The organism is Aliidongia dinghuensis (genome assembly GCF_014643535.1).
GTDB lineage: Bacteria > Pseudomonadota > Alphaproteobacteria > ATCC43930 > CGMCC-115725 > Aliidongia > Aliidongia dinghuensis.
Genome location: NZ_BMJQ01000001.1, coordinates 168,292 through 387,947 on the forward strand (window position 1 = coordinate 168,292; position 219,656 = coordinate 387,947).

General features: G+C 65.5%; 238 protein-coding genes, 1 tRNA gene and 2 pseudogenes (2 of these 241 only partly in view). 104 read left to right on the plus strand and 137 right to left on the minus strand.

Going from position 1 to position 219,656, the window contains the following annotated elements; genetic code table 11:
- The 8 genes from pnp to rimP form a co-directional block, all read right to left on the minus strand.
- Positions 1-340, minus strand: partial view of a polyribonucleotide nucleotidyltransferase gene (pnp, locus tag IEY58_RS00735; protein ID WP_189041399.1) — the start only. It extends 1,787 nt beyond the left edge of the window; 340 of the gene's 2,127 nt are visible here — the first part of the coding sequence; it begins with the start codon at positions 338-340; the stop codon falls past the left edge of the window.
- A gap of 322 nt (positions 341-662) precedes the next feature.
- Positions 663-932, minus strand: a complete 270-nt coding sequence (gene rpsO, locus IEY58_RS00740; RefSeq protein WP_189041407.1) for a 30S ribosomal protein S15 — start codon at positions 930-932, stop codon at positions 663-665.
- A gap of 17 nt (positions 933-949) precedes the next feature.
- Entirely contained in the window at positions 950-1,870 is a 921-nt protein-coding gene (gene truB, locus IEY58_RS00745; protein ID WP_189041409.1) for a tRNA pseudouridine(55) synthase TruB, read from the minus strand.
- Positions 1,867-2,280, minus strand: coding sequence for a 30S ribosome-binding factor RbfA (rbfA, locus tag IEY58_RS00750; protein ID WP_189041410.1), 414 nt, complete (start codon positions 2,278-2,280; stop codon positions 1,867-1,869). The genes truB and rbfA overlap by 4 nt, the downstream gene beginning before the upstream one ends.
- Before the next feature lie 132 nt (positions 2,281-2,412).
- Positions 2,413-5,445, minus strand: coding sequence for a translation initiation factor IF-2 (infB, locus tag IEY58_RS00755; RefSeq protein ID WP_189041412.1), 3,033 nt, complete (start codon positions 5,443-5,445; stop codon positions 2,413-2,415).
- A 237-nt stretch (positions 5,446-5,682) separates the two neighbouring features.
- Complete coding sequence (locus IEY58_RS00760; RefSeq protein WP_189041414.1) at positions 5,683-6,348, minus strand: RNA-binding protein; 666 nt, start codon at positions 6,346-6,348, stop codon at positions 5,683-5,685.
- 21 nt (positions 6,349-6,369) lie between these two features.
- Positions 6,370-7,899 carry a transcription termination factor NusA gene (nusA, locus tag IEY58_RS00765; RefSeq protein ID WP_189041416.1) on the minus strand — a complete coding sequence of 510 codons (1,530 nt, stop codon included), beginning with the start codon at positions 7,897-7,899 and terminating at the stop codon, positions 6,370-6,372.
- An 83-nt stretch (positions 7,900-7,982) separates the two neighbouring features.
- Entirely contained in the window at positions 7,983-8,510 is a 528-nt protein-coding gene (gene rimP, locus IEY58_RS00770; RefSeq protein ID WP_229743395.1) for a ribosome maturation factor RimP, read from the minus strand.
- Positions 8,511-8,782: 272 nt separating this feature from the next.
- Between rimP and IEY58_RS00775 the strand changes: the two genes are divergently transcribed.
- Positions 8,783-9,190 carry an NUDIX domain-containing protein gene (locus IEY58_RS00775; RefSeq protein WP_189041418.1) on the plus strand — a complete coding sequence of 136 codons (408 nt, stop codon included), beginning with the start codon at positions 8,783-8,785 and terminating at the stop codon, positions 9,188-9,190.
- Between the two features lie 3 nt (positions 9,191-9,193).
- On the opposite strand, the gene IEY58_RS00780 is transcribed toward IEY58_RS00775, so the two are convergent.
- A complete protein-coding gene (locus IEY58_RS00780) occupies positions 9,194-9,493 on the minus strand; it encodes a YciI family protein (RefSeq protein ID WP_189041420.1) in 300 nt (99 codons plus the stop codon).
- An 86-nt stretch (positions 9,494-9,579) separates the two neighbouring features.
- Between IEY58_RS00780 and IEY58_RS00785 the strand changes: the two genes are divergently transcribed.
- Positions 9,580-10,476, plus strand: coding sequence for a LysR family transcriptional regulator (locus IEY58_RS00785; RefSeq protein WP_189041422.1), 897 nt, complete (start codon positions 9,580-9,582; stop codon positions 10,474-10,476).
- Here IEY58_RS00785 and trmB read toward each other — a convergent pair.
- The 13 genes from trmB to tsaB all read right to left on the minus strand — a co-directional run bounded on the left by trmB (position 10,473) and on the right by tsaB (position 22,057).
- A complete protein-coding gene (gene trmB, locus IEY58_RS00790) occupies positions 10,473-11,186 on the minus strand; it encodes a tRNA (guanosine(46)-N7)-methyltransferase TrmB (protein WP_189041424.1) in 714 nt (237 codons plus the stop codon). The two genes, IEY58_RS00785 and trmB, sit on opposite strands and share 4 nt — an antisense overlap.
- Position 11,187: 1 nt before the next feature.
- Positions 11,188-12,357, minus strand: a complete 1,170-nt coding sequence (metK, locus tag IEY58_RS00795; protein WP_189041426.1) for a methionine adenosyltransferase — start codon at positions 12,355-12,357, stop codon at positions 11,188-11,190.
- 158 nt (positions 12,358-12,515) lie between these two features.
- Complete coding sequence (locus IEY58_RS00800; protein ID WP_189041428.1) at positions 12,516-13,013, minus strand: helix-turn-helix domain-containing protein; 498 nt, start codon at positions 13,011-13,013, stop codon at positions 12,516-12,518.
- 94 nt (positions 13,014-13,107) lie between these two features.
- A complete protein-coding gene (gene lnt, locus IEY58_RS00805; protein ID WP_189041430.1) occupies positions 13,108-14,703 on the minus strand; it encodes an apolipoprotein N-acyltransferase in 1,596 nt (531 codons plus the stop codon).
- Entirely contained in the window at positions 14,693-15,568 is an 876-nt protein-coding gene (locus IEY58_RS00810) for a hemolysin family protein (protein WP_189041432.1), read from the minus strand. The genes lnt and IEY58_RS00810 overlap by 11 nt, the downstream gene beginning before the upstream one ends.
- Positions 15,561-16,085 (minus strand): rRNA maturation RNase YbeY, encoded by a 525-nt coding sequence (ybeY, locus tag IEY58_RS00815; RefSeq protein WP_189041441.1) that lies wholly within the window; start codon positions 16,083-16,085, stop codon positions 15,561-15,563. The genes IEY58_RS00810 and ybeY overlap by 8 nt, the downstream gene beginning before the upstream one ends.
- The gene (locus IEY58_RS00820) at positions 16,082-17,170 is read right to left on the minus strand and encodes a PhoH family protein (RefSeq protein WP_189041443.1); all 1,089 of its coding nucleotides are present in this window, start codon (positions 17,168-17,170) and stop codon (positions 16,082-16,084) included. The genes ybeY and IEY58_RS00820 overlap by 4 nt, the downstream gene beginning before the upstream one ends.
- Positions 17,167-18,549: a tRNA (N6-isopentenyl adenosine(37)-C2)-methylthiotransferase MiaB gene (gene miaB, locus IEY58_RS00825; RefSeq protein ID WP_189041445.1), complete on the minus strand. Its 1,383-nt coding sequence runs from the start codon at positions 18,547-18,549 to the stop codon at positions 17,167-17,169. Before miaB ends, IEY58_RS00820 begins: the two co-directional genes overlap by 4 nt.
- A gap of 49 nt (positions 18,550-18,598) precedes the next feature.
- Positions 18,599-19,429: a lysophospholipid acyltransferase family protein gene (locus tag IEY58_RS00830; protein WP_229743397.1), complete on the minus strand. Its 831-nt coding sequence runs from the start codon at positions 19,427-19,429 to the stop codon at positions 18,599-18,601.
- Positions 19,430-19,467: 38 nt separating this feature from the next.
- Positions 19,468-19,896 carry a Fur family transcriptional regulator gene (locus tag IEY58_RS00835; protein WP_189041447.1) on the minus strand — a complete coding sequence of 143 codons (429 nt, stop codon included), beginning with the start codon at positions 19,894-19,896 and terminating at the stop codon, positions 19,468-19,470.
- A gap of 223 nt (positions 19,897-20,119) precedes the next feature.
- The gene (locus IEY58_RS00840; RefSeq protein ID WP_189041449.1) at positions 20,120-20,533 is read right to left on the minus strand and encodes a MucR family transcriptional regulator; all 414 of its coding nucleotides are present in this window, start codon (positions 20,531-20,533) and stop codon (positions 20,120-20,122) included.
- 307 nt (positions 20,534-20,840) lie between these two features.
- Complete coding sequence (locus IEY58_RS00845; protein WP_189041451.1) at positions 20,841-21,344, minus strand: GNAT family N-acetyltransferase; 504 nt, start codon at positions 21,342-21,344, stop codon at positions 20,841-20,843.
- Positions 21,341-22,057: a tRNA (adenosine(37)-N6)-threonylcarbamoyltransferase complex dimerization subunit type 1 TsaB gene (gene tsaB / locus IEY58_RS00850; RefSeq protein ID WP_229743398.1), complete on the minus strand. Its 717-nt coding sequence runs from the start codon at positions 22,055-22,057 to the stop codon at positions 21,341-21,343. Before tsaB ends, IEY58_RS00845 begins: the two co-directional genes overlap by 4 nt.
- Before the next feature lie 68 nt (positions 22,058-22,125).
- On the opposite strand from tsaB, the gene ddpX reads away from it, so the two are divergent.
- Entirely contained in the window at positions 22,126-22,677 is a 552-nt protein-coding gene (gene ddpX / locus IEY58_RS00855; protein ID WP_189041453.1) for a D-alanyl-D-alanine dipeptidase, read from the plus strand.
- Positions 22,678-22,802: 125 nt separating this feature from the next.
- Here ddpX and IEY58_RS00860 read toward each other — a convergent pair whose 3' ends face one another.
- The 5 genes from IEY58_RS00860 to IEY58_RS00880 all read right to left on the minus strand — a co-directional run bounded on the left by IEY58_RS00860 (position 22,803) and on the right by IEY58_RS00880 (position 26,138).
- Positions 22,803-23,975 carry an aminotransferase class V-fold PLP-dependent enzyme gene (locus tag IEY58_RS00860; protein WP_189041455.1) on the minus strand — a complete coding sequence of 391 codons (1,173 nt, stop codon included), beginning with the start codon at positions 23,973-23,975 and terminating at the stop codon, positions 22,803-22,805.
- A gap of 49 nt (positions 23,976-24,024) precedes the next feature.
- Positions 24,025-24,615: a malonic semialdehyde reductase gene (locus tag IEY58_RS00865; RefSeq protein ID WP_189041457.1), complete on the minus strand. Its 591-nt coding sequence runs from the start codon at positions 24,613-24,615 to the stop codon at positions 24,025-24,027.
- A 77-nt stretch (positions 24,616-24,692) separates the two neighbouring features.
- Positions 24,693-25,322, minus strand: coding sequence for a glutathione S-transferase family protein (locus IEY58_RS00870; protein ID WP_189041459.1), 630 nt, complete (start codon positions 25,320-25,322; stop codon positions 24,693-24,695).
- A gap of 28 nt (positions 25,323-25,350) precedes the next feature.
- Complete coding sequence (locus IEY58_RS00875; protein ID WP_189042448.1) at positions 25,351-25,911, minus strand: NifU family protein; 561 nt, start codon at positions 25,909-25,911, stop codon at positions 25,351-25,353.
- Between the two features lie 59 nt (positions 25,912-25,970).
- Entirely contained in the window at positions 25,971-26,138 is a 168-nt protein-coding gene (locus IEY58_RS00880) for a hypothetical protein (protein ID WP_189041461.1), read from the minus strand.
- A gap of 160 nt (positions 26,139-26,298) precedes the next feature.
- On the opposite strand from IEY58_RS00880, the gene IEY58_RS00885 reads away from it, so the two are divergent.
- Complete coding sequence (locus tag IEY58_RS00885) at positions 26,299-26,583, plus strand: cupin domain-containing protein (protein ID WP_189041463.1); 285 nt, start codon at positions 26,299-26,301, stop codon at positions 26,581-26,583.
- An 18-nt stretch (positions 26,584-26,601) separates the two neighbouring features.
- Here the strand turns inward: IEY58_RS00885 and IEY58_RS00890 are convergent, their stop codons facing one another.
- Together IEY58_RS00890 and IEY58_RS00895 are read right to left on the minus strand one after the other, a co-directional pair.
- Complete coding sequence (locus tag IEY58_RS00890) at positions 26,602-27,171, minus strand: GNAT family N-acetyltransferase (RefSeq protein ID WP_308422371.1); 570 nt, start codon at positions 27,169-27,171, stop codon at positions 26,602-26,604.
- Positions 27,171-28,064, minus strand: coding sequence for a DMT family transporter (locus IEY58_RS00895; protein WP_229743399.1), 894 nt, complete (start codon positions 28,062-28,064; stop codon positions 27,171-27,173). The genes IEY58_RS00890 and IEY58_RS00895 overlap by 1 nt, the downstream gene beginning before the upstream one ends.
- Positions 28,065-28,179: 115 nt before the next feature.
- Between IEY58_RS00895 and IEY58_RS00900 the strand changes: the two genes are divergently transcribed.
- Positions 28,180-29,049 carry a LysR substrate-binding domain-containing protein gene (locus IEY58_RS00900; protein WP_189041466.1) on the plus strand — a complete coding sequence of 290 codons (870 nt, stop codon included), beginning with the start codon at positions 28,180-28,182 and terminating at the stop codon, positions 29,047-29,049.
- A gap of 9 nt (positions 29,050-29,058) precedes the next feature.
- Here the strand turns inward: IEY58_RS00900 and IEY58_RS00905 are convergent, their stop codons facing one another.
- Complete coding sequence (locus tag IEY58_RS00905; protein ID WP_189041468.1) at positions 29,059-29,889, minus strand: oxidoreductase; 831 nt, start codon at positions 29,887-29,889, stop codon at positions 29,059-29,061.
- A 76-nt stretch (positions 29,890-29,965) separates the two neighbouring features.
- Here IEY58_RS00905 and IEY58_RS00910 point away from each other — a divergent pair, with 76 nt between their 5' ends.
- Positions 29,966-30,379, plus strand: coding sequence for a MerR family transcriptional regulator (locus tag IEY58_RS00910; RefSeq protein ID WP_189041470.1), 414 nt, complete (start codon positions 29,966-29,968; stop codon positions 30,377-30,379).
- Positions 30,380-30,399: 20 nt separating this feature from the next.
- On the opposite strand, the gene IEY58_RS00915 is transcribed toward IEY58_RS00910, so the two are convergent.
- From IEY58_RS00915 to IEY58_RS00945, 7 genes are all read right to left on the minus strand, one after another.
- Positions 30,400-30,840 carry a hypothetical protein gene (locus tag IEY58_RS00915; protein WP_189041472.1) on the minus strand — a complete coding sequence of 147 codons (441 nt, stop codon included), beginning with the start codon at positions 30,838-30,840 and terminating at the stop codon, positions 30,400-30,402.
- 4 nt (positions 30,841-30,844) lie between these two features.
- The gene (locus tag IEY58_RS00920) at positions 30,845-31,333 is read right to left on the minus strand and encodes a universal stress protein (RefSeq protein WP_189041474.1); all 489 of its coding nucleotides are present in this window, start codon (positions 31,331-31,333) and stop codon (positions 30,845-30,847) included.
- A 5-nt stretch (positions 31,334-31,338) separates the two neighbouring features.
- The gene (locus IEY58_RS00925) at positions 31,339-32,079 is read right to left on the minus strand and encodes a TIGR02186 family protein (protein ID WP_189041476.1); all 741 of its coding nucleotides are present in this window, start codon (positions 32,077-32,079) and stop codon (positions 31,339-31,341) included.
- Positions 32,076-32,990, minus strand: a complete 915-nt coding sequence (locus IEY58_RS00930; protein WP_189041478.1) for a sulfite exporter TauE/SafE family protein — start codon at positions 32,988-32,990, stop codon at positions 32,076-32,078. Before IEY58_RS00930 ends, IEY58_RS00925 begins: the two co-directional genes overlap by 4 nt.
- A 185-nt stretch (positions 32,991-33,175) precedes the next feature.
- Entirely contained in the window at positions 33,176-34,309 is a 1,134-nt protein-coding gene (locus IEY58_RS00935) for a DSD1 family PLP-dependent enzyme (protein WP_189041480.1), read from the minus strand.
- On the minus strand, positions 34,306-35,745 hold the full coding sequence (locus IEY58_RS00940; protein ID WP_189041482.1) for an amidase: 1,440 nt from the start codon (positions 35,743-35,745) through the stop codon (positions 34,306-34,308). The genes IEY58_RS00935 and IEY58_RS00940 overlap by 4 nt, the downstream gene beginning before the upstream one ends.
- A 76-nt stretch (positions 35,746-35,821) precedes the next feature.
- Positions 35,822-36,247, minus strand: coding sequence for a hypothetical protein (locus IEY58_RS00945; RefSeq protein ID WP_189041484.1), 426 nt, complete (start codon positions 36,245-36,247; stop codon positions 35,822-35,824).
- Positions 36,248-36,405: 158 nt separating this feature from the next.
- On the opposite strand from IEY58_RS00945, the gene IEY58_RS00950 reads away from it, so the two are divergent.
- The gene (locus IEY58_RS00950; RefSeq protein ID WP_189041486.1) at positions 36,406-36,735 is read left to right on the plus strand and encodes a DUF1330 domain-containing protein; all 330 of its coding nucleotides are present in this window, start codon (positions 36,406-36,408) and stop codon (positions 36,733-36,735) included.
- A gap of 60 nt (positions 36,736-36,795) precedes the next feature.
- Here the strand turns inward: IEY58_RS00950 and IEY58_RS00955 are convergent, their stop codons facing one another.
- Positions 36,796-37,815, minus strand: coding sequence for an RICIN domain-containing protein (locus tag IEY58_RS00955; RefSeq protein ID WP_189041488.1), 1,020 nt, complete (start codon positions 37,813-37,815; stop codon positions 36,796-36,798).
- A 366-nt stretch (positions 37,816-38,181) separates the two neighbouring features.
- On the opposite strand from IEY58_RS00955, the gene IEY58_RS00960 reads away from it, so the two are divergent.
- From IEY58_RS00960 to IEY58_RS00985, 6 genes are all read left to right on the plus strand, one after another.
- Positions 38,182-39,348 (plus strand): M20 family metallopeptidase, encoded by a 1,167-nt coding sequence (locus IEY58_RS00960; protein ID WP_189041490.1) that lies wholly within the window; start codon positions 38,182-38,184, stop codon positions 39,346-39,348.
- The gene (locus IEY58_RS00965; protein WP_189041492.1) at positions 39,348-40,190 is read left to right on the plus strand and encodes an AAA family ATPase; all 843 of its coding nucleotides are present in this window, start codon (positions 39,348-39,350) and stop codon (positions 40,188-40,190) included. Before IEY58_RS00960 ends, IEY58_RS00965 begins: the two co-directional genes overlap by 1 nt.
- A 125-nt stretch (positions 40,191-40,315) precedes the next feature.
- Positions 40,316-41,506, plus strand: coding sequence for a vWA domain-containing protein (locus IEY58_RS00970; protein ID WP_189041494.1), 1,191 nt, complete (start codon positions 40,316-40,318; stop codon positions 41,504-41,506).
- Positions 41,507-41,588: 82 nt separating this feature from the next.
- Entirely contained in the window at positions 41,589-41,792 is a 204-nt protein-coding gene (locus tag IEY58_RS00975) for a hypothetical protein (protein ID WP_189041496.1), read from the plus strand.
- A 109-nt stretch (positions 41,793-41,901) separates the two neighbouring features.
- The gene (locus IEY58_RS00980) at positions 41,902-42,159 is read left to right on the plus strand and encodes a type II toxin-antitoxin system Phd/YefM family antitoxin (protein ID WP_189041497.1); all 258 of its coding nucleotides are present in this window, start codon (positions 41,902-41,904) and stop codon (positions 42,157-42,159) included.
- Positions 42,159-42,578, plus strand: coding sequence for a type II toxin-antitoxin system VapC family toxin (locus tag IEY58_RS00985; protein WP_189041499.1), 420 nt, complete (start codon positions 42,159-42,161; stop codon positions 42,576-42,578). Before IEY58_RS00980 ends, IEY58_RS00985 begins: the two co-directional genes overlap by 1 nt.
- 39 nt (positions 42,579-42,617) lie before the next feature.
- Here IEY58_RS00985 and IEY58_RS00990 read toward each other — a convergent pair whose 3' ends face one another.
- The 3 genes from IEY58_RS00990 to IEY58_RS01000 form a co-directional block, all read right to left on the minus strand.
- Positions 42,618-43,214 (minus strand): GNAT family N-acetyltransferase, encoded by a 597-nt coding sequence (locus tag IEY58_RS00990; protein WP_189041502.1) that lies wholly within the window; start codon positions 43,212-43,214, stop codon positions 42,618-42,620.
- Between the two features lie 171 nt (positions 43,215-43,385).
- Complete coding sequence (locus IEY58_RS00995) at positions 43,386-43,748, minus strand: GcrA family cell cycle regulator (RefSeq protein WP_189041504.1); 363 nt, start codon at positions 43,746-43,748, stop codon at positions 43,386-43,388.
- 128 nt (positions 43,749-43,876) lie between these two features.
- Positions 43,877-44,554, minus strand: coding sequence for an extensin-like domain-containing protein (locus tag IEY58_RS01000; RefSeq protein ID WP_189041506.1), 678 nt, complete (start codon positions 44,552-44,554; stop codon positions 43,877-43,879).
- Positions 44,555-44,653: 99 nt separating this feature from the next.
- Here IEY58_RS01000 and IEY58_RS01005 point away from each other — a divergent pair, with 99 nt between their 5' ends.
- Positions 44,654-45,670, plus strand: a complete 1,017-nt coding sequence (locus tag IEY58_RS01005; RefSeq protein WP_189041507.1) for an NAD-dependent epimerase/dehydratase family protein — start codon at positions 44,654-44,656, stop codon at positions 45,668-45,670.
- Positions 45,671-45,705: 35 nt separating this feature from the next.
- Positions 45,706-46,806: a DegT/DnrJ/EryC1/StrS family aminotransferase gene (locus IEY58_RS01010; protein ID WP_189042452.1), complete on the plus strand. Its 1,101-nt coding sequence runs from the start codon at positions 45,706-45,708 to the stop codon at positions 46,804-46,806.
- A gap of 49 nt (positions 46,807-46,855) precedes the next feature.
- On the opposite strand, the gene IEY58_RS01015 is transcribed toward IEY58_RS01010, so the two are convergent.
- A complete protein-coding gene (locus IEY58_RS01015; RefSeq protein WP_189041509.1) occupies positions 46,856-47,755 on the minus strand; it encodes a LysR family transcriptional regulator in 900 nt (299 codons plus the stop codon).
- 147 nt (positions 47,756-47,902) lie between these two features.
- Here IEY58_RS01015 and IEY58_RS01020 point away from each other — a divergent pair, with 147 nt between their 5' ends.
- Complete coding sequence (locus tag IEY58_RS01020) at positions 47,903-48,907, plus strand: DUF1254 domain-containing protein (protein WP_229743400.1); 1,005 nt, start codon at positions 47,903-47,905, stop codon at positions 48,905-48,907.
- Positions 48,908-48,929: 22 nt separating this feature from the next.
- On the opposite strand, the gene IEY58_RS01025 is transcribed toward IEY58_RS01020, so the two are convergent.
- The 7 genes from IEY58_RS01025 to IEY58_RS01055 form a co-directional block, all read right to left on the minus strand.
- Positions 48,930-49,511 (minus strand): TetR/AcrR family transcriptional regulator, encoded by a 582-nt coding sequence (locus tag IEY58_RS01025; RefSeq protein ID WP_189041513.1) that lies wholly within the window; start codon positions 49,509-49,511, stop codon positions 48,930-48,932.
- Between the two features lie 51 nt (positions 49,512-49,562).
- Positions 49,563-49,970, minus strand: a complete 408-nt coding sequence (locus tag IEY58_RS01030) for a hypothetical protein (protein WP_189041515.1) — start codon at positions 49,968-49,970, stop codon at positions 49,563-49,565.
- 100 nt (positions 49,971-50,070) lie between these two features.
- Positions 50,071-51,303: an MFS transporter gene (locus IEY58_RS01035; protein ID WP_189041517.1), complete on the minus strand. Its 1,233-nt coding sequence runs from the start codon at positions 51,301-51,303 to the stop codon at positions 50,071-50,073.
- Positions 51,304-51,405: 102 nt separating this feature from the next.
- Positions 51,406-51,738 (minus strand): DMT family transporter, encoded by a 333-nt coding sequence (locus IEY58_RS01040; RefSeq protein WP_189041519.1) that lies wholly within the window; start codon positions 51,736-51,738, stop codon positions 51,406-51,408.
- Complete coding sequence (locus tag IEY58_RS01045; protein ID WP_189041521.1) at positions 51,738-52,751, minus strand: glycosyltransferase family 2 protein; 1,014 nt, start codon at positions 52,749-52,751, stop codon at positions 51,738-51,740. The genes IEY58_RS01040 and IEY58_RS01045 overlap by 1 nt, the downstream gene beginning before the upstream one ends.
- Before the next feature lie 8 nt (positions 52,752-52,759).
- The gene (locus IEY58_RS01050; protein ID WP_229743401.1) at positions 52,760-53,500 is read right to left on the minus strand and encodes a class I SAM-dependent methyltransferase; all 741 of its coding nucleotides are present in this window, start codon (positions 53,498-53,500) and stop codon (positions 52,760-52,762) included.
- A 182-nt stretch (positions 53,501-53,682) separates the two neighbouring features.
- Positions 53,683-55,365 (minus strand): glycosyltransferase family 39 protein, encoded by a 1,683-nt coding sequence (locus tag IEY58_RS01055; protein ID WP_189041523.1) that lies wholly within the window; start codon positions 55,363-55,365, stop codon positions 53,683-53,685.
- A 312-nt stretch (positions 55,366-55,677) separates the two neighbouring features.
- On the opposite strand from IEY58_RS01055, the gene IEY58_RS01060 reads away from it, so the two are divergent.
- A complete protein-coding gene (locus IEY58_RS01060) occupies positions 55,678-56,466 on the plus strand; it encodes a GNAT family N-acetyltransferase (protein ID WP_189041525.1) in 789 nt (262 codons plus the stop codon).
- A gap of 29 nt (positions 56,467-56,495) precedes the next feature.
- Here IEY58_RS01060 and IEY58_RS01065 read toward each other — a convergent pair whose 3' ends face one another.
- From IEY58_RS01065 to IEY58_RS01105, 10 genes and pseudogenes are all read right to left on the minus strand, one after another.
- Positions 56,496-56,948, minus strand: coding sequence for a DUF4167 domain-containing protein (locus tag IEY58_RS01065; protein ID WP_189041527.1), 453 nt, complete (start codon positions 56,946-56,948; stop codon positions 56,496-56,498).
- Positions 56,949-57,137: 189 nt separating this feature from the next.
- The gene (gene prmC / locus IEY58_RS01070; RefSeq protein ID WP_229743402.1) at positions 57,138-58,028 is read right to left on the minus strand and encodes a peptide chain release factor N(5)-glutamine methyltransferase; all 891 of its coding nucleotides are present in this window, start codon (positions 58,026-58,028) and stop codon (positions 57,138-57,140) included.
- Complete coding sequence (gene prfA, locus IEY58_RS01075) at positions 58,025-59,101, minus strand: peptide chain release factor 1 (protein ID WP_189041529.1); 1,077 nt, start codon at positions 59,099-59,101, stop codon at positions 58,025-58,027. Before prfA ends, prmC begins: the two co-directional genes overlap by 4 nt.
- 22 nt (positions 59,102-59,123) lie before the next feature.
- Positions 59,124-60,368 carry a histidine--tRNA ligase gene (gene hisS / locus IEY58_RS01080; RefSeq protein WP_189041531.1) on the minus strand — a complete coding sequence of 415 codons (1,245 nt, stop codon included), beginning with the start codon at positions 60,366-60,368 and terminating at the stop codon, positions 59,124-59,126.
- A gap of 151 nt (positions 60,369-60,519) precedes the next feature.
- Positions 60,520-61,641 (minus strand): flavodoxin-dependent (E)-4-hydroxy-3-methylbut-2-enyl-diphosphate synthase, encoded by a 1,122-nt coding sequence (gene ispG, locus IEY58_RS01085; protein ID WP_189041532.1) that lies wholly within the window; start codon positions 61,639-61,641, stop codon positions 60,520-60,522.
- Positions 61,642-61,766: 125 nt separating this feature from the next.
- Positions 61,767-62,771 (minus strand): RodZ domain-containing protein, encoded by a 1,005-nt coding sequence (locus IEY58_RS01090; RefSeq protein ID WP_407648376.1) that lies wholly within the window; start codon positions 62,769-62,771, stop codon positions 61,767-61,769.
- A 75-nt stretch (positions 62,772-62,846) separates the two neighbouring features.
- Positions 62,847-63,110 (minus strand): annotated as a pseudogene (locus IEY58_RS34755) (helix-turn-helix domain-containing protein); the annotation flags it as partial.
- A 114-nt stretch (positions 63,111-63,224) separates the two neighbouring features.
- The gene (gene ptsP, locus IEY58_RS01095) at positions 63,225-65,495 is read right to left on the minus strand and encodes a phosphoenolpyruvate--protein phosphotransferase (RefSeq protein WP_189041536.1); all 2,271 of its coding nucleotides are present in this window, start codon (positions 65,493-65,495) and stop codon (positions 63,225-63,227) included.
- Complete coding sequence (locus IEY58_RS01100) at positions 65,495-66,616, minus strand: NAD(P)H-dependent flavin oxidoreductase (RefSeq protein WP_189041543.1); 1,122 nt, start codon at positions 66,614-66,616, stop codon at positions 65,495-65,497. Before IEY58_RS01100 ends, ptsP begins: the two co-directional genes overlap by 1 nt.
- Before the next feature lie 11 nt (positions 66,617-66,627).
- Entirely contained in the window at positions 66,628-67,860 is a 1,233-nt protein-coding gene (locus IEY58_RS01105; RefSeq protein ID WP_189041545.1) for an aspartate kinase, read from the minus strand.
- A gap of 171 nt (positions 67,861-68,031) precedes the next feature.
- Here IEY58_RS01105 and ubiG point away from each other — a divergent pair, with 171 nt between their 5' ends.
- Positions 68,032-68,778 carry a bifunctional 2-polyprenyl-6-hydroxyphenol methylase/3-demethylubiquinol 3-O-methyltransferase UbiG gene (gene ubiG / locus IEY58_RS01110; RefSeq protein ID WP_189041547.1) on the plus strand — a complete coding sequence of 249 codons (747 nt, stop codon included), beginning with the start codon at positions 68,032-68,034 and terminating at the stop codon, positions 68,776-68,778.
- A gap of 24 nt (positions 68,779-68,802) precedes the next feature.
- On the opposite strand, the gene IEY58_RS01115 is transcribed toward ubiG, so the two are convergent.
- Positions 68,803-69,294 carry a DUF1178 family protein gene (locus IEY58_RS01115; protein ID WP_308422374.1) on the minus strand — a complete coding sequence of 164 codons (492 nt, stop codon included), beginning with the start codon at positions 69,292-69,294 and terminating at the stop codon, positions 68,803-68,805.
- Here IEY58_RS01115 and IEY58_RS01120 point away from each other — a divergent pair.
- A complete protein-coding gene (locus IEY58_RS01120; RefSeq protein ID WP_189041549.1) occupies positions 69,264-69,803 on the plus strand; it encodes a class I SAM-dependent methyltransferase in 540 nt (179 codons plus the stop codon). The genes IEY58_RS01115 and IEY58_RS01120 overlap by 31 nt on opposite strands.
- Positions 69,804-69,824: 21 nt before the next feature.
- Here IEY58_RS01120 and IEY58_RS01125 read toward each other — a convergent pair whose 3' ends face one another.
- From IEY58_RS01125 to IEY58_RS01135, 3 genes are all read right to left on the minus strand, one after another.
- Positions 69,825-70,688 (minus strand): carbon-nitrogen hydrolase family protein, encoded by an 864-nt coding sequence (locus tag IEY58_RS01125; protein WP_189041551.1) that lies wholly within the window; start codon positions 70,686-70,688, stop codon positions 69,825-69,827.
- An 18-nt stretch (positions 70,689-70,706) separates the two neighbouring features.
- Complete coding sequence (grxC, locus tag IEY58_RS01130; RefSeq protein ID WP_189041553.1) at positions 70,707-70,964, minus strand: glutaredoxin 3; 258 nt, start codon at positions 70,962-70,964, stop codon at positions 70,707-70,709.
- Positions 70,965-71,052: 88 nt separating this feature from the next.
- Entirely contained in the window at positions 71,053-71,742 is a 690-nt protein-coding gene (locus IEY58_RS01135; RefSeq protein WP_229743403.1) for a ComF family protein, read from the minus strand.
- 1,004 nt (positions 71,743-72,746) lie between these two features.
- Between IEY58_RS01135 and IEY58_RS01140 the strand changes: the two genes are divergently transcribed.
- Entirely contained in the window at positions 72,747-73,433 is a 687-nt protein-coding gene (locus IEY58_RS01140) for a hypothetical protein (protein ID WP_189041557.1), read from the plus strand.
- 16 nt (positions 73,434-73,449) lie between these two features.
- Here the strand turns inward: IEY58_RS01140 and IEY58_RS34760 are convergent, their stop codons facing one another.
- Both IEY58_RS34760 and IEY58_RS01145 read right to left on the minus strand, forming a co-directional pair.
- Positions 73,450-73,611 (minus strand): DUF6881 domain-containing protein, encoded by a 162-nt coding sequence (locus tag IEY58_RS34760; RefSeq protein ID WP_407648370.1) that lies wholly within the window; start codon positions 73,609-73,611, stop codon positions 73,450-73,452.
- Between the two features lie 54 nt (positions 73,612-73,665).
- The gene (locus IEY58_RS01145; protein ID WP_229743405.1) at positions 73,666-73,950 is read right to left on the minus strand and encodes a helix-turn-helix transcriptional regulator; all 285 of its coding nucleotides are present in this window, start codon (positions 73,948-73,950) and stop codon (positions 73,666-73,668) included.
- Positions 73,951-74,310: 360 nt separating this feature from the next.
- Between IEY58_RS01145 and IEY58_RS01150 the strand changes: the two genes are divergently transcribed.
- The 9 genes from IEY58_RS01150 to IEY58_RS01190 all read left to right on the plus strand — a co-directional run bounded on the left by IEY58_RS01150 (position 74,311) and on the right by IEY58_RS01190 (position 81,791).
- Complete coding sequence (locus tag IEY58_RS01150; protein ID WP_189041559.1) at positions 74,311-74,694, plus strand: hypothetical protein; 384 nt, start codon at positions 74,311-74,313, stop codon at positions 74,692-74,694.
- The gene (locus IEY58_RS01155; protein ID WP_189041561.1) at positions 74,687-75,388 is read left to right on the plus strand and encodes a hypothetical protein; all 702 of its coding nucleotides are present in this window, start codon (positions 74,687-74,689) and stop codon (positions 75,386-75,388) included. The genes IEY58_RS01150 and IEY58_RS01155 overlap by 8 nt, the downstream gene beginning before the upstream one ends.
- A 204-nt stretch (positions 75,389-75,592) precedes the next feature.
- Positions 75,593-76,042 carry a hypothetical protein gene (locus IEY58_RS01160; RefSeq protein ID WP_189041563.1) on the plus strand — a complete coding sequence of 150 codons (450 nt, stop codon included), beginning with the start codon at positions 75,593-75,595 and terminating at the stop codon, positions 76,040-76,042.
- Positions 76,023-76,835, plus strand: a complete 813-nt coding sequence (locus tag IEY58_RS01165; protein WP_189041564.1) for a metallophosphoesterase — start codon at positions 76,023-76,025, stop codon at positions 76,833-76,835. The genes IEY58_RS01160 and IEY58_RS01165 overlap by 20 nt, the downstream gene beginning before the upstream one ends.
- Positions 76,832-77,566: a hypothetical protein gene (locus tag IEY58_RS01170; RefSeq protein ID WP_189041566.1), complete on the plus strand. Its 735-nt coding sequence runs from the start codon at positions 76,832-76,834 to the stop codon at positions 77,564-77,566. Before IEY58_RS01165 ends, IEY58_RS01170 begins: the two co-directional genes overlap by 4 nt.
- 2 nt (positions 77,567-77,568) lie before the next feature.
- Positions 77,569-79,026, plus strand: a complete 1,458-nt coding sequence (locus IEY58_RS01175) for an AAA family ATPase (RefSeq protein ID WP_189041568.1) — start codon at positions 77,569-77,571, stop codon at positions 79,024-79,026.
- A 13-nt stretch (positions 79,027-79,039) separates the two neighbouring features.
- Positions 79,040-79,231 (plus strand): hypothetical protein, encoded by a 192-nt coding sequence (locus tag IEY58_RS01180; protein ID WP_189041570.1) that lies wholly within the window; start codon positions 79,040-79,042, stop codon positions 79,229-79,231.
- 64 nt (positions 79,232-79,295) lie between these two features.
- Positions 79,296-81,020 (plus strand): hypothetical protein, encoded by a 1,725-nt coding sequence (locus IEY58_RS01185; protein WP_189041572.1) that lies wholly within the window; start codon positions 79,296-79,298, stop codon positions 81,018-81,020.
- 132 nt (positions 81,021-81,152) lie between these two features.
- Positions 81,153-81,791 carry a DNA-binding protein gene (locus tag IEY58_RS01190; protein WP_189041574.1) on the plus strand — a complete coding sequence of 213 codons (639 nt, stop codon included), beginning with the start codon at positions 81,153-81,155 and terminating at the stop codon, positions 81,789-81,791.
- 119 nt (positions 81,792-81,910) lie between these two features.
- On the opposite strand, the gene IEY58_RS01195 is transcribed toward IEY58_RS01190, so the two are convergent.
- Positions 81,911-84,169 (minus strand): ATP-dependent helicase, encoded by a 2,259-nt coding sequence (locus IEY58_RS01195; protein WP_229743407.1) that lies wholly within the window; start codon positions 84,167-84,169, stop codon positions 81,911-81,913.
- Between IEY58_RS01195 and IEY58_RS01200 the strand changes: the two genes are divergently transcribed.
- The 3 genes from IEY58_RS01200 to IEY58_RS01210 all read left to right on the plus strand — a co-directional run bounded on the left by IEY58_RS01200 (position 84,149) and on the right by IEY58_RS01210 (position 87,268).
- Positions 84,149-85,369 (plus strand): STAS-like domain-containing protein, encoded by a 1,221-nt coding sequence (locus tag IEY58_RS01200; protein ID WP_189041576.1) that lies wholly within the window; start codon positions 84,149-84,151, stop codon positions 85,367-85,369. The two genes, IEY58_RS01195 and IEY58_RS01200, sit on opposite strands and share 21 nt — an antisense overlap.
- Positions 85,370-85,443: 74 nt before the next feature.
- On the plus strand, positions 85,444-86,193 hold the full coding sequence (locus tag IEY58_RS01205) for a hypothetical protein (protein ID WP_189041578.1): 750 nt from the start codon (positions 85,444-85,446) through the stop codon (positions 86,191-86,193).
- Between the two features lie 166 nt (positions 86,194-86,359).
- Complete coding sequence (locus tag IEY58_RS01210) at positions 86,360-87,268, plus strand: hypothetical protein (protein ID WP_189041580.1); 909 nt, start codon at positions 86,360-86,362, stop codon at positions 87,266-87,268.
- A gap of 239 nt (positions 87,269-87,507) precedes the next feature.
- Here IEY58_RS01210 and IEY58_RS01220 read toward each other — a convergent pair whose 3' ends face one another.
- On the minus strand, positions 87,508-87,867 hold the full coding sequence (locus IEY58_RS01220; protein ID WP_189041582.1) for a ComEA family DNA-binding protein: 360 nt from the start codon (positions 87,865-87,867) through the stop codon (positions 87,508-87,510).
- 698 nt (positions 87,868-88,565) lie between these two features.
- The gene (locus IEY58_RS01225) at positions 88,566-89,738 is read right to left on the minus strand and encodes a hypothetical protein (RefSeq protein WP_189041584.1); all 1,173 of its coding nucleotides are present in this window, start codon (positions 89,736-89,738) and stop codon (positions 88,566-88,568) included.
- Positions 89,739-90,073: 335 nt separating this feature from the next.
- Here IEY58_RS01225 and IEY58_RS01230 point away from each other — a divergent pair, with 335 nt between their 5' ends.
- The 3 genes from IEY58_RS01230 to IEY58_RS01240 all read left to right on the plus strand — a co-directional run bounded on the left by IEY58_RS01230 (position 90,074) and on the right by IEY58_RS01240 (position 92,013).
- Positions 90,074-90,673: an MFS transporter gene (locus IEY58_RS01230; RefSeq protein WP_189041586.1), complete on the plus strand. Its 600-nt coding sequence runs from the start codon at positions 90,074-90,076 to the stop codon at positions 90,671-90,673.
- 129 nt (positions 90,674-90,802) lie between these two features.
- Positions 90,803-91,261 carry a helix-turn-helix domain-containing protein gene (locus IEY58_RS01235; protein ID WP_189041588.1) on the plus strand — a complete coding sequence of 153 codons (459 nt, stop codon included), beginning with the start codon at positions 90,803-90,805 and terminating at the stop codon, positions 91,259-91,261.
- An 8-nt stretch (positions 91,262-91,269) separates the two neighbouring features.
- The gene (locus IEY58_RS01240; RefSeq protein WP_189041590.1) at positions 91,270-92,013 is read left to right on the plus strand and encodes a hypothetical protein; all 744 of its coding nucleotides are present in this window, start codon (positions 91,270-91,272) and stop codon (positions 92,011-92,013) included.
- Positions 92,014-92,453: 440 nt separating this feature from the next.
- Here the strand turns inward: IEY58_RS01240 and IEY58_RS01245 are convergent, their stop codons facing one another.
- The 5 genes from IEY58_RS01245 to IEY58_RS01265 all read right to left on the minus strand — a co-directional run bounded on the left by IEY58_RS01245 (position 92,454) and on the right by IEY58_RS01265 (position 95,737).
- Positions 92,454-93,497, minus strand: a complete 1,044-nt coding sequence (locus IEY58_RS01245; protein WP_189041592.1) for a serine/threonine-protein kinase — start codon at positions 93,495-93,497, stop codon at positions 92,454-92,456.
- The gene (locus tag IEY58_RS01250; protein ID WP_189041594.1) at positions 93,490-93,945 is read right to left on the minus strand and encodes a hypothetical protein; all 456 of its coding nucleotides are present in this window, start codon (positions 93,943-93,945) and stop codon (positions 93,490-93,492) included. Before IEY58_RS01250 ends, IEY58_RS01245 begins: the two co-directional genes overlap by 8 nt.
- 299 nt (positions 93,946-94,244) lie before the next feature.
- On the minus strand, positions 94,245-94,436 hold the full coding sequence (locus IEY58_RS01255; RefSeq protein ID WP_189041596.1) for a hypothetical protein: 192 nt from the start codon (positions 94,434-94,436) through the stop codon (positions 94,245-94,247).
- Positions 94,433-95,527 (minus strand): DNA polymerase IV, encoded by a 1,095-nt coding sequence (gene dinB / locus IEY58_RS01260; protein ID WP_189041605.1) that lies wholly within the window; start codon positions 95,525-95,527, stop codon positions 94,433-94,435. Before dinB ends, IEY58_RS01255 begins: the two co-directional genes overlap by 4 nt.
- 9 nt (positions 95,528-95,536) lie before the next feature.
- Entirely contained in the window at positions 95,537-95,737 is a 201-nt protein-coding gene (locus tag IEY58_RS01265; RefSeq protein WP_189041607.1) for a hypothetical protein, read from the minus strand.
- A 76-nt stretch (positions 95,738-95,813) separates the two neighbouring features.
- On the opposite strand from IEY58_RS01265, the gene IEY58_RS01270 reads away from it, so the two are divergent.
- Both IEY58_RS01270 and IEY58_RS01275 read left to right on the plus strand, forming a co-directional pair.
- Positions 95,814-96,599: an ImuA family protein gene (locus IEY58_RS01270; protein ID WP_189041609.1), complete on the plus strand. Its 786-nt coding sequence runs from the start codon at positions 95,814-95,816 to the stop codon at positions 96,597-96,599.
- Positions 96,511-98,019 carry a Y-family DNA polymerase gene (locus IEY58_RS01275; protein ID WP_189041611.1) on the plus strand — a complete coding sequence of 503 codons (1,509 nt, stop codon included), beginning with the start codon at positions 96,511-96,513 and terminating at the stop codon, positions 98,017-98,019. Before IEY58_RS01270 ends, IEY58_RS01275 begins: the two co-directional genes overlap by 89 nt.
- 292 nt (positions 98,020-98,311) lie before the next feature.
- On the opposite strand, the gene IEY58_RS01280 is transcribed toward IEY58_RS01275, so the two are convergent.
- Positions 98,312-98,791: a hypothetical protein gene (locus IEY58_RS01280; RefSeq protein WP_189041613.1), complete on the minus strand. Its 480-nt coding sequence runs from the start codon at positions 98,789-98,791 to the stop codon at positions 98,312-98,314.
- Positions 98,792-98,804: 13 nt separating this feature from the next.
- The gene (locus tag IEY58_RS01285; protein ID WP_189041615.1) at positions 98,805-100,166 is read right to left on the minus strand and encodes a hypothetical protein; all 1,362 of its coding nucleotides are present in this window, start codon (positions 100,164-100,166) and stop codon (positions 98,805-98,807) included.
- Between the two features lie 160 nt (positions 100,167-100,326).
- Here IEY58_RS01285 and IEY58_RS01290 point away from each other — a divergent pair, with 160 nt between their 5' ends.
- From IEY58_RS01290 to IEY58_RS01320, 7 genes are all read left to right on the plus strand, one after another.
- A complete protein-coding gene (locus tag IEY58_RS01290; protein WP_189041617.1) occupies positions 100,327-101,220 on the plus strand; it encodes a LysR family transcriptional regulator in 894 nt (297 codons plus the stop codon).
- A gap of 147 nt (positions 101,221-101,367) precedes the next feature.
- Entirely contained in the window at positions 101,368-102,657 is a 1,290-nt protein-coding gene (locus tag IEY58_RS01295) for an MFS transporter (protein WP_189041619.1), read from the plus strand.
- Between the two features lie 30 nt (positions 102,658-102,687).
- Positions 102,688-103,605 carry an NAD(P)-dependent oxidoreductase gene (locus IEY58_RS01300; RefSeq protein ID WP_189041620.1) on the plus strand — a complete coding sequence of 306 codons (918 nt, stop codon included), beginning with the start codon at positions 102,688-102,690 and terminating at the stop codon, positions 103,603-103,605.
- The gene (locus IEY58_RS01305; RefSeq protein WP_189041622.1) at positions 103,602-105,299 is read left to right on the plus strand and encodes an IlvD/Edd family dehydratase; all 1,698 of its coding nucleotides are present in this window, start codon (positions 103,602-103,604) and stop codon (positions 105,297-105,299) included. The genes IEY58_RS01300 and IEY58_RS01305 overlap by 4 nt, the downstream gene beginning before the upstream one ends.
- Positions 105,296-106,072, plus strand: coding sequence for a fumarylacetoacetate hydrolase family protein (locus IEY58_RS01310; protein WP_189041630.1), 777 nt, complete (start codon positions 105,296-105,298; stop codon positions 106,070-106,072). Before IEY58_RS01305 ends, IEY58_RS01310 begins: the two co-directional genes overlap by 4 nt.
- Positions 106,073-106,112: 40 nt before the next feature.
- Positions 106,113-107,168: an Ldh family oxidoreductase gene (locus IEY58_RS01315; RefSeq protein ID WP_189041632.1), complete on the plus strand. Its 1,056-nt coding sequence runs from the start codon at positions 106,113-106,115 to the stop codon at positions 107,166-107,168.
- 13 nt (positions 107,169-107,181) lie between these two features.
- Positions 107,182-108,417, plus strand: coding sequence for a lactonase family protein (locus tag IEY58_RS01320; RefSeq protein ID WP_189041634.1), 1,236 nt, complete (start codon positions 107,182-107,184; stop codon positions 108,415-108,417).
- A 93-nt stretch (positions 108,418-108,510) separates the two neighbouring features.
- Here IEY58_RS01320 and IEY58_RS01325 read toward each other — a convergent pair whose 3' ends face one another.
- From IEY58_RS01325 to IEY58_RS01340, 4 genes are all read right to left on the minus strand, one after another.
- Positions 108,511-109,725, minus strand: coding sequence for an MFS transporter (locus IEY58_RS01325; protein ID WP_229743409.1), 1,215 nt, complete (start codon positions 109,723-109,725; stop codon positions 108,511-108,513).
- Between the two features lie 129 nt (positions 109,726-109,854).
- Positions 109,855-110,772 carry a hypothetical protein gene (locus IEY58_RS01330; protein WP_229743411.1) on the minus strand — a complete coding sequence of 306 codons (918 nt, stop codon included), beginning with the start codon at positions 110,770-110,772 and terminating at the stop codon, positions 109,855-109,857.
- A gap of 694 nt (positions 110,773-111,466) precedes the next feature.
- A complete protein-coding gene (locus IEY58_RS01335) occupies positions 111,467-112,111 on the minus strand; it encodes an NYN domain-containing protein (RefSeq protein WP_189041638.1) in 645 nt (214 codons plus the stop codon).
- 102 nt (positions 112,112-112,213) lie between these two features.
- Complete coding sequence (locus tag IEY58_RS01340; protein WP_189041640.1) at positions 112,214-112,357, minus strand: hypothetical protein; 144 nt, start codon at positions 112,355-112,357, stop codon at positions 112,214-112,216.
- A gap of 215 nt (positions 112,358-112,572) precedes the next feature.
- Between IEY58_RS01340 and IEY58_RS01345 the strand changes: the two genes are divergently transcribed.
- From IEY58_RS01345 to IEY58_RS01355, 3 genes are all read left to right on the plus strand, one after another.
- Positions 112,573-112,806 (plus strand): hypothetical protein, encoded by a 234-nt coding sequence (locus IEY58_RS01345; RefSeq protein WP_189042549.1) that lies wholly within the window; start codon positions 112,573-112,575, stop codon positions 112,804-112,806.
- A gap of 100 nt (positions 112,807-112,906) precedes the next feature.
- The gene (locus IEY58_RS01350) at positions 112,907-113,065 is read left to right on the plus strand and encodes a hypothetical protein (RefSeq protein ID WP_189041642.1); all 159 of its coding nucleotides are present in this window, start codon (positions 112,907-112,909) and stop codon (positions 113,063-113,065) included.
- A gap of 419 nt (positions 113,066-113,484) precedes the next feature.
- Complete coding sequence (locus IEY58_RS01355; protein ID WP_189041644.1) at positions 113,485-113,796, plus strand: hypothetical protein; 312 nt, start codon at positions 113,485-113,487, stop codon at positions 113,794-113,796.
- 269 nt (positions 113,797-114,065) lie between these two features.
- Here IEY58_RS01355 and IEY58_RS01360 read toward each other — a convergent pair whose 3' ends face one another.
- From IEY58_RS01360 to IEY58_RS01370, 3 genes are all read right to left on the minus strand, one after another.
- Complete coding sequence (locus tag IEY58_RS01360; RefSeq protein ID WP_189041645.1) at positions 114,066-114,338, minus strand: hypothetical protein; 273 nt, start codon at positions 114,336-114,338, stop codon at positions 114,066-114,068.
- Between the two features lie 74 nt (positions 114,339-114,412).
- Positions 114,413-116,239 (minus strand): ATP-binding protein, encoded by a 1,827-nt coding sequence (locus tag IEY58_RS01365; RefSeq protein WP_189041647.1) that lies wholly within the window; start codon positions 116,237-116,239, stop codon positions 114,413-114,415.
- A gap of 164 nt (positions 116,240-116,403) precedes the next feature.
- Positions 116,404-117,321, minus strand: a complete 918-nt coding sequence (locus IEY58_RS01370) for a hypothetical protein (RefSeq protein ID WP_189041649.1) — start codon at positions 117,319-117,321, stop codon at positions 116,404-116,406.
- A 280-nt stretch (positions 117,322-117,601) separates the two neighbouring features.
- Between IEY58_RS01370 and IEY58_RS01375 the strand changes: the two genes are divergently transcribed.
- From IEY58_RS01375 to IEY58_RS01395, 5 genes are all read left to right on the plus strand, one after another.
- Entirely contained in the window at positions 117,602-118,147 is a 546-nt protein-coding gene (locus tag IEY58_RS01375) for a GNAT family N-acetyltransferase (protein WP_189041651.1), read from the plus strand.
- Positions 118,148-118,305: 158 nt separating this feature from the next.
- Positions 118,306-118,689, plus strand: coding sequence for a VOC family protein (locus IEY58_RS01380; protein WP_189041653.1), 384 nt, complete (start codon positions 118,306-118,308; stop codon positions 118,687-118,689).
- Positions 118,690-119,487: 798 nt separating this feature from the next.
- A complete protein-coding gene (locus IEY58_RS01385; RefSeq protein WP_189041655.1) occupies positions 119,488-119,712 on the plus strand; it encodes a hypothetical protein in 225 nt (74 codons plus the stop codon).
- A gap of 565 nt (positions 119,713-120,277) precedes the next feature.
- Entirely contained in the window at positions 120,278-120,589 is a 312-nt protein-coding gene (locus IEY58_RS01390; protein WP_189041657.1) for a hypothetical protein, read from the plus strand.
- 288 nt (positions 120,590-120,877) lie between these two features.
- On the plus strand, positions 120,878-121,342 hold the full coding sequence (locus IEY58_RS01395) for a MaoC family dehydratase (protein WP_189042467.1): 465 nt from the start codon (positions 120,878-120,880) through the stop codon (positions 121,340-121,342).
- A gap of 130 nt (positions 121,343-121,472) precedes the next feature.
- Here the strand turns inward: IEY58_RS01395 and IEY58_RS01400 are convergent, their stop codons facing one another.
- Together IEY58_RS01400 and IEY58_RS01405 are read right to left on the minus strand one after the other, a co-directional pair.
- Positions 121,473-122,333, minus strand: a complete 861-nt coding sequence (locus IEY58_RS01400) for an alpha/beta fold hydrolase (protein WP_229743413.1) — start codon at positions 122,331-122,333, stop codon at positions 121,473-121,475.
- Positions 122,334-122,712: 379 nt separating this feature from the next.
- Positions 122,713-123,348 (minus strand): hypothetical protein, encoded by a 636-nt coding sequence (locus IEY58_RS01405; RefSeq protein ID WP_189041659.1) that lies wholly within the window; start codon positions 123,346-123,348, stop codon positions 122,713-122,715.
- A gap of 239 nt (positions 123,349-123,587) precedes the next feature.
- On the opposite strand from IEY58_RS01405, the gene IEY58_RS01410 reads away from it, so the two are divergent.
- Positions 123,588-124,112 carry a hypothetical protein gene (locus IEY58_RS01410; protein WP_189041661.1) on the plus strand — a complete coding sequence of 175 codons (525 nt, stop codon included), beginning with the start codon at positions 123,588-123,590 and terminating at the stop codon, positions 124,110-124,112.
- A gap of 523 nt (positions 124,113-124,635) precedes the next feature.
- Here IEY58_RS01410 and IEY58_RS01415 read toward each other — a convergent pair.
- Positions 124,636-125,457 (minus strand): annotated as a pseudogene (locus tag IEY58_RS01415) (LLM class flavin-dependent oxidoreductase); the annotation flags it as partial.
- 470 nt (positions 125,458-125,927) lie between these two features.
- Here IEY58_RS01415 and IEY58_RS01420 point away from each other — a divergent pair.
- The gene (locus tag IEY58_RS01420; RefSeq protein ID WP_189041663.1) at positions 125,928-126,668 is read left to right on the plus strand and encodes a class I SAM-dependent methyltransferase; all 741 of its coding nucleotides are present in this window, start codon (positions 125,928-125,930) and stop codon (positions 126,666-126,668) included.
- A gap of 88 nt (positions 126,669-126,756) precedes the next feature.
- A complete protein-coding gene (locus IEY58_RS01425; protein WP_229743417.1) occupies positions 126,757-127,227 on the plus strand; it encodes an ankyrin repeat domain-containing protein in 471 nt (156 codons plus the stop codon).
- A 194-nt stretch (positions 127,228-127,421) separates the two neighbouring features.
- Here the strand turns inward: IEY58_RS01425 and IEY58_RS01430 are convergent, their stop codons facing one another.
- From IEY58_RS01430 to IEY58_RS01445, 4 genes are all read right to left on the minus strand, one after another.
- On the minus strand, positions 127,422-128,066 hold the full coding sequence (locus IEY58_RS01430) for a glutathione S-transferase family protein (RefSeq protein ID WP_189041665.1): 645 nt from the start codon (positions 128,064-128,066) through the stop codon (positions 127,422-127,424).
- Positions 128,063-128,437 carry a hypothetical protein gene (locus tag IEY58_RS01435; protein ID WP_189041667.1) on the minus strand — a complete coding sequence of 125 codons (375 nt, stop codon included), beginning with the start codon at positions 128,435-128,437 and terminating at the stop codon, positions 128,063-128,065. The genes IEY58_RS01430 and IEY58_RS01435 overlap by 4 nt, the downstream gene beginning before the upstream one ends.
- Positions 128,434-129,579, minus strand: coding sequence for a CocE/NonD family hydrolase (locus IEY58_RS01440; protein ID WP_229743418.1), 1,146 nt, complete (start codon positions 129,577-129,579; stop codon positions 128,434-128,436). Before IEY58_RS01440 ends, IEY58_RS01435 begins: the two co-directional genes overlap by 4 nt.
- 75 nt (positions 129,580-129,654) lie before the next feature.
- On the minus strand, positions 129,655-130,353 hold the full coding sequence (locus IEY58_RS01445) for a hypothetical protein (RefSeq protein ID WP_189041669.1): 699 nt from the start codon (positions 130,351-130,353) through the stop codon (positions 129,655-129,657).
- A gap of 337 nt (positions 130,354-130,690) precedes the next feature.
- Between IEY58_RS01445 and IEY58_RS01450 the strand changes: the two genes are divergently transcribed.
- A complete protein-coding gene (locus tag IEY58_RS01450) occupies positions 130,691-132,259 on the plus strand; it encodes a peptide ABC transporter substrate-binding protein (RefSeq protein ID WP_189041671.1) in 1,569 nt (522 codons plus the stop codon).
- A gap of 259 nt (positions 132,260-132,518) precedes the next feature.
- On the opposite strand, the gene IEY58_RS01455 is transcribed toward IEY58_RS01450, so the two are convergent.
- A complete protein-coding gene (locus IEY58_RS01455) occupies positions 132,519-133,310 on the minus strand; it encodes a hypothetical protein (RefSeq protein WP_189041673.1) in 792 nt (263 codons plus the stop codon).
- A gap of 52 nt (positions 133,311-133,362) precedes the next feature.
- On the minus strand, positions 133,363-133,725 hold the full coding sequence (locus IEY58_RS01460) for a hypothetical protein (RefSeq protein ID WP_189041675.1): 363 nt from the start codon (positions 133,723-133,725) through the stop codon (positions 133,363-133,365).
- A 635-nt stretch (positions 133,726-134,360) separates the two neighbouring features.
- On the opposite strand from IEY58_RS01460, the gene IEY58_RS01465 reads away from it, so the two are divergent.
- The 7 genes from IEY58_RS01465 to IEY58_RS01495 all read left to right on the plus strand — a co-directional run bounded on the left by IEY58_RS01465 (position 134,361) and on the right by IEY58_RS01495 (position 143,546).
- Positions 134,361-135,200, plus strand: a complete 840-nt coding sequence (locus IEY58_RS01465) for a helix-turn-helix transcriptional regulator (RefSeq protein WP_189041677.1) — start codon at positions 134,361-134,363, stop codon at positions 135,198-135,200.
- A gap of 206 nt (positions 135,201-135,406) precedes the next feature.
- The gene (locus IEY58_RS01470) at positions 135,407-138,358 is read left to right on the plus strand and encodes a xanthine dehydrogenase family protein molybdopterin-binding subunit (protein ID WP_229743419.1); all 2,952 of its coding nucleotides are present in this window, start codon (positions 135,407-135,409) and stop codon (positions 138,356-138,358) included.
- Entirely contained in the window at positions 138,355-139,227 is an 873-nt protein-coding gene (locus IEY58_RS01475; RefSeq protein ID WP_189041680.1) for an FAD binding domain-containing protein, read from the plus strand. Before IEY58_RS01470 ends, IEY58_RS01475 begins: the two co-directional genes overlap by 4 nt.
- A complete protein-coding gene (locus IEY58_RS01480) occupies positions 139,227-139,739 on the plus strand; it encodes a (2Fe-2S)-binding protein (RefSeq protein ID WP_189041682.1) in 513 nt (170 codons plus the stop codon). The genes IEY58_RS01475 and IEY58_RS01480 overlap by 1 nt, the downstream gene beginning before the upstream one ends.
- Complete coding sequence (locus tag IEY58_RS01485; protein WP_189041684.1) at positions 139,732-141,285, plus strand: AMP-binding protein; 1,554 nt, start codon at positions 139,732-139,734, stop codon at positions 141,283-141,285. Before IEY58_RS01480 ends, IEY58_RS01485 begins: the two co-directional genes overlap by 8 nt.
- An 8-nt stretch (positions 141,286-141,293) precedes the next feature.
- Positions 141,294-142,082, plus strand: coding sequence for an enoyl-CoA hydratase/isomerase family protein (locus IEY58_RS01490; RefSeq protein ID WP_189041686.1), 789 nt, complete (start codon positions 141,294-141,296; stop codon positions 142,080-142,082).
- A gap of 138 nt (positions 142,083-142,220) precedes the next feature.
- Positions 142,221-143,546, plus strand: coding sequence for an MFS transporter (locus tag IEY58_RS01495; protein WP_189041688.1), 1,326 nt, complete (start codon positions 142,221-142,223; stop codon positions 143,544-143,546).
- Positions 143,547-143,852: 306 nt separating this feature from the next.
- Here IEY58_RS01495 and IEY58_RS01500 read toward each other — a convergent pair whose 3' ends face one another.
- From IEY58_RS01500 to IEY58_RS01510, 3 genes are all read right to left on the minus strand, one after another.
- Entirely contained in the window at positions 143,853-144,296 is a 444-nt protein-coding gene (locus tag IEY58_RS01500; protein ID WP_189041690.1) for a hypothetical protein, read from the minus strand.
- Positions 144,297-144,391: 95 nt separating this feature from the next.
- Positions 144,392-145,033, minus strand: coding sequence for a hypothetical protein (locus tag IEY58_RS01505; protein ID WP_189041692.1), 642 nt, complete (start codon positions 145,031-145,033; stop codon positions 144,392-144,394).
- Between the two features lie 220 nt (positions 145,034-145,253).
- On the minus strand, positions 145,254-146,246 hold the full coding sequence (locus IEY58_RS01510) for a TraB/GumN family protein (RefSeq protein ID WP_189041694.1): 993 nt from the start codon (positions 146,244-146,246) through the stop codon (positions 145,254-145,256).
- A gap of 259 nt (positions 146,247-146,505) precedes the next feature.
- Here IEY58_RS01510 and IEY58_RS01515 point away from each other — a divergent pair, with 259 nt between their 5' ends.
- A complete protein-coding gene (locus tag IEY58_RS01515; RefSeq protein WP_189041696.1) occupies positions 146,506-146,997 on the plus strand; it encodes a hypothetical protein in 492 nt (163 codons plus the stop codon).
- A 48-nt stretch (positions 146,998-147,045) separates the two neighbouring features.
- On the opposite strand, the gene IEY58_RS01520 is transcribed toward IEY58_RS01515, so the two are convergent.
- The 3 genes from IEY58_RS01520 to IEY58_RS01530 form a co-directional block, all read right to left on the minus strand.
- Entirely contained in the window at positions 147,046-147,510 is a 465-nt protein-coding gene (locus tag IEY58_RS01520; RefSeq protein ID WP_189041698.1) for a hypothetical protein, read from the minus strand.
- A gap of 293 nt (positions 147,511-147,803) precedes the next feature.
- Complete coding sequence (locus IEY58_RS01525; RefSeq protein WP_189041700.1) at positions 147,804-148,013, minus strand: GDCCVxC domain-containing (seleno)protein; 210 nt, start codon at positions 148,011-148,013, stop codon at positions 147,804-147,806.
- Positions 148,014-148,021: 8 nt separating this feature from the next.
- Complete coding sequence (locus IEY58_RS01530; protein WP_189041702.1) at positions 148,022-148,396, minus strand: mercuric reductase; 375 nt, start codon at positions 148,394-148,396, stop codon at positions 148,022-148,024.
- 86 nt (positions 148,397-148,482) lie between these two features.
- Here IEY58_RS01530 and IEY58_RS01535 point away from each other — a divergent pair, with 86 nt between their 5' ends.
- Positions 148,483-148,896 carry a MerR family transcriptional regulator gene (locus tag IEY58_RS01535; RefSeq protein WP_189041704.1) on the plus strand — a complete coding sequence of 138 codons (414 nt, stop codon included), beginning with the start codon at positions 148,483-148,485 and terminating at the stop codon, positions 148,894-148,896.
- Positions 148,897-149,049: 153 nt separating this feature from the next.
- On the opposite strand, the gene IEY58_RS01540 is transcribed toward IEY58_RS01535, so the two are convergent.
- The 4 genes from IEY58_RS01540 to IEY58_RS34560 form a co-directional block, all read right to left on the minus strand.
- A complete protein-coding gene (locus tag IEY58_RS01540; protein WP_189041706.1) occupies positions 149,050-149,259 on the minus strand; it encodes a cold-shock protein in 210 nt (69 codons plus the stop codon).
- 242 nt (positions 149,260-149,501) lie between these two features.
- Positions 149,502-150,557: a threonine aldolase family protein gene (locus IEY58_RS01545; protein ID WP_229743420.1), complete on the minus strand. Its 1,056-nt coding sequence runs from the start codon at positions 150,555-150,557 to the stop codon at positions 149,502-149,504.
- A 503-nt stretch (positions 150,558-151,060) separates the two neighbouring features.
- Positions 151,061-151,612, minus strand: coding sequence for a UrcA family protein (locus IEY58_RS01550; protein WP_189041708.1), 552 nt, complete (start codon positions 151,610-151,612; stop codon positions 151,061-151,063).
- 423 nt (positions 151,613-152,035) lie between these two features.
- On the minus strand, positions 152,036-152,170 hold the full coding sequence (locus IEY58_RS34560; RefSeq protein WP_268237541.1) for a hypothetical protein: 135 nt from the start codon (positions 152,168-152,170) through the stop codon (positions 152,036-152,038).
- 137 nt (positions 152,171-152,307) lie between these two features.
- Here IEY58_RS34560 and IEY58_RS01555 point away from each other — a divergent pair, with 137 nt between their 5' ends.
- The 3 genes from IEY58_RS01555 to IEY58_RS01565 all read left to right on the plus strand — a co-directional run bounded on the left by IEY58_RS01555 (position 152,308) and on the right by IEY58_RS01565 (position 153,646).
- Positions 152,308-152,832 carry a hypothetical protein gene (locus IEY58_RS01555; protein WP_189041710.1) on the plus strand — a complete coding sequence of 175 codons (525 nt, stop codon included), beginning with the start codon at positions 152,308-152,310 and terminating at the stop codon, positions 152,830-152,832.
- 44 nt (positions 152,833-152,876) lie between these two features.
- A complete protein-coding gene (locus tag IEY58_RS01560) occupies positions 152,877-153,299 on the plus strand; it encodes an Imm63 family immunity protein (protein ID WP_189041713.1) in 423 nt (140 codons plus the stop codon).
- A gap of 95 nt (positions 153,300-153,394) precedes the next feature.
- The gene (locus IEY58_RS01565) at positions 153,395-153,646 is read left to right on the plus strand and encodes a hypothetical protein (protein ID WP_189041715.1); all 252 of its coding nucleotides are present in this window, start codon (positions 153,395-153,397) and stop codon (positions 153,644-153,646) included.
- Between the two features lie 145 nt (positions 153,647-153,791).
- Here the strand turns inward: IEY58_RS01565 and IEY58_RS01570 are convergent, their stop codons facing one another.
- The 3 genes from IEY58_RS01570 to IEY58_RS01580 form a co-directional block, all read right to left on the minus strand.
- Positions 153,792-154,286, minus strand: coding sequence for a hypothetical protein (locus IEY58_RS01570; RefSeq protein WP_189041717.1), 495 nt, complete (start codon positions 154,284-154,286; stop codon positions 153,792-153,794).
- A gap of 67 nt (positions 154,287-154,353) precedes the next feature.
- Entirely contained in the window at positions 154,354-154,992 is a 639-nt protein-coding gene (locus IEY58_RS01575) for a hypothetical protein (protein ID WP_189041719.1), read from the minus strand.
- A gap of 246 nt (positions 154,993-155,238) precedes the next feature.
- Positions 155,239-155,568, minus strand: coding sequence for a helix-turn-helix domain-containing protein (locus IEY58_RS01580; RefSeq protein ID WP_189041721.1), 330 nt, complete (start codon positions 155,566-155,568; stop codon positions 155,239-155,241).
- An 85-nt stretch (positions 155,569-155,653) separates the two neighbouring features.
- Here IEY58_RS01580 and IEY58_RS01585 point away from each other — a divergent pair, with 85 nt between their 5' ends.
- The 4 genes from IEY58_RS01585 (at position 155,654) to IEY58_RS01600 (ending at position 157,506) form a co-directional block, all read left to right on the plus strand.
- Positions 155,654-155,908 carry a response regulator transcription factor gene (locus tag IEY58_RS01585; protein ID WP_189041723.1) on the plus strand — a complete coding sequence of 85 codons (255 nt, stop codon included), beginning with the start codon at positions 155,654-155,656 and terminating at the stop codon, positions 155,906-155,908.
- Positions 155,909-156,192: 284 nt separating this feature from the next.
- The gene (locus tag IEY58_RS01590; RefSeq protein ID WP_189041725.1) at positions 156,193-156,852 is read left to right on the plus strand and encodes a YkgJ family cysteine cluster protein; all 660 of its coding nucleotides are present in this window, start codon (positions 156,193-156,195) and stop codon (positions 156,850-156,852) included.
- Positions 156,853-157,010: 158 nt separating this feature from the next.
- Entirely contained in the window at positions 157,011-157,280 is a 270-nt protein-coding gene (locus IEY58_RS01595) for a hypothetical protein (protein WP_189041727.1), read from the plus strand.
- Between the two features lie 67 nt (positions 157,281-157,347).
- A complete protein-coding gene (locus tag IEY58_RS01600; RefSeq protein WP_189041729.1) occupies positions 157,348-157,506 on the plus strand; it encodes a hypothetical protein in 159 nt (52 codons plus the stop codon).
- Here IEY58_RS01600 and IEY58_RS01605 read toward each other — a convergent pair whose 3' ends face one another.
- Complete coding sequence (locus tag IEY58_RS01605) at positions 157,507-157,920, minus strand: hypothetical protein (RefSeq protein WP_189041731.1); 414 nt, start codon at positions 157,918-157,920, stop codon at positions 157,507-157,509.
- A gap of 254 nt (positions 157,921-158,174) precedes the next feature.
- On the opposite strand from IEY58_RS01605, the gene IEY58_RS01610 reads away from it, so the two are divergent.
- The 4 genes from IEY58_RS01610 (at position 158,175) to IEY58_RS01625 (ending at position 161,285) form a co-directional block, all read left to right on the plus strand.
- Complete coding sequence (locus tag IEY58_RS01610; RefSeq protein WP_189041733.1) at positions 158,175-158,801, plus strand: hypothetical protein; 627 nt, start codon at positions 158,175-158,177, stop codon at positions 158,799-158,801.
- Positions 158,802-158,919: 118 nt separating this feature from the next.
- Positions 158,920-159,177 (plus strand): hypothetical protein, encoded by a 258-nt coding sequence (locus IEY58_RS01615; RefSeq protein WP_189041735.1) that lies wholly within the window; start codon positions 158,920-158,922, stop codon positions 159,175-159,177.
- 165 nt (positions 159,178-159,342) lie between these two features.
- Positions 159,343-159,945, plus strand: coding sequence for a hypothetical protein (locus tag IEY58_RS01620; protein WP_189041737.1), 603 nt, complete (start codon positions 159,343-159,345; stop codon positions 159,943-159,945).
- 662 nt (positions 159,946-160,607) lie between these two features.
- A complete protein-coding gene (locus IEY58_RS01625) occupies positions 160,608-161,285 on the plus strand; it encodes a DNA-binding protein (protein WP_189041739.1) in 678 nt (225 codons plus the stop codon).
- 18 nt (positions 161,286-161,303) lie between these two features.
- Here IEY58_RS01625 and IEY58_RS01630 read toward each other — a convergent pair whose 3' ends face one another.
- The 5 genes from IEY58_RS01630 to IEY58_RS01650 all read right to left on the minus strand — a co-directional run bounded on the left by IEY58_RS01630 (position 161,304) and on the right by IEY58_RS01650 (position 168,453).
- On the minus strand, positions 161,304-162,905 hold the full coding sequence (locus tag IEY58_RS01630; protein WP_189041741.1) for a site-specific integrase: 1,602 nt from the start codon (positions 162,903-162,905) through the stop codon (positions 161,304-161,306).
- Entirely contained in the window at positions 162,902-163,366 is a 465-nt protein-coding gene (locus tag IEY58_RS01635) for a hypothetical protein (protein ID WP_189041743.1), read from the minus strand. The genes IEY58_RS01630 and IEY58_RS01635 overlap by 4 nt, the downstream gene beginning before the upstream one ends.
- Entirely contained in the window at positions 163,363-165,783 is a 2,421-nt protein-coding gene (locus IEY58_RS01640) for a site-specific integrase (protein WP_189041745.1), read from the minus strand. Before IEY58_RS01640 ends, IEY58_RS01635 begins: the two co-directional genes overlap by 4 nt.
- 3 nt (positions 165,784-165,786) lie before the next feature.
- On the minus strand, positions 165,787-167,631 hold the full coding sequence (locus tag IEY58_RS01645) for a hypothetical protein (protein ID WP_189041747.1): 1,845 nt from the start codon (positions 167,629-167,631) through the stop codon (positions 165,787-165,789).
- A gap of 609 nt (positions 167,632-168,240) precedes the next feature.
- Entirely contained in the window at positions 168,241-168,453 is a 213-nt protein-coding gene (locus IEY58_RS01650; RefSeq protein WP_189041749.1) for a double zinc ribbon domain-containing protein, read from the minus strand.
- A gap of 146 nt (positions 168,454-168,599) precedes the next feature.
- Here IEY58_RS01650 and IEY58_RS01655 point away from each other — a divergent pair, with 146 nt between their 5' ends.
- The 4 genes from IEY58_RS01655 to IEY58_RS01670 all read left to right on the plus strand — a co-directional run bounded on the left by IEY58_RS01655 (position 168,600) and on the right by IEY58_RS01670 (position 172,731).
- The gene (locus IEY58_RS01655) at positions 168,600-169,283 is read left to right on the plus strand and encodes a GntR family transcriptional regulator (protein WP_189041750.1); all 684 of its coding nucleotides are present in this window, start codon (positions 168,600-168,602) and stop codon (positions 169,281-169,283) included.
- 73 nt (positions 169,284-169,356) lie between these two features.
- Positions 169,357-171,027, plus strand: coding sequence for a dihydroxy-acid dehydratase (gene ilvD, locus IEY58_RS01660; RefSeq protein WP_189041752.1), 1,671 nt, complete (start codon positions 169,357-169,359; stop codon positions 171,025-171,027).
- A 24-nt stretch (positions 171,028-171,051) separates the two neighbouring features.
- On the plus strand, positions 171,052-171,756 hold the full coding sequence (locus tag IEY58_RS01665) for a haloacid dehalogenase type II (RefSeq protein WP_189041754.1): 705 nt from the start codon (positions 171,052-171,054) through the stop codon (positions 171,754-171,756).
- Between the two features lie 66 nt (positions 171,757-171,822).
- The gene (locus IEY58_RS01670) at positions 171,823-172,731 is read left to right on the plus strand and encodes a methyltransferase domain-containing protein (RefSeq protein ID WP_189041756.1); all 909 of its coding nucleotides are present in this window, start codon (positions 171,823-171,825) and stop codon (positions 172,729-172,731) included.
- Positions 172,732-172,797: 66 nt separating this feature from the next.
- On the opposite strand, the gene IEY58_RS01675 is transcribed toward IEY58_RS01670, so the two are convergent.
- Positions 172,798-173,706, minus strand: coding sequence for an SRPBCC domain-containing protein (locus IEY58_RS01675; protein WP_189041758.1), 909 nt, complete (start codon positions 173,704-173,706; stop codon positions 172,798-172,800).
- A 90-nt stretch (positions 173,707-173,796) separates the two neighbouring features.
- Positions 173,797-174,003 (minus strand): hypothetical protein, encoded by a 207-nt coding sequence (locus tag IEY58_RS01680; protein ID WP_189041760.1) that lies wholly within the window; start codon positions 174,001-174,003, stop codon positions 173,797-173,799.
- A gap of 135 nt (positions 174,004-174,138) precedes the next feature.
- Between IEY58_RS01680 and IEY58_RS01685 the strand changes: the two genes are divergently transcribed.
- Together IEY58_RS01685 and IEY58_RS01690 are read left to right on the plus strand one after the other, a co-directional pair.
- The gene (locus IEY58_RS01685) at positions 174,139-175,050 is read left to right on the plus strand and encodes a transcriptional regulator GcvA (protein ID WP_189041762.1); all 912 of its coding nucleotides are present in this window, start codon (positions 174,139-174,141) and stop codon (positions 175,048-175,050) included.
- Positions 175,005-176,630, plus strand: coding sequence for a hypothetical protein (locus tag IEY58_RS01690; protein WP_189041763.1), 1,626 nt, complete (start codon positions 175,005-175,007; stop codon positions 176,628-176,630). Before IEY58_RS01685 ends, IEY58_RS01690 begins: the two co-directional genes overlap by 46 nt.
- Positions 176,631-176,648: 18 nt before the next feature.
- On the opposite strand, the gene mutT is transcribed toward IEY58_RS01690, so the two are convergent.
- From mutT to IEY58_RS01705, 3 genes are all read right to left on the minus strand, one after another.
- Positions 176,649-177,056 carry an 8-oxo-dGTP diphosphatase MutT gene (gene mutT, locus IEY58_RS01695; RefSeq protein ID WP_189041765.1) on the minus strand — a complete coding sequence of 136 codons (408 nt, stop codon included), beginning with the start codon at positions 177,054-177,056 and terminating at the stop codon, positions 176,649-176,651.
- The gene (gene argJ, locus IEY58_RS01700) at positions 177,053-178,285 is read right to left on the minus strand and encodes a bifunctional glutamate N-acetyltransferase/amino-acid acetyltransferase ArgJ (protein ID WP_189041767.1); all 1,233 of its coding nucleotides are present in this window, start codon (positions 178,283-178,285) and stop codon (positions 177,053-177,055) included. The genes mutT and argJ overlap by 4 nt, the downstream gene beginning before the upstream one ends.
- A 139-nt stretch (positions 178,286-178,424) precedes the next feature.
- Positions 178,425-179,327, minus strand: a complete 903-nt coding sequence (locus tag IEY58_RS01705) for a peptidylprolyl isomerase (RefSeq protein WP_189041769.1) — start codon at positions 179,325-179,327, stop codon at positions 178,425-178,427.
- 394 nt (positions 179,328-179,721) lie between these two features.
- On the opposite strand from IEY58_RS01705, the gene secA reads away from it, so the two are divergent.
- Positions 179,722-182,430 (plus strand): preprotein translocase subunit SecA, encoded by a 2,709-nt coding sequence (gene secA / locus IEY58_RS01710; RefSeq protein ID WP_189041778.1) that lies wholly within the window; start codon positions 179,722-179,724, stop codon positions 182,428-182,430.
- 63 nt (positions 182,431-182,493) lie between these two features.
- Here secA and IEY58_RS01715 read toward each other — a convergent pair whose 3' ends face one another.
- From IEY58_RS01715 to serB, 7 genes are all read right to left on the minus strand, one after another.
- Complete coding sequence (locus IEY58_RS01715) at positions 182,494-182,817, minus strand: type II toxin-antitoxin system HicB family antitoxin (RefSeq protein WP_189041780.1); 324 nt, start codon at positions 182,815-182,817, stop codon at positions 182,494-182,496.
- On the minus strand, positions 182,807-183,067 hold the full coding sequence (locus tag IEY58_RS01720; protein WP_189041782.1) for a toxin HicA: 261 nt from the start codon (positions 183,065-183,067) through the stop codon (positions 182,807-182,809). The genes IEY58_RS01715 and IEY58_RS01720 overlap by 11 nt, the downstream gene beginning before the upstream one ends.
- Positions 183,068-183,134: 67 nt before the next feature.
- On the minus strand, positions 183,135-184,709 hold the full coding sequence (locus IEY58_RS01725; RefSeq protein ID WP_189041791.1) for a Rieske (2Fe-2S) protein: 1,575 nt from the start codon (positions 184,707-184,709) through the stop codon (positions 183,135-183,137).
- A 26-nt stretch (positions 184,710-184,735) separates the two neighbouring features.
- On the minus strand, positions 184,736-185,380 hold the full coding sequence (locus tag IEY58_RS01730) for a helix-turn-helix transcriptional regulator (protein ID WP_229743421.1): 645 nt from the start codon (positions 185,378-185,380) through the stop codon (positions 184,736-184,738).
- A gap of 62 nt (positions 185,381-185,442) precedes the next feature.
- Positions 185,443-186,210, minus strand: coding sequence for an SDR family oxidoreductase (locus IEY58_RS01735; protein ID WP_189041793.1), 768 nt, complete (start codon positions 186,208-186,210; stop codon positions 185,443-185,445).
- A gap of 142 nt (positions 186,211-186,352) precedes the next feature.
- Positions 186,353-187,096, minus strand: a complete 744-nt coding sequence (locus tag IEY58_RS01740; RefSeq protein ID WP_189041795.1) for a DUF2076 domain-containing protein — start codon at positions 187,094-187,096, stop codon at positions 186,353-186,355.
- 108 nt (positions 187,097-187,204) lie between these two features.
- On the minus strand, positions 187,205-188,104 hold the full coding sequence (gene serB, locus IEY58_RS01745) for a phosphoserine phosphatase SerB (protein WP_189041797.1): 900 nt from the start codon (positions 188,102-188,104) through the stop codon (positions 187,205-187,207).
- Between the two features lie 98 nt (positions 188,105-188,202).
- On the opposite strand from serB, the gene miaA reads away from it, so the two are divergent.
- From miaA to ilvC, 4 genes are all read left to right on the plus strand, one after another.
- Positions 188,203-189,144 (plus strand): tRNA (adenosine(37)-N6)-dimethylallyltransferase MiaA, encoded by a 942-nt coding sequence (miaA, locus tag IEY58_RS01750; RefSeq protein ID WP_189041799.1) that lies wholly within the window; start codon positions 188,203-188,205, stop codon positions 189,142-189,144.
- 66 nt (positions 189,145-189,210) lie between these two features.
- A complete protein-coding gene (locus IEY58_RS01755; protein ID WP_189041801.1) occupies positions 189,211-191,001 on the plus strand; it encodes an acetolactate synthase 3 large subunit in 1,791 nt (596 codons plus the stop codon).
- 48 nt (positions 191,002-191,049) lie between these two features.
- Complete coding sequence (ilvN, locus tag IEY58_RS01760) at positions 191,050-191,565, plus strand: acetolactate synthase small subunit (protein WP_189041806.1); 516 nt, start codon at positions 191,050-191,052, stop codon at positions 191,563-191,565.
- A gap of 182 nt (positions 191,566-191,747) precedes the next feature.
- Positions 191,748-192,767: a ketol-acid reductoisomerase gene (ilvC, locus tag IEY58_RS01765; RefSeq protein ID WP_189041808.1), complete on the plus strand. Its 1,020-nt coding sequence runs from the start codon at positions 191,748-191,750 to the stop codon at positions 192,765-192,767.
- Positions 192,768-192,899: 132 nt separating this feature from the next.
- Here the strand turns inward: ilvC and IEY58_RS01770 are convergent, their stop codons facing one another.
- Positions 192,900-194,459, minus strand: a complete 1,560-nt coding sequence (locus IEY58_RS01770; protein WP_189041810.1) for a S53 family peptidase — start codon at positions 194,457-194,459, stop codon at positions 192,900-192,902.
- 473 nt (positions 194,460-194,932) lie between these two features.
- Here IEY58_RS01770 and IEY58_RS01775 point away from each other — a divergent pair, with 473 nt between their 5' ends.
- The 6 genes from IEY58_RS01775 to IEY58_RS01800 all read left to right on the plus strand — a co-directional run bounded on the left by IEY58_RS01775 (position 194,933) and on the right by IEY58_RS01800 (position 200,859).
- The gene (locus tag IEY58_RS01775; RefSeq protein WP_189041812.1) at positions 194,933-195,970 is read left to right on the plus strand and encodes a rod shape-determining protein; all 1,038 of its coding nucleotides are present in this window, start codon (positions 194,933-194,935) and stop codon (positions 195,968-195,970) included.
- Positions 195,971-196,195: 225 nt separating this feature from the next.
- On the plus strand, positions 196,196-197,119 hold the full coding sequence (gene mreC / locus IEY58_RS01780; RefSeq protein WP_189041814.1) for a rod shape-determining protein MreC: 924 nt from the start codon (positions 196,196-196,198) through the stop codon (positions 197,117-197,119).
- Entirely contained in the window at positions 197,116-197,625 is a 510-nt protein-coding gene (gene mreD / locus IEY58_RS01785; protein ID WP_189041816.1) for a rod shape-determining protein MreD, read from the plus strand. Before mreC ends, mreD begins: the two co-directional genes overlap by 4 nt.
- Positions 197,622-199,547: a penicillin-binding protein 2 gene (mrdA, locus tag IEY58_RS01790; RefSeq protein ID WP_308422376.1), complete on the plus strand. Its 1,926-nt coding sequence runs from the start codon at positions 197,622-197,624 to the stop codon at positions 199,545-199,547. Before mreD ends, mrdA begins: the two co-directional genes overlap by 4 nt.
- Positions 199,544-200,689, plus strand: a complete 1,146-nt coding sequence (rodA, locus tag IEY58_RS01795; protein WP_189041817.1) for a rod shape-determining protein RodA — start codon at positions 199,544-199,546, stop codon at positions 200,687-200,689. The genes mrdA and rodA overlap by 4 nt, the downstream gene beginning before the upstream one ends.
- Positions 200,690-200,783: 94 nt before the next feature.
- A tRNA-Phe gene (locus IEY58_RS01800) sits at positions 200,784-200,859 on the plus strand.
- A gap of 158 nt (positions 200,860-201,017) precedes the next feature.
- Here IEY58_RS01800 and IEY58_RS01805 read toward each other — a convergent pair.
- Positions 201,018-201,380: a DUF2019 domain-containing protein gene (locus IEY58_RS01805; protein WP_189041819.1), complete on the minus strand. Its 363-nt coding sequence runs from the start codon at positions 201,378-201,380 to the stop codon at positions 201,018-201,020.
- Positions 201,377-202,201 (minus strand): hypothetical protein, encoded by an 825-nt coding sequence (locus IEY58_RS01810; protein ID WP_189041821.1) that lies wholly within the window; start codon positions 202,199-202,201, stop codon positions 201,377-201,379. Before IEY58_RS01810 ends, IEY58_RS01805 begins: the two co-directional genes overlap by 4 nt.
- Positions 202,202-202,279: 78 nt before the next feature.
- On the opposite strand from IEY58_RS01810, the gene IEY58_RS01815 reads away from it, so the two are divergent.
- Positions 202,280-202,480, plus strand: a complete 201-nt coding sequence (locus IEY58_RS01815) for a hypothetical protein (protein WP_189041823.1) — start codon at positions 202,280-202,282, stop codon at positions 202,478-202,480.
- A gap of 190 nt (positions 202,481-202,670) precedes the next feature.
- Here the strand turns inward: IEY58_RS01815 and IEY58_RS01820 are convergent, their stop codons facing one another.
- Entirely contained in the window at positions 202,671-203,285 is a 615-nt protein-coding gene (locus IEY58_RS01820) for an NMCC_0638 family (lipo)protein (RefSeq protein WP_189041825.1), read from the minus strand.
- A gap of 298 nt (positions 203,286-203,583) precedes the next feature.
- Here IEY58_RS01820 and IEY58_RS01825 point away from each other — a divergent pair, with 298 nt between their 5' ends.
- Positions 203,584-204,591, plus strand: coding sequence for an IS1595 family transposase (locus IEY58_RS01825; RefSeq protein WP_189041827.1), 1,008 nt, complete (start codon positions 203,584-203,586; stop codon positions 204,589-204,591).
- A gap of 3 nt (positions 204,592-204,594) precedes the next feature.
- Here the strand turns inward: IEY58_RS01825 and IEY58_RS01830 are convergent, their stop codons facing one another.
- Positions 204,595-205,056, minus strand: coding sequence for a hypothetical protein (locus tag IEY58_RS01830; protein WP_189041829.1), 462 nt, complete (start codon positions 205,054-205,056; stop codon positions 204,595-204,597).
- 302 nt (positions 205,057-205,358) lie between these two features.
- Between IEY58_RS01830 and IEY58_RS01835 the strand changes: the two genes are divergently transcribed.
- Both IEY58_RS01835 and IEY58_RS01840 read left to right on the plus strand, forming a co-directional pair.
- Positions 205,359-205,613, plus strand: a complete 255-nt coding sequence (locus IEY58_RS01835) for a type II toxin-antitoxin system Phd/YefM family antitoxin (protein ID WP_229743422.1) — start codon at positions 205,359-205,361, stop codon at positions 205,611-205,613.
- Positions 205,610-206,035 (plus strand): type II toxin-antitoxin system VapC family toxin, encoded by a 426-nt coding sequence (locus tag IEY58_RS01840; protein WP_189041833.1) that lies wholly within the window; start codon positions 205,610-205,612, stop codon positions 206,033-206,035. Before IEY58_RS01835 ends, IEY58_RS01840 begins: the two co-directional genes overlap by 4 nt.
- Before the next feature lie 7 nt (positions 206,036-206,042).
- Here the strand turns inward: IEY58_RS01840 and IEY58_RS01845 are convergent, their stop codons facing one another.
- The 4 genes from IEY58_RS01845 to IEY58_RS01860 all read right to left on the minus strand — a co-directional run bounded on the left by IEY58_RS01845 (position 206,043) and on the right by IEY58_RS01860 (position 209,252).
- Positions 206,043-206,876, minus strand: coding sequence for an NHL repeat-containing protein (locus IEY58_RS01845; protein WP_189041835.1), 834 nt, complete (start codon positions 206,874-206,876; stop codon positions 206,043-206,045).
- Between the two features lie 78 nt (positions 206,877-206,954).
- Positions 206,955-208,064 carry an alkene reductase gene (locus tag IEY58_RS01850; protein WP_189041837.1) on the minus strand — a complete coding sequence of 370 codons (1,110 nt, stop codon included), beginning with the start codon at positions 208,062-208,064 and terminating at the stop codon, positions 206,955-206,957.
- 30 nt (positions 208,065-208,094) lie between these two features.
- Entirely contained in the window at positions 208,095-208,652 is a 558-nt protein-coding gene (locus IEY58_RS01855) for a carboxymuconolactone decarboxylase family protein (protein WP_189041839.1), read from the minus strand.
- Between the two features lie 87 nt (positions 208,653-208,739).
- Positions 208,740-209,252 carry a redoxin domain-containing protein gene (locus IEY58_RS01860; protein WP_189041841.1) on the minus strand — a complete coding sequence of 171 codons (513 nt, stop codon included), beginning with the start codon at positions 209,250-209,252 and terminating at the stop codon, positions 208,740-208,742.
- A 104-nt stretch (positions 209,253-209,356) separates the two neighbouring features.
- Here IEY58_RS01860 and IEY58_RS01865 point away from each other — a divergent pair, with 104 nt between their 5' ends.
- Positions 209,357-210,253 carry a LysR family transcriptional regulator gene (locus IEY58_RS01865; RefSeq protein ID WP_189041843.1) on the plus strand — a complete coding sequence of 299 codons (897 nt, stop codon included), beginning with the start codon at positions 209,357-209,359 and terminating at the stop codon, positions 210,251-210,253.
- Positions 210,254-210,290: 37 nt separating this feature from the next.
- Here IEY58_RS01865 and IEY58_RS01870 read toward each other — a convergent pair whose 3' ends face one another.
- Both IEY58_RS01870 and fghA read right to left on the minus strand, forming a co-directional pair.
- Positions 210,291-210,965, minus strand: a complete 675-nt coding sequence (locus IEY58_RS01870; RefSeq protein ID WP_189041845.1) for a peroxiredoxin-like family protein — start codon at positions 210,963-210,965, stop codon at positions 210,291-210,293.
- Between the two features lie 157 nt (positions 210,966-211,122).
- Positions 211,123-211,962: an S-formylglutathione hydrolase gene (fghA, locus tag IEY58_RS01875; protein ID WP_189041847.1), complete on the minus strand. Its 840-nt coding sequence runs from the start codon at positions 211,960-211,962 to the stop codon at positions 211,123-211,125.
- Between the two features lie 143 nt (positions 211,963-212,105).
- On the opposite strand from fghA, the gene IEY58_RS01880 reads away from it, so the two are divergent.
- Positions 212,106-212,330: a hypothetical protein gene (locus IEY58_RS01880; RefSeq protein ID WP_189041849.1), complete on the plus strand. Its 225-nt coding sequence runs from the start codon at positions 212,106-212,108 to the stop codon at positions 212,328-212,330.
- Here the strand turns inward: IEY58_RS01880 and IEY58_RS01885 are convergent.
- The 4 genes from IEY58_RS01885 to IEY58_RS01900 all read right to left on the minus strand — a co-directional run bounded on the left by IEY58_RS01885 (position 212,309) and on the right by IEY58_RS01900 (position 215,389).
- Positions 212,309-213,037, minus strand: coding sequence for an ABC transporter ATP-binding protein (locus tag IEY58_RS01885; RefSeq protein WP_229743456.1), 729 nt, complete (start codon positions 213,035-213,037; stop codon positions 212,309-212,311). The genes IEY58_RS01880 and IEY58_RS01885 overlap by 22 nt on opposite strands.
- Positions 213,034-213,759, minus strand: a complete 726-nt coding sequence (locus IEY58_RS01890) for an ABC transporter permease (RefSeq protein ID WP_229743423.1) — start codon at positions 213,757-213,759, stop codon at positions 213,034-213,036. The genes IEY58_RS01885 and IEY58_RS01890 overlap by 4 nt, the downstream gene beginning before the upstream one ends.
- Positions 213,760-213,791: 32 nt before the next feature.
- Complete coding sequence (locus tag IEY58_RS01895; protein WP_189041853.1) at positions 213,792-214,790, minus strand: ABC transporter substrate-binding protein; 999 nt, start codon at positions 214,788-214,790, stop codon at positions 213,792-213,794.
- A 92-nt stretch (positions 214,791-214,882) separates the two neighbouring features.
- A complete protein-coding gene (locus IEY58_RS01900) occupies positions 214,883-215,389 on the minus strand; it encodes a DUF3280 domain-containing protein (RefSeq protein ID WP_189041855.1) in 507 nt (168 codons plus the stop codon).
- A gap of 232 nt (positions 215,390-215,621) precedes the next feature.
- On the opposite strand from IEY58_RS01900, the gene IEY58_RS01905 reads away from it, so the two are divergent.
- The 5 genes from IEY58_RS01905 to IEY58_RS01925 all read left to right on the plus strand — a co-directional run.
- A complete protein-coding gene (locus IEY58_RS01905) occupies positions 215,622-216,881 on the plus strand; it encodes an ABC transporter substrate-binding protein (protein WP_189041857.1) in 1,260 nt (419 codons plus the stop codon).
- An 89-nt stretch (positions 216,882-216,970) separates the two neighbouring features.
- Positions 216,971-217,927 carry a YVTN family beta-propeller repeat protein gene (locus tag IEY58_RS01910; protein WP_268237542.1) on the plus strand — a complete coding sequence of 319 codons (957 nt, stop codon included), beginning with the start codon at positions 216,971-216,973 and terminating at the stop codon, positions 217,925-217,927.
- Complete coding sequence (locus IEY58_RS01915) at positions 217,927-218,724, plus strand: ABC transporter ATP-binding protein (RefSeq protein ID WP_189041861.1); 798 nt, start codon at positions 217,927-217,929, stop codon at positions 218,722-218,724. Before IEY58_RS01910 ends, IEY58_RS01915 begins: the two co-directional genes overlap by 1 nt.
- Positions 218,721-219,587, plus strand: coding sequence for an ABC transporter permease (locus IEY58_RS01920; protein ID WP_229743424.1), 867 nt, complete (start codon positions 218,721-218,723; stop codon positions 219,585-219,587). Before IEY58_RS01915 ends, IEY58_RS01920 begins: the two co-directional genes overlap by 4 nt.
- Positions 219,588-219,610: 23 nt before the next feature.
- Positions 219,611-219,656 carry the 5' portion of a hypothetical protein gene (locus IEY58_RS01925; RefSeq protein WP_189041864.1) on the plus strand. The gene runs 572 nt beyond the window's last position, so only the first 46 of its 618 coding nucleotides appear in the window; the start codon lies at positions 219,611-219,613; its stop codon lies off the right edge, out of view.

Genomic DNA, 219,656 nt, shown 5'->3' on the forward strand with positions numbered 1-219,656 from the left:
TCACCTGGGTCTCATTCAAGAAACCCGGGGCGAACAGCGGGCGGATCGGCCGGTCGATGAGGCGCGAGACCAGCGTTTCCTTCTCGCTCGGACGGCCTTCGCGCTTGAAGAAGCCGCCCGGGATCTTGCCGGCGGCGAACGCCTTTTCCTGGTAATTGACGGTGAGCGGGAAGAAATCCTGGCCGGGCTTCACCTTGCGTGCGCCGACGGCGGTGCACAGCACGGTCGTGTCGCCATAGGTTGCCAAGACGGCACCGTCAGCCTGGCGGGCGATCTTGCCCGTCTCGAGGACGAGCTTGCGCCCGCCCCACATGATTTCCTTGCGGAAGACTTCGAACATTATGGGTTTTTCCCTTTTTCTAGATCCCGCGCGCGGCAAGGGCGCAAGTCCGACCTCTTGTGGCCGGCTCCAAAAATCCGCTGGGCAACGGTGCCCCGGATGGCCTGGCGGCGGGCGGGATCGGGTGTGTGGTAAAGCACCGGAAGTACCGCGGTGCGGCGGCGGGCTGGAAATCGCCCCAGCCCTCGGGACACGGCCGGCCTGGGCGATGCGAGGATGTAAGAAACCCCGGGCGCGGCAGGGGGCTCAGCCGGTCCGTTCGACTGGCTGCCCTGCCGCGATGCCCGGGGTCGCATCGCGTCGGATTGGGCGTGTGGCCTGCTCAGCGGCGCAGACCCAGCCGGCTGATCAGCTGCTCGTAGCGGGCAGCGTCCTTACGCTTCAAATAATCCAGCAGCGACCGGCGCTGGCCAACCATGACCAGGAGGCCGCGACGGCTGTGGAAATCCTTCTTGTGGTCGCCCAGATGGCCGGTCAGGTTCTTGATCCGCTCGGACAGGATCGCGACCTGGACCTCCGGCGAACCGGTGTCGCCTTCCTTGGTGGCGTATTCTTTGACGAGCTCGTTCTTGCGCTCGGCGGTAATCGACATCGGGATGCTCCTTGGGATCACAGGTTCAAAACACGCACCGGCCGAAGCATGCCTTCATCGAGCGCCGCCAAGGCGACGAGCTTCCCGCTCGCCGAGACGGAGACAATCGACCCGTTGCCGAGTTGATCGATGTTTGCCCGATCCGGCGGGCAAGGCGGCGGGACGCATTGTCCGTGCCGCAGGCGGAGCGCTTCAGCCTCCGTCAAGGCCAGGGCCGGGATGTCGTCCAGCGCGGTCTCGATCGGCAGCAGGTGCTCGGATAGCGCGCGAATATGCCCGAGTTGGTCGAGCATATCCACAGAAATCGCGTGGTCGACGGTGAAGCGGCCGACGCTCAATCGACGCAAGGCGACCAGGTGCCCGAATGTCCCCAGAACCTTGGCTAAGTCCCTGCCAAGACTACGCATATAGGCGCCTTTGCCGCAGGTGACCTCGAAGGTTGCGTGGTCTTCGTCGGGCCTTTCGACGAGCTCGAAGGCATCGATGCGTATGGCGCGGGGCTGCAATTCGACCGTCTCGCCGGCACGCGCCAAATCGTAGGCCCTGACCCCGTCGATGAGGATGGCCGAATAGGTCGACGGCACCTGCTGGATGTCGCCGGTGAATTGCCGGAGCGCCGCACGGATCTGGGATTCGGTCGGGCGGACCGCGCTGGTCTCGATGACGGCGCCCTCCGCATCGTCGGTCGCCGTCGCTTCGCCCCAGCGCACGGTCAGGCGATAGCGTTTGGTGCCAGCCATGGCATAGGCGACCGTCTTGGTCGCCTCGCCCAACGCGATCGGCAGCATGCCGCTTGCGAGCGGATCGAGCGTGCCGCCGTGGCCGGCCTTCTCCGCGTTGAAGGCGCGCCGGACACGGCCGACCGCCTGGGTCGAGGTCATGCCGACCGGCTTGTCGAACGCAACCCAGCCATGGACCGGAAGGCCGCGGCGCTTCACGCGTCCGGGTCTCCCTCACCGTCATGGGGCCGCAAGTCCTGTTGCACTTCCGGCCGGTGCAGGATCTCGTCGATGCGCTGCGCCTGGTCGAAGGAGCTGTCGAGCTCGAACGAGAGGCGCGGCACCGCGCGGAGCCGGACTTCGTGGCCGACGGCGCTGCGCAGATAGGCGGCACAGCGCTTCAGGCCCTTCAGCACCTCGGTCGAATGCTCGCCGTTCAGCGGGACCACGAAGGCGGTCGCGTTCTTGAGGTCGGGGCTGATGCGGACTTCGGTCACGGTGATGGTCCGGCCGGCCAGGTCCGGATCGCGCAGCTCGTTGCGCGCCAGCACCTGGGCCAGCACGTGGCGAATCTCCTCGCCCACGCGCAATTGCCGTTGGCTCACCGGCTGGCCGTCGCGTCTGGTCATGATGTTCTTCCTCCGGCGGACGCCCTCACCCGCCTCGCTCGCGCTCGGCCCCCTCTCCCGCCAGCGGGAGAGGGAAGGGGCCCGGCCCCCTGGGTCTCTCGCTGGGGCCGGGAAGGGTGAGGGTTGCAGCGGTTAGAGCGTCCGCTTGACCTCTTCGAGCTCGAAGCACTCGATGATGTCGCCGACCTGGATGTCCGAGTAATTCTCGAACGCCATGCCGCATTCGTAGCCCTCGCGGACTTCCCGCACCTCGTCCTTGAAGCGCTTCAGCGTCTTGAGGCTGCCTTCGTGGATCACGACGTCGTCGCGCAGCAGGCGGACCTTGGCGCCACGCTTGACCATGCCTTCGGTGATCATGCAGCCCGCGACCTTGCCGACCTTGGTAATGTCGAACACTTCGCGGATCTGGGCGTTGCCGAGGAAGTTCTCGCGCAGCGTCGGGGCGAGCATGCCTTCGAGCATCTGCTTCATGTCGTCGATCACGTCATAGATGATCGAGTAGTAGCGGATGTCGACGCCGTCGCGGCGGGCGAGGTCGCGCGCCTGCGGATTGGCGCGCACGTTGAAGCCGATGACGATCGCCTTCGATGCGCCGGCGAGGTTGATGTCGCTCTCGCTGATGGCGCCGACGCCGCTGTTCAGCACGCGGACCGTGACCTCGTCGGTCCCCAGTCCCTTGAGCGACGCCAGGATCGCCTCGAGCGAGCCCTGCACGTCCGACTTGACGACGATCGGCAGTTCCTTGGCCGTGCCGGCCGCGATCGCGGAGAACATCTCCTCGAGCGTGCCGCGCGCGCCCGCCACCTGGCTCGCCTCGCGCTTCTTGCGCTGGCGGAACTCCGTGACCTCGCGGGCCCGGGCGTCGTTCTCGACGACCGAGAAATCGTCGCCCGCGAGCGGGGCGGCGTTGAGGCCCAGTACTTCGACCGGCATGCCCGGGCCGGCCGACTTCAGGTTCTCGCCCTTGTCGTCGATCAAGGCGCGCACCTTGCCCCACTCGCCGCCGGCCACGAAGATGTCGCCGACCTTGAGCGTGCCGCGCTGGATCAGCACGGTCGCGACCGCGCCGCGGCCGCGCTCGAGCTTGGCCTCGATGATGACGCCCTCGGCCGAGCGGTCCGGGTTGGCGCGCAGGTCAAGGATTTCGGCCTGCAGCAGGATCGCTTCCTGCAGCTTGTCGAGGCCGGTCTTCTTCAGCGCCGACACCTCGATGTCGAGCACGTCGCCGCCCATGGCCTCGACGACCAGGTCATGCTGCAGCAGCTCCTGGCGGACCCGGTTGGGATCGGCGCCCGGCTTGTCGATCTTGTTGATCGCCACGATGATCGGCGCGTTCGCCGCCTTGGCATGGCGGATCGCCTCGACCGTCTGCTCCTTGATGCCGTCGTCGGCCGCGACCACGAGCACGACGATGTCGGTCACGTTGGCGCCGCGGGCGCGCATGGCGGTGAAGGCCTGGTGGCCCGGCGTGTCGATGAAAGTGATCTTCTCGCCGCCCGCCAGCGTCACCTGATAGGCGCCGATGTGCTGGGTGATGCCGCCGGCCTCGCCCGCCGCCACGTCGGTCTTGCGGAGCGCGTCCAGCAGCGAGGTCTTGCCGTGGTCGACATGGCCCATGATGGTGACGACCGGGGGACGCGCCACGCGCGCCTCGTCCTGATCCGCTTCACCCTTGAGGCCGATCTCGACGTCCGACTCGGCGACGCGCTTCACCACATGGCCGAACTCGGCCACGATCAGCTCGGCGGTGTCGGCGTCGATCGACTGGGTGATCGTCGCCATCACGCCGTTGCGCATCAGCGCCTTGATGACGTCGGTGCCGCGCTCGGCCATGCGGTTGGCCAGCTCCTGCACCGTGATCGTCTCGGGAACGATAACTTCGCGCACGACCTTCGGCTGCTCAGTCTGCTGCAACATGCGCAGGCGCTCGCGCTCGCGGGCCCGGCGGACCGAGGCGAGCGAGCGCGTGCGGTCGTCGTCGTCCGATAGCGCGCGGGTGACGGTGAGCTTGCCCGTCCGGCGCCGCTGATCGGCACCCCGGGTGCGTGCCGGCACCGGTGCGGCGACGGCGCGCTTGTCGGCGGGTCGGCCGACCGCACCGCGCTTCGGCGCGTCGTCGGCCTCGGGCTCGATCACGCCGGGCTTGACCTTGCCGGCCGCGGTCAGGGCCGCGACCTTGGCGGCGGCGGCCTTGCCGGCGCGCTCGGCCATCTCGCGGCGCGAGTCGTCCTCGACCTTCTGCTTCTTCGCGGCCTCTTCGGCGGCGCGGCGCGACTCTTCCTCGGCACGGCGCCGGACTTCGGCGGCGGCCGTCTCCTCGGCGTGACGGCGACGCTCTTCCTCGTCGCGCTGCCGCTCCGTCTCGAGCTCGCGGGCGCGCGCGGCACGCTCGGCCTCGGCCTGCTTCCGCGCCGTCTCGCCCTGCACCATGCTCTGGAGCGCCTTCATGCGGGCAGCGCGCTCCTCCTCCGTCAGCGTGCGCGGCGCGCCGCCGCTGCCGCGACGCAGCGTGGACTGCGAAGAGGGCGTCAGGACACGGGCGGCTGGGCGCGGGCCGGGCACGCGCGTCGGCTCCGCCGGGCGCGGTGCCGGCGTCACCACGGGTGCCGCTTCAACCTTCGGCGTGGCCGTCGGGGCTGCGGGCGCCTGGGCGGCGGGGGCCGGCTCCTGGACGGCCGGCGCGGCGGCGATGGGTGCAGGTTCGACGACCGGCTCGGGCCTTGGCGTCGGAGCGGGCTGGACGGCGGCCGGTTGCACCGGGGCCGGCTGCGGCGGAATGGGCTGCGCGGGAACCGGCTGAACAGGAGCAGCCTGCGCAGGAGCCGCGTGCGTCGGGGCGACGGCGGGCCGCACGGTCGGCGCCGGAGCCGTGCCGGCCGCGGGAGCGGTCGGCGGCGTCACCCGATGGACGACTGGCGCGGGCTGTGGCGCGGGTGCCGCGGCCGGTGCCGCGGCGGCTTCGGTCGGCGGATGGCCGGGACGCGGCGGTTCGATCGCGCGCTTCTTCTTGACCTCGACGGTCACGGTCTTGCTACGTCCGTGCGGGAAGCTCTGCCGGACCTGACCCGAGCCCGCATCGATCGGCTTCTTCAGCTCGAGGCGGCCACCAGGGCGGGCGCCGAGGCTGAGGGGGCGCTTGGTCTCTTGTTCGTTGCTGTCCGTCATGTCTTCCCGAAACCGTCCATCCACTCGGGTGCCCGCGGCACCGTTGCCTGACCGCGAGACGCCCCTTGAAGAGCATCCGCCAGAACTTCGCCCCTTGATCCGCCGCCCATCCTGGGCGCCCGATCGCGGGGATACAGCCGACCGGCCCGGAAGTTCCGATACCAGGCGACACCAGCCCCTTGCCCGACCGCCCCCAAGCGATCGTGCGCGGAGCTATACTCCATCGGCCGCACCGAGTCAGGTGCGGCGTGATCCTTCACGCGGCGATGCCGCGTCGGCCGGCATGCGGAACCCGGCGAGCCGGGCCGCATCGACCTGCAACCGCGCCGCGAGCGCGCCGGCGCCAATCGCCCCGTGCACCACGTGATCGCGGCCGAATGCGGCGCCCAACTCGGCGGCATCCAGCTGGTCCATCACCGGCAACCCGGGAGCCATGGCGGTGATCTTCTGCCGCCCGCCGTCAGCGCCGTCGGATGCTGCGACCAGCAGACCGACGCCGCCCTTGCGAATGGCCTGACCGACCTTCTCGAACCCTGCCACCGCCTTGCCGGACCGCCGGGCAAGCCCGACCGCATCACGACACCGTTGGACCAGCAGCAACTCGATCCGGTCGGCAAGATCCGCGGGTATCGTAACCGAACGGCGCGCCGCCCGATCGAATGCCCGCTTCTTCACCGCCGTCGCCACTATATCGCGGCGACTGGTCAACCACAAACCCCGCCCCGGCAGGGCAGCCCCGACATCCGGCACGATCATGCCATCGGGGCCGACCACGCAACGGACCATCGTCTCCTTCGCGAGCCGCTCGCCGGTGACGATGCACCGCCGGAGCGGACCCGTTTCCGCTTCGTCCGGCGCTGCCCCGTCGGGCGTGCCGTCAGGGGTCGTGTCGGCTTCGTCCATCGTCCGATCAGGCTTCCCCAATCAGGCTTCCGGCGCCGTGCCGTCTTCCTCGGCGAACCAGTGGGCGCGGGCGGCCATGATGATCTCGTTCGCCTGCTCTTCGGACAGCCGCGTCACGTCCTTCAACAGCTCGGTCAGCTCGTCGCTCGCAAGGTCGCCCAGGTCGTCGAGCGTCTTGACGCCGTTCTCGCCAAGCTTCGCCGCCATGCCGAGCGTCATGCCGTCGAGCTCGATGAGCTCGTCCTCGACGCCCAGCTCCTTGCGCCGCTCCTCGAAGATCGCGTTCTGCTGATCGAGGAAGCTCAGCGCGCGAGCTTGCAGCTCGCTTGCCACGTCTTCGTCGAACCCTTCGATATTGGCGAGTTCGTCGAGCGCCACGTAGGCCACTTCCTCGACCGACGTGAAGCCTTCGTTCACCAGCAGATGGGCAATGACGTCGTCCACGTCCAGGGCCTCGATGAAGAGCGCGCTCCGCGACTGCACTTCTGCGGTGCGCCGCTCGCTCTCCTCGGCCTCGGTCAGGATGTCGATGTCCCAGCCGGTCAGCTGCGAGGCGAGCCGCACGTTCTGGCCGCGGCGGCCGATCGCGAGCGACAGCTGGTCGTCCGGCACCACCACCTCGATGCGGCGCTGCTCCTCGTCCATGACGACCTTGGCGACTTCGGCCGGGGCGAGCGCATTGACGACGAAGGTCGCCGGGTCCTGCGACCAGGGGATGATGTCGATCTTCTCGCCCTGCAGCTCGGCCACGACCGCCTGGACGCGGCTGCCGCGCATGCCGACGCAGGCGCCGACCGGGTCGATCGAGCTGTCGTTCGAGATGACGCCGATCTTGGCACGGCTGCCCGGGTCGCGCGCGACCGCACGGATTTCGATGATGCCGTCGTAGATCTCCGGCACTTCCTGGGCGAACAGCTTCGCCATGAACTGCGGATGGGTGCGCGACAGGAAGATCTGCGGGCCGCGGATCTCGGGGCGCACGTCATAGATATAGGCGCGCACGCGCTCGCCCTGGCGGAACGTCTCGCGCGGCAAGAGCTCGTCGCGGCGCAGCATGGCCTCGGCACGGCCCAGGTCGACCACGACATTGCCGAACTCGACGCGCTTCACCAGGCCGTTCACGATCTCGCCGATGCGGTCCTTGAACTCGCGGTACTGGCGCTGCCGCTCGGCATCGCGCACGCGCTGCACGATCACCTGCTTCGCGGTCTGGGCCGCGATGCGGCCGAAATCGATCGGCGGCAGCGGGTCGGTGATGAAGTCGCCGACCTGGGCCGAGGGGTCGTGCAGCTGCGCCTCCTCGAGGCTCATCTGCGTCGCCTCGTTCTCGATCGGATCCGCCACCTCGCGGAAGCGCATCAGCCGGATCTCGCCGGTCTTGCGGTCGATCTCGGCGCGGATGTCGTATTCCTGGCCATACTTGGAGCGGCCGGCCTTCTGGATGGCCTGTTCCATCGCTTCCAGCACCTCGTCGCGCTCGATGCCTTTGTCGCGCGCGACAGTGTCGGCGACCAGCAGGAGCTCGGGGCGGGCGGCGAGTGACTGTTCCATGATCGGTCTCACATAACTTCTGTCGGCGAGCGGCGGGAATGCGGACCCGGCTCGGTTAATGTTGTGGCTGCGGCCGCCCCAAGTCAGGCGGCGGTATTCTCTTCGGGCTCGTCGCCGGACGGATGCTGCGGCGCGAACGCCTTCAGCAGGGCGTCGGTCAGGATCAGCTTCGCCTTGCGGATTTCGCTGAAGGGCACCGCGGCGGTGGCACCCTTCTCATCCGTTACCGGCACGCGATCCTCGGCGTCGACCGCGGCGATCACGCCCTTGAAACGCTTGCGGCCGTCGATCGGGCGCTCGGTCTCGAACTTCGCGTCGAAGCCTGCGAAGCGGGCGAAATCCTCGCGCGTGATCAGCGGCCGGTCGATGCCGGGCGAGGTCACCTCCAGCATATAAGGCAGCTTGATCGGATCTTCGACATCGAGGAGTGCTGAGACCGTGCGGCTGATGTCGGCGCAATGATCGACCGTCATGGCCGATCCGTCCGCCGGCTCCGCCATGATCTGCAGGGTCGGCCGGTTGCCGCCGCCGAAGCTCAAGCGCACGAGCCGGAAGCCCATGCTTTCCAGCGACGGGGTGATCATGCGCTCGATGATCTCGACTTCCCTCAAACAGCGACCCTTTCCGGTATGACGATGGGCGGCGGACGGGCCGCGCCGGACGAAAACTGAAAGCAGAAACGAAAAGTGGGCCCGCAGGCCCACCGATCGAGCTAACCAACCATCGATGGGATTAGCAGCGCCGCATAATAGTCGGATGTCATCGGACTGCAAGCAAACTTGTGGCGCCCGGTGCGCGCAGCAGACGCGCGCCGGTCGGAGGATTCTTGGGCTCCCGCGATTTCGCTGAAGCCGCATCATACCGCGATGGAAAGAGGGGGCTCATGAATCCTGAACCTCGCGTCGGTTGTGGCGCTGCGATCGTCGTCGACCGCCGGATCCTGCTGATCAGGCGCCGCCATCCGCCGGAGCCCGGGCATTGGGGTCTGCCGGGCGGCAAGGTCGACTGGCTGGAGCCGGCCGCGACAGCGGTCGCGCGCGAGGTCAGGGAGGAGCTGGGCCTCGGCATCCGGCCGGAGCGGCTCCTGTGCCTGACCGACCAGATCGACGCCGCGGCCGGAACCCACTGGCTGGCGCCGGTCTATCTGGTCGATCGCTTCGAGGGCGAGCCCCGGCTCATGGAGCCGGAGAAGCACGACGCGTTCGACTGGTTCCCGCTCGATGCCCTGCCCGAGCCGCTGACGCTGGCCACGCGCGTGGCACTGCCGGCGCTCATGGCAGCGCTGGACTGACGCTCAGATCCGGCGACGGCCGCCGGCGAACACCTGGGTCCAAGCGCAAATCCGGACCGATTTGCGGAGGCCCGTCGGCCAGAACGGGTCCTCGTGCACCAGGCGCTCGACGGCCTCGGCCGTCTCGGCCGTGACCAGCCACAGGCCGCCGGCCGGACTGCCGTCGGCGGCCTTGAGCGGCCCGGCCGCCTCGATGGTCCCGGCGTGGCGCTCGAGGAAGGCCAGATGCTCCGGCATGAGCCGGCGGCGAATCGCGTCGGCGTCGGCGGTATGGTCTTCGAACAACACGGCAAACAGCGGCATGGCACATCTCCCTCAAATGAGGCCGTCATTCTCGCGCGTCGTTTTTGCCGTGCCGAGCCGTAGTTCCGCTGCGCTATGCTGCAAATATGCAGGCTATCCAATGGGACGATCTCCGCTTCATCCTGGCGCTCGGCCGGGCGCGTTCGCTCGGCGGGGCGGGGCGGCTCCTGGGCGTCGATCCGACCACGGTCGGTCGGCGCCTGCGTGCGGCAGAGCAGGTCCTGGCCGCCCGGCTGTTCGAGCGGGCGGCCGACGGCACGCTGCAGCCGACGGAGGCGGGCGAGCGAGCGCTCGCCCATGCCGAGTCGGTCGAAGCCTCGGTCGGCGGCTTCATTGCGGCCGTAGCGGGTACGGCCATGGCTGCCGCCGGCACGGTGCGGCTCACCGCCGTGCCGCTGCTCGTGAGCCATGTGCTGGCGCCGGCGAGTCCCGGACTTGCTGCGCGCCACCCGGGGCTGCGGTTGGAGCTTGTGGCCGAGCCCCGGGACCTGAGCCTGACCCGGCGCGAGGCTGACGTGGCGCTGCGCTTGGCGCGGCCGGATGCGGGCACCGGCGACCGCATCCTTGCCCGCCGGGTCGGCCATCTCGCCTACGGCGTCTACGCCGCAGCATCGATCGCGGATGCGGCGGCGCTGCCCTGGGTTACCTATGAGGAGGGCATGGCGCGCCTGCCGCAGGCGCGCTGGGTGGCGGATGCCGCGCGTGCCAGAGATGCGGTGGCACCAGTGGCGTTCAACGACGCGGCGGCGCTGATGCAGGCAGTCGAGGCCGGGCTCGGACGGGCCCTTCTGCCGTGCCTCGTCGCCGACCGGCAACCAGGCCTGCGCCGGCTCGACGAGAAACGCACGCTGCCGGCACGCGAGCTTTGGCTGCTCGTCCATCCCGAGCTGCGCCATCTACCCCGCGTCGCCGCCGTTTGCGACTGGATCGACGACACTCTGCGTGTATCCGGCGCGGGCTCTAACTATTCGATCCGGCCCTAGATACGCGGCCGGCGTTTCAAGCGCAGGAACGCCGGCCGCCGACCCTGGGCGATGGCCTTTGCCTCGTAGCGGGTCTGCGGCCAGTCCTCGGGACGCTCGCGCCAGTCGGCGGGTCCACGGGCGAGCCACTCGAATGCCGGGTGGTCGGTCGCGCGCGCCAGCATCCAGCGCAGGTAGTCGACATGGTCTGTGGCGAGCCGGAGCTCCGCCCCGTCCGCCATCAGCTCGGCCAGGCGGTCGAGCGTTTCGGCCTGGACCAGGCGGCGCTTGTGGTGCCGGGTCTTGCGCCACGGATCGGGGAACAGGATGAACACCCGGTCGAGCGAGGCCGGCGGCAGGATGTCGAGCACGCGCCGCGCGTCCTCGGTCGCGACGCGGATGTTCGTGCTGCTGTCGCGCGTGACATGGCCCAGCATCTGGACGATGCCGTTCTCGAACACTTCGCAGCCGATGAGGCCGATATCAGGGTTGTTGGCCGCCTGCGCCGCCAGATGCTCGCCGCCGCCGAAGCCGATCTCGAGCCAGACGGCCCGTGGCGGCTTCGGGAAGATACCCGCCGGCCCTTTGGCCGCGAGTTCGTCCATGGAGAGTTTCAACTGGGGCAGCGCCTCGTCCAGAAGGCGCTGCTGGGCGGCGCGCAGCTTGTGGCCGCGCCGCCGCCCGTGCAGACGGTCGCGGCGCGGTGGCGCCGCGTCCGTCGTTTCGGTCATCTTAGCCGAAGATGCGCTTCAGCTCGTCGACCAGGTCGAGCCGTTCCCACGAGAAGCCGCCGTCGGCCTCGGCTGCGCGGCCGAAGTGGCCGTAGCTCGAGGTGCGCGTATAGATCGGCCGGTTGAGGCCGAGATGCGTGCGGATGCCGCGCGGCGTGAGGTTGACCAGCTCCTGCAGCACGGCCGACAGCTTCTCCTCGTCGACCCGGCCGGTGCCGGCCGTGTCGATGTAGACCGACAGCGGATGCGACACGCCGATCGCGTAGCTGAGCTGGATCGTGCAGCGGTCGGCCAGGCCGGCACCGACGACATTCTTCGCCAGATAGCGCGCGGCATAGGCGGCCGAGCGGTCGACCTTCGTCGGGTCCTTGCCCGAGAAGGCGCCGCCGCCGTGCGGGGCAGCACCGCCATAGGTGTCGACGATGATCTTGCGGCCGGTGAGGCCCGCGTCGCCGTCCGGGCCGCCGATGACGAAGCGGCCGGTCGGGTTGACGTAGAACTTGTCCTCCGGGCACATCCAGCCTTCCGGCAGGACCTTCAAGACGTGCGGGCGGACGATCTCGCGCACCTCGGCGACGTCGACGCTCTCGTCGTGCTGGGTCGAGACGACGATCGAGGTGGCGCCGACCGGCTTGCCGTTCTTGTACTGCAGCGAGACCTGGCTCTTGGCGTCGGGGCCCAAGAGCGAGTTCGCGTCGGCATGGCGGGCGGCCGAGAGCGAGCGCAGGATGTTGTGGGCGTAGTAGATCGGCGCCGGCATCAGCTCTTCGGTCTCGCGCACGGCGTAGCCGAACATGATGCCCTGGTCGCCGGCACCCTCGTCTTTGTTGCCGGCGGCATCGACGCCGACGGCGATGTCGACCGACTGCTCATGGACGTGGCATTCGATCTCGGCATTCTTCCAGTGGAAGCCCGCCTGCTCGTAGCCGATGTCCTTGATCGCCTGGCGCGCGGTCTCGATCAGGCGGTCGTGGGTCACCGAGGCGGGACCACGGACCTCGCCGGCCAAAACGACGCGATTGGTCGTGGCCAGGGTCTCGACGGCGATGCGGGCCTGCGGGTCGGCGCCCAGATACAGATCGACGATCGAATCCGAGATCCGGTCGCAGACCTTGTCCGGATGGCCTTCGGAAACGGATTCGCTGGTGAATACGTAGTCGGTCTTGACCAAGGTCAACCTCTCCTCAATGACGGCTTTCCCCGACGTCGGCCCCTCGCCGACCGGTGGGCGCACGTCTGCCCAAGTCACCAAGCATGTTGGCGGCCGCCTTTCTTGCGAGACGTGCTCGCTTGTCGTCAAGACTTTTGGTGACGACTCTGACGCGAGGCTCAATTGTCCGTCGCGTCGTCGCTCTCCGCCGGCGCCAGCGCTTTGGTGAGCTCGAACAGCCGCCGCCGCACCGCCGGCTCTGCGATGCGATAATAAGCCCGAACGAGTTCAAGCGTCTCGCGCCGCGCCATCGGCTCGGCTTCGAACGCAACGGCGGGCGGCGGCGAGAGCCCCTGGCTCTGCTGGATCTGCCGCATGGCCTCGACCGTATCCGGGCTCATCTCGCTGAAGAAGAACTGGACCGGTACGTCGAGCACGCCCGATAATTCCCACAGCCGCGATGCGCCGATCCGGTTGGCGCCGCGCTCGTATTTCTGCACCTGCTGGAAAGTGAGGCCGATCGCCTCGCCCAATTTCTCCTGGGAAAGACCGAGCAGCGTGCGTCGCAGCCGGACCCGGGCGCCGACATGGACGTCGATGGGGTTGGGTCGATCCAGTTTCGGACGGCGGCGGACGGGCCGTTTGCGCACAGGGGAGCCGGAAAGATTTTGAGCCATGGACTATCAACCTGGCGATGACGACGTCGGCACGAAGGCACGTACCGATCTTTTTCAACGCATCGCCTGGTGTTCGGTTCCTCAGGAGCCCTCTTCAGCGGCGTCGGGCGACGCCAACTGCCGCCCCGCCCAGCACCACAATCAGCACGAAGAACGCGTCGTCGCCCCAGCGACCGTAAGGTGTCGCCTCCGGCAGGGCCGCCGGCAGCGGCACGTCGAGCACGCCCGAGCGGCCGAGCCCGAGGCTCGCCAGCACACGGCCGTGGGCGTCGACCACACCGGAAATGCCCGTGTTCGCCGCGCGGACGAGCGGCAGGCCTTCCTCAACCGCGCGCGTGCGGGCGATCGCGAAATGCTGGTGCGGCCCGGTCGAGGTGCCGAACCAGGCATCATTGGTGACGTTCAGGATCCAGCCCGGCCGATGCGCCTCGTCGATCACGTCGTGCGGAAAGATCGCCTCGTAGCAGATGATCGGCCCGGCCGGCGGCAGCGGGCCGGCCGGGATCGTCACCGGGCCGGGGCCGGTCGAGAAATCGAAGCGCCGGGCGACGATCTGATTGAACTGCAGGTACTTGTGGAACGGCACATATTCGCCGAACGGCACCAGATGGAACTTGTCGTAGCTGCCGACGATCGTGCCGCTCGGATCGATGGCCGAGATGTTGTTCCAGGCTTGGGTGATGTTGCCCTGGCCGTCGACCTCGCCGCGGAGCGTGCCGGTGATGACCAAGCCGTTCGCCGGCGCGACGGCGCCGATCGCCTGCCGGACACGGGTATCGAGGTTGATGAACGTGCCGACGGAGCCTTCGGGCCAGATCTGTGCCGTGACCTTGTCGGCGCCCGGGCTTTGCGCCATGGCGAGGAGCCGCTGGATGCGCGCGACCTCGAGCTCGCGCGTCGAGACGGCCGTCTGCTGGAACGCCGGCTGCACCAGGCGCAGCGTCACGCCGGCCATCAGCGGGTCCGGGCCGCCGGCGAGGCGCAGGCCGCCCCAGCCGAGGGCCGCCGCGAGGCCCGCGAGGCCCAGAAGCGGCGCCAGCGCCGACCGGTCGGGCGCGCCGAGGCGGGCGGGGAGGGCCGCGACCAGCACGGTCGCGACACTCACGCCATAGATGCCGATGACCGACACCCATTGCAGCCCGGCAAGGAGCGGCAGCGCGTCGCCCGACCAGGTATAGCCGATCAGCACCCAGGGGAAGCCGGTCAGCATATGGCCGCGCAGCCATTCGGCGAGGCCCCAGGCGGCCGCCAGCGCCAGGATGCGCGCGACGCCGGGCCGCGCCACGCGATGGGCCAGTGCGGTTGCCGCCCCGTTATAGACCGCCAGCAGTGCCGGCAGGCCCAGGAGCGCGAACGGCACCATCCACCAGAACTGCGCGATATCGACGAACATCGCCTCGGTCGTCCAATAGAGGCTGGGCACGTAGAAGCCCAGGCCCCAGAGGAAGCCGTCGGCGAAGGCGCCGCGCCAGCCGAGGCGGCCGTCGATCAGCCAGACGAGGCCGGGGAACGCGATGAAGAGCAGCGGCACCAGGTTGAACGGCGGCATCGCGCCCGCCGCCAGCAGGCCGAGCGCCAGCGCGATGCCGGCACGGCGCCAGCCGCTGGCGAGCGCCATTCGCCGGGCGAGCTGCGGCAAGGGCGCGCCGAACACGCCGCCCGCGCGGGCTTGCACCTGTTCAGATGTCATCACCGGCCGGTTCGATCTTGGGTTGGCGTCGGACACGCAGGCGGCGCAGGCGCCGCTGGTCGGCATCCAGCACCTCGAAGGTGAAGCCGCTCGGGTGCGCGATGGTCTCGCCGCGCAACGGGACATGGCCCGCGAGCATGAAGATGAGGCCGCCGACGGTGTCGACCTCCTCCTCGGCATCGGGCATGAGCAGCCGGGCATCGAGTGCCGCCTCCAGTTCCTCGATCGGCGTGCGCGCGTCGACGATCAGGCTGCCGTCGGCACGCTCCAGGATATGGGCCGGTTCGGTCTCGTCATGCTCGTCCTCGATGTCGCCGACGATCTCCTCGACCAGGTCCTCGATCGTGATGAGGCCGTCGATGCCGCCGAACTCGTCGACGACGAACGCCATGTGCACGCGCTGCTGGCGCATTTGCGAGAGCAGGTCCAGCACCCGCGACGACGGGGCGACGAACAGCACCTTGCGCAGGAGCTTCTGCAGCGACGGGCTGCGGCCGGCCGCGACATAGCCCATGACGTCCTTGACGTGGACCATGCCGACGATGTGGTCGAGATCGTCCTCGTAAACCGGCAGGCGCGAATGGCCTTCCTCGACGAAGAGCTTCACGACCTCGGCGAAATGGGTCGAGAGCTCGACCGCGACGATGTCGACGCGCGGCACCATGACGTCCCAGGCCGTGAGGTCGCGCAGCTTCAGCACGTTCTCGATCAGCGCGCGCTCGTGGCTGTCGAATGCTTCGGTGCCTTCGACGTCGTCGCTGCCGTTGTCGGCCGCGGTGGCGCCGGCCCAGCGCTTCAGCCGGTCCCATAGGCTGGGCGGCGTGTCGCTGTCGCGTGTCTTGGGATAGGAGGAGGCGTCAGTCATCGATCGCGCCAGCCAGGTCGCTCTCATAGGGATCGGCAATGCCGAGCCCTGCCAGGATGCGGATCTCCAGCGCTTCCATCCGCTGCGCCTGGTCCTCGGCCAGATGATCGAAGCCGATAAGGTGCAGCGTGCCGTGCAGCACGAGATGGGCGACATGATCGGCGAACCGCTTGCCCTGTGCTTCAGATTCGCGCTCGCAGGTCTCGTAGGCAAGGGCGATGTCGCCAAGTTCGAGCGGCAAGCCCGCGAATTCCGGCTCGGGCACCTCGCCCTCGGCCGTCTCGGTTGCCGGGAACGACAGTACGTTGGTCGGGCTGTCCTTGCCGCGCCAAGTGCGATTGAGCTCGTGCACGGTCGCATCGTCGGCGAGGAGGATGCTGATTCCTGCGAGGCCGATGCCGGGGCAGGCCGCCTCGAGCCCGCGCCGGGCGAGGCCGGCGATCCAGGCTTCCACGTCGGGCAGCGCCTCGCGCCAACCCTCTGCCTCGACCGAGACGATAATGGCGGGATCGCTCATGGCGACGGGTCCGGTTCCGCGGCGCGCGCCGCCGCGCGCTGCCGGTCGCGCGCGTTGTAGGCGTGCACGATGCGCTGGACCATCGGATGGCGCACCACGTCGTCCTCGCCGAAGCGGATGGTCGCGATCCCCTCCACCCCTTCGAGCGTCTCGAGCGCATCGGTCAGGCCCGATTGCGTGCCGCGCGGCAGGTCGATCTGCGAGAGATCGCCCGTTACCGCCATGCGCGAACCCTCGCCGAGCCGGGTCAGGAACATCTTCATCTGCACGGACGTCGTGTTCTGCGCCTCGTCCAGGATGACGAAGGCATGGGCGAGCGTGCGGCCGCGCATGAAGGCGAGCGGCGCCACCTCGATGTCGCCGTTGCCGAGCCGCTTCAGGATCTGATCGGCCGGCAGCATGTCGTGCAGCGCGTCGTAGAGCGGGCGCAAGTAGGGATCGACCTTGTCCTTGAGATCGCCGGGCAGGAAGCCCAGGCGCTCGCCCGCCTCGACCGCCGGACGCGACAGGATGATGCGCTGGACCTGGCCGGTCATCAGCATGTCGACGGCGGCGGCGACCGCCAGATAGGTCTTGCCCGTGCCGGCAGGCCCGAGCCCGAACACCAGGTCGTTCTGGCGCAGCGCCTGGATATAGGTGCGCTGGGTCACAGAGCGGGCGGTGATCTGCCGCTTGCGCGTGCGGATCGGTTCCGGCTCGGGCGTGGCACGGGCGCGCGGCGCCGTCTCGGGCTGGATCGGCGGGGTCACGCGCAGCACCGCGTCGACCTCGGCCGGGTCGACGGCGAGCCCGCGCCGGAGCCGGTCGTAGAGCGTCGCGAGCACGATGCGCGCCTGCTCGACCGAGGGCGCCGGGCCCTCGATCGTCACCAGATTGCCGCGCACGACCAGATGGACGCCGAGGCGCCGCTCGATCCGCTCCAGGTGCTGGTCGTGCTCGCCGACCAGATGGGCGAGCAGCGAATTGTCGTCGAACGTCATCTGCACCGGTGCGGGCGGCAGCGGCGCCTGGCCCCGAGTGGCGGCGGTCGGACTCGCGGGCGCGGTCGGGTTGGGGGGCGCGGTCGGCGGCAGGGGCGGACTCATGCGGCGCTCGCCGCCTCGTCACCCAGCAGCACGAGCTTGCCGCCCAGGCTCTGCAGCGTGGCCTCGGTAATGCGCACGTCGTGGATCGTGCCGATGAGGCGCGGATGGGCCAGGCAATGGACGCCCTGCAGATACGGGCTGCGACCGATCAGCTGGCCGTCGTGGCGGCCGGGCTTCTCGAACAGCACGGGCAACGTGCGGCCGATCATGCCGGCGAAGAACGCGCGCTGCTGCTGCTCCAGCAGGTCCTGCAGCTCCAGGAGCCGCGCCTGGGCGACCGCGTCCGGCACTTGGGTCTCGAGATTGGCGGCCGGTGTGCCGGGCCGCGGCGAATAGCGGAACGAGAAGGCCTGGGCGAAGCCGACCTCGCGCACGAGTGCAAGCGTCGCCTGGAAATCCTCGTCGCATTCGCCCGGGAAACCCACGATGAAGTCGGACGAGAAGGCCATGTCGGGCCTGGCCGCACGGAACCGGTCGATGAGCCGGCGATAGAGCGCCACATTGTGCTTGCGGTTCATCGCGTCGAGGATCCGGTCGCTGCCCGACTGCACCGGCAGGTGCAGGAACGGCATCAACTGGGCCAAGTCGCCGTGCGCCGCGATCAGCGCGTCGTCGACGTCGCGCGGGTGCGAGGTCGTGTAGCGGATGCGCTCGACGCCCGGGATCTCGGCCAGCGCATAGGCAAGCCGGGCGAGGCCCCAGGCACCGCCGTCGGGCGCCTCGCCGTGATAGGCGTTGACGTTCTGGCCCAGGAGCGTGATCTCGCGCGCCCCGCGGGCGGCGAGCCGCCGCGCCTCGGCCAGCACGGCCTCGGTCGGCCGCGAATATTCCGCACCCCGCGTGTAGGGCACGACGCAGAAGGTGCAGAACTTGTCGCAACCCTCCTGGATCGACAGAAAGGCCGAGACGCCGGGCGCCGTGCTCTCGTCCGGCAGGAAGTCGAACTTGGCCTCGGCCGGAAATTCGGTGTCGAGGATGCCGCGGCCCTTGCCGTCCGGCCCGGGCACTGCGCGGGCAGCGCGCGCCACCATCTCGGGCAGGCGGTGATAGGTCTGTGGCCCCAGCACGATGTCGACATAGGGCGCACGGCGCATGATCTCGGCGCCCTCGGCCTGCGCCACGCAGCCGGCGACGGCGATGATCATGTCGCCGCCCTCGCCGGTCTTCGCCTGCTTGAACGGCTTCAGGCGGCCCAGGTCCGAGAACACCTTCTCCTCCGCCTTCTCGCGGATGTGGCAGGTGTTGAGGATGACCATGTCGGCGCCGTCCGGTGTCTCGGCGGGGCTGTATCCCAGCGGCGCCAGGACGTCGGCCATGCGGGCCGAGTCGTAGACGTTCATCTGACAGCCGTAGGTCTTGATGTAGAGCTTCTTCGTCAAAGGGGACCTCTGGTCCTGTCGATCTGCCTTATCGTCCCGGCCACGGCGATCACGCGGCGACGGCCGACGCGTCGGCGACGATCACGTCGTCGTGCCGGCCGCTGTTGGCGTCGGCGAGGGCTGCGGCGATCACGCGCTCGCAATGCTCGGCCAGCCGCTTGCGCGAGCCGAGCGCCTCCACCGTCACCGGCTCATGGAACTCGACCAGCACTTCCGCGAGGCCCAGTCCCGCCAGATGCCAGAGATGATCGGCGAGCGCCATATCACCGTACCAGGCGAAGTAGGGACGCATATGGCGCCCGATCGGTGCGCCGTTCAAGCGGACATAGGCGATGGTTACCGGCTGTACCGCCAACGCATGGCCGTCGATGCGGATTTCGGCAGCGCTGAAGAGCGCGCTCTTGAACGGCTTCAGGCGGTTGCCGTCGTTGCTGGTGCCCTCGGGGAACAGGATCAGGTTGTCGCCGGCCTGGAGCCGGCCGGCCAGGCTGTCGCGCTGTTCGGCCGAGCTGCGGACCCGGCGATCGACGAACACCGTGCGCTGGAGCTGCGCCAGCACGCCGAACACCGGCCAGGTCTTGACCTCGCTCTTGGCGACGAAGGAGCCGGTGATGAGCGCGCCCAGCACCTCGATGTCGATGTAGGACGCATGGTTCGAGACGAACAGCGTCGGCCGCGCCGACGAGAGGCTGCCCTTGACGCGGATCCGGAAGCCCAGGATCCGGCAGACCAGGCCGTGATAGAGCCGCGGCAGGTCGCGGCTGACGCGCTGCCAGCCGAAGACGAGCGCCAGCACCTGCACCGGCAGGGCGGTCGCCGTCACGGCGAGATAGGCGCTGAGCCTCATGAAGCTCAGGCCGTTGGTCGCGAATTGGGTCACGCGCCGGCAGCGCTCATCGGGCAGCGCTCATCAGTCGCTCAGCCCGGCTTGCGCTCGCTGCCGGCGATCGGCACGGCATAGAGCTCCAGGCGATGGCCGACCAGCTTGTAGCCCAGCTCCTGGGCGACGCGATGCTGCAGCTCTTCGATCGCGGCGTTCTGGAACTCGACGACCCGGCCCGACTGCACGTCGATCAGGTGGTCGTGATGGTCCGCCGGGCGCTCTTCATAGCGCGCGCGCCCGTCGCCGAAATCATGGCGTTCGAGGATGTTCGCCTCCTCGAACAGGCGCACGGTGCGATAGACCGTCGCGATCGAGATCTTGGGATCGACGACCGTCGCGCGGCGATAGACGGCTTCGACGTCCGGATGGTCATCGGCCTCCGACAGGACGCGCGCGATGACCCGGCGCTGATCGGTCATCTTGAGGCCCTTGTCGATACAGATCTGCTCTAGGCGCGAAACCATTCCCAAGACCGCCATCCAACTATGCGACGCTGCTATAAACTATACCGAAACCTTGGTCGGGAGCCTACGGCCAATCGAGGATGTCGTCGATGCGCGTGCGTCGGGGCGGCGGAAGCCGGCAGAGGGCGCCCGGCGTCGGGGCGATGTGTTCGCCGCGCCGCCGCTGGCACCCTCCGGCTTCCGGTTCGCGTTCGGCTAGTCGTCGTGCCCTAGTCGTCGCGCCCTAATCGTCACGACGGGCGCGCGTGCCGAGGCCGATTTCCTTCGCGAGCTTGCTGCGCTGCAAAGCGTAATTCGGCGCCACCATCGGATAGTCCGGCGGCAGGCCCCAGCGCTCGCGGTATTCCTCCGGCGTCATGTTGTAGGAGGTCTTCAGATGCCGCTTCAGCATCTTCAGCTTCTTCCCGTCCTCCAGGCAGATGATGTAGTCCGGATGAACCGACTTCTTCACGGCGACGGCAGGCTGCGGCTTCTCCTGGACAGGTTCCGGCGCGGCACCCATAGAGGACAGCGACCGGTAAACCTGGCTGATCAGGATCGGCAATTCCTCGACGGACACTTGATTATTGGAAACGTGAGCCGCCACGATCTCCGTCGTAAGACCCAGCAAATCCACGCCCTCGGCTTCTTCAGTCATGCTTTCTTGCCCCAAGGTAAATCGCGCGGGGCAAGATAGGTTGGCTGCTGACGTAATGCAATAACTCTTAAATGTTTTTCGACCGATCCCGCCAGCAGCAAAGGCTTGTCGCGGAAAAAATTTTGCAACACGCGGCCGTGGAATAGCGCGAAAGGTAAAAAGGTAGCCGATGAGCTGACTTTGTGCGGATGCGAAAGATATTTCGAAGCCTAACCGCTTGGACAGTCTTTGCGGTCGGAATCGGCGGTGTGGAACGCCAGCAGCCGGCGAATGGCGCGCCGGCGGACAACTCGGGTTTTCGCGTCGGTCACGACTCGCTGTTTTTGCTGATCGGGCGACGCAACAGATGGGCCGCCACGCGCTTGTTTCCCGGCCTCTTGTAATAGTCGCGCCGTGTGCCCTCGACGAGGAAGCCCAGGCGTGAATAAAGGCGCTGAGCCGGAATATTGTCGGCCGCGACTTCGAGAAAGGCGTTGGTCGCCTTGCGCGTCCGGGCGACTTCGAAGAAGTCCTGCATCAGTCGGGTCGCAACGCCGCGCCGCCGCGTCGCCGGGCGCACGCCGACGGTCAAGAGCTCGGCATCCTCGGCCACGAACAGCAGGAGCGTGAAGCCTAGCGGCTCTGGCGGCTCGGCCGCCCGATCGACCGCCAGACGGCCGACCGCGCCAGGCATGGCCAGGAGATCGCCGATAGCGCGCTCGTCCCAGGCGTCGAAGCCGAATGCCTCCTTGTGGATCAGCGCCGCGACGCGGATCTCCGCGGCGCCGAGCGGCACGATGGCGAGATCGGTCTTGTCTTTGAGTTTGCTCATGGCCGCGGCTTCGGCTGCGTCACGTCGGGTGCGCGCAGATAGAGCGGATGGGCCGGCAGCCGGTCGATGCCGGCGGGGCCGAGCGCCGCCGCCGCGCGGGCGAGATCGCCCGCCCGGATGCGCCGGGGTGTGGCGTCGACCGCGATGTCGGCGGCGAACCGTATCTCCGCAAGGTTGGCGACGCCGTCGCCGGTGATGCGCCAGGGGCCTGGGCCGAGCCAGTCCGCAACCTCGTCAGGCTCGAGCTGGGCCGGCTCGCCCGCCGGCTGCAGCGCGGGGGTGAAGCGCTGGGCGAAGACCGGGCCGCGCCGGCTGTCGATCGCAACCGCGACCGGCCGCCCGCCCGGACTGAGGGCGTCCGGCGTGAGGCCGGCCACGACCGCCTCGAACGCGGTGAGCGCCACAACCGGCTTGCCGGCGGCAAGCGCCAGGCCGCGCGCCGCCGACAGGCCAAGCCGCACGCCGGTGAAGGACCCGGGGCCGACGGTGGTCGCGATTGCCGTGAGATCCGGCCAATCGAGGCCGGCCTCGGCCATCGCGGCCTCGATCATCGGCAGCAGCGCCTCGGCCTGGCCGCGCTCCATGGCCTGGAACCGGTCGGCGCGGATCGTGCCGTCGACGAGGACGGCGGCCGAGCAGCTGGCGCCGGAACAGTCGAACGCGAGCAGCGGGTCCCAGCGCTCGACCACCCGCTCGATCACCCGCTCGCTCACCGGCTGCGGCCCGTGCTAACTGAAACGCTCGCTCTTTGCCGCACGGTCACTGGAACACGCTGGGGAACATGCTGGTCGAAATCACCGAAGCCACTCACGACGTCCTCCTCGACATCGCCTACGCCACATCGAACAATTTCACCGGTGCGCCGGTCTATACGCGTTCCGCGTGCTATTTGCATCCGGACGCCGTCGAATGCCTGGATCGCGCGATCGACCTCGCCGGCCGGCAGGGGCTCAAGCTCAAGCTTTTCGATGCGTTCCGCCCGTCGGAAGCGCAATGGAAATTATGGAACTTCCGCCCGGACCCCGAATTCCTCGCCGACCCGCGCCGCGGCTCGCCCCATTCGCGCGGCGTCGCCATCGACCTCAACCTCGTCGACCGCGACGGGACGGAGCTCGACATGGGTACCGGATTCGACGCCTTCACGCCGCTCTCGCACCACGGCAGCACCGAGGTTTCGGCCGAGGCCCAGCGCAACCGGCTGATCCTCATGGGCCTCATGACGACGGCCGGCTGGGACTTCTATCGGAACGAATGGTGGCATTACCAGCTGTTCAACGCCCGGGCACGCTACCCGGTCTTGAGCGACACGGTGCTGCCGGCACCGATGATGTGAGGTCATTTCAATTCGTCGTCCCCGCGCAGGCGGGGACCCAGTTCCTTACGCGCGGCAGCGCGGACAGGAGTCATATCGCCGCAGACGCGGCTCTTGCTGGATTCCCGCCTGCGCGGGAATGACGGTCAGGTCAGGTTACTGCACACCGCGACCAGCCGATCCACCTCGTCCTCGGTGTTGTAGTAGTGCGGCGAGGCGCGCACGAGCGGCGGGAGCGCGCGGGCCTCGGCGTCGAGCCGCGTGCTCGACGGCGGCGAGGCGCCGATGGTAATGCCGGCCGCGGCCGCCGCGGCGACCACCGCCGGGGCGTCGTGGCCGTCGACCGTGAAGCTCACGATGGCCGAAGGATCGCGGCCGAGGTCGCGCACGGTCACGCCCCGGATCTCGGCCAGGCCCGCGCGCAGCCGGCGCGCGAGCAGGCGGCAGCGCGCCTCGATCGCGTCCAGCCCGAGCGCCAGCGCATAGTCGACGGCGACGCCGAGGCCGGCGCGTGCCGCGTAATTGTTCTCCCAATTCTCGAACCGGCGCGCGTCGGGGCGGAGCGCGTAGCGGTCGCGCGCGACCCAGGGGGCCGCGAAATGGTCGATCATCGGCGGCTCGAGCGTCTCGAGCAGGCTCTTGCGCACATAGAGGAAGCCGGTGCCGCGTGGCCCGCGCAGGAACTTGCGGCCGGTCGCCGACAGGATGTCGCAGCCGACCGCCTCGACGTCGACCGGCATCTGGCCGACCGCCTGGCAGGCGTCGAGCAGATAGGGGATGCCGTGGGCGCGCGCGATCCGACCGACCGCGGCAGCCGGGTTGGTGAGCCCGCCGTTGGTCGGGACCCAGGTGATGGCGATCAGCTTGACCCGCTTGTCGATCATGCGCTCGAGGGCGCCCACGTCGAGCGCGCCGTCCGCATCGCTCGGCACGACGTCGATCGTGACGCCGGTCCGCTTCGCCGTCTGCAGATAAGCCACGTAGTTGGCGGCATATTCCGCCTCGGCGGTCAGGATCCGGTCGCCCGCCCGGAAGGGCAGGGAATAGAACGCCATCTGCCAGGCGATGGTCGCGTTATCCATGAGCGCGATCTCGTCCGGTTGGGCGTTCACGAGCCGCGCAACCGAGCCGTAGACCGCATCGAGCTGCGCTGCCTCAGCGGCGGCGGCGGCATAGCCGCCGATCTCCGCCTCGAGGTCGAGGTGCCGCTTGATCGCGTCCACGACCGGGGTCGGCATCAGTGCGGCGCCGGCGTTGTGCAGATAGGCGCGCCGAGCGGTTGCCGGCGTCTCGGCGCGGATACGGGCTAGATCGATCATGGTGGGACCGGGCTTGGGCGGGGCACGCCGGGCGTGCCCCGCCTCCTCGTCAAGCGAACGTGCAAACGTCTTCGAAGTCGAAGCGCGGGCTGCGCGGGAACAGCTTCTCGGGATTGCCGTAGCCGAGATTGCACAGGAAGTTCGCCTGGAAGCGGCCGTCCGGGAAGAACTCGGCATTGACCTTGGCCTGATCGAAGCCGGACATCGGGCCGCAATCGAGCCCGAGCGCGCGCGCCGCCATGATGAGATAGGCGCCCTGCAGGCTCGCGTTGCGGAACATGGTCGCCTGGATCAGCGCCTCGTTGCCGACGAACCAGGACCTGGCGTCGGCATGGGGGAACAGCTTCGGCAGGAGCTCGTAGAACTGCGTGTCCTGCGCGACGATCGCGGTGACCGGGGCCGCCATGGTCTTGTCCAGGTTGCCGGCGGAGAGGGCGGGCTTGAGGCGCTCCTTGCCCTCGGCGCTGGTGACGAACACGAGGCGCATCGGGCTGCAATTGGCGCTGGTCGGGCCCATCTTCGCCAGATCGAACACCTGGCGCAGCAGGCTTTCCGGCACGGGCTTGTCCTGCCAGCCGTTATGGGTGCGGGCGGCGCGGAACAGCGTGTCTAGGCTGCGCTCGTCGATCGGCGTGGACATGGGCTCAAGCTCCTGGTGGCGGGAGAAATCGATCCCTTGCCCCTATCACGGGCGCCTATCGGCAGGAAAGCCGCAAACTATGACGGCCAGTTGGCGGCCTTCACCGGGGCGAGGCGCGGATCGCCGTCCACGGCGTCCGCGATGCGGGAGAGCTTCGGGCAATAGTCGCGGAACCATTGCCGGCCGGGCCGCCAATGGGACATGACCCAGACATAGAGATCGAGCGCCGAGCGGGTCTCGCCCAGCATCCAGGGGCCGGCGATGCCGGTCTCGACGAGGCGCCAGTAGCGCTGGCATTCGGCCTCGGTCACGGCGCGCAGCTCGGCCTGCCCCTCCTTCTCGTTGACGTAGCGGGCAGGCACGTCGCCGTAGGTGAAGGTCGGGTAGATCGAGGCGACCAGGAACACGAGCCAGCGCAGGAAGGCGGGCCGCGCCGGGTCGTCGGGGCTGGGGGCGAGGCCGGCGCCGGGCGCCCGGTCGATGATGTGCAGCACCATGGCGCCACTCTCGGTCATGATGCTGCCGTCGGGCAGGATCATGACCGGCACCTGGCCCAGCGGATTCAGCTGGAACAGCCGCTCCCGCTCCGGGCCCGGCTGCCAGATCTCCAGCATCTCGGTCTGGTAGGGTAGACCTGAAAGCGCAAAGGCGGCCTCGACGATCGCCGAGCCGCAGCCCGGATTGCCGATCAGCCGATAGAAGCCCATCGAGCCCCCTGCCAATTGGATGGGCCGCCTAGACGGACTGAACCGCCTGCACTTCCGGAATATAATGGCGCAGCATGTTCTCGATGCCGGCCTTCAAGGTTGCGGTCGAGCTCGGGCAGCCCGAGCAGGAGCCGTGCATCTCGAGATAGACGACGCCGTCCTCGAAGCGATGGAACACGATGTCGCCGCCGTCCTGCGCCACCGCCGGACGCACGCGCGTGTCGATCAGCTCCTTGATCTGCACGACCAGCTCGCTGTCGCCCTCGGCCGCGGTCGAGGCGGGCGTGCCGCCCGACGGGTGGTCGTCGATCATGATCGGCTGGCCGGTCGTGAAGGACTCCATGATGGCGCCCAGGATCGACGGCTTCAGCTGATACCAGTCCTGGTCGTTCGACTTGGTGACCGTGACGAAGTCATAGCCCAGGAACACGCCCTCGACGCCCGGCAGGCCGAACAGCTTCGTCGCAAGCGGCGAGCGCGCGGCCGCGGCGGCATCCGAGAAATTCGCCGTGCCGCTCGCCAGCACCGTGCGGCCGGGCAGGAACTTGAGCGTGGCGGGGTTGGGGGTCTGTTCGGTCTGGATGAACATGGCGGTCCGGTCGGTCAGGTGAAAAAGATATTGGCCCTGCACGTTGGGACGATCCGCCGTCAAGTCAACCCTTTTGGCGGTGCCCCGATGCCGTGCCGCCCTGCTGAAACCGGCTCGGTCGAGAAGGCGGCGATGCCGTTCGTGGTCTCGACGCGCAGATCCGCGTCAAGGTGGGCGTCGATGGAGGCTGGCACACGCTGGAGGTGGCGTTGGCCGGTGCGGATCACGAAGCCGGGATTTCCGTCCTGTTCCCCGCAGGCTTAACCGATGCGCCGGCGTCGCACCTGACGGAAATTGCTGGATCGCGACCGCCTCGGCGAATTGATTTCCCGGCCGGGCGGACGCATCCTCATCTGAAGCGGGCATTAGACCCAATCGGAGGAAACGGTGGACACGACAGCTTTCATGGAGCGCCTGCATCGCGAGGGGTTCATCGCGTGCGATGTCAAGGCGCTCGAGCCGGGCATGACAGTGGCGGAGCATGAACATCCGTTCGACGTTTGCGCGCTGGTGCTCGACGGCGAGATCGCCTTGACGGTCGACGGCGTCGAGACGAGCTACGGGCCGGGCCAGGTCTTCACCATGCCGGCCGGCTACCCCCATTCGGAACGGATCGGCAAGGCCGGCGTGCGCTATCTGCCCGGCCGGCGTCAGCCTGCAGCACAATACTGATCACCTGCGGTTGAGAGCCTAGGGCCCGGCCTGATCGGCCGGCGGCAGATAGCCGACAGGCGCCGCCGCCGGCACGTCGGTCCGCTCCGGGCCCAGGGTCCGTTGCAGCAGGACGAGGTCTAGCCAGCGGCCGAACTTGATGCCGACTCCGATGGCCTGGCCGACCGTGCGGAAGCCCATGCGCGTATGCAGGCGCAGCGAGCCCTCGTTGGCGCTGTCGCCGACGCCGGCCATCATCTGGCGATAGCCAAGGTCGGTGCAGGTCTCGATGAGGCTCGCAAGCAGCGCCGAGCCGATGCCGCGGTTGAGGAAGCGCTCATCGACATAGACCGAATCCTGCACCGTGAAGCGATAGGCCGAGCGGGCGTGATAGAGGCTCGCGTAGCAATAGCCGACAATTTGGCCGTCGATCTCGGCGAGCCGCCAGGGCAGGCCGCGCGCCCGGACATTGTCGAACCGCCGGACCATCTCCTCGGTCGAGGGCGGGATTTCCTCGAAACTGCCGTAGCCGGTCTGGACATGATGGGCATAGATCGCCGTCACGGCAGGCATGTCGGCGACCGTCGCGTCGCGGATGGTGATTTCCACTATCGGATTTCCTTTGGTTGCGGATGGGGCAGGATGGCAAGTGCCGCGGCGGCCATCAGGACGAGGCAGGCGGCAATCTCGCTTGGGCCGGGCCGTTCGCCGTCGACGAGCGCGCCCAGTGCCAGGGCCACGACGGGGCAGACATAGGCGTAGCTTGCGACCGCCGCGGCGGACCAGCGGCCGAGCAGGACGAGGTAAAGGCTGAAGCCGATGACCGTGCCCAGCACGACGAGCAGGGCCCAGCTCGCGAGCGCGGCCGGGTCGAGGATCTGCGCCCACACGGCGCGATCCCAGGGTTCGGTTGCGGCCGAAAGCATGAGCAGCAGCGCGCCGCCCGCGAGACTGTGCCAGGCGGCGACCCGGATCGGCGACCCTATGGCCGCGGCTGCTTTCATGCGCAGCGTGCCGAGGCCGTAGCAAGCGGCGCCCAAGGCAATCGCGCCGAGGCCGGCGGGCGCGGCGCCGCCCATCGTCCGTCCGGCGCTCCAGGCGAGAAGGGCAAGGCCGGCGAGGCCGAGCGCTAGGGCGGCGGTCTGGCCGGGGCTCGGCCGGCGACCGGCGAGCAGCAGGACTGCGAGTGGCACGGTCGCGAAATTGACCATCGCCGCCAGGCCGGACGGCACGCGTCCGGCGCCCCAGGCCATGAGCCCGTAGTTCGCGGCGACCATCAGGACCGCGCCCGGCCATAGCGCTGAGCGTGGCGGCGGGGCGGCCCGGCCGGCCCAGAGCCACAGCACGAGGCCGCCGGCGAGAAAGCGGCTGCCGACGAACAGCAGCGGCGGCAGATGGGCGACGCCGTGCTTCAGCGGCAGCCAGGTGCCGCCCCAGGCCAGGCACAGCAGCGCGAAGGCGCCGATCGAGACGGCGCGTCCGGACGATTTGACCGGAGCCACAGAATGGCTGATGCTTTGTTCGAGGGAATTTTCCATGGCCCGAGCGTGAATGAGCGAGATCGGCCTTGCAAATCAGGATTTCTGAAGGTCGAAGCATGAGATTGGCTAAGGCTCCATGAGTCGCCGTTTGCCCCCGCTCGGCGGGCTCCGGGCGTTCGAGGCGGCGGCGCGCCTCGGCAGCTTCGTCGCCGCGGCCGATGAGCTGGGCGTCACCGCCGGTGCCGTCAGCCAGCAGGTGAAGGGGCTCGAAGAGCGCCTCGGCCTCGCCCTGTTCGAGCGGCGGCCGCAGGCGCTGGTCTTGACCGCGGCCGGCTGCGAATACGCGCCGACCCTCAAGGCCGCGTTCGATGCGATCGAGGCGGCAACGCGCCGGCTGGTGCCGCCGGCCGAGCGGGTGCGGCTCGCCGCTGCGGTGCCGGCGAGCTTCGCGACCTTCTGGCTGCTGCCGCGCCTGGCGCGCTTCGAGGCGCACCATCCGGGCGTCGAGCTGGCGATCCAGAGCGCCAGCCGCCGGGCCGATCCGGGGCTGGACGGTGCCGATGCGGCGATTCGCCAGGGCCGGGCCGGCTGGCGCGAGCGCGCCTGCCTCTATTTGTGGAGCGAGGCGCTGGTGCCGGTCTCGAGTCCCGCTGCAGCGGGCGCGGACGATCCACTCGACGGCGCCACCCTGCTCGCGACCGAGGGCGTCCCCGACCGCTGGGCAGTCTGGTCGGCGGCGATGGACCGGCCGTTGCGGCCGCGCCGGCGCCTCATGCTCGCCGACGATGGGCTCGTCATCCAGGCGGCGCTCAACGGCCTCGGCGCGGCGCTCGTCGACCGCCATCTGGTCGAGCCGGCCCTGCGCGAAGGCCGTCTGGTCCTGCTCGACGCCCGCCCGGCCTGGCGGCCCGGCACGGCCTGGTACCTGGTCCACGACGAGCGGACGCGGCCGCTCGCCGCCTTCGCCGACTGGCTGCTGGACGAATGCGCCGGGCCGATGCCGTAGCCCGCGCGGTCAGGTGCTGAGGCGCCGGATGATCATCCGCATGAAGCCGTCGAACTGGCGGTCCGTCAGGATCCGGCGCAGGGTCAGGATCGTGTTGGCGCCACCACCGGTGGCATAGCGCGTCTTCGGCCGGGCGACGGTGAGCCCCTTGAGGATTGTGGTGGCGACGACGTCCGCCTCGGACACCATGCGGCTGGTCTCGGTCCCGGCCAGCAGCCTCGCGTGCCGCTCCGCCTGGTCACGATAGGCCGTGGCGCCCGAGGTCTTGAGCAGATTCTCGCGAGCGATGCCGCTCCACTCGGTACGGATGCCGCCCGGCTCGACCACGACCACGTCGATGCCGAACGGTGCCAGCTCCATGCGCAGGCAGTCGCTCAAGCCCTCGACCGCGAATTTCGTCGCGTGGTACCAGGCGCCGAGCGGCTCCCACATCTTGCCGCCGATCGAGGTGATGTTGATGATCCGGCCGCTCCCTTGCCGGCGCATGATCGGCGTCGCGAGCTGGATCAAGCGAGCGAGCCCGATCAGGTTGACTTCGACCTGCCGGCGTCCCTCGGCGATCGGCACGTCCTCGAGCGCGCCGTAGGAGCCGTAGCCGGCATTGTTGACGAGCCCGTCGAGCCGGCCCGCGTCGCGGACGATCTCGTCGATTGCCGCTACCATCGAGGCGTCGTCCGTCACGTCGAGGGCGAGGAGGCGGGCGCCGGCCGTTTCGAGCGGCTTCATCCGGTCGACCCGGCGTGCGCCGGCATAAACGGTATGGCCTGCGGCCAGCAGGCGGCGGACGGTGGCAGCGCCGATCCCCGCGGAGGCGCCGGTAACGAGGACTGTCTTGCTCATGGAATCCACTTCCGTTCTGACTGAGCAGGGTTTCTAAACTATGGACTATACTCCATGGTCAAGCGATGATCGGCCCATGCTCATCGCCGAATTCAGCCGGCGCACCGGCCTCACCAAGGACACGATCCGCTTCTATGTGAAGCGCGGGCTGCTGAAGCCCGACGTCGGCACCAACACCAGCAACCGCTACCAGTCGTTCGACGCCGAGCAGGTCGAGCGCGCGCTCATCATCCGCCATGCCCAGCTCCTGGGCTTCACGCTCCAGGAAATCGCCGTTTTTGACGCGGAATACAGTCGCGCCGGCATGTCGGAGGCGCGCTTGATCGAGCTCATGCGCGGGCGCGTGGCGCTGATCGATGAGCGGATCGAGAAGCTCGAGCGCAGCCGCGACTATTTCCTGCGCAAGATCGCCTGGATCGAGGGCGGGTCGAAGGGTGAGCCGCCGAGCCTGCTCGAGTCCGTGGGCGACCCGCGCCGGGTCTGCCGCTGATCGGCCTTGCTGCGGAGAGGTCAGCTGCGGCGGGCGAAGAAGGCGATGATCAGGCCGAACAGCAGCATCGCCGCCATGTTGGGCACGATTGTGACCGGCGTGTAATGCGGGCGCGGCCAGGCGCGCGACAGCGGGACGACGATGCCGTTCATGACCGCGAAGATGACCGGTCCGGCGGCGAGGCCGCCCAGCACCCAGCGCCGGTGCAGCATGGGCGACCACGTGACAGCGGCGCGATAGATCGCCGCGATCAGCACCGACATCAGGCATTGCAGGCCGAGCCCGAGGAGCGCCGCCGGCAGGCCGCCGTGATAGGCGGCGCGGCCGAGCACGCCCGAGGCGATGGCGCGCAGAATGATGACCGGGCTCGTGCGGTTGATGAGCGCTGCGGCGCCGATGTCGACGAGACCGGCGACGAGGCCGCCGGCGACGACGGCCCGCCACGCCCGATGCCGCGCCATGCGCTCAGGTCAGGCTGTCGATCTGGGTGTCGCTCAGGCTGCCCGGCACGATGGTCAGCGGCACGCGCAGCCGGCCGACCAGCTTGTTCGACAGTGCCGAGATGAGCGGGCCGGGGCCGCTGTCGCTGACCGCGGCGGCCAGCACCAGGACCGAGATGGTCGGGTCCTCGTCGATGAGCGCCAGCAGCTGCTCATGCGGCACCCCCTCGCGGATATGGATGACCGGCGGCGAGCCGGTCAGTGCCGCCACCGTGTCGGCATGGCGGCCGACCAGCTCTTCCGCCTCCTCGCGCTTTTCCTCGCGCATCAGGCTTTCGAGCGCCATCCAGTGCTGGCGGTCTGGCGGGTCCATGACATACAGCAGGGCGACCCGACCGCCGGTCCGGCGCGCCCGGAGGGAAGCGTAGCGCAGCGCCACCCGCAACTCGGGGCTGTCGTCGACGACCACGAGGAAGACGCGTCCGCGCGCTTCGAAGGGAACTGGGTCGACCATCGGGCTCAGGCATTCCTGAACAGGAAAGTTGCCCCCCATCCTGCCATCGCCGCCAGGGCGACTGCAACGAGCCCGTAGAAAAGCGGGCGATTCTGCGCAAAATCGTTGATGTCCGCCTCGAGGCCGGTCTGTGAAATGATGAGCGGCGTCGTCTGGGCGGCGACAATGTCGCCCTTGCGCACCAGGAAAACCTGGATCGAGTAGGTGCCGGTCGGCACCGTCGCGGGGAAGTTGAGGCTGGCACGGAACAGCCGGTCGCCCAGGAAATTGACCTGGCCGGTCTGCTTCTCGTAGAGGCCGCTGCGTTGCTGTTCCTCGATAAGCGCGTCGCGGAACGGGCCGATGTCGGTGGACTTGGCCTTGCTGGCGACAGGGAGCTTCAGGTTGTCGAAGCCGATCTCGTGCAGCTGGCGCAGGTTCGGCGGCATGATGTCCTCGACCGGCCGGCTCGACAGCACGGCGTAATAGCCGGGGACGTCGCTGAAGGCGACGCTGCGCGTATTGAGCCAGATGCCGCCGAGGTGGGACTTGCGGCGGACGACCGTTTCATGCTCCGGCCCCTGCACGACGACGACGATGTCGCCGCCGCCCTCGATCGCGCCGAACAGCACGACCGAGGTGCCGGTGAAGCCGGTGGTGATCGCGACCAGATGGCTCGTCAGGTCCGCGACAAGCGCCTGGGCCTGTGCCGTTGCGGGCAATGCCAGGAGCAGCAAGGCCGCGAGCGCCGCGAACGGGCGGATCATTCGTTCACCGCGATCGAATAGCGCGAGTCCGGCGGCACGGTCAGGTCACCCAGCAACTTGGCGCCGGTCGCAAGGATGATGAGCGCCAGGAACACGCGCAGATACTCGCCGCGCACCATGGCGCCGAAGCGAGTGCCGTACTGCACGCCGACGACGCCGCCGATCAGCATGATGAGGGCGAGCAGGCTGTCGACGGTCTGGTTGGTGAGCGCATGCAGCACCGTGACGCTTGTCGCGATGAACACGGTCTGCAGCAGCGAGGTGCCGGGCACCACGCTGCTCGGCATGCCCAGCACATAGATCATCGCCGGCACGACCAGGAAGCCGCCGCCGATGCCGAGGAGGGCCGAGAGCACGCCGATGCCGCAGCCGAGGCCGAGCGGCAGGAGCGCGCTGATGTAGAGCTTCGACCGGCGGAAGCGGATCTTGAACGGCAAGCCGTGGAACCAGGTGTGCTGATGCAGCCGGCGCCGGCGCGCGCCGGGCTGGCGCGCGCGCACCACGGCGCCGACGCTCTCGATCATCATCAGGCTGCCGAGCGTGCCGAGCAGCAGCACGTAGCTGAGGCTGATCACCAGGTCGAGCTGGCCGAGCCGGCGCAGGAAGGCGAACAGCGCCACCCCGACCGCCGAGCCGATGAAGCCGCCGGTGCTCAGCACGGCGCCCATCTTGAAATCGACGTTGCCGCGTCGCCAATGGGTGAGCACGCCCGACAGCGACGCGCCGACCAGCTGGTTGGCCGAGGAGGCGACCGCGACCGCCTGCGGCACGCCGATGAAGATCAGGAGAGGCGTCAGCAGGAAGCCGCCGCCGATGCCGAACATGCCCGACAGGAATCCCACACCCAGCCCAATAGCCAGCAGGACGAAGACGTCCTGGGTAACCGCGGCGATCGGCAGATAGACGTCCATGGCGGGGGACGGTCACCCGAAGGGAACAAGGGCGGCCCGCCCCGCCGTATGGTCTACGGCAAAGCGAACTGATCCAAGAGCTTACGCTGCGATGCTCTAACGCAAAAGCACGCTGGCGCCGCATCTGTGGAGAAGCAGCCGAAGCACGGCAAAAAAGTCACAGAAGGGCGCGGAGGTTGTGGGCGTCAGCGCCGGCCGCGCCCGTCGATCGGCCAGAGGGCAACCAGCGTGTCGCCCTCCATGACGTGGTACCAATCGTGCAGGTTGACCGTCGGGTCGCAATGGGGTGTGACCAGTTCGATGCGCGCACCAAGGGCCGGTCGCGGCCCCACCGGGAACAGCTTGCCGTGCTCGTCGCCGAACAGCTGGTAGCGGCTCGCCGGGTCGACGCCGCTCGCCACCTCGGGCAGCGGGCCGTCGGTCGCGAAACATTTGATGCCGCCGTCGGTCGTGACCCAATCCGCCGCGTTGACGCTGACGACCGCGGTCTGGGCCAGGAGCGCCGTCTCGAACGGCGGGCCGTTCAGCCCGTCGGCGAGTGCGTGGTGATAATCGACATCCATGAAGACGTAGGAGCCGGCCTGCAGCTCGGTGAAGACATGGCCTTCCGGGTCGAGGTCGTGCGTCCCCGTGCCGGCGCCGGTGACGATCTCGAACGGCGTGCCCTGGCCGCGCGCCGTCTCGATGAGATGGCCGATGGTCGCCCTCAAGTCCGCCGCAGCGGCGGCGCGGTGGGCGCGCTCGGGAATATGCTGCAGGTTGCCGGCATAGGCCTGCAAGCCGCGCAGGCGGAGATGCGGCGCGTCGGCCGCCAAGAGCGCCAGGCCCAGAAGCTCGACATGGCTCGCGGCGCCGGTCCGGTTGTAGCCGGCGCCGTAGTCGACCAGCACGTCGAGCGGATGGTCGAGCGCCGCTGCGGCCTGGTCCAGCGCCGCCAGGTTCTCCGGATGGTCGAGCACGATCATGAGCCCGCCGGGGCCGGCCTGCCGCGCAAGCGCGATCAGGCGCCGGATCTTGCTTTCGGTCACCGCCGGCGAGGTGATGAGCACGCCCGGGATGCCGCCCGCGACCATGACCTCTGCCTCGCCGATCGTGACGCAGCAGATGCCCTTGGCACCGGCCGCGACCTGGAGCCGCGCGATCTCGACCGACTTGTGGGTCTTGCTATGCGGACGCAGGCCGACGCTGCGGGCCGCTGCGAATTCCGCCATACGCTGGATGTTGCGCAGGAGCGCCGGCCGCTCGATGAGCAGCGCCGGCGTGTCGAGCCGTGCCCGGCCGCCGGGCACGCCGATCAGGGGCTCGTTCGGATGCGTCATCGCGAACCCTCCAGGGCCGCCAGGTCGGGGACCGGGCGGGCGAGCTTCGGCCGGGTCTGGAAGACCCGCTCGAGCGCCAGCGCCGCAGCCAGCACCTGGGCGTCGCCGCGCCGCTTGCCGCAGATCTGGATGCCGAACGGCAGGCCCTTGTGATCGACGCCGCACGGCAATGCCACCACCGGATGGCCGGTCAGTGTCAGGCCGTATGTCAGCGCGATCCATTGGAAATAATGGGCGAGCGGCGCGCCGTTGATCTCGGTCGGATGCCATTCGGCATGGGGGAAGGGGCTGACCGCCGCGGTCGGGCAGATCAGCAGGTCGACCTCGTCGAACAGCGCCTGGAAGCGGCGATAGAGCCGGGTCTGCTCGGCCTGGGCCTTGGCATGGTCGGCGAGCGTGAAGCCCTCGGCCTGCTCCAGGTTGGCGCGGACCGGCAGCTGCAGCAGGTCGCGGTGCCGTTCGGCCAAGGCACGCTGGCCGGCCTCGAAGCTCTCGGCGCGCAGGATCGCAAAGGTGCGGTGGGCGTCGCCCAGCTCCGGATCGCGCTCGACCGAGCTTTGGAACAGGTCGGCGAACAGGCCGCAGCGCTCATGGAAGATCGCGCGCACGTCATCGTCGACCGGGGCGAAGCCCAGGTCCTCCGACACGGCGATCTTGAGCCGCGCCAGATCGACCTCGGGCAGCGGGAAGAACGCCTTGGGATCGACCGGGCCCGACAGCGGGTCGATTGCGTCCTCACGCGCGATGGCCGAGAGCAGCAGCGCCGCGTCGGCGACGGTGCGCCCCATCGGCCCGTCGACCGAGAGCGGCGAATAGCCGAGCAGGCGCCGGTCCGACGGCACCAGGCCCGGCGTCGGGCGGAAGCCCACCACACCGCAGAACGCGGCAGGCGTGCGCAGGCTGCCGCCCATGTCGGAGCCGGTCGCAAGCGGCATCATGCCGGCGGCGAGGGCCGCGGCTGAGCCGCCGGACGAACCGGCGGACGTGAGTTCAGGCGCGAACGGGTTGCCGGTCGCGCCATAGACGCCGTTGCGCGTATTGGCGCCGGCGCCGAATTCCGGCGTGTTGGTCTTGGCGAACACGATGCCGCCGGCGGCCTTGACCGCTGCGACCGTGGTCTCGTCGCGGGTCGGCACGTGGTCCTTGTAAATGAGCGAGCCCCAGGTGGTCTTGAGGCCCTTGGTCTCGCTCAGGTCCTTGATGCCGACCGGCAGGCCGTGGAGCGGGCCCAGATCTTCGCCGCGCAGCGCCTGGCGCTCAGCCTCGCGCGCCGCCGCCTGGGCGCCATCGATGTCGAGGGCGACGACCGCGTTGATCGCCGGATTGACCGCCTCGATCCGGCCCAAGCAATCGTCGAGCAGTTCGACCGGCGAGATCTCCTTGGTGCCGATCAGGCGGCGAAGCTCGACGGCGCTCAGGTCGCAAAGGCTGGTCATGGATCAGGGCTCCCGGTTCGAATTCCGCCGCAAGGATCGGAGCGGACCGGCGGGAGCGCAAGAGGGATGAGTGACGCTACGGCCGGTCCTTCACCGGCAGGGCGGCCACTTCCTCGGGCGTCAGCTTGGTAATGGCCTTGGCGATCAGCGGCTCGCGGTAGCCATGGGTGTCGGCGACCTTAAGGTCCAGGTCGATCGGCGCGCAGACCGCGTCGCCGCCGCGCGCGACCGAAACCAGGTGCCGGTCAGGCCACATCAGCTGGTTGGACGGCGTGCTGAGATCGATGCGCCAGACGTCGCTGATGTTGACGCGGATATAGATCACGCTCGGGTTCGGTGCACGCCAGCCGCCGCGCCAGTCGGTGAGCGAGAAGCACTGCCGCTTCGGGCTCGCAGGCGTTGCCGGCGCAGGCGCCGTCTGGGCGAAGGCCGTGGCGCCGGCCAGGCCGGCGAGGAGGGCGGCAGCGAAGCCGTGGCGAAGACGCCTCGCATTTGGGATCATGGTGACCTCGTCGAGCATGCCTCTTCTTGAAGAGATCGGCGGCATAAGCCCCCTCGTCAACAAGACCGATCGATCGTCGATTTTATGCCGCGACGGTTCGACCCATCCCTATCCATCGAGCCCAGCCCCCCTCCGAACCTGCTCGTCAAGGAGACGCCATGCCGGCCTATGTCATTTCCGAGCTCCAGGTCCGAGACCCTGTTGCGTTCGACCGCTATCGCACGCTCGCGGCCGCCAGCATCGCGCGTCATGGCGGGCGCTATCTCGTGCGCGGCGGTGCCGTCGCGGCGGCCGAGGGCGGACCCGCGCCGGCGATGCTGGTAATCGTCGAATTCCCGACCGCAGAGCAACTGCGGCTGTGGTACGCCTCGGCAGACTATGCGGAGGCGCTCGCGTTCCGCGACCAGGCGCTGAGCCGGCGGCTGCTGTTCGTCGAGGGCGTCACGATTGAAGCGCCCGGCGCGTCGTCCGAGTCGGCGGGGGATTGAGCTTCGTCCCTGATCGAATGACGGGGCGGCCATCAGGGCCGCCCCGCCCTTGTCATACGGTCAATGGTGACCGTTCGGGCGGTTCGCGTCGCCCGCCGTGCTTGTCGCCCGTTCCCAGATCTCGGCGACCGACGCGGCCGGCGCCTCCTCCTCGGCGATCCTTTGCTCGGCGCCCGCGGCGCCGGTCGACAGCAGCTCGCTCGTCGCCTGAACGTGCAAGCTGGGCGCCGTCGTCTGCCAGACTTCGTTCGGCTGGCCGCCGCCCCATTTCCAGGTGCCCATCGGCAGCGGGCCCTTGGGGATCGGGTGGGGGTTGCCGAACACGTTCCAATTCTGGCCGGAATTGATCCACGGCCGGATCGCCTGGAACGTACCGCTGCCGCCATAGGTCCAGAGCGCGTCCGTGTTCATCTGGCCGCTCGCCCGCTGCAGCAGCTGGGCGCCGTTGCCGTTGCCGCCCACATAGGCGAGCAGGCCGGACTGCTTGTTGACGATCGAGAAGCCGGAGAACCATTGCGTCGCGGTGAAAATGAAATTCGCCGGCGAGGGGCTGGCGTAATTGTCGTCGACGACCAGCGCGCCGGCCGGGTTCGCAGGGTCAATCGAGAGTTGCAGATAGGTCGCCATGCCCGAGATGTAGGAGAAGATCCGCGTCGGGCGCGGCCAGACCGCGGACACGCTGGTGATCAGCCAGGTCTCGTTGCCTTTGCCGCCGCCCCAGCTCCAGGTGCCGACCGTCGTGCCGACGTAAGGCGAGGCGCCGAGCGCGTTCAGGTTCTGGCTGGTATTGAGTGTCAGCCGAATGGCGCTCAGCTGATTGTCCGGGCCCGTCTTCTGCCAGACGTCGCCATGCGGACCGAGGATGACCGGCGCATTCTGTCCGGTCGCCGTCAGATAGGTGCCGGTCGCGGCGTTCCTCAGATAATAGCCGTTTGGCGCCGGCTCCATCGTCCATTGCTGGTTCTTGTCGGTGCCGTCGAGCCAGCGCAGCACGACATTGCCGCTGTGGCTCGGGTCATTGGAAACAACCAGATCGGCGAGCATGCCGACCTGGATGACGAAACTCGTTCCATCGCTCATGGTCGTTTCTCCCGTTTCCGCCTGGCGATTGCCCGTGCGTCTCCACCGCGTCACGGGCAATCGCCCAGTGCGTCGTTGAATCGTTGTCGCTTGGCCCTCGTGACGGATGCGCCCCGGGATTCGATCTCGGGCGTCCGGCGCCGCCGTGGCGGACGTTTGACGTCGCTGGCCGCGGCTGCTCTCAGATTTTGAGGTGGCGGCAGAATAGACCCTATTAAGGACAACTTAAAGAAGAAACAAATTGGTAAATACGATTTCATGGCGATTATCCCGGCAGTGCCGGAGACCGCGGCGTCGCTTGCCATGGCCTCGCCCGATGAAACCCCGTAAGCTCGCGATCCTTTGCAGCGGCAACGGAAAGTTCGAATGGACGGGCAGCAATTGAGCAACGAGGCGCGGATCGACGCCGCGGAAATCCTCGGTGGCATCCGCGAATGGGTCGAGATCGAGACGCCGTCGACCGACGGGGCCGCGGTCGACAAGCTGTCCCACCTGATCGAACGGCAATTCGGCGAGCTCGGCGCGGCGGTAAGGCGCGTGCCCGGCCGCGACGGGTTCGGCGACCATCTCGTGTTCGAGACGCCGTGGGGCGACCCGGGCGAGAAGGGCATCCTCGTCGTCTGTCACATGGACACGGTCTGGAAACACGGCACGCTCGAGCGTCGGCCGGTGACCCGCGACGGCGACAAGGTCTACGGCCCCGGCATCTACGACATGAAGGGCGGCGCGTATCTCGCCTATTACGCCTATCGCCACCTGGTGCGGCAGGGACGCGAGACCCGGCTGCCGATCCGCTTCCTGTTCGTCTCGGACGAGGAGGTCGGCAGCAACACCTCGCGCGCCCTCATCGAGACCGAAGCCGAACGCGCGAAATACGCGCTCGTCATGGAGCCGGGCCGCAATGCCAAGGGGCTCGAGGATTGCGTCGTCACCGCGCGCAAGGCGGTCGGGCGCTTCATCGCGACGGCGCACGGCGTCGCGGCCCATGCCGGCGTCAGCCACGAGCTCGGCCGCAATGCCATGCGTGAGCTGGCACACCAGATCCTGGCCTTGGAAGCGATGACCGACTATGCGCGCGGCATCACGGTCAATGTCGGCGCGGTGCGTGCCGGCACGGAGGGCTTCGCCAACGTCGTGCCGGACGAGGCCGTGGCCGAGATCGATTTCCGCTGCCCCGACGCGGCGACCGCCGAGGAGATCGCGGCGCGCATCCATGCGCTCGAGCCCGTCGGGCCCGATACGACGCTCACGATCGAAGGCGGCGTCAACCGGCCGGCCTACGAGCGCGACGATGGCGTCGCCTCGCTCTATACCCATGCCGCGGCGATCGCGCGCGACCTCGGCTTCGCCCTGCCGGAGGTCTCGACCGGCGGCGGCAGCGACGGGAATTTCACTGCGGCCAAGGGCGTGCCGACGCTCGACGGGCTTGGCGTGTGCGGCGCCGGCGCCCATGCGGCGCACGAGCACCTCACATATTCCTCGCTCGAGCCGCGCACCCGGCTGCTGCTCGGCCTCATGGAAAGCCTCGCCTGATGAAGTTCACCGGCACCCAATCCTATGTCGCGACCGACGATCTCAAGGTCGCGGTCAATGCTGCCGTAACCTTGGGCCGACCGCTGCTGATCAAGGGCGAGCCCGGCACCGGCAAGACCATCCTGGCCGAGGAAGTGGCGAAGGCCTTGGGCCGCCCGCTCATTTCCTGGCACGTCAAGTCGACGACCAAGGCGCAGCAGGGGCTCTATGAGTACGACGCGGTCTCGCGGCTGCGCGACAGCCAGCTGGGCGACGCCAAGGTCCACGACATCGCGAACTACATCGTCAAGGGCAAGCTGTGGGAGGCGTTCGAGGCCGACCTCGCACCCGTGCTGCTGATCGACGAGATCGACAAGGCCGACATCGAGTTCCCGAATGACCTCCTGCTCGAGATCGACCGGATGGAGTTCCACGTCTACGAGACGAGGGCCACCATCCGGGCCAAGCAGCGGCCGATCATCATCATCACGTCCAACAACGAGAAGGAACTGCCGGACGCCTTTCTGCGCCGCTGCTTCTTCCACTACATCCGCTTCCCCGATCGCGAGACGATGGAGGCGATCGTCCAGGTGCACTATCCGGGCATCAAGCAGGCGCTGGTGCGCGAGGCCTTGACCGTATTCTACGAGGTGCGCGACGTGCAGGGCCTGAAGAAGAAGCCCTCGACCTCGGAACTGCTCGACTGGCTGAAGCTCTTGATGGCCGAGGACGTGGCGCCGGAAGTGCTGCGCGATCGGGATCCGGCGAAGCTCATCCCGCCGCTGCATGGCGCACTCTTGAAGAACGAGCAGGACGTCCACCTGTTCGAGCGGCTGGCGTTCCTCAACCGGCGGCAGCGGTGATCCCCTTCCGTCATTCCCGCGCAGGCGGGAATCCAGGGCCAGCGACGGCTGCCATGCCGGCGGGCATCGATCCGTTGCCCTGGATCCCCGCCTGCGCGGGGATGACGGTGGAAGGGGCCTGACCCATGTTCATCGACTTCTTCCTGCGGCTCCGCGCGGCCGGCGTGCCGGTATCGCTCCGCGAGTTCCTGACGCTCCAGGAGGCGATGCGCGAGGGGCTCGCGGAATACGGCGTCGAGAATTTCTACTATCTGGCGCGCGCGGCCTTGGTGAAGGACGAGCGCTTTCTCGACCGGTTCGACCAGGTGTTCGGCCAATGCTTCAAGGGCCTGGTGCCCGACGGCGCCGGCGAGGACCCCGCGGCCCCGGTCGAACTGCCGGAGGAATGGCTCAGGAAGCTCGCGGAGAAGTACCTGACCGAGGAGGAAAAGGCCGAGATCCAGGCGCTGGGCGGCTGGGACAAGCTGATGGAAACCTTGAAGCAGCGGCTGGAGGAACAGAAGGGCCGGCACCAGGGTGGCTCCAAATGGATCGGCACGGCCGGCACCTCGCCGTTCGGCGCCTACGGCTACAATCCCGAGGGCGTGCGCATCGGCCAGCACGAGAGCCGCCATCGCCGCGCGGTCAAGGTCTGGGACAAGCGCGAGTTCAAGAATCTCGCGGGCGACGTCGAGCTCGGCACGCGCAACATCAAGGTGGCGCTCAGGCGGCTGCGCCGCTTCGCCCGCGAAGGGGCGGCGAGCGAATTGGATCTCGCCGGCACGATCGGCGCCACGGCGAAGAACGCGGGCTATCTCGATCTCAAGATGGTGCCGGAGCGGCACAATGCGGTGAAGGTGCTGCTGTGCCTCGATATCGGCGGCTCCATGGATGATCACGTCAAGCTGTGCGAGGAGCTGTTCTCGGCCGCCAAGTCCGAGTTCAAGCACCTGGAGCAGCTCTATTTCCACAATTGCCCCTACGACCGCATGTGGCGCGACGCGTCGTTCCGGCCGGTCCATGCCGTGCCGGTCATAGACCTGATCCACAAGTATGATTCGACCTGGAAGCTGATCTTCGTCGGCGACGCCAGCATGAGTCCCTACGAGCTGAAGCAGCCGGGCGGCGCCATTTCCGACTGGAATCAGGAGGCGGGCGAGGTCTGGCTCCGCCGCCTCACCGACGCCTATCCGAAGGCGATCTGGCTCAACCCGGTGCCGGAGCCCTATTGGCGCTCGACCATGAGCATCGGCATGGTCGGCCAAGCCATGGAAGGCCGCATGTACCCGCTGACGCTCGACGGCATCGACCAGGCGATGCACCGGCTGATGCGGTAGCCCCGGCCGCTACTACCGGCTGCAACCAACTGTGACAAACACAAAATCCTGCTGTTACGCGCGGGGCCTATGCTCCCGTGCCATGGCAGAGATCTTCGACATCGCGGCGCACTGGCCGGAACCGGAAAAGGCCGTGCGCCGCATCGGGCGGGTGGCCGAGCTCGAACTCTGGATCGGCGTGCTGCGCGACGAGCTGGAACGCCGCCGCCGTCGCAAGGCGGCCCCGCTGCTGAGTCCGGACGAACGCCGGATGTTGCAATCATTGCTGAGCGCTGACCCCGAGTGAACGGGCGGGTGCCGCAATCACCAGCGATAGATATGTAAGTACGATCATACGTTCGTCTCGACTTCAAGAGACAACAAATGTAGGATGAGGTCCTCGAATCGGAGGGCCCATGCCAACGACGATCAGCAGCCGCGAATTCAATCACGATGTCGGAGGCGCCAAGCGTGCGGCCGAGAGCGGTCCAGTGATTGTGACCGACCGCGGCGAGCCGGCCTTCGTCCTGCTGCGCTACGACGAATACCGCCGGCTGATCGGCCAAGGCGAGACGAGCATCCTCGACCTGCTTGATCATCCGGTGAGCGCCGGCATCGACTTCGACCCGCCGCGTCTTGGGCGCGAGCTCCTGGAGCCTGCGGATCTCGGCTGATGTATCTGCTCGACACGAATGTGGTGTCGGAGATGCGCCGCCGGGCACGCATGGCGCCTGCGGTCGCGGCCTGGGCCGTCCAAGTGCGGCCATTGGATCTTTACCTGTCGGCCTTGACCGTCTTGGAGCTCGAGACCGGTGCACTGCTGGTCGCCCGCCGCGATCCGGTCCAAGGGCGGCTCATCACCGAATGGATCGAGCAACAGGTCCTACGTGCGTTCGACGGGCGCATCCTGCCGGTCGATCTGGCCGTCGTTCGCAGAGGGGCGGCGCTCCATGTGCCTAATCCGCGGCCGGTCATGGACGCGCTGATCGCCGCTACCGCAATCAGCCATCGAATGACTGTCGTGACCCGGAACCTGCGGGATTTCGACGGCATGGGCGTGCCGCTGTTGAACCCTTGGGATTGGCCGGGCTGAGCCTGGCCGACGAGGTGGGCGCCTGCCAGCTGATTGAGCTCAGATGATCGGGATCTGCGGCGCTGCGTCCCGTGGCAGGTAGCCGAGGAGCCGCGGGTCGTCGGCGATCTCGATCTGGCGGCGATAGGCCTGGAAGCCGGAGCGAAGGTAGAACCCCAGCGCCGCCGGATGGTCGAGCGTGCAGGTATGGACCCAGAAGCGCCGGATCGGCGCTGTCCAGGCCCGCTCGATCGCCCGGTTCATCAGCCAGCGCCCGGCGCCGGTGCCGACCAGCTCGTCAGTGACACCGAAGAAGCTCAGTTCGACCTCGTTCGCCCGGCGGAAGTCCAGCAGCAGCAGGCCCAGATCCTCGCCGTCGCGGCTGAGGGCCGACAGTTCCATCTTCGGGTCGTGGAGCTCGGCCGCGAGCCGATCGTCGCTCATGCGCAGGCGCGAGAACCAGAGATAGTTCTGGCCGACTCGGCGGAAGAGGGCGCGGAACCCGTCGAGATCGGCCTTCGTCTCTCGGCGCAGCCCATAGCCGGCCGCCGCTGGTGGATCGGGGCGCAGCGTCGGCCGTTCGGTCATTTCGAGCGAGGTTACGACTGCGGCGATTTTGCCGGCAGGCACGTCGGCATAGCCGTCGGAAAGCATCATGGGGGGAACGTGTCCGGAAAGGAAAACGGCGCCGCTTCAGGAAAAGCGGCGCCGTCAGAATGCGCTGTCGACCGGTGCTTGTCAGGCCCAAGTTGCTTGCGGCCCTCGTCGCTTGTCAGCCCCCAAAGTCGCTTGCCAGACCAAACTCGCCTACTAGACCGAACTTGCTTGTCACGCGGCGTTCGAGCCATGCCCTTTCGGCCGGACGTAAGCGAGCGCTGCGTGCTCGGCGCAATAGGGCTTTCCCCCGAGAGCGCGCGCGTTGCAGAAGTGGAAGCCCTTCTCCCCCGGATGACCGATCGGCCAGGAGCAGGTCGGACCGGTGATTTCGACGATCTTGGCCGCCGGCTTCACCCGCGGCTTGCCGGTCAGCTTGACCGGCGACGGCCGCGGCGTCAGTGACAGGCGATGCGCCTTGCCGACCACCGCGTTCTTGGTCACGCCCAGCCGGCGACCGATCTCGGCAGTCGAGAAGCCCTCGCTCCAGAGCTTGGCCAGGCTGTCGATCCGTTCCTGCGTCCAGATGTTTTCCATCGAGTCCCCACCACTGGATAAGGTAGTCACTACCGGTATCCCCTACGAGATATAGTAGCTGGGTCAGGTCTCAGACGCAAACGCTTCTGGCAGGCGTGGGTGGGTTTTCCACAAGATTTAGCGTTTTTTCAACCGACGCTGCACAAGCGGTCGGGGCCGATATCCAAATGCAGGTGGTCGTGGTGCCAGCTGTTGCTGGCCGGTGTCAGCACGACCGAGAAATAGCGACAAGCGCCGAGCGCCACGGCATGCAGGAACCTGCCGCGCGGGCCCTCGTCGGTCCAGTCCTTTTCGACGTCGATGCGGGTGCCGTCGGCGAGCGTCCAGCCCGCGAGGTCGATCGCCTGGCCCCGCGCATGCTGGCTCAGGCGATGCCGGGAACCGGTCTCGACTCGGCAGGAATAGGCGCCAAAATTGCGTTCCGTGACGACCGGGTTACCCAGGATCTTGATGGCGTTCGGCTCGACCACCTCGCTCTCGAAGCGCATCAGCACGTCGGCCGTCTGACAGCTCATGGTCGCCGGTTGGTTCCAGCGAATCGAGAGGCCATAGGCGCGAATCGGCGTGTCGATCTGGCATGGGCCGACCGCTACCGGCTGTGGCGGGATCTGGTAGCTCATCCCGTGCTGGTTAAGGTCCGTGAGACAGGCCCGGCCGGAGCCGACTCGGGGCAGGAGCGGCCCAGGGCCGGGGGGCGGCGTCGCGGCGCAGGCGGCGAGCGCCGCGGCGAGGGCGAGGACGCAGGCCCGCCCCGTCCAGCGTCGCCAATTTCCTTGCCGTTCACGCCCGATCAAAATGCTGTGCATCGCGCTCCCCGCCCGGTCGCGGCGGTCGATAGAACTGGGCAAAGGACTGGGCGCGCTCTAGTCTCGCGCACCCATGAGCCCGCATCGACCTGGAATGCCATGCCATCGCAACCGCACGCTGTGAAGCCCTATGCCGCCACGTTCGGCGGCGCCAAGGTCCTGGTTGCGGGGGGACTGGGATTTATCGGTTCGAATCTGGCACTTCGCTTGATCGAGCTCGGCGCGCGGGTCACGATCGTCGACAGCCTGGACCCGGACTACGGCGGCAATTTCGCGAATATCGCCGGAGACGAGCCGCGACTCGACGTGGTCGTCGCCGACCTACGCGACCGCGAGCGCCTGCCCGAACTGGTCAGCGGCTGCCGCTATGTTTTCAACATGGCGGCGCAGACCGGCCACGTCGATTCGATGCGCCGGCCGATCAACGATCTCGAGATCAATGCCGCGGCCCCGCTCATGCTGCTCGAGGCCGTGCGCGCGGAATGCCCGGACGCGGTCGTGGTCTATGGCTCGACGCGGCAGATCTACGGCCGGCCGGAATATCTGCCGGTCGACGAGCGCCATCCGCTGCATCCGGTCGACGTGAACGGCGTCAGCAAGCAGGCGGGCGAGGGCTTCCACACGCTCTACCACCAGGTCTACGGCCTCAAGACCGCGATCCTTAGGCTCACCAATACCTATGGCCCGCGCATGCGCATCCGCGATGCGCGCCAGACCTTTATCGGCATCTGGCTCAGGCGCGTGCTCGAGGGCGACCGGTTCGAGGTCTGGGGCGGGCAGCAGCAGCGCGACCTCGCCTATGTCGACGATGTGGTCGAGGCGGCGCTCCTGGCGGCGGCCGTGCCGGCGGCGCACGGTCGCGTCTTCAACATCGGCGGCGCGCCGCCCTTGAGCCTGATCGATCTCGCGAACGCGACGATCGCCGCCAACGGCGGGCAGGGCGGCTTCGACATCAAGGAATTCCCGGCCGAGCGCAAGAGCATCGATATCGGCGACTATTGGGCCGACGACAATCTCTTCCGCCGCACGACCGGCTGGTCGCCCGCGGTCGACCTCGCAACGGGTTTGAAGCGCTCGATCGACTATTACCGGGCGAACCTGGCGCGGTATCTCTGACGTTCAAACGACGCGGTGAAGAAAGGTCCTTGACGATGATCCCCCAGACCGATCCCAAGGCCGCCTATCTCGAGCAGCAGGCGGAGATCGACGCCGCGATCGCCCGCCAGCTCGCGAGCGGCTGGTACATCCTGGGCAAGGAGGTCGAGGGGTTCGAGGCAGCGTTCGCCGCCTTCCTGGGCCTTCCGCATGCAGTCGGCGTCGCGAACGGCACCGACGCGCTGGTGCTGGCGCTGAAGGGGCTCGGCATCGGGTCGGGCGACAAGGTCGCGACCGTCGCCCACACCGCCGTCGCGACCGTCGTCGCGGTCGAGCAGGCCGGCGCCGTGCCGGTGCTGATCGACATCGATCCCGTGACCTACACGATGGAGCCGGCGGCGCTTGAGGCCGCGTTCACGGCCCATCCCGACATCAAGGCGGTCCTGCCGGTCCATCTCTATGGCCAGCCGGCCGACCTGCCGGCGATCCAGGTGCTCGCCCAGCGGCACGGTGCGAAGCTCATCGAAGACTGCGCCCAGGCCCATGGCGCGAAGCTCGACGGGCGCACGGTCGGCACCTGGGGCGATGCGGCCTGCTTCAGCCTCTATCCGACCAAGAACCTGGGGGCGCTGGGCGACGGCGGCGTGATCGCGACCGGCGATGCGGCGCTCGCCGGGGAGCTGAAGGCGCTCCGGCAATATGGCTGGCGCGAGCATTACGTGAGCGACATCGTCGGCATGAACAGCCGCCTGGACGAGCTGCAGGCGGCGATCCTCCGGGTCAAGCTGACTGCGCTCCAGCGCTGGAACGCGCGCCGACGCGCCATTGCCGCCGCCTACGACGCGGGCCTCGCCGGGGCGGGCGTCAGCCTGCCGGCCGTGCGTCGCGGGGCCGAGCATGTCTATCATCAATATGCGATCCGTGCGGCCGACCGGGATGGCTTGAAGGCGCGGCTGCGCGAACGCGGCGTCGCGAGCAACATCCACTATCCGGTGCCAGTCCACCTGCAGGCGGCCTATCGCGACCGCCTCATCATCGGGCCGGCAGGCCTCGCCGAGACGGAGCGGGCGGCCCGCGAGGTCTTGAGCCTGCCGATGTATCCGCAGCTCAGCGACGCGGCGGTCGAGCAGGTGATCGCGGCGGTGCGGGCCGGTTAGGGGCTGCAGGGCCCCTGACCATTAAAGGGCGCGCGGACGGTTTGTACGTTCACACGGCAGCGCCGATTTCGCAGGCTTGAACGATCTTCGGGAGATAGCTCCGGCAGAAGTCCAGATATGTCCTGACGATGGTGGAGGGGTGGCGGTGGGGCGGATAGATCAGATTGATCGACCACTCGGGCAACGGGTACTGCGGCAGCAACGGCACCAGGTGCTTCTCGCGGATGGGAGCTGCCGCCAGGAAGGGCGGCAGCTCCGTCACGATGTCGCCACTGAGCGCCCGGCGGCACAAGTGATGGTAATCGTTGGTGGACAGCACCGCCTTGGGCTCGACCACCTGCTCGCCCAATTCCCATCGGGCCGGAACATCGATGCGCGACGCCCACACCGCACACGGGAAGCGATGAAGTGCCACGGGCTCCTCCGGCATGCCGAAGCGCTCGACCAGCTTCGGACTGGCGACGAGAATATTACGAAAGGACAGAACGCGTCGCGCCACCATGGCCTCGTGAACGATCGCGCCGACGCGAAGGGCGACATCGATGCCATCCTCGATCAGGTCCATGCGACGCTCGGTTGAGTAGACGTAAACCTGTATGTCGGGGTAGCGGCGCTGAAAGGCGGCCAGCAAATCCCACCACGGCTCGAATGTCTGCGGCAACGACAGCCGCAGGCGTCCCTTCAAGCGCGCCTGGTCGCTGACAACCGCGTGCTCGGCGTCCAGCAACGCCTCGATCCCACGGCTGGCGTGTTCGTACAGCCTCGTCCCGGCGTCCGTCAGTTTTGTGCCGCGTGCCGAGCGCTCCAGCAACTGCACCTTGAGTTGCCGTTCCAGCTCCCGGATACGACGGCTCAGCGTTGGAAGCGGGATTCCGAGACGGGACGCCGCCGCCGAAAGGCTGCCCGCCTGGACGACTGCGACAAACATGTGGGTGGCATTGAGATCCATGCGAGAAGCCTACCATATTTGATAGGCTAACTGTCATTCGCGGTCGTTCATCTCCATATTTGATCGACATACAATGCTGCATATCGGAAGGACTCGCGTCACCCGGAAAGCACTATGAAAAAAACCAGCAAGAGGAACTTGGCGGCCATGGCACTCCTGATGGCGAGTTCCGTCGCATCGGCGCAGACGACTGCATCACCTGCTGAGTTCGTCACCGTCGAGAACTACAACCGCGCCCAGACCGATGTTAATTTCGCCGGGGTGGTCAAGAACGGCGGTTTCGGAAAATTTCGGCATGGCCGCGAGATTGCGCCTCCCACCCAGCAAGGCATTGTCCGGCCCAACCGCGACACGTTGTATTCGTTCGCGGTTGTCGACCTTGATGCCGGGCCGGTGTCGATTACGCTGCCGGATGCCGGCAAGCGCTTCATGGGGATGCAGGTCGTCAATCAGGACCAATACACCCCGGCGACCTATTACGGGGCGGGCACTTACACCCTGACCAGGGAGATGATCGGCACGCGCTATGCCATTGCCGTAGTCCGTTTCCTCGTCGATTTCTCGAACAAGGTGGATGTCCACCAAGTCCACGCCTTGCAGGATGCGATCAAGTTCGGGCAGGAACGCCCCGGCACGTTCGAGGTGCCTCATTGGGATGAGGCAAGCCGCAAAAAGGTACAAGCAGCGCTCTTGCAGCTTGGGACCACGATCTCCGACACACGGCGCATGTTCGGCGCCAACGAAAGCGAGATCGACCCGGTCAAGCACCTGATCGGAAGCGCCATGCTGTGGGGCGGCAATCCCGAGAAGGATGCCCTGTACCTGCCGATCACGCCGGCCCGGAATGACGGCAAAGCCGTTTACAAGCTGACGGTCGGGGATGTCCCCGTCGATGGTTTCTGGTCGCTCACCGTCTACAACGGCGAGGGCTATCTCCAGCCGAACCGGGACAATGCCTATTCGGTGAACAGCCTTACCGCGAAAGAGGGCCCTGGCGGTTCAGTGACTATCCAGTTCGGCGGATGCGATGGCAAAATCCAGAATTGTCTGCCGATCACGGAAGGGTGGAATTACACCGTGCGCCTCTTCCGCCCGCGAGCAGAAATCCTCGACGGCACGTGGCAATTTCCCTTGGCAGAGGCCGAGCGTTGAATCCGGTGTTGTGCGGCAAATCCTACGCCGGCCGTGCGAGCAGCCGGTCGAAGCTCACGGCGAAGAAATCGTCGAGCGGCCCGCGCGACTTCATGACCTTGGCGCCGATGACGGCGCCTTCCCAGGCATAGACGAGGAAACGGGCCAGCTGGTCGGGATCGTGGCGCGCGTCGATCTCGCCCTGCACCTGGGCCTGGCGCAGCACGACGCCGACTGCCGAGACCCAGCGCTCGAAGAAAGCCGCCATGGCCTCGCGCACGGCCGGGTTCGTATCGGCGATCTCGCCCCCGAAATTGGCGAGCAGGCAGCCCTTGGCGAAGTGCCAGCCTTCGAGCCGGTCGCTGAGGAACGCAAAATGCGCCCTGAGCCGGTCGATCGGGGGGACCGTTTCGTCGGTCAGCAGGTCGGGGCGGCTGCCCTGGCTGTACTGTTCCAGCACCTCTAGCGCCAGCGCCTCTTTGCTCGCGAAGTGATTGTAGAACGAGCCCTTCGGCACACCGGCGGCGTTGGTGATGTCCTGCACGCCGCAGCCGTTGAAGCCCTGGGCCTGGAACTGCTCCAGGGCTGTTTCGAGCAGCTTGCCGCGGACGCTGGGCCTGGGCATGGGCGCTTCCTCGATTGTGACTGGGTTCCTACCGTATCGGGCCGTCGCGGCTTAGTCGACGGCAGGGGCGTTGGCCGACACGCGCGTGATCTCGATGCCCGCGGCCGAGCGGCGGATCTGCAGCTCCTGCGGCTCAGCGCCGGCGACCGTCGGGACGGAGACGAGCTGGCTCTGGCCCGGCAGCAGGTGGGCGGAGAAGCGCACGATCGCGTGGTGGTCCTCGCCGCGGCCGGTTGCGTCGGGGATCAGCGTGTCGACGGTCGTGACGACCTGGCGGCCGTTGGCGTCGTCGACCCAGTAGGTCAGCGCCGACGCGCCGTTGCCGAGATCGGTCGTGCGCGCGGTTGCCGGCTTGGCGAGTTCGTTGTTGCCGGCGGTCGAAGGGGCGGCAAGGGCGGTGCCCGCCGCGAACAGCAGGCCGGCGGCGAAGGCGAGGGCGTGTTTGCGATCGAAGGACATGGCGAACCTTGAAGGCTAGGCGTTACGGTCAACGGTGATGAATATGACCGGTCGTCTTAAGTCTTCAAGGGGCCGCTTGGCGATTTTTCGGATGCCTCGTTCAGGCGGCGCTCGGGGCGGCACCATAGCGCCGCCAGGCGAAGAAGCCGATGCCGGCGAGGCCGGCCAGCATGGTGGCGGCCCCTAAGCCCATGATCGTGGTGGCAAGTCCCAGATGATCGAACAGGACGGGGGCGGCCAGATAGCCCAGGAACATGCCGGCGAATTCGACGCACATGCGCATGCGAAAGACCTGGGCCAAGCGGTGCGGTGCAAAGCTGGTCTGCAGCAGATGCAACATGGCGAGGTCGCCCAAGGGGCCGTTGAGCGCGGTCAAGCCGGCAACGACCATGAGCCAGGCTTGGCCCTGGCAGAGCGGCAGGGCCAGGATGCCGAGGCCGAACACGATCTTGGAGCCGATGAGGCGCAGCGCCGGCCGGCCTGGTCCGAGGCTGGCCAGGATCAGGTTGGACGCGACGTTGCCGATGCCGTAGGCCGTCATCATCAGGCCGTAGCTCGTCAGCGGATCCTCGCTGGTCTCACGCAGATAGAGCACCATGCCCAGCAGATAGTCGGCCGCCCAGGCGCTGTTGGCGACAAGGCTGCCCAGGAGACCGTAGATCACGACGGGGTGGCCCCGGACTGCGCGGAAGCCGCCGACGACACTGTCGATCACCGCTGCGGCGCCGGTCGCGGCCCGATGCGCCGGCTCGGCGCCAAGGCGCCTCGTCACCCAGCGCACGGCGAGCGCCGACAGCACGAAGGTCGCCGCCGTCACCGCGAAGAACTGGCCGGTCGGCAGCACGCCGTTGACCAGCGCGATCAGGCTCGGCCCCATGATGCGCGCCATGCGCTTGGTCGCGTCGAACAGGCCATTGGTCGCGTGACGCAGCGTGGGATCGGGCGCGAGGGCCGGCAGCGTCGCCTGCAGCGACGGATCGAAGCTCGCCGTGACGAGCGACACGGCGCCGGCAATGGCGACGAGCAGCGGCAGGCTCATGAGGTGGGCGAGGCCGGCGAGCGACAGCACCAGCACGAGCGCCGCCCGCATGAGGTCGGCCGCGATCATGGTTGTGCCATGGCGCCAGCGGTCGGTCACGATGCCGCCGAACAGGCTGCCGGTGAACAGGCCGCCGGCCTGGAGCGCCGAGAGATAGCCCGCATCCCGGCCGATCAGGTCGGCCGCGACCCAGACGACGGCAACCGCGTAGAACTCCGCCCCCGTGGCCGCCAGCACCTGGCCGGTCCAGAGCGCGGCGATGGGACGGCGGGATAGCGGCGACAGGACGAACATGGGGCGGCTCGAACGCTGCTTTCGATTGGCCGCAGCATGCCCATGCGGCGCCGGCCCGACCAGCCGCAGAAGCCGGCAGAGCGACTTTCAAAAATGAAAAGCTTAGGCTCGGAACATCACGAAGATGCCGCTGCCGATCAGCAGGAGCCCGGCCCAGTGGTGCCAGGTGAGCGGCTCTCGCCACAAGAGATGGGCCAGGATCGCCACGATGCCGTAGCTGATCGAGACGCTGGGATAAGCGAGCGAGACCGGCAGCTTCTTGATCGCGACGATGTAGGTGATCGCCGCCAGGAAATAGATGCCGAAGCCGCCGATGGTCCAGGGCGACAGGAACTGCGCCAAGCCCTCGCCCGAGTTCTCGGCGCCGGTCTTGAGCACGACCTGGCCGGCCACCCCCAGCAGGATGGCGAGGCCGAGCCACAGATAGGGCGGCATCAGGCGCGCTTCACAAGCTTGTGGGCGGGGGCGGCCGTGCCCATCGGGGCGTCCGACCGCCACGCCTCGCGCACGATGAATTGCGGCTTGCGGTTCGCGGTCAGGAACAGGCGGCCCAGATATTCGCCGACGATGCCGAGGATCATGAGCTGCACGCCCGAGAGCAGGAGGACCGCGGCCATGATCGAGCCCCAGCCGCGCGGCGTCGAGCTCATGACCAGCGCTTCGATCACCACGAAGACCGTGGCAATGCCGCCCAAGATGGACAAGCTCATGCCGGTCACGGTCGAGATGCGGAGCGGCATGACCGAGAAATTGACGAACATGTTCATCCAGAGGCGCACGAGCCGGCGCATCGTGTAATTGCTGCGGCCCTCGGCGCGCGGCAGGTGCTTGACCTCGATCCGCTCGATGCGCTGGGTCACCTGCAGGATGAGCCCGTCGATATAGGCGAACGGGCCCTCGTAGGCGAGGATCTGGCTGACCAGGAACCGGTTCATGCAGCGGAAGCTCGAAAGATAGAGCCCCTTGGGCTTGTCCAGGAGCAGGTCGGCCACCCAGTTGGTGAACTGGCTGCCCCAGTTGCGCCAGGTCGCATGCTCCTTGCTGCGATAATAGGTGTAGGCGACGTCGGCGCCGGTCGTCTGGGCGTGGGCGAGCAGTTTCAGCACCTCCGACGGCGGGTTCTGCAGGTCGTCATCCATGGTGATGACGTACTGTCCGCGCACGTGATGGAGCCCGGCCATGACCGCGTTGTGCTCGCCGAAGTTCCGCGCGAGATCGACGACGGTCAGCGGCACCTTGCAGGTCGCGAGCAGTCCGCGGCAGACGGCGAGGCTGTTGTCCGGGCTGCCGTCCACCACCAGTACGATCTCGAGCCCGCCCGGCACTTCCAGGTCCTGGAGCGCCTCGACCAGGTGGCCCACCGAATTGGCGCCGTTGTAGACGGGCACGACGATGCTCAAGGCGGGGCCCTCCTCGGTCTGGATCGTCGTGTTCACATTGTCAGTCATGCTTACCGTCAACCATGCTTGATCGCCACCGCGAGCACCGAGCCGCCGAACGGCAGCGCGATCCCGCATCGCAGGAGAAGATTTTCGATCCCCATTGCGGACCGGAACAAAAATTCGATCGGCGCCGGGAGCAGCGCCACGTCGCTCGCCGCGCCCTCCGTCTTCACGAGCTTACGGCGCAGCACCATGAGCGGGAAGAGCAGGGAGTTCCAGTAGGTCGTGTGCACCTGGGCAAAGCCGGCCGCGCGCAGCCGCGTCCGGATGCGTGTCGCGGTATAGCGCCGGGCGGTGTGGACCGCACGGTCGTGCGCTGAGAACATCCAGTCGTAGGCCGGCAGGTTCAGCAGCAGGGCGCCGCCCGGTTCGAGGCAGCGGTGAAGGTCGGCAAGCGCCTGCGTCTCGTCAACCGCGCGGTGATAGAGCACATCGGCACTGAAGATGGTGCCCAGGCTGTCGGTTGCGAACGGCAGGGCATTGATCGAGCCGACGCAGACGGGGATCGCCGCCCTCGCTGCGGCGAGCTCTGCCGCGACCGGATCGAGATCCATACCGATGCGGTCGAGTGCCGGCTGCGCCTGGCCGAGCTTGGCCAGGAACCCGCCGGTGCCGCAACCGGCATCGAGCACCTTCGAGCCCGGCCGTACTCGGCCAGCCCGGCGGAACACCGTCAGAAGATTGGCGTGGAGGCCGCGATACCACCACATCCGCTCTTCGACGGCGTGCATCTTCTCGTATTCGATGCGGTCCATGGGGGCCCGGTGGCTTGTCCTCTAGCTGGATTTCTCTCGCCCGCGTGAGCGGGAGAGGGAGGGGACCCGGCCCGCCAGGGCCGGGGAGGGTGAGGGTGAGGGTCTTTCCTGCGGCGCGCCCCTCACCCGCCTCGCTTGCGCTCGGCACCCTCTCCCGCAAGCGGGCGAGGGTTGATACGTCCTCACTCCGGCGGCGCCCCTTTCAGGCTCTGCGCGACTTCGCGGGCATGTTCGGCCGCCTCGACGATCTGGCGTCGGTCGAGCACGATCGACAAGAGTGCGCCCATGCGTTCGACCCGGAACACTTCCTTGCCGGGCAGCGCCTTGTTGCAATTGTCCTTTGTGAAGGCGATGAAGAAGTCCGCCTTGTCCCGGTCGTCGGTGAAAATGAAATTATCCGGGAAGAAATAGTCGGCCGAGATGGGCGGGCCGCAGACCGCGACCGTGAAGTCGTGGTCCTCGAACTCGGCGCCGTACTCGGTCTCGAGGTAGTTGACGAGACCCTTCACCGCCTCGGCGTAGGAATTGCCCCAATAGTCGGTCTTGAACAGGGTCTGGGCGCCGTCCACGCCGCCGACAAGCCCGTTGTAATAGACGTATTGGTCGGGGTGCAGCCAGACCATGATGCCGATATGGCCGACGCCGTAGAGGGCCGCCAGGCCGGCGACCGCCCAGCGCCAGCGGAACGTCCGCAGCCGCTCGATCACATGATCGGCGACGAGGGCGGCGCCGACCGCAATCGGCGGCAGCACGAAGATGAAATGGCGCATGCCGTCGAACAGCACGGCCTTGATGTAGACGGCATAGGCGATCGGGAAGAGGGCGGCGAACGCGATCACGCCATATTGCAGGGAGCGGACCCGGTCGGGGCCCTGGCGCCGGCGCAGTTGCTGGGCGACCGCCGCCGGGATCGCGGCAATGGCGAGCAGCAGCGTCAGCTCCGGCAGCGCCAGCACCACATGGGTCGGCAAATATTCCCAAGGGAGGTCGGTCGCCGGAAAATACTGGCCGGCGAAGAGCGTATTGAACGGGAATGTCTCGTGGCTGAAGAAGGCGAGTGCCGTCAGCGGATGCTCGATCGGCGCCTGCTGCGCCCAGGGCCAGAACACCAGCATGACGGCATAGGCGAACACAACCATCGGCACCAGCACGGACCAGGTGCCTTCGATGAGCTCGCGCAGCATCACGCCCGGTTTACGCGTCTCGGCGAGCCGCCAGGCGCAATGGATCAGGCCGAAGAGGCCCGCATAGCAGAAGAACAGCAGGCCGCCGACGCGCACGCCCAGGGACAGGCCGATGACGAAGCCGAGCTTGACGACCAGGCTCAGGCGCGGTCGCGGCAACGCCGCGATGATGCGCACCAGATAATAGATCGACCAGATGCCGGCGACCGCGAAGGGAATGTCCTTCGGGTTGTTGAACATCTGGCCGTAGTAGTTGGGGATAGTCAGCAGCAGCAGCGCCGAGAGGAAGCCCGCGCGCGGGCCGGCCATGAAACGGCCGAGCTTCCAGGCGCCGAGGATGCCCAGCACGCCGACGAGCCCGTTCAGCAGGTGGCGCGTCTCGTAGGTGCCGAATGGCGAGACCTTGTTGATGAAGGCGGCCGTCATGTCGAAGGCGGCGCCGTAATTATAGAGATTGAGCCAGTGGAGCGAGCGCGTGTCCCGGAACCAGGACAGGTAATAGTCCATGACGAAGACGCCGTACCAATTATGGACGTCCTCGTCCCAGGTGACGCCGTAGTCGCGGAAGGTGACGACGACGAGGCCAAGCGTGCCCAGCATCAGCAGCAGCGAGGCGAGATCCCAGCTCGGCGCCAGACGGCGCCGGCGCGCCGGCACGCGGGTGAAATCGATTGCCGTCACCGCGTCGTGCCTCGCTCACTCAGGGCGCTGCGAGCCAAAGGTGCATTCCGTTCGATCACTTGAGGCTTGCTCCGCTTATCCCAAGTCGTCCCTGTCCCAAGTCGTCCCTGTCCCAAGTCGTGCCCGTCCAAAGTCGTACCGGTGCCCGGCCTCGGAGACCCGCATGACCGTTCGCTCACGCCCCCATAACGCCTGAGCGCGATGACTTATTTCCTAACGCTTCGTTCGTGCCGGCTTATAGCATGAGGATTGGCCGGAATCGGCAGCGATTTGCGCGCCTTCCAGCCACCCCGTCGTCCAAGGAGTCTTCTCTTGTCCCCGGCGTCCCTAGAGCTCATCCGCACCATCGAGGAAGCCTCGTTCGGTGCCTGGCCAGCCTTGTCCTATGCATTCGACGACGGCTGGGTCCTGCGCTTCGCCGACGGCCACACCAAGCGGGCCAATTCAATCAACCCAACCTATCCCAGCACCAGCCCCAATGCCGGCGACGTCGAGGCCAAGATCGCACGCGCCGAAGCCTGGTTCCGCGCGCGCGGCCTGCCGCCGATCTTCCGCCTGACGCCGCTCGCGGACCCCTGCGACCTGGACCAGCGCCTGGCAGGGCGCGGCTATGCAGCCGCTGAAGTGAGCCGGGCGCTCTATCATCCCGATCTCAGCGATGTCGCGCCCCTGGCGCTGCCCGACAGCGTCGAGCTGCACCTGGATGCGACGCCGGACCAGGGCTGGCTCGACGCCTATCTGGCGCTGACGCCGCTCGATGCGGCGAAGACGGCGGCCTTGAAGCGGATGCTGCCGCTCATCGTGCCGGCGGTGCGCTTCGGCTGGCTCGCAGAGGCCGGCCGGCCGATCGCGGCCGCCTTCGTCACCGTGCAGGGCGGGTTGATTGGAACCTATGACGTGGTCACGGCGCCCGAGGCCCGGCGGCGCGGCCTGATGCGGGCACTGCTCTCGCGGCTCTACCGCTGGGCGGTCGACGAGGCGGGCGGCGTTTCAGGCGCGCTGTTCGTGGTTGCGGCGAACGAGCCCGCGGGCGCGCTCTATGAAGGCTTCGGTTATCGGGAACTCTATCGCTACCACTATCGACTGGCGCCGAACCGATAGGGTCCGGCGGCCGGTCGATAACCGAAGCATCACTCCGCCGGCTGGGCTTCCGGCTCCGCCTCGTGCTGATCATGGCCACGGTCGCTGTCGCCGCCCTGATGCGGCTGCGCGTGCTGGACGCTCGCTTCCATGGTCTCGGGCTGATCGGCCTCGGCGATGTCGTTCTGCGGCTGCTGCCGGAAATGCTGCGGCCCTTCGCCGTTGGCATTCATGACGCGGAAATAGTGCTCGGCATGCTGGTACAGGTTCTCGGCGGCGATCCGGTCGCCGGCCGAGGCGGCCTCGCGTGCCAGCGCCACGTACCGTTCGAACACCTGGTACGCATTGCCGCGGATCTTCATGCCCGGGCCGTTGCTGTCGAAGGTCTGCGAGCGATGTGGGGGGCGCGGCCGACCGCCCCCGTTGTTGTTGCTGCCGCCATTCATGTTGTTGGGGTTGTTGTTGCCGCGGCCGCGCGACCGTTTGTTAGGACCTGATCTCATGGCACCTGATTACGGCTAGTGGCGAATCTATGGGTGACGGGCTCGCCGGAACGGGCCGCGCCAGTGGGCGCAGCCGGTTCATCGAGGCAGTTTGGGCTGGGGCTATCCCGGCGCCAACGCCCGGAAGTGTGCCCGTCGACATGGACCCTAGACGGTGCGGCGTCGCATTCCAACCATTATTTTCGAGTATCAGCCCGCTTTGCGCAGCACGACGGCCCGGACAATTCCGCCGAGGTCGGCGCGCTCTTCGCACGGAACGAGACCCGCTGCGGTAGCGAGATCCCCCACCGCGGCGGCCTGGCCCTGGCCGATTTCGAACACGACATGGCCGCCGGGCTTCAGCAACCTGGCGGCGGCCGGCGCCAGGATGCGATAGGGTGCCAGCCCGTCGGCGCCGCCCGCCAGCGCGCCAAGCGGGTCATGGTCGCGCACCTCCGGCGCCAGGCCGGCGATGTCGCTTTCAGGAATGTAGGGCGGGTTCGCGACGATGAGGTCGACCCCGCCGGCGAGTGCCCCGACCCCAAGCGCATCAGCCCAGTCGCCGACGATGAAACGCGCGCGAGCGGCAAGGCCGAGCGCCGCGGCATTGGCGGCGGCGAGCCGCGCGGCATCCTCCGACCGGTCGATGCCGATGCCGAAGCCCCGCGGTAGCTCGCTCAGGAGCGCCAGCAGCAGGCAGCCTGTTCCGGTACCGAAATCGATCAGTGTCAGTGCCGCATTCCTATCAGGAACCCGGTCGAGCGCCGCCTCGACGATCGTCTCGCTGTCCGGGCGCGGGTCGAGCGTTGCGGGGGTGACGATGAAATCGAGCGACCAGAATTCGCGATGGCCAAGGATGCGCGAGACCGGCTCGCGCCGTGCCCGCCGGTCGACAAGCTGCTCGAACGCGGCGATCAACGTGGGTGTGACGATTTGTTCCGGATACGCAACAATTCGACCAGTCGTGAGGCCCGTCGCATGCCCCAGCAGCAGCCGTGCCTCGCGGGCTGGTGCCTCGATGCCGGCTGCCTTGAGGCGCGCCGCGGCCGCCGCGATCAGCGTGCCGATCTCTATCCCTGATCCGGGCTCCGGGGCGGTCACTCGATCTCGGCGAGCTTCGCCGCCTGGTCTTCGGCGATCAGCGCCTCGACGATTTCGTCGAGCGCCTCGCCCGTCATCACCTTGTCGATCTTGTAGAGCGTCAGGTTGATGCGGTGCTCGGTGACGCGCCCTTGCGGGAAGTTATAGGTGCGGATGCGCTCCGACCGGTCGCCACTGCCGACCTGGCTCTTGCGGTCGGCCGCGCGCGCCGCGTCCAGCGCCTGGCGCTCCATGTCGTAAAGGCGGGCACGCAGCACTTTCAAAGCCTTGGCCTTGTTCTTGTGCTGCGATTTCTCGTCCTGCTGGATGACGACGAGGCCGGTCGGCAGATGGGTGATGCGCACGGCGCTGTCGGTCGTGTTGACCGACTGGCCGCCAGGGCCGCTCGACCGGTAGACGTCGATCCGGAGATCCTTGTCCTCGATCTGGATGTCGACTTCCTCGGCCTCGGGCAGCACGGCCACGGTCGCGGCCGAGGTATGGATGCGCCCTTGAGTCTCGGTCGCCGGCACGCGCTGAACGCGATGGACGCCTGATTCGAATTTGAGACGGGCGAACACCGCGCGGCCGGAGATCTCGGCGGTTGCTTCCTTGAAGCCGCCGGCGGTGCCCTCCGAGATGCTCATGGTCTCGAAGCGCCAGCCGTGCTGGTCGGCATAGCGCTGGTACATGCGGAAGAGGTCGGCCGCGAACAGCGCTGCCTCCTCGCCGCCGGTGCCGGCGCGCACTTCCAGGATGGCGTTCTTGTCGTCGGCCGCGTCCTTGGGCAGCAGCATGACCTGGACCTGGCGCTCAAGCGTCGGAATCCGCTCCTTCAGAGCGAGAAATTCCTCCTCAGCCATCGCCCTCAGTTCCGGGTCGGAATTGTCGGCGACCATCTGGGCCAGATTGGCGATCTCGTCGCGCGCGGCGTTGAGCTCGCCGATGGCGCCGACGATCGGCTCCAGGTCGCTGAACTCCTTCGACAGCTTGGCGAAGCTGCCGGCGTCGACATTGCCGGCAAGCAGGTCACGCAGTTCGTCGTAGCGGACGGTCAGGCGGTGGAGTTTATGATCGAGCGAGGAACGGTCCATGGGTCTGTCTCAGGTCCGGGGCTCAGGCGAGGCCCTTTAACCGCTCGGCCAGACCGTCGAGCGGCACTTCCTCCTGGCTGCCGGCGTCGAGGTCGCGGAACGTGACGGCGCCGCGCGCGAGCTCGTCCTCGCCCAGGACGAGTGCCACCCTGGCCTCGATTTTGTCGGCGCGCTTCATGCGCTTGCCGACGTTGCCGCTGTAGCCGAGGTCGACGACATGGCCCAGGCCGCGCAGGCGCTGGGTCAGTTTCAAGGCCTCGAGCTCGGCCGCTTCGCCCACCGGAATGACCGCGATCGGCCGGGCCGGCGCGGGCGGTTCGGCGATCAGCATCGAGAGCCGCTCGATGCCGCCGGCCCAGCCGACGGCGGGCAGCGCCGGCCCGCCCATCATGGCCATGAGCCCGTCATAGCGGCCGCCGCCCAGCACGGTGCCCTGGGAGCCCAACTCGGTCGTGATGAACTCGAAAGCGGTGTGGCAGTAATAATCGAGCCCGCGCACGAGCCGCGGGTTCAGCTCATAGGCGATGTCGAGCGCGTCGAGGCCGCGCTTCACCTCGTCGAAGAACGCCTTGGCCGGATCCGTCAGATAGGCGCTGAACGCCGGTGCGTCGGCGACGATCGCCTTGTCGCCCTCGTCCTTGGAATCAAGGATGCGCAGCGGGTTGCGGCCCAACCGGTCGCGGCTGTCGTCGGACAGCTTGTCCAGGTGCCGGGTGAAATACTCGACGAGCGCCGCGCGATAGGCGGTGCGGCTTTCCGTGTCGCCGAGCGTGTTGAGCTCGAGCCGGCAGGACTTGAGCACGCCCAGCTCGTCCAGGATCGCGGCGCCCATGGCGATCACTTCCACGTCGGCCTGCGGCTGGGCCGCACCGATCAGCTCCGCGTCGATCTGGTGGAACTGGCGATAGCGGCCCTTCTGCGGCCGCTCATAGCGGAACATCGGCCCGGCGCCGAAGAACTTGAGCGGTGTCGCCTGGGTCAAGCCGTTCGACAGCACGGCGCGCGCGATGCCAGCGGTATATTCCGGCCGGAGCGTGATCTCCTCGCCGCCGCGGTCCTTGAACGTGTACATCTCCTTGGAGACCACGTCGGTCGTCTCGCCGATCGGGCGCGAGAACACCTCGGTGAATTCGAAGATCGGCGTCGCGATCTCGCCGAAGCCGTAGCGCTCCGCGATCTTGCGCGCGGTCTCGATCACGGTCCGGTGGCGGCGCGCCTCGGCAGGCAGCAGGTCCTGGGTGCCGCGCACCGCCTGAAGCTGGGCCATGGGATCACTTCCTTTGAACGAACGGGTCTTCAAGAATAGAGAAAGGGCCGGCCGGGCGGCACGGGAGTGCCGCCCTCTCTTTGCGGATGATGTGGAGCGGGCTTAAAGGCCCGCTCGCGGTCCGGCCCTTGGTTCGAACCGGTTGGAAGCGCTATTCCGCCGCTTCCGCCGCCGCCTTCTCCGCCTCGATCTGGGCGGCCTTCTGCTCCACCAGACGGACCAGATGGTCGACGATGTCCTTGTCCTTCAGCCGATGGTCCGGCTGGCCGGCGATATAGATCTGGTGCGTGTTGTTGCCGCCGCCGGTCAAGCCGATGTCGGTCTCGCGCGCCTCACCCGGGCCGTTCACGACGCAGCCGATGACCGACACGGTCATAGGTGTGGTGATGTGCGACAGACGCTCCTCCAGCACTTCGACGGTCTTGATGACCTGGAAGTTCTGGCGGGCGCAGGACGGGCACGAGATGACCGTGACGCCGCGGCGGCGCAGGCCCAAGGCCTTCAGGATGTCGTAGCCGACCTTGACCTCTTCGACCGGCTCGGCCGAGAGCGAGACGCGCACCGTGTCGCCGATGCCGGCCCAGAGCAGCGAGCCGAGCCCGATCGACGACTTGATCGTGCCCATGCGCAGGCCGCCGGCCTCGGTCACGCCCAGGTGCAGCGGATAGTCGCAGGCCTCGGCCAGCGCGTTGTAGGCCGCAACCGCCAGGAACACGTCGGACGCCTTGCACGAGATCTTGAACTCGAAGAAGTCGTTGTCCTCGAGGATCTTCGCGTGGTTGAGCGCGCTCTCGACCATCGCTTCCGGGCAGGGCTCGCCGTAGCGCTCCAGCAGCTCCCGCTCGAGCGAGCCGGCGTTGACGCCGATGCGCATGGAGCAGCCATGGTCCTTGGCCGCCTTCACCACCTCGCGCACGCGCTCGGCCGAGCCGATGTTGCCCGGGTTGATGCGCAGGCACGCGGCACCGGCCTCGGCGGCCTCGATCGCGCGCTTATAGTGGAAATGGATGTCGGCCACGATCGGCACGGGCGAACCCTTGACGATCGCTTTCAGGGCGGCGGTCGATTCCTCATCGGGGCAGGACACGCGCACGATGTCGGCGCCGGCCTCGGCCGCGGCGCGCACCTGGGCGAGCGTTGCCTCGACATCGGGCGTCAGCGTGTTGGTCATCGTCTGCACGGAGATCGGGGCGTCGCCGCCGACCAGCACGTTGCCGACCCGGATCTGACGGCTCTTGCGTCGGATGATGTCCCGATACGGGCGGACGCTCATGAGCGAAACTTCCTCGAAGTGGCCAGAATTCGGCCCCTGATATAGCGCGATTACGATGCCCGTAAAAGCCCGGCAGGTGCCAGGGCCCGCCGGTGCATTGCAGCCGCGCGCTCAGACGATGACGCCTATTCCGGCGTGTCTTCGCCCGTGGAAGGTGCAGCGGTCGGCGCACCGATGGGCGGAGCGGCTGCAGGCGACGTGCCTGCAGGAGCCTGGGACCGGGGCGCCGTGGGCTTCGGCTTGGACGGCACATCTTCGCCGAGGTCGCCCGAGAGCAGCCGCTGCGGGTCGAGGGGGATCTTCTTCTTCACCATGCCCGTGGGGCCGAGCGCCGGCAGCTCCTTGCCGTCGACCACGAAGCTCAAGCCCCCCGCATTGCCCGTGCGCATGATCAGGCCCGGCTTCGCCGGCACATAGTAGGTGTCGCCCGGATGCAGCGTGCGGGTGAGGATCGCTTCCTTGCCGTCATAGACCTGGACCCAGGCATAGCCCGTGGCCTTGACCAGAATCCGGCCGGGATTGTCGACGGCGCCGTAGGACTTCGGCCCCTTGGCGTCGGCCGCACTCTCCGGCGGCACGGCCGGCACCGCGCCGGCCGCTGTCTGGGGCAGGGTTTGGCCCGCTGGAGTTTGGCCCGTTGGCGGCTGGGTCTGGGCTTGGGCCGCAACCGGCGGCTGGCCGGCCGCGGGCGCCGATCCAGTGGCGACCGTGCCCGGGGCGGGCTTGCCGGCGGCAAGCTGCGGCGCGCCGATCGACGGCTGGAACAGCTGGGCCGGGGGCGCTGCGGGCGGAACGATCGTGACGCCCGGGGCCGGCGTCGAAGGCGCCGTGACCGCGGTGGCCGGGGCGGTGCCGGACTGGATGGCTCCGGACGAGGTCGTGCCGGCGGGGGCGGCCGGCGCCGTCGTGGCGCCATCGGCCGGCTTCGCTGCCTCTTGCACGGCGGGCGGGATCGGCGCCTCGGCTTGCGGCGGGGGCGGCAACAGGCGGGCCGGCACCGGCTCGACCGCCGGCGGCCGCGGATGCTCGCCCGACGACAAATAGTACCAAGTGCCGTAGGCGAGCGTGATCAGCAGCAGTGCGATCAGGAACAGGCCGCTGCCCGGGATGCCCCGGTCGGTAAGCGGCACCGGGAAGCTCAGGTCCGGCTTCGAGGCGAGCGTCTTCTTTTCGGTCTTGAAGCGCCTGACCGCCTCGTTGCCGTCGAGCCCCAGGTAATCGGCATAGGCCCGCAAGAAGCCGGTGGCATAGGCGACGCCGGGCAGGCCTTCGACCGTGTTGCGCTCGAGCGCTTCCAAGTAATCGGGACGGATGCGGAGTGCTGCGGCGACGTCGCGCAACTCCCAACCGTGTCCCTCGCGCGTCTGGCGCAACAGTTGGCCGACGCTACCCGCAGGCGGTGTCGACGAGCTGCCTTCGAACGGCTGTTCTTCCTCTTCGTCGCGGGGTTTACGCTGAAACATCGACATACACCAGGATCCGTCGGATGCAGGAGAACTACAGAACCGGGTGGCCGCTGTCCCGACTCGTGCGGTGTTTTAGCAGTTCTCTTGCCAAGCGCCCAGCACCGGATGCGGTGATTTTTAAACAGACACGCCGTGGTCCCGGGCGAATTCACGGAGCTTCTCGCGCAGACTATGGCTGGTCTGGCGTGTCGCATCGGCGAGGTACTGGCGCAGCGGGCCGACGTCGAGCGTCCGGATCATCGCCTTGACCGGCCCGATCGCGGACGGCGACATCGAGAGGTTGCGGAAACCAAGGCCGATGAGGGCCATGGCATCGACCGGGCTGCTGGCCATCTCGCCGCACAGCGACAGGCTGACGCCATACTGGTCGGCCGCGCGCACGATCTCGCCGAGGCAGGAGAGCGCCGCCGGCGACAGCACGTCGTAGCGATCGGCGAGGCGAGCGTTGCCGCGATCCTTGGCGAACAGGAACTGCATCAGGTCGTTCGAGCCGACCGAGATGAAATCGACCTGGCGGCACAGGCTCTCGAGCTGCCAGATCAGCGCCGGCACCTCCAGCATGACGCCGACCTTGAGGTGCGAGGGCAGCGGCACCCCATGCTCGCACGCCCGCTCCAGCTCCATGTCGAGGATACGGCGCGCGGCTGCGAATTCGGCCACCTCCGACACCATCGGAAACATGACCTGGAGCAGCCGGCCGTTCGCCGCCAGCAGCATGGCGCGCAGCTGCGTGCGCAGCATGGCCGGATGGTCGAGCGAGATCCGAAGCGCGCGCCAGCCCATGGCCGGGTTTTCCTCGACCGTCTCCGGCAGGTAGGGCAGCAGCTTGTCGCCGCCGATGTCGAGCGTGCGGAACGCGACCGGCCGGTCGCCCGCCTGGTCGAGCACGCGGGTATAAAGTGCCGTCTGGTCGGCGACATCGGGGAAATCCTGCCGGGTCATGAACGGCAGCTCGGTGCGGTAGAGCCCGATGCCCTCGGCGCGGGTCGCGTCCAGCTCCGGCAGGTCGATCAGCAGGCCCGCGTTCATGTAGAGGCCGATCGCGATGCCGTCGAGCGTCACCGCCGGCAGTTCGCGCAGCGCCGCATAGGCCGCCTTGCGCGACCGGCGCTCGGCCAAGCGGCTCTCGACCGCCGCCTGCACGTCCTCGCTCGGCCTGACCAGGACCTGGGCATTGTCGCCGTCGACCACGAGCTGGTCGCCCGGCTCGAGCTGGGCGAGCGCGCCCTTGACCCGGCCGACCACCGGAATGTCGAGCGCCCGCGCAACCACGGCGACATGGGCGGTCGGCGAGCCCTCTTCCAGCACCAGGGCGCGCAGCCGCGCACGGTCGTAGTCCATGAGTTCGGCCGGCCCCATGGTGCGCGCGACCAGCACGACGTCGTCGGTCTCGACTTCGGCCGCGGCGGTGATGACGCTGCCCGACAGGTGGTGCTGCAGCCGGTTCGCCAGATCCTCGAGGTCGGTCAGCCGCTCGCGGATATAGGGATCGCTGATCTGCTTCATGCGCGCCCGCGTGTCGTCGCGCACCTTCTGCACCGCCGCCTCGGCGGTAAGCCCGCTCTCGACCGCCTCGCGGATGCGGCCGAGCCAGCCGCGGTCCTCGGCGAACATCCGGTAGGTCTCGAGGATGTCGCGATGCTCGCCGCCGTGAGCGAGCTCGCTCGCCGACAGCATGCGGTCGATCGAGCGCTGCATCTCGCCGATCGCCGCGTCGAGTCTCAGGCTCTCGGCCTCCGGATCCTCGGCGACCAGCTGGTTGATGACGATCGACGGCTGGTGCAGCACGGCCGTGCCGATGGCGAGGCCGGCGTTGAGCCGCACGCCGTCCAGCCTGTGGGGCAGGGTGCCGATGCCGTCGGTCGGGTGCTGCTCCTCGACGTCGACGAGGGCGCCGGCCGCGATCAGCTCGGCCAGCACCATGGCGACCGTCTGCAGCGCCTCGATCTCTTCGTCGGTGTAATGCCGCTGCGAGCGGTTCTGCACGACCAGCACGCCGGAGACGCGGCCCGAGCGCAGGATCGGCACGCCCATCAGCGAGTGATAGATTTCCTCGCCGGTTTCCGGGCGATAGGCGAAGGCCGGATGCGCCTGGGCGTCGCTCAAGGCCAACGGTCGGGCGGTGGCGGCGATCACGCCGACCAGGCCCTCGCCGACCCTGAGGCGCGTGCGATGGACCGATTCCGGGAAGAGGCCCTCGGTCGCGCAAAGTTCCAGGATGTCGCCGGCGCGCATGATGTAGGCCGAGCAGACCTCGGCTTCCATGTCGGCGGCGATGAGCTGGACGATCTGGTCGAGCCGTTCCTGCGCGGTGCCGGACCCGGCCATGACATCGCGCAGCCTGCCGAGCAGGCGCCGCGCGCCGGTGACGCCGACGCGCCCCTCCATCAGGAGCCTGCCTCGCTCCACTGCGCCGCACGCCGCGCCTGCCCCCGCGCGACCATGGCGCCCAGCGCCTGATCGACGAGCTCGGTCAGGATCTCGGCGGTCGACTGCTCCCGCGTCACCATGCCGACGCTCTGGCCGGCCATGACGGAGCCGTGCTCGACATCGCCCTCGATGACGGCGCGGCGGAGCGCCCCCGCCCAGAAATGCTCGATCTCGAGCTGGGCGTCCTTCTGGGCAATCTCGCCGCGGTTGAAGCGCTCGATCACGTCGCGCTGTACCTCGAGAAAGCGGCGCGAGCCCTCGTTGGCGAGGGCCCTGACCGGGATCACCGGGAAGCGCGAATCGAGCTGGACCGAGGGCACCGCGTCGCGGGCCGATGCGCGGATGAACGCTTGTTTGAAGCGCTCGTGCGCGATCGATTCCGTGGCGCAGACGAAGCGGGTGCCCAGCTGGACGCCGGCCGCCCCCATCTCGAGGCAGGCGAGGATCGCCTCGCCGCGGCCGATGCCGCCGGCGATGAAGATCGGCACTTCGGTAATGTGCGGCAGGATCTCTTGGGTGAGGACCGAGGTCGCGACCGGACCGATGTGGCCGCCCGCCTCCATGCCCTCGATGACCAGCGCATCGACGCCCATGCGGACGAGCTTCTTCGCCAGCACCAGCGCCGGGGCGAAGCAGACGACCTTGGCGCCGGAGTCCTTGATCTGCTGAATGGCGGACGCCGGCGGCAGGCCACCGGCCAGCACGACATGGCCGACCTCCTGCTCGGCGCAGACCCGGATCAAGTCCGAGAGCTGCGGATGCATCGTGATGAGGTTGACGCCGAACGGCTTCGATGTCAGCGCCTTGGTACCCTCAATCTCGGCCGCGAGTATCTCGGGCTTCATCGAGCCCGAAGCCAACACGCCGAACCCGCCGCCGTTCGAGATGGCGGCGACCAGGTTGCGCTCGCTGACCCAGGTCATGGCGCCGCCCATGATGGCGAGCTCCGTGCCGAGGAAGGCGCGGCCCCGGCGCCACAGACGATCGAGCACCACCCGTGCCGGGAGGGCGCCCACGGCCTTGTCGACCGGGGTCTTGTCGGCAGTGGGCGTGTCGGCCGGGGCGATCGCGGAACTCATGCGCTCTCAGGTCACTCGGCGGCTTCGACCGCGTCCAGTCCATAGGCGGAATGGAGCGCGCGCAGGGCCAGTTCCAGATATTCCTCGCCGACCAGCACCGCGACCTTGATCTCCGAGGTCGAGATGACCTGGATGTTGATGCCCTTGTCGGCCAAGGTCTTGAACATCTTCTGCGCGACGCCCGCGTGGCTGCGCATGCCGACGCCGATGACCGAGATCTTCACCACGTCGGCCGACGACAGGATCGTCTCGTACTTCACGTGGTCGCGGTTCGCTTCCAGCACCTTGACGGCGCGGGTGATGTCCGCCTTGCCGACGGTGAAGGTCATGTCGGTGGCCTTGCCGTCGCGCGACACGTTTTGCACGATCATGTCGACATTGATGCCGGCGTCGGCCAGGGGCCCGAAAATGCCGGCGGCGACGCCCGGACGGTCCAACACGCCGGCGACCGTGATCTTCGCCTCATCCCGGCTGTAAGCGATTCCGCTGACGACCTGCTTTTCCAAGATCTCGTCCTCGTCCACGACCATGGTGCCCGGGCGGTCGACGAAGCTCGACAGCACCTGCACCCGCACCCGGTGGTTCATGGCCATCTCGACCGACCGGGTCTGCAATACTTTCGCACCCTGAGACGCCATTTCCAGCATCTCTTCATAGGTGATCTTATCCAGTTTGCGCGCGCGCGCCACGATTCGCGGGTCGGTTGTGTAAACGCCGTCCACGTCGGTGAAGATGTCGCAACGCTCGGCATCGAACGCGGCGGCGAGCGCCACCGCCGATGTGTCCGAGCCGCCGCGGCCGAGCGTGGTCACGCGCCGGCCCTCGGTCGCACCCTGGAAGCCGGCCACGACCGCGACCTCGCCTCTGGCGGTCGCGGTCGTGATCTCGGCCAGGTCGATGTTCTGGATGCGCGCCTTGCCGTGCGCCTCGTCGGTCTTGAGCGGGATCTGCCAGCCCATCCACGACCGGGCCGGCACGCCGATCGCCTGCAGCGCGATCGCGAGCAGTCCCGCGGTCACCTGCTCGCCCGACGCGACGACGACGTCATATTCCTTGGGGTCGGCCAGCTCCGCGGTCTGGTTGGTCCAGGCGACCAGCTGGTTGGTCGTGCCGGACATGGCGGAGACGACCACGATCACTTCGTGACCGGCATCCACTTCCCGCTTGACCCTTTGGGCGACGATCTTGATGCGGTCGACATCGGCCACCGATGTCCCGCCGAATTTTTGCACGAGGCGCGCCATGCTCTATCTTACCTGCGTCGGGCGCGGTATGACCCGCGCACCCGGAAAACTGCCGCTCGCCTCCGGTTGCCCGCCGGATGGCGCGTATTCATACTCGGTGGCGCGCTGCCGAAGCAAGCCCGCCCCGCCGTAAGGCAGACCCGCAACACTCGAACGTGAGAGCCGATCCCCGTGACCTCTTCAGCCTCCTCCAGCGTCGATCCGGACGAGGTCGCGCGTTTCGCCGCGATCGCCGAAGCCTGGTGGGACCCGAACGGCAAGTTCCGGCCGCTGCACAAGTTCAATCCGACACGACTGGCCTATGTCCGCGACCGGCTCGCCGCCCATTTCGGCCGCGACGTGACCCACCGCGCGCCGTTCCAGGGGCTGCGCCTGCTCGACATCGGCTGCGGCGGCGGCCTTGTCGCGGAGCCGATGGCGCGCCTCGGCTTCGCCGTGACCGGTGTCGACGCGACCGAGCGCAACATCGCCGTGGCGTCCGCCCACGCGGCCGAGCAGGAGCTCGCGATCGATTATCGATTCGCGACAGCGGAGGACCTGGTCGCACAAGGCATGAGCTTCGACGCGGTGCTGGCGCTTGAAGTGATCGAGCATGTCGCCGACCCAGAGGCGTTCCTCCTCTCGGTCGGCCGGCTCGTGAAGCCGGGCGGCCTTGTCGTGGTCGCAACCCTGAACCGGACGGCGAAGGCATTCGGCCTCGCCATCCTCGGCGCGGAATATGTGCTGGGCTGGCTGCCGCGCGGCACGCACACCTGGTCGAAGTTCCTGAAACCCAGCGAAGTCGCGGCCGGCCTCCGGCATGCCGGCTTGACGCTCCAGGACCTGACCGGCGTCACCTACAACCCGCTCGCCGACAAATGGCACCTTGGGCCGGACACCAGCGTGAACTACCTGATGACGGCGGTGAAGATCGGGTGAGATCGGTGCCGAGCCGGGCCACCCTCACGAGTCCGCCAGCGGCACCCAGGGGATGCGGGCGACTTCGATGCCTTCGTCGGCCAGTTCCTCGGCTTCCTCTTCGGTCGTGTGGCCGTAGATGCCGCGGGCGTCTGCCTCGCCGTGATGGATCTTGCGGGCTTCCTCGGCGAAGCGCTCGCCGACGTTCTCATGGCTTTGCTCGATCACCTTGCGCAGCGTGCGCAGAAGCGTGATTGCCCGCGCCGGGTCCGGCTGCGGCGCCGGATCGGGCAGGCTGTTCGCCTTGCGGCCGACGGCCGGCGCCATCAGCGCGCGGTCGACGTTCTTGTCGCCGCACACCGGGCACGCAATCTCATGGGCGGCCTGCTGGGCTTCGAAGGCTTCGCTGTTGCGGAACCAGCCTTCGAAATGATGATCGGACGGGCAGCGCAGTTCGTAGAGAATCATCCGTTGAAGGTGCTGTTGAGGGTTGAAGGGGACATTCGATGAACGATCCGCTGGGCATTCCGTCGCCATGGGCGCGCCGCTTCGCCCATCTGGTCGAGAAAGGCGGCGCGGTGCTGGACCTGGCGGCCGGCGCCGGCCGGCACGCCCGCTTCTTCGCCGGGCGTGGCCATCCGGTGGTCGCGGTCGACCGCAATCTCGACGGCATGGCCGACCTCGATCCCGAGGGACCGGTCGAGCAGGTAAAGGCCGATCTCGAGGACGGCAGTCCGTGGCCGCTCGGCGACCGGCAATTCGCCGGCATTATCGTCAGCAATTACCTGCACCGGCCGCTGCTGCCGCGGCTGGCAGCGGCGCTGGCGCCGGGCGGCGTCCTCATCTACGAGACCTTCGCGGTCGGCCAGGCCGCGTTCGGCCGGCCCTCGTCCGCGGATTACCTGCTGAGGCCGAACGAACTGCTTCACGCCTTCGCCGACGCGCTCACCATCGTGGCGTTCGAGCACGGTATCGACTATGCGCCGGGCCCCAAGGCAGTGCAGCGCCTTGCTGCCGTCAAGGGGCGGGATCTCGTACCGCTCTGACATCGGGCTCAATCCTGGGGCTCAGTCCGCCGCTGCGGCCGCGCCCGGCTTGACGAGGCGCGGCGGCGCGAAGGGCCGGTCGTGCCCGAGCGACGGCACCATCTGCCGCGCCTCGGCAATGCGCGCGAGATCGAGCTCGGCCGAGACGATGCCGACCTCCTCGCCGCCGTCGGCCAGCACCTCGCCCCAGGGGTCGATGATGAGCGAATGGCCGTAGGTCTTGCGGCCTTCGGCATGGGTCCCGGTCTGTGCCGGGGCGACGACGAAGCAGCCGGTCTCGATCGCGCGGGCGCGGAGCAGCGTGTGCCAATGGGCGCGGCCGGTCGGCACCGCGAAGGCCGAGGGCACGGTCAGGATCTCCGCCCCGGCCTGGGCCAAGGCCCGGTAGAGCGCCGGGAAGCGCAGGTCGTAGCACACGGTCAGGCCCACGCGCGCGAACGGCGTCTCGACCACGACCGTCGCCTCGCCCGGGCGGAACTGCGAGGATTCGCGATAGCTCTCGCCTTGGGCCAGGTTGACGTCGAACATGTGGATCTTGTCGTAACGCGCGGCGATCGTGCCGTCGGGCGCGAACAGGTAGGACCGGTTGGCGAGCCGCTCCTCGTCCGCAAGCTTGACTGCCATGGAGCCGGCCAGGAGCCAGGCACCGGTCTCGCGCGCGAGATCGGCGAAGAACGGGATGGCGTGGGGCTTCGCCTCGTCCTCGGCCTTGGCGAATTTCGGCTCGCGCTTCGGCTCCAACATGACCGCCACCTCGGGCGTCAGGATGAAGCCGGCACCCTCGTCGCGGGCGCGGCGCGTGAGCTCGCCGATCGTGGCGAGGTTAGGGGCGACCTCGCGGCCGGCGGAGATCTGCAGGCAGGCGACCTTGATGCGTTCAGCCATGGGATCTCCGGGGTCAGGTCAGGAAGCGAGCTTGGCGTCGAGGCTGCCGGCGCGGTCGAGCGCATAGAGGTCGTCGCAGCCACCGATATGCTCGCCGTTGATGAAGATCTGCGGCACCGAGGTGCGGCCGCCGGCGCGGCTCATCATCTCGGCGCGCCGATTGGGCTCTTCCATCACGTCGATATTGACGTACTCGACCCCCTTCTTGCCGAGCAGCGACTTGGCGCGCGCGCAATAGGGGCAGAACAGGGTCGAATAGACTTCCACCTGGGCCACGAACAGACACTCCCGCAGGAAATAAAACGGTCTCAAGCGATATAGGCGAATGCAAGCCCGGTTGCCAGACCGGGCAGCTTTGCACGAATCACGGCACACCCCCGCTCGGGATTCGCATCGCGCGGGCGAGCGTCAGCACGTCGACTTGCGTGGCGCCCGCCCGCTTCAGCACGCGAGTGCAGGCCTCGATCGTGGCGCCGGTCGTCAGCACGTCGTCGACCAGCACGACGCGCTTGCCCGTGAGGTCGGCCTTAGGTTTGAGCGCGAAGGCGCCGCGCACGTTCTCGGCCCGCTGCAGGCGCGAGAGATGGCCCTGGCTGCGCGTGCGGCGCCGGCGAACGAGCAGGTCGGGCGCGAAGCGGGGTGCCTTGAGGGACCTGGCATTCGGGCGCTCGCCCCAGGCCGCGACGGCGGCGCGGGCGAGGAGCGCCGACTGGTTGAAGCGGCGGCGGAAGAGGCGCGTCCAGTGCAGCGGCACTGGAACGATAAGGTCGGCCTCGGCCAAGAGCTCGGCGCCGCTGCGTGCCAGCCATTGCCCGAAGGCCGGAATGCCGTGCAGCCGGTCGGCATGCTTGAAGGCGAGGATCAGCCGGCGCGACTGGTCGTCATAGGCGAAGACCGCGCGCGCTCGGCCATAGACCGGCGGGTGGGCGACGCATTGCGCGCATTCGACGCCGACGCCCGCGTCATAGGCAAATGGCAGCCCGCTTTCACGTTTGAGCCAAAACCCCCATTTCCACGAGGAAGGTTCTCTGGTAGTGCAGTCCGCTGGCGACATGCCTGATCCCGCGCTCGCTGGTCTTCGGAAGGGGGCGCTTGGCATGCAGCGCCCTCTTAAGTCAAAACATACACAGAATCTTGGTTGGCGGTTGAGCCTGTGGGTATGTGGGCGAAGCGAGCATTCCCCCGTCTTCCGCGTATGCGCGGAAGACGGGGGAAGCGCAAGCGCTCCTGCCCCGCAGGATCGTCCACATATCCACGGGCTTTGTGCCGCTATCTAGCGCAGCTCGCGACGTGATCATGCACGTAGTCCACAGGGTACCGGACAAGGCCGTCCGCGCCCTCACTAGCGAACGGATGGCCTTGGTCGGTGGCCCTGTGGACCCACGTGCATGATCACGGGGTGGGGGTTCGGGGGAGGGACGCGCGTTCGAAGGTTATCCACAGGAGCGTCGATCTCCGCTGCTCCCCGAGCGCCCTGGTCCAGCGAAAACCGGCTCGCGACCTCCTTGCCTTCCCGCCCGCACCGAGCCCACCATCGACATACGACGCCTTCTCCGGTGCCCAGCCACATCGACGACCCCGTAGGCCCGCCCCCGGCAGCCTCGTCTCCGTGAGCGCGCGCCGCTCCGGCGGACGCTGGCTGCCCACGTCTCGGCGGCCCGGCACCAAGGACGTGGCAGCATAGCAGTCTTCGATGATGGCAACCGCACCCGGCGGCGCGAGCCCACGGCTGCGTTTACGATCGACTCCGCCGCCGAGCCCGACGCCCGTCAGCACCGCGACAATTAGCACCCCGCTGCCACGGCCAGACCGTTGCCGGGCGACGGTAAGGCTCCGCAAGTGACCTACCGTGTACGATTACGCGGTCGCGACCGAATCCGTCTCGCCTCCAACTTCCTTGCTTCCCGTCTCCACCCGGGCTCACCATTAAGTCACGGGCCGCCAACCAGCTGCCCGCGACATCGACAACCCACCGGTCGCGACGGCCGCCCACCCGCGAGCGCAGCTCTCCGCGGCCGACGGCGCTCGTCACCGGTGAGCACGGGGGCTCACGAGACCATGCGCGACCTGACCTTCCTCCACCCGACCGCCAGCTGCCAGGTCACGATCTGTTTCGAGCTCGACGTGCTCGCCGATCGCCCGCCCATCATCGACCGCGACCATCTCGTTGATCGCGTGGTCGATGCCATCGCAGACGCCGTCGGCGCCGAAGATCCGGACGGCGTCATCCGCCAGCGCGTCGAGGTCGTCGTCTCCGTCGCTTACTCAACGCTTCCTGCCGCGGTGCGGACCGGCTTCGCGGTCCCAGTGATCTTCGATCCCGCGGACGATCAAGGCGACGATGGCTCGTGCGACGCTCGGACGCTCCTGCGCGCCGTCATCCGGCATGAAGTCGAGCGAATGGCTCGGCGGCACCGAACCGATGCCTGGCTGGCGCTGGTGAACGACGTCGCTGTTTCCCTCCACGCGATCGCGACCTGGGACGGCGAACTCGTCTTCGAGGTCTGGCAGCGCTTCGAGCAGCTCGAACCCGACCTGGTGAACCTCGGTGTCGATCGCGACCACATCGACGCGCTCTGGTACTCGATCCCGCAACTAACTCAACCGAGATGGCCATGCTCGGTCTCCGCAGCCATCCTGTGCGACCGCGCAGGTCGGACGATGGTCGCGGACCCAGTGGCGCGGCTCACTGCCGGGCCGACGATTCCCCTCGCTGTCGAGCAACATTTGGCGGCTGCGGCATGACGTTGCGGGAAGCCATCTAGAGTGGACGACGAATCGGGGCGCTGAGCGAATGGCGACCGCGCTCACGTTCGAGTGCGTCGGCTCTGCGGGTCTCCTTGCCTGACGTGTCGAGCTCGCCAAAGAGAAGCACGGGCTCGGAGGCGATGTCGTGCACCCAGCGGACCTTCAGATACCTCATCCGGGCAGAGGTCCCTTCGGACCCGCATGACCTTCTTTAAAAGGCGCGATCCGTTCAGGCGCCCGTGTCCGCTTCGGGTTCGGGCTGCGTCTCGTACGGCGCACGCGGTCCGGCCAACCTCACTCCGTCCCCGGCCACGATATCGCGCGCGATGAAAATGACGCCCGCCGCCTCGAGGATCGCGGTAGCTCGAGCAAGTCCACTCGGGTTCGTTCCGAGGCTCTCGTTCTCGAGCCTCGTGATGCTGTTCCGGGCCAGCCCCATGCGCTCCGCAAGGTCTTCGGTCGACCAGCCGAGCAGGGCCCGTGCCGCCTTGATCTGTGCGGGCGTCGCGATCATGCGACGTATCGTCAGCATTTCAAGCGCTTAGGTCCATAATGTTGACAAAGGCGCTCGTGGGTAATGACTGCGACTTTCCCGAAAAATCCGTAAAATGGATTAATCTGGAAAAATCCGTTGCGCGACGGCGCCACGTTCGCTAGGGTCCTGCCATCGAGAGCAGCGAGGCGGGCCCGAATCGGGGGTGCCTCGGCTCGCCAAAGCGTTCGAAGGATTTCGCCGCATGACGACCCCCGTCAGGCAACGCTCCCGCTCGCCCGAGCGGCGGCAGCTCGACCTGCAAGGATTCGCATTTGGGAGGCACGCGTGATCGCCTCGCGACCGATCACATTGGCCGACCTCGTTCGCGAAAACAGGCACATGGTCGAGCTCAGGCTCGCCACGCCGTCCGAGCTGGCGTCCGTCACCGGCGATTTCGATGAGATCGGCCCTTACAAAGGATTCGTGAAGGGCTGGCAGATCATCGCGATCCACGACCACCTCAAGAATTCGACGACCCTGCACATCGTCGGCTCATTCTCGATGCGGTCCTGGATCACCAGCGATGTCCTGATGCTCGCGACTGACCGATCGTTTGCAAGGACTCGCAATTCGGTCTACGCGCTCGGCCGCAGGGCGGAGGCGGGTCTCTCGATCGCTCACCTGCGCACCGTCGCGCGGGCGCTCAAGGCGTGGGGACTGGTCGAAAAATACGGTCTCAAAATCCTCGGCGACGACGAGCTCGCGGAGCATGACGATGCATGAGCGTACTGCCGCGTACGAATCCTTGGTCCAGAAGGCCGGGCTCGACCCGGCCGTCATTCGCGCGATCGATGTCAGCTCGCGCTACGGGCTCTGCACCGCCACGGTCCGGCGCGACCAGCGAGTCCACATCCCCGACCATGGGTTCGCCCATTTCATGGAGGACGAATCAGGCACCCCGATCGTGACGCTGCCGGACGGGATCGAGCACGACGGAACTCGTTTCGTCCCCTTTGTCGATCCCGCACTCGATCCTGCCCCCCAAGATGCCCGCGAATACTGGAAGCGCAGCGCGACGCTGGCGGCGAAGATCGCGACCTTCAAGGGGCGCCTGCAAGTCGCGGGAGGGCGGGAAAACGGATGGGTGCCGATCGTCGAGAGGCTGGTCGATGCGGTCTGCGTCGCGCTCGGCCCGTCGGACGCGGTGACGATCACCTTCGAGACGAGCTTCGGCTTGCTCGGAGCGTCGATCCACGCTGCTTGCCGGGACCCGGACGTCCGGTGCTATGTCCATGACCTCGGCCCATGGGCGGAAGCTGTCGCGATCGGCCAATGCATGGTGTCCGGCGAGCCCGGCTGGCGCGGCCCGGTTCATGTCGACGAGCCATGGGAATTCACGCTTTCGGATCGGATCCGCTCGCTGCCGGACCCTCTGGCGCACGAGCTCATCTACCCGCGACCGCAGGAAGAGGGCTGATGACCAGGTATCAGACAACGCGGAAGGAAACGGCCTCCAAGTAGGCCTCAAGGCTCCGCGCGACCTCAACTTCGACCGCCAGGAATTGCGGTCGTCTCCGACAATCTTGTGAGGACTCAGCATGACGAGCATCGTCAGGCAATGCCCCCGCTCGGCCGCCGATTGGTGCGCCGCTGATCAAGGATTTGTTCCAGTGAGCGGTCGATGACCGCGCCGCGCGAACTTGAGCATTCCGACCTGATCCTGTCGTCGCGACGGCCGCTCGAACTGAGGCTGGCCAAGGAATCGGAACTGGGGGCGATCACAAGCGCGATCGATGATGCCAAGCCCATCAAAGGAGTCATTCACACCTGGCAGGCGATCGCGATGGTCGATCCGGTCGCTGGCGCGGCAACCCTGCGCATAGTTGGGCTCTTTGAGGCGTGCCCCTGGATCACGTCGGACGCGCGCGAGCTGTCGCACGACCGGTCGCTCGTCCGGACACGCAACTCGGTTTACGCGCTGGGGCACCCCGTCGACGGCACCTTGTCGCCGTCACATCTACGAGCAGTTGTGTGGGCGCTCGATGAATGGGGGCTGGCGGACAGATATGGCCTGGAACTCATGAGCGAAATCGACATCGAGAGAGCCGTCCATGGCCGTCACGAATCCTAAGTCCTCCGTTCGCGTTGCGATCGCGTCCGATCTCCATTTGGAGTTCGGAGGCAATCCTCCGGACCTCGAAATCCTTGATGGCGACGCCGACCTCCTGGTCGCTGCGGGCGACATCGACGCGGGAACCCGAGCCGTCGATTGGCTTGCGACTTCGCCGGTGCCAGTTGTCTACATTATTGGCAACCATGAGTTGTACAATCGCGACGCCGAAAAAGGCCGCGCCGCGATCGCGCTCGCCGCTCGCGCGCATCCCCACGTGCACGTGCTCGACGACGACCGGATCGACTTCGATTTCGGCGGCGGGCGGCGTGTGCGAATCCTTGGTGGCACGCTCTGGACCGACTACAGGCTCTACGGCGAGAAGCAGCGTCTCCGCTGCATGCACGCGGCCGCGATCGGCATCAACGATCACCGGGTGATCCGGTTTCACGACGGACTCTGGTCTCCCTCGGACGCCGCCGCTGCATTCGATCGAACGCGTGATTTCCTTGAAGGGGAGCTCAAGAAATCCTTCGACGGCATCACGCTCGTCGTGACCCATCACGCGCCGACGCCCGAGGCTATCGACGGCCGGTACAGGGGAGGGGCCCTGTGCGCGGCATTCGCGAGCGATGTCGAGTCTTTGATGCCGTATGCGGATGGTTGGATCTACGGCCACACGCACAGCTCCATCGACATCGAGATCGATGGCTGCCGCATCGTCTCGAACCAACGGGGCTACAGCTGGGAGGCAAAGGGCTTCCAAATCCGAACCTTCGAATTCTCCAAGCGGACAGCAGGCATCGGGCCATGAATGATCTGTATGAGGAAACTCTTTTCGCGCGCTGGCCGGACCTCTACCGGGGGAGGTTCGAGCCGCTGACGGTCAACCTGATGGCCTTTGGCTGCGAGTGCAACGACGGCTGGTACGCTGTTCTGGACGCGTTGTCATGGGTGCTGACAACGCACGCTCGAGCGCTCGACCGGCCGCCGCCCATCGCAGTCCAAGTCAAGGAAAAGTACGGCGCTTTGCGATATTACGCGCACGGAGACGACGAGTTCGACGCCGGTGCGATCTCGATGGCGGAGGACTTGTCTGCAAGGATTTGCGAGATCTCGGGGGCGCCCGGGCGCCTTTGCACCCGAGGGGACTGGTACGCGACCTTTTCGCCGTCGGTTGCGGCCGAAAAGCGATTCCGCATGCTCGACGCCGACGAGCCGCTGCCGCCGGTGCCGTCAGAGGAGATCGGGCGAATCCTTCGCGAGCGATGGCCGACCGTGATCGACGGCGTGGTCGAGCTTCCACCAGGCTGGCTCGACATCGGCGACGCCCTGGCGAGCCGCCTCTCGCACAAAGGCTGGTACCCGGAGAGGCCCGCCACCCGCATCCTCGAGTTGCGCGAGATCGACGGCCTGCTGGCGGTCCGAATGGACGGCGGAGATGCCCGGGATCGCGGCGCCATCGCCATGGCCGCAGCGATGGCCGACCGTACCGACGCGTCGAGCGGCCGATCGCTCCTGCCTCCGACGCCCGACGAGAACTGAGCGTGACCGTCAAACCGGACGTCGAGGAACTCGACAGCGTCGATCTGCTTTCGTTGTGGCGGACCCGCCCGATCGCGAAGCTTGGCGAAGAGCTCGTCGGGCGGCTGGGGGCGGCGCTGATCGCCTTCGGGCGGACGGCGAACCCAGAGCTCGAGCCCGTGTTGCTGCGGGCCCAAGTGCGTGACGCGTTCGCGTGGATCGAGCTCGGCGAAATCCTTCGATCGACCGCGTGGTGGGATGACTGCGCGGGCACGCGCACTGCAAGTTCCTTCGACGCGCATTGTAGCTGCCTTCTTGTCGCCGCGGCCAACGGCTCGGAATGGGCCTCGGCGATGCTGGTCCTGCGTCTGGCCCGCCATGAGCTTGGCGCGGACGATCCGATCCGGCGCATCGAGCTGCTAAAGGCCCTTGCGAACCGATTTTCGCTGCCGACGGTCCGGCCCTTGGCTGCCCTAGATTATCTCGGCGTGCGCGACCACATTGAATCCGAGCTTCGAGAGCGTGGCGTTCGGCCAAAGGTCGCGCCCTCGGAACCGGCCGCGCGGACTGAGGCCGCGAACCCAACAGGTCCGTCGGTGGCCGTGCTTCTCGAGGCGCCTGAGCCCACGACCGACCGCGAAATGAAGACAATCGTCGACAGATACGGCGTGCTGACGCGGCCGGTCGCGCTGCGACAGGGGCCCGATCCCGATGCCTTGGCGGACGGGCTACTCGAGGCGTTTCCTTGGGCGACCGGGGCGATCGACGACGTGCGTGTCGAACTTCATCTCGCACATCGGATGGCCGGACCCATATTCCGGCTGCCGCCGATCCTGCTCGTCGGCGATCCGGGCGTCGGGAAATCGACGTTTCTCCGTCGCTTGAGCCAGTACTCGGGGATCCCGTCGGCCACGATCCTCGGCGCTGGGGTGACCGACAACCGCCTCCTGGCGGGCACTGCCAAGGGCTGGTCGAGCGCGACTCCCTCGTTCCCGCTCGCGGCGATCAGGCGGCACATGCTCGCGAATCCGATCATCGTCGTCGAGGACGTGGACCGTGCAGGCGGCAGCGGCCGAAATGGACGCATTCAGGATACGCTCGTGAGCATGCTCGATCCATCGACCGCGTCGGCGTGGCTCGACGAGTGTCTCCAAGTTCCTGCTGATCTGACCCATATCTCATGGTTCCTGACCGCGAACCGGCTCGACCGCGTCGATCCGGCGGTCCGGGCGCGATGCCGGATCATTCACTTCCCTAGGCCGCGTCCAGAGGATTTCGAGGTGCTGCTCGCGGGCATGCTCGACGACCTCGCAAACGAGTACGAGACCGCGGTGAACGTGCTCCCGGAGCTGCCGGGGGAGGTCGTGGATGAGATGCGCTCGGCATTCCAAACCGGCCGCCTCCAAGCGAGGCAACTGGCGGGGCTGGTCCGGCGGGCGGTCGCGCTCGAGGCCGCGGCAGAGCGCGCGGCGCCACACTGAGGGGAAGAATTCGATGAGGTCCGGCAGCACGAAGAAACGGCGCGACCTGGAGCGGGAAGCTCGCCTGATCGAGGCCGGGCGAGAGGCGATCCGGCAAGGCCGGTACGTCGCCGATAGGGATCTCGACGCGTGGCTCGACGGGCCGGATCGGGATCCCGATCTTGAGATTCCGTTGGCGACGCCGCCGAAGTCCGATACCTGTTGATTCTGGACCGAGAGCCGTCAACTCGAACCTGCCTGTTTTGGGCTCAAGTGGGCGAGGCACGCACGTGAAGAAGCCGGACGAAGTGGCGGCGAAGTTGGGCGAGGCGTACGTCGATCAGAGCGTGCGACCGGAGAAGGTGTCAGAAGCGCTGGAGGCTCTCGCCGAGTGCGGCGGCTCCCGAGACCTACCGGTTGTGCTGGCATTCGTTTGGGGCACTGTGCGGTTTCCTCGAAGGAGCGGCACCGGCGAGATCGGTGCGGCGGCGGTGATGCGACGGTTGGCGTCGAGGCTTCGTATCGCCGACCGGCCGCGGCGGAGGCATTCAAGCTCGCTCGACGTCGAAGCGGTTGCCTTGGACTGCGCGGTTCGGCTGCTCCGTCGCATCCCGCCATATGCGGTGCCCGAGCTCGATCGCGTGTCCCGTTCGGCGACCGGTTCGATCGGCGCATTTCAGGACGGCGCCAAGCAGTGGCATTGGACAGCGGCGCCGCGCCCCGAGGACGTGCCGACCGGACCGGCTCGCTCGGCGCTCCTGGGGCTGCTCTCGGCGAACGCCAACGGCTGGACGCGCGAGGCGGCGGTCGCCGAGCTTGCGAAGTGTTCGGACGGGGACGAGATCCCGTTTCTGCTTTGGCGCATGGCCGACTGGGTCGAGCCCGTTCGGCTGCGAGCGGAAGCCGCTGTCGTCGATCGGCTGAAGCCCGCGCTCGGGAGCCGGTTCGCGGCGGCGCTGCATCTCGTCCGACGGCTCGAGGGGATGCGCCGGGTCGATCTCGCCGAGATCGTGTCGCGCATCCACGCTCTTCTCCTGGACGAGCCCGACCGGCCGAGCTTGAACGCGGCGCTCCGCTCCGACGACCGGTATGTCCGTCGTGAGGCCTGCCGGGTGCTGGATCGGGGGCGCGAGGTTCCCAATCGCGAAATCCGACGCATCGTCGGATCCGACCGCGACGCCGTCGTGCGCGGCTGGCTCCTCGGCTGGGAGGTGCGCCTGCGCGACGTCGACGCAGAAGCCGCCCAAACGCTGCGCCGTCGCTTGCTGACGGATCCCTCGAGCGGAATCCGCGCGCAGGCGCTCCTGGCCGTCGCCGACCTGGATATCGACGAGCGGACTGATGCGCTTCTTCGGGCGCTGTTCGATCCGGCCGCGATGGTCAGGCACATCGCGCGCTTCCATCTCAAACAGGACGGTCATCAGGCGGATTTCGTCGACGCTTATCGAGCCATTCTTGATTCCGGTAAGGGACCACTGGTTGTCGCCGTTGCCGGTTTCGGGGAGACCGCCAAGCGTGTCGAGTGGGTGCGGCTGTTGTTGTTCCTCGAGGGACCCGCGGGATTGGCCCGCGTCGCCCTGAAGGCAATGGCGCAGCTGGACGGTGACGCCGCCCAGCACGTCTTCCTCGAGTGCCTCGCCGATCCTCGCGATGGCGTTTGCCGCCAAGCGTATCGTTTGCTTAGGCGGCGGCTCGACAACGTCGATGCCGACCGTCTGAGCGAGCTCTGGCGTCGCGCGCCGTCGGACGTTTCGCGAGTGGTCTTGGCGAAGGCAATGCTTCGGCTACCGCCGTGGACTGCACTGGGAGTGCTTTTGGAAGCAACTTCCGCAGGAGCTGAACCGCGGCCGGAGATCATTTCGGCGCTCGAAGCATGGCGTCCTGAGCACCGGAAGCACTACGCGCCGGACCGGCTTAGCGACGTTGCCCGCGCTAGGTTGCATGATGCCGTTCGTTCGGTTGGCGGGAAGCTACCGCTTGCCGTGACGGCACGCCTCGAAACTCTACTGAGCTAATCTCGACGTCCTGAGAGGGTATGGACCGCCGCTGACCGCGCGGACTCAAACATGGGTTCCGCGCTGTTCTCTATTCTCGCAAACTAGTAAGTTTGGTATGTTTGTTAGCTTAGTTAGAAGCGGAGACCAAGTATGGGACGCCCACAGGAAGTTTCCGACCAGGAGATCATCGACGCCGGACTTGCGATCGAGCGTGATGCCGGTCGTCCGGCGCGTCCCGACGCCATTCGCGTCCGGCTTGGCGGGCGGGGCAACGCTGGGCGCATTCGGCGTGTCTGGGAGGAATTCGTCACGCGGCGGGAGCAGGAGGCCGAGCGCAACCGAGATCCCAGCAGGGCTCTCTCTCCGGCAATGATGGCGTTCATGACCGCCGACCTGGAGCAACGGAAGACCGAAGACACTCGGCGCTTCATGTCGATATATCGGGCCGCCGAAGAAGATTTGGCTGCGCGATTTGCTGCGGAGCGAGAGTCTGTCCAGACTGAAATGGCGGCGCTCAAGGGGCGCCTGGACGAAGCCTATGAGGAGAATGCTTCGCTCGAAACACAAAGCTCCGACCTCAGGAAGCTCGTGGCCGAAGCGAACAATGCGCAGAAGGCCGAGCAGAAACGAGCAAGCACAATGGAAGCCCACTCGAAAAGGCTGAGGGAGGAGCTTGCCAATACGAAAGGCCAGTTGGAGCGTACGCGGTCAGATCTGACGGAGGTCAAAACCGAACTCGCCAAAATGACCGAGCGAGCGATTGCGGCCGAGACATTGGCGAAGGCGTAGAAGCGTCACCTCTCAACATCGGCGGCCATCGAGGCTGCCGGTGCCCAGATCTCTGATGCCTAGTCCGCGACCCGTACCGCTGCACTGCGCTTGGACGTCCGTCCCGGCTCGCCGCGGGATCAAGTCCCGCCCCACATGCCCCTCATCTTCGCGCCGAGATCGAGCCGATTTGCCGGGCGCGGCTTCGGCGCGTCTTCTCCCGCACGAGCCGGTACCCAAACTATGCTTTCGAACAACGGCAAGATCGACGGCGGGATGAAACGGGTGCGCGACGCATAGAGATGTCGGTCGCCGTGGCGCGTTTGCTGAGCCACGTAGAACCGATGCGGCATCACCAGATGAAGGTGATCCATCGCCCTCGTCATGGCGACGTAGAGCAGACGGCGCTCCTCCTCGATGTCGTCGGCACTGCCAACCCCGAGATCGGACGGGATGCAGCCGTCGACGGTGTTGAGGACGAACACAGATTTGAATTCTTGCCCCTTGGCCGAATGGATAGTCGAGAGCACGACGTAATCGTCGTCCCGTCGCGGCACCCCGGCCTCATCGCTCACCGCGTCCGGTGGGTCAAGCGTGAGTTCCGTCAAAAATCGCTGGCGCGACTCGAAACCGGCGGCGATCTGCTCGAGCTGCATCAGATCGGCGAGCCTGGCCTGCGCGTCCTCGTGCAAGCGCTCCAGATGCGGCTCGTACCAATGCCGGACGAGTTCGATGTCGGTCGGCCAACCGGTGCCGGTATCGCTCAGGCGGTCAACGAGCTCGGCGAAGCCGTTCCAATCCTCGGCGGCGCGCGATGGCGGCTCGAAGCCGTCCAGGGCCGCGAGCCCGTTGAAGCCGCCGGTGAAGTCGAGCACGGCCGCCGCGACCTTCGGACCAACGCCGCGCATCAGCTGGAGCGCGCGGAAACCGGCCAGGCGATCTCGTGGGTTCTCGGCCCAGCGAAGGACGGCGAGCACGTCGCGGATGTGGGCGGCATCCAAAAATTTGAGGCCGCCAAATTTGCGGAAGGGGACATTCCGGCGAGTGAGCTCGACCTCGAGTGGGCCGCTGTGGTGGGCTGTCCGGAACAGCACTGCCTGCGAAATCAGTGGCAACCCGTCTTCACGCGCCTCGAGGATCTTGTCGGCCACGTACTGCGCCTGGCTGGCCTCGTCCGGCACGGTGACGAGCTGTGGCAGGTCGCCGGACTGGCGTTCTGTCCGCAGGTTCTTCGTGAACCGCTCGGTGGCGAACCCGATGACAGCGTTTGCGGCCGCCAAGATCGGCTGGGTCGACCGGTAGTTCCGCTCGAGGGTCACGATCGTCGCCGGTGGCGAGAAGGCTTTCGGGAAATCGAGGATGTTCCTGACCGTGGCCGACCGGAAGCCGTAGATCGCCTGCGCGTCGTCGCCGACGACGGCCAGGCCGCAGCCGTCGGGTTTGAGTGCGAGCAGGATCGATGCCTGGAGCCGATTCGTGTCCTGGTACTCGTCGACCAGGATGTGGTCGTAGCGGTCGGCGATCGCCGCAGCGAAGGAGGGATCGTCGACCATGCGCGCCCAGTAGAGCAGCAGGTCGTCGTAGTCGAGAACGCCCTGGCGTTGCTTGGCGTCGACGTAGGCGGCGAACAGCTTCGGCAGCTCGTCGACCCAGCCGAGGTACTGGGGCGACGCCTTCGCCAGGACATCCCGAAGGTCGGCCTCGGCGTTGACCACCCGCGAATAGATGGCGAGGCAGCTGCTCTTGGAGGGGAAGCGCACTTCGGTCCGATCGTAGCCGAGTTCGTGACGGACCATGTTCATCAGGTCGGCCGAATCCTCGCGATCGTGGATCGTGAAATTCGGATCGAGGCCGATCTCCTCAGCGAACTCGCGCAGCAAACGGGCCGCCACGGAATGGAAGGTGCCCGACCCAGCGAGCGCGTCGGCCACGACGATCGACTGCTGGCCCATTAGACGGGCCGAGATCTGCTCGACGCGTTTGGCAATCTCGGCGGCCGCGCGGCGCGAGAAGGTCAGCAGCAGGATGCGCCGGGGATCGACGCCGGTCTCGATCAGGTGGACGACGCGGTGGACGATGGTCTTCGTCTTGCCGGACCCTGCACCGGCGATGACGAGCAGCGGGCCGCATTCCTGGTCGCCGACGTCATGCTCCGCCGCCCGGCGTTGCTCGGTATTGAGCTCGTCGAGGTGGGAGGCGGGGGCGATGGGCGGAGTGGCTAGGGTCACCGGATCAGGTGACATGATTCCGGTTTTGTTCGCAAGCCCTGGACGGTGCAGCTCAAAATGAGAAACGCATTGATTGACGAGAACGTCTCGGATAAATCGTCTGGATGAGTTTGTTGGCCCGAATAGTCTAGGGATGGATGCGGCGCAACCATGTATTCTGAAGGAAATCACTTATACTTTGTCGGAAAAGTAAGTGGTGAGCCACTTTCCACGATGGCCGCCTTGCACAATCTTATAAAGAAGCAAGGCTATACTGATATTACAATCGACTTTCGTAAAGCAACGTTCCTGTCTCCAGAATTTATGATCCCTTTCGTTACCATTGTTCGGTCATATCGGCGAGATAAAGTTGACTTTGACTTTTTGATTCCGGAAGAGCAGAAGGCGGCCGCACTAATGAGTAATACGAATTGGGCTCATTTGGTCTCGCCTGAACGATATGACTCTAAGGCCGAGAGAAATATCAAACACCTGTCCGCGCGCCAATATCTCACATCCGAGGAGCATCATGACGCGGTTGATGCAAGCTTAGAAGTCATTCTTAATAGCCTGCCAGGCATGGATCGGTCTCGATTAAAGGCACTTGAATGGGCTTTGAATGAGATTACCGATAATGTTCTCAATCATGCAGAGTCTCCCGTTGGAGGCGTAATGCAGGTGATGACATTTCCGAAGCGACGGCGAGCGGAATTCTTTGTCTGCGATGCGGGCGTGACCATCCCCCGCAGCCTTCGTTCTGGGCGACCCGATCTCAGGGATGACACATCTGCTCTTCGGGCTGCGATCGAAGAAGGGGTTACGCGGAATACAAAAACAAATCAAGGGAACGGGCTGTTCGGTACCTTTAAGTGTTGTGAGGTTAGTGGCGGAGAGTTCGACGTTATCTCAGGCGGCGTAACTCTACGCCATCGCCCGGGAGAACTGAGTGTAGTTAAAACCACTATTCCATTTCCTGGGACTTACGTGCGAGCATCGATCGGTTATGATTACGATAGACTGCTAGAAGAGGCCCTCGTATTTCGCGGCCGTGCGCACAATCCCAGTTTTGACTATATTGAGCGCGTTTATCAGCCGGGCGGCGAATATATCAGCTTCTCGGTGAACCAGGAGCTTAGAGCATTTGGAAGTCGGGAGGCTGGTCAGTATGCGCGCACGAAAGTTGAGAATCTCATGGACAGATTCAGTACGCCAGTCGAATTTGATTTTAGTGATATCAGGTTGATTTCAAGTAGCTTTGCGGATGAGGTATTCGGCAAGCTGTTTGAAATACTGGGTCCAATTAGATTCGGGCAGCTCTGTCGCTTCAAGAATATTGATGTAACTGTGCAAGGGCTCATTGATCGAGCGATTGCGCAACGAATGTCGAGCTGAGCCGTCGAAAGCTACGGCTGAAGAGGCGTATCGACGGTCAGCTCCGATCCATCCAGAACAATACCGGCGAAAGCGTGGAAGCCGACGTCCAGCAGGTGACGAAGGCGCTCAACGAAGAAAAGAAAGGCGCTTTAGCCGAATATGTCGTTCGTCGGAAAGCCATTCTCGATCTGCTCGACTCTTCGCTGGCTTTCAAAGAGCCCGAGGCGCGGCGCTACTACCGCGAGGATACGATCCATGAACTGATCGTACCGTTGCGGTCGAATTCAGAGGATCTCGACTACACCCAGCACAATTTGTGGATTCTCGACGATCGGCTAGCCTTCTACACCTTCTTCCGATCCGACAGGCCTGTCGGCGGCTACGTTGACGGCAGTGATAGCGGCAGGGAACCCGATCTGGCGGTCGTGTATGACGGCGCGCTCGCATTCAAGCGCGACGGCCAGGACGAGCCGATCGTCATCATTGAGTTCAAGCGCCCCGGTCGGGACGATTTCGATGGCAACTCGAGTCCGGTGACCCAGGTGCTCGACTACGTCGAACTCTTCCGTGAGGGAAAGGGCGTCAAGGACAAGAATGGGAGATTGATCAAGCCAATCAGCGATGCCACTCGGTTCATCTGCTACGTCGTCGCGGATTTCACGCCGAGCCTCTTGAGTGTCGTGCGCAAGTCGATCGCCAACAATCCCACGGCGGACGGGCGCGGATTCTTCGGAATTTCGGCCCCTCACAACGCGACGATTGAGGTCATGCCGTACGAGAAAGTGCTGAACGACGCCCGCCTTCGCAATGAGGCGTTCTTCAAGCAGCTCGGCCTTATCTAGGAAGCAAGGTCAATCGTCCTGGACGAGAGGACCTAGGAGTCTACCGAAAGCGTGTCCGCGTCGTCCGCGCTCAATGGCCGACCGGATCGAGTCGAAGGCAGGATGTCGGCGAACGTGCAAGGGACTAACAAATTACGCTCAACTTTTAATGAGGCGGGGGCCAGGAGTGGCGTTCTTAAAGAACAAAGTGAAGGTCGGGCTTGTAGCGTTTGTCGACCTTCTGGGATTTTCGGCTCGAGTCGAGGCAATGAAGACTTTCGAGGATCTCAAACTTCTTGATCAGACCATTGCCCGAGTACAAAGATATTTCGACCACAAGCCCAGTGACAGTTTGACCAAAGAATCTCAACAGATCACCGCAAAGACTGTGCTAGCCTTTTCCGACTGTCTTGTAATCACGGTGCCAGTCGATTCGGAACTAGCAAGCCAAGATGGACACTTCGACGTCTTAATGAATGAGCTGTCAAATTTCGCTCTTTCCCTGGGCCTGTGCGCTGTGAACGGGATCTTCTTGCGAGGTGGCGTAGATTTTGGGCTCTGGTACCGTAACCGCGACAGGCTCATTAGCCCGGCAATGGTAAAAGCCTACGAGTTGGAGCGCGACGCGTGCGTTCCGATGATCGCGGTCACGGGAGAAGTCCATCGTCACTTTTCCGAACATCGTGACCGCAAATTCTATCATAAAAGTGCAGACCCAATTCCTCGGATCCTTCGACGGTTCGACGATCTTCCAAATGGGAAGGCGCAGTGGCTCATTGACTACATGCCGATCTGTCTCGAATCGGTGGATGGTCACATCGCAGCGGCCGATTTGGCGAGATACAAGACAAGCAATCCCGAGATCCGAGACCAAATGAGAAATGAAGCGTTCTGGCGTGATTGCCGCCAGTGGGCGACGTGGCACGCGGACGCGATTCGAGGCCAATACCGAACGGCAACCGCCGGATCCATTCGCGCGAAATATGTCTGGTTGGCGCGATACCATGATGATGCGGTGGCCCGCTTTTTTGGTACCGCGCCAGCCGAGCTCTTGATCGGGGATCTTGCCAACGATGCGGGGACAATCGCTTCTTAGGAGGCGTTTCCCTAGGCGGCCAAAAATCAAGCCGTCGAAAAGCTCCTCACAAATATCGATGCGGTCTACAGGAAAGCCGCCGCCGACGTGACCGAACTTCGCCTTGAGCAAGCTGGCGTCAGGCTGGCTGACGTCCTGAACGAGGCGCTCCGCTAGCCTACGGTTCCGAGCGGAAATCGACCTGAACACGGCAGCCTTCGAACAAGGGGGAAGAGCCGAGGCCCTTCCCGAGCAAAATCCTACGGTTGCTTGGCGATGACCATGTCTTTGATGCCGTCGTAGGTCTTCTGGGGAATGATTTTCTTCGAAACGAGCTGGGTCTTCATCTTGTAGGGCCGCCCCGCGATGATCTTGGCCGAGTAAGCGTCGCCGACGCCAGGCAGCGCCTTCAGATCGGCGGCGCTTGCCGTGTTGATGTCGACCAAGTCCGTCTTCGAGGACGTCGCCGCTGGAGCCGTCGGCGATGGGGCAGCAGCCGGTTTCGTCGAGGTGGCCGGAGCGGACTTGGCGGGAGCGGTCGAGGGCGTCGTTTGAGCTATCGCGGGCGCGGCGAAACCAACCAGGGCGGCGATCGCGAGAAGTCGAGCCAGCTTCATCATCTGCACCTCTCGGAAGACGACGGGGTGTCGTCGCGGGGAGAACGGTTGGCTCGGCGAGTATCTTCCCTTGGGGCGACGATTGCCGGAGGATGTTTGGTTCAGCAGCATGCCGCCGAGGCCGCTGACGTATCGAACGACATCATGAAAAAGCGCAATCCGAGTACGCCGTTCTATTGAGTGCGTAACCGGCACACACTCGTTGTTATCTGCCGTTTGTGCTATAAGGGGGACTGCACTGTTAGTGCCTACCAACGTCGTGATGACGTCGGTATCCCAGAGATGGAGACCACGATGGTCAATCGCGCAAAACCTAAGCCCGATCAAGAGTTTGTCTTCCGCCCGTGGATAACCACGCGTGACGGCCGACGCCTTTACGCGAGGGATGTCGGCCTGACGGCATTCAAAATTCCAAAGCGGTACTAGACAAGTCGCCGACCGAGTCGGACGTTGTGGTTCGGCTCGGTCCTCCGACCTCGGCGACGCTTCCGCACGCGGGACGAACCAAATCTACGGGCTGACGCCGTGATCGAGCCGGATGGTTCTTGTGACTGTTCCTCTGACGGTCGCGTTCAATTGCCCCCGCACGACAAGATGGTCAAGTGGACGACGGTCGTTGGAGAAATCGGTGTCGACGTCACCATTCCGTATCATGCCGAACGATCGTGGTGACGCACGAGCCGCGACACGGGAAAGCAAATTCACTTTATCGATTTAGAGGTTTTCACGGCATCTATTAACTGTGTGAGCGGAGTAGCGGGGTTTTTGTCGAAGGAGATTTTAGGTGTCAACGCTTCCGATAGTTTGATGAAATTGGAAGTGCTCACAGCTCCCTCAAGCAGTTCGGCCGCATCGGCTCGCGCTTCGTAATAGGATGCAAGCCTTATGCTGTATCTATAGACAGATAAAAACACCGCAATCAAGAAAAACAAGCAGCTTATAATTCCAACCCTAATCATTGTCAGATGTGCGAGTTCAATCTTCATCAAATCTTCATATTTATCCTTTTCTACTATAACGGATCCAACAAGATCTTCAATTTCCGATCGCTTTGCACTGGTATTCACTCGCTCAAGTGCCATTTTTATGTTTTCAGCCTGTTTTTCCGCGCTCCGCTTGAAGCTGTATATTTGATTTGTATCAACGAATTTCTTAGTTTCTCCGCTTTCGAAGTTGATAGACTTCTCAATGCAGGTCCAATGCCTAGCCTGCATTCTGTCAGAGAGCGCGGAAAGGAAATCCGCTGTTAGAAAAAAGATACCCTGGGTACCCCCTGGAAGCTTCGATATATCGAAGGCCGCACGTCCTTCCGTTCGTGCGCGATCGGAATTTTTCTCCTTTATTTCATTTCCATAGCTATCGATGCTTCCATATTGAGCGAGATAGGCCATGTTTTTTATTGCTGTCGGCAACGTAAAATCTAATTGACTGGAAAAATACAACGCCTCAGTGAGTCCAAGATATCCTCTTGAGAACCTATTGACTTTATTTAAATGGATCTCGAAATTTTCATTTGACTTCTGAGAATCTATTTCATTTATTACCTGTAATGTCACCTCTGCTTTGCAAATAGACAATATATTATTGATTTGATCTTGTACTTTTTCGTTTGAATCCTCCAAGTGATTGAGGGAATTTCTGGTCCTGTCGTGATCGTAGGGAAAATCTATGTCCATGACGTCGTGCGCAAAATAAAATATGAGACTACCACCGATAGACAGAAGGCAAATCATAAAAAACACAATATTCGCAAAATACCTTAACTGTTTTGCGCGCACTTCGAATCTAAATTTCGCACGTGAAAAATTGAGCTCACTCTTTGAATTTTTGTTCTTTTGAGCTGGTATGTCCATAGGTGCGTCCTGTTCCTGCATCTACTGCGGCGCTATACTCGCATGTATGCTGCGCTCAAAATTTCTAAGGGCAGAAAATTCCTGTCAGAAATATGTTCGCCTAACAGTGTGTTTGCCTCGAGGCGGTCCGCTCGCACAGTTCAATTTGTAGTGGAACCGTGGTCCTAAGCAAGGGCATACTCTTCCGTGCATCGCGGTGCTTCGCCTTGGACGACTGCTTCCGACCTCTTGTATTTGCGCAAGGGGCGCGCGAGATTGGCTGGCGCGAAGCTTGATTCCTATGGGCGGCATCGCATCTTGCGTTGGCTCTGGTCACAAATCGCTTCTTTGTGCCAGCCGCCTATTCGCGGGATCGGATGCGCCCGCAAGGCGAGCTCGCCGAGACACCGGACACAACCAGGACGCTTGCGCTTCTACCGATCACCTTCGCGGCGGCAGCGCGCGTCTCCGGCACAACGTCGGCCCATCTGCCGAGACTGCTGACGGTCTACGGCGTCGCACCTACTACAGCGGTAGCTGCCGCGGCACTGGTCGGCCCGGCACAGGTCGCGGCCCGCATCGCCGAGTTCAGCCTGCTACGGCGTGTCTCGCCGCTGACGTCGGCGCGGCTGGCCGTCGGACTTCCTCCGGTGGCCGTGGCATGCCTCGCGGCCTTCGGCGCACCGGCGGCGATGGTGTTCAGGCTGCTGCATGGCGCCGGGAACGGCATGGTGACGATCGCCCGGGGAACACTCCCTCTGGCGATGTTCGGACCAAACGGCTACGGCCTACGAACGCGGTTGCTCGCGGCACCCAGCCGGGTCACTCAAGCCGTGGCGCCGCTGCTGTTCGGATGGGTATTGGAGAGCGGCGGCCCGCAGGCAGCGCTCGCTCTGTCGTCGGGGCTTTGCGTCCTCGGCTTGCTCGCACTGTCAGCACTCAGGCGAAACCCGCCGATCCAAGCCGCCGCCTCCTAGGCAGCACGATCGACAAAAGAAACAAGCCGGTCATGTCGCGAACTGGAAGGAAGTTCGGGCGCCCCTGTGTTAATCCCACGTTGGGCGCGAGTGCCGATACTAGTTCAACCGGATTTGAGGACATTGCCTATGGCCCATAAAGTCGCCACTCCTACTCAGCAAGCTCGAGGCGAACTGACCAACGAGCAACTGAACGCGATCGACCGCGCCGTCGGCGGCCAGGTCCGGATGCGTCGAATCCTGCTCGGCCTGTCCCAGGAGGCGGTCAGCAAAGTGCTGGGCCTGACCTTCCAACAGCTTCAGAAATACGAGCATGGCACCAACCGCATCAGCGGATCGCGGCTATACCAGCTCTCGCTCATCCTGCACTGCCCGGTCTCCTATTTCTTCGAGACCGTTGACGTCGAAGGCGGCGCCGAAGCCGTGCAGGCGGCGCACGAAGCTGCCGTCGAGGCCGATGAGGTGCCAGCCGACCTCATGAAGAAGCGGAAGACCATTGAGCTCGTCCGCGCCTTCTACGCTATCGAGGACGAGAAGCAGCGGACGGCGGCCTTGAGCCTGATCAAGGCGGTTTCCACGAACCGCTAGGATCGGCAGTGAGCGAGAAGCGAGAGACCAAAAAGCACCAGGCCGCGAGAGATTTCCTCGATCGGGGCATGTCACAGCTCGATATCCAAAGGAATGCCCAGGCGGCGACCAGGAAACGTTGGAAGGCCGATGCCGGAAGGTTGCTGGATGCACATCTGCTGGCGTTTTCGACATTGGTCAGCATTGTCACCAAAAAAGCCGGACAACCCGGAAGGACATCGGCCTCCCTAAGCGGTAGAATGTCGCTGATCGCCTCATTCATTCAGGGAGTGGATATTTGCGAAGTCTGCGTCTCCGAAGGATTATATTTTCAGGCTGCGAACTTGCTCAAGCAAGAGCTGGAGACGATAGCAGCGATCGAAGAGTTCAAAATCGGCCAACGGCGCGAAAATCGAACGCCGAACATCTCTCGCGCCGGTCCTGGCGCCGGTCCACTGTACAGTGACTTGAATGCCGCAGCGCATGTTGCGGATCAGGCGCTGTTGTCGAGGCTTATAACCAATATCGTCAGTGCGGAAGTAATCGGCGCATCACTCGTCCCTATGTACAATAGGGAAGCATCGTCTCACCTATATTGCCTACACGTGTATCTGATGGTTAAATGCGCAATCGCCGCAGCCGAGACGGTGAAAGAAACTCACGATGAAGAAATGACCGATTTGGAACGTGAACTCCTTAACTCAGCCGTGGAAATATTGACCGCTTCCGGCTGGTTGGTCGCGCCCGCGCTTGATGTCACTGCGAAATCCTGAGGAAATTGTTTATGAGTAGGATACCTTCGGTGCCGCCACACTCGCCGAGCAGGGAGCGGTGTCGGCGGGATCACGTGTATGGTCAGTTCTCCCATTTGCAGCAGCGGTATGAGGTCCGCGGCTGGTGTCGCGAAGAGTTCTTCGGCGGGTCAAAGGGGAGATTGCGGTGCATGAAGATGATCGCTTGACCGCGGCGGGTGACGCACGCAGGAATGCGTCAGCGGGGCGAGCAGGGTCCTAACCCGGACATCACCTGGACTTTGCGGGTTTCTTTGTCGTCGAGAAGTCCACGTAGAAATTATCGTCGATCTCAGCGGATAAGAAATCCCGGCTCTTAGGCGTCGCCGGATGGTCTCGGACACGCTCGTCCACTTGAGCCGTCCGACTGGCAAGATCGGACCGTCCCACATACCTGCTTGGGCTGTTTTTGACTGTTCGCATCAGTAATCCGCGAATAGCTTGCGAAGCTCTCTGTCAGTCACGTTGGCCCTACATGCGTCACCAACGCGTCGCCTCTGTCCACCATTAACAGCCTTATAGCAGGTAGTGGTTCCATCAGCCGAGTGCGTCAGCTCGTATTCTGTTCCGTTTTCGTTCTTTGTCCATACGTTTTTATCGGGATGCTGCACGCGGCGCCAATCTAGGCAGTGCCCATCGATGCCAGCCATCGCGTTCGCTACCTCGATCGCGGATTGGTATCGATCGGCAGGCTCCACCTCCAAGCACTTCTTGATCACATTGCGCAGCGTCGACGGGATGTGTGCCGCGAACGATCCTCGCTTCGGGAAAAGTCCGTTTCTCAGGTCATATCGAAAGGCATCGCGGTCGAAGCTCGCGGCTGGCCCGTACTTCTCGAGCTGTTCATAAAAGTGTTCGTTGCCGTTGCACATCCGATAGAGCGTCAGTCCAAACTGATAGATGTCGAAAGTTCTTTTGAAATGGTCTGTAGATAACGCTTCGGGCGGCATCATCTTGGCGTAGTGAAGATCCTGCGCTGCCACGCCCGAATAGTTTATTTGCTTCGACAGTCCAAAATCGCATATTAACGCCTCTCCACGAGGAGAGATCAATATATTGTCCGGCTTTAGGTCAAAATGAACGAGTCCTTTTGAATGTATATTGTGCAGACCGGCGAGTATCTCGGACCCCAACGTAATAATTTCTCGGACTGTCAAATGCCCGCCGGTGATCAGATCCTTCACGGATCCATTTTTGTAGTAAGGCATGGCCACGTAGATGAACTCGTCATCACAGCAAGCGTAATGCACCTGCACGACATTGGGATGGGCAGTGAGATAAAGAGCCTGTGATTCGGCAAAGAAAACATCCGGTGAGGCCAGCTTATCCTTGCGAATCCTCTTGGTGACGATCTCGGCGTTTAGTTGATGGTCGTGCGTCACGTAGGTTTGAGAATTACGGCCGTCCTGTCCGATTTCCCGCAGAATATCGAAAGTCAGTTCGGCCTTTTGATAGGGCTTAAGCATCCTTTGCCCCCATGGCGCAGAGGATCGCCTCTCGTTGCTCCTTGCTCATCGCCCCCCAATTCGCAATGCCCAAATCATCGGTGCCATCGACCAGTGGCTTAAAGCGCACCCTCTCGAAGCCCAGGCGCTTCGAGATCGAGGAAATCTGCCCGATGTAGTATGAGCGAAGCTCGCTGCTCGCGAATGCTTCCTGAATGACGCCTTCGATCTGGATGCGCTCGATGCTCGGCGACTGAGCGTTGGGCTCTGTAATCCTAACCCCTGCTTGTTCTACGCTGTACTCCCGCAGAACATCCAGAAGATTTGATCGAACGTACTTCAGCGCAGCAGGCGTCTCGAAAGCCGCCGGTATTTTTATCTGCTCAACATTTATTATCTCGTTCGCCTCAGAATCGTAGATGGCGAAGGTGATAATTTTTGGAGCAGCGCGTATACCGATCGTTATCATATCTCACCGCTTCAAATGTTCGGCACGTCCGGAGACTTATCTTCGTGATATATACCCTCTTAGCTGATCCCAGGGCGAATTTACACAACCTTATCGGCGGCGTGCTCCAAAGATCGACAGACATCGCCGATCAAAACCATTTCGTGATCCACCGCTTACGCCAAGTCGATCCATGTATGGGCATGATCGCTGGCATGGAGCCGTCCCCAGACCTCCCGATTAATACTAGCACCAACCTCCAGCGCCGAGGGCTTCGCCAGCTTCGACCTCTCGCCTCGAAAGGACCCGAACGTGCATGGTCAGTGCGTCCCGGCCATTGGCGTCAGCAGGGTCTCGATCGCGATGACGATACGGAGCCAGACGTCGGCTCCGTCACGATCGCCAGTAGACTGTAACTCGGCGACCCGGCAGCGAGCCTCGACGATGGCGGCATCACCGTGCCGGTCGAGCCAAAGCTTGGCGCTGCGGAAGATATCGAGGTCAGAGATCATGACGCAATCACCAGATCTAGGCCGAACTGGTAGGTGTCGGCCCCCTCCTGTCGCTCGTCCTCGAAGCTCGAGACCGTGACGCCCTGAAGCCGAATGCCCATCCTCGGCGGATAGACCGAACGCACGAGCTCGATGGTCGCCGCCCGCAGTGCCTCGCGAGACATGACCGGCGTGGCGTGCGTCTTTGAGCGCGTCGCCTGCTGGAAGTCGGCGAACTTGATCTTGACCGTCACCGTGCGACCGAACATGTGCCGCTGCTCACACCAGTCCCAGACCTCGTCGGCCATCGACCGCACTCCGTCCTCGATGTCCTCGGGCGCCGTCAGATCGACCTTGAAGGTCGTCTCGGAGCCTGATGACTTTCGGACGCGGTTCGGGTTGACCGGCCGGTTGTCCTCGCCCCGCGCGATGGCGTAGTACCAGCTGCCCGACTTGCCGAAGTGCCGCTGTAGGAATTCCGGTGTCTGGTCGCGGAGGTCGGCGCCGGTGAAGATGCCAAGCTCGTTCATTTTCGCGGCCGTCTTCGGGCCGACGCCATGGAACTTCTTGACCGGCAGGGCCGCGATGAACGCGGCTCCATGCTCCGGCGGAATCACGAACTGGCCGTTGGGCTTGCGCTGGTCGGAGGCGAGCTTCGCCAGGAACTTGCAATAGCTGATGCCCGCGGAAGCGTTTAGGCCGGTGACCTCCTTGATGCACGCCCGGATCTCGCGGGCCGTCTCCGATGCCGTCGGCAGGCCGCGCCGGTTGGCGGTGACGTCCAGGGAGGCCTCGTCGAGCGACAGCGGCTCGATGATGTCGGTGTACGCGCGGAAAATCTCATGGATCTGGCCGGAGACGGCGCGATAGACGTCGAAGCGCGGCGGCACGAAGACGAGCTCGGGGCATTTGCGCAGCGCCGTGACCGACGGCATCGCCGAATGGACACCGAAGGCGCGCGCCTCGTAGCTCGCCGCGGCGACGACACCGCGCGCCGCGCCATAGCCGACAGCAAGCGGCCGCCGACGCAGCGCCGGATCGTCCCGCTGCTCGACCGACGCGTAGAACGCGTCCATGTCGACATGGATGATCTTTCTGACGGCGCCGTCCATGGCTGCATCCTAGCGCGGAACGAGCCCGGAGGTGACGTCGATCGCGAGATCCGACCGAGCCCGCAGCAACTCGTCGCGGGTCGCGAGGCGATAGACCGGGATCACGTCGTCAATGCGCTTCCTCGATCGCCGGAGCGACAAAAGCGAACGCACTGCGTCGGCGGCGGACCGGACCACCACTACGGTCTGCATCACTGCTTCCAGACTCATTCCATCGACTCCTTTCTCGACTCGGGTTATAGAACAAAATAGGAACATTGTCTCGGTTGATCGGGTTGATATCGGTATGAATGAAGGGCGTCGACAGGAGCTGCTAGACGACCTCAAGGCCCAGATCCGGGCCCGGGAGCTGGGGATGCGACCGGCTGGTTTGCTGCCGACATTGCCCTTCGGCCTCGCCGACGTCGACGCAGCCTTACCCACCGGCGGCCTGGCCCTTGGCGCGGTCCATGAGGTGATCGGCGGCGGGCTCGACGCGGCGTTCGGCGCAACGGCGACGCTTTTCATCGGTGGCGTCCTCGCGCGGACCGCCGGGCCGGTCATATGGGCCTTCAGCCGTCGAGACCTGTTTGCGCCCGCTTTGGCAAACGTCGGCGTCGATCCCGACCGCGTGATCTATGTCGAAGCAGGCGATGCCAAGACCGTGCTCCTCGTCGTCGAAGAAGCGGTGCGCCATGTCGGCCTGGCCGCTGTCGTCGGCGAGATCGAAGGTGCCGTCGGCTTGACGGCGAGCCGACGCTTGCAACTCGCCGCCGAGACGTCGGGCGGCCTAGGTCTGCTGCTGCGTCGGCCTCGTCGTCTGGCGCACGACATGGCGGTGGAACCGACGGCGGCGCGCACCCGATGGCGTGTGACGCCGGTACTCAGCGGTCCAGCGCTCGCCTGGTCGCCATCCACTCCCGGCCTCGCCAGAGCGCAGTGGCGGCTCGAGCTGCTGCGCTGTCGGGGCGGCGAGCCGAGAACGTTCGAAGTGGAGGCCTGCGATGAGACGGGTCGTCTCGGCGTACCTGCCGACGTGGCCGACCGATCGGCTGCGTCGGACGCTACGCCACTCCGCGCCGCCAACGGATAGGCCGTTCGCGACGGCACTTCACGACGGCCGCCGCCGGATCGTCGCCGCCGTCGACATGGCTGCGCGCGCCGAAGGCCTAGCGCCCGGCATGGCGCTGGCGCACGCTCGGATGCTTGTTCCTGAACTCGTCGTCGAGGACGCCGATCCGGCCGCGGACCTCGCTGGGCTGCACCGGCTAGCCGTGTGGTGTCAGCGCCTGTACTCGCCGTTGACGTCATCGGACCCGCCGGACGGCATTTGGCTCGACGTGAGCGGTGCAACGCATCTGTGGGGTTCGGAGAAAACTCTCCTCGTCGACCTACGTGACCGCCTCGGCCGCGCCGGTCTCCGCGCGCGCGTCGCGCTTGCTGATACGCCCGGCGCCGCACACGGCATCGCGCGGCACGGGCGAGAACCGATTGCCGTGGTGGCAACGGGCGATTCATTGGCGGCAACTCGCGGCCTGCCGGTCGTGGCGCTCCGGCTACCACCGGACGTCGTCAGTGGGCTTCGACGGCTCGGCTTCGAGACGATCGCCGATCTCATGAAGGTGCCGCGATCGAACCTAGCGCTACGTTTCGGCTCAGATCTTGGCCGCCGTCTCGATCAGCTGTCCGGCCTCATGTTCGAGACACTGGACCCGGTCATGGCACCTGAAGCGATCATGCGACGGGTGCCGTTTGTTGAGCCAATCTCGACTGCCGATGCGATCAAGGTCGGCATCGAGCGCCTGGTCGGTCTCGTGCGCGACGACCTGGATCGCCGCGGTCTGGGAGCGCGGCGGCTCGACTTGATCTGCGAGCGCGTCGACGGTGAAAAGCAGGCGGTCAGAGCCGGAATGGCGCGGCCGTCCAGGGATCCGAAGCACTTGATCCGCTTGCTCGAGCAACAGGTCGAGCGCATTGATCCGGGCTATGGCATCGAAGCGATGGTGCTCGCCGTCCCGCTGGCCGATCCGTTGCGGCCGGAGATCATCGGCAGCATGGTCCACCGCGAGCCAGACGTCCGAGACGTCGCCGCCTTGGTCGACACCTTGAGCAATCGGCTCGGCGCCGAGAAGCTGTTCCGCGCGGCGCCGGTTGAGAGCGACATCCCGGATCGGTCCTGGCGTTCGGTGCCGCCGTTGTCGCCGCCAACGGGCGTGTCGTGGCCGGTCGACCTGCTGAGGCCGAGCAGATTGCTGGCGCCGCCGGAGATGATCGAGACGACGGCGCTGCTGCCGGACCACCCACCGGCGATGTTCTCGTGGCGCGGCGACCGGTACCGGATTGGCCGGGTCGACGGACCGGAACGCATCTTCGGCGAATGGTGGCGCGCCGACCGGGAGGTTTGGACGGTCAGGGACTATTTCGCGATCGAGGATGAGTTGGGCGCTCGGTATTGGATTTTCCGGACCGGCATCGACAACGCGGCGCGGTGGTTCATGCATGGGTTGTTTTGAGATCAGAGACGGCGATTCCCGACCTGTGCCAGTCGTAGGCGGTCGCGTGAGCTGATCCGAAAGTAGCTCTTGGTGGCTGTCGTACAGGGGACTAACGCTCACCATGGTCTTCGACTGGATTTAGCCTATGACTCGAAGCGGAAAGACGGGTGAGGGATTTCGCGAGGCAGATAGGGAAGTAAAAATTAACTTTAATCCGCAATATGGAACAGTTTCGCCAACATCACAGCGCTCACAGGACCGAGCGGAAACATCAAACATGATCAAAAATAGCATTCAAGACTGTTTTTTATTAAAATGGCCGAACGTATTTCCACGATCCGTCTCGCGCCTTTCGAATGATGCCATTGATCTGTAGTTGTTCAAGCGCATGCATAACTGATTTCTCGTCGACACCCAGTAATTTACTCACCGACTCAGCCTTGATGCCGATCTTTCTATTCAAAAATGCCTCAAATGCCAAGATCAAGATACGCTCACCGATAGTCAGTTCTCTCTCGTTGGCATCGGCGTCTGCCGCTAGCCGTTGATGGGCCCATCCGATAAGCTTCTCCGCAGCGCCAATGACTTTTGCAACGGCGACGCCCGCCCCAATCACCTCACTGAGGCTCTTACAAAGTGCGACAAACATCGCGATGGTGAAGGCTTCTCCAAACAGATTGTCTTCCGCGTGAAGTCGCTCGGCTGAGGCTCCGATAATCGCCGCAAGAACTTCTGGATGCGCCTTTGCAAATCCACGCACATCCTGCTCGTCCATAATAGACAGCGTCATTTTCGCCCCGCCCCTAGGTAAATCGCACGCCAATTCCATGCAATCGTTCGGCCAACTCCAAAATAATCGGCCTTCCATTTAATCTAAATGTTTTAATATAATCGATATATTCGTTACTATTTTGTTGACCGGCCTCGCGCCATCCGATTAGTTCGGATTGTTGCAAGAATGGCTCCAAAAAATATTTACCAAACTTGGTGAGTGCGCTGGGTTTCGCTTGGACATCCATGCCTTTGATAAACGTAACTATCCGACCGGGATTAATATGCGGCCCCTCTTCATCAAAGGCGTATCGGACATATTCAATTACCTCGCCGACCAATTTGAGAAGCTCTTTGGACCAAAGCGAATTGTAGTGCCCCTTAAATATGGAAATCGTAACGCTTCGCCAAGTGGGATCGAATTCCTCTGCGATGAAATTCAAATGGTGAAGAAGTACGTCAACTCGCGCGCTGGCTGGGGGGTGCGAAAATATTTGCTGCGTATCATTGGAGATTGCGCGCATGTAATCTTGTCGATTGCCTATAGCAAAAAGAACAAGTTGCCAGCAAATGAGAGATTCGGTCAGGTGATCAAGCTGGGCGGGGCCCGGCTTCGTCCCTACTGAGGTATATAGAGAGGCGTAAGCCGCGAATACATCTGCGGCGAACTCGGCTTCCCAATTGCGAAAGTCAGGGGGGATGATCAACAATCCGTTAGCAGAGCCCGCGAGATCAACCTGATTATAGACAGGTCCGTCGGGATGATACCGAATGGAGCGCACGACGTCGGGCTTGGGCACGGTATTCGGGGGTAGCTCAAAGGCGACGTGCAAAAATTCAGAACCGTGGCGTTCGTAATAAGAATGGCCCAATTCATGCAAAAGTATGAAACGCGCTACTTTCGTAAATAGGCCGTTCGTGATGTCTGGATTAATCTGGCCACAACTTTCGATTAACTGCTCAAGGCATGGAAACGGTTCCGTCCTGGGAACCACAACAGACGCCAGAAGAAAAGCAGCCAAAGCTTGACCTACAATATCGCTCTCGTCATCGAGTCCTACAAAAAAGACAAAAAGGACCAAGCGGCACAAAAGGTCGAAATCCAGAACGATAGCAGTGCTTCCGTTTTTCCTTCGAATATAGAAGCGGTGACCAGCCTCACCGAGAAACACAAACGCATCCGGGCACCACTCCGGGCAAAAATCCTTTGGCCGTCCAGAATTCGCAAACACGTGGCTATACCGAAAGAGCTCGCTCTGTGCCCATTCAGCAAACCGCGCGGTGACACCCATCATGAAGCCGCCCTGTCCAGCGACAGCACGAAGTTCGTTCAGATAAGCTTGGTGCGCCTCGGCAAGATTATCGAAATCGTCGAGAAATTCGTCGATGCGCATGGACTGGGCACGCCGAGTTAGGGGTGCAAATTGGTTCACGCCACTTGCGAACGATATGAGTTCTTGGGCGTGATTGACAAGCGCAGATTCCGTGCTGGTCTTGTAAGATGCGGGCTACCGGCGCCGTCCGATTTTGACACCAAGCCCCGTGATTCCGTGCATGTTCGAGCTCAGCCAACTCCGTTGCTTCATCGCCGTCGCCGAAGAGGGGCATTTCGGACGTGCGGCCTTGCGCCTGCACATGACGCAGCCGCCACTGTCGAGGCAGATCCAGATCCTGGAAACCACCTTGGGCGTCTCTCTCATCAACCGTTCGAACCGAGTGGTGTCGTTGACGCCAGCAGGGCGGAGCTTCCTCAACGACGCCCGGCGCATCATCAAGCTGTCCGAGGAAGCGCGCCTCTCGGTGCGGCGCATCGCGTCCGGCACGGCCGGGGCGCTCGCGATCGGCTTCATACCGGCGACGAGCTACGAGCTCCTTCCGCGATTGGTCTCCGCCGCGGCGGTCGAACTTCCCGGGATCGAGCTGGTCCTCAAAGAACTCGTAACCGCCGACCAGCTCGACGGTCTTTCGACCCGGCGGCTCGACGTCGGCATCCTTCGCCTGCCGGTGGACCAAGATCGGCTGGAGACGCTCAGGGTCTCCCGCGACCCGATGCTGCTCGCGGTGCCGGAGGGCCATCCGTTCGAGACCGAGGCGGAGGTGCCGATCGAGCGTCTCCAAGGGCAGGCCCTCGTCATGTATGCCCCCGTCGAGAGTCGCTACCACCACGACCTGCTGTCGGCGGCGTTCCGGCGGGCGGGCATCCTGCCGAACTTCGTCCAATACGCCCGCGAGACCCACACCATCCTGGCTCTGGTCGGTGCCGGAGTGGGCCTGGCCGTCGTGCCGGAAAGCTCGGTGCGCCTCCGGCCGCCGAACGTGCACATCCGTCCTTTGGTAGGCCCCACCAGGCTGGTCAGCGAGCTGTCCATGGTCTGGCTGCGCGACAATGACAATCCCGCGCTGCCGCTCTTCCAGCAGTTCGTCCGGCGCCACATCGCCACCGCCTGATCGGCTCAGGTAACGATCCAATATTTGTATCGTGCGATGCCTGATCATCTGTCGATGAGATGGTGAACCCGCCGTAATCTCCCGGAAAACGAACGAAGGATCGGCCCAGCCTCCGATCCCGCCGACAACAATTCCTGGGAGGATGCCGTGGAACGCAAGCGCCGATGGGTCGCCCTGATGTTGTTCACGCTCGCGCTCATGAACTACGTGGACCGCGTTGCGTTGTCGTTCGCGGCCGGACCGATATCCAAGGAATACGGCCTCAATTCGGTTTCGCTCGGCTACCTATTCTCGTCCTTCCTCTGGACCTACACGATCTTCCTGATCCCGGCCGGAATCCTCGTTGATCGGTTCGGCGCCAAGGCTGTGGCTGGCATCGGCCTGGCGATCTGGTCGGCGGCGACGGCCATGACCGGCCTTGCCTCGAGCTTCGTGCAGCTGCTCGCAACCCGCTTGGTGATGGGCGGCGGCGAGGCGACGAGTAATCCTTCCGGTGCGCGCGTAATCCGCGAGTGGTTCCCGGCCAATGAGCGCGGTGCCGTGAACGCCATCTTCAACAGCGGCTCCTATGCCGGACCGGCGCTCTGCGCGGTCGTCGCTGGGCCGCTTATCGAGGCATTCGGCTGGCGGGTGCTCTTCTTCCTGGCGGGCGGGATCGGCCTGCTCTGGTTGCTGTGCTGGAAAATCTGGTTCGCCCGGCCGGAGGACGCACACTGGGTGTCCGACGGCGAGCGCGCGACGATCCTCGCGGAGCGCAGCTGGCACGGCCGCCAACAGAGCAAGGGCGAGGCGTCGGGCCTGCTTCGGCTGCTGACGAGCGGACCGACCCTCTGGGGCCTCGCTCTGACCCAAGGCTGCAACGTCTACTCCCAATACCTCTTCCTGACCTGGTTGCCGACCTATCTTCAGGCGACCAAAGGCCTGACGATCGCCAAGACCGGCTTCTACGCGGCGCTGCCCTACGCGATCGCCGTCGTCCTGTGCATCACCATCGGCCGCCTGAGCGACCGGGCGCTGCGCGGCGAAGTGGCCCGCGGCGGGCGGCGATACGTGATCGCCGCGGCGATGGTGCTCGCGTCGGTCATCCTGTTCGCCCCTTTGGTCGACAATCTCTGGGCCATCCTCGCGCTCATCGCCCTGTCCCTCACGGGCATCTCCGCGACGACGTCCCTCAACTTCGCCCTGGTGAACGACCTGCTGCCGAACCCTCGGGACGTCGGCGTCGCCATGGCCTTCAACGTGGTCGGCGGCAACGTCTTCGGCCTCATGGCGCCGATCGTGACCGGATACGTGATCGAGGAGACCGGCAGTTACGACAACGCCTTCGTCATCGCGGGCGTCCTGCTGCTCGTCGGCGCCGCTTCGACCCTGACGCTCACCCGGCGTCCGATCGGCGCCGCCGACCGGCCCGCACGGAGCGAAGCTCGGCCCGCATGAGCGTCCGCCTCATTCGATAGGAGAAACCCCATGAAGATCGCTTTCGTCGGTCTCGGCCAGATGGGCAAGCCCATCGCCATCAATCTCGCGAAAGGCGGTGCATCGGTCGTCGCGATCGATCGCACCGACCGGGCTTTCGCGGACCTGGCGGCGAAAGGCATCGAGACCTCGACCGACTTCCGTCACGCCGTCGACGCGGACGTCATCTTTCTTTGCCTCCCCAACGTCCAGGTCGTGACCGACGTGCTGTTCGGCGATCGCGGCATAGCGGCGTCCCTGCGCCCGGGCCAGATCGTCGTCGACCTCAGCACCTGCGACTACACCAAGACGCTGGCGATCGCCGGGAAATTGGCGGCCGCGGAGGTCGGTTTTCTGGACGCGCCGATCTCCGGCATGGAAGCGCGCGCCATCGACGGCACGCTGACAGTGATGTGTGGCGGCGACCAGGCCCTGTTCGATCGCGTCAGGCCGCTGTTCGACCTGATCGGCAAGACCATCCTGTACATGGGCGCCGCCGGTAGCGGCCAGCTCACCAAGCTGATCAACCAGCTGCTCTTCGACATCAACGCGGCGGCACTCGCCGAGATCCTGCCGATGGCCGCCAAGCTTGGCCTCGATCCGGCGCGCATCGGCGAGGTCGTGAACAACGGCACCGGCCGGAGCTATGCCTCGGAGTTCTTCATCCCCCGGATGTTGCGCGGTCATTTCGGCGACGGCTACCCGATGCAGGCGGCCTACAAGGACCTCGTAAGCGGCGCCGCTCTCTCGGCGGAGCTTGGCATCCCGCTGCCGGTGCTGGCCGCCGCGACCGCGACCTATCAGACGGCACTGCTCAAGGGGCATGGGCCAAAGGACAAGGGCGCCATGGTCCTCGTGTTCGAGGAACTGCTCGGCGTCGCGTTCCGTGACGGGCAACAGCAAACCAATCAGGAGGAGGGCGGCCGATGAGCACGCCGAAGGGTCTCTTCAACGGCCTGACCAACTACGGCGACGCGGACTTCGCCCGCTTTCTCCGCATGTCCTTCGCGCGCTCGATGGGCATCTCCCGGGAGATGCTGCACAAGCCAGTCGTCGGCATCGTCATGACGCCGTCCGGCTACAACAATTGCCACCGCTACATGCCGGACCTGGTCGAGGCCGTCTCGCGCGGCGTGCTGGCGTCCGGCGGGTTGCCGAGGCCGTTCCCGACCATCTCGCTCGGCGAGGTGTTCCTCAACCCGACCAGCATGGTCTATCGCAACCTCATGTCGATGGACACCGAGGAGATGATCGGCGCCCAGCCCATGGACGCGGTCGTGCTGATCGGGGGGTGCGACAAGACCGTACCGGCACAGCTGATGGGCGCTGCATCCGCCGACCTTCCGGCGATCCAGCTCGTGACCGGCCCGATGTCGACCGGCCGCCACAAAGGCCAGCGCCTCGGCGCCTGCACGGACTGCCGCGGCTTCTGGGGCAAATATCGCGCTGGCACGATCGACGCGGAGGAGATCGCCACCGTCGAAGGCCGCCTCTCGGTCACCGCTGGGACCTGCGCCGTCATGGGCACGGCGTCGACGATGGCCTGCATCGCCGAAACGCTCGGCATGTCGTTGCCCGGCACCGCCGCCATCCCGGCGGTCCATGCCGATCGCTTGGTCGCCGCCGAGGAGACCGGCAAGGCCGCGGTCAGGCTGATCGACCACAGGATCTATCCGCGCGAGATCATCACCGAGAAGTCAGTCGAGAACGCGCACCGGGTGCTGATGGCGATCGGCGGCTCGACCAACGCGATCGTGCATCTGGCGGCCGTCGCCGGTCGGCGCGGGATCCGCATCTCGAACGAGCGCCTCAACGCCATTTCGGACGAGACGCCGGTCCTGGTCGACCTGAAGCCCGTCGGCGAAGGCTACATGGAGGACTTCCATGCGGCAGGCGGCGTCGGGGCGCTCCTTCGCGAGCTCAAGCCGCTGCTCCATCTGGATACGATCGACGTGACCGGCCAAACGCTGGCCGACCGGCTCGAGACGCCCCTCGATTGGATCGACCGGAAGGTGATCCGCTCGTTCGACGATCCGGTCTCGAAGGTCGGCGGCCTCGTCTCCTTGTCGGGCTCGCTGGCACCCGACGGCGCGATCTTCAAGCGCGCGGCAGCGACACCGGCGCTGTTCGAGAGCGAGGGACGAGCGGTGGTGTTCACCGGCCTCGAGGATCTCGCAAAGCGGATCGACGATCCGGATCTCGACGTGAGGCCGGACGACATCCTGGTTCTGCAAAACATCGGCCCGCAGGCGGCCGGTATGCCGGAGGCGGGCTACCTGCCGGTCCCGAAGAAGCTGGCGCAGGCCGGTGTGAAGGACATGGTGCGGATCTCCGACGGCCGGATGTCCGGCACGGCTTTCGGCTCGATCGTCCTGCATGTGTCGCCGGAGGCCGCGATCGGCGGGCCGCTTGCCGCCGTCCGCAACGGCGACCGGATCCGGCTGTCGATCGCCGAGCGGCGGATCGACCTGCTGGTCGACGACGCCGAGATCAAGCGCCGTCTTGCGGAGGTCGTGCCGCCGCCGGTGCCAGCTCGCGGCTACAAGGCCCTCTACCGCCGAACGGTGCTTCAGGCGCCCGACGGCTGCGATTTCGATTTCCTGACCATGGAGACGCCGGAATGACCGACCAATTCGACCCCGCGCCAGCGGCAAAGGTGCTCGCCGACTCCTGGCATTCGGGTCAGCAGCTGACCGAGCTTCCCGCCGCCGTTCGGCCCCGGACCCTGTCGGAGGGCTATGACATTCAGGATCGCCTCGTGGCCGACCTCGGCATCCCGACCATCGGGTGGAAGCTGGGCGTGGGAAGTCACAAGCTGAAGCGCGATTCAGGCGTCGGCCGCTCGATCGCCGGACGTCTCCTCAAGTCTCGCGTCCTCGAGCCGAGCCAGGTCGTGTCCTTGCCGAACGCCGCACCGGCGACGATCGAGTTCGAATTCGCCTACGTGCTGGGCCAGGACGTGCTTCCGACCGCGTCGATCCAGGACGCCCGATCGGTCGTCGGGTCCGCTTGCGTGACGTTCGAGGTGGTGCTGTCCCGCTTCGTCGATCGGCGGGCCGTCGGCTGGCCGAGCTTCGCGGCCGACAACGCCGGTTTCGCGGCCCTGGTCGTCGGAGACGCGGTCGATCCGGCGGCGCTCTCCGACGTCGCTCGGACCCTGGTCGTGTCGGTCGACGGAACGGAGCGCGTGCGAGCAGCGACGGGTGATGACGTGACCGTGCCGTGCGACGCGCTGGCCGACCTGATCGCGGTCGCGAAGGAACGCAACATGGTCCTGCCGCGCGGGAGCCTCATCTCGACCGGCAGCATGTCGGTGCCGTTCAACGTCACCGGTCCAGTCGCGATCGAGGCGCGCTTCCTCGATCGGTCCCTCGGCTTCACCACCCGAGTTCCGTGAACCCGGTGCCTGCGGCCGCGACAATACAAGGAGACAGGCGATGCTAGACGGTCGGACCTCGCCGGACCGACTGCGACGCTTCGCGTCCGCAGCCTACGAAGCGGTCGGCATGGCGACGGCGGACGCGGCGCTTTGCGCCGACACGCTGGTGCAGGCGGACCTGTGGGGCCATCAATCGCATGGTGTCCTGCGTCTCTCCTGGTACGTGGCCCGGCTCAAGGCTGGCGTCTGCCAGGCCGCCGCCCGGCCGGAATTCGCGGTCGACGCGGGCGGTGTCGCCGTCATCGATGGGCATGACGCCATGGGGCAGGTGTTGGCGGCACGGGCTGCCGAAGAGGCGGTGGCGCGCGCCAAGCGGCACGGGATCGGCGCCGTCGCGGTGCGGAACTCCAACCACTTCGGCACCGCGCTTTACTTCACGCTGATGGCGGCACGGCAAAACTGCGTGGCGTTCCTGTCGACGAACGCCAGCCCGGCGATGGCGCCCTGGGGCGGCCGCAAGAAGATGGTCGGCACCAATCCTTGGTCCTGGGCTTGCCCGGCGGGCGCTTTGGCGCCGATGGCCCTCGACATCGCCAACACGAGCGTCGCCCGCGGCAAGGTCTATCTCGCCCGGCAACGCGGCGAGAAGATCCCGGAAGGGTGGGCGATCGACGCCGCGGGTGCGCCGACGACCGATCCCCAGGCGGCGATCGACGGCGTGATCCTGCCGATGGCCGGTCACAAGGGCTACGCCATTGCCGTCGTCATGGACATGCTTTCCGGCGTCCTGACTGGCAGCGGCTTCGGCGCGCAAGTCCATGGCCCCTATCAGTTCGAGCACAAGAGCGGAGCCGGTCATCTGATGATCGCGCTCGACATCGCCGCCTTCCAGCCGGTCGACGAGTTCGGCCGCCGGATGGAGGCGCTGATCGCCGAGCTGAAGTCGGTCCCGCTCGCCCGAGGCGCTGACGAGATCTTCTACCCGGGCGAGATCGAGGCGCGAAACGACGAGAAGAACCGGCGCGATGGACTGTCCTTGCCCGACGACACCATCGCCGACCTGAGGAAGCTCGCTGACGAGCTAGGGCTCCAGAAGCACCTGCCGTTCACTTAGGAGGCATCATCGGATGCAGTCCGACGCCCAGAACGAATTTTTGGCACCTGGCTTCGACCGTCGATGGTTCCTTCGAACGGCGACGTTCGCGGTTGGCAGCGCCGCCGTGTTGGCGTCGCCGATCGCAGGTGCCGCCCCGTCACACTCATCTCGATCCTCGGAGACAGCCATGCCGACACGCCGTCCGTGTTTTGCTTACGTCGGGAGCAGAACCAGCCGGGAGCGCAACGGCCACGGCAAAGGACTGACGGTCGCCCGCATCGATCCGCGAACCGGCGATTGGACCGAAATCCAGGTTCTCGACGACCTGGTGAACCCGTCGTTCCTTTGCCTCGGGCCGGAGGGGAAGTGCCTCTACACCGTCCACGGCGACAGCAGTGAGGTGAGCGCATTCAGGAGGGATCCCGAGACGGGGCGGCTGACCTTCCTGAACCGCCAGTCGACCAAGGGTAAGAATCCGGTCCACCTCTCATTCGACGCCAGCAAGAGCTTCCTGGTCGTAGCCAACTACGCGACCGGATCGGTCGTGACGCTTCCCGTTGCCTCGGACGGCACGCTCGGCGAAGTGCTCGATCTGATCGAGCTGCCCGGCGAGCCCGGCCCGCACAAGATCGAGCAAAAGGGATCGCACCCGCACGAAGTCATGTTCGACCCGGGCCGCCGCTTCCTCTTCGTGCCGGACAAGGGGCTCGACCGGATCTTCGTTCTCACGGTCGATCCCGCCTTCGGAAAGCTCGCGTTCAACGCCACCCCGTCCATTCAGACGCGCGAGGGGGCGGGACCTCGGCACATCGTGTTCCATCCAACCCAGCCGTTTGCCTATGTCGTCAACGAGTTGGACTCGACCGTCGCGACTTACGCTTGGGATCGCGAGCGCGGCGAACTCCATCCGATCGAGGTGGTGCCTGCGACGCCGAGCGAGTTCGTCGGGAACAACCGATCGGCGGAGATCGCCATCTCGGCCTCTGGCCAACACGTCTATGTCTCGAACCGCGGACACGACAGCATTGGCCTTTTCGCGATCGATAGTTCGTCCGGGAGGCTTTCGCCGGTCGCCTGGACCTCGACCGATGGCCGTGGCCCTCGGTTCTTCGCGTCCGATCTAAGCGAGGACCATTTTTACGCCGCCAACGAACTGACCGATTCAATCGTGGAGCTTCGGAGAACTCGGGCCAGCGGCATGCTGGTTCAGACTGGGCGCGTGATCGAGAGCGGCACGCCGGTGTGTATTCTGTTCGCTCCAGCCTAGGCGAGGCTTGGCATTTGGCGAGCGGCGCGTGACTATCGCTGTGAAAGGCGTCTTCCTTGCGATGTGTGCCGTTCCACCGATTTGGACTGCTGGCTAATCGGCTTCGTTCGGGCACAAATCCCGATACCGCGTTGAGGTTTGGCGCTCGACCGTCACAGACACGCCCCAGATTACGACGCCGCCGAGGGCGAGCAACGCGCCGACCCAGCCCGTCGAGGTCCAGCCGAATCCCGCCGCAATCGCCATGCCGCCGAGCCAAGGGCCGAGGGCGTTGGCGATGTTGAAAGCCGAATGGTTGAGGGCTGCTGGCAATGCTTGCGCCTTGCCGGATACGTCCATGAGGCGCGTCTGCAGCACGGTCGCGAGGGCGGCCCCGACCCCGATCAGGAAGACGTCTATCGAGATCGTCCAAATGCTCCTCGCGGCGAAAACGTAGAGCGCCAGCATCGCCGCGGACCACAGCAGCAGCACGCCTGCCGTCGGCATGAGCGCGCGATCGGCGAAGCGTGGCACGATCAGGTTGCCCGCCGTCAGGCCGATCCCGAAGATGCAGAGAACGATCGGGACGACGTGATCAGACACTCCGGTGACCGCCGTGAGTGTCGACGCCAGATACGTGTAGACGGCGAACAGGCCGCCGAAGCCGATGGCGCCGATCGCGAGCGTCAGCCAGACTTGCGGCACCTTGAGCGCGCCCAGCTCGCCCAGCGGGCTCGACTGTAGGTCTGCCGTCTCGCGCGGCGCGAAGAGGGCCACGAGCGTAAGGGCGATCAGCCCGAGTGCTGCGACGACGCCGAAGCTCCATCGCCAGCCAACGGCCTGCCCGAGCCAATTCGCCAGGGGCACGCCGATGATGGTCGCAACCGTGAGGCCGAGAAGGACCTGTCCGACCGCCTGAGTCCGCTTGTTCGTGGGCACGAGGGACGTGGCGACCACCGATGCCGTGCCGAAATAGGCGCCATGGGGCAGGCCGCTCAGGAAACGAAACACCATCATCGAGCCATAGCTCGGCGCCAGCGCGCTGAGGCCGTTGCCCAGCGCGAACATCGCCATCAGCGCCATGAGCAGGGTCCGGCGTGGCATCCGCGCCGTCAGCACCGCGATCACCGGCGCGCCGACGACGACACCCAGAGCATAGGCGCTGATCACGTGCCCCGCGGTCGGGGCGTCGATGCCCAGGGAGGTCGCGAAGAACGGCAGCAGGCTCATCGTCGCGAATTCCGTGGTGCCGATGGCGAAGCCTCCCATGGCCAGAGCCAGGATCACGAGGGTGGGCCAGGGACGATCGGCGCGCTGGTGGTTCGGCAACGGACATCTCCGGCTCGGCAATACTCCGACAATTGGGCAGCGTCTTCTCCCAATCAAGGCTCGCAATGCCGCGATGCAGCAATTTCTGGCCGGGTGTGCCTCTAGGGCCATCGAAAGGGACGGAACGACCTACCGCGTTGCGTTGCGGTCGGCACCCGAGTGTCGCTGACGCCTCGTTGCCTGAGCCCGTTCGATCGATCGGGCCTTCCGTCGCTCGTCGCGGAGCTCATCCAAGGTCGGCTTCCACCAGCCGCGGGAAAGCTCGTGGCCGAGCGGCGGCGACCGCGACGGCCAGGCGTGGACCAGTTCGTCAGGGGTCGGCCTCCGCCAAGTCGCCCAGATCAGCGGGCCGCCCTCCGTCGAGACGTCGGGATAGTGCTGCCGGGCGACAACCTCGTCGACGAACTCGCCGGTGACGTCCGTGATGGCGATGGCGCCGCTCGTGGTCATCAGCACGATGTCCAGCGGCGGAACGGCGTCAGCCGAGACGGGGTGGCGATGCCGACGCCGCTCCCGAGCGGTCTCCAGGGCGCGCGCGTATTCCGGCGATCCGCGTTCGGCCTCGCGCCGCTTCCCTCGCTCCTCGGGCTCGTTGCGCGCAGCGGCGGTCTCAATGACCGGCCACCTTCGGCGCAGGTCCTCCCAGGAGCGGAACGGGACGCGCCACAAGCGATGCTCGGCGTCCCATGCCGCCCACGGCACCTCGCGCAATTCAGCTTGGATGGTCCTGGGGAACGGTGTCCGGATCTCGAACTCCTCGCCAACTGTCAGGTACTTGCTTTGAATGGGCTCGAACGCGAACGCGTCGCGCCCGCGCTCGTCGGCATAGGCCAACACGCGGGGCATCTCGCGGTCAAACCATCGGTTCAGGCGGCGTTCGGCCGTCGCGCCTGGAACGATCCAGGCCCGGAGTTCGTCGCTCCAGCGCGCCCGCGGGAACGCCTTTCGAAAGCGTTCGACTGTCGCCGCGTCGTAGCCAAAGGACGCGACAGCTCCCGGCCCGTCGGCAGCGCGCACTTCAAAGGCCGTCTTCTCCGTCGTGCTCATCCGTCGACCTTGTTGCGGGAAGCCGTCACCCGCGACCCTCCAAAGTCAGGATGCGCTCTCCCGAGCGGCATCGCGAGAGATGAGACCTTGATGGGAGAACGGCCGAAACGCGATCGACGACCGGGTGACCGCCACCTCGGCGATGCTGTGCTCCCACTCGTGCCGGGCTTCGCCGGATATCTGCTGCGCAGCATCGCAATTGGTCGCGCACCTGCGGGATCGGGGACGGCGCCTCATCCGAGCATAGCGAATTCCCCGATTGGTCGGTGCCAAGGCTCGACCCGCTGTAAGTCGGCACAAGGTTCCCGCGCTGACCGGCGTCGCAAGTGATTGACTTTGAAATCGCGGGGGGCATGACACGGCGCCGCTTCACAGCGAGCTCTATCGTGGGCATAAGGTCCGCTTCTGGGACCCGAGCCGAACTCGTTCTACAGCCGACTTGGGTCGGCTGCGGCCATCCGTTGCCAACGTTGGAATGGCCCACAGTAAATCGGTCGAAGACGCTGTGCTGTCAATCGCCGCCTGGCCGCACCATCTCAACCTTCAGCGAACCCTCGGGTGTGAACCGGCGAAATGCTTCGACGCCGATCGACACGCCAAAGCACTGATCCGACAGGAAACCGGAGCGTCAAGTAGTCGCGCCGATTCACAAGACCGCTCGTCGCTGCGGGTGGCAACAGACGCACCGCATCTGTCAGCCAGTCACCGCCCCAGAAGCAGGCGAGATCGCATATTCCCATCTGAACGCCACATTGGCGATTGACTGGAGTTTCTTGGACGACCCTGCGCCTGAGCCGCCGTCGCAGATCCCAAATTCTGCCCCTTGAGCTTGGAGCGTTTGGATGATTGCAGAGAAGTCCGAATCGTTTGTGATTAGAAGGAAGCGTCGGCAACCGTCGAAGAATTGCTCTACGATAGTGCTGACAATGGAGACGTCGACAATACTTTTTTGCCGGGCGATGACCGTTGAGTCGAATTTCAGCAACGCGAGATCGTGAAATGAAAATCCGTCAAGATCATCAATATTTGCGCCATTAAGCAATTCATCACGAGCTTCGACGAACGAATCTAGAAACGAGATTTTGTATCCAGAATCCTGTATTCTTTTTTGTTCCGCCTCGCTGAGCCACGCGTCTTGGTAGAATATCGGAAAAGCGCCAGATTCTATGCCAATCTTATTGCCGTAAAGCACTCCTATGCTGCCAATCAAGTCATTTAGTTCGTGAATGCTAGGCCAGCGGCGATGCGCACGCTTGAAGCCTAAGCGAAGGTGGTACCCGTCGACTATGACGCAGAAATCAAAGTTCAAATGAATTTCGGTGAGTTCAATATTGCTCATTTTGTCCTCAGATGTCGTAAGGCGGTCGTATTTACTTATATTCGATTCATGCGGTTAGGCGCTCGATCTATGGCAATCTTTAGGTTTGCGCAAAGTATAGGGTCACTGACCGTTAGCCGCGGGCTTGTTGCCGGTCGCGTCGGCGTCGGCCTTGCACATGTAGACGCCGGTCTTGGTCATGCCATAGTGAACCGTGCCGGGCATGTGGTAGATGCCGGAATCGGTGTTGAGCCACACAACGCCCAAGGGCAGTGTTTCTGCGCACCGGTCACGGTCTTGTAGGTTGGGGGCTTGGCGAGCGCGGGAGAGGCGATAAAAGCAAAGGCGGCGACGGCAAAAAAAGTACGAGAAAGGTTCATTTCCGAACTCCAGTTTCTTGTGCCCGCATGATGGCGAACCGAGAAGGCCTCGTAAAGCCAGAGATAGAGTTAAAGCAGGCGCTCATCACCCTGGATTGACCAATGCTGCCGTTTCCTCGTACCGTCGCCACGTTCGAGGAGACGACTGGGGAACAAATGTTCAAGCACATCATTGCGGCACTTGCGCTCGTTTTCGCCCTTTCGTCGGCCGCTCCCGCGCTGGCGAAATCCACCCAAGGCGGTCACTACGCAGGCGGCCACAGCAGCAGCCACAAGGGCGGCCACTATCGGAACGCCCGCACCCACAACCACTACACCCATCACAAGAAGCACTGACGATCGCCGCCGCGGCGCATCGAGGGCCTTCGCGCCGCTTGGCGAGGGCCGCCCCGGTCGGCGACGATCGGGGCGCTCCCCGTATACCGATGAGCTACCCGTGAAATCCATTTCGCCGCTGATCGCTGGTCTCGTCACCGTCCTGGCCACTCCTGTCTCCCACGCGATGGCCTGGGGCGTCGAGGGCCATGCGGTGGTCGCCGGGATCGCCGAGGCTCACCTGACCGATGCGGCCCGCGCCCAGGTCCGGTCGCTGTGAGTCAGCACCGAAGCCTGACCCCACCGAAACTCTGCCAAATCCATTGATGGGTAACAGAAAATGTCGCCTTGCATGAGGGCACGACCGGCGCCGCTCGGATCTCGCACAAACCTCCATTCTGCCAATTCTTTCAGAATGTTAGGGCGAACGGAACGGGGGCAGGCTTCGATGCCAAATCACAGACATGGCGGGCGTTGAGCCTTCGGAAGCTCGGCTGGACCGGATGTCTTCAGTCTTCTTCCTTGCATTTCTGGAGCTTGACTCCGCGATTGCAAGGATGAACCGCGAAGTAGACGAGCTTTGCACAACCATTTCGATCGTTCCCAACGCGCAAAGAGAAGATTTATGGGAATGCGGCGAAGCTTGTCACGCGATTGGCGAAGATGTAGCAAAGTAACGGGTCTTCGAGGGTGCGCGCCGTGCCGCAGGTTACTTTTCAAATCTACAATCTCCGCCCGGTCCGCACAAAGACCGTCTATGCATTCGTCGACGCCGATATGGAAATCGGCGGCGTCGAATTTCGCGTCTGCGGGATCCAGGCCCGTCATCTGCCTGGTGGTGGCACCGCGGTTCATTTGCCGTGCTACCGGGACGTCGACGGCAGCTGGCGCGCCGCCGTCGACCTGCCCGAAGAGGTGCGGGACGCGTTGTCGGCGGCGGTTCTTGAGGTCCTGGTCGAGGAGGGCGTCGCCGTGGGTCGCGGGGAGGCCCCGAAGTCGGCTGCCGAGTAGTTCGGTTTTGCGAGAGATCGCGGCGGCTGCCCCTTGATCCTAGGATGCAGCCGTAGTCGTGGCCAGGAAGAGGCCACGTTCCAAGCGCCGGACGTCGACGGCTTCCCAGTTGGCACCGATCTGCTGGCACCGATCTGCCGAATCCACCTCGTCGCGTCTTCGGCCGTCGAGATCGTGTCAGCGCGGGCCGAGACCAGATACGAGAAGCTCTCGATACCAACGAACCTTCAGACGTCTACGCCTGGGACCTCACCGGTTCGCGCCCGGGATCATTGCCCGTTGCGGCTGGCACGGTCTCCGGCGGCATCTGCCTCCGCCTTGCAGACGAACGCCCCGTTCTTCGTGGCCCCGTACCAACGCTGCCCCTTGTAGTGATAGATGCCGGAAGGAAGATTGAGCCAGACGATGTAATCGTCCGGGCAGTGCTGTTGAGCCTGCTGCTCTGTGGGGAACTGCGCCAGCTGCGCCGCCGTCAAAGGCGCCGGTGCGGCCGTGATCAGCAGAAATCCGACGAGGACTCGAGCGAAGAACGCGCGAACCATGTTTCGTCCCTTCTTTGCCGGTTTCATGAGCTCGCGGCCGTGCACAACGAGGCGACTTCGACCTTCGCGTCGCTTCATTGGGAACCGCCAGCGATTGTCACGGCAGCCAGCAGTGCTTGCCATCTCGTGTCGAGATCGCTGACCCGGAGCGCTGTTTCGAGAGCCCCCTGGAAACCCCCGGACCTCGCTTGTGCGGCGGAGATCGCCACGAAGGCCTGGTCACGCAAGGCGGCAAGACAGGTGTCGGGATCTGTCTCCAGTTCGGCTTCCGCCCGAATTGCGTCTGATGTCCCGCTCAGGGCGGCCATGTCGACAGCGATCGAACCGAGCGTCCTTGCACGAATGGACGGAACTCGAACGGGCGACCTCTTGGCCGCGCGCCTGGGATCGGCCAAGAACTGTTCCCACTTCGCCTTGCTTTGCGGATCCGGCGCCGTCCTCAATCTCTCCTCGGCGGCTGCGATCGCTGGGTCTCGCCGCTCCTCGACCAACTCGCCCATGCTCCGCGTCTTCGCCATCGCTGCCGCGAAGTCCCCCATGACAGCCTCGAGCTCGATAGCTTGATCTGGCGGCGGCTCCCGCCTCGGTGACGCCCATATGCGTTGCCAGGCACTGAAGGCTCGGGTCGCTTCCGGCTGGTATCCCGCGAACGCCAGCGTTTTCGCGAGGCGGGCCAGGGCGGAGGCGCCCGCATCTTCCGCAGCACCGGCGGCGCCGGTCGCTAGGGACGCGAACCGTTGGACCGCCGTCGCGTCTTTCCGCTTGGCCGCGTCGGCTACGATGTCCAGCAGGACTTCTTCTCGGTCGCGCGGGCCGAGCGTCGACATTTCCTGGACAGCATCGTCGTAGGCGCCAAGTTCGACCAGGACGCCGATGGCCTGGCGACCGACGAGATGCAGCCGACTTCGCTGGCTCGGACCGGCGGGCGGGGCATCGGACCGCGCGGCGATCTCGGACGCCTTGCGCGCCGCGTCGATGGCCGCCGGGCGATCGCCAAGCTTCTCCAGGCGCCTTTCCTCGGCCAGCCACTCATCCAAGGTCAGGGTGTCGTCCTGCGGAACCAGAGATCTCGCGAGCGCAACGTCTCCTCTGTCGATCAGCTTGTCGACGGTCGCGTTCAGAACGTCGAAGGGCAGGGTCGGGATCGCCGGATCGCGGACGAACGACCGCGCCGCCTCTGCGCCCTGGCATTCCGCGAAGGCCTCCGCGGCCGACGCCGCCAGCCAACGCCTGTCGGACGCTTGGCTTCCCGTCCGAAGTAGCGCCAATGCCAGGTCCGCCGTGCGCCGAGCCAGTTCGGTGCCGCGACGCAAGTCTCGCGTTCCGCCAGGGCCGCTGGCGCACCAGGCAGTGGCCGCCTCGGACAGGATCATGACCTTCGGCAGCCCATCTGGGAATCCCTCTGCCAAATCGATCGAGGCTTGCATCTGGCCCGACATCGCGAGCGCCCCGGCGACGTCGGCCAATGCAAGCGCGGTGGAGCTCGACTGCGACAAGAAGCCCTTGTCCTTCGCCGCAGGAAGCTCCTGGACCCTGGAGAGAACCTCTTCCGCGCCGCCGACGTCCCCGGCCCCTGCGAGCGCCACGCCAAGCCTGCCGAGCAGGATCGCCTTCAGCTGCGGCTGAAGCTCCACGTCGGCGAGTGAAGCCGCCTCGCGATGCTCTCCCAGTCGCACGAGGTCTTCGATGACCGGGCCTCGCCAGAGCGGCCCAATTCCGTTTCCCCCATCGGCGAACAGCGCGGCCGCGCGGTGAACTACCCCTCGTGCAGCTTCGGGATATCCGCCTTTCGTCAGGGCAGTGGCGAGTTCGGTCAGGCGTGCCGCGTCGTTGCGAAAGTTGACGTCCGCGTTGCCCAATTTCGCCGAGGTGTCGGCAGCCGCAGAGGCGATGGCTTCCATGTCCTGGTCCGACGCACGTGGTATCGACCAGGCAGTCCCCACAACAATCGGCATTGCAAGAAGGCTGCTGGCAATCACGGTAAGCGCAGTCGCGACCAGGGGGCGGTCCCGTCCGTTTTGCTTGCCCAGGCGTTCGCCTCGCGTCGCGCGGACGCCGATCGCCCCTATCGGCACCACTCCACCCCGCGGCGCAGCTCAATGCTGTGGCAGGAGGACGGCATCTCCTGCGGGAACGGCAACTTGTCGCCGACCTTCCACAGCCCCAGGCGACGCATGATCTCCGGCATTTCCGAGTCAATCACCGCGAGCGGATTGCCGTCGCCGTACCGAGTCTGGCTTCGATAGTGCAACCGCTCGGAATAGGTCGCGGCGTTCGACGATCGCAGCACGGTGATGAAATAGGCGAACGGTGCGTTGAACGTGGGCTCGTCGAGGATGATGTCACCCGCGAGGGGGCCGGTCCTCACGAGACGGATTTCCTCGTTGTGGTTCTTGCCGGTGACCCCGGCAAAGGTTCCGACGAACCGGTTGGCCTGGCGGTCGTACGACAGCGCGAAGGTGGAGACAACCTGATTCCCGTTGGCGCTGAAAACGGACCTTGCCACGAGCAGCAACATTGGGGATCGGATATGGCTTCTGGCGAACACGATCCGTGCATCGAGGCTGTGATAGTTGCCGATGCTCTTGTCCCAGGAGCTCTTGGGGGCATCGACGTGCTCGAAATGCGGGAAGGGCGGGCCGGAGCAATCGAGAGCCGCACCGTGGGCGAGGCACATCGCTATCAGTCCGGGATCCCCGCCATCTAGAAGGACGTTTTCCGTCGACGGCCCTTGGATAGCGACAAACCGCCATGGAGTGACCGTCCGAAAGTCGCCGGTCAGATCGATGTCGGCGACGACGGTGCCAGCCGTGTCGTAGGTCTTCTGGAACCGGTCGATCGCAGCTTCGGCTGCGAGAGACGGGGGCTTCTCGGCGCTGTCGTTCGCGAGAGCGGGCGGGATGAAAGCCGAAGGCGCCGAGAGGATCGTCGCCCCAATGAGGATTGACGCTTTGAGGCGAACCATCCGACCGAACGACAACATGCTTGCTCGCGGAACGAAAAGTTGATTTCGATATCTTTAGCGCCTTGGGGTGGCATTGAATAGGGGCTGGCAACTGTGGCGGGTCCGTCGAAACGCCCTTCGGAGAGGCACTCCGAGCCTGCCGTCGGCCCCGTCAAGTTTGCTCCCGTCGCGGTAAGAGGGCGCGGATCCAAGGAACCGTCAGACCGAAGGCCGGGTCGCGGAGTTGGATCATGTCCCTGCAGGTATGGCTGTTCGCTACGGGGGCCGTTCTCCTCATGAAGTCATGGCGTCCTCAAAAATGACCGAAATCATTCTCGAAACCGCCCGCCTGCGCCTGGTTCCCTATCGCATGGACCATCTGGACGGCCTCCATGCGATGTCGTCCGACCCTCGCGTCGTCAGGTATCTAGGCGGCGTCACCAAGACGTTGGAGGAGACGGTCGCGGCGATAGAGTGCCAGATGGGCCGCTGGGAGGCGCACGGATTCGGCTGGTGGACCTTCTTCAGGATCTCCACGGGCGAGATCATCGGTGCGGGCTGCATCCAATACCTGGCAGGAATCGTCGGGAGTCCGCTGGAAATCGGCTGGCGGCTCAGGCCGGATCACTGGGGCCAGGGCTTTGCCACCGAAGCTGCGAGAACAATGGCGGCCTTCGCGTTCGACCAGCTGAAGGCGCCTGAACTTCTCGCGGTCGCGCACCCGGAGAACATCGCCTCGCGCCGGGTGATGGAGCGCCTCGGCATGCGGTATCGCGGCATCGAGCGCTGGTACGAAACGGACGCCGCCACGTATGAAATCGGCGCCGCCGAATGGCGCGAACGGCAGGCTGCGAACGAAGGCTGAGCGGGTGGTCGGTTTGGACAGCGTTTTTGAGCGGTGATCTGGATTTACGCCAAGAGCGGACTGTCACTGTGGCGTGGATAACGCCCGAACGGTATTGATTGAATCGGACCACCGCTGCGCCCAGATAAGCCTGGTTCCCTGCCGCCGGAGCCCGCGTCATGGCCGCTCAACTCAATCACACCATTGTCTGGTGTTCGAACCGGAGGGCCTCGGCAAAGTTTCTGGCCGAGATGCTGGGCCGGTCGGCGCCGACCCACTTCGGCCACTTCGACGTCGTCGAGCTGGACAACAGCGTCTCCCTCGATTTTGCCGACGCCGATAGCCCGATCCGGCCACAGCACTACGCCTTCCTGATCAGTGAAGCTGACTTCGACGCCGTATTCGGCCGCATCAAGGATCGCGGCCTCGACTACTGGGCTGATCCGAGGGGCAGTCGGCCTGGTGGAATCAACCACAACGATGGCGGGCGCGGCGTCTATTTTCGTGATCCGGACGGCCACTACCTCGAAGTGATCACCCGGCCTTACGGCAGCGGCGGCTGACCGCCATCCCGCCAGGGCGACTGACCCGGCGAATGACCGGCGGAGCCCATCGGGGCGCAAATCCGGGCGGCCTAGTTCGTCGAGCCCGAGCATGCGAACGTGAAGTAGATCTTCCGCTCCGACCCATCGCTCGCTGACCGTTTTCAAAACTCTCAACCAACGACATAATCTATCGTGGATGGAATAATCCTGAGGGCGAATTTAGATACATGCAGCGAGAACTTGGCCACGGTTGTCGATCGAGAGATTGTTATGTCTGAAGAAGGTCGCCGCACTATAGGGGCACCATTAATATGGCTGATCCGCTTCTTAGTGATGCTTCCGTTTGCACCTTCGCTCATCGCGCTTTTCAGGGGCGTCTCCGCTTGCATTGCATCGACTGAATCTCTTGCATGTCAATACATCGGCTGGGCTATGATCGCGGCGCCTATCAGCGTCTTTGTGGCACCGGTTGGATACGAAGCTGGGCCGCGTCCTCCGAGTGTTTGGCCGATGGTAATATTAACGGCCGCATCAATGGCAGCAGTCTGGGGTTTGTTGAGTTATCTGCTGTTCAAACTGGCCACGGCTCCATCGAAGAACAACCCGGCTTCGTAAGCCCCGGCACGATAAGCGATCCATTGAAAATCTGTGCAGGGCGCGCGTCGTTCGCGTCCGCGTCCCAAGCGTGATTCACGCTACAGCGACGGTGGCGGCGCGCCTTGCTTCGTCCGGATGGAAAACGTAACGAGATACCTGCATGCTGACCGCCCCGGCGAGCGAACGCGCCGCGGAGCGACAACCAGAACGGAGAAACCGATGAAGCGGATTGTGAGCGTGGCGCTGCTGGCCCTCGTGCTGGGCGCGGGGCTTTCACCGGCGGCCTACGCCGCGCCGAACTGCACCACCGGCAAGCCGTGCGGGGACACCTGCATCGCCAAGGACAAGACGTGCAACATCGCGCCGAAGCCAGCCAAGGAATGCAAGACCGGCAAGCTCTGCGGCGACACCTGCATCGCGAAGGACAAGGTCTGCAAGAAATAGGCTCCGGCCGAGCACGGCGGCCGCGCCCTCGCGGTCGCCGGTCTGCGAGTTGCAGGTGCGTTGCTGATCCCGGTCCCTCGCAAGCGACCAGGGGCAAGCGTGCCCCGCGCACGACCACGGTCATGCGGATCCCTCACACCGCTCCGAAACGTCCCTCTCTCGAGCGAATCCCGTTTCTCCTCGAGGTGGTCGACCAATTCGGTCGGCCGCGCTGGGCTCGACCTCTACCAGTGAGGTTCACCACGTGGGGTAGTTTCAATTTCCGGCTACCCTAAGGCGTGCGTCTTAGACGGAGGACGACATGCCTGAAGTTACACTTACCAAAAACAGCACTGATGGCTGGCGGTTTGGGCGAAGGACAGACCTTCCAGCCTATAATCGATTTGGAAACGTCCATAACGGAGACACGACTCAAAATGCCGTGGGATCACTCCCAGTTATGGGTGCCCCAGACCTGGGCACTCTTTTTGTCCGGCAACCAACATACGAATATGTCGATACAGGCTTCTGCCAGGTTCATCAGTCGAACATACTTTGGTCCGATTCGGCCTCGTGGTGCACGATCGTGACCCTGTGGCAGATGGGCCGGGCCGGGCTGGCTCACGTCGTGCCGAGCGGCACGTCGGCCAACGACACGCGGGCTTTGCTAAACCTGTACAACGCCACTCCGTCGGAGATTCATCTCGCGACGAAGCCCAATTTCTTTGATCTCGCAAACGGTTTTCAGTCCGTTCGGGCGACGATCCGGACCCACTACGGCGCCCAATATGCCGGTATCAAAGTATTTCTGATCAATGGTTACAACGGTCACGATTGGGCGCAGGAGCACCAGCTTGCCGTCGACCCGAAAGCCGGAGCGTATCCGGTCTTCAACTGATCGGATCGCGACTGAGATCGTCTAGTTTGCTGGGCAACATGGCCCCGACTAAAGAACGCGTCTAGCAAACTAGACATTTCACATTTCCGCCGCCATTGGCGCGGCGCGCTTCAGAAGTCCCATCTTGCACTGACGGGCGAGCGGTCGGACCCTCGCGGGTGTGTATGCGCCTCGCCGTGTATAGTACGAAGGGATTGTAGACACCTCTTCAGAATGACGGAAACTATCCCGATCGGACTAACGATCTTCGACATCCCGGCCTGGCGAAATTCATGAGGATCCACCATGCTGCTTCTGGAATTCCGGACTCTGTATTTTGAGGACCTCAGCGTCGGCATGACCGAAATTTATCAAAAGACGGTCAAATCATCAGACGTTATTGGTTTTGCGGAGATCAGTGGTGACCGAAACCCCATTCATCTATCCGAGCATTTCGCAGCCAAGACCCCGTTCAAATCGCGTATCGCCCACGGACTCTATACGGCAAGCCTGCTCTCGGCCCTGATCGGCACGCGCCTGCCGGGGCCCGGCGCCGTATACATATCCCAGACCCTGCAGTTCAAAGCGCCGGTCAAGATCGGCGACACCGTGTTCGCGTCGGTGGAGGTTGCGGAGCTCGTGCCCCATGGGCGCCGCGCCAGGCTCGCCTGCAAGTGCAGCGTCGGGGAGAACGTCGTCCTCGAGGGGGAGGCGATTGTGAAAGTGCCTGCGCGCCCGACGGCAGCCGCCGCCACTCCGCCGATGCCGACGTAATAGTCAGCACCGGCCACGGCACCATCTGCCGCCATCCCGAGCCCTTGGTCGCGACGGCCGGATCGTTGGAGCGTTTGGGCGTTCGCAGGCGGTGGGGCCTGAGCCGAGTGGCGTTCCAGGCGCGGAAACTCTATTCCCGGCTGCGAGTGCAGCGATCGATGAATTCCGAGACCAGGCCGGTGACGTCGGCCGGTCGCTCCAGGCTTGGCAGATGGGCGACGCCGGTCATCTGGAGGGCCGAGCCGTTCGGCATGGTCGTCGCTACATGGCGGCTTCGCTCTTGGATGTGCGGAAAGTCCAGGTCACCCCAGATCACGAGCGACGGCGCAGAGATCTCGCCCAACCGGTCGAACGCGGGCGAAATGTCCAGATTCGAGCCGACGGGCGGCGAGCGGAGCGCGATCGCGTTCATGTCGAGGAAGAGTTGGCGCGCCGGGCCTGGGACACGGCCTTCGGGTTGCAGCGGACCGTCGAGCCAGAGGCGGGCCTTGACCGCGTTCGCTCGATCCCGGGCGTTGACCGCCTCGGCCTCCTTCAGCTGGATCATCAGGTCTTCGGCCTCGGGCGGGTAGGACGCCTTGGGCATGCCGCTCACGGAGGGCGCTATGAGGACCAGGCCGCGGACCGACGACGGTCGCCGAAGTGCCGCATCGAGCGCGATCTGTCCGCCCTGCGAGCATCCGACGAGGATCGCGGGCGCTCCGTTCGCTAGCGCATCGATCACCGCCAAGAGGTCGGCGACCGGGGAATGGTCCTCCGCTTCCGCATGGGTCTCGCCGAAGCCCCGCCGGTCGTAGGCGATCGCCCTGTTGTTCGCGCCGACGCCATCGAGTTGGGCTCGCCACATGCGCCTGTCGCAGACACCGGCGTGCAGGAAGACAACGGGATCGCCGTCGCCGAGGACCTCCGCGGCCAGCGCGGCGCGACCGGACGAAACCTGATGGGTGGAACTCATTGTTCGTCCTGAAAAACGTTGCGGAGGGGCCAGCATTGCCTTGCGGAGAGAACAACAATAGCGGTCCCTAGCGGACTGTCTCTAGCGTTCGCACCACAACGTCTTCGCCCTTGCACCTGAATGACTTCTCCGCCTTGATGGCCCAGAGGTAGGTGACGATGGCGCACGGGAAGAGCGACGCGATCGAATAGGCGACCCCTGCGCCATGCAACGTGACGTTGGGCATCGGCGCCGTTTTCGAAAGCCTCGATAGATTGAGCCCCGACATCCAATTCTCCATCGACAGACCGGACCGGTTCGACCGACGACGTGTTCCGCGGCCATGTCCTGCAATTTGGGCGACCGAGACCCTGTTTCCGTCATCGGGCACCTGCCGGTCCGCCCGAGTTGATCCCGAGGCTGATCCGGCCGTTCGTCAGCACCTGCCGCCTGGGCACGCCGCCTGCGCGTCGTGCAGGTACTGGGTCCAATCAGTCGCGATGCCCTTCTGGGCGGAGGCGAGGTCCATGGCGCCGTCTTTGACCTGCTTGGCAAGGTAGTTTTCGACGGTGTCCTTCTCCTTGAAATATCGCTTGCCCAGCGCCACGCCGGAGGGCCCGCACTGCGGCCAGATGTTGTCCAGCGTGTCGGCGCCTCCGAGCTCGAGCGAGACCAGGTGGTCCAACTCGCAGGTTTGCGAGGACCCCGTGTTGTTCTGCGGGTGGGGAATCGAATACCAGGCGTAGGTCTGGTTCTTTTCCGCCTCGGTCGACGCGTCGTTCCGCACGCATTTGGTGGTGAAGCCCGGCGCCCTCAGCACGTCCGCCGTGAGCGTGGGGTTGACCGCGCCCGGCGTGCAAGCCGGGTCGGGAATCGGAAAGCCGTTGCTCATGCGAACATGACATTGCCCGGCGGCCTGTCCGGACACCGGCTCGAGCGGCGTCGATGCTTTGTCATCGATCGAGAACTGGCCGCAGGCGGCGGGTGCCCGTCGTTCCGCCGCGTGCGTCGGTCCAGGAACGACGAGCGCTGCAATGACCGATGCCGAGAGCACGATAGCTGGAAGGCGCATGACGGCCTCGCAATCAAGAGGGGATAAGCAAGTATACCATGACAACCATAAGGCGGCGAGTGGGGAGAACTCGCCAGGCTCACTCCCGTCCTGGAACCGACTGGTCACCGGGGCAGCGGGTACGGATGCGCCCAGTCTGCCCCGTGTCCCGACTGGGGGCCGAGATCGAATTTCCCTCGCCCGTGCGGAATAAAGGAGGACGGCCAGCGTCCATCTCCAGTCAGTTACTGGAGAACCACATGATTATCGAGACCCGCAGACCTGGGCTGGGCGCCGCTTTGGCCGCCGGGAGCATCGCCATTGTCCTGAACACCCTGGCCCTCAAGGCGGCAGACCTGATCTCCTTGCCGACGGGGAACGGAGTTCTCCTGCGTCTAATCACGCCCTGGCTTGCGCCCCTGCTGCGAGGCTCTGGCGTCGCGGGTGCCTGGGCCGCCGCTGGCGGTCCCGCTGCCGAATCGCCGGGTTTTCTGACCGGCTTCCATCTGGCGGTGGGAATTCTTATGGCGATCGCCTACTGGCTCGCTTTCGAGCCCCGACTTCCAGGACGTCCCGTGGTCAAGGGGCTGCTCTATGCTCTCGCGGTCTGGCTGCTGAACGCCTTCGCGGTTCTCCCGGCAACGGGAGAGGGCATCGCAGGTGCAGCCCATTTGACGGTCGCTGGGATGATCTGGTTCGCCGCCGTCCACACGCTGTTCTTTGTAGCGTTGGCGGTGCTCTATGCTGACTTCCGAGCCACGCGGCATCCGCGTTTGCCGAAGTAGATGCGCCGGGCGGCAGCGTACGGATCGTGGCAAGGCGCGAAAGAAAGGAGCTTGCTCGAGCCAACGGACCGTCGGTATCCCTGGCATTCGGTGAAGCCCGCGGCCAGGAAGAGCATCGTGGCCTTGCCGATCGAACACCGCCCTCTCAAACCCAAACTTGAGTAACCCCATGCGCAAGCTGATCGTTGTTCTCGCTGCCTTGGCCATCGTCGCGCCGACAATCCAGAGCGCGATGGCACAGACGCGTCATCGGGTCCACCACCGGAGGCATCATGCCCGGCACCATGTGCACCATCGGCCGCACGTCCCCGCCTCGCAGTACCGCTAGCTCATAGAGTTCCCGCACCACGGTTGGGTGCACACGAATTGCGGCGCCGCGCCGACCAAGGTGTCGCCGAACGACTGGCTCCGGACGCTTGGCCCGGACGGCCAGCGCAGCGACGACCTTGAGGGCAGCGCCGAATATTGCGGGCTTTGGGCGCGACAGTAGCGGACGAGTCCGGCTCGTCGGCCGACGATACCGTCAATCGAGGGCCGGAAGGATGGTGGCGAGGGCGGCCACGGTCTCGGCGGGCCGCGCGCCGGTCGGCGGCAGGTTGAGCAGCGCGTGGTGCACGCCAGCGTCCCGCATCGCCTCCAAGACGGTCGCCAGGCCGCGGATCCCCGTCCGATAGCCGAGGTCGATCGGCGCCGCCGGAGCGCTCGGGGCCTCGACCAGCTCGACCCGGACCGCCACGCTGAAGCTCCGGAACGCTCCAGGGGCAACGCGATCCACCGCCCGCCGCCAGAGGGCGTAGCGGTCGCGCTGGATTTCCGGCGGGCGGTGATAGGTCGCCCAGCCCGTGGCGTTGCGCGCGATCCATTCGAGCGTCTGGCCGCCGGAGCCGACCGCGAGCATCGGGATCTCCGTCGCGGCGGCGGGACGAAGCTCGAAGGCCACCGCAGGCTCGGCAGGGGGCGGCAGAATCCGCGGTGGCTGCTCCAGCGCCGCCGCGAGCCGCATCCAATGGTCTCGATACAGGTCCTTGTGATCGCCGGAATCGGCGCCGAACGCGGAGAACTCCTCGCGCCGGTCGCCCGAGCCCAGCCCAAGCACGAAGCGGCCGCCGCTGAGGCGGTCGAGCGTGATCGCGGCTTTGGCGAGATGGAGCGGGTGACGCAGGGTCAGGACCGTCGCAGCGGTCCCGATGACGATGCGGAACGTGCGCGCGGCGATCGCGCCGAGCATGGCTATCGGGTCGGGGTGCCCGAACGCTTCCGGATACCAGGGTCCGTTGAGCGGCACGTCGCGCACCCAGACCGCCGAGAAGCCCAGTTCTTCGGCCAGCGCCGCGAGGCCCACCTGCTCGCCAAAATCGACCTCTGGTCCATCTCACGGTCGAACCGGCAGGACCGGCCCGATGGAGAGCCTGCCATCCCCGAAAAGTGTCGAGCGTTCATTGGACACGATCGGCATCGCTCAGTACCTCCTTGGGCTGGACCGCGGCTCGGGCGCTCTCCGCCTCGAACGCAACGGATGCGCCCTCGCGTTGGGCGTTCGGCGCCTAATCACAGTCCGCACCGCATGTGTCTTGTCGGTGTAGACGACCAAGATCGTTTCCCGCTCGTACCTCGTCGGCCCCGCTTTCTCTCACCCCATCAAATACAACGCAGGCATGCTATCATCCGCAAAAGCCCGCCATGCGTGCATAGAGCTATCGAGCGACCCTCGCTTCTCTAATGCACGACGGGGTGGGTCACGGGAGACTGGGTTGCCTGAGCTGTCCAGATTTCTGTCGCCGGTCCGGGACCGTGAAAGCGGGGGAGGAGCTTGACGTGAAAAATCGGGATCAATGGAAGGAGAGCAAGTTCGTCTTCAGAAAGGGAAGACTTGTCGCTTCGTCTGATCCCGGAGAGGTAAGCTTAAGCTCAAGATTGATCGCTACGATCGTTGCGGGGCGCTACCAGGACGCGTTTCCGGTGCATGGAACGGGGCGTCTCTTGGACCTCGGCTGCGGTAAGGTGCCGCTCTACGCTGCCTATAAAGAATACGTGACGGAAATCATCTGCGTCGACTGGGAGAACACGCTCCATGGGGGCGAGTACCTCGATCGGCAAGTGGATCTTTCGAACCCATTGCCGTTCGCCGATGGGGAATTCGATACGATTATCCTTTCGGACGTGCTCGAACACATTTCGGCCCCGGACAATCTTTGGAACGAGATCGTGCGCATCCTCGCCGTGGGAGGAAAGATCATCATGAACGTCCCGTTTTATTATTGTTTGCACGAGCAGCCGCACGACTACTATCGATACACCGAATTTGCTCTGCGCCGTTTCGTGGCCAACTCGAACATGACTCTGATAAGCCTCGAGCCGATCGGCGGGGCACCGGAGATTCTGGCCGATGTAGCCTCAAAGGTCGCGACCCGCATCCCCAAGGTCGGCAGGCTTGTCGCGCGACTCATTCAGTTTCTCGGTCTGTGGTTCGTCAAAACCAAGCTAGGCCGGAGAATCTCTTCCGCGACGGCGGCCGACTTTCCGTTCGGCTATTTCATGATCGCTCAAAAGTCGTAGGGCCGAATCTGGTGTCAAACCCGATCGGTCGAACCCGGTCCGAAGCGGGGGCAAGCTAGGACCGCCAAAGCTCCCGACGCCGGAACGCTTGCAGGAACTTCTATTCGCCGCCGCGCGCATGGGCCGCGACGACGTGGTTCCCGCCTTGGTCCAAGCGGGCGTCGACCTGGAGGGATGCGATCCCAAGGGGTACACCGCCCTGATCCTGGCGAGCTACAACGGCCACCCCGCCACGACGGCGCTGCTGCTGTCGCACGGCGCCCAGGTCGACGCTGGGGACGGCGAGCGCGGCAACACCGCGCTGATGGGCGTCGCCTTCAAGGGCTACGTCGAGATCGTGAAGATCCTGATCGACGGCGGCGCGGACGTGAACGCGCGCAATCTCGCCGGGCAGACGGCCCTGATGACGGCGGCGCTGTTCGGCCGTGACGAGATCATCGACATGCTCCTCGCGGCCGGAGCGGATCCGGCGCTTGCGGACGCGGCGGGGAACACCGTCGTGACGCTGGCGCGGTCCCAGGGGAACATGCGGCTCGTGGAGCGCTTCGGCGGCAAGTGACCGGCAGGCGGTTCCCGACGGGGCGTCGCGAGGCAGGCTGTGCGAAGACCCACCAAACATGCGAGCCTGCCCAGCGATCTTAAATCCGGTCTATGGCAAATAGCTTTCGACTGCTTCCGCTCCAAACGCCAGTCTTGCGGGTTGTGTGATCGCTGGCTCTCAACTAACCATGGGTTCAGCTACGCGGGCGAATTTTAGGTGGCCGGGGAGTTGATCGCCAATTGCGCGGCGAAAGCCCGCTGGTAGGCTGGCCGTGCCTCGCCGCGGGCGACATAGGCGGCCAAGTTCGGGTATTCGTCCAAGATGCCTGACATCCGCAGGCGGAGCAGCACCGACACCATCAACAGGTCGCCTGCGCTGAACGCTCCGTCGAGCCAGTCGGCATCGTCCAGGCGAGCGGACAACTGTCCTAATCGGACGCGGATCCGGTCTTTGACCAGTGGCAGGCGTTCCTGGGCCCAAGGCTTGTCGCCCTCGACCATCTTGGCGGTTGAGAGATCGAGGATTGGCGGCTCCACCGTGTTGAGCGCGGCGAACATCCATGTGATCGCCCGCGCCCTGGCATGAGCATCCTCCGGCAGCAGGCCGACGTGCTTCTCTGCGATGTGAAAGACGATCGCCCCTGTCTCAAACACGGCAAGATCGCCCTCTTCATAGGTCGGAATCTGACCGAAGGGATGCAGCGCCAGATGCGCGGGTTCCTTCATCGCTGCGAACGAGACGAGGCGAACTTCGTAAGGCTGGCCCACTTCTTCAAGCGCCCAGCGAACGCGCGTATCGCGCGCCAGTCCTTTGCCGCCGTCGGGCGACCGTTCGAAGGCGGTAATGGTTGGGGTCATCGCGTCCGTCTCCTTGCTTGAGCCAACGGCGGCGTCACATGACGAGGACGAATGAGCCTGTCGGAAACCGACATCGTTCTTTGAACATCATCGCAGAAGCGACGATTGCCGGAGCTCGCTTCCGGCCTGGGTTTTGGTAGAGGATTGACCAGGAAGCCAGAGCCGCTTGTCCCGATCGGACCGATGTCCGCCTTTGCTGTGCAGCTTCCCCAAAGCGGACCGAGGACTAACACCGGATCGCTGACTTGGACGCGATCTCCGGGGATCCAGCCGTGCCCCTCGTTTCCGGCCGCGTCGTCGACGAGATGCGCGCACGCGAAGCGGAACATCGATTGACCGATCGTGTCGAGGGCGGACAAAAACTCGGTCATCTGTCGGAGTACCCAGCGAGCGCGTCCCGCCAAGTCGGAAGGAGATTCCGGTTCTCGGCGACAATACGGCAGGGCTTGCCGCTCGCTGTTCGGCAATGCGCGAGGGCCTGCTGACGAGCGTCTTCGATGGAGCGACTCGCGAAATTCCAATAGGCGCCATTGCCGTCCGAAGGAAGCGCCAACGCCTTCTCGGTCGGCGCGCGAAGGTAGTCTTCGACGCTGCTCCGATCCCGTGCCGCCAATGTCGACATCAAGGATCCGAAAGCTTCGGTTCCTTCCATCGCGGGGAGGGCGTTCGCGCGCAGGAAATCTTCGATCTTGGGCTCGGTCAGATCGTTGGCTGCCCACTTGAACAGAGTGTGGCCGTCGGTACCAATGGGTGGGAACATCGTGAAGTCAGCCTTCCCGCCGGAGCCGCGGTAGCCGTCCAACATGCGTCCGACGAGCTCGGGCCGGAACCAGGGATCGTTCTCGGCGTAGAGCCACAGCGTCGGCACGCGGGCCGCGCCGAACGAGGAGACCTCGCCCGCCAAGTCCGCCTCGAACGGGCCGCAAGCCGGGTTCTGCTCGAACTGCCTGGCATCGTGGTAGAGACCGCCGGAGACGTTGACGACCGCCGTCAGCGGGCGGTCTGGCCGAGCTGCAAGGTCGAGCATCGAGACGCCACCGATCGACACTCCGAGGCCCAGCGCGACGTTGCGGTCGACGTCTGGCCGCGTCCGGAGCGAAATCAGCGCAGCCTCCAGGTCGTCGGCGTGCGCGTCGAGGAAGCGCGCGACCTCGGGCCGGATGCAGGTCCCGGCCTCGTTCTGGACGGTACCGCTCGAGCCGCCGTAGCCGCGCCATGCGATCGCCGCGGCCAGCCAGCCGCGATGGGCGAAATCGTGCGCGAGGTGGGCCAGTCCCTCGGCGTGCAGACTCCGTGGTTCCTTCGAGGAGCCGTTCACGATGAGCGCGATCGGGAGGCGGGTGCCGGTCACCGGGCGGACGATCAACGTCTCGAGCTGTTCGGCGTGCCCGGCGATCGTGACCGGCAGCGCCGTTTGCTCCTCGACGACGGTCGGGTCGGCTGCGGAGGCAGTGCAATGCAGCTCCATCGCGATGAAAACGAGCGCGAGGATCTGGCATACGCGTCGGATCAAGACGGCCGCACCTAGCAGATGGCAACGGATTCGGGCCGAAACCGGCGCCGATGAGGCGATGAAGTCCCTTCTCGTTCAGGACTGGGCGGTTGCTCTGCCCGTTGTGCTGCGTCGTTCCCACGCGATTCCCAGGATCGCCAGCCCGACTGCTAACGTGGCGAGACTGCCAGGTTCAGGAAGGGAGATGTCTTCCGTCAGGTTTGTGATCTCAGCTCGGACGTACCCGGAGCCGTCCGTTCCAGGGTAGAACTCGACCCAGGCGCCTTGGCCGTTCTGATCCCAAGTGTAGGGGATCGAAGACAGCGAGTAAGGCGCAGTCGGCAAGTTCGTACCCCCATCGGGTGTCAGGAAGTCCGTGAGCGAATTCAGAAAAAGCTCGATCCCCGAGACGCCCAGCGGTAGGCCGGAACCCGAGAAGGTTGCCCCTCTCCCGGCGTTGGCATAAAGGACCGCCTCGTAGTTCCCGAAGGCATTGTCTTGTATCTGAAACGAGCCCGGGCCGCTGGCGAGCGAATACAATACGGATGCCTGGGGAACCGAAACACTGATGGCGGAAACCGCAGTGTCATACTGAGCCGACGCGCCAGCGTTGTAGGTGTAGCCCGGAGACGACGTGTCGTAGGTCACTTGCCCGCTAACAGACATACCGTCGTGGATGCTCGAGGCATTGGAGTATTGGACGATGCCGGTGTAGTCCCAGGCGATGACCTCGGCCTTGGCCGAGCCGACTGCGGCGATCAACAAGGCGAAGAGGGCGGCGGGGACTCTGCGCATGATCGCGACCTTCCGGGAAGATGCTGGAACCTACGTCCTTCGGACTTGGCGGACCTTCTCATCCTACATGTTGCGTGTCGAGCGAGAAATCATCTCGTGGTTGCGGCTCCGGTCGACGGGGCGCTAACCTGACCTCCGAGCCGCAGCAGGTTCCCCGAGATTGCGCAACCTGTGAATCGGCACGGGGTCTGAACGCCGATCGGCGCCCCAAAGCAATGTTCTCAATGGACAGCGCGGGGTGACATCATCGTGCCGTCTCCAGGTCGAACGCCGGTGGATTGCCCCGATCTTCCGACTGGCCCATAGTCGCGGCGAACTCCACCGCGGATTGTGTCCCATGAGATCGGTGCTCTTGCTTGTCGGCGCTTTCTGCGCGCTTTCCCTGTTACCGGGCAGCGGCTTGGCCGCCGAGCAAGTTCTACGCCTGGTTAGCCCGGGCGAAGCCGAGAGCTTCGACCCGGCCCATCGCCACTTCGCTGCCGACAGAGTGCTGGGCACCATCCTGCTCGAGGGGTTGACGAGGGAGGACGGAAACGGCGAACCCGTGCCCGGCGCTGCGGAGTCCTGGGAAGTCAGCGGCGACGGGCTGCGCTACGTCTTCCATCTGCGTCCGAATGCACGGTTCAGTGACGGGCAGCCGGTGACAGCCGAGAACTTCGTTTATGCCGCCCGCCGGTGGGTCGATCCCAAGACTGCGTCGGAAGCCACGAACGCCATCGAGCCGGTGCTCCATGCGCGAGAGTGCATCGGCGGTAGGCTGCCGCCGGAAGCGCTGGGCATCGAAGCGATCGATCCGTTGACGCTGGCCGTGACCCTGGAGCGGCCGAACCCGTATTTCCCGGCGTTGGCCGGTCAGCTCGTGCCGATGGAGCAGGCTGTCGTCGAGCGATGGGGCAACGCCTGGACGGAGCCCGAGCACATGGTCTCGAACGGGCCGTTCGCGCTCGCCGAGTTCGTGCTTCACGGCACCGTCGCCTTCGTCAGGAACCCGCGTTACTGGAACGCGGCGAACATCAAGCTCGATCGCGTGACGTTCGCCAGCGTCGAGAATTCCCGCACTGCGCAGCGCATGTTTCAAGCGGGCGAGGTCGATGCCGTCAGCCTCTCGTCGGAGGACTTCAAGAACGGCGGACCGCTGCCGGGGGCCCAGCTCCGGCTGCAACCGATCTACCGAGTCGCCTACCTGTTCTTCAACATGCGCAACGGCCCGCTCGCCGAAAGCCGCGGGCTGCGGCGAGCCTTGGCGCTGGCGCTCGACCAGGACACGCTCACGACGAAGATACTGAAGTCGATCAGCCAACCGGCCTTCGCCATGGTTCCCGCGATCTATGCGAACTATCCGCATCCTCGCGAGACCTTCGCCGATCGACCGATGGCCGAGAGGATCGCCGAGGCCCGCAAGCTTTACGCCGACGCTGGCTTCGGCCCCGGTCGTCCCCTTTCGGTGAAGGCCGTGCTCGGCGACAAGAAGTCGTGCGCCGCGATCCAGGAAATGTGGCGCGTGGCGCTCGGCTTCGTGGCGGAGTGCGATATCGAGGACGACCACGGCGCGGAGGAAGCCTACAAGACCGGGCAATTCGACGTCGGCGACAACGGCGACGGCGGGCCGGTGCCGGATCCCTACAAGATCATCTCCGACTTTCGCGGCCAGCCGGTCGGCGCGGAGAACACCGGCCGCTACGATTCGCCAGCCTATGACGCCACGCTGGCGGAGGCAGAGGAGACGTCGGATCTGACGGCTCGCGCCAAGAAGCTGGCGGAGGCCGAGCGGGTCCTACTCGACGACCAGGCGGTGATCCCGTTGTCGTTTTCCAGCGGTGCCTACGCCGTGGCGCCTCGCGTCCACGGATATCGGATGCTCGCCTCGCGCGCGCTTTTCCTCGACGACACGACGGTCGATCCCTGAGCAAATGCCGCTGCTGGTCGCGCCTGTTCGGGCCGGTCGGCATCGAGCGATGGATTGGCGTTGCGGCATCGACGGGCTTGCGCGCGCCGCCTCGGGTGCTATGTCGCCGGAAGGGGATCCCGATACAGACGCCCGAGCAACGACTCTCGGCTCTCTGCTGCTTCAGGTTGGCGCGTTGCGTGTCCGCTCTGCGAAGGCATTGACCTGCCGCGCCTCAACGCGCTTGCGGTGAGGGCGCGTCAAGTCAAGCTGGGCGTGTCTACTGAAACACGTTGACCCCGACGGCGGCCTCGACCTGGTTATCATCGGCGTCTTCGACATCCATTGGTGCCTCGCCGGTGGTGACCATGTCGCGTTGCTCTCTGGCCCGCTTCCAATCGTTCGGTCCGCCAGCCTGCTTGTGGCGCCTCATGTCGGTGCCGTTGACGTTGACCTCGCCGCGATAGCCGAAAATGTCGAGGTTGTAGTAGCCCAAGTGGCGCATTTCGTCGCCGAACAGCTGGAGATAGGTACTGCCGCCGCCCGGAGGAACGGAGGCGGAGTGGCACGACCAAAGCTTGATTCGAAGGGAATTCCCATCAGGGGCGAGCCCGTCATCGCTGAGGCGGGCGGCCAACTGCTTCGGTGACAGCTTCAAGGGGCGGAACCCGACCGCTTCTGAATTCCCGTGGCAATGGATGTACAGGACCGCCGGTACGGCCCGTTGCGCTCTGACGTTGCTCAATGGAGTGGTGCCAGGTTTGTGCCACAGGAGATTTGGATGGCAGCCGCCATCCTGTTTGGCGAAGCGCGCGAGCAGCCAGTCACCCCACTCCTCGATTTCGTTCTGGCGCGGATTGTACAATGGCCAGCCCTGCTTGGAGCCGACCTCATCCATCGTTCCGTAATTGCCATCGGCCGCGCCCCTGATCGCGGTTTTGAGTTCGAGCCGATTTCCAAGTTTCGGCATCGGAATGTAGACGAGGCGGTAGTATTTCCCCACGATGCCCCCCGATCGAATGTCTTCCGGGCGTCGCGGACCTAGACCGCTCTGCCGGTTGGTTGATGTCATCCGCGAGTAAGCCGTCCGACCAAGCCCGGCCGAACGGCTCACGGCGGCCCAGTCAGTTGTTGACGTCTGTCGACGTTTGGCCTGCGGTGTAGTTCTGCAGCACTCCGCTCGAATCGAACGTCATCGTCACGTTTGTCATCTTGCCGGTCGCCCCGCCCGCAAAGGCCCCCACTATGGGAATGAAGGTCGCGGCCTTCGCCTGGGTCTCGGTGTGCACGTAGCTGATGATCTTGGCGCCTTCGGAAGTCACCGTTGAACTGTTTGGCGGCCCGAACTTGGAGACCACCTCGGCGTAGGTGGTTTTTCCCTTTTGCAGGTCTGCCAGCTGCTCCTGCTTCACCTCGGTGCCGGATGACATGCAGCCAGCGACCGCGACCGATGCAGCCGCGGCGAAAATTCGACGAAACAACCTCATGAAAACCTCGGTTATCTGAATGTGCGGGGCACAACCGAGGGTGATGCTACGAAAGGTTGAGGAGCCATTCCACACCAATCGCGCCAGTGAGTGATAGAAGCTCGCCGAGCGTTGGAAACATGGGCCACGCCAGTGGTTGCCGCGCGGTCGCGGTTTGGCGGTATCGAAAATCCATGGCGGCATGCGGCCGAACGCCCGCAGCAAATCCTTGTGCGTGTCCGGCTACCCGACGTGCGGCGGTGGAGTGGTTTCGAGCGCTCGGATGTGAAGCGGCCCGACGTGATGCACCTGCCATGCCTTTGAAATCAACTGCTTGCTGCGCAGATCGGCACCAGGACCCCAGCCGATTTGCGCCCGTGCAACGGCATAGCCATGGGGTAGCCGACGCATACGACGGGTGCGTCGGCCGATCGGCCGATCGGCCTGACGCCGGACACAGGCTCCTGACGGCGCCGTTCAAGGCGGGCCGGTTCTCTTGCCAGCAAGTATCGTTCGCCGTATTGACTCGAAACGAACATGACCGTTTTGTGGATTCCGCTGCGGCATCGGCGGAATGCTGTCGAGCTTAGAGCTCGGAAATGAGACACGGTCCCGACCGATCGAAGTCGGAGGAAACGCAGGCGGGAGGAGAGACGATGTCGAATGCGCTCCGCATCGCGCATGGAGCGTTCGGTCGAGTTGCCTTACTCGACATGGATGCTTCGCTCGTTCGCCATGCGCATCCTCACTGCCACGTCCTGATCAAGGCGGAGGGTTCCGACACCCAATTTTCGGTGCGGGATCAGATCGTGCCATTGACCACCAACAACGCCGTCCTGATCAACGCGTGGGAGCCTCACGCGTACGTCCATGATCCAAGGCGGACGCGGACGATCATATTGGCGCTCTATATCGAGCCGATCTGGCTGGCGGGATTTCGGAAGAATTGGACCGCGAGCGGAGCGCCCGGCTTTTTCGAGCGCCTCTCTGGCGAACTCACTCCGCTGATCCGCTCCCTTGCCGACGAGCTCGCGTTCTCGATGACGAATAGCTCCGTGACGGGGGCCGAACAGGAGCGGCTTCTCTCCGACCTGATGATTGCGGTCATCGAGAAATTCTCGCCGTGGCGCGAGGTTACTGTTTCCCTCCGGGATCTCGCTCGCCGCGGAAGCGTCGATTGGCGGATCCGACGCGCGCTCGAGGTCATACGGGCGAACCCGGGAGAGATCGGAGACATGAGCGCGTTGGCGAGAGAAGTCGGCCTTTCCCGCGCGCATTTCTTCCGTCTCTTCGAGAAATCGATCGACGTCCCGCCGCGTGTCTTCCTCAACGTGGTGCGGTTGGAATACGCCGTCGGCGAGCTGGTCAATTCCGAGGTGAGCCTCTCGGACCTGAGCGATCGCCTGGGTTTCAGCGCACCGCCCCATTTCACCCGGTTCTTCAGGGATCACGCAGGGGCGACGCCAAGCGAGTTCCGGTCCGTCGCGCGGCAATGAGCGATCGGAAATCCTAATCACGCGATCGGGCATCCGAATTAAGAGACGGTAGGGTAAGTCGTGCGACCCGGCGGTATCCACGTCTCCCCGTTCCTGTGTGCAGCCTGCACCCAAGCGTTTCGAAGACGCGCTAGGGAGAGGCCCAAGTGGAACAGAGTGCCGTCCTCCGGGACCCGGAACGACGCGTAAGCATCAGCGAAGGCTGGGTGGGGAAGTCGCCCCCGCGCGTCGAGGACGCGGCCCTCCTGACCGGGCGCGGGCGCTACATCGACGACCTCGGCATCACGCCGGGCACGCTCCACGCCGCCATCCTCCGCTCCCCCCACGCGCACGCCTTGATCGAGGCGATCGATGTCGAGCGGGCCAAGGCGATGCCGGGCGTTGAGGCCATCCTGACGGGCGAGGATATCCGGGCCCTGACCGCCAGCATGGTCGTCGGCGTGAAGGCACCGGTCGATTGCTGGCCGATCGCCGTCGACCGGGTCCGGTACGTCGGCGAACCGGTTGCGGTGGTCGTCGCGTCCGACCGATATCTCGCTGAAGACGCGATCGATCTCGTTGAGGTCCGGTACAAGCCGCTTGGCGCCGTGGTCGATCCGTTCGAGGCGATGAAGCCCGAAGCGCCCGTCCTTCATGAGGGGTTCGGCACCCTGGGCCTCGCCAACAACGTCGCGAGCGATCGACGCTTCCGGTACGGCGATCCGGAGCGCGCCTTTGCCGAGGCTCCGCATCGTGTCTCGGTCGACGTGCGCTACCCGCGGAATGCCTGCACGCCCATCGAGACCTACGGGGTCATCGCCGAATACGATCCGGGCCTCGACGGCTATGACATCCGGGCCAATTTCCAGGGTCCCTTCAGCATTCATGCGGTGATTTCGCGTGCGCTCAAGGTCCCCGGGAACCGGTTGCGCCTTCGGACGCCACCGGATTCCGGCGGCAGCTTCGGCGTCAAGCAGGGGGTGTTCCCCTACATCGTGCTCATCGGGGCCGCGGCGCGCGTCGTCCAGCGTCCCGTGAAGTGGATCGAGGATCGGCTCGAGCACCTTGCCGCGTCGACCGTCGCGACCAATCGCGGAACCCGGCTCGAAGCCGCGGTCGAGGCCAACGGGCGAATCACGGCGCTGGATTGGGATCAGGTCGAGGATTGCGGCGCGCATCTTCGGGCGCCGGAGCCTGCCACGCTCTATCGCATGCACGGCAACATGACCGGGGCCTACGCGATCCGAAACGTCGCCATCCGCAATCGGGTCGTGGTCACCAACAAGACGCCGACGGGCCTCAACCGCGGCTTCGGCGGACCCCAGGTCTATTTCGCGCTCGAGCGCCTGATGCAGCGGATCGCAATCGAGCTGGGTCTCGATCCCCTGGATGTCATTCGCCGCAACCTCGTGCCGCAAGGCTCCTTCCCCTACAAGACCGCGACCGGAGCGGTGCTGGACTCCGGCGACTACCAGACCGCCCTCTCGGTCGCGCTCGAAAAGGGCGGGCACGCGGAACTGCTGAAGCGGCGCGATCAGGCCCGCGCCGAGGGGCGCCTCTACGGCATCGGGTACACCGCGGTCGTCGAACCCAGCGTCTCCAACATGGGCTACATCACCACCGTCCTGACGGCGGACGAGCGTCGGAAGGCAGGGCCGAAGAACGGCGCGCAGGCGACAGCGACGATCCATATCGACCCGCTCGGCTCGGTCTCGGTCCACGTCGCTTCGGTTCCCCAGGGTCAGGGGCACCGCACCGTACTGGGCCAGGTCGTCGGGGATGTGTTCGGCCTACCGCCCTCCACGATATCGGTCGTCACCGACGTCGACACGGGCAAGGACGCGTGGTCGATCGCCTCGGGGAACTACTCCAGTCGGTTCGCTCCGGCGGTGGCGGGTGCCGCCCACCTTGCCGCGACGCGGCTACGCGGCCGCTTGGCGCAGATCGCCGCGGCACAGCTCAACATCCTCCCCGACGAGGTCGAGTTCGCCGAAGGCCGGGCCCGGGCGAAGGGAAATCTCGACAACGGCACGAGCTTCTCGCGCGTCGCGGCGGCCGGGCACTGGGCACCCGGCACCCTGCCGGACGGCGTCGAGCAGCCGCTTCGGGAGACCGTGTTCTGGACCCCGGATCAGCTGGTGGCGCCGAACGCGAAGGACGAGGTCAATTCCTCGCTCTGCCACGGCTTCATCTTCGACTTCTGTGGCGTCGAAATCGATCGGACCACCGGTGAGACCAAGATCGACCGGTACGTGACGATGCACGACTGCGGCCACATCCTCCACCCGGGAATGGTCGACGGCCAGGTCCGCGGCGGTTTCGCCCATGCCCTGGGAGCGGCGCTCTATGAGGAGCACAGCTACGGCGCCGACGGCAGCTTCCTGTCCGGCACGTTGGCGGATTACCTGATCCCGACCACGATGGAGGTGCCGGATCCGATCATCCTGCACCTGGAGACGCCGTCGCCGTTCACGCCTCTTGGCGCCAAGGGCGTCGGGGAGGGCAACTGCATGTCCACCCCGGTCTGCATCGCCAACGCGGTCGCCGATGCCTTGGGGCTCTCCGACATCACCTTGCCGATCCTGCCGTCGCATCTCGCAGACCACCTCTACGGCGCCGAAGCCCCGCCAAAGCATTCGCCAGCGACGCGTCCGAGCGTTCCCGCAAAACCGGGCGCGAGAATGCTCACCGGCGATGGGACCGCATCGGTCGACGCGCCGCGGGACAAGGTCTGGGCGATGTTGCTCGACCCCCAAGCGCTCATGGCGATCGTGCCGGGTGCCCATGGCATCGAGAAGCTCTCCGACACCCAATTCCGCGCCGAGGTGACGCTCGGCGTCGGCCCGGTCAAGGGAAGGTACAAGTCGGAGATCAGCCTTTCCGAGATGTTGGCTCCCGAGAAGGTCACCCTCACCGGATCGACGAACGGGGCGCTCGGCTTCGGCCAAGGCGTCGGCGTGGTGACGCTATCCGAGGAGGCGCCGGGCCGGACCAAGGTCGCGTACCGCTACGAGGCGGAGATCGGCGGCAAGGTGGCGTCGATCGGCGGACGTCTTCTCGATGGCGCGGCCCGTGTCGTCATCGGGCAGTTCTTCAGCGCTCTGGCGGCGCAGGCTGGCGGTGCGCCGAAGCGCGGCTTGGTGGCTTTCCTAAGACGTCTGTTCGGGAGGCGGTCATGAAGCCCCCTGCATTCGACTACCTTCGCGCCGCGACCCTGGACGAGGTCCTGGAGGCGTTGTGGGAGGGCGGTTCCGACGCTCGGATCCTGGCCGGGGGCCAATCGCTGCTGCCTATGCTCAACATGCGGCTCGCCCGGCCGAGCGTGCTCGTGGACGTCATGCATGTGGATGCGCTGCGACAGGTCACCGCCTCCGGGGACGCCCTCAAGATCGGTGCCGCGGTCCGGCAAGCGCAGATCGAGCATCGAGCCGACCTGGTCGGCGAACTGCCGTTGCTGGCCGCCGCCATTCCTTGGGTCGGCCACATGCAGACTCGTGCTTCCGGCACCCTGTGCGGCTCCGTCGCCCACGCCGATCCAAGCGCCGAGATCCCCTTGGTGCTGCTGGCCTTGCTGGGGTCGGTCCACCTGAGGTCCCGCAAGCAGCGCCGGACCCTCAAAGCCGACGACTTCTTCACGGGCATGATGGCCACCGCTCGGGCCGACCAAGAGGTCATCGAGGCGATCTCGTTCCCCCTGGCGAGGCCGGACACGGGCTACGCGTTCCGCGAAGTCGGACGGCGCCACGGCGACTTCGCCATCGTCGCCTGCGCGGCCGTGGTCGATCGCAAGGGCGCCCGCTTGGCGGTCGGGGGCGTCGCCGACATGCCGATGGCTCGGCCGTTGCCGCTGCCGGAGGAGGGGAGCGCCCTCGACGACGCGCTCGAAACCTTCGCCTGGGACCTCAACGCCCGCGACGACCTCCACGCCACCGCCCGCTATCGGCGCGAGCTCGTCAGGCGCCTCGGCCGCCAGGTCATCGAAGAAGCCGTGCGGCGGCGAGACGGCGTGACGCCGCCGCCGACCGGTCACCAACAGGATGCTGCCTGATGCCCCGCCTTTCCGCCACCAGCCGCCACCCGGTATCCTTTACGCTGAACGGCCGCCCGGTCAGGGGGGAGGCCGAGCCGCGTCTCCTGCTGCATGATTTCCTGCGCCATGTGATCGGTGCCACGGGCACGCATGTCGGTTGCGAACATGGTGTCTGCGGGGCTTGCACCGTCCAGATCGACGGGGCACCGGTCCGGTCCTGCTTGAGGCTCGCGGTACAGTCCGATGGCGCCGAGATCCGCACGGTCGAAGGCCTGGCGCCGTCACCGGAACGTCTCGCCATCCTGCAGGAAAGCTTCCGGGAGCATCACGGCCTCCAGTGCGGCTTCTGCACCGCCGGAATCCTCATGTCGCTCGATGCGTTCCTGCGTGGCAACCCCGACCCGACCGAGGCCGCCATCCGCGAAGTCCTGTCCGGTCATCTCTGCCGCTGTACCGGCTACACCCCGATTGTCGCTGCGGCCATGACGGCGGCGGCCCGCCTGCGCGCGGAAGAGCCGAGCCATGCTTGATCTCGGCACAAGCTTCATCGCCAGCGTGGAGCGCGATCCGAACGTTCTCGCGATCGTCGATGGCGAAACCCGCCTCACGTATGTCGCCTGGTATCGTCGGGTATCGGCCATCGTCGCGGCGCTGGACGAGCTCGGGCTGAAGCCGGGCGACCATCTTGTCACGGTTCTGCAGAACCGCTGGCAGGCTGCCACACTCCATTGGGCGTGCCAGCTCGCCGGGGTCATCATCACGCCGCTGAATTGGCGAGCGAAGGCGGACGACGTCGAATTCTGCGTCACCGACTCCGGTGCGTCGCTGCTCGTCTACGAGCCCGCATCCGCGGACGCGGTCCATTCGGCGCCCGCCGCAATGAGCATCCGCAGGATATCTCTCGGCGCCGCTAGCGACGGTGAGATTGCATTCGACGAACTGGTCGAACGATCGGCTCCCGATGCGCAGCCGAGGGTGAGTGCCGACGCCTGGTCCCTGATGCTTTACACGTCCGGGACGACGTCGCGCCCCAAGGGAGTGCCGCGTCGGCAGCGGGCGGAACGAGCGGCGGCGATCGCCCATCTCGCGCAAAACCTCTACGGCCGCGGCGAACGCACGCTCGGCGTCATGCCGCTCTATCACACCATGGGCGTGCGATCGCTCCTTGCGATGTCCTTGGTCGGTGGGACTTTCGTCTGCCTTCCTCGCTTCGACATCGAAGGGGCTCTGGCACTGATCGAGCGGGAAGCGATCACCAACCTCTACCTGGCGCCCACGCTCTATCACGACGTGGTCCACCACCCCTCCTTCAAGTCGGCGGACGTGAGTTCGGTGCGGAAGCTCGGGTTCGCGGGAGCGCCGATGACCGACGGCCTGTTGCGCCGCCTCGAGGAAGCCTTCCGGCCCGAGCTGTTCGTCAATCACTACGGCAGCTCCGAGATCTACACCTGCACGATCAACCAGGATGCGGCGACCAAGCCGGGATCCGCAGGCCGGGCGGCCCTCAACCAGCGCATCCGGGTCGTCCGCATCGACGCCTTGTCCGCGGACGACCTGGCCGCTCCCGGTGAGGAGGGCGAGATTATCGCGTCCCTCACTGGAGACGAGGCGTTCGAGGGCTATTGGCTGAGGCCCGACGCGGACGCGAAGGCGTTGCGGGACGGTTGGTACTTCACCAGCGACACCGGCTATTTCGACGCCGACGGCGACCTCTTCGTCACGGGCCGGGTCGACGACCTGATCATCACCGGCGGCGAGAACGTCTCCCCGGTCGAGGTCGAGAGCTGCCTTTCCCTGCATCCCGCCGTCTCCGAGGTGGCCGTGGTCGGCCTGCCGGACGAACGGCTCGGCAAGGTCGTCACCGCCTTCGTCAGGTTGAGCCATCCCGTCGATGCCGAGGAGCTGGACAGGCATTGCCGCGAGTCGACCCTCGCCAATTTCAAGCGCCCCCGCCGGATCGTGTTCGTCGAGCAGATCCCCCGCTCGCCGGTGGGCAAGCTGCTGCGCCGCAAGCTCGTCGACGGTGAGTACCGCCTCGCCGATCCCAAGGCCCAGAACCAGGAACCAATCGCATGAGCGCCCCCATGACTGATCCCCGCTTCAATGATCTCGACGGTTTCCGCGTGGAAGTCGACGCAGAGCGATTCCGCGCCGACGTGATCCTCGATCGCGCGCCGCTCAACGTCATCTCGATGCCGCAGCGCGACCAGCTCCGGAAAGTTTTCGAGGCACTCGACGAGGACAGCGCGGTTCGCGTCATCGTCCTCCGAGCCGTCGGCGAGCACTTCTCCAGCGGCGGCAACATCAAGGGCTTCATGGAAGCTTCGCCCGAGCATGTCTCGAAGCTCGCCTGGAACGTTGCCGCGCCCGCGCGCTGCGGAAAGCCCGTGATCGCGGCGAACCGCGGCTATGCCTTCGGCGTCGGCTTCGAGATCTCGCTGGCCTGCGACTTCCGCATCGTCTCGGAGACCTGCCAGTACGCGCTCCCGGAACAGAAGCTGGGGCAGATCCCGGGCTCGGGCGGCTCCGCGCGCCTTCAGAAGATCGTCGGCATCACGCGCACCAAGGACATCGTCATGCGCTCCCGCCGCATCGGCGCCAACCAGGCGCTCGACTGGGGCATCGCGACCGAGATGGTGCCGGACGACCAGCTCGAGGCCGCCACGGACGCCTTGGTGGCGGAGCTGGTGGGGTTTTCGCCGCTGGCCCAGCGGACGGCCAAGAAGCTGCTGAACGACACCGAGGATGCGTCGCTGTCGATCGCGATCGAGCTGGAAGGGCATTGCTACAGCCGCTTGCGGTCCTCGGACGACTTCGCGGAGGGCGTCGACGCCTTCCACAGCAAGCGCCCACCGAACTTCCGCGGCAGCTGAGCGAGCAGCTAGCCGCTGCCAGGGGAGGCGGGCCGTCCCGGCTGCTTCTCCTGATACGCAGACATTCAACGCGAGGCCCCTCGGCGCTCGCGAACAAGCGCACGCAGATGCTGCCTTACTGACGGGGAGGAACATTCCATGGCGATTGCACAGAAGCCCGACGCACTGGACGCGGTCGAAGCGACGCCGCGGCAGACATTTTTCGCCATTGCGGCGTCTTGTCTTGGCTGGTCGCTCGATCTGTTCGACCTATTCATCCTGCTCTACGTGGCGCCGACGATCGGGGCGCTGTTCTTCCCGTCCCAGTTCCCCACGCTCTCCCTTGCGGCCGTCTACGCGTCCTTCGCGGTCACGCTGCTGATGCGACCGGTCGGCTCGGCCGTGTTCGGCTCCTATGCGGACAGGCATGGGCGCAAGGGAGCGATGGTCGTGGCCGTCGTCGGCGTCGGCATCAGCACGGCGGCTTTCGGCACTCTCCCGACCCTTCAGCAGGCGGGCCTGATCTCGCCCGTGCTCTTCCTGATCCTCCGGCTTGTCCAGGGCGTCTTCGTCGGCGGCGTGGTTGCCTCGACGCACACGATCGGGACGGAATCGGTCTCCCCGAAATGGCGCGGCACCATGTCCGGCCTCATCGGCGGCGGCGGCGCCGCGGTCGGCGCGCTCCTAGCCTCGATCGTGTTCCTCGTAACGAGCTCGATCTTCCCCGGCGACAGCTTCGCCGCATGGGGCTGGCGCTGCATGTTCTTCGCCGGGATCCTGAGCTCGGTCCTGGGACTAGCCGTCTTCAACAGCCTCGAGGAGTCGCCGCTTTGGCGCCTGGCCCAGGCGAAGAAGGCGCTCTCTTCCGATCGGCGCTCTCCTCTTGCGACGCTGTTCAGCGCCGACCACCGCGGCGTGCTGCTCGTCAACCTGATGATCACGATCGGCGGCGGCGCGGGCTACTACCTGACTTCGGGCTATCTCCCGAGCTTCCTCAAGATCGTCAACAAGCTGCCGGGCACGACGACGTCGTTGATCCTGATGGGTGCCAGCGTGGGGGCGCTCATCGCCTCGTTGGTCGTGGGATGGATCAGCGACCAGGTCGGTCGCAAGCCGACCTTCATTGTGATAGGGCTGGTCAACCTCATCCTGATCCCCGTCTGCTACAGGGCGATGGCGGGTGTCACCGACGTAGCTGTCGTCACCGGATGCGCCATAGCGCTCGCGTTCCTGGGGAACGCAGGCTACGCGCCGGTGCTGATCTTCCTCAACGAGCGGTTCCCGACGTCGCTCCGCGCGACTGGAACTGGCCTCTCGTGGAATATCGGCTTCGCGATCGGCGGCATGATGCCGACGTTCGTGTCGCTCGCGAGCCCCACCCCGACCGACCTGCCGCTCTCGCTCTCGATATTCGCCGGGGGCGTGTTCCTGCTCTACCTGATCGGAAGCTTCATCGTGCCGGAAACGCGCGATCGGATGAGGTAGGAACTGCGGGCCTGGCGGGGTGGTGAGTATCCGCCAGGCTCGACGCGCGTCCCGGCGCCACCGTTGGAGCCGAGGGCCGAAGGCGTTCCGGCTTCGACGGTTGCGCCCTTTGCGAGATGGAACTCTGCACGCGGTCTTCGCCGAAGCTCTCGCCGCCGCCGGAGGTCGAGGTGTCGAGGTGCCCGCCATCCGTGACCAATAGCCGGAAAGCCAACGGTACTGGGTCGTGAACTTTCTGGGGCGTGGGGGCATTCCGGTGCAGGTCGACCGTGTTTCAGCGCGGGGTCCCGCGCGGCGGGACCGTTCCTAGGCGCCTTCGAATGGTGGTTCAGGCCTCTCCTCCACCTGGTAAGGGCCGAACTCCATGCCCAGGTCGATTTTGAGCCGGGCCAGCCTCTCAAGGGTCGCGGCTTCGATGAAGTTGTTTTCCTGATGGGGCGAGTTGCCGATGGGCAACGTGAGCTGGATCAGGCGCTTGGCATCGTCGACCCGGTCGAGCAGTTGTTCGATTTCGGCCCATCCGCCGAGCGCGGCGACCAGCTCTTCGATCGCTTCCGTCCACGTGTCCTCGTACCGGAAAGCACGCCGAAAGATCACGACGTTCCTGTGCGCGGGGCGGCCTCGCTTTCCCGCAGGCTCGCCCTTGCAGGTGACAAGGAACGGCCGCATCGGCGACGCCGCAGCGATTCCACGGGGGTCTTCGACGAAGTCGCTTAGCCAAAGCTCCACGAACCGCGTCCTGTCGACCATATTCCATTCCTCGCCCGTCGAGCCTCTCCAGTTCACCCGTTGCGAAACACCTGCCAGGAAGTGGCCACCGCTCTGCCTGGCCTCCGGGCATCCCTTCACTTCACTTCAAAGCTTGAAATGCGCGCTCGAACGGCGCCCCTGATCGACCGCCATTGGGCTAGGTTCTCGGCCATGAAGCTAACCCGAAGCAAGGAACCCAGGAACTCCTCGAAGGACGTGCATTCACTAGGTGCGCCGTCCGACTCCACGCGGTCGCACGCAATCAATATCTCGTCCCCTTCGTCAACGGCTCGGAAATACGGGAATTCCGACCCGGAAGCAGTGAAGTATTCGTCGAGATCAAGCCGGTCGTTGTGGACGCGTCGCTTTCCCTTCAGCAGAAATCTGTCCTCGGTTTCGGCAAAGCTTGCCGGGTGGCCGGGGGTCAGTGAGATTCGGACGCGCTCTTTGCACAGGTTCCAATGACGAAAGCAGTCGGCGTTTTCATCGTTGACCGGGCCGACGTCCGGGAGCGTCGATTCGATGTAGAGCTGCGGATGGTAGGTCGGCAGGAAGGCGCTTGGCACCCTGAATTCATGAGCCCCGACGACGAACGTTATCGGCGTCAGGTCATAGGTGTGGTCCCTTGGGGGATCTTCCGGCGCAGTGCTCCCTGAAGATCCGGCCATGGCGGGCGTCGCCAGCCCGAGCAAGCACGCTGCCACGAAGAAGACAGCTTGGAGTATGCGGAACACCATGCCTCCTACGACAAAGGGCTGCGTGCGGGAGGCAATGTGTGAATCGGCACGAGGTCTCCACGTCGATCGGCGCCACAAAGCTTTGTTCTCAATAGGGAGCGCGGGGTGACATCATTGTGCCGTTTCTCGACGAACGGACGAAGAGCCCCTTACATGTCACGCGGAGAGTTCGACCGCAGACGCGACGCGGAGCAACTGGCACCGGTATGGTCGTTTTCCCTCATCCCGCGGCGTGAAGACTGACCGGTTGAACCTTGAAGCCGTCGCGTTTCAAAATCTCCAAAAGGCCGCGCTTGCCCGCAAGATGCCCCGCTCCGACCACAACGACCGCTCGTCCTTCCTGGAGGTACTGTTCAAGCGGGGACCGCCACATCATGTTGCGTTCTTCGACCATAATGCGGTCGAAGAGAGCGGCCTCCTCGGCGTTACCGAAGCACTTGTCGCTGAGCCGCTTGATGTCCGCAAAGTCGCCCGTGTTGAAATCACGCACCAGCTGTCCGAATTCCTTTCGCAGATCAAGTGACAGCATCTTTTCTATCGAATGGGTTTGAACGGAATCTGGGATCTTGAAGCGCTGTCGCTCCTCCTGATCCGGAGTCTCGAGAACGTCGATCGAGATGCCTGCTTTCTCGGCAGCCGTCATTAAAAGCTTGTCACGGCCGGGCTGACTAACATCCGTGCCGCACGGAAGGCTGACCACCAGTGCCGCTATGTCGGGGCGCCGCTGCGCTAGGTACCAACCGGCGGGAAGGCGGTTCAGAATGGGTAGGCAACTGACCGCGGCATCGAACGCTGCTAGCTGCGGCGCGGTGAGAGGCTCGGCCCAGGCGGCCTTCGGATAGGCTCCGGTTGTCCGAAAAATCTCATCGGCGCCCGGAATCAACAGATCACCAGCCTTTGGCGATTCTGCCCGAGGGCGCCCTTCGACGACCAATCGCGCAGCTCCGGCGAGGACGGATGGAGACGGCTGGCGCAATCCGTCCGCCGCGACATGAAGGCTGCCGACGAGGGTGTTTTCCGCGCCGTTCGGAGCGATCACCTTGAACGCGGGGACGCCGCCCACCTCTTCGGGCGCCGAGAAGGCGTCTGTCGTGCCGAACAACAATGTCGCGAGGGCGAGAACGCCCGCGGATAGGCGCCAAAGGTAGTTGAACGAGCTTCCGTTCCTCGAAGGGGGACCAAACGGACGGACCATCCTCGATTTCAACAACATGCTGGCTCATTGAACGAAAAGTTGACGCCGCATGTCATAGCATCCTCCGGTGGCATGCGATAGAGCGATGCTTGGGCCAGCGATTCGGCCCGGAGCTGCCGTTTCACGTCCGCCCACTTCGCCCCATTGCGGATGCTCTCGCCAGCTGGCGGCGGACTTACATTCCGTTCGGTTGCATATCGAAACTTTATAACTTATGGTTGCGCATGGGGTTAACGGCTCTGTTTTATTCTTCTTGGTTTCCAACTTGGAGATTTACATGGGCCTCGCAATAAGAGAGATCTCCCGCGAACAAGATAGCAAGACATTTTCGCTTCGTATTCAATGGGTTCTAAGTGCACCGCACCTCAATGGGCTGTTGGTCCAGCGTGTAGAGCGCGCAGGTAATCAGCTGATTTCTCCGGGAAATATAAGTAAAGACCTCTCACTGTATTGGGAGGCTTGGAAGGTCATCAGCGGCGTCGTGCACGGTGTGGACGTTTCCACTAAACAGCCGATGGCCATTCCCGATCGCGCTTCCCACGACACCTTTTCGGGCGAGGCCAAGGGGTTCGGCGCCACTCGCATACAGGCCGTTGTTTTCTGGATCGATCAAACCAGCGGCGATTGCGACACGGTCCTGAGCCGTATGCCAGCAGGAGGCGTTGAATACGCGGGCAGTCTTTGGTCTACAGACAAGGACCCATTCTCCTACGTCGTGCCCAGTCAATTGATGACGCGCGACGAGTTCTTCATGAACGAGGCGTTTTGACCTGTTGTCGGATGCCTGGGTAAGCCAGGAAGGCGGGATGAGGCTGCCTCACTCGAGCTCGGTCCTGTCGGTGGTGAATTGAAGATGCCGAAGCCAGGCTCGGCGGCGAACCGGCTTGGTCATGTGGATCAAGACGTAGGCGGGCTTTCCGCAGGTCAGGGTCGCCCGGGCGCTGTCGAAAATCCATGGCGGCATGTCGCCGAACGCCCGCAGCAAATCCTTCTGCGTGTGGAGCATTCCGACGTGCGGCAACGGAACTGCCTCGAGGTCTCGGACGTACGCTGGGTCCTCGAACTCCAGGGCCCTGTACAGCGTCACCTTGAGCGCGTCGACTCCTTTGTAGTTCCAGTAGGTGAGGCGGCAGGTCACCTCCATGGAGATCACCTCTGACCATGGGACGACCTTGTCTCGTTCGCGCCGTCCGAGACCGAACGAGACGGAGATGTCGACGCCCTCGACGGAGCCCATCGCCAGGACGGTGTCGTCGATGATCCGCTTTCTGCTTCGGCGCATTTCCCGCCTCCCGATTTTGGGCCGGGGTCGTGGTCCGCTGGCCTTGTCGGAGTGCCCGAAGGGGATCGCTCGCCGCCCCAAATATTATGTGTCCCGCGTCAGCGTGTCGGCCTTGGCGAATGCTGTCGCGAAGGCGCAGGGTGAAGCGGCGCGGCGTCGTGACCCCTCCTGCGCTTTCGGGACCGAACACTTGCGACGCCAAGCACCCGGGGGGCGCCGAGATGCACCATGAATGCCCGCGAGTTCCCGAGCTGACCAAGGCGGCAACGGTGGGGCATCGACTCTTGCGCCCGTCAGCAGCAGCCTGAATGCCCGCCGTCGGCCTGGACCGGCGGGCATGGCACGGATCCGAAGGAGCAGAAGACGCAGCAGTCGCCCGGCTTGGGGCGGAGCAGCGCTCCACAGCCAGCGCACTCGTAGAAGAACTGGCACGCGTCGGGCGGCATCGTCTCGGTCTTGGCAAAGCCGCAAGCCGGGCAGGTGATCGTGGATTCGAGAATCATGCGGTCCCTCACGCGTAGCTGTAGCCGAGATAGAGTAGCGCCGAGCCAACCAGCAAGCCGACGACGACGAGCGCTTGAACGGCGGGTTTCGCGCAGACCGAACCGGGTGCGCAGACGGCTTGCCGCCGCTGTCGCCACAGAAGGATGGCGCCACCCGCCAGGCACGTTGCCGCCACGGTCATCAGAAGCAGTCGATGCGGTGCCGCGAGGAGGGCGACGCCATAGAGCCAGGCGGTGCCGAGGCCCGCACCCGCCAGGAGGAAGGGAAGGCCGCAGCATGACGCTACGCCGAAGGCCGCGGCCAAGCCGCCGAGGGTCAGCGCGACGGCGCCGCTACCGGCCGATCTCGTCCGAGCGGTTAGATCGAGTTTGCTTTCGGCCATATTCGGTCCTCCTTGCCGGGTCGATCGAGCGACCCTACGATCTGTAGCGACTACAGACTCAAGCTCTTATTTTCGGAGCCCGGCGCATGGCACGGCTGGATGACCTGTCGATCGGCGAATTCGCCCGCCGGACCGGTTGCGGCATCGAGACGATCCGCTATTACGAGAGCGTCGGCGTGCTCCCTGTGCCACGGCGGCGTGGGCGGTATCGTCGCTACGATGCCGAAGATGTCGGGTTGCTGACGTTCGTGCGCCGGGCACGGGAGCTTGGGTTCACGCTCGACGAGGTTCGCGCCCTGTTGAGGTTGGCGACCGGCGGACCGGATGCTTGTGCCGAAGCCCGCGACATCGCCGCCGCGCATCTTGACGCTGTGCGTGCGCGGATCGCGGATCTGCGCGCGATGGAGCGGGTGCTCGTCGACACTGTTCGCCGGTGCGAGGTCGAGCCGCACGACGGCTGTCCGTTGATCGAGACCCTCTCGGGAAACGCGACCGGCTGACGTTGCCTGGCGCGGCAACCGCGAAGCGTCCAAAGACAAGGCGGGTACGTGCCCTGCAGGGCGTCCTTCGAGGCGACGATTTACGACGACGTGAGGGGTGTCAAGGAGGAGGCCGCACGATCCCACCGTCGCGGCCGTCTCCGCTTCGGCAGATCAGAGAAGCTTGAGGTTGACGGCCGAGGTCTTGCCTCTCTTGGGATCGCGCTCCTCGTCGAACGACACCTTCTGCCCGTCGTTCAAACCGTTCAGCCCCGCACGCTCGACGGCGCTGACGTGAACGAAAATGTCGGCCCCGCCATTGTCCGGCTGAATGAACCCGTAACCCTTCGTCGAGTTGAACCACTTCACCGTACCGTTGACCATCTGCTTCTTCCTGTTTTTGGGTGGCGTTCCCGCGCACGAGCACCGGACGCTCCCGATCCGAGCAATGTGAACGATGATCTAGCCCGGGTCGGCAGTCGGACATCAAGCTTGAATCGATACGGCGGCTGTGAAGCGGCGCGACGCGATGATCCCTCTCATGCCTTAGAGTTCAAACGCTTGCCACGCCGATCGGCGCCAGGACCCCACGCCGATCTACACTCCGCTGTGCCTTGAACCTGGTCTCAGCCTCGCTCGATGGCCGCCGCCAAGATCTCCGCCGCGCGTTCGCATTGCCCCCGGCCCACGTTCAGATGGGTCGCGACACGCACGGTGCGCGCGCCGAATGCGGCAACCAGGACGCCCCGCTCCTTGGCGCGTTCCACCACCCTCGACGCGTCGGGAGCGTCGTCTTCCAATTGGAACACGACGATGTTGGTCTGCACGGTCTGTATATCGAGCCGTACGCCACTTACGCCAAGCAGCCGGTCCGCAAAGACCCGCGCGTTGGCGTGGTCCTCTGGCAGCCGAGTGAGATTATGATCGAGGGCATGAAGACCGGCCGCGGCCAGGATCCCGGCTTGGCGCATGGCGCCTCCGAACATGCGCCTCACGCGCACCGCTCGCTTGATGTCGGCACTTCCGCCCACGATCAGGCTGCCCGCGGGACAGCCTAGCCCCTTGGACAGCGCGACCGACACGAGATCGAAAGGGGCCGCGAGTTCTGCAAGGGGGCGGCCGGTCGCCGCGGCGGCGTTGAACAGCCGGGCGCCGTCGAGGTAACTGCTGACGCCGAGCTGCCGAGCGGCAGCACAGATCGCGATCGCGTCGGCCTGCGGGAAAACGACGCCGCCGCCGCGATTGTGCGTGTTCTCGACGGTCACCAAGGTCGTGGGCGGAAAGATGGCGTGGCCTGGCGCCTTGTAGGCGGCCCGGAATTCGTCGGCGGTGAAGAGGCCGCCGCGGCCGACGACCGTGAACTGCACGCCGGAATTCGCGGCTGCTGCTCCGGATTCGTGCCAAACGACATGGGCTTCGTCACCGACGATCACGTCGTCGCCGGGCCGCGTAAGCAGCTTCAGACCGGTTTGATTCGCCATGGTGCCGCTGGGCATGAATAGGGCGGCTTCCTTGCCGAGCATCTCGGCGATCCGCTCCTGGAGGCGGTTGATCGAGGGATCCTCGCCATACTGATCGTCGCCGACGGGCGCCTCCGCCATCGCCATCCTCATGCCGGGTGAAGGCAGGGTTACGGTATCGGAACGGAGGTCGATGCGGTTCGTCAGAGAGGTTTCGGTCAAGCTCGTCTCCTGCCTTTAGCTCCCTGTGTAAATCGGGCTGGGGTCTCGGCGCCGACCAGCGCCGCAAATGATTGTCTTCGCTCGGAAAGGCGAGGAAACCCATCGCGCCGATTTACAGCAAAGCCGCCGGGGCGTCGCGGGTGTCGACCATCCGCTACGCACACGATCCATTGTACTTAATCTGTCGCCTCGCGCGATCGCTTCGAAGCCCTGGCTCATACCTTTGCGAGCCTCCGGCCGGATCTATATTGCGACGAGAGCGGAGGTCATGTCACTGCAACCCGTCGACGCGACAGGCGTTCGGTCGGTTGGCACACGGCCGGTGGTGTGAACGGCGTGGGTGCCGGGCGGCATTCCGGAACGGAATGCCCGTGATCTCCTTGTCGTCGACGCCTCGGACCTCTGACCGGGCGCTCGCCGTTCGAGGGGCGGGAGGTGATGGTGACGGGACTCCCGGCCCCTCGGACGCGCGGTCCTTGCATGGTGCCGACTCGAAAGAACTCTTAGTGATTCGCCGCTTTGGCTACGATGACCGCGGCGATTGCCTCATTGGGTTGACGCGCCGATGCGAGGACGGCCTGCGCCTTGGACGTGGCGTCGGCAATCGCCGCGTCGTAACAGGCATGGTAGTCCCGGGTCTCCCGCGCGACGCGGCTGTCGACGATCGGTCCTGCGCAGACATCTCTGACGGCTTGGTGAATCCGCCGCATCAACGTTGCCTGGCCGCTTTCGGTCATGAGATTGAGATCGGCGATCGCGACCAATTCAGAGCGGTATTCCAGTTGCGAGGCCTCGGGCCTGACGACAATCTCTTCGGCCGATTCGGCGGCATAGGCGAGATTGAAGCTGGTCATCAGCAGAGCGGCCGAAAGGGCAATTCCGGGGACGCGCGGGCACATCATTCGTCTCCCGGAGTAAGAGTCGCGACGGGGCGTGCGTTGGTAGTCGAGGCCGAAGGACAGACGTGCCAAACACCGCCGCGCCGTGGTCGCAATCTTCGTCAGACGAATTTTCATTTCACCATAGTTCGTACCGGCATAGAAGATATCTGCCATTTGAGTTCTCCTTGCTAAGTGTCAGTGGGACATGGGCCCCGCCTATTCACTAGACTGGCGTAGCCAGGGTGGGTGAGAACGAGCAGATGCGCGGCGACGACTCTGGTTTTCAGGTGCGAGCCAGTGTAAGTGGGCTTTCGACGCTCGATTTGTCGTCGCTCATTCATCGAAAGCAAATGTATGCGAAGTCTCAAATCGTACTGTGAGGTGCCTCACATTTGAGTGGATATTGGCGGCACTTCACTCCGTGGCGCCTCAAGTCTTCTTATCTTCCTTCGGAAATTTCTCTATAGGGCGAGGGCGCGTCGGTTGCGTTGCTGGGTTGTGAAGCGGCGCGACGTCATGCCCGCTCCCGGGCTTTCGAAATCAAACGTTTGCGATGCCTATCAGCGCCGGAACCCCGCGCCGATTTACAGACTGAGCTCACCGTGTTGGGAGCTCGCTCTGCTCATCGGCCGCGAGGCGCAGAAACTCCTTCGTCATCGCATGGACGCGAGCGAGATACGTCGCCGCAGCGCCGAGCGCCGCGGCGTTCGCCCGGCGCCAGTCGAAATCCACGTCGCGAAGCCTGACGCGTGGCCCGTTGGGCCAAAGCTCGGGTGCGGTTCATCTGGTTGATTTCCCTATCGTTGCCGCCTCCCGGTGGCGAAGAATGGGGCCGCTGGCAAACGGGAACCGCTGAGTCGGGAATATCGATGCGAAAATCGGCCTTCCAAGAATGGCTTGCAGGTCTGGCGCCTTCCGTGCGGCAAAAGGCCCTGGAGCTCGAAAGCAAGTATCGGTCGCTGGGGTTGGACAGGCCCGAGGACTGGATCAGATCGGAGATCGTCGAGGGTCTTCCTCAGTTCACCCGTTTCCTGGTTCTCCGGCGCTGCTGGGCGGACCACGTTGCGCCGTGGTCGCAAGACGCCGCGAACTGGATCGAGCGGGTGGACGCCCCGAAGGACGGCGCCGGAGACCGTACGAGGGAACAGGCACGCCAGGCGTTGGCGGCGATGAAAAGCGCCGGAATCGCCACGGAGGATCTGGGCGCGCTCGCCCGTTTCATCGCCCACGAAACCGCGATCGGGATACTAAACTGCGTTGACGAAGGCCATGATCCGGTGGCTGACGCCAACGCTCCAGGATGGGCGTTGGTCGAAACGGACGCGACCGGGGCCGCGACCGGAAGGACGGTGGTCGGCTTGCACGAAGACGCGTTTCCGTTTGCCGAGACGTGAGGCGGGGCAGGTCGAAATCGTGTCCGCAGGAGTGACGTGACGAAATGTTCGAGGCTGCCGCGGGCACTCTTCCCCTCGACCAGATCCAGGCGTGCGTGGAGCGCATCGCTCGCAAGATCGGGGTGCCGCCTGACGAGCTGCCGACCTACGGCCATTCAGAGGACGGCGCTCGTCCCCACATCGAGTCCGACCGGAGCTATCATTTCGTCGTGGTCGAGCGGGGCCGCGAGCAGGAGCGCCGCACGACACAAGACCTGGACCAGCTGCTATATTGGATATTCCGCGACGCTACCTTCACGATCGCGAGCCGATTCGAACTCAAGAACAGAGTGTCCGGCGCCGATTTCCGCCGCCTCCTATTTCGACGGCAGCGCGAGTTGCTCGCCGAGCTCGATCGCCTTTGGGCGAAGCGTCTCGATGGGGAGCTGGCCGATATACTGCGTGAGCACCCGTACTCGGATGAGTAACGCGCCGGGTGCCTGGCCAGGTGCGGAACGCGTTCCCCTGGCGCCTAGCGACAGCTCGACGCCGAATCTCGGCACGCACCTCATGGGACGATGACATGGTCTTCCTTGCGCTGACGCGATTAGGTTTCGAGGAGTTCGAGGCGCTTCGGAAAGCGGGCGCGAAGCTGGCCCTATGGGTCAATACGGGCGTGCTCATCGCCGATGAGCTTGCGCGGCTCCGCGCCGGGGGCCTCTCGGTCACGGACTTCGTGAGGCCGATCGATCCCGCGGACCATGCCGCCGTGGCCGCCGCTGTGGACACGATCAGGGAGCACCATCCCGGCAAACGCGTCTGGGTCGAGAGTTGATTGGGCGCCGGGTGATCTCGCAAGGTCACCCGGTTCTCGCCGCAGCGTCGAGCGCCGCGCCGGTCGACCGACCAACGGGGATTGAAGGAGGCGGTGGCTCCGAAACCGGCCGCCACCCGGCGCCGCGCTCCCTAGCCATCGCGGATCATTTCGGGCGCTTCTTGCCGATGTCGGTCACGTCGGTGGTCCGCAGCGTCCGATTGTTTGCGTCCATCTCGGTGATCTCGAGAAAGTGGGGGGCGTATCTCCATGACGATCCGCTCGGGCAGAACACCCCGGACACCGTCGTCTTCGACCGTAGCGGATTTTTCATGGTCATCGAGCCGATCTCGCAGCCTGGCATGCCGCGGATGCCACTCGGGTCGAGGGCGACGGCGATCGTGTCGCCTCGAACGCCTTCGACGACCATCTCCTGGCCCGACGGCGCGTGTCCGAGCCCCAGGTAGTACGCGAAGCGGTCCAGCGATCTCGTGATCACCTCGTCGTCCCATTGATGCAGGTGCAGCATCTTCACCAGGTCGGCCTTCGCGTCTGGCGTCCAGGTCGAGCTGAAACGCGATTCACCCGCCAACGATGGCGATGAAGTCGCCGCGAGGATCGCCAACGCGATGCCGATGGGCGCCATGTTTTTGAACGTCATTCGAAAGATGCTCCGGAAGGCGGCGCCACGGGGATCGCCGCCGACATGCGATATGGATGGGGTGGCTCTATGCGGACTTCGCGGCGCCGGGCCGCTGGTGCTCGTCGAGGAACCGCTCCATGGCCTCGACGAACGCGGTCCCGCTCCGGCGCGCCAGGAAGCAAAAGATCGCGGCGCCCACGACCATGACCACGAATCCTAGGAAGGCAGAGCCGTTCCAGATCCAGTGGAGATAGAGCATCCCGGAGCCAAGGAGATAGATCGCGACGCCGACTATCATCGTCATGATCGATACTGGAGGGGACCCTTTTCGGGACCGTTCGACCAAGGCGCCGACGATCGCTCCGAGCAGGCCCGCGATCGAGGCGAGCTGGCCGAGCAGCGGAACCATCATCAACGCGAAATTGAACCAGGCGGACGCCTTGCCGATCTTCTGGAAGCCGGGGCCCGTGTTGCCGCGAAGGATCTGGCTTCGATGGCGAAGGCCGGTCGTGCGGTCGAGCACGACGACGGCCTTGTCCTCGCCGCGCACGGCTACGACGCAGACATCGTGGCCCACGCCGATTCCTGCCGCCGCCTTGCCAGTCTTGAAGGCGACCGTCGATCCATCGGCGCGCTTCAGCTGAAGGACCTCGCCCAGGATGGCGCTGACGATTCCTTCTTCGGCCACATAGTCGCGCCGGATCTGGTCCATTGGGTCCGTCATTCGAACCTCGCCGCGAGAGCAATGGATTCGAGGGCGGGAAAACCGGTCGCCGCCACGGCGCCCGAATGCTTGCGATACATCGAAAGAGCCTCCGCGCGTCGCGTCGGCCTCGAATCCTTGGCGGCAGCCCTGGCGAGTTCCGACTTCGACGTTCGCGTTCAACTTGCTGAGGTCAACGGCATCCGGACAGATGGGGATTTCCCCATATGGCGCCGCAGTCCGATTTGTGCATGCGCCAGGCCGCGCTTAGCGCGGAGCCCGCTTTTCCTTGAGCGCGGCTGCCATTTTCACGACGACCTCGAGGTCTTCGTCGGGCAGTTGGGAGCAGATGTCCGCGATCAGCGCGAGTCGGCGCTCACGCTCCGAATTCGGGAGCGAATCCTTGGGCAGCAGAAGATCATTCGGCGTCAGCGCCAGGACGTCGCAAAGGCGGACCAGCGTCGCGAGATCGGGTTCGTTGACGCCGCGCACGTAGCGCCCGACGCGCGACGGGTCGACCTGGATCCGGCGGCCGACCTCGCTGTCGGAGAGCCCGAGTTCTCGAGCCCGAGCCCGTATCCGGTCGCCAATCTGCATGACCGATTGTGTCGTCGGTTCACGCACTGGCCGCCATGGTGTTTTTGGGCCGACAATTAGGTGAAATTCACCTAACGTTCGTCGCGTGGACGGACCGACCAAGGAATCGCGACGCGCCGATGGTCTCGCGCGTCTCACGCGGCGCGAGCTCGAATGCTTGCGGCTGCTCGCCGAGGGGGAGCAGCCGAAGCGGATCGCGCACATGTTGGGACTGACGCCGAAGACGGTCGAGCACTACGTCGGCAGTGCGCGTCGGAAGCTCGGCGCCAGGACGACTACGCAGGCGGTGGTGATCGCCGTGTTCCAAGGAATCATCAGAGCTGCTAACAGGCGCGCCTGAGGTTGTGCCAGGATGCCCAGCTGCGCGGAGAACGCTTTGAAGCTTTTACAGAGGTGGAGAATTTAGCGTCGCTCCGAAGTTCTTCATAGGCACAGATGTGATCGGCAAACAATAAGCCATTGATCGAATCTGCCGTTGTCGAATTGCAACGAATAATCGAGATCGCAATGATTTTACACTGTTTTTGTTCCGTCAGCTAAATTGAATTATCGCCGAAGGTCGCCTCGTTCAGGAATGTGATGTCTAAAAATTTAGAGTTTCTCGATTGAAATAACCATTCAAAGGTGAATGATCTCGGCTTAAACACGCTGAGGATCGGAATGTCGCTACATCAAGCACTCAAATTGGCCGATGATGCTTTTACACTCTACGACGAGCGATCAGCCAGCATCGGAACCGGCACCAAGGACGGTGCCCTGCATCTGCAATGCGTAAAGGGTTGCAGCTACTGCTGCCATCTCGAAGTCGGGGTGAGCGCCCTGGAAGTCATAGCGATCAAACAGTTTCTCGAACGGCCGGAGAATCGGTCGAATCTCGAACGCGTAAAAACGCGAGTCAGACATCAGCGAAAGGCCGTCGGAGACCTCCGCGACGAGGGGCGCAAAAACGCCCGGATCATGTGTCCGCTCCTGAGCGATGAGGGAGCATGCGGCGTGTACGGTGCACGGCCGATCGCGTGCCGATCATATGCTTCCTTCGATCGCGCCGCATGCGAGCGGGATTGGCAGCAGCCGGAGGCTGAGCAACTGGTTCCCTATTCCGAAACCCTTCGGGACATGGCGAAACACTTGGCTCCTCAAATCCAGGGCGCTCAATCCAAACTCGGGATTGTCCGCGGAGCATATGAACTGATCAGGGCGCTTCACGTCGCGTTCAGCACGCCGGATTTCGAACGACGTTGCATGGCTGGCGAGGACGTTCTCGCCAAAGCCGCCCTGCGGTGAGAGCGTCGAGACGACGCCCTCCGGCTTCCGGATCGACGGAGACCCAACGATCTTCCCGATCATCTTGCGCGTGGTCATTCCATTGACAAAAGGCGCATCAATTCAGCGAACCTCTTCGAGAGAGACGTACCTTGGTTGAAGAAAAATGTCCGCACTGCATGTCGATCATCAATGAAGGCGCTACGGTATGTGCTTCTTGCGGAGCCAACAAGAAGCTCGAGACAACTGGCTGCCTTTCCATGCTGGTCAAGCTCATCATCTTGCCGTGGCTTTTATTTGGGCCGGTCATGACGATCGTTGGCTTGAGCGCCACCGGTTACGCCACCCTCTTCCTCGGCATCGCCATATCGATATTCGGCGGCGCATTCATCGTCTTCGCCCTCTCCCAGTCCAAGCAGGAAGCCGTCTGGTACCGTAAGCAGCCTTAGCAGGTGCCAAGCCGTACGCGATTGCGGCCCGTCATCCGATCTCGGAGTGGTCCGTCGTGAATTGGAGATGGTGGAGCAAGGCTCGGCGATGCACGGGCTTCGTCATGTCGGCAAGGATAAAAACTGGCTTGCCGCACATCAGCGTCGCGCGAACATGATCGAAGACAGGAGGGGCATAAGGGAAAGCATGCGCAGGATGTCGGCCACCGAAGATCCGGATCTCTGATCAGCCCGCGGGGCCGATCGGGGCAATCGACCGCCTGGGGATTTTTACTCCGGCACAAATGAGGAAAGTTCGAGCGGCATCGACACCGGCGAGCGGCCGTGGCTCCTGGAGCGCGTCGGCGCGACCGCCCAGGCGCCCGCCGACGAAAAGCTGCGCACTGCCGTACGGATGTTGGGTGCTCTTGCGGTCGATGAGTCCCGTCCATCCCGCGATCAGGCCGGATGAGACTGCCTCACTCGAGCTCGCTGTGGTCTGTCGTGAACTGAAGGTGCCTGCGCGCCTCGTGAGCCGGGCGTCGGGCGCGCTGCCGTCGCGCATCGGTGTCGTCCAGTGAATCGGCAGGCGCTTCGATCTGCGTCCGGCGGAATGCGCCTCGTATGTCGATCTTGCGTTCGTCGCCAGGCGCGACAGCATTTTAGAGTCCGGGTCGAGACGTCACGGCGCTGCACTTGTCCTGGCGTCGCGGCTCATCCGTCCTCGCTTTGCTTCTCTCCGCAAAAGGATCGGAGACGATCGTGGGCCCAAGCGATTTATCTATCTAACGCTTGGCCCGCACCCCGCTGTTTGCCGTCCGCCTGACGCCGAAATGTCCGCAGGTTTCTCGCCAGCAGCCCGCGTCGCGCGCTACGAGCGGCGAATTCCGGATGATGTGCCAACGTGGGGGATCGATGAACCGCACCTTTCTTCTCCAAGGCATACTCGCGGAAAATGCGGATGCTGCGCGCGCGCACGTTTGGACGTTCGACCGCGCGACAGTCTTCGGCGAGATAAAAAATCGTCTCTGGCGCGGAGGCGGATCGGTCCCCCGGGACCCGATCCGCCATGCGCGCGACGATGACTTGATTTTGCCGATCGAGCCGGACGACTGGCGGGCCGCCAAGCTTGGCAGGATCCTGAAGCATCTGGGGCTCGGCTTCTCCGGTCCGCCGTCGGAAGCGGAACTTGTCGACCTGTGCTTGCAGGCCGAAGCGCGCGCCGTTGCCTTGTTGGCGCGTCTGGAGGGTCCGGGCGCCGCGAAGAAGGATGGCGTGCCATTCTCCGGCAAGTCGGTGCTCGACCTGTCGCGCTATGTCTTGCGCCGGATGTTCGAGCAGCTCGATGCCAGCTTCGCACTCAAGCCTGTCGAAGAGCGAGAGCGCGTCGCCGCCGACATCGCGCAGCAGCTTGCGGACCTGGCCTGCGATCCTATTGCCTGTCTTCGCCGCAACGGCCGGATACAGCGGCGGTCGGCTGGTTTCGAATCTGGTGAAGCGGCGGTTCCTGCTTCGCTCGGAATATCTCGCACTGGCCGATAGCTTGCGCGAATGGTGCGGAGGCTCCGCTCGCGTTCTTTCGAAGATGATGGGTCAAGCGGAAAGGACAGGCGCGCGAATCGCGTCGGCCCGGGAGCGCATCCATCCGGACTATCGAGCGATGATCGACGATTGGCAGGAGCGGTTCGCTGCCGACCAAAGCTTCCGCCGCCTTCATCTGGAGCGGTTCGAGCGAGGCGCGGCCGATCCCTGGGTATTCGACGACGGATCGGGGCCGCTCGAAGCGTGCGCCGCGGCAATTGTGGCGGCGTCTCGGGCCAGGATACTCCCCGCGGATCTCGGTCCGGAAGGGAAATCGCTGATGGCCAGGATTGCTGCCTATGCGAATGGTCTTCGTCGTCGTCTGCTAAGCCGCTGACACGAACTCCTGATCAGGGCGCTCCATGTGAAGCGGCGTGACGTCGTGTCCTCCATTGCTTGTTCAGCATCAACCACTTGCGGCGCCGATCTACCCCTAAGCGCCTTTCGCGGCAATTCGCTCAGGGCCTGGCGCGACGGCAACCATCGCAAGGAGGGCTCGAATATGGCCGTGGGCGGGTACTTCGTGTGGAGCAAGATGCAGGCGGAGGCGGGAGAACTGCTAGCCAGCATCATTGCTCGCAAGGAGGCCGAGCGGGTGTCCGGCGGCGGCCTGTTCTTCTGGGGCATCGGCAACAGCCTGGGACAGGCGGTGATCGACGCCGCCAAGCTGAATGGCGGCTCGCTCCCGGTGATGTGGTCGGTGATGCGTTCGCGACCAAGAGCCATAGACGTCGCTCCTGCCGAAGTCGTCAGGTGGACGGCCTATCTCGATCGCGAAGGCCGCGAGTATGAGGTACCGCCGCACGTGACGGTGACCAGCCGCCGTAGCGGACGGAGCCATCATTTCGCGCTGGCGTGCTGCTCCGCGTCGCCGTTGATCCTTGGCGACCACGGTCCCTTCGATCCGTCCCGGTGCACGACGCGGTCCGGAAAGGCGCCCGGCGCGTCGCAGGTCACGGCACTGCTGAGCGGCCCCTCGGAACTTGGCCAGTCCGGCGCCCCGTACCGGATAGCCTTTCGCGCCGAGTTGGTGGCGCCGTGGGCCGTGCGGCTGGTGCGGCCGGTGCCATTCGCCCTGCCTACGGACGGCGCCGCGCGTCGATGAAAGTCACGCCAGGAAGCGTGTCGTATCCGTCCGATGAGTGCCGCAGTGATCGCTTGGATTGAGCCGCCGCTTACCCGTCCAAGACCTCGGCAGGCGCGGGGAGGCGGGGCTAGACGTCTGCGGCAGCGCGCTCACCGGCATTATGGCCGCCTGGTGATCTTCGGCGACGCGGGGGGCTGATCGATGCCGTTTTGGCGCAAACGCCTCCCTCGCGCTTAGGCGTGCCAGCTTCTCGACGCCTAACAGGACACTTTGATTGTTGGGAGCAGAGGCGTTTTTCACTCTGTCCCGGCAATAAAATCCTTCATGGATTGGCTAAAAATCCTTGTGTGAAGGATTTCGCGCGGAGAAAATTGGTAGAATATGGCGAAATCCTTGAAAGGATTCGACGTTGAGTCTCGCGTCGTGTCAACATTATGCGAGTTTAATTTGAAATTGTCCGGACAAAGCGCGGTTGACAGCTCGTTACAACTGTGTATGTGCTTGTGCTTGTTTAGCCGTTGGCTGGAGTCGTGTCATGTGGGGCGTGGTGAATGGGCTGATAGACGGTCGGATGAATGGGGGCGCGGGCGGGGTGGCTGGGCGGGGCCGAGCCTGCGGCGTTTTGCAGCGGCGCAGCTTGGGTTTGTTTGATTTGTTCATTTTGTTCGCGAGGTGAAGGGATGGGGCGACCGGCGGAGTTTTCGGATGACCAGATCATTCAAGCGGGGCTGGAGCTTGAGAGAGAAGGCGGCGGAAGGCTCGTACCGCCGAGCGTCATCCGCGACCGCCTAGGTGGCGGCAATACAAGGCGCATCGCACAGATCTGGGGCGCTTTTCTCAAAAATCGCGAGCTTGAGGCGGCTCGGGCGAAGGCGGCTAAGGCAGAATTGCCGATGGCCGTTCGGAGACTCCTGGATGATGAGCGGTCGTCATTGGAGGGACGGCTGGTCGTGCTGTGTGGCGACATTTACGCAGCTGCGCAGCAGGAGCAGCATGCCCGGCAGGCAGTCGATCTGGAGGCGCTGAAGCGGGAGTTGGCTGAATCTCAGCAGAAACTCGATGCGGCATACGCTGATAACGACGCGATGTTCGAGGCCAAGCGGGCCGCGGAGACCGCCATGGCGACGATGACCGCTGAGCTGGCGGAGCAATACCGACGGGCCGACCGGGCGGAGGGTCAGGCGGCGGCGATCGAGGGAATGCTGACCGCGGCTCGGGCCGAGAACGCGCAGCTGCTCGAGCGGGCAGCTCGCGCGGAGGCTGCGCTGGACCGGCTAACTCCACGCGCTCCGGGCGAGGCGGTCCCTGTCGGTGCCAATCTTGTCGTCGGGCGCGCTGACCTGAGGAGCGGCGCCTGAACAACGCGCTGCCCAGGGTCATTTGACAAGCTTCAGCTTCGGACCGGATTTCTCTTCGTTGGCGGGGGCCGCCCTCCGCGCCGGATTGAGTTCGGGGTCGTCGAGAGCTTGCGCCAGCAGTTCTTCCAGCAGCGACCCGCTTTCGGCGGCGGCCAACGCGCTCACGACGTTCTTGATCAGCTTCACTTGGGTCAACGTCAGGTCCTGTCGGCTTTCGCCGATGGTCATGTACAGCTTCCTGACGGCATTGAGCTGGTCCCGATTTGACAGACGGAAGTGTTTCATGAGCGCCATGTCGACATAATAGCGAATGGTGGTCGTCACCCTGCTATGCCCAAGGGCTTCGGCTAATCGGTCAAGCACAGTGTTCTCAACCGCTTGACTGAACCGGTATCCATGAGCCATCAGCGTTTCTTCAAGTAAATCGTTTGCATACATCGTTGCGAAAAATGCGCGAAGGCGATGGCCGCTGCCGCCAATGCTAAGCGCATTGAAGGCGCGCTTCATCATGTCGCCGATCGAGCCAGGCTCGAACGGCCCCTTGGTCTTCGACGACAGAAACAGCTGTGTCGGCCGCGTGGAAGACACTCGGTCCCTCAAAAGACTCACTTGCTCTATTCGTACGGTCCAAATCCCGATATTCAGCAGGTCCCGCATCAAAGCGGCAGGAAACGGCGCATCCCGGACCTTCCCGCCTTTGCCGTCGATCCTGACATAGAAGCGCTTCCGCCCGCGGGCCTCGAAGGCATCGATAGCTGCAAGGATGCGCGAGCGCTCTGCCGAATTTGTGCCAAGCTCGTCAAGCGCGTCGGGTTCATATTGTCGCCCGCCAAGGATTCCTTCGCGACGCAACGACTCCAGCAGCGCGGCGATCGACAAATCAGCGACCTCTAAGGCACGGCATCCGCCTTCGGCCATGCAACGGGCCATTAGCCATCGGGCCTCGGCCTGGAGTGCATGCATCCGCCCGGCGGACAGGTGATTGCGGCGGGTCGAGATGACGTCCGCGCGTGATCGCAGATGTGTGAGAACTTTCTCGACCTCCATTGGGTTGGGCGTTGTACGCCTCCAGCCTTGGTTTGCTATGTGCTCGGAGCCGCTCCATATCTCTCGCTCGCCGCTGCGCGGCGAGATCATTGTCTTGGAGGTGATCTGAAACGGGGACTCGGCCAAGAGCTTCTCAGGGCCAACGAAGACTCGGTGAGGCCTCAAGGATTCGTCGAACCGCATCGCGCGAGGCAGCAGTCTGTAGAATTCGAAGACATTGTGCAGCTTTCGCTCGACCTGGCGCTTCGAAATCTTGCGGCGTTCTATTGCCGGGCGATGGCTCTCGCGCCATTGCGCGAGCGACAGATCGGTCGCCTCGGTCCAATGGGAGCCTCGATTGGCGAGGAAGGCCAGGAATTGACGAATGTCGTACGCAACCAAACGCATGGAAGAAATCTTCTTGCGCTTAGTTCGGGCAAGCCATCCGAAAAACATCAGAACGGGTTCGCATATCGTGCCGTCCAGCCAACGCAGGACTGGCAAATTTGCGCAACGCTCGCCCGCCCAGAAGAAGTCGGCATCGGCAAGCGTCAGCCGGAAGTCGGAAGCCACGATAGCTTTTGAAGTCGTCATCGACGGGTAATCGGCACGGCGCCGACCCTCTGCTGGAGTTGCGCGATCTGATCAAGGAGCTCCGCGTTTTGCCGCTCGAGATTGGCGATCACGAGGTCCTTTGCGTCGAGCTCCACCTTCATGCGGATCCGTCGCTCGCCTCTGCGAACGCGGATGACCTCGAGCGCGTCGTGGAAGCGGGCTAGCAAGGCGGCGTTCCGGCCGCCGGGCGCGTCGACCTGCGGATCCGACCATGACCACAGCTTGGATGAGGGATCGTGCCACCGGCGAAGCTTGGCCCGGTCGGTCGGTATCGCGTCGGCATGCTCGCGGGCGACGCCGACACGGCCGTAGAGCTCGAGAAGCTCGACCTTTCGGGCGAGCGAGGTGCGTGTCCTTGCTGCCTTCTGGCTCGGGTTGAGCCGTTTAACCTGCTCGCTGGTGAGATCGCAATCCCAGGGAGCAGGGCTCGCCGAATTCATGCGCGGCCTCCGACTGCGGCCCTTGCGGACTGGACTGCGTCCTTCAGCCCATGAAGCTTGGCCGTCGCCGTTTCCTTCAAAGAAGGCGTTGCGGCGCGTTTCGCGGAAACCTCGACGCTGGCCACGGCGTCGTCGATGACGAGTTGGTTTTCCGAGAACGCCGCGCAATGCACGCATCTAAGACAGACCAGCAAGTTGCTGAAGTTGAAGTCCGGCCGCTGGTCTGGTGGTTGCTCGCCCTGGTCAGCCGACGAAAACAACCGGCTGGCCCTCTTTTCCTTGAGGCATTCCGCCCGTTTGAGATCTTCCTCGTCGCCCGGCTTGCATCTGCACTGGACAGCGCGTCCCGGCACGGGCTCTACGAAATTGTCGTTTGCGTACTTGTGTAGTTGCTTGATTAACGGCGGGCGGATGGCGGCCGGGTCGTTCGTCCGAGATCCGAGACGCACCTGCGCCGCCGCCTTCTCGACCATCGCGTCGAGATCGGCGTAAAGACCAGCCGCTCCGAGGCCGATCGGCTTTTCTTTGCCGTCGTACATCTCGAGCATGCGAGAGACCACGTATTCGCAACGGACCTCGTTGAAGATATCCCCGCGCCCCTGCAATTCCTTGAGCCGATCGCGGGCGTCGGCGAGCCAATTCCTGTCTTCGTCGGTTTGAGCGGCGAACGCCATTTGAACTCTGGCTTCGATTTCCTCCCGCAAACGCGCAATTTGGCCCGGCAGGATCTCGTTTACGTAGATTCTTGTCATTTCCGGGTCGAAATGTCTGAGGAATTGGCTTAGAGCGTCGAGCGATGCAAACCGGTTTCCGTGGTAGTAGAGGATCGCGAACGCACGCCTAAACATATGCATCTTTAGGAACCAAGTGGTTCCAGGTTCCGAAGGGGTAAGGCCGTTGATTTCGGCGAATCGAACCAAGAGGTCGTTCGGCACAAATCGGATGAATGGACGTTCCTCACCTTCATTTTTCAAAGCTTGGAAGAGCCACGGCTCCCCGCTGAATTTGCGAGCCTCCCGGCTGAGTTTCTGAAGCACTGTGATCGCGGACTTTACGAGAGCAGGCACCGGAATGAGGTCGAGATCCCGCTTTGTCTTCTCGATGTATGCGGACAGCTCGTAGATGCCGCGACGGCTTTCGATCAGACATCCGCGTCGAAGACTCTCGATTTCGCCGTCGCGCCGAGCCGAAAAGCCAGCGATGACGATCGCACAGGCGGTCATTAGAAGCTTCACTGCCTCCGCGATGGAGATTCGTCCCACGGCCTCGGAAGACGGGCGGCTGCGGCCGATATGCCAAGCGAAATATAGAGGCGGACAGCCAGCCCGAGCGGCTGCGTCGAGCATGGGGGTCAATTCCGCCCGGAGCCGTGCCTGCCGCCAAGAGCTTCGAGCACTCCTCAACAGAGAGTATGCGCGAAGAATCGCTTTGGAGAACTCCAATACCCACGTTGACGCCGAGGCGAGGAGTACAAAGTAGTCAGGAGGAAGCAACGTCGTCGTCCGCTTCCCGCTTGTTCCAATGGTGCTTGCGATCACATATCGAGATTCGTCGCGGAACGGATTGAAGGTGAGAGGATCATGGGGGAGTAGGCCGCGTTGGCTCAACTGCGTGATCAGTTGCCAAGGTTTGAGGCTCGCATTGATGTTTCCGGCGCTGCGTCGTGAAATGGCAGGCGTTTCGCCGCCCTCGCACCTCAAACTAGCTGCCAGAGCCGTCGCGTTGATATTGTCGAATGCCTCGAGGCGATCCAGCAGTTCGAGCCGAAAATTTACGGAGTTCGAGAGAGCTCTTTCCGGCACGCCGAGCTTTGCTGCCAGCGGTACCCATGCGATCCGTGGCTTCTTGTTGACGTAATAGATCGGAAGTGAAAGGTTGCCTGCGAGGCTATCGGCGACCAATGTGTCCAATCGTGACGCAATTGGTACTAAGTCTAACAGCTCGGCCTCTTTCAGTCTCTCGACGAAATCCCTAAAGTGTTCGAACTTGATGTCGCTGTTAAAGGAAATTCCCAGACCCTGTCGCCAGCGGAAAAGCCAATCGACATTCAGTGATAATTTATTGGCTTCATAGGATCCAACCGGTGGCCCAGCGATGCCGAACGACAGCGAATTGATTACGACAATCTTCTTCGAAACATTGTCAAATACCATGGACGTGTCTGACAGTTTGACCGAATTTACGTCAACGACAGTCTCAAACGAGGTCTCTATTTCTGAGTTTCGCTTCTTCGATCCATCGTGACTAGAAAGTAGCCAGCAGTTATGCTGAAGATCTCGCTCGGATTCTCGGAACCAAACTGGCGATGTGAAACTGGGCTTAGTCGCCAGGACGCAACCGGGGACGGCGTACATCGCGAGAAGGCGCGCCACGTTTGAGTTGTCGTACTCGATTGAGCTTACTGCGGCATCGAGCATCGCTCACACCTCCATCACTACGGGGAGCGTAATCTGGCAGGCCTTCAGGTCGCGATGAGCGGCGCGGGCCGCCTTGAGGTAAGCTGGCCACAAACCCTGGGCCCTAAGCGCTCGACCGAACGCTTTGGCGATGGCGAGCAGCGGCAACACCTGGACCGCCCATCTGGCCAGCCCGATTCGCTTTCGGCACCTACGCAGGGCGAGGTGGGTGAGAAACAACTCTCGTAAATTTTCGAACGTGGGTTCGAAGACCAGCAGACCGTTTTCAGGTTTCCCGGCTGCGATCCCTTCGAGGCCGATCGCAGCGGCGATACCGGCAAAGGATGCGAGGCGCCTGTACCATTCCATGTCCGCAGTAGCCAAAGACAGACATGCCGCCGCGTCCGGCCTCTCTTTTAGTACAAGCGCCTGGACGGCATTTTGGTGAAACCGGATTTGTAGGTTGAGTTCTTCGCGCACGTCGTTCGAGTTCAGGTAATGCGGCATCAGTACGCCGGTTCCCGTGTGAGAAGCGAAGGGTCGAACACTCGCCACTGATCCAGTCGCGTGTAGCTTTACAGTTAGGAATGACTTCCGAATTGCCATAAGCGTAACCCCGTCACGCGAGAGCACGCCCGAGGATGGGAAGTGTGCTGTGCGGAGGGTTGCCGGTCGTATGCCGTATCGGGGCGTCAGGTTGACAAAAAAGCGGTCAGCGCAAGCCTCCGCGACGTCCAGGGGCCGAATCGCATCCGTCATCTTTGAGTACCGCTCCAAAAGCGAAAGCAAGGACGTGTCTTCCGCTTTTGTGACCAACTTCACTGTCAGATAGTCCGAGCTTTGCGTTGACGATCCGTACTCTTGAAGGAATCGGCCCCATTCCTCCTTGGCTGCCATGTACGCCAATCCCGTCAACGGTTCACCTCGCTCGAGATAGACGACAACCTCGTGGTTCGCTCGAGTTTTGAAGCTTGAGATGATTGCTTCCGACCCCAGGACTATCTCTTCGGGTGTTCTGAACACGTATGGATTGCGTGGAAGATCCTTAATCGGCTGACGGTTCCAGCCTGAGTCGGTGCAGAAGACGATCATGATTGCATTGCTGGCGGGCAATGTTGGCCCAAGAAGGCCGAGGATCATGCTGGAGAGATGAAAGTTATTTATCCTGTCGGTGGAGGAATACTTGGCATCCAGCACGCACGAGCATCCCGCGTCTCTCCACGTATCCGGCAGCAGGAGTTTGTCTCTAATCGCCTCAAGCTCGCTAGGCCAACGGCGGTTCGCGCCGAACAGGGATGTCCCGGTGGTGATCCAACTGTGACGTTCCGCGACGATCGCCGTCTTAATTGCATGCCAAGCTTCGGGTGATGGGCAGTCGTGAGGAGGCGATCCTTCACCAAGGAAGTGCTGTCCGGCCTCAAAGCGGTGTTCGAACTTCTCGAACTCTTTGACTGCCTGTTCGCGAACCAAATTCAGTGCTTCTCTTTCGGCCTGCGCACCGACCAATGACGCAAGCTCGAGCCAACCCAGGCTGCCGAGGGAACGGACGTCCCCGGTGAACTCGGGAAAAGAGATCAAGCGGCGCTCGAATGGAGGGAATCGTGAATCCCCAAGCTTTCCCAAGAACTCGAGCAATCGAGAAACGGTGCTGCAAAAATGAGACGCCGTCTTCCCTGTAAATCGTGCTGCTAAGTCCTCATGATGGCCTCGCAACCCGGAGACAATCATCTGAACGTACTTCTGATCGGTCAGACTTGGCGCCCGATCGCCTTTCAAGGCGTCTACGATCGGAGAGGCAAACGGAAAGGCGGCTTTCCCCGCCTTGGATTTCAGGAAGCCCAGGAGGTGCCGGAAGGCGCGCTCGGTCATAGCAGGGTCCTTGCGGGTCCTGATGATTGCCTGAACGTCATCGCCGAGCTTGACTCCGTAGAAGGCGGCTAGGTTTTCCCAACGAGGCGGAGGGCTTTTCAGGTTTTTTTTGCCTGCGTTCGTGGCGTGCTTACTTGCCGTGTTCCTTTTAACGTTGGGTCTGGTGATGGTCACTGTAGTAGAACTCCGACACGTGCGCCGAGTGCGATCTTTATTTTGCGTTTCAGGCGCGGCAATTTTGAAAAATCTAGCGCATTCTTCGCGTTAGCGGTGTTGTGTGTCGGATGTTATTTTGCGATTCCTGCAATTTCAAATGAAAACGTCATTTTAATCTAAGTAATATTTGTTTATTATTTAGATTTATTTTTGAGTGGCGCTGTCAGATATTGATATTGTTCGGTTGCGTCGCGAGGTGCGGGGCCGCTCCTCCGCGGCCCCGCGCTCGTCGCCGTGCCAGGCTTCGGTAGTTGCCCGGTTCAGAGTTTGCTCGGCGCGGGACACCTGGCGCCGCTCTCGCCGAGATGCAACAGCATTCCTTGGGCGAAGGAATAAGATCGGATTACGTAGTGCCGCGGACTTCGTGGCTTTTGCGGCTTCCTGCGGAAAAGCTCAAACGCGAAAAAGCCCGCAACGGACGCAGCATGGCGCGCCGAGGAACGTGATGCCCTGCCAGCATTGGGCGCACAGCGCACCTTGCGTCTCGACGGCGCCGCCGCAGGCGAGGCAGCGCGGCGGCAGCAGCGCATCGAGCACGGCCCGGCCGGCGGCGAGGACGCGGCGCCGGGCGCCGCTCCATCGCGCTGGATCGACCGAATCGCTCATGTCCATGGGCATCGCTGGAGATCGTCGAAGATGTCGCCACTCTGCGCGTTTCGCTGCGAACGGGCAAGCGCGGGCCAGGGCGCCATCTCGGCTATTGACGATTGTCGACAATCGACTATCATGACGTCAACAAAACAGGAGCCGTCATGAAGTCCGTCGTCAAGCAGAGCGCCGAGGCGCAGGCGATAGCCATTCTCCGCGAGCAGCTGTTGACCGGCGTGATCGCGCCCGGTGCTCGCCTCACCGAGATGGATCTGGCGGCGTCGCTGCAAATCGCCCGCGCCACGGTGCGTCAGGCCCTGCACCATCTGGCGCAGGAAGGGCTGATCGTGCTCATCCCCTATACGGGCTGGATGGTCGTCGATCTGACGCCGACCGACGCCTGGGAGCTGTACACGCTGCGCGCCGCCATCGAAGCGCTCGCGGCCCGGCTCGCCGCTGAGAACATGACGGACCTCGGGCAGAAGCGGCTGAAGGACGCCATGGCGGCGCTGACCAAGGCCGCGCGTTCCGGATCGCTGCCCGAGGCGGCCGAGGCGGATTTCGCGCTGCACGAGGCGATCGTCGGCCTCGCCCAGCACCGGCGGCTCGCCGAGCAATACCGCATCGTGAGCCAGCAGGTCCGCATGTTCATCGCGTCCAGCGACGCGCTCGTCTCCGGTGCGGCGCTCATCGATCAGCACGCACCGATCGTCGATGCCATCCTGGCCGGCGACGGGGTGCGCGCCGCCCAGCTGTCGGAACAACACAATGTCTCGGAAGGCGAGAAGCTCGTCGCCCATCTGAAAGCGCACGAGGCCGCCATAGAGCATGATGGGCGGCCGGCGTGACCCGGCCCTAACGCTTTTCACCATCCCCGGAATTCAGCCAACGCGGCCGCGCTCGGCCGTGACAGGAGGAGTCATGTCCGCAGAGAAACGTCGTAGCGCCCAGCAATTCACCGGTATCGAGCGCTCGTTGCAGCGCGCCTGGGCGAAGGGCGCCGGCCTCATCGACGAGGAATTCGCGCGGCCGATGATCGCGGTCGTGAACACCTATCAGGATTTCTCGCCGGAGAATTTCCACCTGCGCCAAGTGGCGGAAGCGGTCTCGGCCGGCGTGCGCATGGCCGGCGGCACACCCTGCCAGTTCAACACGTTCCACGTCACCGACAGCGAGACCTTCGCCTCCGTCGGCATGCGCTACGTGCTGCCGAGCCGGGACGTGGTCGCCGACATGATCGAGCTGATGGTCGAGGGCCATCGCTTCGACGCCATGGTGCTGATCGGCTCCGGCGACAAGGTGATGCCGGGCATGGTGATGGCCGCGGCCCGGCTCGACCTGCCGGCCATCATGCTCTATGGCGGCCCGACCGAGGCCGGCGTCTACAAGGGCCGGCGCGTGTTCCTCGAGACGGTCTACGACGCGGTCGGCGAGCATATCCGCGGCGCGCTCTCGGCCGAGGACCTGAAAGGGCTCGAGGACCATCATTTCCCGTTCTCGGGCGCCTGCGACACGGCGACCTCGGGCAATACCGCCGGCATCTATACCGAGGCGCTCGGGCTGGCGCTCCCCGGCTCCGGCACCCTGCCGGCCGGCAGCAACTACCAGCTGCGCGCCGCCAAATACACCGGCATGCGGATCATGGATCTGCTGGCGGCCGATCTCCGCCCGTCGAAGATCCTGACCCGCGACGCGTTCGAGAATGCCATGCGGGTCGGCATGGCGGTCGGCGGCTCGACCAACATGGTGCTGCATATGATGGCGATGGCGAAGGAGGCCGGCGTCGACGTCACGTTCGAGACCTGGGACGCGCTGTCCCGGACGACGCCGACGCTGGTCAAGCTCGCGCCCTCGGGGCCCTGGGGCGTGACCGAGCTCAATGCTGCGGGCGGCGTGCCGGCCGTGATGAAAGCGCTGGGCGACCGGATCAAGCGTGACGGGCCGACCGTGTCCGGCAAGACGGTGGGCGAGATCGTCGACGGAGCCGAGATCGCCGATCCGGAGGTGATCCGGCCGGCGGGCGACCCGATCGAGCCGGAGGGCTCGCTCTTCATTCTCAAGGGTTCGCTCGCCCCCGGCGGTGCCGTGGTCAAGGCGTCGGGCGTCGCCAAACCGATGTGGCGCACGGTGCTCGGCGCCCGCGTCTTCGAGGACGAGGAAAGCGCCATCGACGCGCTCAGGGCCGGTGCGGTCGCACCCGGCTCGTGCGTGATCATCCGCAACGAGGGGACGAAGGGCGGCCCCGGCATGCGCGAGATGCTGGGTGCCACTTCAGCACTCATGGGGGCCGGGCTGGGCGAGACCAGCGCGCTCGTCACCGACGGCCGCTTCTCGGGTGCCACCCACGGACCTGCCATCGGCTATGTGACGCCCGAGGCGGCGCGCGGCGGCGTCATCGGCCTGGTCGAGGACGGCGACCGGATCGCGATCGATCTCGCCCGGCGCACGCTCGACCTGCTGGTCGAGCCGGCGGAGCTCGACCGGCGCCGTGCCGCCTATGTCCCGCCCGCGCCGCGCGTCAAGCGCGGCTATCTCAAGTTCTATGCCGACCATGTGGCGCCGGCGTCGGAAGGCGCCGTGCTGCCGCGCTGACGGCTCGTGCAAGAGGAGGCCTTCATGACGGAAAATTTCGGTACCAAGCCGGAATGGCTGACGTTCGATTGCTACGGCACGCTCATCCAGTGGGACGAGGGGCTCATCGCCGCGGTCGAGCGGATCCTGGCCAAGCAGGACGCGACCGTCGATCCGAAGCGGTTCATCGAGATCTTCGACCGGCACGAGCATGCGCTCGAGCACGAGAAGCCGCATCGCTCGTTCCGCTCGGTCACGGCGGAGAGCCTCGGGCGCACCATGGCGGAGCTGGAGCTCCGCCACGAGCCGGGCGACGCCGAAATCCTGACCTCGAGCATCTCGAAGATGCCGCCGTTCCCTGAGGTGGTGGCAGCCCTCGGCGCGCTGAAGCGCATGGGCTTCAGGCTGTGCATCGTCTCCAACACCGACGACGATATTATTGCCGGCAACGTGGCGCAGCTGGGCGGCCACATCGACTGGATGATCACGGCCGAACAGGCGGAGGCCTACAAGCCGTCGCGCGCGATCTTCGAACATGCCTACCGGGAACTGGGCGTCTCGAAGGACGGGGTCGTGCATATCTGTGCGAGCCCGCATCTCGACCACGCCGCGGCGCGCGACATCGGCTTCCGCTGCCTCTGGATCGACCGCGGCACCGGCCGCAAGCCCTTGGCCGACTACACGCCCGACCGGACTTTCGCGACGCTTACCGAAGTGCCGGCGTTCTTCGCCGAGATCGGCTGGGGGTGAGTCCGGGCACGCTTGGCAGGGGCACGCTTGGCAGTAGAAGGCGGCCGGTCCATAGTCCGGCCCGCCATGAGTGACGATATCATTGTCTTCGACCAGACGGCCGTGCGCCGCCATCGCGAGCGGGCGGCGCTCTACCCGGCCGAGAGCCGCTTCCTTGGCCAAGCGGTCCGCGAGCGGCTGGCGGATCGCCTCCACGACGTCAAGCATCGCTTTGCCCGCGTGCTCGACCTGGGCGTCGGTGACGGCGGCACGGCCGAATTGCTGGCCGCGGCCGGACGGTCGGCCGAGATCGTCTCGTTCGACCCGGCCTGGCGCTTCGCCCGGCGGCACGCACCGGCCGTGGTCGGCGAGACCGAGGCGCTGCCGTTCCGTGCCGCGAGCTTCGACCTGGTGGTGAGCGCGCTCGGGCTCCACTGGACCAACGACCTGCCGGGCGCCCTTCTGCAGCTGCGGCATATCCTGAAGCCCGACGGGCTCCTGCTGGCCGCACTCTACGGCGGCCGCACGCTCTCGGAGCTGCAGGAGGTGCTGATGCAGGCCGAGCTCGACGTGTCGGGCGGCGCCGCCCCGCGCGTCTCGCCCTTCGCCGACGTGCCCGACTGCGGCGCGCTGCTGCAGCGCGCCGGCTTCGCCCTGCCGGTCGTCGACAGCGAGACGCTGACCGTGACCTATCCGCATCTCTTCGCGCTGATGCAGGACCTGCGCGCCATGGGCGAGACCAACGCGCAAGCCCAGCGCCGGCGCGGCGGCAGCCCGCGCGCCCTTTTCCTGCGCGCGGCCGAGCTCTATCGCCAGCGCTTCGGCGACGCCGAGGGTCGCATCCCGGCGACGTTCCAGCTGATCACGCTCACGGGCTGGGCGCCCGCCGCAAGCCAGCCCCAGCCGCTGAAGCGCGGCAGCGCCGCCCAGCGCCTGGCCGACGCGCTGGGCACCGAGGAACGGCCGTCCGGTGACACGGTGCCCGGACGGGCGTGAGAGACACTCGCTTGACCGGGCCTCACTTTCTTCTCCTCTTCGCCCCTGGGGCGGAGAGGGATGTCATCACGCGAACTTCTTCGCGAGGCGGCCCAGCACATAGTCCCAGGCGTCGTTGAAATAGAGGTAGAGCTTGTCCCAGTCCGCGCCCTGGCCCCAGCCGGCGTGGTCGATGGTGACGTCGACCTGGTCGCGGCCGATCGGCTTGAAGCTGACGATGACCCAGGTGCGCTGCTGGCGGAGCGGCCCGAACTTGGGCGGCGCGTTCCATTCGAAGCTGAGCATCCGCTTCGGCAGGTAGGAGAGGATGCGCATGCCCTCCGAGCCGCGGGCGGGCGCGGTCTTGTCCGGGTTCCACAGGATCTCGAACGGGCCGCCGATCCTGAGATCGATATGCGCCTCCGCACCGGCGAAGTCGGTGAAGCCCTCGCTTGTGGTCCAGGCGTGCCACACGGCATCGATACTGCCCTTGACCACGACATGCTTGTGCAGCACCCGGTCGCTCGGATTGGCGACATAGTCGCGCGGCAACGGCCCTGGCCGTTCGAGCGCCAGCTGGAACGGCTCGACGGATTTGAGCGCGAAGGCGCCGGCCTTGACCGCCGGATCGCTCTCGGCGAGCACCCGGGCGGCGTCGAGGTCGGCGGCCTTGAAGACGACGAGGCCCTGGGTCGGCGGATCGGTCGGCCCGGCCAGGATGAGGTCGCCGTCGCGCAGCATGTCCTTGAGCCGGGCGAAATGGGCGCCGATCGCCTGTTTCTCGGCGTCGGTCATCCCGTCCATCAGGCCGGGGCGCGGCGTCACGATGTAGAGGAAGGTGCCGGGCTGGGTGCTGGCGGCCTGGGTGTTGGCGGCCTGGGTGTTGGCGGGCTGAGTGCTGGCGGGTTGGGGCGGCGGCTCGGCGGCGCTGAGGGGCGCCGCAGACGCCATGAGGGCGAGAAAGCCCGGCAGGAACGGCAAGCATGCCCGACGCATGGTGCCACCTCATCGTGGAGGGCGGATCGTCGGGCGAGTGTAGGCGAGCGGCGGGGTGCGGTAAACGACAGGGCCGAAGGGGTTAACGGCTCAGAGGTTCCACATGTCGACCGGCGACGGTGCCGCGGCAAGCGGCGCCTGCGCGTCGACGGCCGCGGGCACGGCCGGCGACGGGGCGTTCGCGCGATGCTGCCAGGCTTGGGCGATGCCGACCGCGGCGATGGCGGCGAGCGCGAAGACCGCGGCACGCGCGAAGGCGGGCAGGGGAGCACCAACTGACAATACGTGGTTCATCATCCCGTCTCCTGGTCGCCATCGACCCGACTTTAGTTATCGGTCCCGGCGATCGTCAGGAGATAGGCGCAAGGAACGCGCGCGACAAACGATGCTTTATATGGCTTCGGATTATATTTTGTCATGGTATGATCGGCCATGACCGTGCATCTGCCCTCGCTCAACGGCCTGCGCGCGTTCGAGGCCGCGGCTCGTCACCTGAGCTTCACGCTGGCGGCGGCGGAGCTCAACGTGACCCAGGCCGCGATCAGCCATCAGATCAAGCGGCTCGAGGAGCAGCTGAACGTCCAGCTGTTCGTGCGCCAGAACCGGGCGCTGGTGCTGACCCGCGCCGCGCAGGACTATCTGCCGGCGGTGCGCGCGGCATTCGATGACTTGAAGCGCGCGACCGAGCGGCTGGTCAAGCCCGAACGGCAGCGCGTACTGACGGTCTCGACCATCTCGTCGCTCGCCGCCAAATGGCTGGTGCCGCGGCTCATCCCCTTCCACGAGGCGCATCCGGATATCGAGGTGCGCATCAGCACGACCATGCGTCCGGTCGATTTCCGGGCCGAGGGCATCGATCTCGGCATCCGCTACGGCACCGGCCGGTGGCCGGGCCTGCGCGCCGACTGGCTGATGCAGGACAGTTGGTTCCCTGTCTGCAGCCCGGCGCTGCTCCAGGGCACGAAACCGCTCAGAACGCCGGCCGACCTCGCGAACCACACCCTCATCCATGTCGAGCCCTACCGCGAGGCTTGGGCGCGCTGGCTAGAGGCGGCCGGCGGCCCCGTCGAGATCGCCGAGCGGCGCGGCCTCACATTCGACCTGGTCATGGTGGCGCTGCAAGCGGCGATCGACGGCGCGGGTGTCGCACTCAGCGGCACGTCCTTCGTCGAGCTCGATCTCGCCGCCGGGCGACTGGTGGCGCCGTTCGACTTCGCGCTCCCGCACAAGGAAGGCGGCTTCTACGTCGTGGCGCCGGAGGAGACGGCCGACCAACCGGCGGTCGCGACCTTCCGCCAATGGCTGATCAGCTCGGTCGGCCCGCGGCCGTCGCCGGTGCGATGACAGGACCGTTGCGATCAAATTTTTTAATTGTGGGATTTGACGGTTTCAATCATCAATTAGCCGAATTGGACGCATCTTCAAGTTGCGTAAATTGTCGATCTAAACGCATCATCGACAGCCCGTCGACACACGCGCCCTTAAAGGAGCCGCTCATGTCCGCCATCGGCAGCACGCCCGCCTATCCCGTCCACGGCCAGACCTCGGCCGGCAACACTCCGGCAGCCGCGCGACAGCCGGCAGCGGACCAGAGCTACCAGATCGACGAAACGACGTCCGCCTACACAGACGATCTCAGCGGCTCGGCTGCGGTCTCGCTCGATGCCGACTTGAGCGGCACCACGTCGACGACCGAGGCCGGCTGGCTCACGCTCGGCATTGCCAAGGCACTGCAGGCCGCGACTTCGGTCGATTCTGCGACGGGCCATCGCGAATTGATTGCCGGCGCCGGCGATCAATTGACCCAGGCGATCGACAATCTGCTGACCTCGGCCGGTTTCACCAGCGATGAGGCGGCGAATGCTACGGCCAACCTCTCTCAGGAACTGGCGCAGGGCGGCCAGATCTCGCTGGCGTTCACCGGCGCTCACAACACGAGCTACAGCAACACCGCCACGTTCAGCAACGGCGACCGGTCGAGTGTCTTCACCAACACGAATTTGGGCCAAGTGTCCCACGCGCTCACGATCGGGATCGATCTCGATAGCGGTGCGCTCAGCATTTCCCTGAAGACACACGGCAACGGCGTCGGCCAGTCGAGTGAGCTCTATGTGAACGGCGGATTCACGGTGGAGAATTACAACCAGGGCGCCATCGCTTGGGAGACGGGGCGCGGCGAAGGTACCTATACCACGAATGGTACCGCGGGCTCGGAGTTGACCGAGACGGAAACCGAGAGCTCGGCCTCCGTTGAGCAGGGCACGCGCCAGATCGTCGACAGCCTCAACGGAAATCAGAGCGTGCTCAACATCGGCTGGAGCCTGGTCAACGGCCAGTATAGCCAGAAACGCTCGACGATCGGGATCGACCAGTCCCTGTTCGCGACCGCGCCGGTGCAGCAGCTCGAGCAGGAGGCGCCGGCACCCACCCCGTCCGACCAGATCGTGTTGACCAACACGCCTGGCACGGCGCCATCGCCCAAGGCCGATGCTACCAGCGACGATGCGCTGAAGCGGCTGATCGACAATCTGACCGATCCCAAGATCTTCAAGGAAAACGAGGCCGCGAGCCTGGTGGCAAGGCTCGCGGCCATCGCCGACGGCGTGCGGGCGCAGACCAAGGCGACGGCCGAGGCGCTCGACAAGGAAATTGCTGCCCGCAAGGACGCGGCGAAGGAGACGCCGCTCACGGCTGCCCAGCAGCGCGATCTCGATGCGCTCGAAGCTCACGCCCAGGACGCGAGCGCAATTTATGAGGCACTCGGCAGCGGTCAGGGCGGCCGCCAGGCTCAGATCGAGATCGGTGTCAGCCAAACCCTCGCTGTCACCCAGACCGATGCGCAAGGGCACGGCGTCACGCTTTACAAGCGTCCGGACGGCAGCCTCGGGAAGTTTGCGACCGCGCCCACCCGCGTCACCGCCTGAATCCCGTTCCCAGGCGCGCTACAGCAAATCCCTGAGCATCGCGACGAGCGGCTTGTCGGCCGGAGGCATTTCGTAGTCGCCGAGCCGGGCCGGGCGGACCCAGGCGAACTCTTGGCCCTCGTGCGCCGTGACATTGCCGGTCCAGCGCCGGCAGACGTAGAGCGGCATCAGCAGGTGGAACTTCTCGTAGCCGTGGCTCGCGAAGGTGAAGGGCGCGAGGCAGCTTTCCTTGGTGTCGATGCCGAGCTCTTCCTTCAATTCGCGGATCAGCGCCGCCTCGGGCGTTTCGCCCGGCTCGACCTTGCCGCCGGGAAATTCCCACAGGCCCGCCATGGACTTGCCGGGCGGACGGCGGGCGATCAAGACCCGCCCGTCCGCATCGACCAGCGCCACTGCCGAGACCAGGACGATCGGCAGCGTGCTCACGAACGATAGCTGCCGTTGATATCGATGTAGCGGTGGGTCAGGTCGCAGGTCCAGACTGTGGCCTTGCCCTTGCCCAGGCCGATGTCGACCTCGATCACGATCTCGCGGCCGGCCATGTGCTTCGCCACCGGCGCTTCGTCATAGCCGGGCACCGGGCCGCCCTCCGACGCGATGACGGTGCCGCCGACCGAGATCTTGAGCCGGTCGCGGTCGACCTTCTCGCCGCACTTGCCGACGGCCATCACGATGCGGCCCCAGTTGGCGTCGCCCGCGGCGAGCGCGGTCTTGACCAGCGGCGAATTGCCGATGGCAAGCCCGATCCGGTGCGCCGCCTTCTTGCTGTCCGCCCCCGTGACGCGGATCTCGACGAATTTCTCCGCCCCCTCGCCGTCGCGCACGATCTGCTGGGCGAGGTCGATCAGCAGTGCCTCGAGCTTGCGCTTGAAATCCTTGAGGCGCGGATCGTTCGCCTTGGTGACCTTGTCGTGCTTCGCCTTGTGGGTCGCGGCCAGCAGCACCGTGTCGGAGGTGGACGTGTCGCCGTCGACCGTGGTCGCGTTGAACGACTTGTTGGTGCCGCTCGAGAGCAGCTCCTGCAGCACGTCGGCCGGCAGCTTCGCGTCGGTGAAGACATAGCCCAGCATCGTCGCCATGTCGGGCGCGATCATGCCCGAGCCCTTGACGAAGCCGTTGATCGTGACCGTGACGCCGTCGATTTCCGCCGTTGCGGTCGCCCCCTTGGGGAACGTGTCGGTCGTCATGATGGCCTTCGCGGCCTCGGCCCAGTGGTCTTCCTTGACCGCGGCGACGAGGTCGGGCAGCGCCGCCACGATCTTCTCGCCCGGCGGCACCTCGCCGATGACGCCGGTCGAGGAGATGTACACTTCCTCGGGCTTGCAGCCGGCGGCCTTGGCGGCGGCGGCGGCCGTGTCCTCGACGATCTTGCGGCCGGCCTTGCCGGTGAAGACGTTGGAATTGCCGGAATTGACCACGATGACGCGCGCCTTGCCGTGCGGCAGCACCTCGCGGCACCAGACGACGGGGGCGCCCGGCGTCTTGGAGCGCGTGAACACGCCGGCGATGGTCGAGCCCGGATCCAAGAGCGCCACCATCAGGTCCGTCCGGCCCTTGTAGCGGATGCCGGCACTGCCGGCAGCGAGGCGGACGCCCGCGATCGGCTTGAGCTCGGGGAATTGGGTGGGCGCCAGCGGCGAGACGGCATTCGGCATGGGTCGGGGATTCCTTCGCGCGGAGGGACGAGGCGGCAAAGAAACGGGGTGCGCCCGATCGGGTCGCACCCCGCGTATCTACCCGATCCGCCCGCCTGTTGAACAGAGCCAGCGGATCGGCGGCAGCTTATGGGCTTGCTTACTTCTTCGCCGGCGGCGTGGTAGGCGCCTTCAGCTGCGGCGAGAACGGCGTGCCGTCGAGGTTGAACTGCTCGACCTTGGCCTTGCCGCGCAGCTCGGCCACCTTGGCGTCGATCGCCTCGTGCTCGGCGTCGTTCGTCAGCTGCTCCTTCGAATCCTCGAAGGACGGCGGGGCCGCCGGGCGGCGATCCTCGACCTTGATGACGTGGAAGCCGAACTGGGTCTTGATCGGCGTCTTGGTGTACTGGCCCTTCTTCAGCCCGAAGGCGGCGTCGCCGAACTCCGGCGGCATGGCGGCCTTGGTGAACCAGCCGAGATCGCCGCCGTTCGAATCCTTCGACGGATTCTTCTCGTTGGCGAGCTTCGCGAAATCGGCGCCCTTGTCGAGCTGGGCGATGACCGCCTTCGCGTCGGCCTCGTTCTGCAGCAGGATCTGGCGGCCGTGAATCTCGTCCTGGGCCGGCGCGTCCTTGATGGTCTTCTGATAGCGCGCCTTCAGCGCGTCATCGCTCGTCGCCTTGGTCAGGACCCGGTCAATATAGACCTGCTCCATGACCCGGTCCTGGAGCTTCGCCATCCGATCCTTGACCTCCTGGTCGTCGGAGAGCTTGTCCGCCTTGGCCGCGTCGATCAGCAGCGTGTTGTTGACGACCTGGTCCAGGAGCTGCGGATAGATCGCCTCGAGCGGCACCTGCTGGTACTGCTGCGGCAGCTGCTTCTGGGCCGCGACGAGGTCGGACTTGTGCAGTTCGGTGCCGTTGATCTTGGCGACGACCGGATCGTCCGTAGGCGCCAGCTGCAGCTGGGGCGCGTCGGCCGCATGCGCGGCGAGCGGGGCCGCGACCGCGAGCGCGAGCACCAGCGACCGCAAGGGGCGGGACGACGACGAATGCAGGGACATAGCTGTTCCTTGGAGTGGGGCCGGAGCAACGACCGGCGGGCGGGGGGACCGCGCGGGCTCGAAAGACCGACTCATGGCGATGCCGGGCCATAAATCACAAGACGACGGCGGCCACAAGCGTCGCGCTGTAGCAATTTGTTTCACGAAACGGTGCGCGGCGACCGCGGCGCGTGCCGAGAATTCACGTGGGCCAAGGCTTTGCGCCCGCGTGCAAAGGAGTTGTATCCGCTCGCAAGGATTCGCGCGGCCAGTTGCCAAGGATTCCTGCGTCACTTGGCATCCCCGAACGAGGCCGCCGAGGGTGCTCGCGCGATTGACTTCGGCTGGCGATGTCCCTATGTCATGGCCTGCCCTGGGGCATAAGGTTCCGGGATCCCCATTTTTCGAGGTTTGGATGCTCGGTGCCCTCGCCCGGCGACTATTCGGTTCGGCCAACGACCGGTTCCTGAAAGGGCTCTCGAGCCAGGTCGCGGCGATCAACGCCCTCGAAGGCGAAGTGGCCGCGCTCGACGACACCGGCCTCAAGGCGCGCACCCAGGCGTTCAAGGACCGGCTCGCCGCCGGCGAGACGCTCGACGACATCCTGGTCGAGGCCTTCGCGACCGTGCGCGAGGCGGCAAAGCGCGTGCTGGGCCAGCGGCACTACGACGTCCAGCTCCTGGGCGGCATGGTGCTGCACAAGGGCATGATCGCCGAGATGAAGACCGGCGAAGGCAAGACGCTCGTCGCCACGCTCGCGGTCTATCTGAATGCGCTCACCGGCAACGGCGTGCATGTCGTCACGGTCAACGACTACCTGGCCCGCCGCGACGCCGAATGGATGGGCAACGTCTACCGGTACCTCGGGCTCACCGTCGGCTGCATCCTGCACGAGCTCGACGATCTGCAGCGGCGCGATGCCTACGCGTCCGACATCACCTACGGCACCAACAACGAGTTCGGCTTCGACTATCTCCGGGACAACATGAAGTTCCGGCTGGAGGAGATGGTCCAGCGCCCGTTCCATTACGCGATCGTCGACGAGGTCGACTCGATCCTGATCGACGAGGCGCGCACGCCGCTCATCATCTCCGGCCCGACCGAGGACAATTCCGAGCTCTACACCAAGGTCGACCGGCTGATCCCGAAGCTCACCGCGGAAGATTACGAGAAAGACGAGAAGCAGCGCACGGTCACGCTGACCGAGGGTGGCGTCGAGCATATCGAGCAGCTGCTGATTGAGAGCGGCCTCCTGACCGAGGGCACGCTCTACGACATCCACAATGTCTCGCTCGTCCACCACGTGAACCAGGCGCTCCGCGCCCACAAGATCTTCACGCGCGACGTCGACTATATCGTCAAGGACGACAAGGTCGTCATCATCGACGAGTTCACCGGCCGCATGATGGAGGGCCGGCGCTATTCCGAGGGCCTGCACCAGGCGCTCGAAGCCAAGGAACACGTCGAGATCCAGAACGAGAACCAGACGCTCGCCTCGATCACGTTCCAGAATTATTTCCGCCTCTATCCGAAGCTCGCCGGCATGACCGGCACGGCCATGACCGAGGCGGGCGAGTTCGCCGACATCTACAAGCTCGAAGTCATCGAGTGCCCGACCAACAAGCCGGTCCAGCGCAAGGACGCGGACGACGAGGTCTATCGCACCGAGCGCGAGAAGTTCGCGGCGATCAAGGTCAAGGTCGAGGAGTGCTTCCAGCGCAAGCAGCCGGTGCTGGTCGGCACCGTGTCGATCGAGAAGTCCGAGGCGCTGTCGACGTACCTCAAGCAAGCCGGCATCCCGCACAAGGTGCTGAACGCGCGCTACCACGAGATGGAAGCGTCGATCGTGGCCCAGGCCGGCCGGCCGGGTGCCGTCACGATCGCGACCAACATGGCGGGCCGCGGCACCGACATCCAGCTCGGCGGCAATCTCGACATGCGCGTGCGCCAGGAGCTGGCCGAGATTACGGACGAGGCAGCGCGGGCCGAACGGATCGAGGCGATCCGCTCCGAGATCAAGGTCGATGCCGAGATCGCGCGCGAGGCCGGCGGCCTCTACGTCATCGGCAGCGAGCGGCACGAGAGCCGGCGCATCGACAATCAGCTGCGCGGCCGTTCGGGCCGCCAGGGCGACCCCGGTGCCTCCGCCTTCTTCGTCTCGCTTGAAGACGACCTGATGCGCATCTTCGGTTCCGAGCGCATGGACGCCTGGCTGCAGCGCTTCGGCATCAAGGACGGCGAAGCGATCGTCCATCCCTGGATGAACAAGGCGCTCGAGAAGGCGCAGCAGAAGGTCGAAGCGCGCAACTTCGACATGCGCAAGCATATCCTCAAGTACGACGACGTCATGAACGACCAGCGCAAGGTCGTCTATGAGCAGCGCCGCGAGATCATGAATGCGCCCGACGTGCAGTCGACGATCGTCGACATGCGCAACGAGACGATCGAGGCGATGGTGACGGAGGCGATCCCGCACAACGCCTACGCCGAGCAGTGGAACGTCGCGGGCCTGCATACCGAGGTGCAGAACGTCCTCGGCCTCGACCTGGCCGTCGCCGACTGGGCCAAGGAAGAGGGCATCGCCGATGAGGCGATCCGCGAGCGCATCACCCAGGCCGTCGACGAGAAGATGGCGGCCAAGGACCAGGCCTACGGCGCCGACACGATGCGCATGGTCGAGAAGAGCCTGCTGCTGCAGTTGCTCGACCAGACCTGGAAAGAGCATCTCCTGGCGCTCGACCATCTGCGCCAGGGCATCAACCTCCGCGCCTATGCCCAGCGCGACCCGCTGAACGAGTACAAGCGCGAAGCGTTCGAGCTGTTCTCGGAAATGCTGGGCGGCTTGCGCGCGACGGTCACCCGCGTGCTGGCCCATGTCGAGCTCCGCTTCGCCGAGCCGCAGGCGGTGCCGCAGCCGCAGATGCCGCGTAACATCACCGCCATGCACCCGGCCTTCGACGCCGACGAGCTGGAGGAGGCCGGCCTGGCCCTCGCCGGCGGCGAGGAGCGCGGCGCCGGCAATGTCGCAACCCTGGCGCCGCCCCAGGCGCAGGCCATCTCGCGCAACGCGCCCTGCCCATGCGGCTCCGGCAAGAAGTACAAGCACTGCCACGGCCGGGTCTGACGGATCGGGCAGCGTTGATTTGACGAGGGCCGCGTCAGTGACGCGGCCCTCTCTGTTTAGGGGCTAACCTGCCAGCTTGAGGCTCGCTAGGCGATTCAGGCTGACCTTCGCCTCGGCCGCCTCCAGCACGAGCCGGCGGTGCAATTCGGGCGGCACGCGAACCAGAAACTTTCCTGAGAATTGCTGATCGGCGATCGGCGTGGGCACTGTTTCGCCGTTCGCCGTCATATCGGCGACGACATCCTGAACCAGACGCTTGATGCCCCGCAGTGCTTCCACGTCTTCCTCAGCGAGCCAGGATAGCGACGGGAACTCGGCGCAGGTCGCAACATATTCCCCGTCATTCGGCGACCAGGAAACCCGATAGGTGTAATGGTCAGTTGCCATCGCTCGTGCTCTCCATCTTGGCGATCGCCTGCACGACCTGCCGGACCTGATAGTCCTTGGCCTTGCCGCCTTTGCCCTCCTGAATGTTTACCCGGGGATCGCCCGGCCAAGGCGTCTTGTAGACGCAATGGCTCGTTCCTTCCTGGCGCGGCGGTCCGAAATAATGCTCACAGACCTTTTTCAGATCCGCGAACCGAACATTCGTCGGGCTGGCGCGCATTTGCGCGATGATGTCTGCGACTTTCGCCATCGATACCTAACATATGATATCTATAGTGGTATCGTCAATGCGATGGCGGATCGAAGAGGTGGCCTTCTCACTCCTCCGCCACGAACACCAGCATCTGGCGGGCGGTGCGCAGCGGGTGGCGGGCGCGGATCGGGGCTTCGAGGAAGCGGCGGGTAGCGGCCAATACCGTCGGTGCCGCGTCGGGCACGGCCTCCGCGAGCTCGAGGCTCGCGAACAGTGTCTTCGCCAGATGGGCCGACAGGATGAAGCGGCCTTGGCCGTGGCGGACAAGGGCCTGGATCGCGGACGCACGGAACGCCTGGCGATCGCCCACCCGCCACGCATCGGTCGCAAGCTCCGCATCGACATAGCCGCTATTGCGGCCGATGAAGCAGGCGAGCTGCAGCAGCAGGGCCGGCCAGAGCGCCCGGTCGGCGTGGACGGCATCGAGCCCGGCTGCAGCGAAGGTGAGCGCATGGGTGAAGTCGAGCCAGCCGATATTGTCCGACAGTTTTTGGTCCGGACTATCGAAGAACGGCGCGTCGGCATGGAGCAGCTGCCAGGCGGCAGCCTCGACCAGCACGGCGAAGATCGCTTCCGGCGCATGGGTGGCACCCCAGCCGGCGACGATCGCCATCGCCTGCTTGGCGCTGATCCGGCGAAGGATGACGGGATCGAGCGGGCGCGCGATGTCGGATGACGCCCACCAGGCGTCGAGCCGCGCGCGATAGTCGCGGAATTCCGGCAGCAGGTCCTCGCGCCGGGCGTAGACAAGCGAGCGCACGAGCGAGAGCAGGACCGGCTCGGTGACGTCGGAGCCGAGGCGCTCGATCAGGCGCAGTGCCTGGGCGACATAGATCAGCGAATGGCCGAAATCGGCGTAATGGGCAAGGCCGGCCGCGAACAGGGCGGCGGCGAAGTCGATTGGCGGCTCGGACGCCGCAAGCGCGCCGCGGAGGAGGCCGGCTGCCGCATTCTCGTCCTCCTGCTCGATCGCCGCGAGGAAGGCGGCCGCGTCCCAGGAGACGTGTTCGCTCGTGAAGCGGAAGCGGGCATCCGTGCCGCCGACGTCGTCGGCGACATGTCCCAGGATCTCGCCCAGCGCCATCAGGCGCGCGTCCGCGCTGAGGCCAGCGTCGTCGGCGAGGCGCAGCCAGTCGGGCGCGGCGGCGAAGGCATGGGTCGTGCCGTATTCCAGCCGCTCGTAGGCCCAGGCGAGTGCCACGCGCACCGCGTCGGCTGGGTCGGTGCCGAGCCGTCCGAGCCGTGCGGTCTCGCGCACCAGGCGTTGCTGGTCCCGGTCGTCGAGCGCGTGGGCGAGCCCGTCCAGGATCTTGGCGCGCTCCTCGGCTACCGGCGGACGGGTCACGTCGACCCAGACCCGGCCGGCCTCGAGGCGCACCGGGAAGCGGGGCAGCCGGTCGCCGCCGACCAGCGTCTCGCCGCTTTCGAGGTCGAACTTCCAATTGTGCCAGTTGCAGGTGAGCGTGCAGCCCTGCAGCGTGCCCTCGCTCAGCGGATAGCCCTCGTGCGGGCAGCGGTTGGCGGTCGCGAACAGGCCGTGCTCGGTCAGGCTCAGCAGGATCTGCCGGCCGTCGGCCCGCACCACCAGGCGTCCTGCGGCCGTTACCGCCGCCTCGTCCGCCACGTCGATCCACGCCATCGGTTCCTCCTATTGCCGGGCACGGGTTATCGGACTCGCGGCCGGATTTGATAGGCGCAGCGCCGTGCGCCGGCCGGGATATGCTCGATCCGCGCGATCTCCGCCTCGTCACCAAGGACGGCCGCGAAGATCGCAAGCTCGGAGCGACACAGGTTCTGGCAGCGGCTTGCCGCGATGCAGATCGGGCAGTGATTCTCGACGAGCAGGAACGTGCCGTCGTCGGTCGTCCGCATCTCGGCCATGTAGCCTTCGGCTGCACGCTGCTCGGCGAGCAGTGCCACTTTCTCGCCGAGGCTCGCGGCCGGGGCGAGGCGGGCGCGGTAGCTCTGCAGGATCGCCTGTTCGCGATGATCGATCAGACGGTCGAGGCCCGCCTCGCCGAACACGGCCGAGACGGCGCTGATCAGCTCGAGCGTCAGGCCGGCATGGTTCTCGGGGAAGCGGCGATGGCCCGCGTCGGTCAGGCGCCAGTAGCGCTTGGGCCGGCCGACCGCCTCCCGCCGGTCCTGGTACTCGACCAGCTCAGCGGCGGCGAGCCGCTCCACATGCTGGCGCACGGCAACGGCAGTGACGTTGAGGCGCTGGCCCAGGGCCGCGGCCGTCTGCGGGCCGGCCGCCTTGAGCGCGTGGAGCAGGCGATCGCTCGTGCGATCCGGCAGATCGGTTGTCATGCCGGGCACGATAGGTCAGGAAATTTAAAAAGACAATTCTTTCTAAATTGCCTGAGGATGCTTCAGCGCGGCTGGGCGATGTCGGCGCCGCCCAGGAACATGCGGTTCCAGGTCGGCGCGATCAGGATCTCGTTGATCGTGACGTGCGGCGGCATCTCGGCGACGAAGCGCACGGTGCGGCCGATGTCCTCGGGCTGCAGCATGCGGCCGATCTCCTCGTCCGACGGCGGCACCGGCCGGCCCTTCAGGATCGGCGTCGCAACCTCGCCCGGGCAGATCGCGGTCGCGCGGATGCCGTTCACGCATTCTTCCAGATGCAGCGACATGGTCATGGCGACGAGCGCATGCTTGCTCGCCGTATAGGCGGCACCGGTGAAATAGACATGATCCTTGCCGGCCCAGGACGCGACATTGACGACGAGCCCATCGCGCCGCTCGCGCATGCCGGGCAGTACCGCCTGGATCGCGTAGAGCGCGCCGTTCAGGTTGGTCTGGACCACCCTGTTCCAAGCCTCGCCCGTCAGGTTCTTGAAGAAGCGGTTGGGTGCGTTGATGCCGGCGGAATTGATCAGGATGTCGACCCGGCCGTGGCGCGCCTGGATCGCCGCACCGCCGGCTGCGACCTCCACCTCGCTCGCAACATCAAGCGGCTCCACGTCGGCCACGCCGCCCGTGGCGCGGATCTCGGCCGCGACCGCGTCGAGCGGCTCGCGCCGACGCCCCGACACCACGACCGTGGCGCCGGCGGCTGCCAGTTCATGGGCGGCCGACCGGCCGATGCCGGTGCCGCCGCCGGTGATCCAGGCGATCCTGCCGTCGAGTGCGCCCATGCTCCGTCCCTCGTCGTTATTTGAATTTGCAACCAGAATGGCGCCGGTGCGGCAGCGGGGCAAGCGGGCGCGGCGCAATGTCTCCTCTCCGCCCCCGGGTGTATGGACCGGGGGGCGGAGAGGGATGGGAGGAGGTGTCAGCCTAGATCGACTGGTCGTCGTCGCTGCCGAAATCGCCGCCCAGGTCGCTACCGGGGTCGCTGCCGTCGTCGAAGCTGGCATCCTGGTAGCCCGGGTCGGGCGAATAGTCGGCACTGCGCGGCTCGGCGCCCGAGCTCGGCGTGTCGTAGTAGTTGTTGTTGACGATCTCGGTGATGTTCTCGGTCGGGCCGTAGCCGCCGCCACCGCCCCAGGGACCGCCGCCCCACGGGCCGCCGCCCCAGCCGCCGTGATGCCCGGAGAACAGTGATTCCATGCCCTCGAACAGCATCATGCCGCCGGCGACGCCGAGGGCGGTTTGCGCCGCGCTCTGCAGGAAGCCCGAGGTCTGGCTCGGCTGCAGCACCGGGGCGGCATAGACCGGCTGGGTATAGGCCGGTTGCGGCTGGGCATAAGCCTGTGCCTGCGGGCGCACCCAGGGGCCGGACGGCGGCACGCTCTGGCTGCTGGTACCAAACAGGCCGCCCAGGAAGCTGCCGCCGCCGGTGGCGGGGGCCGCCTGCTTGGCCTCGGTCAGCTGGCGCTGCAGGTCGGCGATCTGCGCCTGGGCGGTGCGGAGCGCGAAATCCTGCATCAGCGTCGTCTGGGCTAGGATGTAGGGCGTATCGGGCCGGGCCTGCACCAGATCACGGATCAGCGCCGCGGCCTCCTCGTCCTTCTGCTGGACCGGGGTGTTGCGGACACGGTCGGCAAGGGCAGTAAGCAATTGCCGTTCTTCGGGCGTCATATCGAACCTCCATCGGCACCGCGCGGATCGCGGATCCCGCACGGTCGCGAACGGCCCTTATGTGGGAAGGTTCGTCCGACGCCGCAACCAGCGCCGCAACCGGCCCGATCAGCCTGCGACGATCTCGCCTGCGCGGTAGCCCTGGGCATAGAGTAGCGCCGTCAGGTCGCCGTGGATCACGCGCCACTTCGCCTGGGCGGCGACGATCGGCTTGGCGCGGAACGCGACGCCGAGGCCGGCCGCCGCGATCATGTCGAGATCGTTGGCGCCGTCGCCGGTCGCGAGTGTCGCGCTGAGCGGCAGGGAGGATTCGGCTGCAAGCCGCACCAGCGTCTCGAGCTTCGCTTCGCGCCCGAGCACCGGCGGCACGACCCGGCCGGTCAGCCGATCGTCCACGACCTCGAGTTCATTGCCGAAATCGAGATCGACGCCGAGCGTGCGGGCGACCCGCGCGGTGTAGCAGCGGAAGCCGCCCGAGACGATCGCGGTCCGCGCACCGTTCGCCTGCATGGTGGCGATGAGCGCACCGGCGCCGGGCGTGTAGCGGATCACCTCAGCCGTCTCGTCCAGCACCGCGGCGTCGAGCCCGGCCAAGAGCTTGACCCGCGCATCGAGCGCGCCGCGGAAATCGAGCTCGCCGTTCATGGCCCGGGCCGTGATCGCCGCGATCTCGGCGCGCTTGCCGACATGGTCGGCGAGCTCGTCCAGCATCTCGTTCTCGATTAGCGTCGATTCCATGTCGGCGATCAGCAGCCGCTTGCGCCGGTCGGCCGCCGGCTGCGCCATGACGTCGACCGGAGCATCACCCAGCAGGGCACGGGCGGCCGCGTCGGCTTGGTCGTCGTTGAGATCGGCAAAGGGCAGGTCGCAGACCCGGTGCTCATCGAGCCAGTCCGGCCGGCCGACATCGGCACCCAAGCGGGCGAGGGCGGCGGCGATGGCATCAACGGTCTCGGCGGCGAGGCCGCCGCGCGCGGCGGCGATCAAGGTCAGGACATGCTCGGTCATGGGGATTCCGGCCGCTGCAAGAGGTGCGCCCTTATCGCGGGCGCAGGGGCTTCTGTCCAGCCTCGTTCCCGCGGCCGAACCCTGCTATCCCTCGGAATATGACCCTTGGAACCACGACCGGAAAGCTCATCATCGTCGCCGGCCCGACCGCGAGCGGCAAGTCCGCCCTGGCGTTGGAACTCGTGCGCCGGTTCGACGGCACGATCATCAATGCCGACAGCATGCAGGTCTACCGCGACCTGCGCGTGCTGACCGCCCGGCCCGACGATGCGGCACTCGCGGCGGCGCCCCATCGGCTGGACGGCATCCTTGACGGCGCCGAGCTCTGCTCCGCCGCGCGCTGGGCCGAAATGGCCCGTGCCGAGATTGCGGTGGCGCATGCGGCCGGGCGCCTGCCGATCGTGGTTGGCGGCACCGGGCTTTACCTGAGGACCCTCCTCACCGGCATCGCGCCGGTGCCGGAGATCCCGGAAGACATCCGCGAGGCGGCCCGCGCGCGCCATCGCGCGATCGGCGGCGAGGCGTTCCGGGCCGAGCTCGCAGCGCTCGATCCGGACGCGGCGCAGCGCCTGCCAGCGGGCGACAGCCAGCGCCTGGTACGCGCCTACGAGGTGGTGCGTGCCACCGGCCGCACGCTCGGCGACTGGCAACGAGAGGCGGCGGCCAGCGTGCCGCGCTACCGGAGCCGGCAATTCGTGCTGCTGCCGCCCAGGGAGGCGCTCTATGCCGCCTGCGACGGCCGGTTCCGCGCCATGATAGCGGCCGGCGCGCTCGACGAGGTGGCACGGCTCGTCGCACGCCATCTTCCGCCCGAACTGCCGATCATGAAGGCGGTCGGCGTGCCGGAACTGGCCCGCCATCTCGCGGGCGCACTCGATTTGGAGGCGACGATTGCCGCGGCGCAACAAGCGACACGGAACTATGCGAAACGGCAATTTACCTGGTTTCGCCGTCAGTTAGCGGATGCCGAGATTTTAGACACGCAACTTTCGCATAGTTTGGTTGCGTCGGTTTGTCAGAAAATTTGCGATTGGACTTGACCCGCGCAATCTACGCTCGCTAGGGTCCGCTTCCCTGAAGGACCCTGCGAGGAGAGGAGCCGCATCATGACCGCCGGAACGACGTCCACGACACCCGAAGCACGCGCGCTGAACGGCGCGGAAATCGTGCTTAAGGCGCTCGTAGACCAGGGCGTCGAGGTGGTATTTGGCTATCCGGGCGGCGCCGTCCTTCCGCTCTATGACGCGCTCTTTCAGCAGAACTCGATCCGCCACATCCTGGTCCGCCACGAGCAGGCGGCGGTCCATGCGGCCGAGGGCTACGCGCGCTCGACCGGCAAGGTCGGCGTCGTCCTGGTCACGAGCGGGCCGGGCGCGACCAATGCCGTCACCGGCCTGACCGACGCGCTCTTGGACTCGGTGCCGGTCGTCTGCCTCACGGGCCAGGTGCCGACCCATCTCATCGGCAACGATGCGTTCCAGGAGGCCGACACGACCGGCATCACCCGGCCGTGCACGAAGCACAATTACCTGGTCAAGGACATCCGCAAGCTCGCCCGCACGGTGCACGAGGCGTTCTTCGTCGCGCGCAGCGGCCGGCCCGGTCCGGTCGTGATCGACCTGCCCAAGGACATCCTGGTCGGCACGGGCGCGTACAGCTCGCCGGCCGCGGTCGAGCACAAGACCTATCGCCCGCGGCTCGAGCCCGCGGCCGACGGCATCGCGGCGGCGGCCGAGTTGCTGATGAATGCCAAGCGGCCGATCCTCTACGGCGGCGGCGGCATCATCAATTCCGGGCCCGAGGCGAGCAAGCTCTTGGCCGAGCTGGTCGAGATGACCGGCTTTCCCTGCACGTTGACGCTCATGGGCCTGGGTGCGCTGCCGGCGTCCGACCCGCGGTTCCTCGGCATGCTCGGCATGCACGGTACCTACGAGGCGAACCATGCCATGCACGACTGCGACGTCATGCTGGCGGTCGGCGCGCGCTTCGACGACCGGGTGACGGGGCGCCTCAACGCCTTCTCGCCCGGGTCGAAGAAGATCCAGATCGACATCGACCCGTCGTCGATCAACAAGAACGTCCGGGTCGACATCGGCATCGTCGGCGACGTGACGGCGAGCCTCAAGGCGCTGATCGCGGCCTTGAAATCCCGGGGCTTCCGCAAGGATCAGAAGGCGCTCGCCCCCTGGTGGACCGAGATCGAGCGGCGCCGGGCCCGGAACTGCCTCGCCTATCATCGTACGGACAAGATCATCAAGCCGCAGTACGCGATCGAGCGGCTCTATGCGCTGACCCGCGGCCGCGACACCTACGTTACGACCGAGGTCGGCCAGCACCAGATGTGGGCGGCGCAGTTCTTCAAGTTCGAAGAGCCGAACCGCTGGATGACCTCGGGCGGGCTCGGCACCATGGGCTACGGCCTGCCGGCGGCGATGGGCGTGCAGATCGCCCATCCGGACGCGCTCGTCGTCGACATCGCCGGCGAGGCGTCGATCCTGATGAACATCCAGGAAATGTCGACGCTGGCACAGTACCGGCTGCCGGTGAAGGTGTTCATCCTCAACAACCAGTATATGGGCATGGTCCGCCAGTGGCAGGAGCTGATCCACGGCGGGCGCTATTCGGAGAGCTATTCCGAGGCGCTGCCCGATTTCGTGAAGCTGGCCGACGCGTTCGGCGCCACCGGCCTGCGCGTGACCGCGGTCTCGGAGCTGGACGATGCGATCCGCCGCATGATCGAGACGCCGGGCCCGGTCATCGTCGATGTCGCGGTCGATCCCAAGGAGAATTGCTTCCCGATGATCCCGTCGGGGGCGGCGCACAACGAGATGCTGCTCGGGCCTGAGGACAAGCCCGGCTCCACGTCCGGGGCAGAGGAGGGGATGGTGCTCGTATAGAGCCGCCGTTCCGTCCGCATACGTCCCCGCACGAGGAAGCAGCAGATCATGGCCATCATCGAAACCGCCACCCAACGCCATACCATCGCCGTCGTCGTCGACAACGAACCGGGCGTGCTCGCCCGCGTCATCGGCCTCTTTTCCGGCCGCGGCTACAATATCGAGAGCCTGACCGTGGCCGAGGTCGAGCGCAGCGCCGGCCTGTCGCGCATTACGCTGGTCACGTCCGGCACGCCCATGGTGATTGAGCAGATCAAGGCGCAATTGTCGCGCCTGGTGCCGGTCCATATGGTGAAGGACCTGACCGAGGAAGGCCCGCATGTCGAGCGCGAGCTGGCGCTCATCAAGGTTGCGGGCACGGGCGAGCGACGCATCGAGGCGCTCAGGCTCGCCGAGATTTTCCGGGCGCGCGTCGTCGATTCGACGATCGAATCCTTCATCTTCGAGGTCACGGGAGCGAGCGAGAAGCTCGACGCGTTCGTCGACCTCATGATGCCCTTGGGCCTGGTCGAGCTTGCCCGCACCGGCATCGCCGCCATGTCGCGCGGTACGGCGCCCTTGTGATGGCACCGCTTCTCATGTCATTCCCGCGTAGGCGGGAATCCAGCAAGAGCCGCGTCCGCGGCGACAAGACTCTTGTCCGCGCTCCCGCGCGTAACGCTGGATCCCCGCCTTCGCGGGGATGACGATCTGATATTAACGACCCCGCGCCCGTCCGAACCGGCGCCCCAACGAGAGTATCCAGCATGCGCGTCTACTACGATCACGATGCCGACGTGAACCTGATCAAGGGCAAGAAGATCGCCGTGATCGGCTACGGCAGCCAGGGCCATGCCCACGCGAACAACCTGAAGGACAGCGGCGTCAAGGAGGTCGTGATCGGCCTCCGTCCCGGCTCGGCCACGGCCAAGAAGGCCGAGGCTGCCGGCTTCACGGTCCTGTCCGCGGGCGAGGCCGCCAAGGTCGCCGATGTGGTCATGGTGCTGACGCCGGACGAGCTGCAGGCCGACATCTGGGAAAACGAGCTGAAGCCGAACCTGCGCGAGGGTGCCGCGATCGCGTTCGCCCATGGCCTGGCCGTGCATTTCAAGCTGATCGAGCCGCGCCCGGATCTCGACGTGTTCATGATCGCGCCCAAGGGTCCGGGCCACACGGTGCGCTCGGAATATCAGCGCGGCGGCGGTGTGCCCTGCCTGGTCGCGGTGGCGCAGAACCCGTCGGGCAACGCGCTCGAGATCGCGCTCTCCTATGCGTCCGCGATCGGCGGCGGCCGGGCCGGCGTGATCGAGACCACGTTCAAGGAAGAGTGCGAGACCGACCTGTTCGGCGAGCAGGCCGTGCTGTGCGGCGGCCTGACGGCGCTCATCCAGGCCGGCTACGAGACGCTGGTCGACGCCGGCTATGCGCCGGAAATGGCCTATTTCGAGTGCCTGCATGAGGTGAAGCTGATCGTCGACCTCATCTATGAGGGCGGCATGGCGAACATGCGCTACTCGATCTCGAACACGGCCGAGTACGGCGACTATACCCGCGGTCCCCGCATCGTCACGGCCGAGACCAAGGCCGAGATGAAGCGCGTGCTCGACGACATCCAGTCCGGCCGCTTCGCCCGCGACTGGGTACTCGAGAACAAGGCCGGCCAGGCGAGCTTCAAGGCCATGCGCCGCCGCGCCGCCGAGCACCCGATCGAGCAGGTCGGCGAGAAGCTGCGCGCCATGATGCCGTGGATCGCCAAGAACCGGCTGGTGGACAAGACGAAGAACTGAGGCAATCGGTACAGCGGCGGCGCCCTCACCCGCCTCGCGATGCTCGGCACCCTCTCCCGCTTGTGCGGGAGAGGGTTTTCTTTTCTCCCTCGCCCCGCATGGCGGGGAGAGGGTCGGGGTGAGGGGTGCCCCTCAGCTATTCGTTTTCGTAAACCGCTCGAACAGCGCCTGTCCCTTGGGCACGCCCAGGCCGGTGCAGGGGTTCCAGCCGGGGCCGGCGACATAGCCGAGTTCGGTGCCCTTGGGCTTGTTGTCGCCCTCGGTGATCGGGCGCAGCAGGCCGGGCTCGGCATAGAGCGTCGGCAGGAAGAATCCCAACGGCGCGGGCGCCCGTTCGTTGATGAGGGCCGCGAGACCGGCCCAGAGCGGAGCCACGGCGCTGGTGCCGCCGATCGTCTTTGTGACGCCGTTCAGCACGATCACATAGCCGCTCGGCTGGGCCGCGTCGCCCGCGACGTCGGGCACGCCACGTCCGGGCTGGCGGGTCTGCATCTGGACCGGCGGGTTGGCCGCCTGCTGGAAGTCCGGCACCGGATAGAGCGTGCTGATGCCGCCGCCGGTCCCCTCGCCGTTGCCCGTGTCGCTCCACACCGTCTCGGCCGTGATGCGGGCGCCGTCGGTCGTGATCGCCGTGCCGCCGCAGCCGATCGCCCAGGGGCTCGACGCCGGGTATTGCACGTGGAGCGCGCCGTCGGTCTTGCCGTTGGTCGCGAGATTGTCGCCGGCCGCGACGAACACCGAGACGCGGAGCTTGGCCGCATCTTCCAGCGCTGAATCCATAGCTTGGCGCGCCGCCGCCGACCAGGCAGTCTCGTTGACGCCCCAGCTGATCGACAGCGCCCCCGGCGCGTGCGCCGGGTCGTGGATCGCCGCGCTCACCGCATCGACGAAGCCCGCGAAGCTGGCGGGCGCGAAATAGACCGCGAGCCTGGCGCCGGGCGCCACGCCGCCCGCCACCTGCAGGTCGAGCGCCACCTCCTCGTCGGCCGCCGTCGAATGGCCGGGTGCATTCGTAGCACCGTCGATCGGTACCGCGACAATCTCGGGCAGGGGCAGGTCCATGGCCGCGAAGGCGGCCGCATTGTCGGCGTCGAGATAGCCGCCGCCCAGCTCGATGATGGCGATGCATTGCCCGGCCCCGGTGACGCCGGTCGGGAAATCGTAGAACGCACCGATCCGGTTCGGCCGATAGCCGGCACCGGCGGCGACGTCGTCCATGCGGAGCGCCTTGGCGAAGGCGGCCGGACGGTCGTCGAGGCCCAGCACCGCCTCGACGATCGGCAGCAGGTCGGCCGGCAGGCGCAGCATGCCGCTGCGGCCGCGGAACTGCCGCTCGCCCTGGCGGTAGAGGCTGAGCTTGGTGCCGAACGCGGCCTCGCAGGCGGCGACGGTGCCCGCGAGCTTGACGAGGCGCCGCGCCGGCTCGACCGATGCCACGGTGAGGCTGTGGTCGGCGGCGAACTGCCGGACCCGGGCGATATCATCTCGGTGGCGCGCGTGCCGGCGGGCGGCGAGGGCGGCGCGTGGGTCCTGGGCCCCTGCGACGCTTTCGGCCTCACCGGGTTGCGGCTTCAGGTAGAGGCTGAGTTCGAGCCGCTCGTCGGCCGGCGCGTCGCCGGTCCGTGTCGCATCCTCGGGCGGGGGCAGGAGACTGTCGGGAAAATCCGCAAGATGCCGCTCGGCCATCATCATCGTGCCCGTTGTCGTCGGAGGAGACTCCGGATTGTAGCCTATTCGCCGGGGCGGCGGGGGGATCGCAATCTCAGGCATAGGCCGCGCACCGACAGTCCTGCCCGGCGCACGGCAGCCCCGCCGCAACCGCGGGATTTGCCGCAAATCCGCCTCATGAATCCATTTGCGACTCCAAACGTGACTCGCTAGACCTACTGCCGGTGTCGGGCGCGTGTCGCGCGCGGCTTGCCTTAGAGCCCGTGCCGGACGGCGATCGTCCGGCGGATTTGCGTCCCGATGTCCATGATCATTCGTTCCGCGTTCACCCGTCTCGCCCCGTCGACCGCCCGCCCGCCGGGCGCGCCGGGTCCAGGGCCGGCCGGCGGCGTCCGCGGACTGCAGCCCTAGACCCGCCCCGCATCCGACCCGGGCCTGTCCGGCGGGCGCCGGGCGTTTCGGAAATTTCGTTCCTTCGCACCATCGAGCAAAGACACATGTTTGGATCACTACTGGGCTGGATGTCCGCCGATATGGCGATCGATCTCGGCACGGCGAATACCCTGGTCTATGTGAAGGGCCGGGGCATCGTGCTGAACGAGCCGTCCGTCGTCGCCATCCTGAGCGTCAAGGGCAAGAAGCAGGTCCTCGCCGTCGGCGATGAAGCGAAGCTGATGCTCGGACGGACGCCCGGCAACATCCAGGCGATCCGCCCTTTGCGCGACGGCGTCATCGCCGATTTCGAAGTCGCGGAAGAGATGATCAAGCATTTCATCCGCAAGGTGCACAACCGGCGCAGCTTCGCTTCGCCCGAGATCATCGTCTGCGTGCCCTCGGGCTCGACCGCGGTTGAACGCCGCGCCATCCAGGAATCGGCGGAGAGCGCCGGTGCGCGCAAGGTGTACCTGATCGAGGAGCCGATGGCGGCCGCGATCGGCGCCGGCCTGCCGGTGACCGAGCCGTCGGGCTCGATGGTCGTCGACATCGGCGGCGGCACGACCGAGGTGGCGGTGCTGTCCTTGGCCGGCATCGTCTATTCGCGCTCGGTGCGCGTCGGCGGCGACAAGCTCGACGAGGCCATTATCGCCTACATGCGCCGCAACCATAACCTCCTGGTCGGCGAAGGCTCGGCCGAGCGGATCAAGAAGGAGATCGGCTCCGCCTGCATGCCCGAGGACGGCGAGGGCCGGGTCATGGAGATCCGCGGCCGCGACCTGATGAACGGCGTGCCCAAGGAACTGGTGATCAGCGAGCGGCAGATCGCGGAAAGCCTGGCCGAGCCGGTCGGCGCGATCGTCGAGGCGGTCAAGGTGGCGCTCGAGCACACGGCGCCGGAACTGGCGGCCGACATCGTCGACAAGGGCATCGTCTTGACCGGCGGCGGCGCGCTCCTGGCCAATCTCGACTACATCCTGCGCCATGCGACCGGCCTGCCGGTCTCGATCGCCGACGATCCCTTGACCTGCGTCGCCATGGGGACGGGCCGCGCGCTCGAAGACAAGGCGCTCCGGAACGTCCTCATCAGCATGTATTGATCGGGTCACCGTCCGGCGTCGGGTTTGCCAAGCCATGAGTCGCATTCGAAACGATTTGTGTCATCTATCGGTCAAATTTGAAGCATTTGCGACCTCGGATGGTCTGAACTCTGATTTCCGTAATCGATTGTTTGCCCTTTCGTGTGATATGACGACAATCAACGAGGCGGGGGCGGCACATTTGATGGTTGTGTCGAGGTCCTCCATCCGTCGTGGGGAACGTTCGTGAAATCGCGCTCGGCACCTGTTTCGCAGATTGTCGGACCGCTGAAATCGGCGGCGCAGCGTTTCGCCTATTCGGCACTTGTGCTGCTTTCGGTTGCGATCATGATCGTCGGGCGCGCCGACCAGGCGTTGATCGAGCGGATCCGGACGCAGGTCAACGACGTCATGGCGCCGGTGCTGGAGGCGATGACCCAGCCCGTCACCGCCGTGAGCGATACGGTGGCGCATTTCCATGCCCTGGCCGAGCTCTATCGCGAGAACGAGCGCCTGCGTGCCGAGAACGCGGCGCTGCTGCAGTGGCAGCAAGTGGCTCACCGGCTCGACAATGAGAACGCGGGTCTGCGCAGCCTGCTCAATTATCAGCCGGACGGCTCCACCTGGTTCATCACCGCCCGCGTCATCGGCACCTCGGGCGGCGCGTTCTCGCGCAACCTGCTGGTCAACCGCGGCACGCTCGACAGCGTTGCCAAGGGCCAGGCGGCCGCGGGCGGCACCGGCCTCATCGGCCGTGTCACCGAGGTCGGCGAGCGCGCGGCCCGCGTGCTGATGATCACGGACCTGAACTCGCGGATCCCGGTCGTCGTCGGCGGCAGCGACGAGCATGCGATCCTGGCCGGCGACAATACCGACCGGCCGCAATTGGCCTATCTGGGCGCTCACGCCAAGATCAATGTCGGCGACCGGGTGGTGACGTCGGGCGATGGGGGCGTGTTCCCGCCGGGCATGCCGATCGGCACGGTCGCCGCCGTCGAGGGCGGCAACATCCGGGTCGAGCCGTTCGCGGATCTGAGCCGCGTCGAATATCTGCGTATCGTCGATTTCGGCCTGTCGGGCGTGCTGCCGCCCGACGCGGTGCCGCAGCCAAAGGCGCCGAAGCGGCCGAAGGGCGATGCGGGGAAGGGCGAGGCCGGTCCCACGCCATGAAGGCCAAGCCGGTCGAGACGGTCGACGGCATCGGCCAGAGGCTGGTGCCGACCGCCTTCACGCTGGTGCTCGCCATCCTGTCCGTGATACCCGTCGACATTCCGGGCTATGCCCAGGTGACGCCCGACTACGTACTGATGTCGATCTATTACTGGACGATCTATCGACCGGACCATCTGCCTTACCTGGTGGTGTTCCTGGTCGGGTTGCTGATCGATCTCTTGACCTTCGGGCCGCCGGGGGTGACGCCGTTCGCGCTTCTGACCGTGCGCGCGATCGTGCTGACCCAGCGCAAATTCTTCGTCGGCAAGAACTTCCCGATCCTGTGGTGGGGCTTCGTGCTGGCGACCGTCGCCGTCACCCTGCTGCGCTGGGGCATGGGCGCGCTCTATAGCGGGCACCTGCCCGATCCGCGCAGCTTCGCGTTCCAGGCGGTGCTGACCGCGGCGTTCTATCCGATGCTGTCCTGGGTCTTCTCGCGCGTGCAGCGGGTGATGTCGTCGTGAAGCCGCGCCCGCTCGCCCAGGACAAGAGCCGTTACAAGGTCCTGACCCGCCGCACGCTGATGCTGGGCGGCATTCAGCTGGGCCTCGTGGGGGCGCTCACCGCCCGCATGTATTACCTGCAGGTGCTGCAGGCCGACAAATACAAGGTGCTGGCCGAGGAGAACCGGATCAATCTCCGGCTGCTGGCGCCGCAGCGCGGGCGCATCCTCGACCGGTTCGGCGTGCCGCTCGCGGTCAACCAGCAGAGCTACCGGGTCGTCCTCGTCGCCGAGCAGGCGGGCGACATCGACAGTACGTTGAACGCGATCGGCACCCTCATCCCGCTCGGCGACAACGAGCGCCATCGGGTGCTGCGCGAGATCAAGAGCAAGCACTCCTTCGTGCCGATCGTCGTGCGCGAGAATCTCTCGTGGGAGGAGGTCGCCCGCATCGAGGTCAATGTCCCGGAACTGCCCGGCGTGCAGATCGAGGTCGGGCGCAACCGCTACTATCCGTTCGCCGACCGGACGAGCCATATTACCGGTTACGTGGCGCCGGTCTCGGAGAAGGAACTGACCGGCGATCCGCTGATGGAGCTGCCGGACTTCCGCATCGGCAAGTCGGGCATTGAGAAATCGATGGATCTGGAGCTGCGCGGCACCGCCGGCACCAGCCAGATCGAGGTCAATGCGTTCGGCCGCGTCGTGCGCGAGATCAGCCGTGACGACGGTCAGCCGGGCCAGGAGGTCGCAACTACGCTCGACATGGCGCTGCAGGACTTCACCATGCGGCGCCTGCGGTCGGAGGAGGCGGCGACCTGTATCGTGATGGACGTGGTGACGGGCGAGATCCTGACCATGGCCTCCTCGCCGTCCTATGACGCGAACAGCTTCACGCACGGCCTCAAGGCGTCGGTCTGGAACGCGCTCAACACCGACCCGCATACGCCGCTCTACAACAAGGCGACCCAGGGCGTGAACCCGCCGGGCTCGACCTTCAAACCGGTCGTCGCCATGGCGGCGCTCGACTCCGGCGTCATCACGCCCGACTTCCGGGTGAATTGCCCAGGCGTCTTCACGCTCGGCGACCATGAATACCACTGCTGGCGCCACGGCGGGCACGGCACGCTCGACCTGCACGGCGGCTTGAAGAATTCCTGCGACGTCTATTTCTACGAGGTCGCCATGCGGGTCGGCGTCGACCGGGTCGCCGCCATGGCGCACCGGCTCGGCATGGGCGAGCTCACCGGCATCGACATCCCGAACGAGCGGCCGGGCAACATCCCGACGCGCGCCTGGAAGCTCAAGAAATTCGGCGTGCGCTGGGTCGACGGCGACACGCCGTCGATCGGCATCGGCCAGGGCTATATCGCGGTGACGCCGCTGCAGCTCGTGACCATGCTGTCGCGCATCATCTCGAACCGGGCGCTGGTGCCGCATCTGGAGCGCCAGCCCGGCATCATGGAGGCGGGCAAGCCGTTCGATCCCGACTTCGGCGCCAAGGACTATCCGTCGCTGGGCTTCAACCCCGCCCATATCAATGCCGTGCTCTCCGGCATGAACGCCGTCACGAACGAGCTTGGCGGCACCGCCTATGGCGCGCGCATTACCGATCCGGGCATGGAGATGGGCGGCAAGTCCGGCACCTCGCAATTCCGCCAGATCACCGCCGCCGAGCGCGAGCGCGGCATCAAGAAGGGCGAGCAGCTGCCGTGGAAGGACCGCGAGCATGCGCTGTTCATCGCTTTCGCGCCGGTCGGCAACCCGCGTTATGCCTGCGCCGTGTTCATCGAGCACGGCATCGCCGGCGGCAAATATGCGGCCCCCATCGCGCGCGACGTGCTGCGCGAGTGCCAGCGGCGCGACCCGTCGCGGCGCGTGCCGCCCGACCCGCTGATCGTGGCGGACGCGGGTGCCGCCTCGACCCCGGACAAGACACCATGAGCTTCGGCGCCGAGCGCGGCCATACGCCGGACTTCGCCGAGAAGCTGCGCAGCATCAACTGGGGCCTGATCTTCCTGCTGAGCGCCATCGCCGGCATCGGCTTCATGGTGCTCTATTCGGCGGCGAACGCCAGCTTCGACCCCTGGGCGTCGAAGTCGATGATCCGCTACGCCATTTCGCTGGCGTTGCTCCTGGGCGTGGCGATCGTCGACATCCGTTTCTGGCTCAAGGCCGCCTATCCGATCTATGTGGTCGGGCTCGTGCTGCTGGTCGCGGTCGACCTGCATGGGCGCACGGGTCTCGGCGCCCAGCGCTGGATCGAGCTCGGCCCCCTGTCGCTGCAGCCGTCGGAGCTGATGAAGATCGGCCTCGTCATGGTGCTGGCGCGGTATTTCAACACGCGCACGGTCGAGGAGGTCGGGCGGCCGCTGCATCTTCTCTATCCGCTCCTGCTGCTGCTGGTGCCGGCGGCGCTGGTGATGAAGCAGCCCGACCTGGGCACGGCGATGATGCTGGTCATGTCGACCGGCGGCATCTTCTTCCTGGCCGGCGTCCGGCTCTGGAAATTCGCGATCGCGATCGCGGCCGGCGCGGGCCTGGTGCCGATCGCCTTCGGCTTCATGCGCGACTATCAGAAGAAGCGCATCCTCACTTTCCTCAATCCGGAGAACGACAGCCTGGGGGCCGGCTATCACATCACCCAGTCCAAGATCGCGCTCGGCTCCGGCGGCATGTGGGGCAAGGGCTACCTGCAGGGCACGCAGAGCCACCTCAATTTCCTGCCCGAGAAGCATACCGACTTCATCTTCACCATGTTCGCCGAGGAATTTGGCATGGCCGGCGGCTGCGTGCTCCTGGCACTCTACGCGCTGGTTGTGGCCTATGGCTGCGCGATTGGGCTCAGGAGCCGCAACCATTTCGGCCGCATGCTGGCGTTGGGCATCACGCTCAACTTCTTCCTCTATGTCTTCATCAACACGGCGATGGTGATGGGCCTCATCCCCGTGGTGGGCGTGCCGCTGCCGCTCATCTCCTACGGCGGCACGGCGATGCTGACGCTCATGTTCGGCTTCGGCCTCGTCATCAGCGTCTATATCCACCGCGACGTGCGCATCAACCGGCGTGGCGAGTCGGAGAGCTAGTGCCAAGCCTTTTCCGCGCATCCCCCGCATGCAAAGCCGTGCTGGACAGCCGCGCGGATATTTCCTATAGAAGCGCTCCTTCGGTTGCCCCGGAGCCCAGGTAGCTCAGTTGGTAGAGCATGCGACTGAAAATCGCAGTGTCGGTGGTTCGATTCCGCCCCTGGGCACCATTCCCATGATTTTTCAATGTTATCAATGAGTTGCGATTTCCGGGTTGGGAATCGAATTGGGGAGTCTCATCATCCCCTAACACACTTCACTGATTTTATTTGATTTCCTGCCTCGGGCGGTCATGCCGAAAGGGCGTGCACCGAAAAAATGGCAGGCGTCAGGTCGGGTTGATGGTGCCGTCCTCGACAAGAGCGACGGTCATGCCGGCAGACAATCTGAACGCGCCGAAATCCTCCTTGGTGATCTGTCGAAGGACGTTCAGAGCAGGCTCGCGAGCGATCCCTATGCTCCATTTGGCAGCGTTCATCCGAACCTGGATGTTTGGGTGATTGAATAGCTTGGTCAGTTCCAGGCGTGCCGCGATACCTCGTCGCCGGAGTTCCTTGCTGATCTCATTTTGCTGTCTGATAAGATGGTTCGCCGACTTTACTTCATCGTTCAGTGTCAAAGGATACTGTCTCTCGCCCAGTGAAGCAAAAAGTGAGACGAGTTCATCGACTGTCATCTTGTCGAGTTTCATTTTAAGACCCCCACGGTTCGTAGGCCCATCAGCCCAACTCTTCTGCGTTCATCATAGCCTTTTCCCTGAAGATATTCCCGAGGCGTCATTAAATTGCCTTCCGTATCGACAAACGCTGGATCTGGCGTCTGGTACCAAGAATTGAGTTCCCAATGCTTCAATGTGGGAATGCTGACAAGATTCTCCCCGGAAGCGATCAATTGTGTCGGAATTTCGCCGCTGCGTCCTGACGCCTGTTCCACGATGTGATGGACATCATATCCCCGGCGTGCCGGTCCTTGTGCCGCCGCTTCGAGATCCTCAAGCGGTTGCGGTGGATCGATATAAGCCTGGATGTAGGGACCATAATCATGGACCCACACAGCGATCTGCGCCGCATTCAGCAACAAGCCAACGGGGCCGCCGGCGATGTCTTCGCCGGCCATGATCGCAGCGCGCTTCGCGGCCCAGCCCGCAACCATTTTGATGACTTGCCAACGGGAGGAAGGCCCGGGATCTTCCGCCGGCACCGGCGGCACATCGTCGAAGAGCGGAGGGCCGCCATTGTGGCCGATGCCGGGACGGTCGGGCACGGGATCAGGCGGCGATGCCGCCGGCTTGCCCCGAAATCGCCCGCCATCGGTCGTGCCCTTGGGCCAGCGCGGATGGTCATCGGGGTCCCAGTTGCCTGCTTTGTCGAGCCGGTCGGCGGCTTCGGCGAAACGGTCGAAGCTCGACGCCAAGTCCGAGACGAAGCGCCGATCCCACAGCGCCATCCGTTTGGCGATCGACATCTCGGGGACATTGATGCCGAGGCGGGTCGCGACCGCTGCGGCCAGCATGGCGCCCTCCGGTGACCATGTCGCCGCGTCCGCCCGGTCGAGGCACCGCTGGGCGGCCGGTTCGTCGCCCGACGTCAGATGCCCGGCAGCCTGAGCAACATGCATCGGCACCGGTCGACCGACGATCTCCGGCCCCAGGACTTGCTCAGCCAGAAGCGCATGGCTTCGGGCGAAGTCGGCTGGATGGTCACGCCGCGCCGCTCGGTTAGCGGGATGCCCGGCCAGAGCCAGACGGCCGATGCCTTCGCCAGCAGAAGCCTGGGCCGCGTGGACACGTGACAAGACGCCTGCGTGATCGATATGACCTGCATTGAGAATCCTCGGGACTGTCGAGCAAAAGAAAACCGCCGGCGGCGTTAGCCGCGGCGGTTTTGAAGCGGTGGAAGCACGCTCGGCGCGGCTTCACCATGCTCGGCCATTTGACCGACTTAATTCGCGGGATTAGGTAGCAAGCGCCACCGAACGGACGCTAATTGTTTGAATTTTCTTGACCTTTCGCGAGCTGAAGGGATGCCTGAAATGCACCTCCAGGACGTTCAGCAGTAAGCATGGTGAACAAGAAGCCGACGGGCGAGTCGGGAGTCTTGATCTTGTAAATCAGAGAGCGGGCCTGACCTGACGCCGTAGGCACCGTTTTGTCCTCCACTACGGACATTTCGATTCCAGGCCGGGCGACACCTTCCATCATCTTCTTGAAGTTGCTCTCGACCTCTCCTGGGTCCGCCGTGCGCGCCCATACTGCACAAGCTTCGGTAGTTCCTCGAATTGAAAGAGCAAAGCTCCCACTATCGCTGGGCACAAACCATGCACCACCCTTGCTGCCCGGCCCGACGAATATGGACAGCGGCATATCCGCTGTAATGGCCGGAAGGTGTTTCTCGTTCACCCATGCACGAACTTGCTCCGGCTTGCCCATATTCGGCACACAGGCGTTCACGAATAGCCTGGTGACGAGCGATGCCCCAGAGTCAGCAGCGAATGCGCCGTGGGAAGCTGAAACGATGAACCCTATCGACAAGGCGAGTTGCTTCAGGACACGAACGGAATATCGATTGCCAGCAACGGGTGAAACTCTTGCCTTCACTCTGCTCTCCCATGTGCATTGCGCTCAACACCATGGCCACGTCGAGCTACGATCGCAAGGCGATCGACAAATTCGCTTTTTTGTGTATGGTTCACATCATGCTTTGGATGATAGCCCACGCTGACTGACACCAGACCCGGCAAGCCGGGTCGCTTTCGTTTGTGCCGTGGTCTTGCCGTCGAGGCTCCAAAGATGCCCGCTCCCATCCCCCGCATTTCGCCGCTGTCCGCCGTGATCGTCCCGGTCGGGGGCTTGGCTATATGCCGCCCTGCGCCGTCCGGCGCGGGGGTGCTGAGCCATGGCGCAGCACTACCTGCTATCAAGGAAATGCCGGACCCTGCCGCTGCATCGGGTCTTCCGCATGTCCGAGGAAGCCGCCTACAAGTGGTTCCTCCGCGCTCGCTGGCCCGAGACCGACGGCGTCCCGTACTGCCCGCGGTGCGGCGTCACCGACGCCTGGGAGACGCGCCGCCGCCGCTTCAAGTGCCGCGCGAAGGACTGCCGTTGCGAGTTCAGCGTGACCAGCGGGACAATCTTCGCCCATCACAAGCTGCCGTTCCGCCAGTTGCTCGCCGCCATCGCGCTCTCGGCCCATGCCGTGAAAGGCAAGGCGGCGCTCCAGGTCGCACGCGAGCTGGGCGTCCAGTACAAGACCGCTTGGGCCAACCTGATGAAGCTCCGTGAAGCGATCGCCGCCGAGCGCGCCTCGCTGATGCTCGAAGGCACCGTCGAGGTCGACGGCATGTACGTCGGCGGCCACATCCGGCCGGAGAATCGCGCCGAAGACCGCATCGACCGGCGCCTTCGCGAGAACCAGACCGGCAAGCGCAAGTGCGTCATTGCCATCCGCCAGCGCAACGGCCGCATCGTCACGGCGATCACAAAGACGGAGGACGCGGCCGTCATCATGCCGCTGCTTCAACGCTACGCGAGACATGCGCACGTGGTCGTCGCCGACGAGCACCACGCCTACAATCAGGTGGCGGCGGTGTTCGAGGAGGTCGAGCGCGTCAACCACAGCCTCGCTTACCGGAGCGAGGCTGGCGTCTCGACGAATCAGGTCGAGAGCTTCTTCAGCCGTGTGCGGCGCGGCGAGTGGGGCACCTTCCATCACATCGCGAGCCAGTATCTGGACTGGTACGCGTTCGAGATGGCCTGGCGCGAGGACCATCGCCGAACCGACATGCGCACCCTCGTGCGGGGCATGCTGTCGAAGGCGATGGGACATCGGACGAGCCGCTGGTTATGCGGCTACTGGCAGGGTAACCATCCGCCGAAAGACGCCTTCATGGTCGTCGTGCCGTAGACGTCAGCCGACCTGGCGCAGCGGCGCCCGCCACAGCACGCGTTTGTCGCCGTCGGTGCGGATGCCCTCGACGACCTTGGTCCGCTCCAGGCCATTCAGGATCGTGCGGACGCGCTGAACGAGCGCGTCGAACTTGCGCTTGTCGTCGGCGGGCAGCTCCTTGGCATCAACGACGGCGGACGCAATCGCCGAGGTGGCCATCGGCTCGACCGCGGACCGGATGAGCTTCCCGATGATGGAGGTGAGTTCGCTGGCAGGCAGCATCGAGGACGGCTTTCTAGCCTGGGCCTTCGGGCGCTTTCCAACGGTCTGGGGCGTGTAAGTCGGATCGAAGATCAGCGCGGCCCGGTCCAGAACCTCAATGTCGTCCAGTAGCTTTCGCTTCTCACCTTCAAGCGTGTCCGCTCGGTCGAGCAGCACGGCGCGCTTCAGCAAGATTTCCTTGGGAACGGCATTCACGGCCATGGTCAGATCCTTGTGAGGAAGGGATCTGAATCATATCCGGAATGGCTTCGCCAAATCGGTGGCAGTTGCTACCTAATCCCGTTAATTCGGAACGGTCAAGTGAAAAGAACAAATAGAGAACATCGGCCGTTTCGGGACCGCGCTTCGCTTATTCGGTCCGGAAGCCACCACAATCGCAAACCTTTACGGAGGCGACGTCACTCCCGCCGACACCTGCCCGCAATGCTTGTTCCGTTACTCAAAATGACTATAATGACTATAATGACTATAATGATCTTCTCTTTGAGATGGGAGTGTCGGCCATGTCCATTGAAACATGGACACTCGCTGAGGCGAAGGCGAAGTTCAGCGAGGTCGTCGACAAGGCGCGGGCGAGCGGTCCGCAGACCATCACGAAGAACGGTCGTGTTGCTGTCGTCGTGGTGTCTGCGGAGGAATGGGAACGGAAGACCCGCCGGCCCGGCAATCTGGCCGAGTTCTTCGCGGAATCCCCCTTGCGCAGTTCGACCCTTGAGGTCTCTCGGACGAAGGATGCCCCGCGCGAGATCGATCTGTGAATTTTCTGCTCGACACCAACGTCGTGTCGGAGTGGACGAAGCCGCGCCCCGATAGCGGCGTCGTGGCCTGGCTCGCCGACGCGGACGAGGATCGTGTGTTCATCAGCGTCGTGACGCTGGCGGAGCTGCGTCACGGGATCGAGCGGATGCCTTCGGGTGCCCGACGAGACCGGCTCGATGCCTGGCTCATCGGCGAGATGCCCGCGCGCTTCGAGGCTCGCGTGTTGCCGGTCGATGCGGGCACGGCCGATTGCTGGGGCCGCATCATGGCGCGGGGACAGGCCGCCGGCCGCCCCGTCGGCACGATGGATGCCTTCATCGCCGCGACGGCGGAGCAGCACGGCCTCACGCTCGTCACCCGCAATGTCTCCGACTTCGACGCCCTTGGCATTCGATTGATCAACCCTTGGAGCGATGCCTGAGCCGCGATCAGGGAAAGAATGCCAGCGCCTGGCCATTGAGGCGCGGCAGTGTCACGACGGCGCCGAGGCACCGGCCGGTCGTGAAGTCGAAGGCTACGACCTCGTCGCGGGCGACGCAGTAGAGGTGCCCGTCGGGCCCGAAGCGCAGGCCGCGCGGCTTCAAGAATCGAGCCGTTCGGCCGGGCGAGAAGACGCGGACGAGCCGGCCGTCGCGCGCGGCATATTCCCGGATCGTGGTAACGGCGTCGGGCGCGCCGAACGGGCGCTCGCTCGAGACGACGACATTGCCGGTAGGCGCCAGGATGAGATCGAGCGGGCTCAGTTCCGGGTCCGCGACATGCCAGCGCGGCAGAGGCGCGCCGTTCGGGGCGAATGCGCGGATCGCGTTGTCGCCCGTGCCGTCCGGGCCGATGCCGGACGCGAGAAACAGCCGGCCGTCCGGGGCGAAGGCAAAGCCACGCGGAAACGGCACGATGCCTGGCGGTAGCACGAGCGTGCCCGGCGCGTCGAGGGCAGGGGCGAAGGCCATGATTGCGCGTGCGCTGCGCAGCCCGACGCTATAGCGGCCGTCCGCGCCGAAGTTGCCGCCGCCGGCGTTGAGCCCGTCGATCGGGCCGCTGTCGCGTACGACCGTGCCGCGCGCATCGAGCGCCAGCACGCGGTCGCTGCCGCTGTTGAGGAACAGGAGGCCGGCAACGCGGTCGACGCCGAGGCCGCGCGGATCGGCAATGCGGCGGTCGGTGCTGAAGGCCCCGAGCGATTGGCCGTCAGGCGCGAAAGCGAGGAGCGCGCCGTGGCCGTCGCCGTTGGCGCCTGCTGCGCTGGTGACGAGCAGGGGCATGTCTTCCTTGGGGCTCGAGGCGTTGTGCTGGCATGGCGCATCGGCCGCCCGGTCGGGCGGCCGATCCGGTTGCGGCCGTCAGTCCGCGGCGGCCGCCGTCGCGTCGTGGAACGGGTAGTCGACATAGCCCCGCCCGTCGCCGCCATAGAACGTGTCCCGGTCATAGCGGTTGAGCGGCAGGTTCAGCCGCAGCCGCTCCGGCAGGTCCGGGTTGGCGATGAAATGGCGACCGAAGGCGACCAGATCCGCGGTTCCGGCCTCGACGATCTCGATCGCCTTCTGGCGGTCGAAGCCACCGGCGGCGATGATCGTGCCGCGATAGATCGGGCGCAGATGCTGGGCCGCGAGCGGGGCGACACCCTCCTGGATCTCCTCGATGCCCTTGATGCGCGGCTCGATGATGTGGAGATAGGCGAGGCCGAAGCGGTTCAGCTGTTTCACCAGATAGCCGAAGGTCGCCGCCGGGTCGCTGTCGTGCATCGAGCCGTACTGGCCGCTCGGCGACAGGCGGACGGCCACGCGATTGCCGCCCCAGACCGAGACCAGAGCGTCCACCACCTCGAGCATGAACCGGGCCCGGTTCTCGATCGGCCCGCCATAGTCGTCCGTGCGCTTGTTGGTGCCGTCCTCCAGGAACTGGTCGGGCAGGTAGCCGTTGGCGCCGTGCAACTCGACGCCGTCGAAACCGGCCGCGAGCGCGCGTTCCGCACCCTTGCGGAATTCCTCGACGATGCCCGGGATCTCGTGTCGTTCGAGGGCGCGGGGCATCGAGAACGGCACCGGCCCGTCCGCGGCATAGGCCTCGCCCTCCGCCTGGAGCGCCGACGGCGCCACCGGGGCCTCGCCGTTCGGCTGCAGCGACGGGTGCGACTGCCGGCCGACGTGCCAGAGTTGCAGGAAGATGCGCCCGCCCCTGGCATGGACCGCGTCGGTCACGCGCCGCCAGCCGGCGATCTGCCGGTCGTCATAGATGCCGGGCGCGCCGGCATAGCCATTGCCGCGCACCGAAACCGGGGTCGCCTCGGAGACGATGAGCCCGCCCTGGCTTGCGCGCTGGCTGTAGTACTCGACCATCAGGTCGCCCGGGATGTCGCCCGGTTCCGAGCGCATGCGCGTGAGCGGCGCCATCACGACGCGGTGCGCGATCTCGTAGGGGCCGATTTTCACCGGCGAGAACAGCTTCGACATGGGACTATTCCTTGATGAAGGGAGAGGCGGTCAGGCGGCCGGCTTGGTCCATTCGTTGCCGCGCATGAAGCCGTCGAGCTCGGTATGGGCGATGTGGTTCGTGTAGTTGCTCATCACCTTGGTCGCGACGCCGAGGACGACCTCGAGCACGTTCTGCCGGGTGTAGCCGGCGGCGATGAAGGCATCCGTGTCCGCGTCGGAAACCCAGCCGCGGTTGCGCACGACGAGCGTCGCGAAGCGATGCAGCGCCTCGAGCTTGGCATCGGGGATCGCCGTGCCGTTGCGCAGTGCCTCGATCGCGGCAGGGGCCATCTTCTGCATCTTGGCGAGCGTCGTGTGGCCGGCCATGCAGTAATGGCACTCGTTCTCGAAGTTGGCGGTCAGATAGACGACCTGCTGCTCATGCGGCGTCAGCGTCGTCTTCGAGAACAGATCCCAGAGTGTCGAGTAACCGGCCAGAAGCTCCGGCGATTCCGCCATATTCGCTTGCAGGTTCGGCACGAAGCCGAAGGCGGCTTTGGTTGCGGCGAGCGCCGGCTTGGCGGCTTCGGGCGCGGTCTCTTCCGTGTACTTGGTGAAGCGGGTCATGATCGATCTCCTTGATGGACGTCGTTGTCGACGAGCCAAATCTAGTTTCTGGATCGGTGGCGAATAGCCGGGCCGGCCGACTATCAATTATTCCGGTTGGGAATGTTCCCGACGACGGCGCAGGCCGGCGAGCGCCGCCAGCAGCTGGCGCGGCTCGATGCAGTCCCGGCAGGTCGTGTCGATGAGCGACAGGACGATTCGGCCGTCGCGATCGACGACATACGTCGCCGGCATCGTCCGGCTCTGTCCCGAGGGGTGTGGGCGCGCGAGGTCCAGGCCATAGGCCCGGGCGACCTTGCCGTCGTGATCCTGGCCGGCCGGGAACGGCAGGCTGCTGAGGTCCGGTCCGGCAGCCTCCGCCCGGTATGGCGGCACGATCACGACGATCGTGGCGCCGTGCTGCGCGACCTCGGGCTGAAGGGCGGAGAGCGCCTCGAACGCAGCGCTGTCAAAGGGGCTGCGCTGGAAGCAGATGATCGCCGGGCCCCTCTCCAGCAGGTGCTGCAGGACGACGGTGCCGCCCAGCACCTCCGGCAGGGCGAAATCAGGCGCGATCTGCCCGGCCTTCACGGCCGATCGGGTGACGTCGAGCTCGACCATCGGCTGCCTTCCTTATCGTCGAGCGCTCTGCGCCGACGGCTGTTTAGAGCTGCGTTGCGGCATGCCGGCTCACGTGATAAGCCCCATTCCCGGGAGGAATATTCATGGACCGTATGACCGCCATGGAGACGTTCGTCCGGGTCGTCGAAAGCGGCTCGTTCTCGGTCGCGGCCCGCCATCTGCGCGTCGGCCAGCCGGCGGTTTCCAAGACCGTGGCCCAGCTCGAGGACCGGCTCGGCGTCAAGCTGCTCACCCGTTCGACGCGCGGGCTCACGACGACCGAGGCCGGGCAGAGCTACTACGAGCGGGCGAAGCGCGCGATCGAGGAGGCCGACGAGGCCGACCTCGCCGCACGCGGTGCCGGCACGAGCCTATCCGGCCGCCTCCGGGTCTGCGCGGCGGTGACCTTCGCCAGCCTCCACATCATCCCGCGACTGCCGAAGTTCCTGGCCGAGCATCCGGACCTGGAACTCGAGGTCGTGCTCGACGACCGCAACATCGACCTCATCCAGGACGGCATCGACGTCGCGTTCCGCATGGGCACGCTTGCCGACTCCGCCCTGACGGCGCGCCGGATCGCCCGTGGCCGGCGCCTCGTCGTCGGCACACCCGCCTATCTTGTGCGGGTCGGCATGCCGCAGGTTCCGGGCGACCTCGTCGGCCATCAGTCGATCATCTACCTGCAGCAGGGCGACGACGCTGCCTGGACTTTCCGGCAGGGCAGCGCCGAGACCGCGGTCGCCATGAAGAGCCGGCTCAAGGTTACGGCCGCCGAAGGCGTGCGCGCCGCGGTGTTCGCCGACCTCGGCCTCGCCGTCGCCTCGGAGTGGATGTTCGCGCCGGAACTGGCGTCCGGACGGGTTCTGGCCGTGCTGACGGATTGGGAGCTGCCGCCGGTCGATCTCTCGGCGGTCTTCCCGGCCGGCCGCATCGCGACGGCCAAGGCCCGCGCGTTCGTCGCATTCCTGGAGGAAGCACTGGCCGGCAAGGCCGACATCTAGCGACCCGGGCGCCGTCGCGGCGCCCGGGTTTGCCCGGTCAGGCGTTGACGGTGGCGATCCGGTCGAGCGCCGGCAGTAGCTCCTCCGGGTCCGGCCGGCGGGTATAGTCCGGGTTGACCTCGGCATAGAGGATCGTTCCGTCCTGGCCGATGACGAACCGGCCTGGCATCGGCAGGGTCCAGCTGTCGTCGCCGTTGAAGTTCGGCAGGTCGTTCTTCAGACTCTTATAGAGCTCGACCAGATAGTCGGGCAGCGCGAAGCGGAGGCCGAAGGCGCCGGCAACGTTGTTGTGCGTGTCGGACAGGATCGGGAAGCCGAGGCTGTTCTGGCGCGCCGACTTGCGGCTGTTGGGCGCGGTCTGCGGCGAGATCGCGACCAGGCTCGCACCCCGGCGCTGGAATTCCGGCAGCGCCGCCTGGAGCGCCTGCAGCTCCATATTGCAGTACGGGCACCAGACGCCGCGGTAGAAGCTCACGACCAGCGGGCCGTTCTGCAGCAGGGCGAGCGACGAGACCTCGTTGCCTTCCGGGTCCTTGAGCGTGAAGGCGGGCGCCTTGTCGCCGACCTTGAGCGTGCGTTTGGCGGCGCCGGATGCGATCAGCTCGCGGGTCGCGCGGTGCATCGTCTCGATGACCGAGTGCGGCACGCTGTAGGGCGGCTTGCCCGCTTCGAAATCGGCCTTGAAAGCGTCGAGCTTGGCCTGGAGCGTCATCTTGGGTTCCTCATCTGTTGGCTGCCGCCCGAGCGGCGATCACGTGAGGAAGATGACGGCCATGCCCGTTCCCAGGTAGGCGGGGCGCAAGACTAAACCTTATTCCCGAGGGGAATGGTGCGCGCGACCTTCTAGGCCGATCCTACAGATCACGCGGTCAGAGCAGCAGGCGTGCGTGATGCGCCACGTGGTCGGCGACAAAGCTCTGGATGAACCAGTAGCTGTGGTCGTAGTCCTCGTGGCGGCGCAGCGTCAGTTCCTGGCCGGAGAGGGCCGCCGCTTCCTCGAGCCGCTCCGGACGCAGCTGGATCTCGAGGAACTGATCGCTCAGGCCCTGGTCGACCAGGATCGGGCCGGGATAGGGCCGCTTCGCCATGAGCAGGCTCGCGTCCCACTCCGCCCAGCGGGCGCGGTCGGGGCCTAGATAATACGAAAACGCCTTCTCGCCCCAGGGCACGGCGACGGGATTGGTGATCGGCGCGAAGGCCGACACCGACTGCCACAGCGCCGGCTGGCGCAAGGCCGAGACGAGCGCGCCGTGCCCGCCCATGGAATGGCCGAAGATGCCGCGGCGGCCCGGCCGGACCGGGAAATTCGCCTCGACGAGCGCCGGCAGCTCGCGGTTCACGTAAGTCGCCATCCGATAGTGGCGAGACCACGGCTCGGCGGTTGCATCGAGATAGAAGCCGGCGCCCGTGCCGAAGTCCCAGCTGTCGTCCTCGCCGGGCAGGTTGGCGCCGCGCGGGCTCGTGTCGCAGGCGACGAGCGCCAGGCCGTGGCCGGCCGCCACCCGCTGGGCGCCCGCCTTGATCGCGAACGTCTCCTCGGTGCAGGTGAGGCCGGCGAGATAATAGAGCGCCGGGACCGGCCCGCGGGCCGCCTGGGGTGGCAGATAGACCGCGAACGCCATGTCCGTGCCGGTCGCCTCGGACCGGTGGGTGTAGAAACCCATGCGGCCGCCGAAGCAGCGCTGCTCGCTGCGGGTCGAGAGGGTCATCGCGCGTATCCTCCGAGCACTGGAACCCGGAATTCTAGCGACGGTCATCGCTGGGCGGAAGCCGGGCGCCTCTGCGACTTTCGTAGGGTTTGACGGCAGCGGGCGGCACGGGCCAGTGTCGCCGATTGGTCGGAGTAGGGCCGATGAACGAATTCGTCGCCGTCATCCTGATCTGCCTCAATACCGTCGCGATCGACCGCTGCACGGAAGAGACCGCGGCCGACGTGATGTCGACGGTCGTCCAGAACGAGCTTGGCTGCGCCACCGGCTGGCAGGACGTCGTCGCCCGTTCGCCGCTCGGCAAGGAGGTCGGCACGACGGCCTATGTCAGGACGATCTGCCGCCGTCAGCCGCCGGCCAAGAAGTGAGGGGCGGGCGGGCCGCCCAGCCGCCGCCGGATCGTGTTCGCGAGATCGAGCGCCGGCGGACCGCCCGCGCGGCGCAACGGTGCCGGTACGCTCACCGTGTCGATGACGCGGGCCGGATCGCGCGATAGCAGCAGGATGCGGTCGGCAAGCGATGCCGCCTCGCCCAGGTCGTGGGTCACGAGCAGCATTGCCGCCGGCCGCGCCCGCCAGGCGTCGAGCAGCACCTGTCGCGCCGTCGCTGCCGCCGCCTCGTCCAGCGAGACGAAGGGCTCGTCGAGCAGCACCAGGTCCGGCTCGACGACGAGCGCACGGGCGAGCGCCAGCCGGCGCGCCATGCCGAGCGACAGTTCGGAGGCAAAGGCATCGCGCGCCGCGGCGAGGCCCAGTCGTTCAAGCAGCCGGTCGCGCGCGGCGGCGTCGCCGCCCGGCGGCCGCACCAAATCGAGATTTTGCCGGACCGTACGCCAGGGCAGCAGGCGCGGGGCCTGGAACACGGTGCCCATCCTGGGTGCAGCACTGCCGTGCCAGCGCACCGTGCCGCGATAGTTCGGGTCGAGACCACCGACGATGCGGAGCAGCGTGGTCTTGCCGCAGCCGGACGGGCCGACGATCGCCAGGATCTCGCCCGCGTCGAGCGTGAAGGCGAGCGGTCCCAGGATCGACCGGCCGCCGAAGCGTTTCTCTGCGATCTCGACCGAGAGGATCATCGGCGCCACCGGTTGACGCGCCGCTCGAGCGGCAGCATGACGCTCCACTCGAACGCCTGCATGACCAGGATGAAGGCGAGCGTGTAGGCCAGCAGGCGCGGCACGTCGAACAGCTGGAAATAGAGCTGGATGCGGAAGCCGACGCCGCTGCCGCGGCCCAAGAGCTCGACCACGAGCACGATCTTCCAGATGAGCGACAGGCCGTTGCGCGCCGCGGCGAAGAAATAGGGCGTGAGCTGCGGCAGGATGACGTGGCGCAGCGTGCGCCACCGTGTCATGCCGAAGCTCCGCGCCATCTCGTCGAGCTCGCGGTCGACGGCGCGGCGGCCCTCGCGGATCGTGACCGCCGTCTGCGGCAGCTTGTTGAGCGCCACCGCCGCGACCGCCGCCCCTTCGTTGAGGCCGAACCAGATGTAGAGCAGCACGATCAGCACGAGCGCCGGCACGTTGAGCAGGACCGTAAGCCAGCTTTCGAAGAAATGATCGACCCGTGGCCAGCGGCCCATCGCGAGGCCGAGCGCGCTGCCCAGCACCATCGACAGCAGGAAGGCGGCTGCGACCCGGCCGAGCGTCACCGCGAGGTCGCCGGGCAGTGGGCCGGTCAGGATCTCCCGGCCCAGCACGCCGAAGACCGTGCTGGCCGGCGGCAGCATGCGGTCGTGGACGAGCTGGCCGGCGGCCTCCCATATGACAACGAGCAGCAGCGGCGACAGGAGCCGCAACCGTGGGAGCCGTCCGAGGGGCGGCGCCACGCCTAGTAGGCCGCGCCCGGCCAGAACGTGCCGGGCGCGATCGTCTTTGCCGCGCCGACCAGCGTCGGTCCGCCGATCTCAGCCAGCACCTCGAACAGCCGTTCCGCCGCGTCCTGCTCTTGCGTCCCCCAATGGGTCGGGATGCCGCGGCGATACCAGGTCTTGAGGCGTTCGAGCTCGGCATCGTCGGCGGCGCCGGTCAAGGGTGCCAGCGCACGCCATTCGGCATCATCCGTCGCGAGGCGCCGCCGCGCCTCAGCGACCGCACTCAGGAAGCCGTCGACGGCAGCCCTATTCCGCGTGGCCCATTTCTCTGAGAAGACATAGCCCACGACCGGCACCGTGGCCGAGATGCCGAGCGCGCTTATCGCCGCGTCCATGGTGAGCATCGCGCGCATGCCCGCGGCCTCCGCCTTGGCGACGAACGGCCAGAAGGTCAGCATCGCGTCGAGGCGTCCGGCCTTGAGCTCCTCTGCGATCAGTGGCGGCGCGCCGAAGCTCTTGTCGACTGCGGTGTCGAGATCGATGCCGTGCGTGCGCTCAGCATAGGCACGCAAGATGAGCCAGCTCTTGTCGAGCGGGCTGCCGGCGACGCCGAGCTTGCGGCCGGGCAGGTCGGCGACGCTCTGGATCGGCGAGGCGGCTGGCACGACGAGGCCGCCCACTGCGTTCGAGAAGGGCGTGAAGCACCAGTCGGCGCCCTCGCTGCGCTGCCGGCTGACCCACAGCCAGTCGAGCGCCACCATGTCGACCTTGCCGGCCTGGAGCGCCACCTGGGTCGCCTGGGCGGCGGCGAACTCGACCGGCTCGACGGCAACGCCGGCCGCCGTGTCGAAGCCGTGCCGGCGCACCACGTCCAGCTCCCACGAGACGGTCCCGAAGCGCAGGACGCCGATGCGGATCGATGCCGCCGCAGCGCCGGCTGCGGGCGTCGGGGCTGCATGGGCCGCTAAAGGGGCCGACAGCAGGGCCAGCAGCACTGCTCGGCGATCGAGCCTCATCGCACCTTTCCCCCCGGCACCTGTCATTTGGGCGTCCCGTCGAACCTTGACCGATCCGCTCCGTCCATTCGAGGCCGTGCTGTCGGGCGAAGTCAATGCCGGCCCCCCTTTGGGTCCACCATGATCTGGTCGTCCAACAGGAATCTCAGGCCGCGCGTCCAGGACTCGTCGGTATTGCCGCGGATGTCGACGCTGCCCGAGCGGACCCGGGCGCCGGTCCGGGCATCCTCGATCGCGAGATTGATGTTCAGGATCAGGTTGCTGACCTTCTGGACCCACATGACCGCCGCCTGGCGTGCTCCCGCCTGCCGGGCGAGCGGCAGCTCGCAGCCATTGCAATGGAGCGGGTCCGGCCCCTGGTCGAGCGTCGCCTGCACCGCCGTCGTGTCGACCACGCGGTAGCGGCCGGAGCGCGACAAGGCGTCGCGCAACTGATCGCCGAGCCGGCGGGCGCGATCGCGTTCCTCCGCCGTCGTGGCGGCCGGCGAGGTGTTGATCAGCAGCACGTCGAACACAGCGATCGGCACGGGCGGCTTGGCAGACGCCTCTAAAATCAAGGCGACGGCTGACAAAATGCCGAAGCGGACGATCGGACGCATCACCGGGGGCCGGCTCCTCGCGAAGAGGGGTTCGACCGGTCAGGATAAGCCGCTCCACGATTTCCCCCACTGGCCAATAGTCCTATGGCATTGCCCGAAAACGACGTTGCAGTATCTTCGGTCAGCGAGGACGACTGACGCTCCGCGAACAGGGGCGTGACCGGCCAGAAGAACGAGAGCCAGAAGAACGAGACCGGCGGCGTCGAGGGGCGGCGTCAAGGGAGGGAGATGGATGCAGCTTCGGCTCGGTCCCTGGACGATTGGTCTCGCGATCTCAGGAATGGTCTGGATGACGGCGGCGGCCCAGACGGCGACAGCGCCAGGGGCGGCTGCGCCCCCAGCGACCGCTGCACCTCCAGCGGCGGCGGCACCGGCGGCTACGGTCGAGCTCGCCTACCTGGGACTCGCGGTCAAGCGAACGCTGCCGCTCAGCTATCTCGACCAGCCGCCGACCGATGACGGCCTCCAGGGCGCCCGGCTCGGGCTCGCCGACGACCAGACGACCGGGCGCTTCATCCAGCAGAACTACCACCTGACCGAGGCGACGGCGCCCGACGAGGACGGCGTGGTGGCCGCGTTCGAGCGGCTGGCCGCGGCCGGCGAGAAGATCTTCATCACGGACCTGCCGGCGCCGCTCCTCATCCGCATCGCCGATCTGCCCCAGGCCAAGGACGTGACCCTGCTGGATGCGACGGCGGAAGACGACATGCTGCGCGCCGACGGCTGCCGGGCGAACGTGCTGCACCTGCTGCCGAGCCGGGCCATGCTGGCCGATGCGCTGATGCAGTACCTGGCCGTCAAGAAATGGCGCAACATCCTGCTCGTCTCGGGGCCCAATCCCGAGGACAAGGCCTATGCCGACGCGATCCGCCACGCCGCGGCGAAATTCCAGATCCATATCGTCGCCGACAAGCCCTGGACCTATGACCCCGGCGCCCGACGCACCGACACGGGCCATTACGCGATCGAGGCGGAGGTCGCGCGCTTCACGCAAGGGCTGAGCTACGACGTGCTGGTCGTGGCCGACGAGGGCGATAATTTCGGCGACGACCTTGCCTATCGCCAGACCGACGCGCGTCCCGTCGCCGGGACCCAGGGCCTGGTGCCGAGCGCCTGGGCCCGGCCGTTCGAGCAATGGGGCGGCACGCAACTGCAGAGCCGGTTCCTGAAGCAGGCGGGGCGCTGGATGACCGACCGGGACTACGGCGCCTGGATGGCGGTTCGGGCGATCGGCGAGGCGGCGGCGCACGGCGGCAGCACCGATCCCCAGGCGATCGGGCAGTTCATGCGCGGGGCGAATTTCGAACTGGCGGCATTCAAGGGCGCCCGGTTGAGCTTCCGCGCCTGGGACGGCCAGCTGCGTCAGCCGGTGCTGCTCGCCGACGCCCGCTCGCTCGTCTCGGTCTCGCCCCAGCCGGGCTTCCTGCATCAATTTTCCGAGCTCGACACGCTCGGCGTCGACCAGCCGGAGACGTCATGCCACATGAAATAAGGGGGGCTTGCGAGTCCAGCGGCACGACCCTCACCCGCCTCGCTCCGCTCGGCACCCTCTCCCGCGGGCGCGGGAGAGGGAGGGTGAGGGTGGTCTTGGCGATCGGAACGGCGCTGCTTCTGCTTGCCCGCCCCGCCATGGCCGAGCGGCTGTTCGTCTCGAACGAGAAGGACAACACCATCACCGTGCTCGACGGCAAGTCGCTGACCACGATCAAGACCGTGCCGGTCGGCGCGCGCCCGCGTGGCATCATCCTCTCGAAGGATGCCAAGAGCCTGTTCATCTGCACGAGCGATGCGGACCATATCGAGGTGCTCGACCTCGCGAGCCTGACCGTGACGCAAACCCTGCCGAGCGGGCCCGATCCCGAGACGTTCACGATCAGCCCCGACGGCAAATACCTCTACGTCTCGAACGAGAACGACAACATGGTCTCGGTCGTCGACATCGGCGCGAGCCAGATCGCCAACGAGATTCCGGTCGGCGTCGAGCCTGAGGGCATGGGCATCAGCCCGGATGGCAAGACGCTCGTCAACACATCCGAGACGACCAGCATGGCCCATTTCATCGACACGGCGAGCCACCAGGTGATCGCCAACGTGCTGGTCGACAGTCGCCCGCGCGTCGCGCGCTGGACCAAGGATGCGAAACAGGTCTGGGTGTCGTCCGAGGTCGGCGGCACGGTCTCGGTCATCGATGCGGCGCAGCACAAGGTGATCAAGAAGATCAGCTTCGCGATCCCGGGCGTGCCCACGGAATCGATTCAGCCGGTCGGCGTCCTGCTCACATCCGACGGCAAGCTCGCCTTCGTGGCGCTGGGCCCGGCCAACCGGGTCGCGGTTGTCGATGCTGAGACCTACGAGGTCAAGAAATACCTGCTGGTCGGCCAGCGCGTCTGGCAACTCGCCTTCTCCGACGATGAGCATTGGCTCTACACCACGAACGGCGTCAGCAACGACATGTCGGTGATCGACGTGCCGGCGCTCAAGGTGACGAAATCGGTGCCGGTTGGCCGGCTGCCCTGGGGCGTGGTGGTGGCGCCTTGATGCTGTCTGCCGCCGTATCGCCCTCCGCGCCCCAAGCCTCGTCCCTGGCTGTCCCGGCGCTTTCGGTCGAAGACGTGAGCCACGCGTTCGGCGCGCGCCAGGCGCTCGACAAAGTCGCGTTCGCGCTGGCGCCGGGTGACTTCACCGTGCTCTTGGGCCTGAACGGCGCCGGCAAGACGACGCTCTTCTCGCTGGCGACCGGCCTCTATCACTGCCGGCGCGGCCGCATCGCCGTCTTCGGCCATGACATCGTCACCGATCCCTCGCCGGCGCTGGCCAGCATCGGCGTCGTGTTCCAGCAGCCGACCCTCGACCTCGATCTCACGATCGAGCAGAACCTCTACTACCACGCCTCGCTCCACGGCATGGCGCGCTCGGCCGCGGCACCCCGTATCGCGGCAGAGCTCGAGCGCGTCGGGCTTGCGGCCCGGCGCCGCGACCGGATCCGGCAATTGTCCGGCGGGCAGCGGCGGCGGGTGGAGCTCGCCCGGGCCCTCGTCCACGGGCCGGCGCTGCTCCTGCTCGACGAGCCGACGGTCGGGCTCGACATGGAGAGCCGGGCCTTCCTGCTCGATCATGTCCGCCGGCTCTGCGCCGAGCGGCGCCTCGCGGTGCTGTGGGCGACCCATCTGATCGACGAGGCCGGGCCCGATGCCCGGGCGATCGTGCTGCACGGCGGGCGGGTGCTGGCCGACGGCGCGGTGCCGCAGATCCTGCGCGATGCCGGCACCACCACCCTCAAGGCAGCGTTCGAACGGTTGGTCGCCGGCGCCTCGTCCATGGGGAAGCCGTCGTGACCGGCGCGCCGATGGCGGCGGTCGGCAAGGTGACCGAGGCGGCGCCGGTGCCGCGACTCGGGCCGGCGCATTATGCCCGCTGCCTCGCCGGCATCGTCCGGCGCGAGGCGCTGCGCTGGGTCCATCAGCGCAGCCGCTTCGTCTCGGCGCTCGTCCGCCCGCTCGTCTGGCTCGGCGTCTTCGCGGCCGGCTTCCGCTTCGTGCTCGGCGTCTCGATCATCCCGCCCTACGACACCTACATCCCCTACGAGGTCTATATCGCGCCGGGCCTGATCGCGATGATCCTCCTGTTCCAGGGCATGCAGAGCTCGCTCTCCATGGTCTACGACCGCGAGATGGGCAGCATGCGGCTCCTGATGGTAAGCCCGCTGCCGCGCTGGTTCCTGCTCACGGCAAAGCTCATTGCCGGCACCATCGTCTCGATCGTGCAGGCCTATATCTTCCTCGCCATCGCCTGGTTCTGGGAGATCGAGCCGCCGGTCTGGGGCTATGTCGCGGTGCTGCCGGCGCTGGCGCTGTCGGGCCTCATGCTGGGGGCGCTGGGCCTGGTGCTGTCGTCCTTCATCCGCCAGCTCGAGAATTTCGCCGGCGTCATGAACTTCGTCATCTTCCCGATGTTTTTCGCCTCCTCGGCGCTCTATCCGCTGTGGCACGTCAAGGAGGCGAGCCTCACGCTCTATTGGATCTGCCAGGTGAACCCGTTCAGCCATGCGACCGAGCTCGTCCGCTTCGCGCTCTACGGCCAGGTCGACTGGCTCGCGGCCGGCATCGTCGTGGCCTTCCTGGTGATTTTCATGGCGCTCGCGGTCTATGGCTACGATCCGGGGCGCGGCCTGGTGCAGCGGCGGGGCGGGGCGGAATGAGCGTGACGATCAAGGGGATAAGAATGCATCGGCTGTTGCCGGCCGTCGTGGCACTGCTGGCTGTTTCCG

Bases quoted from the DNA above. Each gene is read 5' to 3' on its own strand.
- rpsO (WP_189041407.1), bottom strand. From the start codon at position 932: ATGTCGATTACCGCCGAGCGCAAGAACGAGCTCGTCAAAGAATACGCC.
- rbfA (WP_189041410.1), bottom strand. From the start codon at position 2,280: ATGACCAGACGCGACGGCCAGCCGGTGAGCCAACGGCAATTGCGCGTG.
- infB (WP_189041412.1), bottom strand. From the start codon at position 5,445: ATGACGGACAGCAACGAACAAGAGACCAAGCGCCCCCTCAGCCTCGGC.
- IEY58_RS00760 (WP_189041414.1), bottom strand. From the start codon at position 6,348: ATGGACGAAGCCGACACGACCCCTGACGGCACGCCCGACGGGGCAGCG.
- nusA (WP_189041416.1), bottom strand. From the start codon at position 7,899: ATGGAACAGTCACTCGCCGCCCGCCCCGAGCTCCTGCTGGTCGCCGAC.
- IEY58_RS00775 (WP_189041418.1), top strand. From the start codon at position 8,783: ATGAATCCTGAACCTCGCGTCGGTTGTGGCGCTGCGATCGTCGTCGAC.
- IEY58_RS00780 (WP_189041420.1), bottom strand. From the start codon at position 9,493: ATGCCGCTGTTTGCCGTGTTGTTCGAAGACCATACCGCCGACGCCGAC.
- IEY58_RS00785 (WP_189041422.1), top strand. From the start codon at position 9,580: ATGCAGGCTATCCAATGGGACGATCTCCGCTTCATCCTGGCGCTCGGC.
- trmB (WP_189041424.1), bottom strand. From the start codon at position 11,186: ATGACCGAAACGACGGACGCGGCGCCACCGCGCCGCGACCGTCTGCAC.
- IEY58_RS00800 (WP_189041428.1), bottom strand. From the start codon at position 13,013: ATGGCTCAAAATCTTTCCGGCTCCCCTGTGCGCAAACGGCCCGTCCGC.
- lnt (WP_189041430.1), bottom strand. From the start codon at position 14,703: ATGACATCTGAACAGGTGCAAGCCCGCGCGGGCGGCGTGTTCGGCGCG.
- IEY58_RS00810 (WP_189041432.1), bottom strand. From the start codon at position 15,568: ATGACTGACGCCTCCTCCTATCCCAAGACACGCGACAGCGACACGCCG.
- ybeY (WP_189041441.1), bottom strand. From the start codon at position 16,085: ATGAGCGATCCCGCCATTATCGTCTCGGTCGAGGCAGAGGGTTGGCGC.
- IEY58_RS00820 (WP_189041443.1), bottom strand. From the start codon at position 17,170: ATGAGTCCGCCCCTGCCGCCGACCGCGCCCCCCAACCCGACCGCGCCC.
- IEY58_RS00835 (WP_189041447.1), bottom strand. From the start codon at position 19,896: ATGGTTTCGCGCCTAGAGCAGATCTGTATCGACAAGGGCCTCAAGATG.
- IEY58_RS00840 (WP_189041449.1), bottom strand. From the start codon at position 20,533: ATGACTGAAGAAGCCGAGGGCGTGGATTTGCTGGGTCTTACGACGGAG.
- IEY58_RS00845 (WP_189041451.1), bottom strand. From the start codon at position 21,344: ATGAGCAAACTCAAAGACAAGACCGATCTCGCCATCGTGCCGCTCGGC.
- ddpX (WP_189041453.1), top strand. From the start codon at position 22,126: ATGCTGGTCGAAATCACCGAAGCCACTCACGACGTCCTCCTCGACATC.
- IEY58_RS00860 (WP_189041455.1), bottom strand. From the start codon at position 23,975: ATGATCGATCTAGCCCGTATCCGCGCCGAGACGCCGGCAACCGCTCGG.
- IEY58_RS00865 (WP_189041457.1), bottom strand. From the start codon at position 24,615: ATGTCCACGCCGATCGACGAGCGCAGCCTAGACACGCTGTTCCGCGCC.
- IEY58_RS00870 (WP_189041459.1), bottom strand. From the start codon at position 25,322: ATGGGCTTCTATCGGCTGATCGGCAATCCGGGCTGCGGCTCGGCGATC.
- IEY58_RS00875 (WP_189042448.1), bottom strand. From the start codon at position 25,911: ATGTTCATCCAGACCGAACAGACCCCCAACCCCGCCACGCTCAAGTTC.
- IEY58_RS00900 (WP_189041466.1), top strand. From the start codon at position 28,180: ATGAGTCGCCGTTTGCCCCCGCTCGGCGGGCTCCGGGCGTTCGAGGCG.
- IEY58_RS00905 (WP_189041468.1), bottom strand. From the start codon at position 29,889: ATGAGCAAGACAGTCCTCGTTACCGGCGCCTCCGCGGGGATCGGCGCT.
- IEY58_RS00910 (WP_189041470.1), top strand. From the start codon at position 29,966: ATGCTCATCGCCGAATTCAGCCGGCGCACCGGCCTCACCAAGGACACG.
- IEY58_RS00915 (WP_189041472.1), bottom strand. From the start codon at position 30,840: ATGGCGCGGCATCGGGCGTGGCGGGCCGTCGTCGCCGGCGGCCTCGTC.
- IEY58_RS00920 (WP_189041474.1), bottom strand. From the start codon at position 31,333: ATGGTCGACCCAGTTCCCTTCGAAGCGCGCGGACGCGTCTTCCTCGTG.
- IEY58_RS00925 (WP_189041476.1), bottom strand. From the start codon at position 32,079: ATGATCCGCCCGTTCGCGGCGCTCGCGGCCTTGCTGCTCCTGGCATTG.
- IEY58_RS00930 (WP_189041478.1), bottom strand. From the start codon at position 32,990: ATGGACGTCTATCTGCCGATCGCCGCGGTTACCCAGGACGTCTTCGTC.
- IEY58_RS00935 (WP_189041480.1), bottom strand. From the start codon at position 34,309: ATGACGCATCCGAACGAGCCCCTGATCGGCGTGCCCGGCGGCCGGGCA.
- IEY58_RS00940 (WP_189041482.1), bottom strand. From the start codon at position 35,745: ATGACCAGCCTTTGCGACCTGAGCGCCGTCGAGCTTCGCCGCCTGATC.
- IEY58_RS00945 (WP_189041484.1), bottom strand. From the start codon at position 36,247: ATGATCCCAAATGCGAGGCGTCTTCGCCACGGCTTCGCTGCCGCCCTC.
- IEY58_RS00950 (WP_189041486.1), top strand. From the start codon at position 36,406: ATGCCGGCCTATGTCATTTCCGAGCTCCAGGTCCGAGACCCTGTTGCG.
- IEY58_RS00955 (WP_189041488.1), bottom strand. From the start codon at position 37,815: ATGAGCGATGGAACGAGTTTCGTCATCCAGGTCGGCATGCTCGCCGAT.
- IEY58_RS00960 (WP_189041490.1), top strand. From the start codon at position 38,182: ATGGACGGGCAGCAATTGAGCAACGAGGCGCGGATCGACGCCGCGGAA.
- IEY58_RS00965 (WP_189041492.1), top strand. From the start codon at position 39,348: ATGAAGTTCACCGGCACCCAATCCTATGTCGCGACCGACGATCTCAAG.
- IEY58_RS00970 (WP_189041494.1), top strand. From the start codon at position 40,316: ATGTTCATCGACTTCTTCCTGCGGCTCCGCGCGGCCGGCGTGCCGGTA.
- IEY58_RS00975 (WP_189041496.1), top strand. From the start codon at position 41,589: ATGGCAGAGATCTTCGACATCGCGGCGCACTGGCCGGAACCGGAAAAG.
- IEY58_RS00980 (WP_189041497.1), top strand. From the start codon at position 41,902: ATGCCAACGACGATCAGCAGCCGCGAATTCAATCACGATGTCGGAGGC.
- IEY58_RS00985 (WP_189041499.1), top strand. From the start codon at position 42,159: ATGTATCTGCTCGACACGAATGTGGTGTCGGAGATGCGCCGCCGGGCA.
- IEY58_RS00990 (WP_189041502.1), bottom strand. From the start codon at position 43,214: ATGATGCTTTCCGACGGCTATGCCGACGTGCCTGCCGGCAAAATCGCC.
- IEY58_RS00995 (WP_189041504.1), bottom strand. From the start codon at position 43,748: ATGGAAAACATCTGGACGCAGGAACGGATCGACAGCCTGGCCAAGCTC.
- IEY58_RS01000 (WP_189041506.1), bottom strand. From the start codon at position 44,554: ATGCACAGCATTTTGATCGGGCGTGAACGGCAAGGAAATTGGCGACGC.
- IEY58_RS01005 (WP_189041507.1), top strand. From the start codon at position 44,654: ATGCCATCGCAACCGCACGCTGTGAAGCCCTATGCCGCCACGTTCGGC.
- IEY58_RS01010 (WP_189042452.1), top strand. From the start codon at position 45,706: ATGATCCCCCAGACCGATCCCAAGGCCGCCTATCTCGAGCAGCAGGCG.
- IEY58_RS01015 (WP_189041509.1), bottom strand. From the start codon at position 47,755: ATGGATCTCAATGCCACCCACATGTTTGTCGCAGTCGTCCAGGCGGGC.
- IEY58_RS01020 (WP_229743400.1), top strand. From the start codon at position 47,903: ATGGCACTCCTGATGGCGAGTTCCGTCGCATCGGCGCAGACGACTGCA.
- IEY58_RS01025 (WP_189041513.1), bottom strand. From the start codon at position 49,511: ATGCCCAGGCCCAGCGTCCGCGGCAAGCTGCTCGAAACAGCCCTGGAG.
- IEY58_RS01030 (WP_189041515.1), bottom strand. From the start codon at position 49,970: ATGTCCTTCGATCGCAAACACGCCCTCGCCTTCGCCGCCGGCCTGCTG.
- IEY58_RS01035 (WP_189041517.1), bottom strand. From the start codon at position 51,303: ATGTTCGTCCTGTCGCCGCTATCCCGCCGTCCCATCGCCGCGCTCTGG.
- IEY58_RS01040 (WP_189041519.1), bottom strand. From the start codon at position 51,738: ATGCCGCCCTATCTGTGGCTCGGCCTCGCCATCCTGCTGGGGGTGGCC.
- IEY58_RS01045 (WP_189041521.1), bottom strand. From the start codon at position 52,751: ATGACTGACAATGTGAACACGACGATCCAGACCGAGGAGGGCCCCGCC.
- IEY58_RS01050 (WP_229743401.1), bottom strand. From the start codon at position 53,500: ATGGACCGCATCGAATACGAGAAGATGCACGCCGTCGAAGAGCGGATG.
- IEY58_RS01065 (WP_189041527.1), bottom strand. From the start codon at position 56,948: ATGAGATCAGGTCCTAACAAACGGTCGCGCGGCCGCGGCAACAACAAC.
- prfA (WP_189041529.1), bottom strand. From the start codon at position 59,101: ATGGACCGTTCCTCGCTCGATCATAAACTCCACCGCCTGACCGTCCGC.
- hisS (WP_189041531.1), bottom strand. From the start codon at position 60,368: ATGGCCCAGCTTCAGGCGGTGCGCGGCACCCAGGACCTGCTGCCTGCC.
- ispG (WP_189041532.1), bottom strand. From the start codon at position 61,641: ATGAGCGTCCGCCCGTATCGGGACATCATCCGACGCAAGAGCCGTCAG.
- ptsP (WP_189041536.1), bottom strand. From the start codon at position 65,495: ATGGAGGGGCGCGTCGGCGTCACCGGCGCGCGGCGCCTGCTCGGCAGG.
- IEY58_RS01100 (WP_189041543.1), bottom strand. From the start codon at position 66,616: ATGAGTTCCGCGATCGCCCCGGCCGACACGCCCACTGCCGACAAGACC.
- IEY58_RS01105 (WP_189041545.1), bottom strand. From the start codon at position 67,860: ATGGCGCGCCTCGTGCAAAAATTCGGCGGGACATCGGTGGCCGATGTC.
- IEY58_RS01120 (WP_189041549.1), top strand. From the start codon at position 69,264: ATGAACGATCCGCTGGGCATTCCGTCGCCATGGGCGCGCCGCTTCGCC.
- IEY58_RS01115 (WP_308422374.1), bottom strand. From the start codon at position 69,294: ATGGCGACGGAATGCCCAGCGGATCGTTCATCGAATGTCCCCTTCAAC.
- IEY58_RS01125 (WP_189041551.1), bottom strand. From the start codon at position 70,688: ATGGCTGAACGCATCAAGGTCGCCTGCCTGCAGATCTCCGCCGGCCGC.
- IEY58_RS01135 (WP_229743403.1), bottom strand. From the start codon at position 71,742: ATGTCGCCAGCGGACTGCACTACCAGAGAACCTTCCTCGTGGAAATGG.
- IEY58_RS01140 (WP_189041557.1), top strand. From the start codon at position 72,747: ATGCGCGACCTGACCTTCCTCCACCCGACCGCCAGCTGCCAGGTCACG.
- IEY58_RS34760 (WP_407648370.1), bottom strand. From the start codon at position 73,611: ATGAGGTATCTGAAGGTCCGCTGGGTGCACGACATCGCCTCCGAGCCC.
- IEY58_RS01145 (WP_229743405.1), bottom strand. From the start codon at position 73,950: ATGATCGCGACGCCCGCACAGATCAAGGCGGCACGGGCCCTGCTCGGC.
- IEY58_RS01150 (WP_189041559.1), top strand. From the start codon at position 74,311: ATGGTCGAGCTCAGGCTCGCCACGCCGTCCGAGCTGGCGTCCGTCACC.
- IEY58_RS01155 (WP_189041561.1), top strand. From the start codon at position 74,687: ATGCATGAGCGTACTGCCGCGTACGAATCCTTGGTCCAGAAGGCCGGG.
- IEY58_RS01160 (WP_189041563.1), top strand. From the start codon at position 75,593: ATGACCGCGCCGCGCGAACTTGAGCATTCCGACCTGATCCTGTCGTCG.
- IEY58_RS01165 (WP_189041564.1), top strand. From the start codon at position 76,023: ATGGCCGTCACGAATCCTAAGTCCTCCGTTCGCGTTGCGATCGCGTCC.
- IEY58_RS01170 (WP_189041566.1), top strand. From the start codon at position 76,832: ATGAATGATCTGTATGAGGAAACTCTTTTCGCGCGCTGGCCGGACCTC.
- IEY58_RS01180 (WP_189041570.1), top strand. From the start codon at position 79,040: ATGAGGTCCGGCAGCACGAAGAAACGGCGCGACCTGGAGCGGGAAGCT.
- IEY58_RS01190 (WP_189041574.1), top strand. From the start codon at position 81,153: ATGGGACGCCCACAGGAAGTTTCCGACCAGGAGATCATCGACGCCGGA.
- IEY58_RS01200 (WP_189041576.1), top strand. From the start codon at position 84,149: ATGTATTCTGAAGGAAATCACTTATACTTTGTCGGAAAAGTAAGTGGT.
- IEY58_RS01220 (WP_189041582.1), bottom strand. From the start codon at position 87,867: ATGATGAAGCTGGCTCGACTTCTCGCGATCGCCGCCCTGGTTGGTTTC.
- IEY58_RS01225 (WP_189041584.1), bottom strand. From the start codon at position 89,738: ATGCAGGAACAGGACGCACCTATGGACATACCAGCTCAAAAGAACAAA.
- IEY58_RS01230 (WP_189041586.1), top strand. From the start codon at position 90,074: ATGCGCCCGCAAGGCGAGCTCGCCGAGACACCGGACACAACCAGGACG.
- IEY58_RS01235 (WP_189041588.1), top strand. From the start codon at position 90,803: ATGGCCCATAAAGTCGCCACTCCTACTCAGCAAGCTCGAGGCGAACTG.
- IEY58_RS01245 (WP_189041592.1), bottom strand. From the start codon at position 93,497: ATGCTTAAGCCCTATCAAAAGGCCGAACTGACTTTCGATATTCTGCGG.
- IEY58_RS01250 (WP_189041594.1), bottom strand. From the start codon at position 93,945: ATGATAACGATCGGTATACGCGCTGCTCCAAAAATTATCACCTTCGCC.
- IEY58_RS01255 (WP_189041596.1), bottom strand. From the start codon at position 94,436: ATGATCTCTGACCTCGATATCTTCCGCAGCGCCAAGCTTTGGCTCGAC.
- dinB (WP_189041605.1), bottom strand. From the start codon at position 95,527: ATGGACGGCGCCGTCAGAAAGATCATCCATGTCGACATGGACGCGTTC.
- IEY58_RS01265 (WP_189041607.1), bottom strand. From the start codon at position 95,737: ATGAGTCTGGAAGCAGTGATGCAGACCGTAGTGGTGGTCCGGTCCGCC.
- IEY58_RS01270 (WP_189041609.1), top strand. From the start codon at position 95,814: ATGAATGAAGGGCGTCGACAGGAGCTGCTAGACGACCTCAAGGCCCAG.
- IEY58_RS01275 (WP_189041611.1), top strand. From the start codon at position 96,511: ATGAGACGGGTCGTCTCGGCGTACCTGCCGACGTGGCCGACCGATCGG.
- IEY58_RS01280 (WP_189041613.1), bottom strand. From the start codon at position 98,791: ATGACGCTGTCTATTATGGACGAGCAGGATGTGCGTGGATTTGCAAAG.
- IEY58_RS01285 (WP_189041615.1), bottom strand. From the start codon at position 100,166: ATGCGCATCGACGAATTTCTCGACGATTTCGATAATCTTGCCGAGGCG.
- IEY58_RS01290 (WP_189041617.1), top strand. From the start codon at position 100,327: ATGTTCGAGCTCAGCCAACTCCGTTGCTTCATCGCCGTCGCCGAAGAG.
- IEY58_RS01300 (WP_189041620.1), top strand. From the start codon at position 102,688: ATGAAGATCGCTTTCGTCGGTCTCGGCCAGATGGGCAAGCCCATCGCC.
- IEY58_RS01305 (WP_189041622.1), top strand. From the start codon at position 103,602: ATGAGCACGCCGAAGGGTCTCTTCAACGGCCTGACCAACTACGGCGAC.
- IEY58_RS01310 (WP_189041630.1), top strand. From the start codon at position 105,296: ATGACCGACCAATTCGACCCCGCGCCAGCGGCAAAGGTGCTCGCCGAC.
- IEY58_RS01315 (WP_189041632.1), top strand. From the start codon at position 106,113: ATGCTAGACGGTCGGACCTCGCCGGACCGACTGCGACGCTTCGCGTCC.
- IEY58_RS01320 (WP_189041634.1), top strand. From the start codon at position 107,182: ATGCAGTCCGACGCCCAGAACGAATTTTTGGCACCTGGCTTCGACCGT.
- IEY58_RS01330 (WP_229743411.1), bottom strand. From the start codon at position 110,772: ATGAGCACGACGGAGAAGACGGCCTTTGAAGTGCGCGCTGCCGACGGG.
- IEY58_RS01335 (WP_189041638.1), bottom strand. From the start codon at position 112,111: ATGAGCAATATTGAACTCACCGAAATTCATTTGAACTTTGATTTCTGC.
- IEY58_RS01345 (WP_189042549.1), top strand. From the start codon at position 112,573: ATGCTGCCGTTTCCTCGTACCGTCGCCACGTTCGAGGAGACGACTGGG.
- IEY58_RS01360 (WP_189041645.1), bottom strand. From the start codon at position 114,338: ATGGTTCGCGCGTTCTTCGCTCGAGTCCTCGTCGGATTTCTGCTGATC.
- IEY58_RS01365 (WP_189041647.1), bottom strand. From the start codon at position 116,239: ATGGAAGCCATCGCCTCTGCGGCTGCCGACACCTCGGCGAAATTGGGC.
- IEY58_RS01370 (WP_189041649.1), bottom strand. From the start codon at position 117,321: ATGTTGTCGTTCGGTCGGATGGTTCGCCTCAAAGCGTCAATCCTCATT.
- IEY58_RS01375 (WP_189041651.1), top strand. From the start codon at position 117,602: ATGACCGAAATCATTCTCGAAACCGCCCGCCTGCGCCTGGTTCCCTAT.
- IEY58_RS01380 (WP_189041653.1), top strand. From the start codon at position 118,306: ATGGCCGCTCAACTCAATCACACCATTGTCTGGTGTTCGAACCGGAGG.
- IEY58_RS01385 (WP_189041655.1), top strand. From the start codon at position 119,488: ATGAAGCGGATTGTGAGCGTGGCGCTGCTGGCCCTCGTGCTGGGCGCG.
- IEY58_RS01400 (WP_229743413.1), bottom strand. From the start codon at position 122,333: ATGCTGGCCCCTCCGCAACGTTTTTCAGGACGAACAATGAGTTCCACC.
- IEY58_RS01405 (WP_189041659.1), bottom strand. From the start codon at position 123,348: ATGCGCCTTCCAGCTATCGTGCTCTCGGCATCGGTCATTGCAGCGCTC.
- IEY58_RS01410 (WP_189041661.1), top strand. From the start codon at position 123,588: ATGATTATCGAGACCCGCAGACCTGGGCTGGGCGCCGCTTTGGCCGCC.
- IEY58_RS01430 (WP_189041665.1), bottom strand. From the start codon at position 128,066: ATGACCCCAACCATTACCGCCTTCGAACGGTCGCCCGACGGCGGCAAA.
- IEY58_RS01435 (WP_189041667.1), bottom strand. From the start codon at position 128,437: ATGACCGAGTTTTTGTCCGCCCTCGACACGATCGGTCAATCGATGTTC.
- IEY58_RS01445 (WP_189041669.1), bottom strand. From the start codon at position 130,353: ATGCGCAGAGTCCCCGCCGCCCTCTTCGCCTTGTTGATCGCCGCAGTC.
- IEY58_RS01450 (WP_189041671.1), top strand. From the start codon at position 130,691: ATGAGATCGGTGCTCTTGCTTGTCGGCGCTTTCTGCGCGCTTTCCCTG.
- IEY58_RS01455 (WP_189041673.1), bottom strand. From the start codon at position 133,310: ATGACATCAACCAACCGGCAGAGCGGTCTAGGTCCGCGACGCCCGGAA.
- IEY58_RS01460 (WP_189041675.1), bottom strand. From the start codon at position 133,725: ATGAGGTTGTTTCGTCGAATTTTCGCCGCGGCTGCATCGGTCGCGGTC.
- IEY58_RS01465 (WP_189041677.1), top strand. From the start codon at position 134,361: ATGTCGAATGCGCTCCGCATCGCGCATGGAGCGTTCGGTCGAGTTGCC.
- IEY58_RS01475 (WP_189041680.1), top strand. From the start codon at position 138,355: ATGAAGCCCCCTGCATTCGACTACCTTCGCGCCGCGACCCTGGACGAG.
- IEY58_RS01480 (WP_189041682.1), top strand. From the start codon at position 139,227: ATGCCCCGCCTTTCCGCCACCAGCCGCCACCCGGTATCCTTTACGCTG.
- IEY58_RS01485 (WP_189041684.1), top strand. From the start codon at position 139,732: ATGCTTGATCTCGGCACAAGCTTCATCGCCAGCGTGGAGCGCGATCCG.
- IEY58_RS01490 (WP_189041686.1), top strand. From the start codon at position 141,294: ATGACTGATCCCCGCTTCAATGATCTCGACGGTTTCCGCGTGGAAGTC.
- IEY58_RS01495 (WP_189041688.1), top strand. From the start codon at position 142,221: ATGGCGATTGCACAGAAGCCCGACGCACTGGACGCGGTCGAAGCGACG.
- IEY58_RS01500 (WP_189041690.1), bottom strand. From the start codon at position 144,296: ATGGTCGACAGGACGCGGTTCGTGGAGCTTTGGCTAAGCGACTTCGTC.
- IEY58_RS01505 (WP_189041692.1), bottom strand. From the start codon at position 145,033: ATGGTGTTCCGCATACTCCAAGCTGTCTTCTTCGTGGCAGCGTGCTTG.
- IEY58_RS01510 (WP_189041694.1), bottom strand. From the start codon at position 146,246: ATGTTGTTGAAATCGAGGATGGTCCGTCCGTTTGGTCCCCCTTCGAGG.
- IEY58_RS01515 (WP_189041696.1), top strand. From the start codon at position 146,506: ATGGGCCTCGCAATAAGAGAGATCTCCCGCGAACAAGATAGCAAGACA.
- IEY58_RS01520 (WP_189041698.1), bottom strand. From the start codon at position 147,510: ATGCGCCGAAGCAGAAAGCGGATCATCGACGACACCGTCCTGGCGATG.
- IEY58_RS01525 (WP_189041700.1), bottom strand. From the start codon at position 148,013: ATGATTCTCGAATCCACGATCACCTGCCCGGCTTGCGGCTTTGCCAAG.
- IEY58_RS01530 (WP_189041702.1), bottom strand. From the start codon at position 148,396: ATGGCCGAAAGCAAACTCGATCTAACCGCTCGGACGAGATCGGCCGGT.
- IEY58_RS01535 (WP_189041704.1), top strand. From the start codon at position 148,483: ATGGCACGGCTGGATGACCTGTCGATCGGCGAATTCGCCCGCCGGACC.
- IEY58_RS01540 (WP_189041706.1), bottom strand. From the start codon at position 149,259: ATGGTCAACGGTACGGTGAAGTGGTTCAACTCGACGAAGGGTTACGGG.
- IEY58_RS01550 (WP_189041708.1), bottom strand. From the start codon at position 151,612: ATGGCAGATATCTTCTATGCCGGTACGAACTATGGTGAAATGAAAATT.
- IEY58_RS01555 (WP_189041710.1), top strand. From the start codon at position 152,308: ATGCGAAAATCGGCCTTCCAAGAATGGCTTGCAGGTCTGGCGCCTTCC.
- IEY58_RS01560 (WP_189041713.1), top strand. From the start codon at position 152,877: ATGTTCGAGGCTGCCGCGGGCACTCTTCCCCTCGACCAGATCCAGGCG.
- IEY58_RS01565 (WP_189041715.1), top strand. From the start codon at position 153,395: ATGGTCTTCCTTGCGCTGACGCGATTAGGTTTCGAGGAGTTCGAGGCG.
- IEY58_RS01570 (WP_189041717.1), bottom strand. From the start codon at position 154,286: ATGACGTTCAAAAACATGGCGCCCATCGGCATCGCGTTGGCGATCCTC.
- IEY58_RS01575 (WP_189041719.1), bottom strand. From the start codon at position 154,992: ATGACGGACCCAATGGACCAGATCCGGCGCGACTATGTGGCCGAAGAA.
- IEY58_RS01580 (WP_189041721.1), bottom strand. From the start codon at position 155,568: ATGCAGATTGGCGACCGGATACGGGCTCGGGCTCGAGAACTCGGGCTC.
- IEY58_RS01595 (WP_189041727.1), top strand. From the start codon at position 157,011: ATGTCGATCATCAATGAAGGCGCTACGGTATGTGCTTCTTGCGGAGCC.
- IEY58_RS01600 (WP_189041729.1), top strand. From the start codon at position 157,348: ATGGTGGAGCAAGGCTCGGCGATGCACGGGCTTCGTCATGTCGGCAAG.
- IEY58_RS01605 (WP_189041731.1), bottom strand. From the start codon at position 157,920: ATGCTGTCGCGCCTGGCGACGAACGCAAGATCGACATACGAGGCGCAT.
- IEY58_RS01610 (WP_189041733.1), top strand. From the start codon at position 158,175: ATGAACCGCACCTTTCTTCTCCAAGGCATACTCGCGGAAAATGCGGAT.
- IEY58_RS01615 (WP_189041735.1), top strand. From the start codon at position 158,920: ATGATCGACGATTGGCAGGAGCGGTTCGCTGCCGACCAAAGCTTCCGC.
- IEY58_RS01620 (WP_189041737.1), top strand. From the start codon at position 159,343: ATGGCCGTGGGCGGGTACTTCGTGTGGAGCAAGATGCAGGCGGAGGCG.
- IEY58_RS01625 (WP_189041739.1), top strand. From the start codon at position 160,608: ATGGGGCGACCGGCGGAGTTTTCGGATGACCAGATCATTCAAGCGGGG.
- IEY58_RS01630 (WP_189041741.1), bottom strand. From the start codon at position 162,905: ATGACGACTTCAAAAGCTATCGTGGCTTCCGACTTCCGGCTGACGCTT.
- IEY58_RS01635 (WP_189041743.1), bottom strand. From the start codon at position 163,366: ATGAATTCGGCGAGCCCTGCTCCCTGGGATTGCGATCTCACCAGCGAG.
- IEY58_RS01640 (WP_189041745.1), bottom strand. From the start codon at position 165,783: ATGCTCGATGCCGCAGTAAGCTCAATCGAGTACGACAACTCAAACGTG.
- IEY58_RS01645 (WP_189041747.1), bottom strand. From the start codon at position 167,631: ATGACCGAGCGCGCCTTCCGGCACCTCCTGGGCTTCCTGAAATCCAAG.
- IEY58_RS01650 (WP_189041749.1), bottom strand. From the start codon at position 168,453: ATGAGCGATTCGGTCGATCCAGCGCGATGGAGCGGCGCCCGGCGCCGC.
- IEY58_RS01655 (WP_189041750.1), top strand. From the start codon at position 168,600: ATGAAGTCCGTCGTCAAGCAGAGCGCCGAGGCGCAGGCGATAGCCATT.
- ilvD (WP_189041752.1), top strand. From the start codon at position 169,357: ATGTCCGCAGAGAAACGTCGTAGCGCCCAGCAATTCACCGGTATCGAG.
- IEY58_RS01665 (WP_189041754.1), top strand. From the start codon at position 171,052: ATGACGGAAAATTTCGGTACCAAGCCGGAATGGCTGACGTTCGATTGC.
- IEY58_RS01670 (WP_189041756.1), top strand. From the start codon at position 171,823: ATGAGTGACGATATCATTGTCTTCGACCAGACGGCCGTGCGCCGCCAT.
- IEY58_RS01675 (WP_189041758.1), bottom strand. From the start codon at position 173,706: ATGCGTCGGGCATGCTTGCCGTTCCTGCCGGGCTTTCTCGCCCTCATG.
- IEY58_RS01680 (WP_189041760.1), bottom strand. From the start codon at position 174,003: ATGATGAACCACGTATTGTCAGTTGGTGCTCCCCTGCCCGCCTTCGCG.
- IEY58_RS01685 (WP_189041762.1), top strand. From the start codon at position 174,139: ATGACCGTGCATCTGCCCTCGCTCAACGGCCTGCGCGCGTTCGAGGCC.
- IEY58_RS01690 (WP_189041763.1), top strand. From the start codon at position 175,005: ATGGCTGATCAGCTCGGTCGGCCCGCGGCCGTCGCCGGTGCGATGACA.
- argJ (WP_189041767.1), bottom strand. From the start codon at position 178,285: ATGCCGAATGCCGTCTCGCCGCTGGCGCCCACCCAATTCCCCGAGCTC.
- IEY58_RS01705 (WP_189041769.1), bottom strand. From the start codon at position 179,327: ATGTCCCTGCATTCGTCGTCGTCCCGCCCCTTGCGGTCGCTGGTGCTC.
- secA (WP_189041778.1), top strand. From the start codon at position 179,722: ATGCTCGGTGCCCTCGCCCGGCGACTATTCGGTTCGGCCAACGACCGG.
- IEY58_RS01715 (WP_189041780.1), bottom strand. From the start codon at position 182,817: ATGGCAACTGACCATTACACCTATCGGGTTTCCTGGTCGCCGAATGAC.
- IEY58_RS01720 (WP_189041782.1), bottom strand. From the start codon at position 183,067: ATGGCGAAAGTCGCAGACATCATCGCGCAAATGCGCGCCAGCCCGACG.
- IEY58_RS01725 (WP_189041791.1), bottom strand. From the start codon at position 184,709: ATGGCGTGGATCGACGTGGCGGACGAGGCGGCGGTAACGGCCGCAGGA.
- IEY58_RS01730 (WP_229743421.1), bottom strand. From the start codon at position 185,380: ATGACAACCGATCTGCCGGATCGCACGAGCGATCGCCTGCTCCACGCG.
- IEY58_RS01735 (WP_189041793.1), bottom strand. From the start codon at position 186,210: ATGGGCGCACTCGACGGCAGGATCGCCTGGATCACCGGCGGCGGCACC.
- IEY58_RS01740 (WP_189041795.1), bottom strand. From the start codon at position 187,096: ATGACGCCCGAAGAACGGCAATTGCTTACTGCCCTTGCCGACCGTGTC.
- serB (WP_189041797.1), bottom strand. From the start codon at position 188,104: ATGACCGAGCATGTCCTGACCTTGATCGCCGCCGCGCGCGGCGGCCTC.
- miaA (WP_189041799.1), top strand. From the start codon at position 188,203: ATGACCCTTGGAACCACGACCGGAAAGCTCATCATCGTCGCCGGCCCG.
- IEY58_RS01755 (WP_189041801.1), top strand. From the start codon at position 189,211: ATGACCGCCGGAACGACGTCCACGACACCCGAAGCACGCGCGCTGAAC.
- ilvN (WP_189041806.1), top strand. From the start codon at position 191,050: ATGGCCATCATCGAAACCGCCACCCAACGCCATACCATCGCCGTCGTC.
- ilvC (WP_189041808.1), top strand. From the start codon at position 191,748: ATGCGCGTCTACTACGATCACGATGCCGACGTGAACCTGATCAAGGGC.
- IEY58_RS01770 (WP_189041810.1), bottom strand. From the start codon at position 194,459: ATGATGATGGCCGAGCGGCATCTTGCGGATTTTCCCGACAGTCTCCTG.
- IEY58_RS01775 (WP_189041812.1), top strand. From the start codon at position 194,933: ATGTTTGGATCACTACTGGGCTGGATGTCCGCCGATATGGCGATCGAT.
- mreD (WP_189041816.1), top strand. From the start codon at position 197,116: ATGAAGGCCAAGCCGGTCGAGACGGTCGACGGCATCGGCCAGAGGCTG.
- rodA (WP_189041817.1), top strand. From the start codon at position 199,544: ATGAGCTTCGGCGCCGAGCGCGGCCATACGCCGGACTTCGCCGAGAAG.
- IEY58_RS01805 (WP_189041819.1), bottom strand. From the start codon at position 201,380: ATGAAACTCGACAAGATGACAGTCGATGAACTCGTCTCACTTTTTGCT.
- IEY58_RS01810 (WP_189041821.1), bottom strand. From the start codon at position 202,201: ATGCTGGCCGCAGCGGTCGCGACCCGCCTCGGCATCAATGTCCCCGAG.
- IEY58_RS01815 (WP_189041823.1), top strand. From the start codon at position 202,280: ATGCCCGGCAGCCTGAGCAACATGCATCGGCACCGGTCGACCGACGAT.
- IEY58_RS01825 (WP_189041827.1), top strand. From the start codon at position 203,584: ATGGCGCAGCACTACCTGCTATCAAGGAAATGCCGGACCCTGCCGCTG.
- IEY58_RS01830 (WP_189041829.1), bottom strand. From the start codon at position 205,056: ATGGCCGTGAATGCCGTTCCCAAGGAAATCTTGCTGAAGCGCGCCGTG.
- IEY58_RS01835 (WP_229743422.1), top strand. From the start codon at position 205,359: ATGTCCATTGAAACATGGACACTCGCTGAGGCGAAGGCGAAGTTCAGC.
- IEY58_RS01845 (WP_189041835.1), bottom strand. From the start codon at position 206,876: ATGCCCCTGCTCGTCACCAGCGCAGCAGGCGCCAACGGCGACGGCCAC.
- IEY58_RS01850 (WP_189041837.1), bottom strand. From the start codon at position 208,064: ATGTCGAAGCTGTTCTCGCCGGTGAAAATCGGCCCCTACGAGATCGCG.
- IEY58_RS01855 (WP_189041839.1), bottom strand. From the start codon at position 208,652: ATGACCCGCTTCACCAAGTACACGGAAGAGACCGCGCCCGAAGCCGCC.
- IEY58_RS01860 (WP_189041841.1), bottom strand. From the start codon at position 209,252: ATGGTCGAGCTCGACGTCACCCGATCGGCCGTGAAGGCCGGGCAGATC.
- IEY58_RS01865 (WP_189041843.1), top strand. From the start codon at position 209,357: ATGGACCGTATGACCGCCATGGAGACGTTCGTCCGGGTCGTCGAAAGC.
- IEY58_RS01870 (WP_189041845.1), bottom strand. From the start codon at position 210,965: ATGACGCTCCAGGCCAAGCTCGACGCTTTCAAGGCCGATTTCGAAGCG.
- fghA (WP_189041847.1), bottom strand. From the start codon at position 211,962: ATGACCCTCTCGACCCGCAGCGAGCAGCGCTGCTTCGGCGGCCGCATG.
- IEY58_RS01880 (WP_189041849.1), top strand. From the start codon at position 212,106: ATGAACGAATTCGTCGCCGTCATCCTGATCTGCCTCAATACCGTCGCG.
- IEY58_RS01885 (WP_229743456.1), bottom strand. From the start codon at position 213,037: ATGATCCTCTCGGTCGAGATCGCAGAGAAACGCTTCGGCGGCCGGTCG.
- IEY58_RS01895 (WP_189041853.1), bottom strand. From the start codon at position 214,790: ATGAGGCTCGATCGCCGAGCAGTGCTGCTGGCCCTGCTGTCGGCCCCT.
- IEY58_RS01900 (WP_189041855.1), bottom strand. From the start codon at position 215,389: ATGCGTCCGATCGTCCGCTTCGGCATTTTGTCAGCCGTCGCCTTGATT.
- IEY58_RS01905 (WP_189041857.1), top strand. From the start codon at position 215,622: ATGCAGCTTCGGCTCGGTCCCTGGACGATTGGTCTCGCGATCTCAGGA.
- IEY58_RS01915 (WP_189041861.1), top strand. From the start codon at position 217,927: ATGCTGTCTGCCGCCGTATCGCCCTCCGCGCCCCAAGCCTCGTCCCTG.